This window comes from Ruegeria sp. HKCCD6647-2 (assembly GCF_057221075.1).
Genome location: NZ_JBWVBD010000001.1, coordinates 115344 through 341285, shown reverse-complemented (window position 1 = coordinate 341285; position 225942 = coordinate 115344). Strand labels below are relative to the sequence as shown.

General features: G+C 59.0%; 222 protein-coding genes and 1 tRNA gene (2 of these 223 running past the window's edge). 115 read left to right on the top strand and 108 right to left on the bottom strand.

All coding sequences use genetic code 11. From position 1 onward, the window contains the following. The 6 genes from addB to regB all read right to left on the bottom strand — a co-directional run. A protein-coding gene (gene addB, locus AC2TDJ_RS01605) for a double-strand break repair protein AddB (protein WP_480838584.1) crosses the window boundary here: on the bottom strand, positions 1 to 1720 show its 5' portion. The gene continues 1208 nt to the left of window position 1, outside the view; the window shows 1720 of its 2928 coding nt (coding positions 1-1720); it begins with the start codon at positions 1718 to 1720; the stop codon falls past the left edge of the window. Next, positions 1713 to 2399 carry a nucleotidyltransferase family protein gene (locus AC2TDJ_RS01600; protein WP_480838582.1) on the bottom strand — a complete coding sequence of 229 codons (687 nt, stop codon included), beginning with the start codon at positions 2397 to 2399 and terminating at the stop codon, positions 1713 to 1715. Before AC2TDJ_RS01600 ends, addB begins: the two co-directional genes overlap by 8 nt. Continuing rightward, the gene (locus AC2TDJ_RS01595; protein WP_480838580.1) at positions 2396 to 3400 is read right to left on the bottom strand and encodes an aminoglycoside phosphotransferase family protein; all 1005 of its coding nucleotides are present in this window, start codon (positions 3398 to 3400) and stop codon (positions 2396 to 2398) included. The genes AC2TDJ_RS01600 and AC2TDJ_RS01595 overlap by 4 nt, the downstream gene beginning before the upstream one ends. Next, a complete protein-coding gene (gene tsaE / locus AC2TDJ_RS01590; RefSeq protein WP_480838578.1) occupies positions 3397 to 3867 on the bottom strand; it encodes a tRNA (adenosine(37)-N6)-threonylcarbamoyltransferase complex ATPase subunit type 1 TsaE in 471 nt (156 codons plus the stop codon). Before tsaE ends, AC2TDJ_RS01595 begins: the two co-directional genes overlap by 4 nt. 40 nt (positions 3868 to 3907) lie before the next feature. Further along, a complete protein-coding gene (locus AC2TDJ_RS01585; RefSeq protein ID WP_480838576.1) occupies positions 3908 to 5416 on the bottom strand; it encodes a PAS-domain containing protein in 1509 nt (502 codons plus the stop codon). Between the two features lie 63 nt (positions 5417 to 5479). Continuing rightward, entirely contained in the window at positions 5480 to 6877 is a 1398-nt protein-coding gene (gene regB / locus AC2TDJ_RS01580; RefSeq protein WP_480838574.1) for a sensor histidine kinase RegB, read from the bottom strand. A 91-nt stretch (positions 6878 to 6968) separates the two neighbouring features. Here regB and AC2TDJ_RS01575 point away from each other — a divergent pair, with 91 nt between their 5' ends. Next, a complete protein-coding gene (locus tag AC2TDJ_RS01575; protein ID WP_480838572.1) occupies positions 6969 to 7589 on the top strand; it encodes an SCO family protein in 621 nt (206 codons plus the stop codon). An 85-nt stretch (positions 7590 to 7674) separates the two neighbouring features. Continuing rightward, positions 7675 to 8229, top strand: a complete 555-nt coding sequence (locus tag AC2TDJ_RS01570) for an ActR/PrrA/RegA family redox response regulator transcription factor (RefSeq protein ID WP_298382043.1) — start codon at positions 7675 to 7677, stop codon at positions 8227 to 8229. 23 nt (positions 8230 to 8252) lie between these two features. Here AC2TDJ_RS01570 and AC2TDJ_RS01565 read toward each other — a convergent pair whose 3' ends face one another. Further along, positions 8253 to 8681 (bottom strand): hypothetical protein, encoded by a 429-nt coding sequence (locus tag AC2TDJ_RS01565; protein WP_480838569.1) that lies wholly within the window; start codon positions 8679 to 8681, stop codon positions 8253 to 8255. A 43-nt stretch (positions 8682 to 8724) separates the two neighbouring features. Next, positions 8725 to 9318 carry an HD domain-containing protein gene (locus AC2TDJ_RS01560; protein ID WP_480838568.1) on the bottom strand — a complete coding sequence of 198 codons (594 nt, stop codon included), beginning with the start codon at positions 9316 to 9318 and terminating at the stop codon, positions 8725 to 8727. A gap of 206 nt (positions 9319 to 9524) precedes the next feature. On the opposite strand from AC2TDJ_RS01560, the gene AC2TDJ_RS01555 reads away from it, so the two are divergent. Next, positions 9525 to 9839, top strand: coding sequence for a hypothetical protein (locus tag AC2TDJ_RS01555; RefSeq protein ID WP_480838566.1), 315 nt, complete (start codon positions 9525 to 9527; stop codon positions 9837 to 9839). A 101-nt stretch (positions 9840 to 9940) separates the two neighbouring features. After that, on the top strand, positions 9941 to 11329 hold the full coding sequence (gene ahcY, locus AC2TDJ_RS01550; protein WP_480838564.1) for an adenosylhomocysteinase: 1389 nt from the start codon (positions 9941 to 9943) through the stop codon (positions 11327 to 11329). Between the two features lie 67 nt (positions 11330 to 11396). On the opposite strand, the gene AC2TDJ_RS01545 is transcribed toward ahcY, so the two are convergent. After that, on the bottom strand, positions 11397 to 12044 hold the full coding sequence (locus AC2TDJ_RS01545; protein ID WP_480838563.1) for a DUF899 family protein: 648 nt from the start codon (positions 12042 to 12044) through the stop codon (positions 11397 to 11399). A 189-nt stretch (positions 12045 to 12233) separates the two neighbouring features. Between AC2TDJ_RS01545 and AC2TDJ_RS01540 the strand changes: the two genes are divergently transcribed. Beyond that, positions 12234 to 12575 (top strand): DUF2853 family protein, encoded by a 342-nt coding sequence (locus AC2TDJ_RS01540; RefSeq protein ID WP_480838561.1) that lies wholly within the window; start codon positions 12234 to 12236, stop codon positions 12573 to 12575. 218 nt (positions 12576 to 12793) lie between these two features. Here the strand turns inward: AC2TDJ_RS01540 and AC2TDJ_RS01535 are convergent, their stop codons facing one another. The 5 genes from AC2TDJ_RS01535 to tsaD form a co-directional block, all read right to left on the bottom strand. Further along, positions 12794 to 13987, bottom strand: coding sequence for a hypothetical protein (locus AC2TDJ_RS01535; protein WP_480838559.1), 1194 nt, complete (start codon positions 13985 to 13987; stop codon positions 12794 to 12796). A 159-nt stretch (positions 13988 to 14146) separates the two neighbouring features. Next, the gene (locus AC2TDJ_RS01530; RefSeq protein ID WP_480838557.1) at positions 14147 to 14569 is read right to left on the bottom strand and encodes an EVE domain-containing protein; all 423 of its coding nucleotides are present in this window, start codon (positions 14567 to 14569) and stop codon (positions 14147 to 14149) included. Further along, complete coding sequence (locus AC2TDJ_RS01525) at positions 14569 to 14838, bottom strand: YciI family protein (RefSeq protein WP_480838555.1); 270 nt, start codon at positions 14836 to 14838, stop codon at positions 14569 to 14571. The genes AC2TDJ_RS01530 and AC2TDJ_RS01525 overlap by 1 nt, the downstream gene beginning before the upstream one ends. 1 nt (position 14839) lies before the next feature. Continuing rightward, on the bottom strand, positions 14840 to 15802 hold the full coding sequence (locus tag AC2TDJ_RS01520) for an NAD(P)H-dependent glycerol-3-phosphate dehydrogenase (RefSeq protein ID WP_480838553.1): 963 nt from the start codon (positions 15800 to 15802) through the stop codon (positions 14840 to 14842). After that, a complete protein-coding gene (gene tsaD, locus AC2TDJ_RS01515) occupies positions 15799 to 16896 on the bottom strand; it encodes a tRNA (adenosine(37)-N6)-threonylcarbamoyltransferase complex transferase subunit TsaD (protein WP_480838551.1) in 1098 nt (365 codons plus the stop codon). Before tsaD ends, AC2TDJ_RS01520 begins: the two co-directional genes overlap by 4 nt. 19 nt (positions 16897 to 16915) lie before the next feature. Between tsaD and AC2TDJ_RS01510 the strand changes: the two genes are divergently transcribed. From AC2TDJ_RS01510 to AC2TDJ_RS01500, 3 genes are read left to right on the top strand one after another with little or no spacing between them, the layout of a single operon-like run. Further along, positions 16916 to 17707 (top strand): uroporphyrinogen-III synthase, encoded by a 792-nt coding sequence (locus tag AC2TDJ_RS01510; RefSeq protein WP_480838549.1) that lies wholly within the window; start codon positions 16916 to 16918, stop codon positions 17705 to 17707. A gap of 54 nt (positions 17708 to 17761) precedes the next feature. Next, positions 17762 to 18994 (top strand): COG4223 family protein, encoded by a 1233-nt coding sequence (locus tag AC2TDJ_RS01505; protein WP_480838547.1) that lies wholly within the window; start codon positions 17762 to 17764, stop codon positions 18992 to 18994. 10 nt (positions 18995 to 19004) lie between these two features. Further along, positions 19005 to 20477, top strand: coding sequence for a heme biosynthesis HemY N-terminal domain-containing protein (locus AC2TDJ_RS01500; RefSeq protein ID WP_480838545.1), 1473 nt, complete (start codon positions 19005 to 19007; stop codon positions 20475 to 20477). Positions 20478 to 20556: 79 nt separating this feature from the next. On the opposite strand, the gene AC2TDJ_RS01495 is transcribed toward AC2TDJ_RS01500, so the two are convergent. The 9 genes from AC2TDJ_RS01495 to AC2TDJ_RS01455 form a co-directional block, all read right to left on the bottom strand. Beyond that, entirely contained in the window at positions 20557 to 21399 is an 843-nt protein-coding gene (locus AC2TDJ_RS01495) for a fumarylacetoacetate hydrolase family protein (protein ID WP_480838543.1), read from the bottom strand. Between the two features lie 93 nt (positions 21400 to 21492). Beyond that, positions 21493 to 22995, bottom strand: a complete 1503-nt coding sequence (locus AC2TDJ_RS01490; RefSeq protein WP_480838541.1) for an aldehyde dehydrogenase (NADP(+)) — start codon at positions 22993 to 22995, stop codon at positions 21493 to 21495. Positions 22996 to 23008: 13 nt separating this feature from the next. Further along, on the bottom strand, positions 23009 to 24121 hold the full coding sequence (locus tag AC2TDJ_RS01485; protein ID WP_480838539.1) for a fumarylacetoacetate hydrolase family protein: 1113 nt from the start codon (positions 24119 to 24121) through the stop codon (positions 23009 to 23011). Beyond that, positions 24102 to 24347, bottom strand: coding sequence for a hypothetical protein (locus tag AC2TDJ_RS01480; protein WP_480838537.1), 246 nt, complete (start codon positions 24345 to 24347; stop codon positions 24102 to 24104). The genes AC2TDJ_RS01485 and AC2TDJ_RS01480 overlap by 20 nt, the downstream gene beginning before the upstream one ends. A 4-nt stretch (positions 24348 to 24351) precedes the next feature. After that, positions 24352 to 25341 (bottom strand): endonuclease/exonuclease/phosphatase family protein, encoded by a 990-nt coding sequence (locus AC2TDJ_RS01475; RefSeq protein ID WP_480838536.1) that lies wholly within the window; start codon positions 25339 to 25341, stop codon positions 24352 to 24354. Between the two features lie 11 nt (positions 25342 to 25352). Further along, complete coding sequence (locus AC2TDJ_RS01470) at positions 25353 to 26393, bottom strand: ABC transporter ATP-binding protein (protein WP_480838534.1); 1041 nt, start codon at positions 26391 to 26393, stop codon at positions 25353 to 25355. 12 nt (positions 26394 to 26405) lie between these two features. Beyond that, on the bottom strand, positions 26406 to 27194 hold the full coding sequence (locus AC2TDJ_RS01465) for an ABC transporter permease subunit (RefSeq protein WP_480840183.1): 789 nt from the start codon (positions 27192 to 27194) through the stop codon (positions 26406 to 26408). A 126-nt stretch (positions 27195 to 27320) separates the two neighbouring features. Beyond that, on the bottom strand, positions 27321 to 28202 hold the full coding sequence (locus tag AC2TDJ_RS01460) for an ABC transporter permease subunit (RefSeq protein ID WP_480838532.1): 882 nt from the start codon (positions 28200 to 28202) through the stop codon (positions 27321 to 27323). Positions 28203 to 28277: 75 nt separating this feature from the next. Beyond that, on the bottom strand, positions 28278 to 29579 hold the full coding sequence (locus tag AC2TDJ_RS01455) for an extracellular solute-binding protein (protein ID WP_480838530.1): 1302 nt from the start codon (positions 29577 to 29579) through the stop codon (positions 28278 to 28280). 256 nt (positions 29580 to 29835) lie between these two features. Here AC2TDJ_RS01455 and AC2TDJ_RS01450 point away from each other — a divergent pair, with 256 nt between their 5' ends. The 3 genes from AC2TDJ_RS01450 to amaB all read left to right on the top strand — a co-directional run bounded on the left by AC2TDJ_RS01450 (position 29836) and on the right by amaB (position 33594). Continuing rightward, positions 29836 to 30840 (top strand): LacI family DNA-binding transcriptional regulator, encoded by a 1005-nt coding sequence (locus tag AC2TDJ_RS01450; protein ID WP_480838528.1) that lies wholly within the window; start codon positions 29836 to 29838, stop codon positions 30838 to 30840. Between the two features lie 132 nt (positions 30841 to 30972). Next, the gene (locus AC2TDJ_RS01445; protein WP_480838526.1) at positions 30973 to 32079 is read left to right on the top strand and encodes a saccharopine dehydrogenase family protein; all 1107 of its coding nucleotides are present in this window, start codon (positions 30973 to 30975) and stop codon (positions 32077 to 32079) included. A 3-nt stretch (positions 32080 to 32082) separates the two neighbouring features. Further along, a complete protein-coding gene (gene amaB / locus AC2TDJ_RS01440) occupies positions 32083 to 33594 on the top strand; it encodes an L-piperidine-6-carboxylate dehydrogenase (RefSeq protein ID WP_480838524.1) in 1512 nt (503 codons plus the stop codon). 39 nt (positions 33595 to 33633) lie between these two features. Here the strand turns inward: amaB and AC2TDJ_RS01435 are convergent, their stop codons facing one another. Beyond that, on the bottom strand, positions 33634 to 35211 hold the full coding sequence (locus AC2TDJ_RS01435) for a DUF5928 domain-containing protein (RefSeq protein ID WP_480838523.1): 1578 nt from the start codon (positions 35209 to 35211) through the stop codon (positions 33634 to 33636). Positions 35212 to 35353: 142 nt separating this feature from the next. Between AC2TDJ_RS01435 and AC2TDJ_RS01430 the strand changes: the two genes are divergently transcribed. After that, positions 35354 to 36172 (top strand): sulfotransferase family protein, encoded by an 819-nt coding sequence (locus AC2TDJ_RS01430; protein WP_480838521.1) that lies wholly within the window; start codon positions 35354 to 35356, stop codon positions 36170 to 36172. Positions 36173 to 36338: 166 nt separating this feature from the next. Here the strand turns inward: AC2TDJ_RS01430 and ilvD are convergent, their stop codons facing one another. After that, entirely contained in the window at positions 36339 to 38171 is a 1833-nt protein-coding gene (gene ilvD / locus AC2TDJ_RS01425; RefSeq protein ID WP_480838519.1) for a dihydroxy-acid dehydratase, read from the bottom strand. Between the two features lie 107 nt (positions 38172 to 38278). Between ilvD and AC2TDJ_RS01420 the strand changes: the two genes are divergently transcribed. From AC2TDJ_RS01420 to AC2TDJ_RS01405, 4 genes are all read left to right on the top strand, one after another. Next, complete coding sequence (locus tag AC2TDJ_RS01420) at positions 38279 to 38854, top strand: helix-turn-helix domain-containing protein (protein WP_480838517.1); 576 nt, start codon at positions 38279 to 38281, stop codon at positions 38852 to 38854. Then, a complete protein-coding gene (locus AC2TDJ_RS01415) occupies positions 38851 to 39120 on the top strand; it encodes a CBU_0592 family membrane protein (protein ID WP_480838515.1) in 270 nt (89 codons plus the stop codon). The genes AC2TDJ_RS01420 and AC2TDJ_RS01415 overlap by 4 nt, the downstream gene beginning before the upstream one ends. Before the next feature lie 93 nt (positions 39121 to 39213). Further along, positions 39214 to 40068 carry a 3-mercaptopyruvate sulfurtransferase gene (gene sseA / locus AC2TDJ_RS01410; RefSeq protein ID WP_480838513.1) on the top strand — a complete coding sequence of 285 codons (855 nt, stop codon included), beginning with the start codon at positions 39214 to 39216 and terminating at the stop codon, positions 40066 to 40068. Continuing rightward, a complete protein-coding gene (locus AC2TDJ_RS01405; RefSeq protein WP_480838511.1) occupies positions 40068 to 41252 on the top strand; it encodes an amino acid aminotransferase in 1185 nt (394 codons plus the stop codon). Before sseA ends, AC2TDJ_RS01405 begins: the two co-directional genes overlap by 1 nt. Before the next feature lie 69 nt (positions 41253 to 41321). Here AC2TDJ_RS01405 and AC2TDJ_RS01400 read toward each other — a convergent pair whose 3' ends face one another. Together AC2TDJ_RS01400 and AC2TDJ_RS01395 are read right to left on the bottom strand one after the other, a co-directional pair. Beyond that, a complete protein-coding gene (locus tag AC2TDJ_RS01400) occupies positions 41322 to 42650 on the bottom strand; it encodes an ammonium transporter (RefSeq protein WP_480838509.1) in 1329 nt (442 codons plus the stop codon). A 33-nt stretch (positions 42651 to 42683) separates the two neighbouring features. Then, on the bottom strand, positions 42684 to 43022 hold the full coding sequence (locus tag AC2TDJ_RS01395) for a P-II family nitrogen regulator (protein WP_152459713.1): 339 nt from the start codon (positions 43020 to 43022) through the stop codon (positions 42684 to 42686). A 257-nt stretch (positions 43023 to 43279) separates the two neighbouring features. Here AC2TDJ_RS01395 and AC2TDJ_RS01390 point away from each other — a divergent pair, with 257 nt between their 5' ends. Next, on the top strand, positions 43280 to 45460 hold the full coding sequence (locus AC2TDJ_RS01390; protein ID WP_480838507.1) for a transglycosylase domain-containing protein: 2181 nt from the start codon (positions 43280 to 43282) through the stop codon (positions 45458 to 45460). 64 nt (positions 45461 to 45524) lie between these two features. Here the strand turns inward: AC2TDJ_RS01390 and leuB are convergent, their stop codons facing one another. Next, entirely contained in the window at positions 45525 to 46628 is a 1104-nt protein-coding gene (gene leuB, locus AC2TDJ_RS01385) for a 3-isopropylmalate dehydrogenase (RefSeq protein WP_480838505.1), read from the bottom strand. 91 nt (positions 46629 to 46719) lie between these two features. On the opposite strand from leuB, the gene AC2TDJ_RS01380 reads away from it, so the two are divergent. Then, the gene (locus tag AC2TDJ_RS01380; protein ID WP_480838504.1) at positions 46720 to 47247 is read left to right on the top strand and encodes a redoxin domain-containing protein; all 528 of its coding nucleotides are present in this window, start codon (positions 46720 to 46722) and stop codon (positions 47245 to 47247) included. Positions 47248 to 47286: 39 nt separating this feature from the next. Here the strand turns inward: AC2TDJ_RS01380 and AC2TDJ_RS01375 are convergent, their stop codons facing one another. From AC2TDJ_RS01375 to AC2TDJ_RS01350, 6 genes are all read right to left on the bottom strand, one after another. After that, complete coding sequence (locus AC2TDJ_RS01375; protein ID WP_480838502.1) at positions 47287 to 48315, bottom strand: endonuclease/exonuclease/phosphatase family protein; 1029 nt, start codon at positions 48313 to 48315, stop codon at positions 47287 to 47289. Further along, positions 48312 to 49091, bottom strand: coding sequence for a hypothetical protein (locus AC2TDJ_RS01370; protein ID WP_480838500.1), 780 nt, complete (start codon positions 49089 to 49091; stop codon positions 48312 to 48314). Before AC2TDJ_RS01370 ends, AC2TDJ_RS01375 begins: the two co-directional genes overlap by 4 nt. A 381-nt stretch (positions 49092 to 49472) precedes the next feature. Further along, entirely contained in the window at positions 49473 to 50078 is a 606-nt protein-coding gene (leuD, locus tag AC2TDJ_RS01365; protein ID WP_480838498.1) for a 3-isopropylmalate dehydratase small subunit, read from the bottom strand. A 42-nt stretch (positions 50079 to 50120) separates the two neighbouring features. Next, on the bottom strand, positions 50121 to 50675 hold the full coding sequence (locus tag AC2TDJ_RS01360) for an HdeD family acid-resistance protein (protein WP_480838496.1): 555 nt from the start codon (positions 50673 to 50675) through the stop codon (positions 50121 to 50123). Between the two features lie 37 nt (positions 50676 to 50712). Continuing rightward, positions 50713 to 52116: a 3-isopropylmalate dehydratase large subunit gene (leuC, locus tag AC2TDJ_RS01355; protein WP_480838494.1), complete on the bottom strand. Its 1404-nt coding sequence runs from the start codon at positions 52114 to 52116 to the stop codon at positions 50713 to 50715. Positions 52117 to 52167: 51 nt separating this feature from the next. Beyond that, a complete protein-coding gene (locus AC2TDJ_RS01350; protein ID WP_108861670.1) occupies positions 52168 to 52266 on the bottom strand; it encodes an isopropylmalate isomerase in 99 nt (32 codons plus the stop codon). 111 nt (positions 52267 to 52377) lie between these two features. Between AC2TDJ_RS01350 and AC2TDJ_RS01345 the strand changes: the two genes are divergently transcribed. From AC2TDJ_RS01345 to AC2TDJ_RS01330, 4 genes are all read left to right on the top strand, one after another. Then, positions 52378 to 53730 (top strand): mechanosensitive ion channel family protein, encoded by a 1353-nt coding sequence (locus AC2TDJ_RS01345; protein ID WP_480838492.1) that lies wholly within the window; start codon positions 52378 to 52380, stop codon positions 53728 to 53730. A gap of 164 nt (positions 53731 to 53894) precedes the next feature. Continuing rightward, complete coding sequence (gene rsfS, locus AC2TDJ_RS01340) at positions 53895 to 54254, top strand: ribosome silencing factor (RefSeq protein WP_480838490.1); 360 nt, start codon at positions 53895 to 53897, stop codon at positions 54252 to 54254. A gap of 44 nt (positions 54255 to 54298) precedes the next feature. Then, the gene (gene rlmH / locus AC2TDJ_RS01335; protein WP_480838488.1) at positions 54299 to 54769 is read left to right on the top strand and encodes a 23S rRNA (pseudouridine(1915)-N(3))-methyltransferase RlmH; all 471 of its coding nucleotides are present in this window, start codon (positions 54299 to 54301) and stop codon (positions 54767 to 54769) included. A gap of 1 nt (position 54770) precedes the next feature. Continuing rightward, the gene (locus AC2TDJ_RS01330; RefSeq protein WP_480838486.1) at positions 54771 to 55256 is read left to right on the top strand and encodes a flavodoxin family protein; all 486 of its coding nucleotides are present in this window, start codon (positions 54771 to 54773) and stop codon (positions 55254 to 55256) included. A 3-nt stretch (positions 55257 to 55259) separates the two neighbouring features. On the opposite strand, the gene AC2TDJ_RS01325 is transcribed toward AC2TDJ_RS01330, so the two are convergent. Together AC2TDJ_RS01325 and AC2TDJ_RS01320 are read right to left on the bottom strand one after the other, a co-directional pair. Beyond that, positions 55260 to 55607: a hypothetical protein gene (locus AC2TDJ_RS01325; RefSeq protein ID WP_480840182.1), complete on the bottom strand. Its 348-nt coding sequence runs from the start codon at positions 55605 to 55607 to the stop codon at positions 55260 to 55262. 35 nt (positions 55608 to 55642) lie between these two features. Next, positions 55643 to 56353, bottom strand: coding sequence for a DUF599 domain-containing protein (locus tag AC2TDJ_RS01320; RefSeq protein ID WP_480838484.1), 711 nt, complete (start codon positions 56351 to 56353; stop codon positions 55643 to 55645). A gap of 80 nt (positions 56354 to 56433) precedes the next feature. Between AC2TDJ_RS01320 and AC2TDJ_RS01315 the strand changes: the two genes are divergently transcribed. The 6 genes from AC2TDJ_RS01315 to AC2TDJ_RS01290 all read left to right on the top strand — a co-directional run bounded on the left by AC2TDJ_RS01315 (position 56434) and on the right by AC2TDJ_RS01290 (position 62659). Next, the gene (locus AC2TDJ_RS01315) at positions 56434 to 57873 is read left to right on the top strand and encodes an FAD-linked oxidase C-terminal domain-containing protein (RefSeq protein ID WP_480838482.1); all 1440 of its coding nucleotides are present in this window, start codon (positions 56434 to 56436) and stop codon (positions 57871 to 57873) included. Positions 57874 to 57917: 44 nt separating this feature from the next. Next, positions 57918 to 59018, top strand: a complete 1101-nt coding sequence (locus AC2TDJ_RS01310; RefSeq protein WP_480838480.1) for an FAD-binding protein — start codon at positions 57918 to 57920, stop codon at positions 59016 to 59018. 4 nt (positions 59019 to 59022) lie between these two features. Next, complete coding sequence (gene glcF / locus AC2TDJ_RS01305; protein ID WP_480838478.1) at positions 59023 to 60345, top strand: glycolate oxidase subunit GlcF; 1323 nt, start codon at positions 59023 to 59025, stop codon at positions 60343 to 60345. Positions 60346 to 60463: 118 nt separating this feature from the next. Further along, positions 60464 to 61255 (top strand): trypsin-like serine peptidase, encoded by a 792-nt coding sequence (locus AC2TDJ_RS01300; protein WP_480838476.1) that lies wholly within the window; start codon positions 60464 to 60466, stop codon positions 61253 to 61255. Next, positions 61252 to 62067, top strand: coding sequence for a trypsin-like serine peptidase (locus AC2TDJ_RS01295; RefSeq protein ID WP_480838474.1), 816 nt, complete (start codon positions 61252 to 61254; stop codon positions 62065 to 62067). The genes AC2TDJ_RS01300 and AC2TDJ_RS01295 overlap by 4 nt, the downstream gene beginning before the upstream one ends. Before the next feature lie 124 nt (positions 62068 to 62191). Next, on the top strand, positions 62192 to 62659 hold the full coding sequence (locus AC2TDJ_RS01290; protein ID WP_480838472.1) for an Hsp20 family protein: 468 nt from the start codon (positions 62192 to 62194) through the stop codon (positions 62657 to 62659). A 137-nt stretch (positions 62660 to 62796) separates the two neighbouring features. Here the strand turns inward: AC2TDJ_RS01290 and AC2TDJ_RS01285 are convergent, their stop codons facing one another. The 8 genes from AC2TDJ_RS01285 to AC2TDJ_RS01250 form a co-directional block, all read right to left on the bottom strand. Then, positions 62797 to 63546 carry a hypothetical protein gene (locus AC2TDJ_RS01285; protein ID WP_480838470.1) on the bottom strand — a complete coding sequence of 250 codons (750 nt, stop codon included), beginning with the start codon at positions 63544 to 63546 and terminating at the stop codon, positions 62797 to 62799. A gap of 99 nt (positions 63547 to 63645) precedes the next feature. Beyond that, positions 63646 to 64785, bottom strand: a complete 1140-nt coding sequence (locus AC2TDJ_RS01280) for a S41 family peptidase (protein WP_480838468.1) — start codon at positions 64783 to 64785, stop codon at positions 63646 to 63648. A 154-nt stretch (positions 64786 to 64939) separates the two neighbouring features. Then, the gene (locus AC2TDJ_RS01275; RefSeq protein ID WP_480838466.1) at positions 64940 to 67123 is read right to left on the bottom strand and encodes an esterase-like activity of phytase family protein; all 2184 of its coding nucleotides are present in this window, start codon (positions 67121 to 67123) and stop codon (positions 64940 to 64942) included. Positions 67124 to 67478: 355 nt separating this feature from the next. Then, entirely contained in the window at positions 67479 to 68480 is a 1002-nt protein-coding gene (gene trpS, locus AC2TDJ_RS01270) for a tryptophan--tRNA ligase (RefSeq protein ID WP_480838464.1), read from the bottom strand. A 235-nt stretch (positions 68481 to 68715) separates the two neighbouring features. After that, complete coding sequence (locus AC2TDJ_RS01265; RefSeq protein ID WP_480838462.1) at positions 68716 to 69612, bottom strand: MurR/RpiR family transcriptional regulator; 897 nt, start codon at positions 69610 to 69612, stop codon at positions 68716 to 68718. 80 nt (positions 69613 to 69692) lie between these two features. Next, positions 69693 to 71054: an aminotransferase class III-fold pyridoxal phosphate-dependent enzyme gene (locus tag AC2TDJ_RS01260; RefSeq protein WP_480838460.1), complete on the bottom strand. Its 1362-nt coding sequence runs from the start codon at positions 71052 to 71054 to the stop codon at positions 69693 to 69695. A gap of 21 nt (positions 71055 to 71075) precedes the next feature. After that, positions 71076 to 72179 carry a mandelate racemase/muconate lactonizing enzyme family protein gene (locus tag AC2TDJ_RS01255; protein ID WP_480838458.1) on the bottom strand — a complete coding sequence of 368 codons (1104 nt, stop codon included), beginning with the start codon at positions 72177 to 72179 and terminating at the stop codon, positions 71076 to 71078. A gap of 1 nt (position 72180) precedes the next feature. Beyond that, positions 72181 to 74658, bottom strand: coding sequence for an FAD-dependent oxidoreductase (locus AC2TDJ_RS01250; RefSeq protein WP_480838456.1), 2478 nt, complete (start codon positions 74656 to 74658; stop codon positions 72181 to 72183). A 158-nt stretch (positions 74659 to 74816) separates the two neighbouring features. Between AC2TDJ_RS01250 and AC2TDJ_RS01245 the strand changes: the two genes are divergently transcribed. Both AC2TDJ_RS01245 and AC2TDJ_RS01240 read left to right on the top strand, forming a co-directional pair. Beyond that, positions 74817 to 75905, top strand: a complete 1089-nt coding sequence (locus AC2TDJ_RS01245) for an aromatic ring-hydroxylating oxygenase subunit alpha (protein WP_480838454.1) — start codon at positions 74817 to 74819, stop codon at positions 75903 to 75905. Positions 75906 to 75959: 54 nt separating this feature from the next. Further along, complete coding sequence (locus AC2TDJ_RS01240; protein WP_480838452.1) at positions 75960 to 76343, top strand: carboxymuconolactone decarboxylase family protein; 384 nt, start codon at positions 75960 to 75962, stop codon at positions 76341 to 76343. Between the two features lie 268 nt (positions 76344 to 76611). Here AC2TDJ_RS01240 and AC2TDJ_RS01235 read toward each other — a convergent pair. Further along, positions 76612 to 76701, bottom strand: a tRNA-Ser gene (locus tag AC2TDJ_RS01235). A 373-nt stretch (positions 76702 to 77074) separates the two neighbouring features. Between AC2TDJ_RS01235 and AC2TDJ_RS01230 the strand changes: the two genes are divergently transcribed. Then, entirely contained in the window at positions 77075 to 77965 is an 891-nt protein-coding gene (locus AC2TDJ_RS01230) for a FecR family protein (protein ID WP_480838450.1), read from the top strand. Between the two features lie 268 nt (positions 77966 to 78233). Then, a complete protein-coding gene (locus tag AC2TDJ_RS01225; protein WP_480838448.1) occupies positions 78234 to 80477 on the top strand; it encodes a CHASE2 domain-containing protein in 2244 nt (747 codons plus the stop codon). 216 nt (positions 80478 to 80693) lie between these two features. On the opposite strand, the gene hemC is transcribed toward AC2TDJ_RS01225, so the two are convergent. Beyond that, complete coding sequence (hemC, locus tag AC2TDJ_RS01220) at positions 80694 to 81653, bottom strand: hydroxymethylbilane synthase (RefSeq protein ID WP_480838446.1); 960 nt, start codon at positions 81651 to 81653, stop codon at positions 80694 to 80696. Positions 81654 to 81760: 107 nt separating this feature from the next. Here hemC and hemE point away from each other — a divergent pair, with 107 nt between their 5' ends. Continuing rightward, on the top strand, positions 81761 to 82795 hold the full coding sequence (gene hemE / locus AC2TDJ_RS01215) for a uroporphyrinogen decarboxylase (RefSeq protein ID WP_480838444.1): 1035 nt from the start codon (positions 81761 to 81763) through the stop codon (positions 82793 to 82795). A gap of 43 nt (positions 82796 to 82838) precedes the next feature. Here the strand turns inward: hemE and AC2TDJ_RS01210 are convergent, their stop codons facing one another. Beyond that, the gene (locus AC2TDJ_RS01210) at positions 82839 to 83963 is read right to left on the bottom strand and encodes a CaiB/BaiF CoA transferase family protein (protein WP_480838443.1); all 1125 of its coding nucleotides are present in this window, start codon (positions 83961 to 83963) and stop codon (positions 82839 to 82841) included. A 149-nt stretch (positions 83964 to 84112) separates the two neighbouring features. Between AC2TDJ_RS01210 and AC2TDJ_RS01205 the strand changes: the two genes are divergently transcribed. The 7 genes from AC2TDJ_RS01205 (at position 84113) to uvrC (ending at position 91415) form a co-directional block, all read left to right on the top strand. Next, on the top strand, positions 84113 to 84637 hold the full coding sequence (locus AC2TDJ_RS01205) for an SRPBCC family protein (protein ID WP_480838441.1): 525 nt from the start codon (positions 84113 to 84115) through the stop codon (positions 84635 to 84637). Positions 84638 to 84728: 91 nt separating this feature from the next. Next, complete coding sequence (locus tag AC2TDJ_RS01200; RefSeq protein ID WP_480838439.1) at positions 84729 to 85658, top strand: ABC transporter ATP-binding protein; 930 nt, start codon at positions 84729 to 84731, stop codon at positions 85656 to 85658. Further along, positions 85655 to 86416 carry an ABC transporter permease gene (locus tag AC2TDJ_RS01195; protein WP_480838437.1) on the top strand — a complete coding sequence of 254 codons (762 nt, stop codon included), beginning with the start codon at positions 85655 to 85657 and terminating at the stop codon, positions 86414 to 86416. Before AC2TDJ_RS01200 ends, AC2TDJ_RS01195 begins: the two co-directional genes overlap by 4 nt. A gap of 104 nt (positions 86417 to 86520) precedes the next feature. After that, entirely contained in the window at positions 86521 to 87318 is a 798-nt protein-coding gene (locus AC2TDJ_RS01190; RefSeq protein ID WP_480838435.1) for a S49 family peptidase, read from the top strand. Between the two features lie 168 nt (positions 87319 to 87486). Next, positions 87487 to 88449, top strand: a complete 963-nt coding sequence (locus AC2TDJ_RS01185; RefSeq protein WP_480838433.1) for a calcium/sodium antiporter — start codon at positions 87487 to 87489, stop codon at positions 88447 to 88449. Positions 88450 to 88470: 21 nt separating this feature from the next. After that, positions 88471 to 89250, top strand: a complete 780-nt coding sequence (locus AC2TDJ_RS01180; RefSeq protein ID WP_480838431.1) for an SDR family oxidoreductase — start codon at positions 88471 to 88473, stop codon at positions 89248 to 89250. Positions 89251 to 89540: 290 nt separating this feature from the next. Further along, complete coding sequence (uvrC, locus tag AC2TDJ_RS01175; RefSeq protein WP_480838429.1) at positions 89541 to 91415, top strand: excinuclease ABC subunit UvrC; 1875 nt, start codon at positions 89541 to 89543, stop codon at positions 91413 to 91415. Here uvrC and AC2TDJ_RS01170 read toward each other — a convergent pair. Next, on the bottom strand, positions 91412 to 92296 hold the full coding sequence (locus AC2TDJ_RS01170; RefSeq protein ID WP_480838427.1) for a DMT family transporter: 885 nt from the start codon (positions 92294 to 92296) through the stop codon (positions 91412 to 91414). The two genes, uvrC and AC2TDJ_RS01170, sit on opposite strands and share 4 nt — an antisense overlap. 177 nt (positions 92297 to 92473) lie before the next feature. On the opposite strand from AC2TDJ_RS01170, the gene pgsA reads away from it, so the two are divergent. The 4 genes from pgsA (at position 92474) to AC2TDJ_RS01150 (ending at position 95172) form a co-directional block, all read left to right on the top strand. Next, positions 92474 to 93142 carry a CDP-diacylglycerol--glycerol-3-phosphate 3-phosphatidyltransferase gene (gene pgsA, locus AC2TDJ_RS01165; RefSeq protein ID WP_480838425.1) on the top strand — a complete coding sequence of 223 codons (669 nt, stop codon included), beginning with the start codon at positions 92474 to 92476 and terminating at the stop codon, positions 93140 to 93142. Positions 93143 to 93145: 3 nt separating this feature from the next. Continuing rightward, a complete protein-coding gene (moaD, locus tag AC2TDJ_RS01160) occupies positions 93146 to 93391 on the top strand; it encodes a molybdopterin converting factor subunit 1 (protein WP_480838423.1) in 246 nt (81 codons plus the stop codon). 4 nt (positions 93392 to 93395) lie between these two features. After that, positions 93396 to 93839: a molybdenum cofactor biosynthesis protein MoaE gene (locus AC2TDJ_RS01155; RefSeq protein ID WP_480838421.1), complete on the top strand. Its 444-nt coding sequence runs from the start codon at positions 93396 to 93398 to the stop codon at positions 93837 to 93839. 124 nt (positions 93840 to 93963) lie between these two features. Continuing rightward, positions 93964 to 95172: a trans-sulfuration enzyme family protein gene (locus tag AC2TDJ_RS01150; protein ID WP_480838418.1), complete on the top strand. Its 1209-nt coding sequence runs from the start codon at positions 93964 to 93966 to the stop codon at positions 95170 to 95172. Between the two features lie 20 nt (positions 95173 to 95192). On the opposite strand, the gene AC2TDJ_RS01145 is transcribed toward AC2TDJ_RS01150, so the two are convergent. The 3 genes from AC2TDJ_RS01145 to ubiA form a co-directional block, all read right to left on the bottom strand. Further along, complete coding sequence (locus tag AC2TDJ_RS01145) at positions 95193 to 95513, bottom strand: hypothetical protein (protein WP_480838416.1); 321 nt, start codon at positions 95511 to 95513, stop codon at positions 95193 to 95195. 1 nt (position 95514) lies between these two features. After that, entirely contained in the window at positions 95515 to 97419 is a 1905-nt protein-coding gene (locus AC2TDJ_RS01140) for an OmpA family protein (protein ID WP_480838414.1), read from the bottom strand. A gap of 66 nt (positions 97420 to 97485) precedes the next feature. Continuing rightward, positions 97486 to 98448, bottom strand: a complete 963-nt coding sequence (gene ubiA, locus AC2TDJ_RS01135; protein WP_480838412.1) for a 4-hydroxybenzoate octaprenyltransferase — start codon at positions 98446 to 98448, stop codon at positions 97486 to 97488. Between the two features lie 12 nt (positions 98449 to 98460). Here ubiA and AC2TDJ_RS01130 point away from each other — a divergent pair, with 12 nt between their 5' ends. From AC2TDJ_RS01130 to AC2TDJ_RS01095, 8 genes are all read left to right on the top strand, one after another. Next, complete coding sequence (locus tag AC2TDJ_RS01130) at positions 98461 to 99186, top strand: 16S rRNA (uracil(1498)-N(3))-methyltransferase (RefSeq protein ID WP_480838411.1); 726 nt, start codon at positions 98461 to 98463, stop codon at positions 99184 to 99186. Continuing rightward, positions 99156 to 100031 (top strand): GNAT family N-acetyltransferase, encoded by an 876-nt coding sequence (locus AC2TDJ_RS01125; protein ID WP_480838409.1) that lies wholly within the window; start codon positions 99156 to 99158, stop codon positions 100029 to 100031. The genes AC2TDJ_RS01130 and AC2TDJ_RS01125 overlap by 31 nt, the downstream gene beginning before the upstream one ends. After that, complete coding sequence (locus AC2TDJ_RS01120; RefSeq protein ID WP_480838407.1) at positions 100028 to 100555, top strand: hypothetical protein; 528 nt, start codon at positions 100028 to 100030, stop codon at positions 100553 to 100555. The genes AC2TDJ_RS01125 and AC2TDJ_RS01120 overlap by 4 nt, the downstream gene beginning before the upstream one ends. Positions 100556 to 100631: 76 nt before the next feature. Beyond that, positions 100632 to 102002, top strand: coding sequence for a glutamate--cysteine ligase (locus AC2TDJ_RS01115; protein ID WP_480838406.1), 1371 nt, complete (start codon positions 100632 to 100634; stop codon positions 102000 to 102002). Positions 102003 to 102084: 82 nt separating this feature from the next. Continuing rightward, complete coding sequence (gene pheS, locus AC2TDJ_RS01110; protein WP_480838404.1) at positions 102085 to 103158, top strand: phenylalanine--tRNA ligase subunit alpha; 1074 nt, start codon at positions 102085 to 102087, stop codon at positions 103156 to 103158. Next, entirely contained in the window at positions 103155 to 103595 is a 441-nt protein-coding gene (locus tag AC2TDJ_RS01105) for a hypothetical protein (RefSeq protein ID WP_480838402.1), read from the top strand. The genes pheS and AC2TDJ_RS01105 overlap by 4 nt, the downstream gene beginning before the upstream one ends. 363 nt (positions 103596 to 103958) lie before the next feature. Next, the gene (locus AC2TDJ_RS01100; protein ID WP_480838400.1) at positions 103959 to 104573 is read left to right on the top strand and encodes a GNAT family N-acetyltransferase; all 615 of its coding nucleotides are present in this window, start codon (positions 103959 to 103961) and stop codon (positions 104571 to 104573) included. A gap of 90 nt (positions 104574 to 104663) precedes the next feature. Then, the gene (locus AC2TDJ_RS01095; RefSeq protein WP_480838398.1) at positions 104664 to 106436 is read left to right on the top strand and encodes an adenylate/guanylate cyclase domain-containing protein; all 1773 of its coding nucleotides are present in this window, start codon (positions 104664 to 104666) and stop codon (positions 106434 to 106436) included. Positions 106437 to 106486: 50 nt separating this feature from the next. Here AC2TDJ_RS01095 and AC2TDJ_RS01090 read toward each other — a convergent pair whose 3' ends face one another. The 9 genes from AC2TDJ_RS01090 to AC2TDJ_RS01050 form a co-directional block, all read right to left on the bottom strand. After that, positions 106487 to 107392, bottom strand: a complete 906-nt coding sequence (locus tag AC2TDJ_RS01090) for a pentapeptide repeat-containing protein (protein ID WP_480838396.1) — start codon at positions 107390 to 107392, stop codon at positions 106487 to 106489. 149 nt (positions 107393 to 107541) lie between these two features. Further along, positions 107542 to 108855 carry a gluzincin family metallopeptidase gene (locus tag AC2TDJ_RS01085; protein ID WP_480838394.1) on the bottom strand — a complete coding sequence of 438 codons (1314 nt, stop codon included), beginning with the start codon at positions 108853 to 108855 and terminating at the stop codon, positions 107542 to 107544. Positions 108856 to 108888: 33 nt separating this feature from the next. Next, positions 108889 to 110217: a TfuA-like protein gene (locus AC2TDJ_RS01080; protein WP_480838392.1), complete on the bottom strand. Its 1329-nt coding sequence runs from the start codon at positions 110215 to 110217 to the stop codon at positions 108889 to 108891. Next, positions 110214 to 111419 carry a YcaO-like family protein gene (locus AC2TDJ_RS01075; RefSeq protein WP_480838390.1) on the bottom strand — a complete coding sequence of 402 codons (1206 nt, stop codon included), beginning with the start codon at positions 111417 to 111419 and terminating at the stop codon, positions 110214 to 110216. Before AC2TDJ_RS01075 ends, AC2TDJ_RS01080 begins: the two co-directional genes overlap by 4 nt. A gap of 134 nt (positions 111420 to 111553) precedes the next feature. Continuing rightward, entirely contained in the window at positions 111554 to 112096 is a 543-nt protein-coding gene (locus tag AC2TDJ_RS01070) for a DUF3833 domain-containing protein (protein WP_480838388.1), read from the bottom strand. Beyond that, the gene (locus AC2TDJ_RS01065) at positions 112093 to 112704 is read right to left on the bottom strand and encodes a DUF3833 domain-containing protein (RefSeq protein ID WP_480838386.1); all 612 of its coding nucleotides are present in this window, start codon (positions 112702 to 112704) and stop codon (positions 112093 to 112095) included. Before AC2TDJ_RS01065 ends, AC2TDJ_RS01070 begins: the two co-directional genes overlap by 4 nt. Further along, the gene (locus AC2TDJ_RS01060) at positions 112701 to 113924 is read right to left on the bottom strand and encodes an MFS transporter (protein ID WP_480840180.1); all 1224 of its coding nucleotides are present in this window, start codon (positions 113922 to 113924) and stop codon (positions 112701 to 112703) included. Before AC2TDJ_RS01060 ends, AC2TDJ_RS01065 begins: the two co-directional genes overlap by 4 nt. Then, positions 113924 to 114400, bottom strand: coding sequence for a hypothetical protein (locus tag AC2TDJ_RS01055; protein WP_480838384.1), 477 nt, complete (start codon positions 114398 to 114400; stop codon positions 113924 to 113926). The genes AC2TDJ_RS01060 and AC2TDJ_RS01055 overlap by 1 nt, the downstream gene beginning before the upstream one ends. A 31-nt stretch (positions 114401 to 114431) precedes the next feature. Continuing rightward, entirely contained in the window at positions 114432 to 115754 is a 1323-nt protein-coding gene (locus AC2TDJ_RS01050; RefSeq protein WP_480838382.1) for an NAD(P)/FAD-dependent oxidoreductase, read from the bottom strand. 192 nt (positions 115755 to 115946) lie between these two features. On the opposite strand from AC2TDJ_RS01050, the gene AC2TDJ_RS01045 reads away from it, so the two are divergent. Beyond that, positions 115947 to 116672, top strand: coding sequence for an SDR family NAD(P)-dependent oxidoreductase (locus tag AC2TDJ_RS01045; protein WP_480838380.1), 726 nt, complete (start codon positions 115947 to 115949; stop codon positions 116670 to 116672). Between the two features lie 3 nt (positions 116673 to 116675). On the opposite strand, the gene AC2TDJ_RS01040 is transcribed toward AC2TDJ_RS01045, so the two are convergent. Beyond that, complete coding sequence (locus AC2TDJ_RS01040; RefSeq protein WP_480838378.1) at positions 116676 to 118328, bottom strand: DUF6504 family protein; 1653 nt, start codon at positions 118326 to 118328, stop codon at positions 116676 to 116678. A 66-nt stretch (positions 118329 to 118394) separates the two neighbouring features. Beyond that, positions 118395 to 118685 (bottom strand): I78 family peptidase inhibitor, encoded by a 291-nt coding sequence (locus AC2TDJ_RS01035; RefSeq protein ID WP_480838376.1) that lies wholly within the window; start codon positions 118683 to 118685, stop codon positions 118395 to 118397. A gap of 130 nt (positions 118686 to 118815) precedes the next feature. On the opposite strand from AC2TDJ_RS01035, the gene AC2TDJ_RS01030 reads away from it, so the two are divergent. Beyond that, entirely contained in the window at positions 118816 to 119928 is a 1113-nt protein-coding gene (locus tag AC2TDJ_RS01030) for an S-(hydroxymethyl)glutathione dehydrogenase/class III alcohol dehydrogenase (RefSeq protein WP_480838374.1), read from the top strand. Between the two features lie 66 nt (positions 119929 to 119994). On the opposite strand, the gene AC2TDJ_RS01025 is transcribed toward AC2TDJ_RS01030, so the two are convergent. The 3 genes from AC2TDJ_RS01025 to AC2TDJ_RS01015 all read right to left on the bottom strand — a co-directional run bounded on the left by AC2TDJ_RS01025 (position 119995) and on the right by AC2TDJ_RS01015 (position 124488). Next, the gene (locus tag AC2TDJ_RS01025; protein WP_480838372.1) at positions 119995 to 120951 is read right to left on the bottom strand and encodes a DMT family transporter; all 957 of its coding nucleotides are present in this window, start codon (positions 120949 to 120951) and stop codon (positions 119995 to 119997) included. A gap of 154 nt (positions 120952 to 121105) precedes the next feature. Continuing rightward, the gene (locus AC2TDJ_RS01020) at positions 121106 to 121519 is read right to left on the bottom strand and encodes a group III truncated hemoglobin (RefSeq protein WP_480838370.1); all 414 of its coding nucleotides are present in this window, start codon (positions 121517 to 121519) and stop codon (positions 121106 to 121108) included. Positions 121520 to 121569: 50 nt separating this feature from the next. Continuing rightward, the gene (locus tag AC2TDJ_RS01015) at positions 121570 to 124488 is read right to left on the bottom strand and encodes an error-prone DNA polymerase (RefSeq protein WP_480838368.1); all 2919 of its coding nucleotides are present in this window, start codon (positions 124486 to 124488) and stop codon (positions 121570 to 121572) included. A gap of 120 nt (positions 124489 to 124608) precedes the next feature. Between AC2TDJ_RS01015 and AC2TDJ_RS01010 the strand changes: the two genes are divergently transcribed. After that, complete coding sequence (locus AC2TDJ_RS01010; RefSeq protein WP_480838366.1) at positions 124609 to 125073, top strand: DUF1203 domain-containing protein; 465 nt, start codon at positions 124609 to 124611, stop codon at positions 125071 to 125073. Here the strand turns inward: AC2TDJ_RS01010 and AC2TDJ_RS01005 are convergent. Beyond that, positions 125070 to 126062, bottom strand: a complete 993-nt coding sequence (locus tag AC2TDJ_RS01005) for an ABC transporter ATP-binding protein (RefSeq protein ID WP_480840178.1) — start codon at positions 126060 to 126062, stop codon at positions 125070 to 125072. The genes AC2TDJ_RS01010 and AC2TDJ_RS01005 overlap by 4 nt on opposite strands. An 87-nt stretch (positions 126063 to 126149) precedes the next feature. Between AC2TDJ_RS01005 and AC2TDJ_RS01000 the strand changes: the two genes are divergently transcribed. Further along, positions 126150 to 126329 carry a zinc-finger domain-containing protein gene (locus AC2TDJ_RS01000; protein WP_480838364.1) on the top strand — a complete coding sequence of 60 codons (180 nt, stop codon included), beginning with the start codon at positions 126150 to 126152 and terminating at the stop codon, positions 126327 to 126329. A gap of 127 nt (positions 126330 to 126456) precedes the next feature. Continuing rightward, positions 126457 to 129258, top strand: coding sequence for a DNA polymerase I (gene polA / locus AC2TDJ_RS00995; protein ID WP_480838362.1), 2802 nt, complete (start codon positions 126457 to 126459; stop codon positions 129256 to 129258). Positions 129259 to 129357: 99 nt separating this feature from the next. On the opposite strand, the gene AC2TDJ_RS00990 is transcribed toward polA, so the two are convergent. Continuing rightward, a complete protein-coding gene (locus tag AC2TDJ_RS00990) occupies positions 129358 to 130113 on the bottom strand; it encodes a hydroxypyruvate isomerase family protein (RefSeq protein WP_480838360.1) in 756 nt (251 codons plus the stop codon). Between the two features lie 182 nt (positions 130114 to 130295). On the opposite strand from AC2TDJ_RS00990, the gene AC2TDJ_RS00985 reads away from it, so the two are divergent. Beyond that, positions 130296 to 131231 carry a DMT family transporter gene (locus AC2TDJ_RS00985; protein WP_480838358.1) on the top strand — a complete coding sequence of 312 codons (936 nt, stop codon included), beginning with the start codon at positions 130296 to 130298 and terminating at the stop codon, positions 131229 to 131231. Here the strand turns inward: AC2TDJ_RS00985 and AC2TDJ_RS00980 are convergent. Beyond that, positions 131228 to 131809 (bottom strand): DUF1285 domain-containing protein, encoded by a 582-nt coding sequence (locus AC2TDJ_RS00980; protein ID WP_480838356.1) that lies wholly within the window; start codon positions 131807 to 131809, stop codon positions 131228 to 131230. The genes AC2TDJ_RS00985 and AC2TDJ_RS00980 overlap by 4 nt on opposite strands. 64 nt (positions 131810 to 131873) lie before the next feature. On the opposite strand from AC2TDJ_RS00980, the gene AC2TDJ_RS00975 reads away from it, so the two are divergent. From AC2TDJ_RS00975 to AC2TDJ_RS00955, 5 genes are all read left to right on the top strand, one after another. Further along, positions 131874 to 132881, top strand: coding sequence for an AAA family ATPase (locus tag AC2TDJ_RS00975; protein ID WP_480838354.1), 1008 nt, complete (start codon positions 131874 to 131876; stop codon positions 132879 to 132881). Next, positions 132878 to 133753, top strand: a complete 876-nt coding sequence (locus AC2TDJ_RS00970; protein WP_480838352.1) for a DUF58 domain-containing protein — start codon at positions 132878 to 132880, stop codon at positions 133751 to 133753. Before AC2TDJ_RS00975 ends, AC2TDJ_RS00970 begins: the two co-directional genes overlap by 4 nt. Continuing rightward, positions 133750 to 136512: a DUF4159 domain-containing protein gene (locus tag AC2TDJ_RS00965; protein WP_480838350.1), complete on the top strand. Its 2763-nt coding sequence runs from the start codon at positions 133750 to 133752 to the stop codon at positions 136510 to 136512. Before AC2TDJ_RS00970 ends, AC2TDJ_RS00965 begins: the two co-directional genes overlap by 4 nt. Then, entirely contained in the window at positions 136509 to 138551 is a 2043-nt protein-coding gene (locus tag AC2TDJ_RS00960) for a hypothetical protein (protein ID WP_480838348.1), read from the top strand. Before AC2TDJ_RS00965 ends, AC2TDJ_RS00960 begins: the two co-directional genes overlap by 4 nt. Positions 138552 to 138617: 66 nt before the next feature. Beyond that, on the top strand, positions 138618 to 140834 hold the full coding sequence (locus AC2TDJ_RS00955) for a response regulator (RefSeq protein ID WP_480838346.1): 2217 nt from the start codon (positions 138618 to 138620) through the stop codon (positions 140832 to 140834). Here the strand turns inward: AC2TDJ_RS00955 and yaaA are convergent. The 3 genes from yaaA to AC2TDJ_RS00940 form a co-directional block, all read right to left on the bottom strand. Beyond that, on the bottom strand, positions 140825 to 141595 hold the full coding sequence (gene yaaA, locus AC2TDJ_RS00950) for a peroxide stress protein YaaA (protein ID WP_480838344.1): 771 nt from the start codon (positions 141593 to 141595) through the stop codon (positions 140825 to 140827). The two genes, AC2TDJ_RS00955 and yaaA, sit on opposite strands and share 10 nt — an antisense overlap. A gap of 34 nt (positions 141596 to 141629) precedes the next feature. Next, positions 141630 to 143669 carry a DNA helicase RecQ gene (gene recQ, locus AC2TDJ_RS00945; RefSeq protein ID WP_480838342.1) on the bottom strand — a complete coding sequence of 680 codons (2040 nt, stop codon included), beginning with the start codon at positions 143667 to 143669 and terminating at the stop codon, positions 141630 to 141632. A gap of 78 nt (positions 143670 to 143747) precedes the next feature. Continuing rightward, complete coding sequence (locus tag AC2TDJ_RS00940; RefSeq protein WP_480838340.1) at positions 143748 to 144035, bottom strand: YggT family protein; 288 nt, start codon at positions 144033 to 144035, stop codon at positions 143748 to 143750. A 129-nt stretch (positions 144036 to 144164) separates the two neighbouring features. Here AC2TDJ_RS00940 and AC2TDJ_RS00935 point away from each other — a divergent pair, with 129 nt between their 5' ends. The 10 genes from AC2TDJ_RS00935 to smpB all read left to right on the top strand — a co-directional run bounded on the left by AC2TDJ_RS00935 (position 144165) and on the right by smpB (position 152271). Further along, positions 144165 to 145532 carry an MFS transporter gene (locus AC2TDJ_RS00935; protein ID WP_480838338.1) on the top strand — a complete coding sequence of 456 codons (1368 nt, stop codon included), beginning with the start codon at positions 144165 to 144167 and terminating at the stop codon, positions 145530 to 145532. Continuing rightward, entirely contained in the window at positions 145529 to 146392 is an 864-nt protein-coding gene (gene mepA / locus AC2TDJ_RS00930; RefSeq protein ID WP_480838336.1) for a penicillin-insensitive murein endopeptidase, read from the top strand. The genes AC2TDJ_RS00935 and mepA overlap by 4 nt, the downstream gene beginning before the upstream one ends. Beyond that, positions 146365 to 147249, top strand: coding sequence for an esterase-like activity of phytase family protein (locus tag AC2TDJ_RS00925; RefSeq protein WP_480838334.1), 885 nt, complete (start codon positions 146365 to 146367; stop codon positions 147247 to 147249). Before mepA ends, AC2TDJ_RS00925 begins: the two co-directional genes overlap by 28 nt. A gap of 91 nt (positions 147250 to 147340) precedes the next feature. Beyond that, positions 147341 to 147985, top strand: coding sequence for a queuosine precursor transporter (locus tag AC2TDJ_RS00920; RefSeq protein WP_480838332.1), 645 nt, complete (start codon positions 147341 to 147343; stop codon positions 147983 to 147985). A gap of 262 nt (positions 147986 to 148247) precedes the next feature. Continuing rightward, positions 148248 to 148667: an alternative ribosome rescue aminoacyl-tRNA hydrolase ArfB gene (gene arfB / locus AC2TDJ_RS00915; RefSeq protein ID WP_480838330.1), complete on the top strand. Its 420-nt coding sequence runs from the start codon at positions 148248 to 148250 to the stop codon at positions 148665 to 148667. A 54-nt stretch (positions 148668 to 148721) separates the two neighbouring features. Next, positions 148722 to 149468, top strand: a complete 747-nt coding sequence (locus AC2TDJ_RS00910) for an SDR family oxidoreductase (RefSeq protein ID WP_480838328.1) — start codon at positions 148722 to 148724, stop codon at positions 149466 to 149468. 26 nt (positions 149469 to 149494) lie between these two features. Next, positions 149495 to 150508, top strand: a complete 1014-nt coding sequence (locus AC2TDJ_RS00905; RefSeq protein WP_480840176.1) for a P1 family peptidase — start codon at positions 149495 to 149497, stop codon at positions 150506 to 150508. Positions 150509 to 150622: 114 nt separating this feature from the next. Next, on the top strand, positions 150623 to 151036 hold the full coding sequence (locus tag AC2TDJ_RS00900) for a c-type cytochrome (protein WP_480838326.1): 414 nt from the start codon (positions 150623 to 150625) through the stop codon (positions 151034 to 151036). Between the two features lie 157 nt (positions 151037 to 151193). Next, entirely contained in the window at positions 151194 to 151736 is a 543-nt protein-coding gene (gene idi / locus AC2TDJ_RS00895; protein ID WP_480838324.1) for an isopentenyl-diphosphate Delta-isomerase, read from the top strand. A gap of 58 nt (positions 151737 to 151794) precedes the next feature. Beyond that, a complete protein-coding gene (gene smpB, locus AC2TDJ_RS00890) occupies positions 151795 to 152271 on the top strand; it encodes an SsrA-binding protein SmpB (protein ID WP_480838322.1) in 477 nt (158 codons plus the stop codon). Positions 152272 to 152311: 40 nt separating this feature from the next. On the opposite strand, the gene glpK is transcribed toward smpB, so the two are convergent. The 3 genes from glpK to panB form a co-directional block, all read right to left on the bottom strand. After that, complete coding sequence (gene glpK / locus AC2TDJ_RS00885; RefSeq protein ID WP_480838320.1) at positions 152312 to 153790, bottom strand: glycerol kinase GlpK; 1479 nt, start codon at positions 153788 to 153790, stop codon at positions 152312 to 152314. A 71-nt stretch (positions 153791 to 153861) separates the two neighbouring features. Continuing rightward, the gene (panC, locus tag AC2TDJ_RS00880) at positions 153862 to 154713 is read right to left on the bottom strand and encodes a pantoate--beta-alanine ligase (RefSeq protein WP_480838318.1); all 852 of its coding nucleotides are present in this window, start codon (positions 154711 to 154713) and stop codon (positions 153862 to 153864) included. Continuing rightward, positions 154710 to 155549: a 3-methyl-2-oxobutanoate hydroxymethyltransferase gene (gene panB / locus AC2TDJ_RS00875; RefSeq protein WP_480838316.1), complete on the bottom strand. Its 840-nt coding sequence runs from the start codon at positions 155547 to 155549 to the stop codon at positions 154710 to 154712. Before panB ends, panC begins: the two co-directional genes overlap by 4 nt. A 170-nt stretch (positions 155550 to 155719) precedes the next feature. Between panB and AC2TDJ_RS00870 the strand changes: the two genes are divergently transcribed. From AC2TDJ_RS00870 to AC2TDJ_RS00845, 6 genes are all read left to right on the top strand, one after another. Then, positions 155720 to 157207, top strand: coding sequence for an ABC transporter substrate-binding protein (locus AC2TDJ_RS00870; RefSeq protein ID WP_480838314.1), 1488 nt, complete (start codon positions 155720 to 155722; stop codon positions 157205 to 157207). 66 nt (positions 157208 to 157273) lie between these two features. Next, entirely contained in the window at positions 157274 to 158338 is a 1065-nt protein-coding gene (locus tag AC2TDJ_RS00865) for a ligand-gated ion channel (protein WP_480838312.1), read from the top strand. Positions 158339 to 158378: 40 nt separating this feature from the next. Then, positions 158379 to 159326, top strand: a complete 948-nt coding sequence (locus tag AC2TDJ_RS00860; protein WP_480838310.1) for an ABC transporter permease — start codon at positions 158379 to 158381, stop codon at positions 159324 to 159326. Then, complete coding sequence (locus AC2TDJ_RS00855) at positions 159323 to 160138, top strand: ABC transporter permease (RefSeq protein WP_480838308.1); 816 nt, start codon at positions 159323 to 159325, stop codon at positions 160136 to 160138. Before AC2TDJ_RS00860 ends, AC2TDJ_RS00855 begins: the two co-directional genes overlap by 4 nt. Further along, positions 160135 to 161733 carry an ABC transporter ATP-binding protein gene (locus tag AC2TDJ_RS00850; protein WP_480838306.1) on the top strand — a complete coding sequence of 533 codons (1599 nt, stop codon included), beginning with the start codon at positions 160135 to 160137 and terminating at the stop codon, positions 161731 to 161733. Before AC2TDJ_RS00855 ends, AC2TDJ_RS00850 begins: the two co-directional genes overlap by 4 nt. 33 nt (positions 161734 to 161766) lie before the next feature. Continuing rightward, positions 161767 to 163218 (top strand): aldehyde dehydrogenase family protein, encoded by a 1452-nt coding sequence (locus AC2TDJ_RS00845; RefSeq protein WP_480838304.1) that lies wholly within the window; start codon positions 161767 to 161769, stop codon positions 163216 to 163218. 3 nt (positions 163219 to 163221) lie between these two features. Here the strand turns inward: AC2TDJ_RS00845 and pncB are convergent, their stop codons facing one another. Beyond that, positions 163222 to 164514: a nicotinate phosphoribosyltransferase gene (gene pncB / locus AC2TDJ_RS00840; RefSeq protein ID WP_480838302.1), complete on the bottom strand. Its 1293-nt coding sequence runs from the start codon at positions 164512 to 164514 to the stop codon at positions 163222 to 163224. 164 nt (positions 164515 to 164678) lie between these two features. On the opposite strand from pncB, the gene AC2TDJ_RS00835 reads away from it, so the two are divergent. Further along, positions 164679 to 165212, top strand: coding sequence for a hypothetical protein (locus AC2TDJ_RS00835; protein ID WP_480838300.1), 534 nt, complete (start codon positions 164679 to 164681; stop codon positions 165210 to 165212). A gap of 2 nt (positions 165213 to 165214) precedes the next feature. On the opposite strand, the gene pncA is transcribed toward AC2TDJ_RS00835, so the two are convergent. Then, positions 165215 to 165808, bottom strand: a complete 594-nt coding sequence (gene pncA, locus AC2TDJ_RS00830) for a bifunctional nicotinamidase/pyrazinamidase (protein WP_480838298.1) — start codon at positions 165806 to 165808, stop codon at positions 165215 to 165217. Between the two features lie 96 nt (positions 165809 to 165904). On the opposite strand from pncA, the gene trhO reads away from it, so the two are divergent. Next, the gene (gene trhO / locus AC2TDJ_RS00825; RefSeq protein WP_480838296.1) at positions 165905 to 166810 is read left to right on the top strand and encodes an oxygen-dependent tRNA uridine(34) hydroxylase TrhO; all 906 of its coding nucleotides are present in this window, start codon (positions 165905 to 165907) and stop codon (positions 166808 to 166810) included. A 65-nt stretch (positions 166811 to 166875) separates the two neighbouring features. After that, positions 166876 to 167376 (top strand): potassium channel family protein, encoded by a 501-nt coding sequence (locus AC2TDJ_RS00820; RefSeq protein WP_480838294.1) that lies wholly within the window; start codon positions 166876 to 166878, stop codon positions 167374 to 167376. A 15-nt stretch (positions 167377 to 167391) separates the two neighbouring features. Here AC2TDJ_RS00820 and AC2TDJ_RS00815 read toward each other — a convergent pair whose 3' ends face one another. Further along, the gene (locus AC2TDJ_RS00815; protein WP_480838292.1) at positions 167392 to 167721 is read right to left on the bottom strand and encodes a hypothetical protein; all 330 of its coding nucleotides are present in this window, start codon (positions 167719 to 167721) and stop codon (positions 167392 to 167394) included. Between the two features lie 425 nt (positions 167722 to 168146). Here AC2TDJ_RS00815 and AC2TDJ_RS00810 point away from each other — a divergent pair, with 425 nt between their 5' ends. Together AC2TDJ_RS00810 and AC2TDJ_RS00805 are read left to right on the top strand one after the other, a co-directional pair. Continuing rightward, positions 168147 to 170591 (top strand): GcvT family protein, encoded by a 2445-nt coding sequence (locus AC2TDJ_RS00810; protein ID WP_480838290.1) that lies wholly within the window; start codon positions 168147 to 168149, stop codon positions 170589 to 170591. Next, positions 170588 to 171949, top strand: coding sequence for an MmgE/PrpD family protein (locus AC2TDJ_RS00805; protein WP_480838288.1), 1362 nt, complete (start codon positions 170588 to 170590; stop codon positions 171947 to 171949). Before AC2TDJ_RS00810 ends, AC2TDJ_RS00805 begins: the two co-directional genes overlap by 4 nt. A gap of 112 nt (positions 171950 to 172061) precedes the next feature. Here AC2TDJ_RS00805 and AC2TDJ_RS00800 read toward each other — a convergent pair whose 3' ends face one another. The 5 genes from AC2TDJ_RS00800 to AC2TDJ_RS00780 are packed head-to-tail and all read right to left on the bottom strand — an operon-like array spanning position 172062 to position 176776. Continuing rightward, entirely contained in the window at positions 172062 to 174218 is a 2157-nt protein-coding gene (locus AC2TDJ_RS00800; RefSeq protein WP_480838286.1) for a hypothetical protein, read from the bottom strand. Then, complete coding sequence (gene motA / locus AC2TDJ_RS00795; protein ID WP_480838284.1) at positions 174215 to 175084, bottom strand: flagellar motor stator protein MotA; 870 nt, start codon at positions 175082 to 175084, stop codon at positions 174215 to 174217. Before motA ends, AC2TDJ_RS00800 begins: the two co-directional genes overlap by 4 nt. A 46-nt stretch (positions 175085 to 175130) precedes the next feature. Further along, positions 175131 to 175724: a MotE family protein gene (locus AC2TDJ_RS00790; protein ID WP_480838282.1), complete on the bottom strand. Its 594-nt coding sequence runs from the start codon at positions 175722 to 175724 to the stop codon at positions 175131 to 175133. Continuing rightward, positions 175721 to 176236: a hypothetical protein gene (locus tag AC2TDJ_RS00785; protein ID WP_480838280.1), complete on the bottom strand. Its 516-nt coding sequence runs from the start codon at positions 176234 to 176236 to the stop codon at positions 175721 to 175723. Before AC2TDJ_RS00785 ends, AC2TDJ_RS00790 begins: the two co-directional genes overlap by 4 nt. Positions 176237 to 176245: 9 nt before the next feature. After that, the gene (locus AC2TDJ_RS00780) at positions 176246 to 176776 is read right to left on the bottom strand and encodes a flagellar basal body-associated FliL family protein (RefSeq protein ID WP_480838278.1); all 531 of its coding nucleotides are present in this window, start codon (positions 176774 to 176776) and stop codon (positions 176246 to 176248) included. A gap of 86 nt (positions 176777 to 176862) precedes the next feature. On the opposite strand from AC2TDJ_RS00780, the gene fliF reads away from it, so the two are divergent. The 4 genes from fliF to fliP are packed head-to-tail and all read left to right on the top strand — an operon-like array spanning position 176863 to position 180059. Beyond that, positions 176863 to 178455 (top strand): flagellar basal-body MS-ring/collar protein FliF, encoded by a 1593-nt coding sequence (gene fliF / locus AC2TDJ_RS00775; protein ID WP_480838276.1) that lies wholly within the window; start codon positions 176863 to 176865, stop codon positions 178453 to 178455. Further along, positions 178455 to 179051, top strand: a complete 597-nt coding sequence (locus tag AC2TDJ_RS00770) for a FliH/SctL family protein (RefSeq protein ID WP_480838274.1) — start codon at positions 178455 to 178457, stop codon at positions 179049 to 179051. Before fliF ends, AC2TDJ_RS00770 begins: the two co-directional genes overlap by 1 nt. After that, a complete protein-coding gene (locus AC2TDJ_RS00765) occupies positions 179044 to 179331 on the top strand; it encodes a FliM/FliN family flagellar motor switch protein (RefSeq protein ID WP_480838272.1) in 288 nt (95 codons plus the stop codon). Before AC2TDJ_RS00770 ends, AC2TDJ_RS00765 begins: the two co-directional genes overlap by 8 nt. Then, complete coding sequence (gene fliP / locus AC2TDJ_RS00760) at positions 179331 to 180059, top strand: flagellar type III secretion system pore protein FliP (RefSeq protein ID WP_480838270.1); 729 nt, start codon at positions 179331 to 179333, stop codon at positions 180057 to 180059. The genes AC2TDJ_RS00765 and fliP overlap by 1 nt, the downstream gene beginning before the upstream one ends. A 3-nt stretch (positions 180060 to 180062) precedes the next feature. Here fliP and AC2TDJ_RS00755 read toward each other — a convergent pair whose 3' ends face one another. Both AC2TDJ_RS00755 and AC2TDJ_RS00750 read right to left on the bottom strand, forming a co-directional pair. Next, positions 180063 to 181505 carry a sensor histidine kinase gene (locus AC2TDJ_RS00755; protein WP_480838268.1) on the bottom strand — a complete coding sequence of 481 codons (1443 nt, stop codon included), beginning with the start codon at positions 181503 to 181505 and terminating at the stop codon, positions 180063 to 180065. Further along, positions 181502 to 182239 carry a response regulator transcription factor gene (locus AC2TDJ_RS00750; RefSeq protein ID WP_480838266.1) on the bottom strand — a complete coding sequence of 246 codons (738 nt, stop codon included), beginning with the start codon at positions 182237 to 182239 and terminating at the stop codon, positions 181502 to 181504. Before AC2TDJ_RS00750 ends, AC2TDJ_RS00755 begins: the two co-directional genes overlap by 4 nt. Positions 182240 to 182459: 220 nt before the next feature. Between AC2TDJ_RS00750 and AC2TDJ_RS00745 the strand changes: the two genes are divergently transcribed. The 4 genes from AC2TDJ_RS00745 to AC2TDJ_RS00730 are packed head-to-tail and all read left to right on the top strand — an operon-like array spanning position 182460 to position 186629. Continuing rightward, the gene (locus AC2TDJ_RS00745; RefSeq protein ID WP_480838264.1) at positions 182460 to 183704 is read left to right on the top strand and encodes an ABC transporter substrate-binding protein; all 1245 of its coding nucleotides are present in this window, start codon (positions 182460 to 182462) and stop codon (positions 183702 to 183704) included. A 57-nt stretch (positions 183705 to 183761) separates the two neighbouring features. Continuing rightward, a complete protein-coding gene (locus tag AC2TDJ_RS00740) occupies positions 183762 to 184634 on the top strand; it encodes a carbohydrate ABC transporter permease (RefSeq protein ID WP_039543053.1) in 873 nt (290 codons plus the stop codon). Next, positions 184627 to 185526: a carbohydrate ABC transporter permease gene (locus tag AC2TDJ_RS00735; protein ID WP_480838262.1), complete on the top strand. Its 900-nt coding sequence runs from the start codon at positions 184627 to 184629 to the stop codon at positions 185524 to 185526. Before AC2TDJ_RS00740 ends, AC2TDJ_RS00735 begins: the two co-directional genes overlap by 8 nt. Positions 185527 to 185531: 5 nt before the next feature. Further along, the gene (locus AC2TDJ_RS00730) at positions 185532 to 186629 is read left to right on the top strand and encodes an ABC transporter ATP-binding protein (protein WP_480838260.1); all 1098 of its coding nucleotides are present in this window, start codon (positions 185532 to 185534) and stop codon (positions 186627 to 186629) included. Between the two features lie 56 nt (positions 186630 to 186685). Here the strand turns inward: AC2TDJ_RS00730 and AC2TDJ_RS00725 are convergent, their stop codons facing one another. Continuing rightward, complete coding sequence (locus AC2TDJ_RS00725) at positions 186686 to 187294, bottom strand: MlaC/ttg2D family ABC transporter substrate-binding protein (RefSeq protein ID WP_480838258.1); 609 nt, start codon at positions 187292 to 187294, stop codon at positions 186686 to 186688. Next, positions 187284 to 188066 carry an MlaA family lipoprotein gene (locus AC2TDJ_RS00720; RefSeq protein ID WP_480838256.1) on the bottom strand — a complete coding sequence of 261 codons (783 nt, stop codon included), beginning with the start codon at positions 188064 to 188066 and terminating at the stop codon, positions 187284 to 187286. The genes AC2TDJ_RS00725 and AC2TDJ_RS00720 overlap by 11 nt, the downstream gene beginning before the upstream one ends. 330 nt (positions 188067 to 188396) lie before the next feature. On the opposite strand from AC2TDJ_RS00720, the gene AC2TDJ_RS00715 reads away from it, so the two are divergent. From AC2TDJ_RS00715 to AC2TDJ_RS00700, 4 genes are read left to right on the top strand one after another with little or no spacing between them, the layout of a single operon-like run. Then, positions 188397 to 188852, top strand: coding sequence for a RidA family protein (locus tag AC2TDJ_RS00715; protein ID WP_480838254.1), 456 nt, complete (start codon positions 188397 to 188399; stop codon positions 188850 to 188852). Continuing rightward, complete coding sequence (locus tag AC2TDJ_RS00710) at positions 188849 to 189616, top strand: glycerophosphodiester phosphodiesterase family protein (RefSeq protein ID WP_480838252.1); 768 nt, start codon at positions 188849 to 188851, stop codon at positions 189614 to 189616. The genes AC2TDJ_RS00715 and AC2TDJ_RS00710 overlap by 4 nt, the downstream gene beginning before the upstream one ends. 45 nt (positions 189617 to 189661) lie before the next feature. Further along, complete coding sequence (locus tag AC2TDJ_RS00705) at positions 189662 to 190849, top strand: GNAT family N-acetyltransferase (RefSeq protein WP_480838250.1); 1188 nt, start codon at positions 189662 to 189664, stop codon at positions 190847 to 190849. Beyond that, positions 190846 to 191151, top strand: coding sequence for a 4a-hydroxytetrahydrobiopterin dehydratase (locus AC2TDJ_RS00700; RefSeq protein ID WP_480838248.1), 306 nt, complete (start codon positions 190846 to 190848; stop codon positions 191149 to 191151). The genes AC2TDJ_RS00705 and AC2TDJ_RS00700 overlap by 4 nt, the downstream gene beginning before the upstream one ends. On the opposite strand, the gene AC2TDJ_RS00695 is transcribed toward AC2TDJ_RS00700, so the two are convergent. The 4 genes from AC2TDJ_RS00695 to AC2TDJ_RS00680 all read right to left on the bottom strand — a co-directional run bounded on the left by AC2TDJ_RS00695 (position 191134) and on the right by AC2TDJ_RS00680 (position 192652). Next, positions 191134 to 191442, bottom strand: coding sequence for a hypothetical protein (locus AC2TDJ_RS00695; protein ID WP_480838246.1), 309 nt, complete (start codon positions 191440 to 191442; stop codon positions 191134 to 191136). The genes AC2TDJ_RS00700 and AC2TDJ_RS00695 overlap by 18 nt on opposite strands. 15 nt (positions 191443 to 191457) lie before the next feature. Continuing rightward, complete coding sequence (locus AC2TDJ_RS00690) at positions 191458 to 191805, bottom strand: EF-hand domain-containing protein (protein ID WP_480838244.1); 348 nt, start codon at positions 191803 to 191805, stop codon at positions 191458 to 191460. Positions 191806 to 191816: 11 nt separating this feature from the next. Continuing rightward, on the bottom strand, positions 191817 to 192062 hold the full coding sequence (locus tag AC2TDJ_RS00685) for a glycine zipper 2TM domain-containing protein (protein WP_480838242.1): 246 nt from the start codon (positions 192060 to 192062) through the stop codon (positions 191817 to 191819). A gap of 104 nt (positions 192063 to 192166) precedes the next feature. Further along, entirely contained in the window at positions 192167 to 192652 is a 486-nt protein-coding gene (locus AC2TDJ_RS00680; RefSeq protein ID WP_480838240.1) for a redoxin family protein, read from the bottom strand. A 99-nt stretch (positions 192653 to 192751) separates the two neighbouring features. Here AC2TDJ_RS00680 and AC2TDJ_RS00675 point away from each other — a divergent pair, with 99 nt between their 5' ends. Genes AC2TDJ_RS00675 through AC2TDJ_RS00660 form a run of 4 tightly spaced genes read left to right on the top strand, consistent with a single transcriptional unit; the run spans position 192752 to position 195377 of the window. Continuing rightward, the gene (locus AC2TDJ_RS00675; protein WP_480838238.1) at positions 192752 to 193963 is read left to right on the top strand and encodes an NAD(P)/FAD-dependent oxidoreductase; all 1212 of its coding nucleotides are present in this window, start codon (positions 192752 to 192754) and stop codon (positions 193961 to 193963) included. Further along, a complete protein-coding gene (rsmD, locus tag AC2TDJ_RS00670; protein ID WP_480838236.1) occupies positions 193960 to 194520 on the top strand; it encodes a 16S rRNA (guanine(966)-N(2))-methyltransferase RsmD in 561 nt (186 codons plus the stop codon). The genes AC2TDJ_RS00675 and rsmD overlap by 4 nt, the downstream gene beginning before the upstream one ends. Before the next feature lie 17 nt (positions 194521 to 194537). Further along, positions 194538 to 195173 (top strand): HAD family hydrolase, encoded by a 636-nt coding sequence (locus AC2TDJ_RS00665; protein ID WP_480838234.1) that lies wholly within the window; start codon positions 194538 to 194540, stop codon positions 195171 to 195173. 24 nt (positions 195174 to 195197) lie between these two features. Next, positions 195198 to 195377 (top strand): hypothetical protein, encoded by a 180-nt coding sequence (locus tag AC2TDJ_RS00660; RefSeq protein WP_480838232.1) that lies wholly within the window; start codon positions 195198 to 195200, stop codon positions 195375 to 195377. Here AC2TDJ_RS00660 and map read toward each other — a convergent pair. Next, positions 195365 to 196177 carry a type I methionyl aminopeptidase gene (gene map / locus AC2TDJ_RS00655; protein ID WP_480838230.1) on the bottom strand — a complete coding sequence of 271 codons (813 nt, stop codon included), beginning with the start codon at positions 196175 to 196177 and terminating at the stop codon, positions 195365 to 195367. The two genes, AC2TDJ_RS00660 and map, sit on opposite strands and share 13 nt — an antisense overlap. A 334-nt stretch (positions 196178 to 196511) precedes the next feature. On the opposite strand from map, the gene AC2TDJ_RS00650 reads away from it, so the two are divergent. Further along, positions 196512 to 198029, top strand: coding sequence for a tetratricopeptide repeat-containing sulfotransferase family protein (locus tag AC2TDJ_RS00650; protein ID WP_480838228.1), 1518 nt, complete (start codon positions 196512 to 196514; stop codon positions 198027 to 198029). Between the two features lie 68 nt (positions 198030 to 198097). Here AC2TDJ_RS00650 and sfsA read toward each other — a convergent pair whose 3' ends face one another. Continuing rightward, positions 198098 to 198805, bottom strand: a complete 708-nt coding sequence (gene sfsA, locus AC2TDJ_RS00645) for a DNA/RNA nuclease SfsA (RefSeq protein WP_480838226.1) — start codon at positions 198803 to 198805, stop codon at positions 198098 to 198100. A 50-nt stretch (positions 198806 to 198855) separates the two neighbouring features. Between sfsA and AC2TDJ_RS00640 the strand changes: the two genes are divergently transcribed. The 4 genes from AC2TDJ_RS00640 to AC2TDJ_RS00625 are packed head-to-tail and all read left to right on the top strand — an operon-like array spanning position 198856 to position 201767. Then, positions 198856 to 199578, top strand: a complete 723-nt coding sequence (locus AC2TDJ_RS00640; protein ID WP_480838224.1) for a competence/damage-inducible protein A — start codon at positions 198856 to 198858, stop codon at positions 199576 to 199578. Continuing rightward, positions 199575 to 200285, top strand: coding sequence for a GNAT family N-acetyltransferase (locus tag AC2TDJ_RS00635; protein WP_480838221.1), 711 nt, complete (start codon positions 199575 to 199577; stop codon positions 200283 to 200285). Before AC2TDJ_RS00640 ends, AC2TDJ_RS00635 begins: the two co-directional genes overlap by 4 nt. A gap of 10 nt (positions 200286 to 200295) precedes the next feature. Further along, positions 200296 to 200868 (top strand): peroxidase-related enzyme, encoded by a 573-nt coding sequence (locus tag AC2TDJ_RS00630; protein ID WP_480838219.1) that lies wholly within the window; start codon positions 200296 to 200298, stop codon positions 200866 to 200868. Continuing rightward, positions 200865 to 201767, top strand: a complete 903-nt coding sequence (locus tag AC2TDJ_RS00625; protein WP_480838217.1) for an OmpA family protein — start codon at positions 200865 to 200867, stop codon at positions 201765 to 201767. Before AC2TDJ_RS00630 ends, AC2TDJ_RS00625 begins: the two co-directional genes overlap by 4 nt. On the opposite strand, the gene AC2TDJ_RS00620 is transcribed toward AC2TDJ_RS00625, so the two are convergent. Next, positions 201760 to 202722: a sodium-dependent bicarbonate transport family permease gene (locus AC2TDJ_RS00620; protein ID WP_480838215.1), complete on the bottom strand. Its 963-nt coding sequence runs from the start codon at positions 202720 to 202722 to the stop codon at positions 201760 to 201762. The genes AC2TDJ_RS00625 and AC2TDJ_RS00620 overlap by 8 nt on opposite strands. 99 nt (positions 202723 to 202821) lie before the next feature. On the opposite strand from AC2TDJ_RS00620, the gene AC2TDJ_RS00615 reads away from it, so the two are divergent. Beyond that, entirely contained in the window at positions 202822 to 203739 is a 918-nt protein-coding gene (locus tag AC2TDJ_RS00615) for a hydrogen peroxide-inducible genes activator (protein WP_480838213.1), read from the top strand. A gap of 49 nt (positions 203740 to 203788) precedes the next feature. Here AC2TDJ_RS00615 and AC2TDJ_RS00610 read toward each other — a convergent pair whose 3' ends face one another. After that, positions 203789 to 204694, bottom strand: a complete 906-nt coding sequence (locus AC2TDJ_RS00610) for a LysR family transcriptional regulator (protein ID WP_480838211.1) — start codon at positions 204692 to 204694, stop codon at positions 203789 to 203791. A gap of 229 nt (positions 204695 to 204923) precedes the next feature. Between AC2TDJ_RS00610 and AC2TDJ_RS00605 the strand changes: the two genes are divergently transcribed. Then, positions 204924 to 205364: a DUF4399 domain-containing protein gene (locus AC2TDJ_RS00605; RefSeq protein ID WP_480838209.1), complete on the top strand. Its 441-nt coding sequence runs from the start codon at positions 204924 to 204926 to the stop codon at positions 205362 to 205364. A gap of 101 nt (positions 205365 to 205465) precedes the next feature. Continuing rightward, the gene (locus tag AC2TDJ_RS00600; protein ID WP_480838207.1) at positions 205466 to 206074 is read left to right on the top strand and encodes a LysE family translocator; all 609 of its coding nucleotides are present in this window, start codon (positions 205466 to 205468) and stop codon (positions 206072 to 206074) included. A gap of 26 nt (positions 206075 to 206100) precedes the next feature. Here the strand turns inward: AC2TDJ_RS00600 and AC2TDJ_RS00595 are convergent, their stop codons facing one another. Next, positions 206101 to 208128: an FAD-dependent oxidoreductase gene (locus AC2TDJ_RS00595; RefSeq protein WP_480838205.1), complete on the bottom strand. Its 2028-nt coding sequence runs from the start codon at positions 208126 to 208128 to the stop codon at positions 206101 to 206103. A gap of 138 nt (positions 208129 to 208266) precedes the next feature. Between AC2TDJ_RS00595 and AC2TDJ_RS00590 the strand changes: the two genes are divergently transcribed. Beyond that, on the top strand, positions 208267 to 208755 hold the full coding sequence (locus AC2TDJ_RS00590; RefSeq protein ID WP_480838203.1) for an RNA pyrophosphohydrolase: 489 nt from the start codon (positions 208267 to 208269) through the stop codon (positions 208753 to 208755). 22 nt (positions 208756 to 208777) lie between these two features. Here AC2TDJ_RS00590 and AC2TDJ_RS00585 read toward each other — a convergent pair whose 3' ends face one another. After that, a complete protein-coding gene (locus tag AC2TDJ_RS00585; RefSeq protein WP_480838201.1) occupies positions 208778 to 209314 on the bottom strand; it encodes a winged helix-turn-helix transcriptional regulator in 537 nt (178 codons plus the stop codon). A gap of 40 nt (positions 209315 to 209354) precedes the next feature. Here AC2TDJ_RS00585 and AC2TDJ_RS00580 point away from each other — a divergent pair, with 40 nt between their 5' ends. Then, the gene (locus AC2TDJ_RS00580) at positions 209355 to 209732 is read left to right on the top strand and encodes a VOC family protein (protein ID WP_480838199.1); all 378 of its coding nucleotides are present in this window, start codon (positions 209355 to 209357) and stop codon (positions 209730 to 209732) included. A 29-nt stretch (positions 209733 to 209761) separates the two neighbouring features. On the opposite strand, the gene AC2TDJ_RS00575 is transcribed toward AC2TDJ_RS00580, so the two are convergent. The 4 genes from AC2TDJ_RS00575 to AC2TDJ_RS00560 all read right to left on the bottom strand — a co-directional run bounded on the left by AC2TDJ_RS00575 (position 209762) and on the right by AC2TDJ_RS00560 (position 212572). Continuing rightward, entirely contained in the window at positions 209762 to 210751 is a 990-nt protein-coding gene (locus AC2TDJ_RS00575) for an adenosine kinase (RefSeq protein WP_480838197.1), read from the bottom strand. Further along, positions 210748 to 211392 carry an endonuclease III gene (nth, locus tag AC2TDJ_RS00570; RefSeq protein ID WP_480838195.1) on the bottom strand — a complete coding sequence of 215 codons (645 nt, stop codon included), beginning with the start codon at positions 211390 to 211392 and terminating at the stop codon, positions 210748 to 210750. Before nth ends, AC2TDJ_RS00575 begins: the two co-directional genes overlap by 4 nt. Positions 211393 to 211476: 84 nt before the next feature. Then, the gene (locus AC2TDJ_RS00565; protein WP_480838193.1) at positions 211477 to 212121 is read right to left on the bottom strand and encodes a cysteine hydrolase family protein; all 645 of its coding nucleotides are present in this window, start codon (positions 212119 to 212121) and stop codon (positions 211477 to 211479) included. Between the two features lies 1 nt (position 212122). Then, positions 212123 to 212572 (bottom strand): MarR family winged helix-turn-helix transcriptional regulator, encoded by a 450-nt coding sequence (locus AC2TDJ_RS00560; protein ID WP_480838191.1) that lies wholly within the window; start codon positions 212570 to 212572, stop codon positions 212123 to 212125. A 120-nt stretch (positions 212573 to 212692) separates the two neighbouring features. Here AC2TDJ_RS00560 and AC2TDJ_RS00555 point away from each other — a divergent pair, with 120 nt between their 5' ends. Together AC2TDJ_RS00555 and AC2TDJ_RS00550 are read left to right on the top strand one after the other, a co-directional pair. After that, a complete protein-coding gene (locus AC2TDJ_RS00555; RefSeq protein ID WP_480838189.1) occupies positions 212693 to 213535 on the top strand; it encodes a methylated-DNA--[protein]-cysteine S-methyltransferase in 843 nt (280 codons plus the stop codon). Between the two features lie 72 nt (positions 213536 to 213607). Beyond that, positions 213608 to 214480 (top strand): cation diffusion facilitator family transporter, encoded by an 873-nt coding sequence (locus tag AC2TDJ_RS00550; RefSeq protein WP_480838187.1) that lies wholly within the window; start codon positions 213608 to 213610, stop codon positions 214478 to 214480. Between the two features lie 53 nt (positions 214481 to 214533). On the opposite strand, the gene AC2TDJ_RS00545 is transcribed toward AC2TDJ_RS00550, so the two are convergent. Further along, entirely contained in the window at positions 214534 to 215973 is a 1440-nt protein-coding gene (locus tag AC2TDJ_RS00545; protein ID WP_480838185.1) for an aldehyde dehydrogenase family protein, read from the bottom strand. 214 nt (positions 215974 to 216187) lie between these two features. On the opposite strand from AC2TDJ_RS00545, the gene AC2TDJ_RS00540 reads away from it, so the two are divergent. Next, complete coding sequence (locus AC2TDJ_RS00540) at positions 216188 to 216838, top strand: peroxiredoxin (RefSeq protein ID WP_480838183.1); 651 nt, start codon at positions 216188 to 216190, stop codon at positions 216836 to 216838. 189 nt (positions 216839 to 217027) lie between these two features. On the opposite strand, the gene AC2TDJ_RS00535 is transcribed toward AC2TDJ_RS00540, so the two are convergent. The 3 genes from AC2TDJ_RS00535 to AC2TDJ_RS00525 all read right to left on the bottom strand — a co-directional run bounded on the left by AC2TDJ_RS00535 (position 217028) and on the right by AC2TDJ_RS00525 (position 218686). Then, positions 217028 to 217717, bottom strand: coding sequence for an outer membrane protein (locus tag AC2TDJ_RS00535; protein WP_480838181.1), 690 nt, complete (start codon positions 217715 to 217717; stop codon positions 217028 to 217030). A gap of 169 nt (positions 217718 to 217886) precedes the next feature. Continuing rightward, a complete protein-coding gene (locus AC2TDJ_RS00530; RefSeq protein WP_480838179.1) occupies positions 217887 to 218390 on the bottom strand; it encodes a helix-turn-helix transcriptional regulator in 504 nt (167 codons plus the stop codon). Positions 218391 to 218413: 23 nt separating this feature from the next. Continuing rightward, complete coding sequence (locus AC2TDJ_RS00525; protein WP_480838177.1) at positions 218414 to 218686, bottom strand: PepSY domain-containing protein; 273 nt, start codon at positions 218684 to 218686, stop codon at positions 218414 to 218416. A gap of 238 nt (positions 218687 to 218924) precedes the next feature. On the opposite strand from AC2TDJ_RS00525, the gene AC2TDJ_RS00520 reads away from it, so the two are divergent. Continuing rightward, the gene (locus tag AC2TDJ_RS00520) at positions 218925 to 219560 is read left to right on the top strand and encodes a DUF1326 domain-containing protein (RefSeq protein ID WP_480838175.1); all 636 of its coding nucleotides are present in this window, start codon (positions 218925 to 218927) and stop codon (positions 219558 to 219560) included. Between the two features lie 3 nt (positions 219561 to 219563). On the opposite strand, the gene AC2TDJ_RS00515 is transcribed toward AC2TDJ_RS00520, so the two are convergent. The 3 genes from AC2TDJ_RS00515 to AC2TDJ_RS00505 all read right to left on the bottom strand — a co-directional run bounded on the left by AC2TDJ_RS00515 (position 219564) and on the right by AC2TDJ_RS00505 (position 223458). Next, entirely contained in the window at positions 219564 to 219953 is a 390-nt protein-coding gene (locus tag AC2TDJ_RS00515; RefSeq protein WP_480838173.1) for a nuclear transport factor 2 family protein, read from the bottom strand. A 92-nt stretch (positions 219954 to 220045) separates the two neighbouring features. Further along, entirely contained in the window at positions 220046 to 222196 is a 2151-nt protein-coding gene (gene pnp / locus AC2TDJ_RS00510; protein ID WP_480838171.1) for a polyribonucleotide nucleotidyltransferase, read from the bottom strand. A 212-nt stretch (positions 222197 to 222408) separates the two neighbouring features. Then, on the bottom strand, positions 222409 to 223458 hold the full coding sequence (locus tag AC2TDJ_RS00505) for an acyltransferase family protein (RefSeq protein ID WP_480838169.1): 1050 nt from the start codon (positions 223456 to 223458) through the stop codon (positions 222409 to 222411). A gap of 280 nt (positions 223459 to 223738) precedes the next feature. Between AC2TDJ_RS00505 and AC2TDJ_RS00500 the strand changes: the two genes are divergently transcribed. Continuing rightward, positions 223739 to 225340 (top strand): BCCT family transporter, encoded by a 1602-nt coding sequence (locus AC2TDJ_RS00500; RefSeq protein ID WP_480838167.1) that lies wholly within the window; start codon positions 223739 to 223741, stop codon positions 225338 to 225340. A gap of 126 nt (positions 225341 to 225466) precedes the next feature. On the opposite strand, the gene AC2TDJ_RS00495 is transcribed toward AC2TDJ_RS00500, so the two are convergent. After that, positions 225467 to 225942, bottom strand: the 3' portion of a protein-coding gene (locus AC2TDJ_RS00495; RefSeq protein ID WP_480838165.1) for an adenylate/guanylate cyclase domain-containing protein. It continues 40 nt past the right edge of the window; 476 of the gene's 516 nt are visible here — the last part of the coding sequence; its start codon lies beyond the right edge, outside the window — the gene reads right to left on this strand; it ends in the stop codon at positions 225467 to 225469.

The window sequence follows — 225942 nt, the reverse complement described above, 5'->3', positions numbered from 1 at the left end:
GATCGGCCCCCTGGACGCGGGCTTCCAGCGTCCCCCAGATCATGATGCGCGGATGAGGGGCGTCGCGATCGCGTACTTCTTCGCCCGCAAGCAAAGCGCCCAGCAGATCAGCGAAGTCATGGGCTGTCATCCTGCCGCCATGGCCTGCCTCACCCTCAAGCGCGGTCAGGACGGCAAGCGCTTTTTGGCCTGCGTTCCTGTCCCAAAGCGTGCCGGCTTCGCCAGTGGAACCCGCCGAAATCGCCTCGGCAAGGCTGCGCAACCGGGTGACCCAGGTGTCCAAAGGCCGCTCTCCCGGCATTTTCTGGTCGCAGAAGTGTTCAGTGACCCAGCGCGCCCACTCTGCGCCGGCGTCCTTTCGGGTTGCAAAACCAGTAAGGCTGGCAGCATCGGGGAATGGCGGGCCGTTGCGGCGCAACTCAAGCTCCAGATCACGCGTATGCAGTAGATGCACGCCGCGCTCGCCTCCGTCATGGCAAAGTGGATGCTTCAGCAGTGTCAACAAAGCCTCGCCATCCAGCCGACGGGCAAACAAACCTGCCACATGTCGCAGGAAACGGCCCGGAGGAGACAGCTGCAGCGGCAGACCGGCACTATCGTCAGGCAGAATGTTCCAGCGGTCCAGCGCGGCGCTGACCTGACGGGTCAACATCCGGTCAGGTGTGATCAGGGCGGCCGTCTGGCCCGTCTCAGCCGCCTGACGCAGGCGCAGCGCGATGGCCAGCGCCTCGGCACGGGGAGAGTTCGCCTCGACAAGCGTCAGGTCGGCGGTTGCACCGTCTAGATCGCTCAGGCATGGGCCTTCGCTCATCCAGGCGTCAGTGATTGGGGCCGGGCGCAAAGCAAGGGAAATCAACCGGTTACGCTTGGGCGAGGGGGCCTGATCTCCGGTCCATGGGGTGATCTGATCCGGGTGCAGCTCCAGTTCGCGCATCAACTTCTGAAACCGGTACTGGGGATGATCCTCGGACGTCAGGGCATCATCCATGCTTTGCCAGACGGCCTGAGGCTGGTCGAAATCGTAACCGGGCAGGATGAGCGCCCCTTGCGGCAGGCGCGCAATGGCTTTCATCAACATGAGTGTGGTTCCACGGGAACCGGTCGAGCCAGCGAGAATCACCGGATGCCGAGGCGGGTTTTCCTGCCAGTGCGAGATCAGCGATTCCACCACCAGTCGTTGCCGCGCCTGCGCGTCCAACGCGCCACCGTCTGAATAGATGAAGTTATCCGCAATACCGATAAAGGCCTGCGCCCGCGCCCAATGGCCGGACATGTCACTGACATCCAGTTGGCGAATGGCGTCGGGCGATACGCCTTCACCCTGCATTTCGTCGATCAGGGCGGCGAGGCTGTCGGATAGGTCAAACAACGATGACCGGGCGGCCAAATCCGGCTGCTGTTCGAGCAGTTTGGCGATCAACTGGGTCAGTTGCAGTTTGCGTCGCAAGGGCGGAATGGCCGGCGGTATCCGCGCCAGATCCACGCTTTCTCCCAAATCTGTGACAAGTGACAGTTTTGGAAGCAGACAAGGTGGACCCTGATCGAACAGGTCGCGGACGCGACGCGCCATGCGCCGGGTGTTCACCACTAGTTGTACGCGGGCCAATGCTTCGGGCGATTGGTTGGCGGAGCGTTCGCGCAGGCCGTTTACCAGAACCTTGGGAAAGTCCGCACCCGGTGGTGCGGCAAAAACCCTTGGCTCGGTGGAGGGTTCAAACATCGGCGATCAGCCCTTCGGCAAGCGGGATCCCCTCGGGCCGGCCCACATCGCACCATCGCCCGGGATAGCTGAGGGCGAAAAGGCGACCACTTTCAATCATCTGATCCCATAGCAGGTTTAGTGAAAACGCCTCGTGCTCAAAGCTGTGCAGCCCGTCGGTTATAAGGATTTGCGCGCCGCCATAAACAAGGCCGGGACCTCGGGTGATCCGCCCGTCGGCATCTGCGGCAAAATCGCCGGACCCGGCATGGCCGATCGTGTGACCAACGGGGACACACATTAGTAAAGCGTCCATCTTAGTTGGATCCCATGCTTTTTGCAGCAATGTCAGGGGATTGGGCCCTGCCCAAACGGCATCAGAGTTCAGCGTGAACACCGGATCAGGCCCAAGCAGAGGCAACGCCGCCCGCAAACCGCCGCCGGTTTCCAGGATATTTGGCGTTTCATGGGACAACAGAACGCCCTTGGGCTTAAGATGCGCGGCCATTTGATCAGCCCGGTAGTGAATATTGGCGACCGTGCGTTCCGGTTGGAGATCTTCCACAAGATCCAGTGCGTGGTCGATCAGGGGTCGGCCGGCGACCGGGATCAGGGGCTTTGGGCAATTCTTCGTAAGCGCCCCCATGCGGGTGCCGAACCCTGCGGCGAACAAAATGACGGCGCGCGGTATTCCGGTCATTGCTGTCTCAGCCTGGCAAGGTTCTCGGGGGTCGGTTTTGGCAGAGATTCGCGAATTATGTCAGCGACGGGAACCAGGGCAGGGTGTTCCAGATCGCGCATCAGATGAGCCCAGGCGGCCGGAATCAGATCGATGTAATGCGGTTTGCCGTAGTCGGTGGCCAGTCGGGCAAATCCGCCGAGAATGCGCAGGTTCCGCTGCGCACCCAGAACGCTGTAGGCCGTGCGAAAGTCATGGCTGTCGACGCCTGTGGCGGTGATATAGCGGTCGATCATGCGCATTTCGATTCCGGCAGGAACCGAGCGACGCACATCCTGCAACAGTGACATGAGATCGTATGCCGGATGGCACAGCATGGCGCTTTGAAAATCCAGAAGACCGACGCGGGCGACGCCCTCGCGGTCCGGTAGCCAGATCAGGTTTTCGGCATGGTAGTCCCGCAACACGACGACCCGAGTCCCGCCGGTCTCGCGGTGGAGGATGTCAGCAAAACGCAGCTCAAAACGTGACCGCGCGTCCGCGTCATGGCTGCCCAGGATGCCTTGCGCGTATTTCGTAAAGGCCAGCGCAGCATATTCGGTCATCAAAGCCGGATCGTAGCTGTCCAAGGACAACACCGGTGCCGCATGCAGGTGGACCAGAACGTCTGTCGCGGCATCATATAATTTCCGCTCGGACGAAGGATCCTTCTGTAGAACACGCGCGAACAGATCGTCGCCCAGATCCTCAAGCAATAGAAAGCCGAATTCACTGTCTTCGGCATAGATTTCGGGCGCGCTCAAACCGATTGAACGAAGATACTCAGCGACCCGAACGAATGGTTCGACATCTTCGCCTTTTTCCGGTGGCGCATCCATCAATACAGCGGTCCGGCCACTGATTGGGTCGGTCAGACGCTCATAACGACGGTTCGATGCATCTCCAGCCAGTGGGGCATGCGCGGCGTCGGTCCACGGTGTTCGGGCGATCAGCGCCTCGGCCAGAATAGCCCGGTTGGTCATAACGAATTCTCCAGCCGCGAGGTCCATTTCGGATCGGACCAAAGCAGGTCCAATTGTCGGACGTCATCGTCTCCGGGACTGGTCTGAAACTTCAGTGTTAGAGCCGATTTCGGGCTGACAGGGCCCAACTTGTCCGGCCATTCGACAATGCAAATGCCGGTCTCGAATGCTTCGGTCAAACCCAGTTCCTCGACTTCTTCAATTGCGGTCAGGCGATACAGATCCGAGTGCCACACCTCGCCAATCCGGGTTCCATAGACCTGAACCAGCGTGAATGTGGGCGATGGGATGTCTTCCGGTTCCGTCATCACGGACTGGATCAGGGACCGCGCGAAATGGGTCTTGCCGCTGCCTATCGGCCCATCCAGAAGCAGAACGTCGCCGCGTTGCAGAGTCGCCCCCAGACGGGCAGCGAAATCGCAGGTTTCCTTGGGTGATTTCAGTGTGATCGACAACGGCGCATTCATGGCGCCACAATGGACCCGAGCCCGATCCTCTGCAACCGGTTCAGGCGCTGATTTTTTGCAAACCGTCGATATTTTCGACGCTGTCCAGAACGGTAAATCGCACGATTGTCGCGCCGTTTTGCATCGGACTAATTGTACAGCCAAGTTGCGGCCCGTTGCGCATCTGGATTTCCGCCGACCATTCGGCCCGGTTGTCACGCATTTCCACGAAATCCCGGATTTCGCCCAGAACAGGTGTCGCAAAGCACTGGTCCTGCCATCCTCGCGTCACATCCAGAACCGTGACGGGATCAATTCCGATCTCATCGCTTTCGCCCCAGAGCGCTTGATAGGCAAAGTTGGTAAAGGCCAGCGAACCGTCATCTGCAAACACGATTATCGCATCCGCCAACTTGTCCAGAATCGATTGCATCAGATCCATTTCCGAGCGGAACCTGCGGGTAAGTGTTATTTCAGCGGTGATATCCTCGAACAAAAAAGCAACGGCGCCATCAGGGTGCGGGCGACCACTAACGGAATAGACGGACCCCGACGGCAGAGACCAGGTTTCCTGATAATTGCCGTCCTGCGCTGCTTCGAGCAGGTCATTCATCTGCCGCCGCCAGCCGCGGTAGTTCTTGGGTTCCGGCATCATGTGCTGATCCCGCAACCGGTCAAAGAAACTGGACAGGCTGGGACGGCAACTCAGGAAATCCGGGGGCAGAGTGGTCAGGTCGATCAGCGCCGGATTGAACAGCGCCAGCTGCCGGTTGCGATCGAAAATCGCCAGCCCGATGGATAGCTGAGCAAAGGTCTTGGTCATCGTCTGAACGAATTTGCGCTGGGCAGTTTCCGCTTCGACGATGGCGTTAATATCAACGGCATAAAACAGGTGACCCTGATCCAGTTGCACATGAGTCAGATCGAACCACAGCCTTGCGTCGTCGTTGCCGGCCGTGATTGACATGCGGGTTTTGCGTCCCAGCGGCGCCTCATCGACAAGGGCAGGGAACAAAGGCTCTGTCAGATCGGCGTCTGGTCCGCGGGTCTTTCGAACCAGCGAAACATAAGCTGCGTTACACCAGCGAATTTTTCCGTCATGACCCAGCAGCCATACCGGGTATGGAGCCTTGTCCATGGCGAGGCGGATCGGATCATTTGGATCGCGTCGTTTGGGACCGGGAGAACCGGAAAGATCCCTTAGCTGGACGCGAATGATCCCGTCGATCCATTCGCACAGGACCTCTCGTTCAACGGTGCAATCTATGGCCGAAACAACCAGATTGCCCTCGTTCCGCACGGGTTCCGGAGTTTCGGGAAATGCGGGAAAGTCCCGTTGCAGCAAACGCCGCAGATCGTTCCAATCGGCAATGTGCTCATACCCTGCCAGGGCGATATCCGAGTGGCTGATCAACCGGTCGCCATCGAACAGAAACACCGTGTCATACAATGAGGCCGGAGAAGACAGCCCGAAATCCGTGGACCTGTTTGGGCGGCGCGGGAGCAACCATTGAACCGCAAAGGTGATCGAGACCAGACTGATCCCGGCCAGAATGATCCAGTCCACCATGATTTCCCGCCTTTGGTAAATGCGGGAACCGTTATGGGTAACAAAGGTTAATAGCGTCTTAACTCAGATCTGGAACGGCTGGTTGGCACCAGAAGGAACCGGAGAGTCTCCGGTCTGCGCATCGACAAGGTTGCGTGGCCAGACCACCTGAACGATGGCACCGCGCCTGTCGGCCTGATCCGAGAGGTTCTGGTAGGGATCAGCGCCATTTGCGAATTTCAACTCGGCGCCACTGCGTTCCAGCAGGGTTTTGGCGATAAACAGGCCCAAACCCATACCTTCGTATTCCGGTCGCGCGCGCCTGTCGGTTTCCGACCGCCGCCGCCGCACAAACGGATCGCCAATTCGCCCGAACATGTGCGGAGGAAAGCCGCGCCCGTCATCCATGATGCAGATGGTGATCCAGTTCGTCGTCCACTCGGCCTCGACCCAGACATTGCCCCGCGCGAAATCCACCGCGTTCTGGATCAGATTGCGCAGCCCGTGGATGATTTCGGGCTTGCGCAGGATCGAGGGCTGCTGCACATCGCCATCCCCGGCCGGACCTTCATCAAAATGAATCTGTTTTCCGCGGTTGAGATGCGGTTCAGCGGCTTCGTGAATGACGCTGGACAACGGGGCCTGGCGCAAGTGCAGATCGTCTTTGCCCGCGCGCCCCATGTCGCGCAGGATATCGCGGCACCGGTTGGCCTGTTCACGGATCAACGCGGCGTCTTCCTTGAGGTCCGGCCGGTCTTCCAGCTCCTCGATCAGTTCCGAGCTGGCCAGTTTGATCGTCGCCAGCGGCGTGCCCAGCTCATGCGCGGCGGCGGCAACAACGCCGCCGAGATCGGTCAGTTTCTGTTCACGGGCAAGCGCCATGTGAGTGGCGGACAACGCTTCGGACATCGACTGGACCTCTGAACTCACCCGATGGGAATAGGCACCCAGGAACACAATGGCGATGACAATAGCCGCCCAGTTGCCGAACAAAAGGATGTCGGGGATGTCCAGAACAAGCCCCAGATTGGTTCGCAGCGGCAGGTGAAACTGCGCCAGCAGCGTCGTCAGGACAATGGCGACGCCACCGACGATCAGGGTCGAGCGGGTACTCATCACGCTGGCCGAGATCGTTACCGGACCCACAAGAAGCAGTGCAAAGGGGTTGTTCAACCCGCCCGTCAGATACAGCAGGAACGACAGCTGCAGCAGGTCGAACAAAACCATCAGGAAGTTTTCGTACTCCGACAGGCGCTTGTTTTCGGGAAACAGCAGAATTGCGGTCAGGTTTCCCATGACCGAAACGCCGATCGCCATGTAGCACAGGCCCAGTTCAAGCTGGACGTGGTAGGTTTGCTGCGCCACGGTTATTGCGGTGATCTGGCCGATGATGGCCACCCAGCGCAACAGGATCAATGTGCGCAGGCGAATCCAGCTGCTGCGCTCCTGACCCCGCCATAGACTGGTATTGGAATTTGCCATTGGTCGATTATGTCCTATTGCGTCGGCCCATCATGTTGATAGGTGTCCCGGCCGAAACGATCAACAACCCCGCTGCGACAGGATATTTGTCATGGTCCGCCTTTACGCCATTCTTGCAACTGTAGTTCTGGCCGTGGGTCTTGGCGCCATGTGGCTGCTGACACGCGGCGCAGGCTCGGATGACAAGTTCGCCCAATGCCGGACCAGCCAGATCGCAGGCGGCACAGCGGCAATCGGCGGACCATTCGAGCTGCTCAATGCCAAGGGTGAAACGGTCACCGACAAGGATGTTATCACAGAACCGACGCTGGTCTATTTCGGTTACACCTTCTGTCCCGACGTCTGCCCGTTCGACATGTCCCGCAATGCCGAAGCCGTAGACATACTGACTGAACGCGGGCAGTCGGTGACTCCGCTGTTCATATCGGTCGACCCGGATCGCGACACGCCCGAAGTGGTCGGCGATTTTGCCTTCAATCTGGGTGGAAAGACAATCGGGCTGACCGGATCGCCCGAGCAGGTCAAAGCCGCAAGCCAGGCCTACAAGACCTACTACAAGGCCCACGACAAAAGCGACGAGTATTATCTGGTCGACCATTCAACCTTCACCTATCTGGTGACGCCGCAGGACGGGTTTGTCGAATTCTTCGATCGCAACGCCTCGGCCGAGCAGATGGCGGATCAGGTCGGCTGCTTTCTGGAAAAGATGTAGCTGAAACGTGTTGTTTGACCTTTGTAACGGCGCTGCTATTACTCTTGTCTAAGCCAACGGCGTGAAATAGCGGAAAGAATAGACTATGGCGGACAGCGCTCCACTCGACATCGGTCCCGACAAATCCCTGCTTCTGGTGGACGATGACGAGCCGTTTCTGAGACGTCTGGCCAAAGCCATGGAGAAACGCGGCTTCGAGGTTGAAACCGCAGGCTCGGTCGCAGCGGGCCGCGCCATTTCCACTGCCCGCCCACCGGCTTATGCGGTTGTTGACCTGCGCCTCGAGGATGGCAACGGTCTGGATGTGGTCGAGGTGCTGCGGGAAAAGCGCCCCGACAGCCGGGTTGTTGTACTGACCGGATATGGCGCGATTGCCACTGCCGTGGCGGCCGTCAAGATCGGCGCGACCGACTACCTGTCCAAACCCGCCGACGCCACCGACATTACCAACGCATTGCTGGCCAAGGGCGACGAACTGCCCCCGCCGCCGGAAAATCCCATGAGCGCGGACCGCGTGCGTTGGGAGCATATTCAGCGGGTTTATGAGTTGTGCGACCGGAATGTCAGTGAGACCGCGCGCCGCCTGAACATGCATCGCCGGACGTTGCAGCGGATATTGGCGAAGCGCAGTCCGCGGTAAATGCACCGGCAGAAGTCGCCTGACTAGTTCACATCCTTGTAAACGAGTGCGAGATAGGCCTGCCCAACGGTTTCGTATTTCACCTTTGCCCAAAGACCGATGAGCATTTCCTCATCGGATAGCTTTCGATCATAGATTTTGGTGACCTTTATTTTCCCGTCAGGCAGTTCCTCGTCTAGTTCCCACGTCTTAGGAGTCAGGTCGGAAAATCGCAGATACATGAGGGCGAAAACAACCAAGTGTCTTTTGCCAATAGAAATGGCATAGTCCTCGATTTCTCGGACGGTAGTTTGCGTTTCGGAAAAAACAGCTCTGTTTGCGACCCGTTCCAGCTTTACAAACAGTCCGAATAGCTTTGGATCATTTAAAGTGATCAAACCATCTTCGGATTTTTCGACCCCGTGAGTAATCAGTTTGCTTTTTACATATTGGTAAATGGACGTTTCGTACATTCTGGTACTCTTTGTTGCGATACATGATGAGGATCGAGATGATTTAGCACGCGGCTAACAGCATTTCATGTCGCTCCATAAACGCCTCCCTCACCTCAACTGGCGGTCTCAACCTGATTTCCAATCCTTCCATTACCGCCTTATCCGGCCGCCCAAAGAACTTGGTCGCCTCGGACTCAGAAAAGCCCGCGATTTGGGTGGCCTCCATCCAGGCGCTGATCTTGTCGGCTTTTTTGATCTGCCGTTTTACCGTTTTCGGCACCGCCGCAGGCAGGCCAAACCGGATGTGGATCGCCGCCGCCAACCGGTCGTCCAGCGCGCCGTAATCAGGGCCGACGGCGGATTTGACCGGCGAGATCATATCTCCGATCACATATTCCGGCGCGTCATGTAACAATGCCGCGAGCCGCCATTTTACCGGGGATTTGGGGGCGATCCGGCCAAACAATTCCTCAACCAGAAGGGAATGTTCGGCCACGGAATAGGCGAAATCGCCGCGTGTTTGCCCATTCCAGCGGGCCACAAAGGCCAGTCCGTGGGCGATATCTTCGATTTCGATGTCCACGGGCGTCGGATCCAGCAGATCCAGCCTGCGACCGGACAGCATTCTCTGCCACGCTCTGGGTTGTGTTGCCATTTTGCCATGCCCCTTGGGATCAGCCGCGATTGCGCCGCATTTTTATGCTATGATGTACCTGTCAAGATCACCTGCTGCCAACTTTTTCTTGAGCATTCGTGCTTTGCACAGGCACGAGGTGATCCCGACATAAGTACCGAGGGGGGCACATGCTCCTCCCGGTGTGCCCCTCTCGAGACCGTAACGCGTATCGAAAGGAGCTTGCTATGTTCAAGCGTTTGTTTGGAGTTGCACTGGCCTTTGGGATGGCCGCTACCGCGCCTCCCGCCTTGGCCCAAGCTTGTGCGCAGCGTGAACATGTCATCGCCAGGTTGCAGGACAGCTATTCGGAAGAGCTGGCCTTTGGCGGATTGCAGAAAACACGCGGTGCGCAGTCGGTCATGGAGGTGTGGACTTCGAAGGAAACAGGAAGTTACACCGTTCTGGTGACCCACGCCAACGGCATCAGTTGTATTGTCTCCGTTGGCACGGATTTTTTCGAGGCTGTCCCGAAAATCAAGGCAGAGGGCACGCCGAGCTGATTTTAACGCCATAAGTCCCGTTTCCGGCTATCCTCGTTGCCTCGCCCCGAAAGGGATGCTAGGGGCAGTCCGGATCAATTAATACCGGAGTGGAGTACCTGATGGCCGGGGACTATATCGTCAAAGACATTTCACTGGCCGAGTTCGGCCGTAAAGAGCTGGACATCGCCGAAACCGAGATGCCGGGCCTGATGGCCCTGCGCGCGGAATACGGCGACAGCAAACCGCTCAAAGGCGCGCGTATTGTCGGCTCGCTGCACATGACCATTCAGACAGGGGTTCTGATTGAAACGCTGGTGGCGCTGGGTGCCGATGTGCGCTGGGCGTCATGCAACATCTTCTCGACTCAGGACCACGCGGCGGCCGCGATTGCGGCGGCTGGCGTTCCGGTTTTCGCCATCAAGGGTCAGACGCTGGAAGAGCATTGGGATTACCTGGACAAATCCTTCCTGTTCCCCGAAGGCCCGAACATGATCCTGGATGATGGCGGCGACGCGACGTTGTACATCCTGCTGGGCGCACGCGCCGAAGCCGGTGAGGACATCATCCCTGTTCCGGGTTCGGAAGAGGAAGAGGTCATCAAGGCCCAGATCAAGAAGCGGATGGAAGCGTCGCCGGGCTGGTTCACCAAGATGCGTGACCAGATCCAGGGTGTATCCGAGGAAACAACCACCGGCGTGAACCGCCTGTATCAGCTGGTGAAAGACGGCCACTTGCCGTTCCCGGCGATCAATGTGAACGACTCGGTCACCAAGTCGAAATTCGACAACAAATACGGCTGCAAGGAATCGCTGGTCGACGGTATTCGCCGCGCCACCGACACCATGATGGCCGGTAAGGTTGCCGTGGTCTGCGGTTACGGTGACGTAGGCAAAGGTTCCGCCGCCTCACTCCGCGGTGCCGGTGCCCGTGTGAAAGTGACGGAGGTCGACCCGATTTGCGCGCTGCAGGCTGCGATGGACGGCTTTGAAGTCACCCTGCTGGAAGACGAAGTCGCATCGGCAGATATCTTTATCACCACCACCGGCAACAAGGACGTGATCCGCATCGAGCATATGCGCGAGATGAAGGACATGGCCATCGTCGGCAATATCGGCCACTTCGACAACGAAATTCAGGTGGCAAACCTGAAGAACCACAAATGGACCAACATCAAGGAACAGGTCGATATGATCGAGATGCCCTCGGGCAATCGTCTGATCCTGCTGTCCGAAGGCCGCCTGCTGAACCTCGGCAACGCCACCGGTCACCCTTCTTTCGTGATGTCGGCCTCGTTCACCAACCAGGTTCTGGCCCAGATCGAGCTGTTCACCAAAGGCGATGAATACGAAAACAAGGTCTACATCCTGCCCAAGCATCTGGACGAAAAAGTCGCGCGCCTGCATCTGGATCGGATCGGTGTGAAGTTGACCCAGATGGACAGCGATCAGGCGGCCTATATCGGCGTAAAGCCGGAAGGACCGTACAAGCCCGAGCACTATCGTTACTGATTTCCGCTTGCTGCGGATTGAAAACGGCGACCGTATTGGTCGCCGTTTTCATTTTCCCACCGCGTTGTCATCGCAGAGAAGGGAAGAAATCCCCGCGACCCTGCGGCGTGAAGTCCAGAACGTTCCACAAGGGCCAGGCCGCATCCATATGTCTTGGGTGCCAGTCGCTCGGCTCAAAGAACATCTCCGAACTCCAGAAGTGGTGGATGCCGTCCCGATCTTGCTGAAAGACGTTCAGGATCGGCAGTTGGCTTCCATCTTCGCCCTCCGCCAGGTAATCGCGCTGATAGTCGGTGCCAAGCGCGGAATAGAGCGGCAGGTCACTCCAACCCATTTTTGTTTTGAGCGCGGCCAGCTTTTTGGGCGTAGTCTGCGCCACTACTGCAAATGCGATATTCTGGGAAATATGGGCAACCTGCCCGTTCAACCCGTCCAGAAAGGCCGAACACATCGGACAAGGCAGTTCGGCATTTGGTCCGTACATCAACGAATAAATGGCCAAGGTGTCATGCGACCCGAACAGCGATGAAAGAGGCGCAGGGGCTCCGTCCAGCGCCTTGAACGCATAATCCTGCGGAACATTCCCGCCTTTGGGCAAGCTGCGCCGCAGTTTGGCGACCTCTTCGACCCGGGTTCTCAAGTCAATTTCCGCGGCCAGAAGATCGTTGCGGGCGTTGCGGTATTCGGGGCTTTCATTCGGTAGGGAAACGGGCATGGGAATCTCCTTGCTGAACTATTTAACGAAAAGGTTAAATAAAGAGCTGCCGGAAATCAAGTGTGCCCGTTCGACGCGACAAGCTTAGGGGGAATGCGGGCAATTTTTCCCTTTGTGCAATTTCCACCTCCCGTTACCGTGTTTGCGGCGCTGGAATGGCCAGAAACGTACCCAAATCAGGAGACAACAATGGGAAAACGCGACGAACTGATCGCCAAATATGCCGAAGACCTGAAAACCAAGTGCGGCATGGATGCCGATATGGACCTTCTGACAAAGGTCACGATCGGCTGCGGCCCGGCCATTTACGACGCCGATGCATCGACTGTGGCAGCCAGCCAGGAAGGTGAGCTGGAGACTGTCAAAAACAACTTCCTCATCAAAAAGCTGGGCTTGTCGGATGGCCCCGAGTTGATGGAAGGCATCAACAATGTTCTGGAAACCTATGGCATGTCCGAGCGCAACAAGTACCGTGCTGTGGTCTACTACATGCTGACCAAGCATTTCGGCAAAGAGTCGGTCTATAGCTGATCGCCTCGTTTTCCTTTGAGACGCCTGCCGGTTGCCCGGCGGGCGTTTTGAATTTGTTTTTAAGTTTAATAACTTACCATTTGAAGAGCAGAGCAAAAACCGTCTAGGATCAAGCTGTGACCAGGACGGTCAGAACCAAGAATTCCAAACGCGTGTGGTGAGTCGGGAGCACGCGGGGGTAGGGAAGGTTCTGCGCCGTCAGAACCTTCCCGGAAATCTTACCGAAACTCATTGAGAAGCCGGGTAACAAATTGCTCCAGATTTACGGGCGATCGATTAGACTTGCGGCTCAGGTTTCCACCTTTGCCAGCCAGATATACCTCGATATGACCGGGTCGCGTTTTTGACCCAGCGTCCGTGAAATCCCTGGAAATACCACCGAGGGCCTTTGCCGTCACAGCGGCCATCGCCGCATCATTTTCGTGATAATAGCGAACCTGCGTCTGTTTGACCGAATAGCTCACGCGCGCAGTGGCAACCACGTCAGTTTCGCCCGCCTTCAATGCATCCAGTACAGTGGCGCTCGTTTCCGCCGCCACACTCGCAGGAATGAAAAGCGAAATATCGGCAGCGCCGAGTGATCCTTTCGGGAAAAGCGACTCTAAACCGTCCCCTTTCGGTAAATCTGGCGCCTCCCGAAGCGCCGGAGCGACTTCATTCGCCGGCGCGAGGTCAGCCAAGATGTCCGCCGGGGCTTCTTTTGACGGAGGCGCAGGTGACAGGTCACCAACCGGCATCGCGGCGGGCGGTAAAGTTACTATGGTAATTCCAGACGACGTTGGCAGGTGTTTTACGGGCGGAAGCGGAGCGTCCAAAGCAGAAGAGGGGGCATCCGGGTCCATGTCCCCTTGCAGTCCGGACAAATCGGACTGAGCAGCGGTTTCCGTCCTTTCAATTGGGGATTGCACCGTCACCGCAATGGCAGCGTCATCGGCTGACAGCCCGGGACTCGAAGGTGAGGATTCGAGATCGGACTCAATGACAGGGTCGAGAGGCGCGTCCACAGATAACTCTGCCTCATTGGCAGCGGACACCTGACTGGCCTGACCCCAGTCTCCCAATGCTCTGGCCGCCGCCCATTGCAAGAAAGCACCACACAGCATTGCTGCCAGAACGACTAGCAGAATGCCATTTGCCGCGTAGTTTCGGCTTTCAACCGGGGGGCGACTTGCGCCGACTTGTCTGAACACGACCTTCTCTAGCTTTGAGTCGCCCGGCTCGATTGGCGGTGTGTTTTCAGATACTTCCGGCCGATTTTCCGATGAATTCTTTTCCGCATCAAGGTCTCTGGCGCGGGCCAGTGCCTCCGCACGCTGCTGCCGCGCAATCTCCAGACGCGCTTCCCAACTACTTGAGTTCAAATCAGCAACAATATCTTCCGTTGCCCCAGTGCTGCCTTCATCGTCAGACATGGGTTCAGGCTTTCGAAATGAACAATCGATACTCGAACAACACCGAAAGATCTGAGGCAGCACAATACGCTGCCGACAAACCCCCACCCGGCGTAGCCTTAAAAATATACCATTTTTTTAAGCTATTGAGAAGATTTGAGCGCGACCGGGCCCTTGCCCTCAGTCAGCCAGGGTCTCGCCCAGCGCACATATTGCCATCCATTCCTCTTCATTCACCGGTTGAACGGACAGACGGGAATTCTTGACAAGAACCATCTCAGCCAGGCGCCCGTCTGCCTTGATCTGATCCAGCGTTACCGGTTTCGCAAAGGGACGAACCGCTTTGATATCCACACACTCCCAACGCTCATCATCGGTTGTGCTATCCGGATGCGCCTCGGCACAGACCTCAACGATTCCGACAATCGCTTTGTCTTTTTGGGAATGATAAAAGAACCCGCGGTCGCCGATCTGCATCTGCCGCATGAAGTTGCGCGCCTGATAGTTGCGCACACCGTCCCACTCTTCGCCAGCGTCCCCCTTTGCGACCTGCTGATCCCAGCTCCAGGTTGAAGGTTCGGATTTGAAAAGCCAATACGCCATCAGCCAATTACCTTTTTCCAGGGGATAAGCTCGACCGACTGAAACAGCCCGGCCTTCGCATAAGGGTCGCCGTCGGCCCAGCTCTGCGCAGTTGCCAGGTCTTCGACATCGAGAATAATCAGCGATCCGACCATCGCGTCGCCGTTCAGCAAAGGGCCCGCCTGAGCGACAACTCCGGTCTCCTCGATATAGGCCAGATGGGCGGACCGGTTGTCCAGCCGGGTTTGCAGGGCGCCGTCTTTGTCGCGCGCGATCAGTGCGATCAGCATATTATTCCTCCTTGAGCGGGCGATTGAGCAGGTTTTGGATTGCCTCGGACACACTGTAGGCGCCGTGGCTCAGATCCGCCACCGTCGTGCTGATTGGCATATCCAGACCCTCGGCTTTTGCGATCTCGGCCATGGCGCGGGCGGTTGCGACACCCTCGACGGTTGTCGTGCTGTCAAATGGGCGATTCAGACCCAAAGACAGGCCAAAGCGGTAGTTTCGGGACAGTTCAGACGAGCAGGTCAGGACCAGATCGCCCAGCCCCGAAAGCCCCATGAGCGTTTCTGTCTGCGCGCCCCGCATGGCCGCAAAGCGCTGCATCTCGGCAAATCCCCGTGTCATGAGCGCGGCCCGAGCGCTGTCGCCCAAACCGGCACCGATGGCCGCACCACAGGCAATTGCCATAACGTTCTTGAGCGCTCCGCCAAGCTCGGCTCCGATGGTGTCCGACGTTCGGTAGAGGCGCAGGTTCGCAGTGGTCAGTTCCTCCTGCAATTTCCTGCATAGTTCAACGTTCTGACAGGCCAGCGTCAAAGCCGTGGGCAGACCACGTGCGATATCGTCGGCAAAGCTGGGGCCGGTCAGAAGGGCAGGGCGTGCGTCAGGGATAACTTGGCTGATTACAGAAACCGGGCCGAGGCCGGATGACAGTTCAATCCCCTTGCAGCAGGCAACAAGCGTCTTCCCGGCCAGCGCTTGCGTGTTCTGCATCAGGGCGGCGCGCAGCTGTTGCATCGGCACCGCAACGAGCAGCACGGTATTCTGTGTGGCCATCGCCAGATCGGCGGTTACCGTCAGGTTCACAGGAAGTGAGACACCTGCGAGGCGAGCGCCGTTTTCCCGCGTTGCCTGCATCAAAAGCGCCTGCTCTTCTGATCGTGACCAAAGTGTTATTGGCCCATTCCCCGCCAACGAAATCGCCAGCGCGGTACCAAATGCTCCTGATCCCAGAACCGAAACGCTCATGCCTTGGCGCCCTTCTTGCCGCTGCCCAGCATCGACGGGCTGGTTTGATCCAGGGGCCAGCGGGGGCGGGCGGTCAGATCAAGCCCATCCCTTGCACCGGACCTAAATCGTTCGATGCCCGCATATGCGATCATGGCAGCATTGTCGGTGCACAAGCTAAGCTGAGGTGCGATAAACCGGGCACCCATTTCTGAAGAAACAGACTCTAACACAGAACGTATTGCCGAATTGGCGGCCACCCCACCCGCAACAGCGATCACGGGGTCCGACGGGTTTTCGTCAAGGTAAAGGCCAATCGCTCGTCGGGTTTTCTCGGCCAGGGTGTCAACGATGGCCTGCTGAAATCCGGCGCACAGATCAGCGCGGTCCTTGCGGGTCAAACCGCTCTGATCGCTCACGATTTGGTCGCGCATGCGCATCAGGGCCGTTTTGAGCCCTGAGAATGACAGATCGCAACCGGGGCGATCCAGCAGAGGTCGCGGAAACTGAAATCGTTTGGGGTCTCCCGACCTCGCCTCGGCCTCGACCGAAGGGCCGCCGGGCTGGGGCAGCCCCAGCAGGCGGGCGGTTTTGTCAAAGGCTTCACCGGGGGCATCGTCGATCGTGCCGCCCAGGCGAGTGAAATGTTCAGGCCCGTGGGCGACCAGGTATTGGCAATGGCCACCCGAAACCAGCAGCATGAGATACGGAAAAGCTACCCCATCCGTAAGCCGAGGTGTCAAAGCATGTCCGGCCAGGTGATTGACGCCGATCAACGGCAGACCGGTGGCGGCGCTCAACCCCTTTGCGCACATCACACCGGACATCACGCCCCCGATCAGTCCCGGACCCGCGGTCACGGCAATGGCGTCCATGTCCTGCAGCGTCAGCCCGGCGTCCTCCAGCGCCTGAATCACGCAGATATCCAGTTTTTCGGCATGAGCCCGCGCCGCGATCTCGGGAACAATGCCACCATAGGCGCTGTGCAGGTCGGTCTGACCATGCACGACCGAAGACAAGATCTCGGCTTGCGCGCCGTCTGCCTGGCGCACAACTGCGGCAGCTGTGTCGTCACAGCTGCTCTCCAATCCAAGGACTGTAAGTGTTTGCACCATTGGCCTGATCCGTTGCATCATGACTGCCAAGCGGGGTATCACCCTGCGCGGACGCAAACAATCCCAAGGCCGAAGGCGCCGCCTGTTGTATTTGTTGATGACCCGCCCTCGCGCCGCCTCGGAGAGGTTCGTTGCGCAGCTGCCGGCCCGCACCAGATCGCGGGTGACGGTCATTCATTCTCCTCTGATCGAGATCAAGGCACTACCGGTTCGGGTCCAGATGGACGGTATCCGGGGGCTGATATTCTCTTCAGCCAACGCCGTTAATGCCGCAGTCTCGCTGGGGGTGGATCGAAATCTACCAGCCTTTTGCGTAGGGCCTGCGACAACCGGAGCCGCAATGGGCGCGGGATGGCAGGCACAAATGGCGGGCGGTACTGCGGAAGAGTTGATTGCAACCTTGCTGCAGATACGGCCGGAAAGCCCCTTGATACATCTACGCGGCGAACACAGTCGGGGAAACGTCGCAGAACGGTTGACAGAGTCGGGCCTGACAGTGCGCGAGCAGCCGGTTTACCGGCAGAATCTGCTTCCCTTCTCGGACGAAGCCAAAATGGCAATCGCGGGAGACACCACGGTTCTTGCGCCTTTATTCTCGCCCCGAACGGCGCGACAATTTGCCGATGTCTGGACAGGAACCGCGCCCTTGTGGCTGGCGGCAATCAGCGAAGCAACGGCTGAACCCCTTGAAAATCTGGGCTACAGCCGCCTGAAAGTCGCCAAGGAACCCACACCCAAAAAAATGCGGAAAGCCGTTAAAAAGCTTGTGAAACTTGCGATGCGGGTTGAGAGCGCGCCAAGCGCAGATTAACTTGGTCTGGTCCGTAGTTCAGGTCTTTTTAGAATCGATAAGGGGAATGCGACGGTGGCTGGTAAGAAGAAATCCGATCAGGAACCGGTAGAGAACCCTAATCCGGACGAGATGGCTCAGGACGAAACACCTCAGCCCAAGCCGGAAAACGCAGACGCATCCCTTGACGCGGAAGAGCCGGTTGAGGAGGCAAATTCCGAAGCCGAAGCCGAAGCCGAAGCCGAAGCCGAAGCCGAAGCCGAAGCCGAAGCCGAAGCCGAAGCCGAAACGACGTCCGCACCGGTGGAAGAGAAGATCGTTGAACGCACGGTCGAAAAACGAGGCGGGTTTGTTCCGGCGCTGATCGGCGGTGTCATTGCGGCGGCAATCGGATTTGCTGCTGGAAATGCGGGTCTGTTTGCCAATGACACCAACACTTCGGACGCAATTGCCGCGTTTGAGGCGAAATTGGCCGATCAATCGGCAGAGATTGCCAAGTTGTCGAAAGCCCTGTCCGACAGCCCGGACCTGTCCGGCCTTGCCGATCAGGTGACGGACCTGACAAACAAGTTGACACCTTTGGAAAGCGATCTTGGCGGGGTGAAGTCCAGTGTCGATGCACTGACGGGCAAGATCGATCCATTGGCCCAGCGGTTGAGCGCGCTGGAAAAACGGCCTGTCACCGAAGGCGCTTCGCCAGAGGCCGTGGCGGCCTATGAGGCGGAGTTGAAGAAACTTCAGGATTCACTGGCAACGCAGCGCGCCGAGGTTGAAAAGATGGTCGCTGACGCGCAAGCCCTTGAATCCAAGGCCGCCGCCGATGCGCAAGCCGCGGCCAACACGGCCATTCTGTCCAGATTGGTCGGCAAGCTGGACGCGGGGCAACCGTATTCCGATCTTGTGTCCGAGCTTCAGGCGGGAGGAATGACGGTGCCGGATGCACTGTCCGCCCCGGCAGACAAGGGGGTTGCGACGATCTCGGCCCTTCGCGCGTCTTACGCTCCGGCGGCGCGAACCGCACTGGCCGATGCGCGGGACGCGGATAAGGGGACCGGGCTGGTGGCGTTCCTGCAACGCCAAACTGGCGCCCGGTCGGTGACGCCTCAGGACGGCGATGACCCGGATGCGGTCCTGTCAAGGGCGCAGGCGGCCCTGGCGGATGGCGACGTTTCGACCGCGCTGACGGAACTCAAGTCTCTGCCCGAGGCCGCGCAATCTGCGATGGCTGACTGGGAACAAACGGCCCAAACACGTGTGGCCGCAGTTGAAGCCGCGAATGCGCTTGTTGCAAGCGCGAACTCGAAGTGAAGGACCTGCCATGCTGTGGTCATTGTTAAAGATCCTTGTTTTTGTTGCGATTATCGGCCTGCTGGCCATGGGCGCAGGGTACCTGATGGAAACCAGCGGCGGGGTTCAAATTACCGTTGCGGGCACGGAATACACGCTGGGCCCGTTGCAATCGGTGATCGCGCTGGGCGTGTTGGTTCTTGCGGTCTGGCTGTTTTTCAAACTGCTCAGCCTGCTGGTTGCAACGCTGAAATTCCTCAACGGTGATGAAACCGCCCTATCCCGCTATTTCGACCGCAGCCGCGAAAAGCGCGGGTATCAGGCGCTGGCCGATGGGTTGATGGCCTTGGCTTCGGGCGAAGGGCGCATGGCCATGACCAAGGCCAACAAGGCCGAAAAACTGCTGAACAAGCCCGAACTGACCAACCTGCTGGTAGCGCAGGCGGCTGAGATGACCGGCGACACGAAAAAGGCATCCGAGACTTACAAAAAGCTGGTCACCAATAATGCGACCCGGTTCGTCGGTGTGCGTGGCATCATGAAGCAGAAACTGGCCGAGGGTGATGATGAAACGGCCCGAAAACTCGCCGAAAAGGCACTGGCCATCAAGCCGCGCCACGAAGAAACACAGGATGTGCTGCTGAACCTGCAAACCAAGGCGCAGGACTGGGCCGGGGCACGTTCGACGCTGACGTCAAAGCTGAAGGCGGGGTATTTGCCGCGTGACGTATTCAAGCGTCGCGACGCCGTTCTGGCCCTGTCCGAGGCCAAGGATATTCTGGATGACACTGCAACAGTCGAACAACAAGAACACGCGATTGAGGCCAACCGCCTGTCACCCGATCTGGTTCCGGCTGCCGCCATGGCCGCCCGGGCCTATATCGCCAAGGGCAAACCGCGCGCGGCGACCAAGATCCTGAAAAAAGCATGGGAGGTTCAGCCGCATCCTGACCTCGCTCATGCTTTCGCTGAAATTGCGCCGGACGAATCCGCGCAGGACCGGGTGAAACGTTTCACGGCGCTGACCCGCATTCATCCTGAAAACATGGAAACCCGCTTGATCCTGGCCGAGCTTAACATTGTCGCCGAAGACTTCCCCGAGGCGCGCCGCGCCCTGGGTGATGTTGTGGAAAAACAGGGCGATGCGCGGGCCTATACACTGATGGCGGCGATCGAACGGGGTGAAGGCGCATCCGATGCTGTCGTGCAGGGGTGGCTGGCCCGGGCACTGAATGCACCGCGTGGGCCGCAGTGGGTCTGCAACAATTGCCACGACATTCAGGCTGAATGGGGTCCGGTCTGCCAGAATTGCCACAGCTTCGATACGCTCAGCTGGCAAACGCCGCAAACCCCGGAAATTGCAAGCGCAACTGGTGTTCACATGTTGCCGTTAATCGTCGGCGCGCTCGAGGACAAAGCCGAACCGGAACAGGTGGAAGAAAACGAAGACGTGATCGAGGCCGATGCCGATCCGATTGAGAAAGAAGCTGAGAAGCAGGCATAAGGCCCGTCGCGTTCATTTGGGTTCACGCATTACGGGCTGACGTCGGCATTTCGAATGGCGGATGCCTACAGTTTATCGCTCAACCAGCGACGACGTTCTGGCGTTGTATCCCCAAGCCTTCGATACCAAGCTCCAACTTGTCTCCCGGTCTGAGGTAAACCGGCGGATTCTGTCCCATGCCAACACCCGGCGGCGTCCCGGTGGAAATCACGTCGCCCGGCTGCAGTGACATGAAGTGCGACAGGTACGAAATGATCGTCGCCACACCGAAATGCATCGTCTTGGTCGAGCCGTCCTGATATCGGCGCCCGTTCACCTCCAGATACATCGGCAGGTTCTGCGGGTCGGCGATCTCGTCCCGTGTCACCAGCCACGGGCCGATGGGACCAAACGTATCCGCTGATTTGCCTTTCACCCACTGGCCCGAGCGGTGCAGCTGAAAATCGCGTTCCGACAGGTCATTGATCACGCAATAGCCGGCAACATGGCCCATCGCCTCCGACTCCGAGACGTATTTGGCCTCTTTGCCGATGACGACACCCAGTTCGATCTCCCAATCGGTCTTGACCGATCCACGAGGTATTTCGACCGTATCGTTGGGGCCGATGATGGCCGAGGTCGCCTTGAGGAAAATCACCGGCTCCTGCGGCAACTCCATGTCGCTTTCTGCGGCGTGATCGGCATAGTTCAGACCGATGCAGATGAATTTGCCGACTTGCCCGACACAAGCGCCAATGCGGGGGTCACCCTCAACCAGAGGCAGGCTGTTTGGTTCGATCTGGCGCAGTTCGGCCAGACGTTCGTCGCTCAGCACTTCACCGGAAATGTCTGTCACTATACCGGACAGGTCGCGGATCGCACCGCCGCTGTCCAGAAGGCCGGGTTTTTCCGTGCCCGCAGCGCCATAACGTAGAAGTTTCATTCACGGGTTCCTTTCACCTCGGATCGTGCAGTCACAGTTGAAGGCAATCGGCCGATCGGTCGAGTATTGACGTGTGGGTGATCATACCGGTTGTCAGACTGCCTCCGGCAACAGATCTGCCGGGATGTCCTGGTAACAGACCGGGCGCAGGAAGCGACGGATTGATAGGGTTCCGACCGAGGTCGCGCCAAAATTGGTCGATGCCGGGTAGGGACCACCGTGAACCATGCTGTCGCAAACTTCCACACCGGTGGGAAAGCTGTTGGCCAGCAGGCGACCGGCCTTGCGCTCCAGCAAGGGCAGCAGGGCGCGGGCAGAGTCTACATCCGCGTCGTCCATATGCAGGGTGCAGGTCAACTGACCTTCGACGGCGCGGGCGATCTGATGCATTTGCGCCTCATCGCGGGCACGGACGATAATCCCAAGCGGACCAAACACTTCTTCCTGCAGAGTATGGTCGGCCAGCCAGTCATCGCCGGTGACAGTGAACAAATTGGGCGCCGCGTGGCGAGCCTCACAGCTGCTGCCGATCACCTGAGTAATGCCGGTTCCGGCAGCTACCCGTGATACGCCCTCGCGATAGGCGTTTGCGATACCGTCGGTTAGCATGGTCTGATCGGCGACGGCAGACAGGGCCGTCTCGGCCGCGGATTGGAACGCGTCCGCCCCTGGTCCGTCAATGAGTACCGCGATACCGGGATTGGTGCAGAACTGGCCCGCGCCCATGGTCAGCGACCCGGCCCAGCCACTGCCAATCTCGGCGCCACGGACAGCGGCCGCATGGGGCAATATGAACATGGGGTTGACCGAACCCAACTCTCCAAAAAACGGGATAGGTTCAGGTCGGGCGGCACACAGATCGAAAAGCGCGCGACCGGCGCGCAGCGAGCCGGTAAAGCCCACCGCGCGGATCAGCGGGTGCTGCGCCAGCGCGGTGCCGACCTCGATCCCGTTGCTCTGGATCAAAGAGAAGACACCGGGATGAACACCCGTCGACCTGAACGCTGCGTCGATGGCCTGCGCAACGATCTCACCGGTGCCGGGATGCGCCGGGTGCCCTTTAACAACAACCGGACAACCCGCAGCCAAAGCTGCCGCCGTGTCTCCGCCGGCAACCGAAAAGGCCAGCGGGAAATTCGATGCTCCGAAAACCGCAACCGGCCCCAGCGGGCGCTGGATCATGCGCAGATCGGGCCGGGGCAGCGGTGCGCGGTCCGGCAGGGCCGGATCGTGGTGCAGGTCCAGATAGTCGCCCTTTTCGATATGATCGGCGAACAGGCGCAGCTGGCCGACGGTGCGCCCCCGCTCGCCCTGCAATCGGGCTTCGGGCAGACCGGTTTCCTGAGTGCCGATTTCTGTTATCGCATCCCCCCGGCTGTCGATCTCATCGGCGATGGCGCGCAGCAGCGCGGCGCGCTCGGCGCGGGAAGACCAGCCGAAGGTGGCAAAGGCGTCCTCGGCCCCGCTGACGGCGGCATCCACATCCGCAGGCGTGCCAATGGCGAACTCGCGGCTTGGTCCATGGGCGGGGCTCGAAGTGAAAGTGGCGTCCGCGCCAACCCAGGTCCCCGCGATCAGATGTTTTCCGGTCAACATGTTTAAGTCTTTCCTAAATCAAGCCCCGACGGGCCAGGTTTCGCATGAGATGAGACGCCCCAAACCGCCATTCGGGACATTCGGTCGACAGGCGCACGGTGTTGGTCAGCGCGCCCAGCTGGTCGTTGGCAATCGTGACGATATCTCCCAGCTTGTGGGTAAACCCTCCCCCCGGCGTATCGCGATCCTGTGTCGGTCCAAAGAGGGTTCCGAGAAACAGCATCAACCCGTCGGGATATTGGTGATGCCGCCCGATCGTCTGCGCCACCAGATCGGCGGGATCGCGGCTGATTTGGGACATGGACGAGGTGCCGTTCAGAACAAATCCGTCCGGTCCGGTTACGGTCAGTGTCAGTTCGGCCCGGCGCACATCGTCCAGTGTGAAGCCGTCGTCGAACAATCGGATCATCGGCCCGATGGCGCATGAGGCGTTATTGTCCTTCGCCTTACTAAGCAGCAACGCTGAACGCCCCTCGACGTCGCGCAGGTTGACGTCATTACCCAGCGTTGCACCCTTGATCTGTCCTTTCGAAGTCACCGCCAGAACCACTTCGGGCTCGGGATTGTTCCAGGTCGAGATCGGATGCAGGCCGACATCCGCGCCAAAACCCACCGAGGACAACACCTGCGCCTTGGAAAATATCTCGGCATCCGGGCCGATGCCAACTTCGAGGTATTGGCTCCAAAGCCCTTCGGATATCAACGCCTCTTTGACCTGTGATGCTGCATCCGATCCGGGGGCAATGTTCGACAGGCTTTCACCGATACGTGCGCCGATGCGGTTGCGGATGGCCCTGGCCTTCGAAGGGTCGCCTGCGGCCTTTTCCTCGATCACCCGTTCGACCATTGAGCCGGCAAAGGTCACACCACAAGCCTTGATGGATTGCAGATCGCAGGGGGCAAGCCATTGGTGCCCGGCATCCGGCCCACCGATGTCTTCGCCCGCAGCAGCGCGCACGTATTCCACGGCGTCGTCTCGTTCCAGAACATCGCGTATGGTCGGTGCGGTCCTGGATGTGATGTCCACGACCTGCCCATCCCGCAGGGTAACGACGCAAGGGCCAAGCCCGGCGCGGTCGACGCGCCCTAGCCACAATCCGCTTGGATCAAGTGTCGGAAAATTCATTTCTGTCCCTGAGATCGAAGGCCCCGGCTGCATTCAGGCCGAAGATGGCCTCCCGGGCGCCAGTCGTCAACGCGCCTTTAGCGCCGACCCAGCCAAGGAACGTATATTGCCCGGTATCCAGTTTTGATCGACGAAATCCAGAAGCATCGGGCGTGGTCCGACCGACACCCGGCCCGGGATTCCTGGTCAGGACCGAGGTCTGGGACCCCGGTCGCAACAGGGTCATAGCGCTAAGCGTTCGGAACAACCCGGCACCAGACGGCGTCGTGATCGGACAGCGGCCTGCCTTCCTCGGTCAGGGAAGACACCCGCCGTTTGTCGATACAGGTAAACCCGCGCGTGCAGAACCAGTCCAGCCGCATCTGCCTTGTTGGATGCGGTGTAATCAGGCTGGGCCGCGTGGTCATGCCTTCGGGTGAGCAGGACCAGTCATAGCCCCGATTTTCCGCGACATTGAACAAGGTCTCTTCCCGCCAGTCAAAGTTTGGGGGGATGTGATTTCCGGTATTCAGGTCGCCGCCAATGATCACGGGCATATCCGGCGCGAACTGGTCCAGCATATCCAGCAGCGCATCGAATTGTGCTGCGCGGAGGTCCGCGCCCGAGTTGCTTTCCAGATGGGTCGAGACGACACAGACCGGCTCGTCCTGGCCTTGCAATATCGCAGCAAGCGCCATGCGCCCGCCAACCCGGGGCTGATCGGGGTCGCCAGCACCCCCGTCGGTCATGAACCAGTGACCGTCCTGATCCAGTCGCAGCATCGCAAGCCGTTCAAACGGAACCGAACTGAGGATCGCATTCCCATGCCAACCGCGGGTATTGAAATCGTCAGTGCAATAGGCCCGTTCGGTTGGGCCACCGAGGTCGAGCTCGTGAAACTCGACCCCGTACGCATAGGTCATGCCCAGCGCGCGGGCCATGTCCTCTGTTGTGTGACGCTGCGCAGTACGGGCCATGCCATGGTCCATTTCGGACAGCAGCACGACCTGCGGCATGTAAGGACACAGATGGCTGGCGCTTTCCTCGGGGAACAGGCAACGTTCCAGGTTCCAGGCGACAACCGATATCTCTGTTGGCAGACTTGATTCCGGTGCCTCACCGCCTGTTTGCAGCAGGTTCATGGCCGGCAGATCTGCCAGCAATGCGCGGTGGGCCTCAGCGGTGCGGGGCGCCGTAAGGATGCGCTGGTGCTCGGCCTCCGAGACCAGCGGCAAAGTCATAACGGTGTGAGTCAAAGGCGTTTTCCGGTCTCAGTTGCAAACAGGGATGCCGCGCCGGGTTTGACCGACAGGTTGGCAGGGCCGGGTGAGACCTCGGTATCCTTGCCCACATGCACCGTCAGTTTTTCCTGTCCGATCGAAGCGTGCAACAGGCGATGCGCGCCCAGTTCCTCGATGATGTCGATGTTGATCGACAGCGGCCCGGCCGGGTCCAGCAGCAGATCCTCTGGCCGGATGCCCAAGGTTACCGGGCCGTCGGTGGGCGCACCTTCCGCAATGTGAGTGTCGGCAAAACGTACCGAGCCGCCGCTGGCTTGCGCGTTCAGCAGGTTCATCGGCGGCGCACCCATGAAGGCCGCCACGAAAGTGGAGGCCGGAGCGTGGTAGACCTCGGCCGGGGTGCCGATCTGTTCGATCTTGCCGCTGTTCATCACGATGATGCGGTCGGCCATGGTCATCGCCTCAACCTGATCATGGGTGACGTAGATCGAGGTCACGCCCAGACGGCGTTGCAGGGCTTTGATCTCGATGCGCATCTGGTTGCGCAGTTTTGCGTCAAGGTTTGACAGTGGCTCGTCAAACAGGAACAAGGCCGGATCGCGCACGATGGCGCGACCCATTGCGACGCGCTGGCGCTGACCGCCGGACAGTTGCGAGGGCTTGCGATCCAGATAGTCGTCAAGGTTCAGCAGCGCCGAGGCTTCGGCAACTTTGCGATCGATTTCGGCCGCCGGAGTTTTGCGGTTCTTCAGACCATACGCAATGTTCTTGCGCACGGTCATGTGGGGATAGAGCGCATAGTTCTGGAACACCATCGCGATGTCACGATCGGCGGGGTCGATGTTGTTCACCTCGCGGTCGTCGATCAGCAGTGTGCCCTCGGTGATGTCCTCGAGCCCGGCGATCATGCGCAGCAGGGTGGACTTGCCGCAGCCGGACGGGCCGACAAGTACGACAAACTCACCATCGTCGATGTGAAAGCTGGAGGGCGTGACCGCCTCGAACCCGTTGGGATAAAGCTTGCGGATAGAGTTCAGGGAAACCTGAGCCATGGGTATTTTTCCTTACTTGTCGGATTCCGTCAGGCCCTTGACGAACCAGCTTTGGAAGAAAATGACGACGAAGACCGGCGGGATGATGGCGATGAATGCCAGCATGTTAGCGCGGCCGTATTCGGGGATATTGGTTCCCTCAAGGTCCTGCGTGATCTGTTTGATGCCGCGGACAAGCGTGAACATGTCCTCTTCGGTGGTGATCATGGTCGGCCACAAATACTGGTTCCAGCCGAAGACAAACATGATGATGAACATCGCGGCGATCATCGTGCGGCTGAGAGGCACCAGAATATCGATGAAGAACTTGACCGGGCCAGCCCCGTCGATGCGCGCCGCCTCGACCAGTTCTTCGGGGACCGAGCGGTAGTACTGCCGGAAGAAAAACGTCGCCGTGGCCGAGGCGATCAGGGGAATGATCAGGCCCTGATATGTGTTCAGCATTCCAAGTTTCTGAATCACCTCGTACGAGGGCAAGATACGCACTTCAAGCGGCAGCAGAAGCGTAGTGAAGATGATCCAGAACGCCAGTGTTGCAAAGCGGAGGCGGAAATAGACAATAGCATAGGCCGCCATCATCCCGATGATGATCTTGCCCACCGCAAACCCGATGCCCAGGATGAACGAATTGATCAGCATGCTGGTTCCGGTGTTCTTGCCGGAAAAGCCTGATGCCTCGAACATGGCCTTGTCAAAGTTGGGGCCAAGCTGATCGCCGATCTGCAAGGTGGGGCCGGTCTTGATGACCTCGACATCCGGCATGGTCGTCATTTGCAACAACACGACCAACGGTAGCAGCATGAACAGCGCCCCAAGGATTAGCACCAGATGGTCACCGATATCGCTGAGCCGGATCCGGCGCCGGGACGCAGTGGGGGTCGAGGCATCGACATTCTGTGCAGTATGAACATGTGTCATGACGAACCCTCAGGTGTAATGGATACGGCGTTCGACCAGCCGGAACTGGAAGACGGTCAAGGCCAGAACCAGCACCATCAGAATGACCGATTGCGCGGAAGACCCACCCAGGTCATTGCCGCGGAAACCGTCCACATAGACCTTGTAGACCAGTGTCATCGGGTTGTTGCCCGGCTCGCCCTTCACCAGCGTGTCGATGACACCGAACGTGTCGAACAGGGAATAGGTGATGTTGATGATCAGCAGGAAGAACCCGGTTGGCGCCAGCAGCGGGAAGGTCACGTCCCAGAAACGGCTCATCGCGGATCCGTTGTCGATCAGCGCAGCCTCGCGCACCGAGCGCGGAATGGATTGCAGGCCCGACAGGAAGAAGATGAAATTGACCGGCACCTGTTTCCAGACCGAGACGCTGATCATGGCGGTGGCAGTGTCGAAGTAGTTGACACCCAGCTTGAAGTCCCAGCCGAATTTCTTGGCAAATTCGGTCAGCGGGCCCCAGCTCTGGTCGAACATGATCAGGCCAATGAAGCCAGCGACCGGGGGCGCGACCGCATAGACCCACATCAGCAGTGTGCGATAGCTGCGCGCGCCGCGGATGACCTTGTCCGCCTTGACCGCCAACAACAACGCCAGCGCCAGCGAGAAGAAGGTGACAAGCACCGTAAAGATCACGGTGAACCAGGCGATGCGACGGTATTCCGAATTTGCCGCCAGATCGGTGTAGTTATCGATGCCGACGAAGGTTGACCCAAATCCGAACGGATCCTGCAGAAACATCGATGACTGGATCGCATGCGCCGCGGGCCAATAGAAGAATATCGCGATGATGATGAGCTGTGGCAGCAGTAGCAGAATGGGCAGCCACTTCGTGTCAAAGCCTGCGCGCTTCATGCCGGCCTTCCTTTCATTCAACAAGGGCGGCGACCACAGAATCCTGCGGCCGCCGCGCCCGTTCAGGATATCAGATTACCCTTGGGTTTTCGAAAAACGCTCGAGGAGCTGGTTGGCTTCGGTCTCGATGTTCTGGAACGCTTCCTCAACCGAAGTTTCACCGGTCAGGATGCGGCCGTATTCACGGTTCATCACGTCACGGATCTGAACATAAAACCCCATGCGATAGCCTTTGGTGTTGTCACCGGCCGGCAGCGACAGCTGCTTGATGCCAACTTCGGCCGCGGGCATCTTTTCATAGTGACCGTCAGACTTGGCCAGCTCATAAGCGGCTTCGGTGATCGGCACATAACCGGTTTCCTTGTGCCAGAAATACTGGGTTTCGGGCGAAGTCAGGAATTCAAAGAAAGCAGCGGTTGCTTCGTTTTCTTCCGCAGGTTTACCGGCCATTGCGAACAGCGACGCACCTCCGATGAAGGTCTGCTTGGGTTCGGTGGTCACGGCTTCCCAATAGGGCAGGTAGGTGGCCGAGAACTCAAATGGCAGGTCTTTCTTGGACAGGCCACCAAACGAACCCGACGAACCCAGCCAGATCGCAACCTTGCCTTCTTCGAACGGGGTCTGGTTGTCGCCCCAGCCGGTACCGAACCATTCGAAGTAACCGTTGCTCTGCCAGTCCTGAACAGCGGTGAAATGCGCCTTGATGGCGTCATTGTTCACCAGGATCTTAGTGTCGATGCCATCATAGCCGTTGTTGTTGGTGGCAAACGGCAGGTCGTGGCGCGACATAAAGTTTTCGGTGAAGATCCAGGGCAAGTGCGACTGCGACAGCGCGGTGTACCCGGCATCTTTCAGTGCAGGCGCGGTGACAGTCTGGAATTCTTCCCAGGTTTTCGGCGGTGTCACGCCGGCTTTTTCAAGCGCGTCTACATTGTAATACATGATGGGCGAGGACGAGTTGAACGGCATACCGATCATCTTGTCGTCGCTGTCGGCATAGAAATAACGCACGCCCGAGATGTAGTCTTCGATGTCGAAGGCCACGCCGTTTTCTGTCAGCAGATCCTGAACCGGAATGGTCGCGCCTTTGGCACCGATGACTGTGGCTGCACCGGCGTCGAACACCTGCAGGATGTTGGGCTGCTCGCCCGCGCGGAAGGCTGCAATACCGGCGGTCAGGGCTTCTTCGTAGGTTCCCTTGAACACGGGGGTGACGACATATTCGTCCTGGCTGGCGTTAAAATCCGCAGCAATCTGGTTGACGGTTTCACCCAGCGCACCGCCCATTGCGTGCCACAAGGTGATTTCGGTTTCCGCAAAGGCTGCGCCGGACAGCAGCGTCGCGGCAGCGGCTGTGGCGATAGTCAGACGAGTCATTTTGTATCTCCGTTCAGAGAAGCCCAAAGGGCGTATTGGGATGATTTGGCCCGCAGAAATCTGCAACTCCAAATAGATAAGCACGTGATTCCACGCTTGTGCCCCGGACTAAGCCTTTGAAATTAATCACGGTTCTCAACCCAGTTTTGCTTGCATGAAATCTGCACACGTGTTCACATACAGCCGCACTGTAACGTGGCTGTGACGAATGTGAAGTATTTTTACGAATTCGAAAAATTGAGTGTGAGCGTTTGAGATGAAGCCCAAAACCGGATCCCGGGCGAAACGGGTTACCGCCGAAGATGTGGCAAAGCTGGCAGGATCATCCCGTTCGGCGGTATCGCGGGCGTTCACTCCGGGCGCCTACCTGAATGACAAGAAACGCAAGGCAATCCTGAAGGCGGCCGAGAAACTGGGCTATCGCCCCAACGCACTGGCGGCCAACCTGCAGGCGGGTGGGTCGAACCTTGTGGCGATCTTCGTCGGCGAAATGCCGAACGAATATGATCAGGAAGTTCTCAAACACCTGACCACGGGGCTGTGCGGTGCAGGCCGTTGGCCCATTGTGATCGGAGGAACCGAGGATACAGCGCGCGAAGCCGTTTCGAACGTTCTGCGCTATCCGTTAGAGGCGATTATCCTGCGCTCGGGCAGTATGAACGAAGATATCGTGAATTCCTGCGGAAAGCTAAGCATTCCGGTCATTTCCAGCGGTCGTCAATTGGATGCGCCCGGTGTTGATAATGTGAGTTGCCGAAACTCCGACGGAATGCGGCGTGGCACCGTGGCCTTGCTGGACAAAGGCCGTACTCGCTTCGCCTATATCGGCGGGCCAGCGTATTTCGGTTCGTCGCATTGGCGTCGGGAAGGGCTTTGTGCGGCGTTGTCGTCCAGGGGATTGTCGCTGATAGCCGAAGAAACCGGCGATTTCACGGTTCAGAGTGGATATGATGCAGCCGAACGTCTGATGCGGGACGCTTCATTTGATGCGCTGGTCTGTGCAAATGACGCGATGGCGATCGGCGCCATGACGGCGTTGCGGGAAAGCGGGCGAAACGTTCCCGCCGATGTCTCGGTGCTGGGATTCGATGACATAGCCATGGCGGCCTGGCCCGCGTTCTCGCTGACCACACTACGCAACCCGATCCCGGAACTGGTCGGCGCAGTGATCGGGCTGTTGGACCGCAGGGCAGACGACCCGGACAAGCCCGAAGAGCAAGTGCTCTTGGAAACAGAATTGATCCTGCGGAGTAGTCATTGAGCGGTGTTTTTCGGCAAATCGTCGAATTTTCCGTCGGTACGTCAAGATAATCCGTGATTTCGTCAAGATACACGCTGCTCTCCGAACAAGCTTTCCTTCAGACTTGAACAAAACGAAGTATGGAGGCGCGTTTTGAACTGGAATGTTTGTATCGTTGGGGCCGGCAAGATCGGGCAGATGGTTGCGACCCTGTTGAAAGGGTCTCGGAACTACAGCGTGACCGTTGCAGATCATGATCTGAAAGCATTGGGTGAAATTGCCAAAATGGGCGTTGGCACCAAGCAGATCGACGCCAAGAACGAAGAAGGGCTGGCCGCTGGCCTCGCAGGGTTTGATGCCGTGATCTCAGCCGCCCCTTTCTTTTTGACGCCAAAGATCGCAAAGGCCGCGAAAGAGGCCGGCGCACATTACTTTGACCTGACCGAAGATGTGGCCGCGACCAACGCCGTGCGAGAACTTGCCAAGGACAGCAACACGGCGTTCATGCCGCAATGTGGTCTGGCGCCGGGATTTGTCGGCATTGCCGGGGCCGCACTGGCAGCGGAATTTGATGAAATTGACAGCCTGCATATGCGGGTGGGTGCGCTGCCGCTCTACCCGACCAATGCACTGAAATACAATCTGACCTGGTCGACCGACGGCCTGATCAACGAATACTGCAACCCCTGCGATGCCATCGTGAATGGCGAACTGGTCAAGACCGCCCCGTTGGAGGATTACGAGGTTCTGGGCCATGACGGTGTGGAATATGAATGCTTCAACACGTCGGGCGGGCTGGGCACTTTGCCCGAAACGCTGGAAGGCAAGGCACGCGCCGTATCTTATCGCTCGATCCGTTATCCGGGCCATTGCGACATCCTGAAACTGCTGCTGAATGATCTGGGGCTGGAACGCCGCCGCGACCTGCTGAAAGAGATCTTCGAGGCCGCATTACCGCGCACCGATCAGGACGTTGTTCTGGTCTATTGCACGGCCAAGGGCGTCATCGACGGTGAACTGCGGGAAAAGTCGCTGATCAACAAATCCTTTGCGCGTGAAATTGACGGCCAGGTCTGGAGCGCCATTCAGGTAACAACCGCCGCAGGCGTGCTGGGTGTTGTCGATCTGGTGCGCACCGGTGCGCTGCCTTCAAAAGGTTTTGTCCGGCAGGAGCAAGTGAAGCTCAGCGATTTCCTGAACACCGAATTCGGCCAGCTGTATCGGGCTGGTGATGTAACCCAACAGAACAAGGCGGCCTGAGACATGAAAGACGTAACGATGACAGCAGAAAATACATTTGCGAACCTGGGCCTGACCCAAGAGGAACTGACCGGAGGATCGCTGCGGGTGACGTCACCCATCGATGGCAGCCTGCTGGCCGAAGTGCACGAAACACCTGTTTCGGACATGGACGCCATTTTCGCCCGAGCCAAATCGGCCTTCAAAAACTGGCGTGTGGTGCCGGCACCCCGACGCGGTGAACTGATCCGGCTGCTGGGTGAAGAGTTGCGCGCCGCCAAGGATGATCTGGGTGCGCTGGTCAGCTGGGAGGCAGGCAAGATCACTTCGGAAGGGCTGGGCGAAGTCCAGGAGATGATCGATATCTGCGACTTTGCCGTGGGTCTGTCGCGCCAGCTTTATGGCCTGACCATCGCGTCCGAACGTCCGGGACACCGGATGATGGAAACGTGGCATCCCGCCGGTCCGGTCGGCGTCATCTCGGCCTTCAATTTCCCGGTTGCCGTCTGGTCGTGGAACGCAGCGCTGGCGCTTGTTTGTGGCGATCCGGTGATCTGGAAACCCTCCGAGAAAACGCCGCTGACCGCGATGGCCTGCCAGAAGATCTTTGAACGCGCGTTGGCGCGTTTCGGCGATGCGCCGGACGGGTTGCTGCAAACCCTGATCGGTGGTGCTGCACTGGGCGAGGCGTTGGTGGCCAGCGAGGATGTCCCGGTGATTTCGGCCACGGGCTCGACCCGTATGGGACGGGCGGTGGCGCCCATCGTTGCGGCGCGGTTCGGCAAATGCATCCTTGAGCTGGGCGGCAACAACGCGATGATCGTTGGCCCCTCGGCTGATCTTGAAATGGCGGTGCGTGCCATTGTGTTCTCGGCGGTTGGGACTGCCGGCCAGCGCTGCACCACACTGCGACGCCTGATCGTGCATAACTCGATCAAAGAGGAACTGGTTGCGCGTCTGAAAAAGGCATATGCCGGCTTGCCGATCGGCGATCCGTTGGCCGACGGTACTCTGGTCGGTCCGCTGGTCGACGAAGCGTCCGGCACCGCGATGACATCCGCCCTGAAAGCGGCCGAGGTCGACGGAGGCATTGTTTTCGGCGGCAACCGCGTGACCGAAGGTGTTCCCGGCGGCGTCTATATGGAGCCGGCCATCGTCGAGATGCCGGGACAAACAGAGACGGTGAAAACCGAGACCTTTGCCCCGATCCTCTATGTGATGGGCTATGACGAATTTGATCAGGCTTTGGAAATCCAGAATGACGTACCGCAAGGCTTGTCCTCCTGCGTGTTCACTTTGAACATGCGCGAAGCGGAGCAATTCCTGACCGCAGCGGGTTCGGATTGCGGAATCGCCAACGTCAATATCGGCCCCTCGGGCGCCGAGATCGGTGGCGCGTTCGGCGGCGAAAAGGAAACCGGCGGCGGACGTGAAAGCGGCTCGGACGCGTGGAAGGCCTACATGCGTCGCCAGACCAACACTGTGAACTACTCTGCCGAGCTGCCGCTGGCGCAAGGCGTCAAGTTCGACATCTGATCGCCTTGACCCGGCGGCGCCTCAATGCGTTGCCGGGTCTTAATCCGAGAACAGGTAATCCAGTCGCATGATGGCCTGCGCCGTGTCGGCTGAGACCCCGAGAAATCCGGCGACCGCGACTTCATTGTCTGCCTTCGATGCGGATTCTCGCAACCGCAAGTAACCGTCGAATCCGGCGCCGCGGATCTGCTCGGATTCATAGGCAATGTCATTGCGGATGGTGGGCAACAGGCGTTCTACGGTTTTGACGGGGGTCGCCTCACCGGCCAACCCGACGCGCCGCGCATGACCTATCAGGTATTCGTCGGAATAGTCGCACTCGATCTCGAGCACGTGCGTCCGAGCCTGATCCGCGCAAAAATCCTGAACAATGTCCAGGTTCGAGGGGTCCAGACACAATACCAGTCGATCCGAATTGAAATGGTCATACAGCATCTGAACAAGAGCGCGCCGGTGGCGCGAGCGCTTAATCAAGGTGGTTTCGATCCCGCCCAGATCGGGCAGCGGAGTGCCCAGTTCATTGAACAGATACTCGACGCAGGGAATACCGGTTTCCGACGCGATCTGGTCGACCAGACGTTTTGCGACATGCCACTTTTTGCAGACAATCAGGTATATGTCGCGCTCGGGCCCAAGCGTATTCGCCGCCTCCCAGAACCGCTTTCCATACCGTCGACCGACGCGCCCCCGTCCGGCAAGGAAACTGTAGAGGCTGCGCCCTTCGTTTGAGACCTGAAATGCGACCCCTTCGCTGGCGTACATCCTGCCCAGCCGGTCTTTCAGCTCATGCGCCTCGGCGCTGATTTTCCGCGCGAATAGGTAATCCTGGCTCAGCAACATGTCGTAGTGGTCATTATAGAACGTGACCGGCATCCCGTAATCCGAGAACATCAGGAAGGTCAGTGTGCGGTTCTCGATCTCTTCCCGCGGGATCAGGTGGCGGACCAGCGTCTGAAAGAACGTCTCATCCGGAATCCATGTGGTCGAGAAAAACCGGACGACATCCCGCCGTTGCCGCAGGAACGTCAATATCATCTCGATTGTCCGGCGGCGCAGGCACCACCACTGGCTGCCGATCATGACCTGTAGATCCGCGGGAATCTCTCGTGTCAGACCAAAGCGTTTCTGCACTTCATAAGCCGCATAAAACCGGCCGCTTTGGGTGCGTTCGTTGAAGTAATGCCGGTAGATCAGCCGGTCTTCTTTCATGCCGGTCTTGATCCAGTTGCTTTCAAAGAAATCGTGGCTTTCGATGAAATCCTTGTCATTGTCATCCAGAAAGCGATGCGCATACTCCGCCGTTTTGATGGCCATGCAATCGCCGGACAGCATGTAGAAATGCGTGGCGCGGGGAAACGCCTCGACGGCCGACTGAACTGCATAAAGCGTCGCCTGAACCAGCGACCACTCCCCCCATCCGCATCTGGTTCGCTTGCCCGCAAGCACGACATTCGGATTGTCTTTCAGGGCATCGCGGATGCGCGCATAGTCTACTGCTTTCGCGCGCGCATCAAAATGGATGGCCATGCAGTCGCCAGCGGCGGTCAATTGCTCTGCCTGCGCGATGATTGCATCAGGGTCTTTGTGGCACAGCAAAATATAGGCAATCTTTGCCATGGGGGTCCGCAATTCTCATTTCTGCTCGTTTCCAACCGTGATACTGAGGATGGGCAATTGAATAAACAGAATATTTTTGGTTCTTTTACGTCGAATGCCTGAGTATCGGCCTGAGACCGAACCGGCGAAGGAGGCGCAGCGAATGGGTTTTCCCGGGACATGGATGACCGAAAGCCAGAGCATGGTCTATCGCGTGGTGCCCAAATGTGCCTGCTCGACCATCGGGCAGATCATGTATTTTTCCGATCACGGACAGTTCTTTGATGGCGATATCCATGACGCCCAGGATGGCATGCACAAATGGGCGTTTGATGGCAGTCAGGATGTGATTGCCGGGACCGTAAAGTCGCATGGAGCGTATACGTTCACTTGTGTTCGTAATCCCTACACCCGCATCCTCAGCTCTTTTTTTGATAAGATTTGCGGCATTCAGCGCAATGGAAAACGCTATCGCGGTAACCTTGTACCGACGCTGGTTTACAATTACGGGATCGAAGTCGGTGGCGACGACGGCAAGGGCGAATTCGACCAGATCGCAAGTTTTCGCCGGTTTCTGTTGTTTGCCCGCGATACGATCCGTTGGCGAAGGCCCATGGACCCGGATATTCACTGGTCGGCCATGTCAGGCCATGTTTCGACACTGATTGCGAATGGGGGGCGGTACGACCGCATCTTCTGGACCGAGAAGTTCAACGACGGGATGCAGGGCGTATTGGACAATCTGCAAACGGCGCACCCTGTGACCTTGTCAGAAATCCCGCGTTTCAACGAATCCGAAGGCCACGGACCCAAGCGCGCCCATCCTGTCGAGGATTATTTTGACGATCTCTCGATGCATCTGGTCTATGAGATCTACAAACAGGATTTCGAACTGTTCAAATACGACTTCGAGAATCCGGGCAACAAGATGCCGGTTGGAGAGATCGATCTGGACGAGGTTCACGCCAAACTGGGCGACTGAGCAAAGGGGGCGAACGCTCCCGCCTATCGTCATTGTTTCTGACGAAACATTTCCTCTGGTTGGGCCCGGCGCCGCGCCATGCGCGGCGCCGGGCCCAAGTCCGAAAGCGAAATCGGTGCAGCCGATGGCGCGTATCGGGCGCGGGAGCATTTCCGGTCGGTTGGGCTCAGAGCTGACGCACAGCCCCTTTTGCGGCGCTTGTCGCCAGTTTCGCGTATGCCTTGAGCGCTGTTGAAACCTTGCGCTTGCGCGGTTCGGCCGGGTGCCAGCCCTTTTCGTCCTGCTCCTCGCGCCGCTCGGCCAGTTCCTCATCCGACACGGCCAGATGAATGGTGCGGTTGGGGATGTCGATCTCGATCTTGTCGCCGGTTTTCACCAGCCCGATCTCGCCGCCATCGGCAGCTTCGGGCGAGACATGGCCGATGGACAGACCCGAGGTGCCGCCCGAAAAACGGCCATCTGTCAGCAGGGCACAGGCTTTGCCCAGTCCTTTGGACTTCAGATAGGACGTCGGGTAGAGCATTTCCTGCATACCCGGCCCACCCCGCGGGCCCTCATAGCGGATGACAACAACATCGCCCTCTTTGACCTTGCCGGTCAGAATATCATTCACCGCCTGATCCTGGCTTTCGCAGACATAGGCCGTGCCCGTGAATGTCAGAATGTGCTTATCCACTCCGGCTGTTTTCACAATACAGCCTTCGCGCGCGATGTTTCCGTAAAGAACCGCAAGACCGCCATCCTGACTGAAAGCGTGTTCCTTGGACCGGATCACCCCGTTTTCACGGTCGGTATCCAGTTCCTTGTAGCGGTTCGACTGGCTGAACGCCTGGGTGGTGCGCACACCGCCGGGGGCCGCCTTGAACAGCTCTTGCGCTTTTGGGTTGTTGGCCACCTTGATGTCCCAGTTGGCAATCGCCTCGCCCATCGTGGCCGAATGAACCGTACTGCAGTCTTCGTGCAGCAGACCTGCCCGGCTGAGTTCACCAAGGATCGAGAAAATTCCTCCCGCGCGGTGGACATCTTCCATGTGCACGTTTTCAGTATTCGGTGCGACCTTGCACAGACACGGCACCTTGCGGCTGAGGTGGTCCATATCGCTCATATTGAAATGAACCTCGCCCTCATGCGCTATGGCGAGAAGGTGCAGAACCGTGTTGGTCGACCCGCCCATGGCGATATCGAGGCTCATCGCATTCTCGAACGCTTCAAACGTGGCGATCTCGCGCGGCAGAAAACCTTTTTCGTCCAGCTCATAATGGCGCTTGGTGATCTCGACGATGCGGCGCCCGGCCTCAAGGAACAGCTCTTTTCGGTCGGCATGGGTGGCAAGGGTCGAGCCGTTGCCGGGAAGCGCCAGACCCAGCGCCTCGGCCAGACAGTTCATCGAGTTGGCGGTGAACATGCCTGAGCACGAGCCGCAGGTGGGGCAGGCGTTTTCCTCGATGTGTTTGACCTGTTCATCTGTGAACTTGTCGTCAGCGGCGGCGACCATCGCGTCGACGAGGTCGATCTTTTTGGCCTCCAGATCTTCAATGTCGATCTTGCCCGCCTCCATCGGCCCGCCCGAGACAAAGATGGCAGGGATGTTCAGGCGCATCGCGGCCATCAGCATTCCGGGGGTGATCTTGTCGCAGTTCGAGATGCAGACCATCGCATCCGCACAATGCGCGTTGACCATATACTCGACGCTGTCAGCAATCACCTCACGCGAGGGTAGGGAGTACAGCATTCCATCGTGGCCCATGGCAATACCGTCATCCACCGCGATGGTGTTGAACTCCTTGGCGACGCCACCTGCGGCCTCGACCTCACGCGCGACCATCTGGCCGAGGTCTTTCAGATGCACGTGACCCGGCACAAATTGGGTGAACGAATTGACGATGGCAATAATCGGCTTGCCGAAATCGTCGTCGCCCATACCGGTGGCGCGCCACAGGCCGCGAGCACCGGCCATGTTGCGGCCATGGGTAGAAGTTCTGGATCGGTACAATGGCATGATGCTGTTTCCCTTTTGCCCCGGTTGCGATATTGGGGATGCGTACGTTATAGCGCACGTACCACATGTGCGCTATAACGCACAAGAAGATTCGGAAGACGATCAATATGGCACCGGAAGACATAACGCTGAAACTACGGGATGTGAGGGCGGCCTCGGGGCTGAGCCTGTCCAAAGTGGCGGAAATGACGGGCGTCAGCAAAGCCATGCTGGGCCAGATCGAACGCGGCGAATCAAGCCCGACGATTGCGACCCTGTGGAAAATCGCCAAGGGGTTTCAGTTGCCGCTGAGCGCTCTGATCGGCTCGTCATCAATGCGCGATCCGGCCGATGCGTCTGTGTTTCGCACCGTGACCTTTCCCGGCAGCATTGAGGTCAAGATCGTGTTTCCCTTTGACCCGGCTTTGGGGGCCGAGACGTTTCACGTCGAGCTTTCCCCGAACCAGAGCCACGAATCCGCTGCCCATGCCGCCGGGGTGACCGAAGAGGTCTTTGTGCTTAACGGGGCGCTGGACATTCTGCGCGATGGCGAATGGGTGCCGCTGAAAGCCGGGCAGGGCCTGCGCTTTTCCGCTGACCTGCCGCATGGCTACCGCGCCGGCGAACAGGGTGCCGCTTTCCTGAACATGCATCACTATTTGCAGCAGCCGGATGTTTCAGAACGGGATCAACCGCTTTCATGACAAGCCTCCTCGACAACCTGACATGGGTGGACGCAATTGGCTCGTTTGGCGCATTGCTCGTCGTTGCCGCCTATTTCGCCACGCAGATGCGGATGATGAATTCCGACGATCTGGCCTTTCCGGTGGTAAACCTGTTTGGATCGGCCCTGATCGTCTACTCGCTGCTGCAGAACTTCAATCTGGCCTCGATGCTGATCGAGGGATTCTGGATCGTGATCAGCCTGATCGGGATCGTTCAGCATTTTCGCCTGCGCCGCGCGCGATAAATCCTGTGTCGCAAGGACGCTAGCGCTATCCAGCCTTGAACCCCCATGCCGCCGGGTATAGGGAATTTCCAAGCGCGCTCAGGGGAGGTTTTGATGCAGGACGATCCGAAAACCCTTGTTTCCACCGAATGGCTTGCCGCCCATCTCAAGGATCCGGACCTGCGGATTCTGGACGGGTCGTGGTATTTGCCGCAGCAGGGGCGGGACCCAAAGGCCGAATATGACGCAGGCCATATCCCGGGGGCGCGGTTCTTCGACATTGACGAGATCTCCGATCACCGCTCGGACCTGCCGCACATGGCGCCTCCGGTCGAGAAATTCATGTCGCGCCTGCGGGCGATGGGCGTGGGTGACGGCCATCAGGTCGTGGTCTATGACGGCGCCGGGTTGATGTCGGCCGCCCGGGTGTGGTGGCTGTTCCGGCTGATGGGACAGGAAAACGTCGCCGTTCTGGATGGAGGCTTCCCAAAGTGGCAGGCCGAAGAGCGTGAGATCGAAGACCTGCCGCCAGTGATCCGTGACCGCCACATGACCGTAAGGGTTCAGAACCACCTTGTCCGGGACGTCACGCAGGTTTCGGCTGCCGCTAAACTGGCCGATCACGAGATTATTGATGCACGTTCTGCCGCCCGGTTTGCCGGGGAAGAGGTCGAGCCGCGCGCAGGCCTGCGTTCGGGCCACATTCCGGGTTCGCGCAATGTGCCCTTTGGCAATTTGCTGAACAAGAACGGAACGATGAAATCGCCTGACGACTGCCGCGTCGTGTTCGAAGCGGCAGGTGTCGATTTGTCAAAGCCGGTCATCACCTCATGCGGCTCCGGCGTGACCGCTGCGATCCTCAGCCTTGCGCTTGAACGCATGGGCAAGAAAGACCACTCGCTTTATGACGGCTCCTGGGCTGAATGGGGTGCCTTCCCGACCCTGCCCGTCGCAACCGGAGAGAACTGATGTTCGAAAACCTCAAACCGCAGCCTGCCGACAAGATCCTGGCGTTGATGCAGGCGTACCGCGACGACCCGCGCGATCAGAAGATCGATCTCGGCGTCGGTGTCTACAAGAATGCCGAGGGCATCACCCCAGTTATGCGGGCGGTAAAGGCCGCTGAGCAGCGTATTCTAGAAGAGCAGGACACCAAGGCCTATACCGGTCTGGCAGGTGATCCGGCTTACGCGGATGCGATGATCGGCTTGATTCTTGGCACGTCGGTTCCGCGCGGCAACATTGCCGCCGTGGCCACCCCGGGCGGCACTGGCGCTTGTCGGCAAGCGTTCGAGATGATCCGCATGGCCAACCCCTCGGCCCGCGTGTTCGTATCGAACCCGACCTGGCCGAACCACCTGTCGATCCTGAGCTATCTGGGTATCGAAACCGTCCAGTATCGTTATTTTGACGGCGAGACCCGGGGCGTCGACTTCGATGGCATGATCGAGGATCTGAAAACCGCCAGGGCAGGCGATGTCATCCTGCTGCACGGCTGCTGCCACAACCCGACCGGTGCCAATCTGAATCTGGTGCAGTGGCAAGAGGTCGTGAATGTAATCAACGACCGTGGCCTCGTGGCGATGATCGATATTGCTTATCAGGGTTTCGGAGACGGTTTGGAAGAAGACGCGCAGGCCACCCGACTGGTTGCATCCTCGGTCAGCCGGTGCCTGATTGCGGCATCGTGCTCGAAGAATTTTGGCGTCTATCGCGAGCGGACCGGTCTGCTGATGGCCATCAGCGACAACGCGGAGGAAACCGCGCTGAACCAGGCCACCTTGGCCTTCCTGAACCGACAGAACTACTCTTTCCCGCCGGATCACGGCGCGCGCGTGGTGACGACTATCCTGAACGATGACGTCTTACGTGCCGATTGGGCTGCCGAGCTGGAAGAGGTCCGCCTGTCCATGCTGGGTCTGCGCCAGCAACTGGCCGACGAATTGCAGCGCCTGACCGGATCGGATCGGTTCGGGTTTGTCGCGCAGCACCGCGGCATGTTCTCGCGCCTGGGTGCAGCACCGGAACTGGTCGAAAAGCTGCGCGCCGATCACGGCATCTACATGGTCGGCGACAGCCGCCTGAACATCGCCGGCCTAAACGCGACGACCGTTCCGATTTTGGCCAAGGCAATTGTCGATGTCGGCGTGTAACTTCAAATCGTCGTAGAGAAAAAGAAAACCCGGGCGAAAACGCCCGGGTTTGTTTCCATGGCTTTTGGCTCAGCCTTTGGAGAACTCAGGGTAGGCCTCCATCCCCAGTTCTCCCATGTCGAGTCCGTTGATCTCTTCTTCCTCGCCAACCCGCAGACCGACGGTTGCCTTGAGGATCGAGAAGAGGATGAAGCTGACCACGAAGACAAAGATGCCGATAGCAGCAAAACCGATGATCTGGGTCACAAAGGACGCATCGCCATTGGTCCATGCCACGATGAAGGTGCCCCAGAAACCCGCAATCAGGTGAACCGGGATCGCACCGACCACGTCGTCGATCTTCATGCGATCCAGCATCGGAACGGTCAGGACGACAATTACGCCACCAATTGCACCGATGATCAGCGCCTGGAACAGCGATGGGGCCAGCGGTTCTGCGGTGATCGACACCAGACCGGCCAGAGCACCGTTCAGCACCATGGTAAGGTCGACCTTGCCATACATCACCTGCGTCAGGATCAGGGCTGCGACGGCGCCGGCGGCAGCGGCCATATTGGTGTTGGCGAAGATTCGGCTGATATCGGCCATGTCACCAATGGTGCCCATTGCCAGCTGCGAACCGCCATTGAAACCGAACCAACCCAGCCACAGGATGAACGTACCCAGAGTTGCCAGCGCGAGGTTCGAGCCGGGGATCGGAACCACTTTGCCGTCCTTGTTGTACTTGCCGATCCGCGGGCCCAGTACGATGGCACCGGCCAGCGCTGCGAAACCACCTGCGGCGTGCACCAGAGTCGAGCCGGCGAAGTCGCTGAAGCCCATCTCGGACAGCCAGCCGCCGCCCCACTGCCAGGAGGCCTCGATCGGGTAGATGACGCCGGTCAGGACGATTACGAAGATGAAGAAGGGCCATAGCTTGATGCGTTCAGCCACTGTGCCCGATACGATCGACGCGGTGGTGGCGCAGAACATCAGCTGGAAGAAGAAGTCCGAACCGACAGAGGCATAGGACAGGTCGGTTTCGACGCCTTCCAGGCCAACCGGTTCGAGGGCCGTTGGCGAGAACGCGCCAAGAAATCCGGTGATGGTCCAACCATCGCCCGGATACATCAGGTTGAAGCCCACCAGCCAGTACATGATGGCGGCAAAGGAAAACAGGCCCATGTTCTTGATCAGCTGCATGGCCACGTTCTTGGAGCGGACCAGACCGGCCTCAAGCATGGCAAAGCCGGCAGCCATCCAGAACACCAGGAAACCGCCGACCAGAAACAGCAGCGAGGTCAGGATGTATTGCGTGTGCTGCGCAGTTTCGCCGGTTGCGGCGGCCTCTTGTGCAAGGCCCATCTGCGGCAGCGCGACGATCGCGGCGGCAGGGATGAGAGATTTCATCAGATTCATTGTCAGTCCTCGAATGATTTGGAGTGGGGGCGCCTACAGCGCCTCTTCGTTCGTTTCCCCGGTCCGCACGCGCAGGGCCTGCTCGACGTCGAGGACGAAAATCTTGCCGTCACCGATCTTGCCGGTCTTGGCTGTTTTGGTGATGGTCTCGACGATCTGGTCGGTCATCGCGGCGGGTACCACGATTTCCAGCTTGATCTTGGGCACGAAATTCACCGCGTATTCGGCACCACGGTAGATCTCCGTGTGGCCGGATTGCGAGCCGAAGCCCTTGATTTCGGTTACCATCATGCCGCGCACGCCAGCTTCGGTCAGTGCCTCGCGCACCTCCTCGAGCTTGAACGGCTTGATTGTCGCAATGATTAATTTCACGTCTTTCCCCTCTACCTCTCCGGCATGGCCGGTATTTTGCACCTGCAGAAAAAGAACGTGAGAGAACGCTTATAGGAATGGTTGCCCCCGGCGGATGCGGCGGAAAAACTACGAAGTTGCACATTTTTTGCACAAATCCGGGCATATGATAAAAAAATAGGCAACAACAGGAGGGGAAATACCGGAAATTCACACCTCTACATGGCCGCGGCACCGGGGTATGGTGCCACAAAAGCATAAACGGGCAGAGTTTGAGCATGACTGAGTCCAAGCGCCGCAAGCCGCCACTGGTCGCGGACAAAAGATACCCGTCGAAGCGGCGCAAGCCGGCGGCGACCAAGCGGGCCGCAAAGCCTGCGGGTAAGAAATCGACGGCCCGAAAGACCACCACGCGCAGGACGGCCCGGAAGAAGACGCGTCGCCGGTCGGGCGGCGGCGGAGGGCCGTTTCGTCGTCTGTTCAGGTGGATCGGGCGCCTTGTTTGGGGGGTGACCTGGCGTGTTGGTGCCGTCGCAACGCTGATGCTGGCGCTGGCAATCGGCATCGTCTACAGCACTCTGCCCGATGTCGACGCCTTGCTGGACGGGCGCGCGCGCGGATCGGTCACCCTTCTGGATCGCGATGGCAAGGTTTTTGCCTGGCGCGGTGACCAGTTTGGCGGTGTAATCACGGCCGACACCGTCTCGCCCCATCTCAAAAACGCAGTGATCGCGACCGAGGACAAGCGCTTCTACCGTCATTTCGGCGTCAGCCCGCGGGGTGTGGCCAGCGCCGTGCGGATCAACCTGAGCGAAGGGCGCGGGCCTTTATCCGGCCATGGCGGGTCAACCATTACACAGCAGACGGCCAAGCTGTTGTGCCTGGGCGTGCCCTATGAGCCCGGCAAATGGGAATCCGAGGCCGCGTACGAGGCTGACTGCCGTCAGGGTTCGTTGTGGCGTAAGGCAAAAGAGGCCATCTATGCGATTGCGATGGAGGTCAAATACTCCAAGGATCAAATCCTGACCATCTATCTGAACCGGGCCTTCCTGGGGGCAGGTGCACGTGGCTTCGAGGCCGCAAGCCAGCGCTATTTCGGCAAGTCTGCGGCCGAGGTCTCTCCGGCCGAAGCCGCGATGCTGGCCGGATTGCTGGTTGCGCCAACACGATATGCGCCCACCAACAACCTGCAACGCTCGCAGGATCGCGCCCGTTTGGTTGTCGGGTTGATGCAGGATCAGGGATATCTGACCTCGGCACAAGCCAGTGAAGCCCGCAGCCGCCCTGCTGAATTGTCCGAGGCGGCCGCCGCGCGGGCGGGCGGCTATTTCGCCGATTGGGTCATGGCCAGCGGGCCAGAGTTCTTTACGCGCAACACGACCGAAGATGTGGTTATCCGTACAACATTGGACCAACGCATCCAGAAATCTGCAGTAGAGGCGCTGAAATACATCTTCGAGGAAAAAGTCCGGGAAGGGTCGAAAGCGCAGGCCGCGATTGTTGTGATGTCTTCGGACGGGGCGGTGCGCGCCATGGTTGGTGGACGCAAAACCAAAGTCTCTGGTGCTTTCAACCGGGCAACCCAGGCGCTGCGACAGACCGGGTCATCCTTTAAACCCTTCGTCTACGCCACTGCGCTGGAACTTGGCTATTCCCCGCTGGACACGGTAATGGACGAACCCTATTGCGTGAACATCCCCGGTTCCGGTCAGTGGTGTCCCAAGAACTACACCAACAAGTTCTATGGCCGTGTCTCGCTTGCGGATGCGCTGAAGAACTCTCTGAACATCCCAGCCGTAAAGGTGGCTGAGGTTGCCGGGCTGGACAATGTCCGTACAGTCGCCAGCGGCTTTGGAATCGCCAGCGATCTGGCGCAAGGTCCTGCGTTGGCGCTGGGCGCATCTGAAAGCACTCTGATTGAAATGACAGGTGCCTATGCAGGTATACTGAACGGCGGTTCAGCGGTGGAACCTTACGGTTTGACCGAGTTGAAGCTGTTGGGCGATGACACCCCCGTTATGGTCACGACGACCGGTATCGGGGAACGTGTCATCAACGACACCGCTGCGAAGCAGCTGACCTGGATGATGGAACGCGTCGTCTCTGAGGGGACTGGTGCGCGCGCCAAATTGCCGGGTTGGCAGGTGGCCGGCAAAACCGGCACGACTCAGGCCGCGCGCGACGCATGGTTCATCGGGTTCACTGCGGATTACGTCGCTGGCGTCTGGATGGGCTATGACGACAACACGCCGCTTTCGGGTGTCACGGGTGGTGGACTGCCAGCAGAGATCTGGAAAGAGACCATGGTCCGCGTTACCGAGGGCATGACACCGACGCCTCTGCCGATGATGGCGCCCGAGCCTCCGGTTCGGACCGCACAACCGTCCCAACCACGTCGCCGTCAGGGCGGGTTCGCGCAGGAAATCAACAATCTTTTGAACAACATTTTCGGAAATTAGGCAGCAAACAAACAAAAGGCGGCGCATCCGGCACCGCCTTTTTCTCGATCCTATTCAGCGTGCCTCAGAGGCTTTCGTCCAATGCGGCGACAATCGCGTCACCCATTTCCGAGGTTGAAACCGGTTCGACTCCCTCCTCCGCCGCCAGATCGGCAGTTCGGACACCATCAGCCAGAACCTTTTCAATCGCAGCTTCCAGACGATCCGCTTCTTCGCCCTGATCGAAGCTATAGCGCAGCGCCATGGCAAAACTGAGGATACAGGCGATCGGGTTGGCTTTGCCCTGACCAGCAATATCCGGGGCCGAGCCGTGCACCGGCTCGTACATCGCCTTGGGACGGCCGTTTGCCATCGGAGCACCCAGCGAGGCCGAAGGCAGCATGCCCAGGGAACCGGTCAGCATAGCCGCGCAATCGGACAACAGGTCACCGAACAGGTTGTCGGTTACGATGACGTCGAACTGTTTCGGTGCGCGGACCAGCTGCATCGCGCCGTTGTCGGCATACATATGAACCACTTCGACCTCGGGGTAATCCTTGGCCACACGGTCTACCACCTCGCGCCACAGAATACCCGATTCCATGACGTTGGCTTTTTCCATCGAGCAGAGCTTCTTGTTCCGGCGCATTGCCAGTTCAAAGGCCGAGCGCGCGGCGCGTTCGATCTCGGATTCAGAGTAACGTTGGGTGTTGACGCCCACGCGCTCATTGCCTTCATGGAAGATGCCGCGCGGTTCGCCGAAATAAACGCCCGAGGTCAGTTCCCGCACGATCATGATGTCAAGACCGGCGACCACGTCCTTTTTCAGCGACGAGAAATCGGCCAGCGCGTCAAAGCATTGGGCGGGGCGCAAGTTGGAATACAGGTCCATCTCCTTGCGCAGGCGCAGCAGACCGCGTTCGGGCTTGAGGCTGAAATCCAGATCGTCGTATTTCGGACCGCCCACGGCCCCCAGCAGAACCGCGTCCACTTCCTGCGCCCTGGCCATGGTCTCATCCGACAGGGGCTTGCCGTGGGCATCGTATGCTGCGCCGCCGACCAGATCCTCGCTCACGTCAAAGTGAAGGCCGCGATTGGTGCCGAACCAGTCGATGATTTTGCGCACTTCGGCCATAACTTCCGGGCCAATTCCGTCTCCGGGCAGGATGAGGAGCGAGGGGTTGGACATGAAAGGTCTCCTTGCGTTTCGTCGCCAAGGCCCTAGCGTCTGCATCGCATCGGGTCAATGAGACGAACCCGTCAATTCGCGAGGAAAACACATGTTGATACCCGGAAATCCAGTGCCAGAGCTGAAAATCGAAACCGTAGGCCATGGCAGCTTTGATCTGGAGGCTGACAAGGGTGAAAACGGAACTCTGATCATCCAGTATCGCGGGTTGCATTGCCCGATCTGTATCCGGCAAATGGGCGAGGTCGAGGCGGCGCTGGACGATTTCGCTGCATTGGGCGTCGAAGTGATCATGCTCAGCACGGATACTGCCGAACGCGCTGCGGAAACCGTCGCCAAAGCCGGGACTTCGAAACTGCGTGTGGGTCACAGCCTGGCCTTGTCCGATGCCCGGGATGAGTGGGGCTTGCATATCTCGAAAGGTCGCGAAGGCACGGCCGAGGCGCCGTTCTTCGCCGAACCCGGTCACTTCTACATCGCACCCGACCGGACCTTGTATTTTGCGTGGCAGCAAACGACGCCCTTTGGCCGGCCCTCAATCTCGGACATTTCGGGTGGAATCAAATACGCGTTGGACAACAAGTACCCGCCACGGGGCACATATACCGGAGAGCTGTGAGGCCTCAGCCGAACGAGGCGCGCTGCCCTGAGGTGTGTCTCACTCCATCTCCAGATCAACCCAAACCAGCCGGTGGCGGCTTGCTGCTTCGGCCTGTGTCCGGTCCGATGTGTCTGCATCTGGCCAGTAAACGCCGGCATCCAGAACCCGCCATCCGGCAGACGGCAGCACATAATCGACCCGCAACGCGCCGACACCCTTCCACTTCACTGTCGCAAGCGACCCCGAGGGGCTGCGCGGTTGCGGGTCCTGAATCCGATTGTCGGAAAGCAGGTTCCGGATCGCCTCTTTTCGCCCGTCGCCCTTATCTGGATCCAGGTTCGCATCCCCGGCGATTACAAACCGATCCGCCAGCGGCTCACCCAGCTCGCCGCCCAGAACCAAAGACCACAGCCGTATTTCATCACGGTTGCGCAGCCCGTTGCGGTCTTCGGGCCCGTCAAACACCGGAGGTGAGGCATGAAACGTCATCAGGTCAACCCGGCCTGTCGGCGTTTCGATCGGAACGATCCAGTGCGCGGTCGAGGACAGGCGTTGCACCTCGTGTACCTGTGCAGATGGGAAAGGCGCCCCGTCGACCCGTGGCAGTGTTGCGCCGGGCAGGTCACGCCACAACAGGTCCGAAAATGACTGAATCTGGTCCCGCAAAACCGGATAACGGGACAGGACGGCCAGCCCTGACTGGCCGGTAAACACTCCCCACCCTTGTGCGTCTCCCGGACCACCGGTTCGACCGTCACCATCCAGATCGAACCGGGTTTCCAGCCCTGCGTTTGGCTGGCCAGCAAAGACGTACGGGTACTCCAGCCCGGCGTCGCTCAGGACCTGTGACAGCGCCGACAGGGTCAGGCCGTCAAGGTCCCAGTCTATCCCCTGCAATGCCACTATATCGGGTCGGATCTCAGCCAACACCGCCGCAACCGCCGTAACCTGTGGGTCGCCGCGCCGGATATCGCGCAGCAACAACCCCGGGCCGTCACGGCTGAGCTCGGTGTTGTAAGTGGCTATGCGAAGGGGCTCTGCCTGCGCCGCAATCGGTAGCAGCATCAGCAGAAGGGCACGGATCATGCGGTCTGTGTGGCCTCGGCTGTTGAATAGGCGCGGCGTTTTTCGACAATCAGATTGGCGACTCGAATGGTTGCCATCCCGCGCATGATCATGCTGGCCGGCAGGAAGGCCCAGGCGCTGAGTGTCCAGATCAGCGTCTGAGGATTGCTCATCGCAACGGGGCTGCCGAACTGAGACATAAGCTTGATCAGGGCCGGAATGATAAAGGGCAACAGCACACCGATCATGATGTTCAGCCGCCCGTCCCGTTGCAGGCGGGTGACTACGTCGCCGCCCTTCGTCGGGTCAAACAGCGGAAGGTTGGTCCAAACATTGAACGCTCCGTTCCCGGTGGGCCAACCGCGCATTTTGATTGCATAGGCAAAGCTGGCAATCGTGACCAGCGCAGCCACGTAGGCAATGCCCGCCGAGATGCGCACAAGTTCGATCAGTGGCGCCGAGGCATCGGCAGGTAACATGAGCACGACAAGCCGGACGGGCGAGTAAGGAAAATCGGCCACGTTGGCGACCATCAAACCCACGGAATAGAACGCGCCGGTCAGTTCGGTGGGGGCGTAAACGTTTTTGCAGATCAACGTCAGGAACGTGATCATCGAGGTCAGGCCGACAAAGCGCAGTCGATTCACCGGCGGCGCGTCACGGAATTCGATAAAGCTGGGAAAGGCAGAATTGTATTCGGAAAACGTCAGAATGAACGCCAGAATCGCGAGAAACACGACAATCTCTGTCCCGTTCGACGTCGATGTAGGCAGGTACAACGCAGGGGTAAGCACCATAAGTGCCACCAATAGTCCACGTATCGCCGCCCCCGTTGTGCGTGCAATCACAATCCGAACCCTTTCCAAACCGGAGCCGTCGATCTACGTCGACTTGCAGTCCAACTTGTGCCCGCCGTCTATTGTTTTGACGGATGCCTCGTTTCCGACAACACTGGCGGGAACGGACATTCAGCTCAAGCCAAGGGGCAGAAAACACGGCATTTCAGGCAAAATGATGGCGAAACTGGTGCGCCTTTGCATCATTCCCGACGCAAATTCGACGTGTAATTCAGAATGCGCCCTACATGTTGTGGTTGCTTGAAACTCAACCCCAAATATGAGAACGGGGCCGCAATCGCGACCCCGATAGGTTGAGTGTCCACAGAATCATCCCCGGAATCATACCCAGGGGCGGGCCTGGCTTGCGTGTTCCTCGAACTTGTCGATGTGGTGGTCCTTTTCCATCGTCAGGCCGATGTCATCCAAACCGTTCAGCAGGCAGTGCTTGCGATGCGGGTCGATGTCGAACTCGATCACGAACCCATCCGATGTAGTGATCTTCTGATCTTCCAGATGCACGGTCATGCGGGCGTTTTCGCCCCTGTGCGCGTCTTCCATCAGGATTGTGTGATGCTCTTCTTCGACCACGATCGGCAAGATGCCGTTCTTGAAGCAGTTGTTGTAGAAGATGTCGGCAAAACTGGTCGAGATCACGACCTTGATGCCGAAATCCTTGATCGCCCAGGGTGCATGTTCCCGCGACGAGCCGCAGCCGAAGTTGTCGCCTGCGACCAGAATCTCAGCCTCGCGATAGGCGGGCTTGTTCAGGACGAACTCTTCATTCTCCTTCCCGTCATCGTGATAGCGCATCTCGTCGAACAGCACGACGCCAAGGCCGGACCGTTTGATGGTTTTCAGGTGCACTTTCGGAATGATCATATCGGTGTCGATATTGATCAGTGGCATAGGGGCGGCCACCCCGTGGACTTTGTCAAACTTTTCCATGTTCACACTCCTGCGGGAGAGGGCCGGCCCCTTACCCCGCGTTTAAGCTTCTTTCGCTTCCGTTGTTTCGTCGTTGGGTGCGTTCTTGACGAAGAACGCCATGAAGACCAGTCCGAACCCGTTGAACAGCATCTCGATGCCCAGCAGGATGCCCAGTAACTGGAGCAGAACCGCCGGGTCTGCGCTGGCAAGGCGCCAGATCAGGATCGCCAGGACAATCGACATGATGCCCGATATCAGCGTCGCCCAGAAAAACTGCGTTCCCTTCATCTGGAACGACAGGATGATCCGAGCGATACCACCTGCAAGGAACAGGATCAGCACCACCGTGGCCAGAGTCAGTGTTCCCTGCAGAGGGTGATCCAGAAAGGACCAGCCCAGAAACAGCATCACGACACCCATGATGAGTGACAGTATCTTGTTGCCGGTGCCTTCAACCGTGAAACCGCCCACAACCTGCAGCGCGCCGCAGATCAGCAGCAACACGCCGGTCACCACTGTCACGGCAATTGACGCCACCGCCGGTGCGCCCAGCACAAAAATGCCGAACGCTATGGATAGAAGCCCCAGAAGGAGCCATTTGATCCAGTCACTCATGTCTTCAATCCCTCAAATATCTAGATATGAGGGCACCTTACATCAATTCACGAACGTCTGTCAGCCGTCCTGTGATTGCCGCTGCGGCAGCCATCGCCGGGCTCAGCAGGTGCGTACGCCCGCCCCGTCCCTGACGGCCTTCGAAGTTACGGTTCGAGGTCGCCGCGCAGCGCTCGCCCGGCTGCAACTGGTCGGGGTTCATCGCCAGGCACATCGAGCATCCTGCCAGACGCCATTCGAAACCGGCCTCTTTGAAGATGTCCGCCAGACCTTCTTCCTCGGCCTGTGCCCGAACCAGACCCGAGCCGGGTACGACCATGGCGCGCAGGCCGTCCTTGATCTTTTTGCCCTTAAGGATTTCCGCTGCGGCGCGCAGATCTTCGATGCGGCCATTTGTGCACGAGCCGATAAAGACGGTGTCGATTTCCACATCGCTCAGCTTCTGTCCGGCTTCCAGACCCATGTATTCGATCGAACGGCGGGCCGCGTCGACCTTGCCGCCTTCGAAATCTTCGGGGTTCGGAACGGTCGCGGTAATCGGCAGTACGTCCTCGGGGCTGGTGCCCCAGGTCACGACCGGCGCGATATCCTCGCCGCGCAGGGTGACGACCTTGTCGAAATGCGCGCCCTCATCGGTGTAGAGCGTCTTCCACCAGTCCATCGCGGCTTCCCACTGGGCACCTTTCGGCGCGTGCGGGCGGCCTTTGACATATTCAAAGGTGGTTTCGTCCGGCGCGATCAGGCCCGCGCGCGCGCCGCCTTCGATGGCCATGTTGCAGACGGTCATGCGCCCTTCCATCGACAGATCACGGATCGCTTCACCGCAATATTCGATGACATAGCCGGTGCCGCCGGCGGTGCCGGTCTCACCGATGACGGCGAGGGTGATGTCCTTGGCGGTCACGCCCGGCTGCAGTTTGCCGGTGATCTCCACCTTCATGTTCTTGGATTTCTTCTGGATCAGGGTCTGCGTGGCCAGAACATGTTCGACCTCGGATGTGCCGATGCCATGCGCCAGAGCGCCAAATGCGCCGTGGGTGGCGGTGTGGCTGTCGCCGCAAACCACGGTCATGCCGGGCAGGGTCCAGCCCTGTTCCGGGCCGACGATGTGAACGATACCCTGACGGACGTCATTCACCGGGTAATAGTGAATCCCGAAATCCTTGGCATTCTTGTCCAGCGCCTCGACCTGAATGCGCGATTCCGGGTTCTCGATCCCGTTCACACGGTCCGGCGTGGTCGGCACGTTGTGATCCGGCACCGCGATGGTCTTTTCCGGCGCGCGCACCTGACGGCCTGCCATGCGCAGGCCTTCGAACGCCTGCGGGCTGGTGACTTCGTGCACCAGATGGCGGTCGATATACAGCAGGCAGGTGCCATCATCGGCTTCGTGCGCGACATGGGCATCCCAGATCTTGTCATAGAGTGTTTTGGGGGACATCGGTCCTCTCCCGTATGTATTGAGATATGCTGGCGAGTGGCTGGGCGCCGCCTATAGGCGGGCCAGAACCGTGCGGGCGGCCCCAAAGAACCGTTCACGCAGGCGCGTGCGGTCTTGCAACGTCGGAGCTGGGGCCAAGTAGACTCTCATGCGCACCAGATATATCGGGCCATCGCGTCAATCAAGGTTCAATCAGGCGCGGCGCAGGTTGGGCTTGCATCACATCGCCCCGCTGTCCAAGCTGACGGGCAGGAGACGTGCATGAACCAAGACCTGCTACCGGAAACATTATCAGAGCTTTACGCCAACATGACGGCGGCCTTCTCCTCGCAATTCCAGAACCTGATCGAACTGGTCGTGACGCCCGGCTGGCGGCAATATCAGCTGGTCATCATCCTGTTTCTCTGGGCACTGGCTTTCATGCTGAAGCTGCTGACCCAAAGCCGGTGGGAGGCATGGGCCCGGGCGCGGACCGGTTGGCCGAAATGGCGGCTGCGTACTCTGGTGCAACTGATGCAGCGATTGACGCTGGTCTATTTCGTGCTGGTGTCGTGGGTGTTGTACCTGATCATGCAGCAGGTCACCTGGCCATCGCGCAGCTACATTATAGGCGTGATTGCGACGCTGGCCGCCGCGTGGCTGGCGATTGCGCTGGTGGCCCGACTGGTGCGCAACCGGACGCTGCGTCGGATCTTCAAATGGGCAATGTGGGTCTACGCAACTCTGATTGCGTTGGGTTTGACCGACGATGTTGCAGTATTCCTTGACGGGGTGGCGATCTCAATTGGTGATCTGCACATCTCGGCGCTGGGAATCCTCAAGGCCGTTCTGCTGATCGGGGTCCTGCTGACGCTGGCCCGTATCGGCACCCGCGCGGCTGAGCGGGGGTTGCAGAACAACGACGACATCACCCCGTCGATGCAGGTTCTTTTGGCCAAAGGCATCCAGGTGCTGCTGTATGGTGCCGTCTTTCTGGTGGCAATCCGCACGCTGGGGTTCGATCTGACGGGCATCGCGTTGCTGTCGGGTGCGATCGGCGTAGGTATCGGTTTCGGTCTGCAAAAGGTGGTGTCGAACCTGATCTCGGGGATCATCATCCTGATGGACCGGTCGATCAAACCGGGCGACGTGATCTCGCTGGGCGATACGTTCGGCTGGATCAATGCGCTGGGCGCGCGATATGTCTCAGTCGTCACGCGGGATGGAAGGGAATACCTGATCCCGAACGAGGACCTGATCACCAATCAGGTGGTGAACTGGTCGCATTCGGATCGATTCGTACGCCTCGATCTGGATTTCGGCACCAGCTATGACGACGATCCGCACAAAGTGCGTGCCACGGCGATCCGGTCCGTGAAGGCGGTAGCCCGGGTGCTGAGCGGCGGATCGCATGAGCCCGTCTGCCATATCACCGGATTCGGCGACAGCAGTGTGGACTATGTGTTGCGTTTCTGGATCAGCGATCCGACCAAGGGGCTGACCAACATTCGCGGCAATGTCTACCTCGCCTTGTGGGATGCGTTCAAGGAAGAAGGCATCTCGATCCCCTTCCCTCAACGCGAAGTTCGATTGCTGCCCGACGGCGCAGACACGCAACAGATCGCCAAAGAGTGAGCCTTCGTGCGGGCGCCACGGCGCGCGTTCATTGAAATGTTGCAATCCCCTTGTTACCTTATTAGTACCCCGGCGCCGGGGTTTGGCGGCGCGCAGCAAAGGAGGACTATGTCCTGTCTCTACATACACAGGCGGGTTTGCCCGCCGATGACGGTGCCAGTGTAATGGCCCACTCTCAGTCAATCAGCGACAAGCTGCTTGAGCGTATCCTTTCCTCACTTACCGACGACAAGGCCGAAGATGTCGTGCAGATCAACCTGCGGGGCAAGTCCTCGGTTGCGGATCACATGGTGATTGCCTCGGGTCGGTCGACCCGTCAGGTCTCGGCCATGGCGGAAAAGCTGACGGATCGCATCAAGCAGGAATTCGGTTTCACCTCGAAGGTCGAAGGCAAGGATGCCGGCGACTGGGTTCTGATCGATACGGGCGACGTGATCGTCCATATCTTCCGCCCCGAAGTGCGTGAATTCTATCAGCTGGAAAAGATGTGGCTGCCTCAGGGCGGCAGCGCCTCGGCGAACTGAGGCGCCATCCCGGCCTGCATTAACAGGCCGGTGGCGAGAGAAATATGCGTATCAGCATTTGTGCGGTCGGGCGATTGCGTGCCGGACCGGAGAAGTCCCTGCTTGATGATTACCTGACCCGATTTGACCGGACCGGCCGCAGCCTGGGCCTTGGTCCTGCGAAGGTGATCGAAGTTGAAGACAAAAAAAACGCAGGCATGGGGGCCGAGGCTGCGTTGCTGCGCAAGGCGCTGCCCAAAGGTGCGGTGATCTGCACTTTGGATGAACGGGGGTGCGTAATGTCCTCGCCTGATTTCGCCAAGAAACTGGGCGGCTGGCGCGATGCCGGGAGGCAGGATCTGGCACTGATTATCGGCGGGGCGGACGGAATAGATCCTAATCTGCAGGCTGAGGCTGATTTTTCCATCTCATTCGGGTCGATGGTCTGGCCCCATATGCTGGTCCGTGTGATGCTGGCCGAGCAACTTTATCGGGCCGCAACCATCCTGTCGGGCGGTCCCTACCATCGGGTCTGACATGGCGCAGCTTCTGATCGTTTACCATTCGCGCACGGGCGGCAGTCGGCAAATGGCCGAGGCAGCGAATGACGCGGCGCGGTCCGAAGCGGACACCGTGCTGATATCCGCTGACCAGGCGGGCCCCGCAGACCTGCTGGACGCGGATGGCTATATCTTTTGCGCGCCCGAGAATCTGGCAGCAATTTCGGGTCTAATGAAGGACTTTTTTGACCGCAGCTACTACCCGGTGCTTGGTCGGATCGAGGGTCGGCCCTATGCGCTGATGATCTGTGCCGGATCGGACGGCGAAAATGCAGCCCGGCAAATGGCCCGGATCGCAACGGGCTGGCGCCTGAAAGAAGTACAGCCGCCACTGATCATTTGCACCCATGCGCAAACACCCGAGGCCATTCTGGCGGCAAAGACCATCCCGAACGACCATCTGGACCAATGCCGCGAAATTGGCGCGGCAATGGCTGCCGGCCTTAGCCTGGGTGTATTCTGAAGCTCAGTTCAGCGCGACCAATGTGGTCTCAGAGTTCCATCCATCCACGCTGCAGCGGGCCTGTATCTGAACCTGCGTTGTGCCGGCAGGAATTGCAACGCCGCCAAGGGACCGCGTGAATGGTTGTTCGTTCTCGTGCGGGTGGTGGAGGACGCGCATCCCCAGCTCGTTGCCGTCCATATCCAGAACACGCCAGCCATCGGCATAATGATCCCATCCGGTATCCGGATGCCGGATCGTCACATCGAATCGCCAGGTCTCACCGTTGGATGTGGCCGAGACTTTTTCGATCATGGATGGGTCGGCAAACGCGGGGCACGCGATTAGAGCACTGAGAATCACATATCGCATGGGTTGAATGTAGGCGGTGAAACGCAGCATCGTCATCACGTCTCCGTGTTGGGGGGTCGGGTCATAAGAACCGAGCGGGAATGCGAGGCAAATTCACGCCGATACAGAACACCAAAAGTAATCGCCGTGCCCAAAATCAGGGCCACAGGTCCCAGTATCCACGCAAGCGAGGCAAGTGCGAAATAGGTGACGCGCAGACCGCGATTGAAGCTGCGCGCCGCGGTGACACAGATCTCGGCCGCTTGCGCTGCGCGGGGGTAGGCCTGGGGGTCTTCGGGATCATTGGGCACGGCAGCCATCAGAACCGCGCAATACCCGAACAAGCGATGGGCCCAGACATATTTCAGGAATGCGTTGGCTAGAAAAAGGATAACAATCAGTATCTTGATCTCCCAGACCATGGCTGGCGCACTGCCTATCGCCAGATCCTGGGCAACGCCTGCCAGACGCTCGGTATTGCCCAGCAGCGCAAGGCCGCCGCCAATCGCGATCATTGTGGTCGAGGCAAAAAACGTACTGCCCTGCCGCATGGCGGCCACGACCTGAGCGTCGAACATGCGCGGTTGACGCGTGACCATCTCATGCATCCAGTTTCGCCGGAATGCGTCCATCATCAACGCGACCGAGGGCTTGTGCGGGGACGGATTCTCGATCCGCCAGCTGATCCACAGCCAGCTGCCCAGCAGCAAAATTATGGCTGCATAATCGAGGGGTGAAAACAGATGCGCGCGGTCGATCCATGTCATGCCGCGACAGTACGTCCGGTTTTGCAATCTTGCCAGATCGGAAAATTGGTAATAATATTTTACCAAATGGAGGACCCGCCATGGAAATGCCTCAGCCCAACCCCGACGTGCTGCGCCGCAAGACCGCAGTGATCGCGCGGCTATCGCGGGTCCTGCCCGAAGACGCGATTATCCATGACCCGTCAGAGACCCGCGCCTACGAATGTGATGCGCTGACCGCATACAAATGTCCCCCGATGGTGGCCGTATTACCCGCCAGTACGCAGGAAGTGTCGGCCATTCTGCGGATTTGCAAAGAAGAGGGCGTGCCGGTCGTCCCTCGGGGTGCGGGGACATCGCTGGCAGGCGGCGCGTTGCCAACCGCGGATTGCGTGATTCTGGGTGTCGCGCGGATGAACGACGTGCTGGAGATCGATTTTGACAACCGTTTCATACGGGTGCAGTCAGGCCGGACAAATCTGAGCGTTTCAGGTGCGGTCGAGGAAGAGGATTTCTTTTACGCCCCGGATCCGTCGTCGCAATTGGCCTGCGCCATTGCGGGCAATATCGCAATGAACTCGGGCGGTGCACATTGCCTGAAATACGGGGTAACCACCAATAACCTTCTGGGTGTCACGATAGTGATGATGGATGGCAGCGTGGTTGAGATCGGCGGCGCGCATCTGGATGCGCCGGGGCTCGACCTGTTGGGCGTCATCTGCGGATCGGAAGGGCAACTGGGCGTGGTGACCGAGGCGACCCTGCGGATATTGCGCAAACCCGAAGGTGCGCGGCCTGTGCTGATGGGCTTCGATGACAATGAAGTTGCGGGTCAATGTGTCTCTGACATTATCAAATCGGGCATATTGCCAGTGGCGATCGAGTTCATGGACCGGCTGTGTATTCAGGCTTGCGAAAACTTTGCTCACGCGGGCTATCCGGATTGCGAGGCCCTGTTGATCGTCGAAGTCGAAGGTTCGGAAAGCGAAATCGACAGTCAGTTGGCCAAGATCATCGAAATTGCCAAGCGCCATAACCCGGTCGAGTTGCGTGAAAGTCAATCGGAGGACGAAAGCGCCCGGATCTGGCTGGGGAGGAAATCGGCCTTTGGCGCCATGGGGCAGATTAACGACTACATGTGTCTGGACGGCACGATCCCGGTTTCCGCGCTGCCTGCCGTGCTGCGCCGCATAGGCGAGCTCAGCGAGGACTACGGACTATCGGTCGGTAACGTGTTCCACGCCGGTGACGGAAATATGCACCCCTTGATTCTGTTTGATGCCAACAAACCCGGCGATCTGGAAAAATGTGAGGCTTTTGGGGCCGAGATTCTGAAACTCTGCGTGGATGCCGGCGGATGCCTGACAGGTGAGCACGGCGTGGGCATCGAAAAGCGCGACCTGATGCATCACCAATACACACCGCAGGACCTTGAGGCGCAGATGGCCGTCAAGGACGTGTTTGATCCGGACTGGCTGCTGAACCCGGCAAAAGTGTTCCCGCTGGACGTGTCCGAGGCGCGACGAATGGCGGCGGAATAGATGCCTGATCTCGACGCCCGAAGACTTTGGAAAAGATAAACCGCATGAAACCTGAGACAGAAGCCGAGCTGGCGGATCTGGTGGCCGGACTAACCAATCCCGTGCAGATCGTCGGTGGCGCAACGCGTGGCGTGACCGGACCCGAGCAACGTCTGAGCACCGCCGGACTGACGGGTATCACGCTCTATGAACCCGGCGCGCTGACGCTCGTTGCAAAAGCCGGAACGCCGGTAGCCGAAATCGAAACGGCCCTAGAGGCGGAAGGGCAGCAACTGGCGTTTGAACCGATGGATCATCGCGGTCTTTTGGGGACGGAGGGAGACCCAACCATTGGTGGGGTCGTAGCGGCGAATGTATCCGGCCCGAGGCGGATTCAGGCTGGCGCGTGCCGCGACTTTCTTCTGGGCGTGCGCTACGTGGATGGGCGCGGGCAGGCGGTCAAGAACGGCGGGCGGGTGATGAAGAATGTCACGGGCTATGACCTGGTCAAACTGATGGGGGGATCTTGGGGTACGTTGGGTATCCTGACCGAAGTGTCGCTGAAAGTGCTGCCCAGACCCGAACGAACTGCAACAATTTCGGTCACTGTGCCCGACACAGCGACCGCGGTTCAGGTACTTTCGGCAGCTTTGAAATCCCCGTACGAGGTGAACGGTGCTGCGTATGACCCAAAGGTCCAAAAAAGCTTACTTAGGCTCGAAGGTTTCGCTGATTCCGTCGGTTATAGGACCGAAAAACTGACCGCAGAACTCTCGCACTTTGGCGAGGTGTTGGAGGAGACCGATCCTGCCGCGCTCTGGGCTTCCATACGCGATGTCCGGGCATTTCATGGCGAAGACGGGGATATCTGGCGCCTGTCGGTCAAACCCGGTGATGCGCCAGAGATTGTAGCGCGCGCCGAGGTCGACCAGGTGTTGCTCGATTGGGGCGGCGGCCTGGTTTGGCTGCGTGTTCCAAGCGGTACGGATCTGCGAGCGCGCCTGGGTGTGTTTTCCGGCCACGCAACACTGGTGCGGGCAAGTTCAGTGACCTTCGAACAGCTGGGACGATTCCAGACGGAAAACTCTGTGATTCGGGCTCTAACACAAGGGCTGAGGGCAAAGTTTGATCCGCGTGGGCTGTTTAATCCGGGGCTGATGGGATAGGGCGATGCAGACAACATTCAGCGAAAAACAGCTGCAGGACCCGGCAATCCGGCGCTCGAACGAGATTCTGCGCAATTGTGTGCATTGCGGGTTTTGCACGGCCACTTGTCCCACCTATCAGGTTTTGGGGGATGAGCTCGACAGCCCGCGCGGACGCATTTACCTGATCAAGGACATGCTGGAAAACGCGCGGGTGCCGGACGAAAAGACGGTCAAGCATATCGACCGTTGCCTGTCCTGTCTGGCCTGTATGACAACCTGCCCGTCAGGTGTGCATTACATGCATCTGGTCGATCACGCGCGCGAATATATTGAAGAGCATTACAAACGGCCCTTCACCGATCGGGCGTTGCGATGGGTTTTGGCGCGGATACTGCCTTATCCGATGCGGTTCCGTTGGGCTCTAATCGGCGCCAAGCTGGTGCGCCCGTTCCGGTTTCTGATGCCGGATGCGCGGCTGCGGGCCATGCTGGACATGGCGCCAAAGCATATCCCGCCTGTCAGTCGAAACGACGACCCGCAAAGCTTTGCCCCCGAAGGGTCGCGGGTCAAACGCGTGGCGTTGATGACAGGATGCGCGCAAAAAGCGCTGAACACCAATATCAACGACGCCACAATCCGATTGCTGACACGGATGGGGTGCGAGGTGGTCGTGGCCGAAGGTGCGGGCTGTTGCGGAGCGCTTACACATCATATGGGCAAGACTCGCGAAAGCCATGAAGCAGCCGCTGTCAATGTCCGTGCCTGGGCCTGCGAGATGGACGGTGAAGGCCTGGACGCCATCGTCATCAACACGTCAGGCTGCGGTACGACCGTCAAGGACTACGGACATATGTTCCGGAATGGACCGCTGGCTGCTGATGCCGCGCGCGTGTCCGCCATTGCGATGGATATTAGCGAGCTGCTGGTTCAGCTGGATATGCCTGATGGTGCCGACAAAGGGATGACGGTTGCCTACCATGCGGCATGTTCTCTACAGCATGGACAAAAGATCACGTCGCTTCCCAAGAATCTGCTAAAGCGCGCCGGATTCGCAGTGTTAGAGCCTGTCGACAGTCATCTTTGTTGCGGCAGCGCCGGCACCTATAACCTGATGCAGCCTGAAATTTCGGCAAAACTGAAAAACCGGAAAGTGCGAACGCTGGAAGCCAGGCAACCTGATGTCATCGCTGCCGGGAACATCGGTTGTATGATACAGATCGCGTCGGGCACGAAACTGCCGGTTCTGCACACCGTCGAACTCTTGGACTGGGCCACAGGCGGCCCCCAGCCACGTGCTGTGCGGCGGGGTCATCATGCCATCGAGGCTGTGCCGATCCTGCGTTAAGCAAAACCGTACCATCCCTGCATCGCTGTGTGGGGAAAACCCAACCCGATGCTGCTGCCCTAATTTCGCCAAAGGACTCGCGTATGACTCCTCCCTGAACGAAGGATCGGAGAGTCGCGTGCGCAATTGGATTACGGCCGCCGCCCTGGCAATGTTGCCGATGACGGCGATAGCGCAGGATAGCGGGCTGAAAAGCCTGGAAACCACCGATTCCGGCCGGCAATGGATGGCTGTGGGTCGGCTGGACGTCGAAGGGACCGGATTTTGCACGGGAACGCTGATCTCGCCAACGCTGGTTCTTACGGCGGCGCATTGCCTGTTTGACAGGGCGACCCGAAAACGTGTCGACCCCGCGAAAATCCAGTTTCTGGCGGGTTGGCGGCTTGGACGTGCGTCGGCTTATCGTGCGGCGCGTCAGGCCGTGATTCACCCAGATTACAGCTTTGACCGCGAAACTTCGGCGGAACGTGTGCGCCACGACATCGCCTTGATCGAACTGTGGCAGCCGGTCAGAAACACCGCCGTGGTTCCTTTTGAAACCGGAAACCGGCCCGCGCGCGGTGAAGAGGTGGGCGTTGTCTCCTACGCACAGGATCGGGCCGAAGCCCCATCGCTGCAAGAGGTCTGCTCGATCGTAAACCGGTATTCGGGCGTCCTGGTGATGTCCTGTGACGTGGATCTGGGCTCATCCGGGGCTCCGGTATTCTCATTTGCCGGTGACAGCCCCCGCATCGTTTCGGTCGTTGCGGCCAAGGCTGAGATGAGCGGGAAGAGTGTTGCCCTGGGAACGCCGGTCGAGGAATCGTTGCAGCTCTTGCAGGCGGAGCTGTTGGCTGGGCGGGGTTTTGGGTCAACTTCAAGCAGTTCCGGCGCAAACAAGAATATCGGAGCGAGGTTTATCCGGCCGTGATCAAAGCAGTTTCAAGTATTTTTCTTTGTATTTCAGTTTTTGTATCCGCAGCTCACGCACAGGCCGACAAGCGAAAGCTGACGGATCGGGACGATCTCTATGGATGGGAGGCGATCGGGCGGCTGGATATCGGCACCAAATCCTTTTGCACCGGTACGTTGATCGCGCAGGACCTGGTGCTGACGGCGGCCCATTGCGCCCTGGACAAGAAAACCGGCAAGCCCTACCTGCCCGGTGAAGTCACGTTTCGGGCCGGCCTCAGCAACGGAACTGCATTGGCGGAACGTCAGGTTGTCCAGATCGCAGCACACCCGGATTATGGTGCCAATGACCCCCTGACACCGGCAAGTGTACGGGCCGATGTTGCTCTAATGCGGTTGAACGAGCCGATTCCCTATTCAATTGCCGATCCGTTTGCCCTCCATAACGGACGCGTGCCCGGCAATGAGATCAGCATTGCATCCTATGGGCGCGGCCGGTCCGAGGCGATTACCCGCGAACGGTCCTGCCGGATACTCGAACGCTGGCAAGGCCTCATTACGTTCAACTGTGACATAACCTTCGGGTCGTCCGGCTCCGCCATTCTTGCCAGGAACGGGCCGCGCTGGCAGATCCTGTCGGTCGTTTCCGCTGTTGGCGTTGATCATCGTGGCAAGGTTGGATTTGGCATGGAACTGTCGGGGATCGTTTCGGAGCTCAAGTCGATCCTGCGCCGGGATGCGCCGCAACCCAAGGCCGCGATTCGGCGCCTGCAGGTCGGTTCGGGTAAATCGAGTTCCGGCGCAAAATTCATCAGCTCCGGAGGGTCTTGAACTGCGCTGAATTGCTACCCATGTGGATTGTAGCGGATCGCCAGATTTGGGGTCCGCTATGCATCACCGCCCGTCCATTCGGAGGGCACAACACGTAAATCGCTCTAGGATGAGGATTAAACACATGCGTAGTTTTGACTTTGCACCGCTGCACCGCGCCACCATCGGTTTCGACCAGATCGCAGACATGATGGACCGCGTTCTGACCAATGATGTGGCACAGCCCAGCTATCCCCCGTACAACATCGAAAAAACCGATGCCGACACCTACCGGATTTCGGTGGCCGTCGCCGGATTTGCCGAATCCGATCTTTCGGTTGAGGTGAAGGAAAACTCCCTCGTTGTCTCCGGCAAGAAAGCCGCCGAGGACAAGGGCCGCAGCTATCTGCACCGCGGCATCGCCACCCGCGCATTCGAACGCCGCTTCGCGCTGGCCGATCACGTGCGCGTCACCGGCGCGAGCCACGAAAATGGCATGCTGCACATCGACCTGAAGCGCGAAGTGCCCGAGGCGCTGAAGCCGCGCAAGATCGAGATTTCTTCGGCCAAAGCCATCGAAAAGGATGTGGTCGACGCCAAGGCCGTGAACTAACGTCTTTGATCCAACCGCGACAGTCCCGCCTCTTGGGATTGTCGCAGACTGCACGCCCCGCGCACCTCCAGGCGCGGGGCGTTGTTTTGTTGTACCGGGGTGTTCGCTAAGCGGACTAAGCAGACGTTAGGCATTTCCTAACCGTCGCGGATGGGACCGCCCACCAATTCACCCACGCAGTCTTTGTCATATATTCCTAAGTCAGACAGTGTTCCAATGTGGACCAGTGCTTCGAGATCATCCTCGGACAAAGAAACAGAATGAGGCCGCAAACTTTGCGCGAGCCCTCTAAGGCGCTCAATCTCCCCTAGCGACGGAGCTTCGCAGATTTCCGAGACAAACGTTATTAGGAGGTGATTGCCCGCAATGCTACGAATATCAAAATTTGCTCCTGCGTAGGAAAATTCCCTAACCAAATCTAGTACCGCGCTATCAGAGTTTGCTTCACTCAATACTCGCAGCGATCCGATCAGTGCTGCAATTGGCGCATCGTCACCGGCATCCACATCTGCCCCTAAGGCGATAAGTCGTTTTGCAACATCAAGTCGTCCATCAACAATCACCGACCAAAGCGCGGTGTTGCCATAACGTAGGCTGTCGAGATCACCGCCCTTGGCGGCGTAGCGCTCAAGCTGGTGTAAGTCTCCACATGAAATAATGTCAAACAGTTCTCCATGCTCGGAGTTCTGTAGGGAATGGGGGCATGCGTTCGCTGCAACCCCAACGAAAGCCAGAACTGGAAATGCTTTTAATACTTCAAAGCAACGAAGGCTGAGGGCAAATTTTTTGAAAGAGGAGGGCAAGTTGAAATCCAATTGATTGGTTTTTGCGTGTAGTTGTTCATAGATCGGAAATTTGGTCAATTTCAGGCTGAGTGCCAATGTCAAGTTTGGCCTCATACCGGTCATCCGACGCCTACTGTCGCGCTTGTAGCCTGTCCCGACACGACCAACGGCGGTTGTGCGGACAAAGCTGCGTTTTGGGCGCTAAGCCAATTCTTCAACCAGCTTTTCATAAACGATGTCTTCAGGCGTTGTGTCGAACGGTGTCGAAAACCAATCTCGATCAATTCCAAGTCTATGGACTGGCACCAACTGACGCGCGATGTCAGACGGCGTCGTTTGATCCGCTGATCCAGTTTCCCAATCGTGAAGCGCAGTTGCGTATCGGACGACGGCGCCGCTGGTCGGCAATTCGATCAAGCCGCCTTCCGCAAAGAACCTGAGCCCATCGCCCATTTCTTCCCCGACGATCTTCAACTTGCGCCCGAGCCGATACCTGAGGATCGCTACAAAGACGATTGCTGCTGAAAAGGTGAATTTATCCACAAGCACAGCGCATCCGCATCGCCGAGCGCTTTCGGTAATTGCATCGATCAACGGCATAGTTACCAAAAAGTTGCCCCCGGTGTTGCCTCGAACATCGACTACTAGGAAACTGTCGCGGCGGGTCTGAACGTATGTGGCGGCTTTATCGATTGCTTCGGAAAGCGCGCCTTCGTTGGTATCGAAGAAACTTGGCAGCTTCAAAGCGAGGCCATTCTCAGAACAATCGTGGATTTCCACAAACCCATTGTAATTCCAGAAGGGGTCGACTTTGCCGTGTTCATTCCTTGGATACATTTCTGACGCCAGAACAGTATCGTCGTTAGGCACTCTTACTGTGTTTCTTCGCCCGTCGGCGCTTTGGAGAAGATACTGGGTCTCATGGCTGAACGGTGCGAACCCCAAATCGGCCAACGCGGCAGGCCACGCAAATATGAGAGGTCCAATCACGCGCTGTCTTTGCCGTGTTCCCGCCAGAAGACATGCTGCCGCGCGTTCGATTTTTTCTACAGGTATGCCGTTAACGGCGATCAGCTTGCTGGGCGCAAATTCCGTGAGGGGCGTTGAGGCCTTGGTCAGAAAGACCGTCCTCCCGATGGTCACAAATCGAAGCGGCAGAACTGAGATCGCGTCGTTTGGGATCAGGCGCGTGTGACCATTGCCAGAAAGGGCCAAGAGGCGCATTGCCGAAAGCAAGAACCGCTCTCGTGCATTATGAGACGCGTGCCTTTCGGCATCTTCGACATAGGCGTCAATTTTTCCTGGATCGACTGTCGCAAAGCTTGGGTCGGTACGTTTCACAATTTCCAGAATTGGTTCGAGGTCTTGGCTCAGCGACACAAACGATCCTAACGTCTTGGTAATATGTATGTCTAACAAAGGGTCAAAGCTGACGTTAGAAGTAAAATGACCCCGCATAATTTTGTGCGGGGTCCCTCAATTTTTTGCAAGTGGGTTAATTCCCAGCCGTTACCGACCCGATCGACCAGAACATCGTCTCGCCCGAGGCGTCGTCGACGCCGTCATTGTCGGTCATCACAAATGCCTCGCCCGACGGCAGGATGGCCAGACCTTCGATCTTGTCCAGAACGTAGCCACCGGTCGAGGTCAGGTCGGGCAGCAGGTCGCGAACCTCTTCCTTGCTGACGACTGGCAGAGTTTCACCCAACGGGGCCGGGGTCATTTCCGACAGCGGGATGCGGTAGATCTTTTTGGTCACGGCGCGGTGGTCATGCTGGTTGTCGCGCTCGATGACATAGACATGGTCACCAAAAGCCACAATTTCCGACAGACCAACCCAACCTTTTTCCGGATCGGCCTTGGGATAATGTACGGCACCCCATTCCTTGGTGTCGAGGTTGTAGGCCACCAGTTTCACGTGGTTCTCAGGGTCGTCTTTCCATTCGCGCTGAACGGCCATCCACAGGGTATCGCCGACACGAGTGATACCTTCAAAGCCGAAGCGTTTTTCGACAGCCATCAGCTCCGGCGGCAGGCCGATCTCGCCCTTGCGGTCCTTGATCAGGCCATCCGCCGAGACGTGATATATCGCATGCGGGATGACGCGGTCGGTGCGGCCTTCGGAGGCAACGTAGAAACCACCTTTGCCGTCCAGCGTGATGCCTTCCAGGTCCAGCTTCTGCGCCGGGTTGCCGTCCTGACGATGAATGCGGATCACATCCACGATGCGGGCAGGCTGTTGGCTGGGGTCGATCTTGAAGATCGAAGGCTGGAAGCCGTAGAAGCTGTCGTTGACTGCATAGATCATGCCGTCCTCATCAGAGACCAGACCTGACAGAGCACCCCACCCGATCAGCTCATCCGCGCCTTCCGAGGTCAGATGCGGGTAGTTGGCGGGGGCGTCCTGATACTCGAAGATCGAGACATGGGCACGCGGGCCGCCATCTTCGATCAGGTCTTTTTCGTTGGCCGACACCAGCAGGTTGCGTTCCGGGATCGCAACATAGCCTTCCGGGCCGACGCCTGACGGCAGCAGCTGTTTCAGCACTGGGTTGGCCGGATCGGTTGCGTCATAAACACCCACGACCGAGGCACGCTCGGCCCCCACGAAGATCATCGGCGTGCCGCCAAAGGTCGCTGCGGTCACGCTTTCCGGTTCAACGCCTTTGCTGTCGGACCGTTTGTCGGGATAGTGGCCGATTTGGATGATGGCTTTCTCGAAATCGGTGCCGTTCTCGTAAACAACGGTGCCGTCCTTGTGGAAGATGGTCCAGCCACGCGACCCACCTTCGTAGTCGCCTTCGTTGGCAGTGGCAAAGTGGTTGTCGTCGATCCACTTCACCGCGTCCGGCTCGCGCAGGCGGCCCGGCTGGCTTTCAGTGAAGATCAGCGCGCCGCGCTCGTCGGTGGCGTCGATGTCTTCCAGGTCAACCGCGCCAGCCGAGAAATGGCTGACTACGTTGCCGTCCTTGTCAACAACCGCGATGTGGTTGTTTTCCTGCAATGTGATGACGGTTTCACCCAGACCATTGATGTCAACAAATTCCGGCTCGGGGTCGGTGGGGGCAACCTCGGCCAGACCGGTCAGTGAGGCCATCTTCATGCCGCCGCAATCCAGCGCACCGTCCTTCAACGGCACCAGCGCCAGCGATCCGGCGGGCAGCTGCGGGATAACACCGTCGTTCAGGTCTTCGTCGCGCTCGTTTTCGATCGCCACGGCGACAAAGCTGCCATCGGGGGCGATGGCGACGCTGTCGGGTTGACCGCTCAGATCACAGGCGCCGGTTTCGGCCTTGCCTGCGATATCGACCGAGATCAGCTTGCCCGACGGGACGGTGTAGCTTTCTGACGTGTTCACGCCGACATAAGCCGTCGTTCCAACGATCCCAACCGAGGTCGGCTCGCCACCCACCTCCATCGCACCCAACGGTTCCGGGTTTGCGGGGTCGGTGATGTCGACCATACCGATCACGCCCAACGGGCTATCGGTGTAAACCAGCGTCATGCCATCCGCGGTCGCCGCGATGATCTCGGGCGAGGTTTCACGTTCGGTATCGGCCCCCTTGGCCATGTTCTTGACGACGGGGAAAGACGCAATTCGGTTGAAATTCATCTCTGCCGCAGCCTGACTGGCGGTCAGGGCAAGGGCAGACGTCAGGCAGACAAAGCGCAATGACATCGGTAGGTATCCTCTCTCACTTGGATAAGATTGGGATGGCTGCCGTTCGTTGCAGTATTGTGACGCTTTGACTGCGCTTTTGTAACAAGCCCATTAAATCTGGGGATGGTTTCCCGGCCGCGACGAAATGCATCTCGCTGGTGCCGGGATTCGCAAAGCACGTATCAACCCCTGACCCAAGCAGGGTTCTGACCAAGCTTTCCGCACAATTCGTTGCCCGACCTCGCCAGTTTATTGTTTTCACGTGGCTATTAGCCTAGAAATCGGGCGGGTGGACCCAAAGCAAAAGCTTTGATCCACAAATCGCTTGCTGCATCACGATCTGACAAAGGGAATCATTGGTTTTGCGGCTGGCTCACATGCCAAACAAGCCGATACCATTCATGACTTCGCGCTTGGTCGTTTCAGTGCGTTCGCGCGCGCGCTCGGTTCCCTTGCGGATCGTGTCACGAACAAAGGCCAGATCCTGCAAAAGTTGTGCCCGCCTGTCCCGGATCGGCGCAATCAGCGATTGCAGGATGTCTTCCAACCGGCTTTTGATCTTTGCATCCCCCAGCCCGCCGTGCCGATAGCGCGCCTTCAGCTCGGCAAGCGCCGTTTTGTCGTCGTCGAAGGCATCCAGATAGGTAAAGACGGTGTTACCTTCTACCAGTCCGGGGTCCTCAACGCGCAAATGACCGGGATCCGTGAACATGGCTTTGACGGCAACCCTGATATCCTCGGGCGTAGCGGACAGAGGTATTGCGTTGCCACCCGACTTTGACATTTTCGTCTTGCCGTCTATTCCCGGCAGCCGCCCCGCTGGCGGAATGACGGCTTTGGCCTCTGGCAGGATAAGTGCGCCGGCAGTCGCGTTGATCCTGCGGACAATTTCGTTTGTCTGCTCGATCAGAGGGGCCTGATCTTCGCCGACGGGCACAACGCTTGCCTTGAAGGCCGTGATATCCGCTGCCTGCGCCGCCGGGTAACACAGGAAACCTGCGGGGATGTCCCGACCGAACCCTCGGGCCCGGATCTCATCCTTGATGGTCGGGTTGCGTTCCAGTCGGGAAACGCTCACGAAATTCAGATACAGCATGGAAAGCTCTGCCAAGGCGGGCAGTTGCGATTGCAGGCAAATCGTCGTGCGCTCCGGGTCGATGCCGACGGCCAGATAGTCCAGTGCGACTTCCAAAACATTGCGCCGTACCTTGGCCGGATCACGTGCATTGTCTGTCAGCGCTTGCGTATCGGCCAGCAGCAGAAACTGGTCGTGATCGTCCTGAAAACGCAGGCGGTTACGAAGCGAGCCGGCGTAGTGCCCGATATGCAACGGGCCGGTTGTGCGGTCTCCGGTCAGGATGACGGGTTTGTACATTTGCGTGTCCTCTGAAATCTTGAGGCACCGCATGGGGGAAGGAGATCAAAAAAAGGCCGCCCATACGGCGACCTCGGAATGAATGGAAATGTCCGGCCGCCTTGTCAGGAGACCAGCCACCAGCGCTTGGGAAAAGTGCATGTGTTTTCCATGCCAACGCGTGTAGTGAACGAGAGTCTGTACGTCAAGCAGAGCCAAAGGACGCGAAGCGACAAGGAAAATGACCTTGGAGTATTCAGCGTGGTTCGTCGCGATAGATGCCCAGCCGGTGACGACGCGAGTGAAACGCTTCGACCCGTTCGACTATTTCGCTTCCGGCCTGCGCGATGATGAAAGACAACAGTGTTTCCAGAAGCGCCACCGTACTGACCGAAGATGGAAAGAACTGCGGCGTATCGGCCGCGACGACAAACCCGTGATCGGCGGCCCGGTAAACGGGGCTGGCGAGGCTGTCGGTGATGCCGATGATTGTGACGCCCTGTTCCCGGGCGACACTCACCGCTTCGATGACTTCGCTTCTGTATGGGGCGCAGGTGATGGCGATCAGGACATCGCGATTGTCGGACCAGGCAAGATCATCTGTTGCAACCGACCCTGCGCGCGGAATGGCGTGGAACTGCACCATCCCGGTTGAAGCGAGATAGGTGAAATTGCGTGCATTCGCGTTGTTCACACCGACACCCATCGTAAACACATTGCGCGAATTCCAGATCACCTCGGCCGCAGCGGTCAGGGCCTCGGTTGTTATGCCGGCAAATGTGTCCTCGATATTGCTGAGCGCGGATTGCACCATGTCCGCATATAGTTCACCCATCTGGCCGGATTTTCGGATGCCTTGCAGAAATCTGGCCCGGTCGGGAAAATCGACCTTTCCTTGTCGGATTGCCTCGCGAAACGGTTCGCGGAAATCTTCGTAACCTTCAAACCCGACCTGTCGCGCCATGCGGACAACCGTGTTTGGTTTGACCTCGGCCGCTCTGGCGATTTCACGCACGGTGGAAACGCCGACATCCCGCGGATTTTCCAGCACATATCTGGCGGCCTTTTGCGCTTCGGGCGTCAGGTCGCCGAATTCTTCGGCCAGACGGGAAAGGACGGTTGCAGAGAGGTTTGTTTCGTTCGTATCGGCCAATGGCTCAGGTATCCTGCTAGTGTATCCGGGGTTTAACCGACGCATTAGTGAAAGTCATCGCCCGGCCCGGCTTTGCGGCATCAAACACATTCGCGATCCGCGATTTCAAGGGTTCGGTCCAAAATCTCCAGTCCGGTCATCATGTCTTCTTCCGAGATGTTCAGGGGTGGCGTCAGGCGAATGACGTTCGAGAAGAAGGACAGGTAAAGCCCGTGATCCATGGCGTATGCCATCATCTCGGCCATGGGCTTCGCAGCATCACCTTTGGCAGCAAATGGAACCAGAGGTTCTTTGGTATCGCGGTTCCTGACCAGTTCGATACCGTTGAACATGCCCAGACCGCGAACGTCGCCGATCGAGGGATGCTTCTCGGCCAGACGCCTCAGTTCCGCGCGCATTATCCGACCCATCCCGGTCGCGTGGTTCAGAATGTCCTCCTCCTGCATTGCCCGGATTGCGGCCACGCCGGAAGCACAGGCAAGTGGGTGACCCGCATAGGTCAATCCGCCGGGCAGGGGGGTATCGCGCATCCAGTCGTGCAGGTCACGCGACACGGACATGGTTCCCAGTGGCACGTAGCCCGAGTTGATGCCCTTGGCGCTGGTGATGATGTCAGGTTCGACCCCCCAATGGTCGACGGCGAACCATTTCCCGGTGCGGCCAAAGCCTGCCATGACCTCATCGGCAATCAGCAGGATACCGTATTTTGTGCACGTCTCCCGGATCGATTGCAGGTATCCGTCCGGCGGTACGATGATCCCGTTCGTACCAACCACTGTTTCGAGTATGACCGCGGCGACGGTGTTGGGGTTTTCGTACATCAGGATTTCTTCCAGATGCGGTCCACCTTGGGCGACGGGGCAATTGGCGGGGTCGGTGTGACCCGTCGGCAAGCGGTAGGTATAAGGGTCCAGCATCCGAACGACACCGGGCATATCGGCGCGGGTCAGGTGATGGCGTGGGTCCCCGGTCAGGGACAAGGTTCCCCCGGTAGCCCCGTGATAGGATCGGTAACGCGCGATAATCTTGGTTCGCCCGGTCTTGTGGCGCGCAATGCGGATTGCGGTTTCGTTGGCCGCCGCGCCGCCGGTGGTGAAGAAGGTTGAGGTGATGTTGGGCGGCGTGATCTCGGTCATGATCGCCGCCAGTTCGCTGCGCACGTCACAGCCCATGGCAGGGCCGATATAGCAGAGCCGATCCGCCTGATCCTTGATCGCCTGCACGATCTTCGGGTGCTGGTGTCCCATATTGGCGTTCACCAGCTGGCTTTGGAAATCCAGATAGCGTTTGCCGTCGCTGTCCCAGAACCAGCTGCCTTGCCCGCCGGTGATGACCCGTGGGCGCGCGCCCTGCTTCGACCAGCTTTGCAGGTAATGATCCGCGTGCATGTCCCGCACCCATTCGGGATCGTGAACTGGGTAGGTGTTTCTCAGATCGTCCATGGCGACCTCCGTTGCGAATGGTCAGTCAAAGAGTGCGGCTGGGGTTCCCAGCGCATCCGGGTCCGGAGAAACCCCCAGCCCGGACCCCTCCGGCGGGGCGATGCGCCCGTCCTTGCGACCGGGTCCGGCCGGGTCCAGTCGGGGGCCGACATAGTGACTCAGGTCGCAGGTGTTCATGATCCCCCGCGCCGGGGTCGAGGCCGCAAGATGCAGAAGTGCGGCGGTGGTGATGTCGCTTCCCCAGGTGTCTTCGATACACATCTGGGTGCCAAGGCTGAGGCACAGATCGCGCACGCGGCGCGAAGCCGACACGCCCCCCATCTTCGACAGTTTCACGGCCACCGCATCCATACACCCCGCCTGATGCCCGGCCAGAACCGAGTGCACGTCACGCGCGCTTTCATCCAGCTTCATCGGCAGGCCGGTGGCCGCACGCACGTGGGCGCATTCCTCGATCGTGGCACAGGGTTGTTCCAGCATGATGTCCAGATGAGCAACCGCGCGACCGACGCGGGTGGCGGTCAAACTGTCCGAGCCGCAATTCCAGTCTCCGTAGACCAGCGGGCCTTCGCCAACTGCTTCACGCACGAGAGTCAGGCGCGCGACATCTGCCTGCCAGTTCCTGTCAGCGCCCAGTTTCACCTGAAACTGGCGCATGCCCTGATCGAATGCCTCACGCGCGATACGAGCCATCTCATCCGGCGCGACGCAGGTGATCGAGTGATAGAGCGGCATGTCCGCCACGGCCCGCCCCCCAAGCAGAGCATAGAGCGGCAATCCCGCAGCCTGCGCGGTCAAGTCCCACAGGGCGGTATCGATTGCAGATTTCGCATAGTCGTGACCGGGCAGATACTTGTTCAGCCGCTCCATCACCGCGTCCGGGCCGACCGGATCGGCTCCGATCAGAACAGGCACCAATTCCTCCAGCGCGGGGACGACGCCCTTGGCATAGGCCGGAAGGTAGTGCGGAATGGGGCAGACCTCTCCCCAACCTGAATGGCCTGTATCCGTATCCAACCGCACCACGACCGAGGTCGTGACGTCGCAGGTTTTGCCCTCGGCCATGTAGTAGGTCTCGTGGCTTTTCAGCGCAACGTGCCAGGCGGTGATGCGGGTGATTTTCATGTTATTCCGCCGCCACCTGTTCCAGATCGGTGCGGGGCAGGGTCGACGCGGGATCATAGGCGGCCTGTCCGAGGAACCGGCCTTTGCGTGGCTTTCCGGCGATGATCACCTCGACCTCTTTTCCGGGATCGACAGCGTGCTGTTTGACATAGGCAAAGGCCAGGATTTTGCCGACCGTGTGCCCATAGGCGACCGAGGCTGTTGCTCCGACAACTTCGCCATCCGCGATAACGGCTTCTCCGCCATGGCCGTCCTCGATCCCGTCGGGTTCGATTTCCAGATAGGCGCAAATCCACGGCATCTCGCCTTTTGCAGCCTGCTCGGCGCTGCGTCGCGTGGCCTCGGCCCCCAGGAACTCTTTGTCGAGCTTCAGGAATCGGCTCTGATTGGCTTCAGGCAGGGTGACTTCGTTGGTCAGTTCCCCTGCGCCGGGGAAAGCTTTCTCCATCCGCATCGCGTTCATGGCGAAAGAGCCGTAGTTGGCAATCCCATGCGGTTCACCCGCTGCCCACAACGCCTTATAGACATCGACACAGGCCTCGAACGGCATGTGGAATTCCCAACCAAGCTCCCCGGCATAAGACATGCGGAACGCCCAGACTTTGTGACCGGCGATGGTGATCTCCTGTGCTGACAGCCAACGGAAGCCAGCGTTGGACAGATCCGTGTCGGTGCATTGCATCAACACATCGCGGGATTTTGGCCCGTTCAGTGAAAGCGCAGCCCATTGGGATGAAAGGGCGGTGATCGTTACGTCTTCTACAGTCCGGTTGTGATTCAGGTGATCCAGCAAACGCTGCTCGAAAAAGGCCGCACAGACCAGATAGAACCGGTCATCGGCCATCCGGACCAGCGTGGTTTCAACCTCAATCCGACCGCGCCGGTTCAGCATATGGGTCAGAGTGATCGAACCCGTTTTTTGCGGCATCTTGTTGGCGGTCAGACGGTCCAGCAGGGCATAGGCATCGGGGCCGCTGACCTCGACCTTGGTAAAGGCGGTAACGTCCATGATACCAACGCCATTGCGCACCGCGTGAACCTCGGCCCCGACCATGTCGTGCACCGCATTGCGGCGGAAGCTGTAATGGTCGCGTTGCTCGACACCGTCGCGGGCAAACCAGCGGGGGCGTTCGAAGCCGTAGACCTCTTCGTAAACCGCGCCCTGATCTTTCAGGATTTCGTACAAGGGCGACGGTTTGATCGGCCGGCCTTCCAAACGGTTGAAATGCGGAAACGGAATCTCGTGGCGCAGTTTGTAATCCTCATGCGCCTTGATCACCTGCCAGTCCTTGGTGGCATAGCTGCCAAAGCGGCGCGGATCGTAGTCGCGCATCGAGATATCCGCGGCGCCATGCACCATCCATTTCGCCAGTTCACGCGTCAGTCCCGGCCCCCATCCGATACCGATCTGAGTCCCGCAACAACACCAGTAATTCCGCACGCCCGGTGCAGGCCCGACCATCGGGTTGCCATCCGGCGGATGCGAGATTGCCCCATGCACTTCACGCGTGATGCCCAGATCGGCAAAGATCGGCATCCGGTCCAGCGCGTTTTCCAACCACGGCATGACCCGGTCGTAGTCGGCATCGAACAACCAGTTCTCGTATTCCCAGGGGCATTCGTCATGCCAGACCGAATTCACGTTCTCTTTCTCGTAAATCCCGATCAGGCCCTTTTTCTGCTCCATCCGGATATAGCCCGAGACCAGCTTGTCATCGCGGATCACCGGCAATTCGGTATCCAAATCCTGGAATTCCGGCACATCCTCGGTGACGAAATAGTGGTGAGTCATCGAGGTCATAGGCAATTGCAGCCCGGACCACTCGCCCATCTGCCGCGCATATGTGCCGCCTGCGTTGACGACGTGTTCACAGACGATCGCGCCCTTTTCGGTCTCGACCACCCATTCGCCAGCGGCATTCTGGGTGATGTTCGTCGCCCGGCAATGACGGAAGATCCTGACGCCTTTCTGCCGCGCACCCGCAGCCAGAGCCATGGTCACGTTGGACGGGTCCACATGCCCGTCATCGGGTGTGTAGAGCGCGCCAAGAACACCATCGAGATTATAGAACGGATGCTTCTGAGCGATGAACGCAGGGTCGACAAGTTCAATGTTGAATCCAAGCGACCGCCCGACCGAAAGCGTGTGCCGCAACCAGTCCATCTCATCTTCGGTATAGGCCAGCCGGAACGAGCCGCAGCCATGCCATGTAACAGCTTGGCCGGTCTCTTCTTCCAGCTTTCCGGAGTATAGACCGATATTGTAATCAACCATCTTGCCCAACCCGTACGAGCTGGTGGAATGGGTGATCTGACCGGCCGCGTGCCAGGTCGATCCGCTGGTCAACTCGGCCTTTTCAAGCAGAATCGTCTCGGACCCCCAGCCTTCATGGCCAAGATGATAGGCCAGGCCACATCCCATGACCCCACCGCCGACAATCACAACTTTTGCCCGTGCGGGCAGCTCGTTCTGGGCCATGGCCGATTTTCCTGTGCCAGAGTTGCAGATTTCTGTGGATTAACTATTGAAACAAATGTACCAAAGTCAAATAAAAATGGTACAACAAAATCAAAGGGAGATCGGCGGCGCCATTATCGTATTGGCGTTCGCCGGGACAGAGGTCAGGAGAATAGCCTATGAATGCGCCGCTCACGCATACCCTCGAGGCCAGTTATTATACGGACCCGGATATCTTTGAGGCCGAGATGAACGGTCTGTTGTCGCGCACGTGGCAATATGCTTGCCATGCGGCAGACATTCCGAATGTCGGGGATTACTTCGCGTTCGAGATTGCCGGCCAGAACCTGTTCGCCATCCGCGGGCGCGACAACGTGGTGCGCACGTTTTACAACGTCTGCCAGCATCGCGCCCATGAGATGGTTAGCGGGACCGGCAATACGCGCGTTGTAGTTTGCCCATACCACCAATGGACATATGAATTGACCGGCGGCTTGCGCGCCGGACCGAATATCAAGAGTGTCCCGGGCTTTGATCGCAGCAAGATCTGCCTGACCGAGGTGCGCACCGAAGACTTTCTGGGTTTCCTGTTCGTCAATCTCGACAAGGATGCCGCTCCGATGGACGAATGGTTTCCCGGCGTTCGACAGGAACTGGCCGAGTATGTTCCGCAGATCAAGGATCTGGCACCATTGGAATGGGTTGAGGTCCCGGAGAACTGCAATTGGAAGGTTTCGGTCGAGAATTACTCTGAATGCTATCACTGCCCGTCCAATCACCCGACTTTTGCCGAAGGCGTAGTTGACCCGGACACGTATGACATTCAGCCGGCTGCTGATGGTTACGTTCTGCGGCACACGACGCAGTGTCAGAGCTTGGACAAGATGACCTATGACATTGACCCGGACAGCAATGAACACGCCTGCGATTACCAATCATGGTTTCTGTGGCCGATGTTTTCGTTCCAATGCTATCCCGGGAACGTTTTGAACACCTACCACTGGCGCGCCCATTCGGTTGACAACTGCACCGTCTGGCGTGGCTGGTTCACCGAAGGCGGCCACGAAAGTGACGTGATCCGCGGGTTGGCCATCCAGGATCGCGAAACGACCGTAGCGGAAGATGTAAGGCTGGTGGAATCCGTTCACCGCGGTATGAAATCCAGGGGCTACGTGCCCGGGCCATTGGTCCTTGACCCCGCATGTGGCGTGATGAGCGAGCATTCCATCGCACGTTTGCAACAATGGATGCGTGAGGCCGTGGACTAACGGTGCCTCATCGCCCAAAAAAACGGCAAAGCATCCACAAAACTGGAGACAGACATGAACGACGACCTTTTCGAGCGCGGCCTCAGCCAGCGCAAAGCCACGCTGGGTGCAGAATATGTCGAGAAAAACCTGGCGGCGGCGGATGACTTTACCCGTCCCTTTCAGGAGGCGATGACGGCATGGTGCTGGGGTTTCGGCTGGGGGGATGAGACAATCGACCCCAAGACGCGATCGATGATGAACCTCGCCATGATCGGTGCGCTGGGCAAGATGCATGAATGGGAGATTCACTGTAACGGCGCATTGAACAACGGTGTGTCAAAAGAAGAGATCCGCGCGATCATTCACGTGGTCGGTATCTACTGCGGAGTGCCCCAATCACTCGAGTGTTTCCGGGTAGCAAGGAAGGTTCTGCAGGAGCGAGGATTGCTGGATTGATCGGTCGAATACCCATCTCGATGACACAATTTGACCGTTCCCAGCGGTCACGAGATACGGTTTGGCCATGGGAGCCTTCGACAGGCGTTCCAAAGGAGCGATCAACTGCAATCGTTTTTGGGTGTGGTTGAACAAGACAAATCAACATGCATCGTTGCAGTTTCGAGTCAACAATTCCGCTAATGGGACGCCCGCCTTCATTTATGGTCAGCAATAAACGTGTAGGTCGTAAATGTTGGCGAAAGTTAGTAATAGATTCAGCAGGTAATGGCGGAGACGAAGGGATTCGAACCCTCGAGACGGTTTCCCGCCTACTCCCTTAGCAGGGGAGCGCCTTCGACCACTCGGCCACGTCTCCGCTGGCGGGTATATCCTTGCCTGTGATCCAGTTACAAGGCGATTTTCTTGGATGGCTGTAATTTTCTGATTTCCGATGCAGGAATTCGGATCGGGCAGCTCGTGCAGTGGTGATCAATCGACTGTTTCAAACGTTTTTGGCCCATGAACCGTTTCAGTTTCGCTGACCCGCTACGGATGCCGGTCGGCCGGCCCATGAACAGAGTTCTTGCAAAATGAGGACTCTATAATGCATATTTGTCCACATTTAATAATTCAAATGACCAGTATTCTAGGTTTTGGGGTGACATATTACAGGCGCGGGGCGCGTATCGCCCTTCTGGGATCCTTTGGGGGAAAGGGATTTTGTATTGGCCTGGTTAAGAGTATTATTGGTGTTTTGGGTCATACTGGCCCTGCCTGAAACGGCAACAGCGACAATCGGCAAGGTCCTGAGCGTCAAGCAGGGCGCCGAACTGACCCGCGCAGGTAAAACGTCGCGCATACGGCAAGGTATGGAAATCGCCTCCGGGGATACGATCACCACCAACAGTTCAGGTGTGGTGCAACTGATATTTGCGGACGAAACCAAGATAGCCGTCGGGCCGAATGCGAGCATGATCCTGGACGTGTCCATGCTGCGCGGGAACCGCAAGGCCAAAAGCTTTGCGATACAGGCCCTGGGCGGAAGCTTCCGGTTCATTTCCGGCAATAGCAGAAAACGCGCCTATACCGTCAGAACGCCAACAGCGACGATGGCTGTGCGCGGAACGATATTTGATACGTGGATTGCTTCGGACAGGCAAAGTGCAATGCTGGTTCTGGAAGGAACGGTTCGAATGTGTGGTCAAAGCGGCGCGTGCCGGTCGGCCCGGCGTTCGTGCAGCATGTTTGCCACCAGTTCCGGTGGCGGAGTTGGGCGCCCGGTCGATCAGGATCAATACCTCAAAGCTCTGGCGTCCGGATTTCCCTTCGTTCAGTCCGAGAGTGAATTGCTGCCGCCATTCCAGGCAAACGGTGAGGGGTGCGCACGCGAGGCCGCTGCGTTCGTGGTACCTCGGATCGAACCGGAACGACCTGAGGTGCGTCGTGTGCAAGCTGCGCCGCCTGCGCCTGCGCCACCGGGCGAGGTTGCCGAAGTAGCAGTAAGCGAGCCGGATGACGGACCGGGAGATGAACCTGACGACGGGCCAGAAGATGAACCTGATGATGGGCCGGATGACGATTCAGATGACGAACCGGATGAAGAACTGGACGACGCGCAGGAAGAGGAATTGGAAGATTAACGGTATGATGTCACGAAGTGCGATGGGATTGGCGCTGCATCAACCAATGCGAAGGGCTGCGTTACGAAACCCCCTAGACGGGCGCGGTTGCCGCCTTCGAACAGGGGCCCGGCAAGAAATGGAATTTTCAACGTGCAATGGTTTCCGAGAAACTTCCGATTGGCAGGGCGGTCTCTGAGACGAGAATTGAGCAGCCCAAACGCTATGTACCGCCCACTTTACTGGGCAACTGAACACTCTTTCTGACCCTGACGCCAAGGAGGCCGACGTGGCGGGCAAGACAAAAGATCAATTCAAACGACGACTTGCTTTTCGCCTTGTCGGTGTTGCGTTGATCCTGCTTGGGTGTTTCGTGCGCGTCAGTGACCCCTATCCGGTTCAGGTAACCCGGATGATCTACTTCGACGTTTTGCAGAGGATTTCTCCGCGAGAGTTCAATCCAGACCTTCCAGTACGGGTTGTCGATATTGATGAACGGTCCTTGGCGAATTGGGGTCAATGGCCGTGGCCCCGGACCCTGCTTGCGCAAATGGTGGAAAACCTGGGCGAATACGGTGCAGCCGCCATCGCTTTTGACATGTTGTTTGTCGAACCGGACAGATACTCGCCTGCGCGATTGCTGAACGACCCGGCCCTTGCTGACATCATCTCGGTGGAACGTCGCGCCCAAAAATTGGACTATGACATCACTTTTGCGTTGGAAATGGCGCATTGGCCCGTCGTTCTGGGAACGGCGGCGCAATTGTCCGATCAGGGTGCAGACATCGCGTCCAAGGCCGGGATGGTTGAAATCGGGGAATCGCCGACATCCGGATTGATCACTGTTCCCCATTGGTCGCCGATCGCCCCACCGCTGGGCAGGGGTGCGGCTGGCATTGGCGGGGTCAATGTCTCGCCCCTGGGAGGGTCCGGAATAATTCGTCGTGTGCCGGCATTATGGGGCGGTCCGGACGGCCCGCTGCCGGGGCTTGGCATCGAAGCGCTGAGGGTTGCCCTGGATGAACCCGTTATCCTGGTCGAGGGTGCGCAGGACGAAGCGGGCGTAATGCTGTCGGTCGAAATCGGAGACTTTTGGTTGCCGACAACTGCCAATGGTGAAGTCTGGATCAAGTACCGTCGCGACCGCCCCGAGATTTATCTTTCGGCGGACGACATCATGCAAGCCCCGGACGATCCCGACATTCGGGCCGAAATCGAAGGGCGGATTATTCTTGTCGGCACGTCAGCTGCAGGCCTGTTCGATATGCGCGAAACCTCTTTGGGTGAATCGGTGCCCGGCGTTTCGATTCATGCCCAGATCATAGAACAGATCATCGTGGGAGAAATGCTCAGCCGATCGGATGTAACGGCGGCGCTGGAACTGTTGGCCTTTGTAATTCTCGGGGTTGTGGTGACGGTGGTCATGTCCAGTTTTGGGGCCGTTGCCTCATTCATTGCCGGCGGGGTCGCAGCGGCGGTGGTCATGGTGATCAGTTGGTTGGCCTTTCAGAACCACAATGTGCTGTTTGACGCCACTTTTCCATTGCTGGGCGGAATGGCGAACTTCGGCGTCCTGGCGGGTTATTTGTTTATTTCGACCGAGCGGGAAAAGCGCGTGATCCGGCAGACATTCTCGCATTACGTCGCGCCGGAAATTCTGGACGAGTTGGAAGCATCGGATCATCGACTGCAATTGGGCGGCGAAACGCAAGAGATCACGGTGATGTTTTCGGACATTCGGGGATTCACGCCGCTTTCGGAATCGGTATCGGCGACGGATCTGGTGACTTTGCTGAATGAACTGTTTTCCGAGATCGGAGATCAGATTCTGCAGGAGCGCGGCACAATCGACAAATTCATCGGTGACGCCGTCATGGCGTTCTGGAATGCGCCGCTGCCGGTGGAAGATCATCCGTGGAGGGCCGCGCGGGCAGCATTGCTGATGCGGCGGGCTCTGGCCAATTTCAATGCCTCGGACCTGATGCGGGGGCGCCCGCCCATCGCATTGGCAACGGGATGCGCCACAGGAACGGCCTGTGTCGGCAATATCGGGTCACGCAGCCGGTTCAACTATACGGTGATCGGAGATGTGGTGAACGTCGCCGCGCGACTCGAGCAGAATTGCCGCCATGTCGACTATGACATTCTGGTGTCGCGATCTGTGCAACAGGCGGTGGGTTCGACCCTGGCACTGTTGGAGGCCGGATTTGTCGACCTCAAAGGCCGAAGCGAGCCCGAGCCTGTCTACGTTCTGGTCGGCGACCGTGTTCTTGCCGAAAGTGCCGGTTTCAAAACTCTGCTGGCGCAGCATCAGGAATTGGTTGCGGCCATTCGCGGAGGTGCAACCAGGGTGGATATCGAAGCATCCTGCGCCAAATGCGCCGCACTGGCCGTTGAACTTGAACCGGGGTTGGAACGCTTCTACAGGACGCTCGACAGCAGGGTGGCTGACTTCCGGTCCGACAGCCTGACGGATCAGGCAATGTTCAGTCATCACAACGGTCCGCCCAAGTTGGCTCGACAAGGGGACTGACCGCACAAAATGAAACGGGCCGCTGTCTGACTATAAGACAGCGACCCGCCTCGAACGGATATTTGGATCTGTCTCGCCCCCTCGAGAACTATCTAAAACAAAACGGGCTAAACTTTCGATATTCGAGACTGACCTTGTATCCTTCCGGAACATCCTCATATTGCATGGCCCCAAGGGGTCCGACAGTGAAGTAGTTCACATTTCAGAAAAAATTTGTTATCCGCGCCAGTCGAAGAATCCGGGGCCTGCCTGTTTCAGCAGGGATTGAGCCATGGCGTGTCCAAGTTCAACGCCGTCCTCGATTGAACCTGTCGCGGCTTCGCTGATGGCTTCGGACCCGTCGGGGCGCAGCACCTCTCCGCGTAGGTGCAGCCGACCGTCGCGCAATTCCGCCAGCCCGGCGATCGGGGTTTCGCAGGACCCGTCCAGGCTTGCCAGCAGGCTGCGTTCGGCGGCAAGTCGATGCGACGTTTCTGAATGATGTATGGCTTCGAGCATCCCGGCGGCGCGGCTGTCATCGCTGCGTCGCTCAATTCCGATGGTGCCTTGTGCGATTGCGGGCAGCATGTCGTCGGGGGAAATCGCTGTCGCCGGGACGTCATCCCTTTGCAGGCGGCGCAGTCCGGCCATGGCCAGGAAGGTGCAGTCGGCAACGCCATCGGCCAGCTTTTTCAAACGGGTCTGCACGTTGCCCCGGAACTCGACCACGTTCAGATCGGGTCGACGGTTCAGCAATTGTGCCCGCCGGCGGAGCGACGAAGTCCCCACAACCGCGCCTTGCGGCAGGTCGTGGATCGAATTCAGGCTGGGTGAAATGAATGCGTCACGAACATCCTCGCGCGGCAGGAACGTGTCCAGAATCAAACCCTCTGGTTGAGCAACCGGCATGTCCTTGGTCGAGTGCACGGCGATGTCGATTTCGCCGCTCAACATTGCCTCTTCGATTTCCTTGGTGAACAGACCCTTGTTGCCGATCTCTTTCAGCGGCCGGTCCGCGTCGATCATGGCGCGATTGTCACCGGTCGTCTTGATCACGACGATTTCGAACGCCTCGTGCGGCAGGTCGAAAGCGGTGCTCAGCCGTTGGCGGGTTTCATGGGCCTGGGCCAGCGCCAACGGGGATCCGCGTGTGCCGATTCGAAGAGGTGATGCGGGAGAGGGCATGGTCAAAGTCATAGGCATAGCTTTAGTCGCGTCACATTGCCCTGACAATGGGGGCAGAGCTTGACAAATTGCCGCCGAAGGAAGACCCGTTGCGCCAGACCTTAATATCGGGGGCAGGCATGGCCGAAACAAAGAAAATTCTGCGGGCGCTGGCAGGCGAGGTTCAGGACGTTCCGCCTATCTGGATGATGCGCCAGGCAGGCCGGTATCTGCCCGAGTATCGCGCGACCCGTGCACAGGCCGGGGATTTTCTGTCGCTGTGCTACAATTCCGAGCTTGCGGCCGAGGTCACGTTACAGCCGATCCGCCGCTATGGTTTTGACGCGGCGATCCTGTTTGCCGACATCCTGCTTGTCCCGCAGGCGCTGGGTGCGGATCTGTGGTTCGTCACCGGCGAAGGGCCGCGCCTGTCGACCATTACGCAACAGTCGGATTTCGACGCATTGAAACCGGTCGAGGGTATTCATGAGACGCTCTCGCCCGTCTATGAGACCGTGCGCATCCTGTCGCGGGAATTGCCGTCAGAGACGGCGCTGATAGGGTTTGCCGGGGCACCGTGGACCGTGGCGACCTATATGATCGCGGGGCGTGGCACGCCGGATCAAGGTCCGGCGCACAAGCTGCGCGAAGAAGACACCGTTTTGTTCGAGGCTTTGCTGGAACGGATTACCGCTGCCACGATCGAATACCTGTCGGCCCAGATCGATGCGGGCGCCGAGGTTGTCAAGATCTTCGATAGCTGGGCCGGGTCCCTGAAGGGTGAGGCATTTCGGAAATACGCGGTTGAGCCGTGTCGAGTGATCACTCAGGCCATCAAGGCCCGCCATCCCGGAATACCCGTGATCGGGTTCCCGCGCGAAGCGGGCGAGGGCTATGTCGGGTTCGCCGAGGCAACCGGCGTCGATTGCGTGGCGCTGGATAACTCGGTTTCGCCGGACTGGGCCGCCGCAAAGGTACAGGTGGACGGGTGTGTTCAAGGCAACCTGGCATCGTCGCATATGGTGACTGGCGGGCAGGCACTGGTGGACGAAACCCGAGCGATTGTCGAGGCGTTCTCGAAAGGGCCGCATATATTCAATCTGGGCCACGGGATCACGCCGGATGCCGATCCCGAGAACGTGCAGTTGATGATCGATACGGTGCGCGGGCGATAAAGGTTGGTAAGGGGGCCAGCCCCCTTCTTGGCCTTTGGCCAATTCATCCCCCGGGATATTTTCGGCCAGATGAAGTGGCGGATCCGGGATGTGCGTCGAGTTCGGCGAGGATTTCCTGAGTGTGTTCTCCGCGGGCCGGGCTGGGTTGGGGTTTCCAGTTATGATTTGAAAACCGTGGGGCGGCGGCGGCCTGAAGCGTTCCGTCCACTTCTTGCCATGTCCGGCGGGTATTCATCGGGTGATCCCAGGCTTGTTCGGGGCTGAGGATCGGGGCGACGCAGGCATCGGTCCCGGAAAAAAGGGTCACCCAATGATCGCGCGGTTTTTTGGCGAACAGATCCATCAGGCGATCGGTCAATACAGGCCAGAGCTGACGGTCATATTGCTGTTGAAACTGCGGATCATCCGACAGGTCGAGCAGGTTCAGGAATATCGCGTAGAATTTCGGCTCAAGGCACTGCACCGAAATACAATGGCCGTCTGCGCAGGCGTAGCAGCGACTCCAATGCGGGCCGTCGAGCAGGCTTTGTCCGCGGGTTTCCGAAAGGTTGCCGGTCTGGCGCATGCTCATCAGCAGGTTCATCATGTGGGCCGAGCCGTCATAGATGGCCGCATCGACCACGCTACCTTGACCCGTTGCTTTCGCATTGATCAGCGCAGCCAGAATACCGGTCACCAGATACAGCGCTCCGCCACCGATATCGCCAACAAGGGTGGCGGGTGTCTGTGGGATCTGTCCGGCGGCCGAGGCGTACCATAGGGCGCCGGACAGGGCGATATAGTTCAGATCGTGACCTGCTGTGTCCGACATCGGGCTGTCCTGCCCCCAACCCGTCATCCGGCCGTACACCAGCTTGGGGTTCAGCGCGTGGCAAGCCTCGGGGCCAAGGCCGAGTTTTTCCATGACGCCCGGGCGGAACCCCTCGATCAAGGCGTCGGCCGAGGATATCAGGGTCAGGGCCGTGTTCAGGTCCTGTGGGTCCTTCAGATCCAGCGCGATGGATCGTTTTCCGCGATCCAGCAGAGATCGCTCGGGCATACCCGGCGTCACGGCGCCACCCTTGCGATGAACGGTGACCACGTCGGCCCCGAGATCCGCCAGCAGCATTGCTGCAAACGGGCCGGGGCCCAGCCCTTCGATTTCGATGATACGCAATCCGCTCAGCATGGTTCGGCCTCCTGCCGGGCAGAGTTTCGCCAGAGCGTCGGGATTGCAAGGGGTTGATGAGGGTTCCAACCGCAAACTGGTTGCCTGCACCTGGTGTTAGAGGCTACGTCTGAGGTGATCTGCCACAGGGTTCCAGGAGGGCATTTGACATGCATTTAAGCGACACGAGGACGATCAAGGCCGCGCCTGCTGCGGTTTACGCGGCCTTGCTGGACCCCGAAGTGTTGAAGGCCTGCATCTCGGGGGCCCAGGATGTGTCCGGGAATCCCGCTGATGGCTATGAGGCGACGGTGGTGCAAAAGGTTGGTCCCGTAAAGGCTACGTTCAAAGGAACGGTTACCATGTCGGACATGGTCGAGGCGGAGCGGTTGACTATCACAGGTGAAGGCAAGGGCGGAGCGGCGGGTTTTGCCAAGGGCAGCGCCTCGGTCAGTTTTGCGCCGGACGAACAGGGTGGCACCGCGCTGACATACGATGTCGATGCCAAGGTGGGCGGCAAACTGGCACAGCTTGGCAGCCGTCTGATCGATGGGTTTGCCAAGAAGATGGCGGATCAGTTTTTCATGAACCTGCAAGAGCATCTGGAAGGTCCAGCCGAGCAGGAAACCGAAGGCGAGCCGGAAGAGGAAGAGGCCAAAAAGGGATGGTTGGGGCGTCTGACGGGGCGTGACTAGGCCCTGCGCATATGTGCAGGCTGCTGTGCGATTTTGACCTGTTCTGCGGCGGGTCGGCGCGATAGGGTGCCCGCCAGAACCGGGGAGACGCATGGCACCGATTTTGTCTATAAAGGATCTGCGCAAGACTTATGACGGCGGCTTTGAAGCGCTCAAGGGGGTGTCGCTGGATATCGAACAGGGCGAGATACTGGCCTTGCTTGGTCCCAATGGTGCGGGCAAGACCACTCTGATCTCGACCGTCTGCGGAATCACCACGCCAACCTCGGGTTCCGTCACTGTAGGCGGACACGACATTCTGACGAATTATCGCGCTGCCAGAAAGATGATTGGCCTGGTTCCGCAGGAGATCGCACTGGAGCCCTTTGAAAAGGTCTGGAACACAGTCCGGTTCTCGCGGGGCCTGTTCGGCCATGGCACCGATAGTGCCAGAATCGAGGAAATTCTTCGCAAGTTGTCCTTATGGGACAAGCGCAAGAACGCGATCAAGGAACTGTCAGGCGGCATGAAGCGCCGGGTTCTGATTGCCAAGGCATTGGCGCATGAACCGCGCGTTCTGTTTCTGGATGAGCCCACTGCGGGGGTCGATGTAGAGTTACGCAAGGACATGTGGGACATCGTGGCCGAGCTGAAGGCCAGCGGTGTCACCATCATCCTGACCACACATTATATCGAAGAGGCCGAGGCCATTGCCGACCGTGTCGGTGTCATCGACAAGGGTGAACTGCTGCTGGTTCAGGACAAAGATACGCTGATGGCGCAGATGGGCAAGAAGCAGATCGAGGTGATGCTGACCGAACCGGTCTCGGCCATTCCCGATTGTTTGATGTCCCACAACCTGACCCTGAACGGTGAAGGGAATGTGCTGATTTACACCTATGACACCAATGCCGAGCGTACGGGCATAACGACGCTGCTAAACGATGTTGCGCAAGCCGGGCTGGTTCTGCGCGATGTTCAAACCCGTCAGTCGAGCCTTGAGGAGATTTTCGTCAATCTGGTATCCGGAGAGCCCGCATGAACTGGTCCGCCGTCGCTGCCATCTACCGGTTCGAGATGGCCCGTTTCTTCCGTACTCTGGCGCAGAGCTTTTTGTCGCCGGTTCTGTCCACCTCGCTCTATTTCGTTGTATTCGGCACCGCGATCGGCAGTCGCATTCAGGAGGTCGAGGGCGTCTCGTACGGCGCCTTCATCGTGCCGGGTCTGATCATGCTGTCGGTGGTGATGTTGTCGATATCGAATGCGTCCTTCGGTATCTATTTCCCAAAATTCCTGGGCACCATTTACGAACTTCTTTCCGCACCGATCAATTTTATAGAAATCGTAATCGGTTACGTAGGCGCTGCGGCAACCAAAGCGCTGTTCGTCGGATTGGTCATACTCGGAACCGCCACCTTTTTTGTCGATTTGCGGATCGAGCATCCCTTCGCCATGGCGGCATTTCTGATACTGTCCTGTCTCAGTTTCTCGCTGCTGGGGTTCATCATTGGCATCTGGGCCAGCAATTTCGAGCAGATGTCGCTGGTGCCGCAGCTGGTGGTGACACCGCTGATCTTTCTGGGCGGGACGTTCTATTCCGTCTCGATGCTGCCGCCGCTCTGGCAGACGATTACGCTTTTTAATCCGGTGGTTTACCTGATCTCGGGCTTCCGTTGGTCGTTTTACGGGATCGCGGACGTTCCGATTTTCTGGAGCCTTCTGGCGATCATCGCCTTCACCGGAATTTGCCTTGCGGTCATCGGCTGGATCTTCAAAACTGGCTGGCGCATCCGCAGTTAGGGCGTTGCATTTTTGCCCGCCGGGTGTGGGAAATTGGTTCACGTCGCGTTTATGGGCGCGCGTGTCCCTTGTTAACGGTCGTGGCGCGCTCTACATCGGCTTCCATGAAACTTCGCCTGCCTTTCCTGAAAAAGCAGCCCACTGTGGCCGTTGTCCGCCTGTCCGGTGCCATCGGAATGGCTGGGCGTGCCTCGATGAACGACGTGTCGCTTGCCCCGGTGCTGGAAAAGGCCTTTCGCAAAGGCAAACCCGTCGCTGTGGCGCTGGAAGTCAATTCGCCCGGCGGCTCACCCGTCCAAAGCTCTCTCATCGGGTCGCGCATACGTCGCCTGGCCGAGGAGCTGGACATCCCCGTCTATGCCTTTGTCGAAGACGTGGCGGCCTCTGGCGGCTATTGGCTGGCGGCTTCCGCGGACGAGATCTGGGCCGACGAAAGTTCGGTCCTGGGGTCGATCGGCGTGATATCGTCCGGCTTCGGTGCGCATGTCTTTCTGGCTCGGCAGGGCATTGAGCGGCGCGTGCACACCGCCGGCCAGTCGAAATCCATGCTTGATCCGTTCGCACCGGAAAAGAAAGAGGATGTCGCCCGCCTTCAGGTACTACTGGGCGATATACACGAGAACTTCATTGCGCATGTCAGATCCCGAAGGGATGGCAAGCTGGATGCAAATGCCGATCTGTTCAATGGCGAGGTCTGGCTGGCCCGACGCGCGAAAGAGCTTGGTCTGATTGACGGCATCGCGCATCTGAAGCCCAAGATGCAGGAGCGTTTTGGCGACAAGGTCAAGTTCCGCCGCTATGGTTTGCGCCGACCGATCTGGTCACGCTTTGGAGCCGCGATGGCGCAGGACGCGATCGCCGGGCTTGAGGAGCGCGCAGCCTTTGCGCGTTTCGGGTTGTGACGTGATCATCAAGGCCGTCACTCTTTTTCTGATTGGCATGGCTGTGTTGGCAATGTTCGGCAAGCTGCGCTTTCCGGGCCAGCGGCGTCTGAGCTCGGCCAAATGTCCCAAATGTGGACGGTTTCGGATCGGCAAGGGTCCGTGTCCATGTGAAAAGGGAGGCCGTGGATGACGGCATGGCTGCTATCCGGTCTCGGACTGCTGATCCTGTTGCTGGCCGGTGACGCGCTGGTACGCGGTGCCGTGAACCTCAGCCTGAGGTTGGGTGTGCCAGCCTTGATTGTCAGCCTGACCATTGTGGCCTTTGGTACGTCGGCACCCGAACTGTTGATTGCCATCAGCGCGGTCAAGGAAAACGCACCCGGTATCGCATTGGGTAACGTGGTCGGGTCGAATACGGCTAATATTCTTCTGGTTCTCGGGCTGCCCGCCCTATTGGCGACGCTGCACACCAGCGAATGCGACAGCCGCAAGAACTATGTCTTCATGCTGATGGCCTCGGTGTTGTTCATCGGGCTGGCTTTCTGTGGCGTGTTCAACCTGTTCAGCGGTGCGATTCTGTTGACGGGTCTGGGGCTGATGTTGTGGAACGCTTTCCGCGAGGCGCACGCACACCGCAAGGCCTGTGGCCCCGCCTGCGCGGAAGATGACGATCTGGAAGTGCTGGAAGAAGCAGACCCCGATATGCCCTATTGGAAGGTGTCGGTTTATCTGGTCCTGGGTCTGATCGGCCTGCCCATGGGCGCGCATCTGCTGGTGGAAAACGCCACGATCATCGCCCGCACTTATGGCGTCAGTGAAACGGTGATCGGTCTGACGCTGGTTGCTGTCGGAACCTCGTTGCCCGAACTGGCCACTACGGTCATGGCGGCACTGCGCCGTCAGGCGGATGTCGCGCTGGGCAATGTGATCGGGTCGAACATGTTCAATCTGCTGGCCATCGTCGGAATTGCCACCCTGTTTGGCCGCATTCCGGTCGACCCCGAGTTCCTGCATTTCGATCTGTGGGTCATGCTGGGCGCGTCACTGCTGCTGATCCCGTTTGTCTTCTTCAAACAGGATATTACGCGTGTATGGGGCATGATCCTTACCCTGTTGTACGCCGTATATATCATTATCCTTCTGGCGTGACCTGACTGACGGAGATTCCCGATGACCCGAGCTTTGGTGACCGGCGCTGGCAAACGGCTTGGGCGCGCGATGGCCTTGTATCTGGCCGGGCGCGGGTATGATGTCGCCGTTCACTATGCGTCTTCCGATGCAGCAGCGCGTGATACGGTGGCGGAGGTTCAGGCTTTGGGCCGAGCATCCGTTGCGTTGCAGGCCGACCTTCTGGATGAGGCACAGGTCACCACGCTGCTGCCCCGCGCTGCCGAGGCTTTGGGCGGGCCGATCACCTGTCTGGTCAACAACGCCTCGATCTTCGAATATGACAACATCCACACTGCAACCCGTCAAAGCTGGGATCGGCATCTCGACAGCAACCTGCGCGCACCGTTTGTTTTGACTCAGGCCATGGCGGAACAGGGTCTTGCTGCGGAACCGGATGAGGCGGGTGAACCGGTCGCGACCGGTCTGATCGTCAATATGGTGGACATGCGGGTGCGCAAACTGACGCCCGAATTCATGACCTACACCATCGCAAAAATGGGGCTGTGGGCGCTGACCCGCACCGCGGCACAGGCGCTGACTCCGGCCATCCGGGTCAACGCAATCGGGCCGGGCCCTACGTTGCAGGGCCATCGTCAGTCTGAGGGTCACTTTAAAGCTCAACGGAAGAACACCGTGCTGGAGCGTGGGGCGAATCCCTCCGACATCACGGCCGCGCTGGGCTATTTTCTGGATGCCCATGCAGTCACCGGGCAGCTTCTGTGCGTGGATGGTGGCCAACATCTGGGATGGCAGACGCCAGACGTTCTGGGCGTAGAATAGACATATTCCTCGCAAGTTTTGCACCGCTTTCGTCCGTGTTACCGGCGCGTTACAAAATTGTCTTGTTTTTCATACACTTGTTTCAGGATCAAAAAAATATCATTCAAAAACAATGAGTTAGGATAGTGCTTAATTTTTGTGCAAATCAAAGAACAGGTAATGAAACAAGGGAAATTTGCGTTGCCCCAGAACTTATCTGCACAGTTATCCACAGAAGTCGTGGATTTGTTTTCTCTTGATCTGAGGCGCTCAAGATTGCAGCCATGGTCAGAGAATCATATCTCAGGCCCATGACCTCTCACGACGAACCGACTTCGGAAACCCAGCCCACCGGCTATGCCTGCATCCAGCGTTACGTAAAGACACTGGACAGTTCGCCCGGCGTGTACCGGATGCTCGACAGCGATAGTCGGGTTCTTTACGTGGGAAAGGCGCGGAACCTCAAGGCACGGGTCTCGAACTATACGCGGCCGGGTCACTCGGGCCGGATCGAGCGGATGATCGCCTCGACCGCCTCGATGATGTTTCTGACAACACGGACCGAGACCGAGGCGCTGCTGCTGGAGCAGAACCTGATCAAGCAGCTCAAGCCGAAATACAACGTACTGCTGCGCGACGACAAAAGCTTTCCGAATATTCTCGTCGCCAAGGATCATGCCTTTCCTCAGATCAAGAAACATCGCGGCGCAAAGAAAGAGAAGGGCGCCTATTTTGGCCCATTCGCCAGCGCCGGTGCCGTCAACAGAACGCTGAACCAGTTGCAAAAGGCGTTTTTGCTGCGCAATTGCTCGGATTCCATGTTCGACAGCCGCACCCGGCCTTGTCTGCTCTATCAGATCAAGCGCTGCTCGGGGCCTTGTGTCGGGCTGATCTCGGAAGCGGATTACCGCGAAAGCGTCCAGGATGCGGAAAGGTTTCTGTCCGGTCGTTCAACCAGGGTGCAGGAGGAACTGGCCGAACAGATGATGGCCGCGTCCGAAGCGATGGAATTCGAACGCGCCGCTGGATTGCGCGACCGCATTCGTGCGCTGACGCAGGTGCAGACGTCTCAGGGTATCAACCCGCGCGGCGTGACCGAGGCGGATGTGATCGGCCTTTATATGGACAGTGGTCAGGCCTGTGTGCAGGTGTTTTTCATCCGCGCCAATCAGAATTGGGGCAACCGAGATTTTTATCCGCGCGTTGGGCCGGACGTGTCCGCGGCCGAAGCGATGGAGGCTTTCCTCGGCCAGTTCTACGACAACAAGGAACCGCCCCGGCAACTGATCCTGTCGGATGCCATCGAAAACGCCGATCTGATGCAAGAGGCCCTGTCAGAGAAAGCTGGGCGCAAGGTTGAGATTCTTGTGCCCCAACGCGGTGAAAAACAGGAGCTGATCGCGGGTGCGCTGCGAAATGCACGAGAGTCGCTCGCGCGTCGCATGTCGGAAAGCGCAACACAGGCCAGACTCCTGCGCGGTGTGGCCGAGGCGTTTGATCTGGACGGCCCGCCGAACCGGATCGAGGTCTACGACAACTCCCACATTCAGGGCACCAACGCCGTCGGCGGCATGATCGTGGCGGGGCCCGAGGGGTTCATGAAAAACGCCTATCGCAAGTTCAACATACGCGGTGAAGACCTGACCCCGGGCGACGATTTCGGAATGATGAAAGAGGTTCTGACCCGGCGCTTTACAAGGTTGCAGAAGGAAGACCCGGACCGGGACAAAGGTTTATGGCCTGATCTGCTGCTGATCGACGGCGGCGCGGGGCAGGTGAGCGCCGTGCACGAAATCATGCAAACGCATGGCGTCGAAGACATCCCCATGATCGGCGTCGCAAAGGGTGTCGACCGGGATCACGGCAAGGAAGAGTTTCACCGGATTGGTCAGCGCCCCTTTGCCCTGAAACGCAACGACCCGGTGCTGTACTTCATTCAGCGTCTACGCGACGAGGCACACCGGTTCGCGATTGGCACCCATCGGGCCAAACGAGCCAAAGCCGTCGGCGCGACACCGCTGGACGAAATCCCCGGCGTCGGTGCGGCGCGAAAGCGGGCCTTGCTGGCGCATTTCGGAAGCGCCAAAGCGGTCAGCCGGGCGAATCTTGCCGATCTCAAAGCGGTTGATGGGATTTCCGCCGGGCTGGCGCAAAAAGTTTATGACTTTTTCCACGACAAGGGCTAAGCCCGACGACCTCTCCAGAGGATGTAAAGCCCCGAGGCCACGATCAGCGCGCTGCCGATCCACATGGTCTGATCCAGACGCTCGCCGAACAAGAACACGCCCAACCCGATGCCGAACAGCAACCGGGAATAGCGAAATGGCGTAACCGCCGAAACCTCACCCGTACGCATCGCCTTCATCAGGGATGCATAGGCTATGGTGCCCATGAAGATTGCACCGGTCATGTGCAGTCCGGTGTGGCCTGCCAGCGGAGCCGACGGCACCCCTTCCCAGAACCGGTAGGCCAGCCCGGCGACCACGATGCAAAGAAACCCATAGAACCCCAGAACCTCGGTTCCCAGGGTTGCGGGCGCGGCGCGGCTGGCCAGATCGCGACCGGCAAAGCCCAGCATCCCCATTACAGCGAGGATCGACAGGACAGAAAAACTGTCTCCGGTTGGTTGGATGATGACGACCACCCCGACCATGCCGACAAGAATCGCACTCCATCGCCGCCAGCCAACGGCTTCTCCGAAGAACACGGCTGCCCCTGCGACCACGACCAGCGGTGTGGCCTGCAAGATCACGGTTGCGGCGGACAAGGGCGTCAGCGCGATGGCCAACACGTAGAACAACCGCCCCAGGATTTCGAAAAGAACGCGTATCTTCATCGGCCGGGACAGCACATCTGGATGCAGCAGCCGAGTGCCGCGCAAAAGGGCAACACAGGCAAATATCACGGCCCCACCAGTGCCGAACAGAACCAGTACCTGCCAGATCGGCAGCGTCAGGGACGCGCTTTTCAACAACGCGTCTTCCAGCGCAAAACCTGCCATGGCAGCAATCATCCAACCGCTTCCGATCAGGTTGGATCGGGCGTCCATTGGAATTCGGGGTGTCATAGGGTTCGCGCGTCCGTGGCCAGTTTCATAGGCAATCTGGCGCGTTCGTGACCCGAGGCCAAGGGGTTTGACACGCGGGCCCACGAACTGTGACCCTTTGACCAAGCATCTGTGATTGGTACTGTTTTTTACCGCCCCGTCTTTTCTGTCCGAAGCCGGCACTGTAGGGTCCGCAGCATGAAATGGAATTTGCCGAACATACTGACCGTATTGCGCCTGCTGGCCGCGCCCGGTCTGGCCGTTATGTTTCTGTATTTCACGCGCCCCTATGCGGATTGGTTTGCCCTGATCCTGTTTCTGTCGGCGGCCATTACCGACTGGTTCGATGGCTACCTGGCGCGCGCGTGGAAGCAGGAAACAAAGATGGGTGCAATGCTGGATCCCATCGCCGACAAGGCCATGGTGGTAATCGCGCTTATGATCCTGGTTGGCTATTCGACCGAACACTGGACGCCATGGCTGGTGCTGCCCGCCACCGTGATCCTGTTCCGCGAGGTTTTTGTTTCGGGCCTGCGCGAATATCTGGGCGATGTGGCCGGAACATTGAAGGTGACGAAACTGGCCAAATGGAAGACCACCGCCCAGATGATTGCCATCGCGGTGCTGTTCTCTCAGGGCATCTTCGAGCATTATTTTGTGATGGCCACCTTCGGAATGGATGCAGCAACGATCGATCAGGTCCTGACAGGACAGCTTGAAGATCTGAACGCTGTGCGCTGGAACCTGGAAGGGATGTTCTGGGCGGGTCGGATCGGGCTGTGGCTGCTTTGGATTGCGGCTGCGCTGACATTGATCACCGGCTATGACTACCTACGTAAAGCTATGCCCCATCTGAAGGAGAGCTAAGGGATGGATGTGCTGTATTTCGCCTGGGTGCGCGAAAGGATCGGCTTGCCCAAGGAAAAGGTCGACACCAATGCCGCGACGGTCTCGGATCTGGTTGCAGAGCTGAGCGCACGCGAAGACCGCTACGCCGCTGCATTTGCCGACCTTTCAGCGTTGCGGGTCGCCTTGGATCAGGAGCTGTCGGATTTTGATGCACCGCTGTCCGGCGTCCGTGAGGTGGCTTTTTTTCCGCCCATGACCGGAGGCTGACGCAATGCGGATCGCTGTTCAGGAAGAGGCGTTCGATCTGGGGGCCGAGGCCAATGCCTTTGCCGCCGGCAACGCGGTGAACGGGGCGATCGTGACTTTCACAGGCGTTGTACGCGACCTGGCGACAGGTGATCTGGATGTCATGGAAATCGAGCATTATCCGGGCATGACCGAACGCGCCCTGACCAAGATCGCGCAGGAGGCCAAAGATCGGTGGTCTCTGGGCAATGTGCTGGTGATTCACCGGTATGGACGCCTGGCGCCGGGTGACCGGATCATGATGGTCGCCACCGCATCACGGCATCGCAAGGATGCATTCGAGGCTGCGGAATATCTGATGGATTACCTCAAATCCCGCGCGCCATTCTGGAAGAAAGAAATTACCACAACCGGTGCAGAATGGGTTGCCGCGAAGGACGAGGACGAAGACGCGCTGACCCGCTGGTGAGATCAATTCACGGGCCATGCACTTTTGCGGTGTCGTTTTGAGAACGCTGCGCGTTCAATTCGCCTCTAGACGTGTGATCGCCAATTCATGATGAATTGAAACCAAACGTCAAAAGGGGACCAGCATGCACAACGGATTGAAAGAAAAGGGGCTTGCGACCAAAGCCATTCATGCCGGAGAGGGCCCGGACAGGTCTACCGGCGCATCTGCCCCGGCGTTGCATATGTCCTCGACCTTTGTGACGGATCAGGTGGCCGGCTTTTCAGCCCACGACATCGAGGAAGAGGCTCCGTATCTCTATAGTCGCTGGGCCAACCCCAATGTCAAAACCCTAGAATCAAAGATCAGCGCATTGGAGGGAACAGAGGATTGTATCTGCCTGGCATCCGGAATGGCGGCCGCCACGGCCATCTTTCTTACATTTCTGTCGGCCGGAGATCACGTGATCGTGTCGGACGTATCCTATGCAGGCGTTGCAGAGCTGGCCCGCGACACTCTTCCGCGTCTGGGCATCGAGGTCAGCACGGTCAACATGTCCGATCTGAATGCTGTTGAGGCGGCCGTGCGCCCGGACACGCGGCTGATCCACACCGAAACACCGGTGAACCCGATCGGGCGGTTGACCGATCTGGCGGCTGTTGCCGAGATCGCGCATCGTGCAGGCGCGCTGTTGTCCTGTGATGCCACGTTCGCCTCGCCGCTTGGGCAGGCGAACAAGGACCTGGGCGTCGACCTGATCATGCATTCCGTGACCAAATACATTGGCGGACACGGGGATGCGATCGGTGGCGCGATTGCGGGTCGAAAGGAACTGATCGAAAAGATCCGCGGCGAATCCGCGATACACCACGGCGGCATCATGTCTCCTTTCAACGCGTGGATGATAGCGCGGGGCATGGCCACGTTGCCATTGCGCATGAAGGCGCACGAGGCCGGGGCCTTGGCTGTCTCCGAATGGCTGGAATCCCGCGGGTCAGTGACCAGGGTGATTTATCCGGGTCTCAAATCCCACCCGCAATACGATCTGGCGCGACGGCAGATGCACAACACGTCAGGCATGATCACATTTCAGGTCGGCGACAGGGCTGCCGGAGAGGCATTGGCCCAACAGATGATCGAAAAGTTGCAGATCATCCACTATGCGGTGTCGCTGGGCCATCATCGCAGTTTGATTTTCTGGATGGGAACCGATGCGCTGATGGAGACATCCTTCAGGCTAAAGGGAGCGCAGCTTGAAAGCTATCGCGACTATGCCGGTGACGGTGTGTTCCGGTTGTCCATCGGGCTTGAAGACCCAGAGGACCTGATCGCGGATCTGGCTCAGGTTCTCTGAGGTGACCTGCGGCCCGAACTCTAGTCCGCGTTGTTGATCCGTCCCCGCAGCAATTCAGCTTCCTGACGGGCGTCGCGCAGACCTTCCATTGCTGCGGCCAGTTCGGCCTCGGCCTGCGTCAGCTGGTTGGTCAGCTCCGCCTCGCGTTGCTGTAAGTATGTTATCGCCTGATCGCGGGATTCTTCAGCCTCGTGCAGTTCCTGGCTCATCCGATCCAGATCGGCCACGTCGCTTTGACGGACGCGGGACAGACGGTGTGCCAGCCAATTTGCGAACCATCCCATGCAGAAGGCCGCGAAAAGGATAATGGCGGTTGCGATGACGAATTCTGTTCTGTTCAACTTACTGGTCCTCTGCGTCCGCATCTGAGGGGGTGGCGTCCGAAGTTCCCGAGGTCGCTTCCATGGCCTCCAACCCGGTTTCGGAATTTGGAACGGGTTCCGGCCGGATCAGGCGGAACTCGATCCGGCGGTTTTCCTCGCGGCCTTCCTCGGTGTCATTGTCGGCGATGGGCTGCGTTTCGCCATAGCCGACCGCGGTATAGCTCGAGGTCGGGATACGGCGTCCGCGCAGCTCGTTCAGGATGGATTGCGCCCGTGCCTGGCTCAGCTGTTGGTTCATCTCTTCGCGGCCCTGACTGTCGGTATGGCCCTGAATTTCCAGGCGTATAGGGCCACAGTCGCGCAGAATATCCGCGATCTGATTGACGGTATCGCGCGAGTCCGCCGCAACAGTGGCCGACCCCGGTTCAAACGCAATCTTTTTGCTCGCCTGAACTTCGGCGATCTGCGCCTCGCACAGTTCCGGGTCGGGCAGCGCGTCTTCGGGTTCAGGTGGTTTCTGATAGGTGATCGAAAGGGTGAAATCCTGCGCATCGCCCAGCTTTTCGGACAACTGACCCGATATCCACGCCTTCGCGTCCTCATTGTGGCTGACGCCTGACAGTTCCACCGAATCCGGCGTAACGGTCAGAGCCCCGTGATGGAGATGCGACAAAGCCTCGAGCCCAGCCAAAACCCGAACCGGCCAGTCTGCCGGCATGTCGGGGGCAATCCGGGTTGCCGTATGCACCTGCCCGAAGCCGAAGGCCGCGCGTGCGAAACTGTCGGTCATATCGCGCAGGGTTTCGTCTCCGACGCGGCCGCGCAATTGGACAAGACCTTCGGGACTGCGCGTTGCGGTGAATTCGATGGGTCCGGATTGAGCAATGGTTTCCGGCTCAGGCAGGACCGCGTGCAGGGCAAAAACCTCGGGCAGCGCGGTTTCAAGTTCACCCACGACCCGGTCGAACAGCGCTGGTGCAGTGCCTGGCGCTGCGACCAGCGTGATGTCGGCATCCGTCAGCGTCACGCTTCCCTGCCCGATCTCGGCCAGTGCGTCGATGCTGAGTTCGGCTGCTTTGGCCCAGTTGGGCGAAGGTACGCCCAAGCCGATGGTGCAAGTGTACGGACCGGTCAGCCCCGCATTCTGCGCGGCTGCAACGATGATGTCGCGGGCCTTTTCATCCTGCGCGGAACAGGCGTCGAATTGACCGCCCTCTTCGTTGATCAGATAGCGCAGGGTGAACGGTGTGATCACCGGGCGCGGGGCTGAAATGGCAAGACCGATCCGCAGAGTCGGAGGCGCAGAGCGGGTCAGATCCTGCTCAAGCCGCTCTTTCTCGCGCTGGCTGTCGGCAATGGCAGTAATCCGGACCAATCCGGGGCTTGCCGAGATTTTGGCGCGCGGCAGTTTGGCCAGCGACTCGACGGCATAAGCAATGGCCTCGTCCCACCCCTTTGGCGCGGGGTAGTCCGCACTTTCCATCAGGTCCGATACCGAGACGCCCTGATCCAGCGCTTGCAGATTGTCCATCAGCGCTTCGCGATCCTCGCTCGCCGGAACCAGTCCGATCACAGAGATACCACTGTCATTGCGCAGAATTTCGGCCGAGAATTTCGGAGGTGTCAGATCAGCGGTCGGCGCCACGTCCATCTCGTCGATCACCCGGGACGTGTCGACCTCGGTCCCCGCAGCCGTGAGGGCGTTGAAACGGGTCGCTTCGTCGGGCGCGGTGCCGGTCAGAACAACTCTTAATCCGTCGGACTGCACTTCGGCCCAATCATGCCCGTTCAGGTTCAATGCCCGGCGAACTGCCAGCTCCGATGCCTCTTCGATTTTTGTGACCGCAAACCCCGCCCCTACTAAAGACAGCACGGCGGACACCACAAAAATCACGGCAACGGCAATGGGAAACGGCAGACGCATGGGTGAGCTTGAAACTCCTCTGGCGATTGGCCCCGAACTCATAACGGGCGCGTGAGGAAGGTGCAATCAGAGCAGCAGCGCGACGCAGAGGAAGATCAGCGGAATAAGGCCGGTGTCGCGGTTTGCGCGGAACAGCTGCAGCAGTTTGGCATTGTCCTCGGTGTCCAGCCCCCGCAGTTGCCACGCCATGTGCCACCCCATGGCCCACGGTCCCGCCAGCGCGACGACCAGGGCCAGAACGGATGCCTGCGGGATGGCAGCATCTATTATGGCCAGCCCCATCAGACCAACCGTGGCGATCAGAAAGTACTTTAACCATCGGGCGGTATCGGTGCCGAACAGGCGGGCCGTCGACTTGATGCCGATCAATTCGTCGTCTTCCGCGTCCTGATGCGCATAGATGGTGTCATAGAACAGCGTCCACGCGATGCCCGACAGATACAGCGTGATCGCGGGCCAGCCAACGGTGCCGCTGTGGGCCGTCCAGGCCAGCAAAGCGCCCCAGTTGAACGCCAGACCCAGAAAGACCTGCGGCCACCAGGTAAAACGCTTTGCATAGGGATAAATCGTCACAGGCAGCAACGACAGCACGCCCATTGCGATGGCGGCCTGATTGAACGTCAGCAGAATCGCCAGCGCCAGCAGACATTGCAGAGCCATCCAGATCGCCGCTTGCCGCACGCTGACCTGACCGGATGGAATCGGGCGGGACCGGGTGCGCTCGACCTGGGCGTCGAACTTGCGGTCCGTGATGTCATTCCATGTGCAACCCGCGCCGCGCATCAGAAAGGCGCCGAAAGCGCATCCGACCGCAATCCACAGATCGCCCCATCGTGGGTTACCGTCGCTGAGGATCGCCAGAGCCAGACCCCACCAACAGGGAATCAACAGCAGCCATGTGCCAATCGGCCGGTCAGCGCGCGACAACCGCAGATAGGGGCGGGCGAACGCAGGGGCTCGGGTATCGACCCAGTTGCCGGTGACTGCATCGGCGACCTGACCGTCTGGTGTTGGGACATTGCCTTGCATATGTAAGGTCTCATGAGTGCAAAAATCAGACTGTATGTAGAGCACCCTTTGGGTCCGGGGCAATCGGTTCCTTTGACGCGCGATCAGGCGCACTACCTGTTCGGCGTCATGCGTCTGACCGTTGGCGGCCATGTTGCCCTGTTTAACGGGCAGGATGGAGAGTGGCTGGCCGAGGTCGCCGAGGCAGGCAAACGCGGTGGCGCGTTGACATGTGTTGAGCAGACCAAACCGCTGCAGTTGCCGCCCGATTTGTGGCTTCTGTTCGCGCCCATCAAAAAGGCGCGCACCGACTTCATCGTTGAAAAAGCAGCGGAAATGGGCGCGGCTCGGATCATTCCGGTGCAAACGGAATTCACCAATTCCGAGCGTATCCGCCAGGACCGTCTTCAGGCCCACGCGGTCGAGGCCGCCGAGCAATGCGGCGGGACATTTGTGCCCGAGGTATCTGAACTGCAAAGGCTCGACCGGTTTCTGGACAGCTGGCCCGAAGATCGTCAGTTGATGTTCTGCGATGAGGCAGAGGTTGGGTCCGCTCTGCGCCTTGCCGAGAATGAGGGAACCCTTCCCTGGGCCATCCTCATCGGTCCCGAGGGTGGGTTTTCCGAGCGTGAACGCAAGCGGCTGACGGGTTTGCCTTATGCCCATGTTGTCAGTCTGGGGCCGCGCATATTGCGCGCCGATACTGCTGCAGTCGCTGCGATGACCATGTGGCAGCAGGCACTTGGGGACTGGGCGTGATGTGGCGCGCCGCGCAAGCTCGGGATGTGCCCGAAATCGAGACGTTTCTGTATCGCCATGTGCAAAGTTCGATGTTCTTATTGGCAAATCTGCGGGATTTCGGGCTGAACGGGTCCGATCCGCGGGCAGTTCTGATTTGGCAGCTTGGGGACACGCTGCGGGCGGTGTTTGCAGTCACCAATGAGGGCATGATCCTGCCCCAATGCCCCGACTGTTCAGATGAAGACCTTCGGGACGCAATTCGCTTGGTCCGTGGCCGCAAACTGTTCGGAATTGCCGCCGAAGCGACGCAGGCCCGGCGGATCATGCGGCTTGCCGGTTGGGAAGACAGGCCCGCGACGCTGAACAGTGACGAACCCGGCTTCTCGCTCGACCTGAATAGGCTTGTTCTACCTGATGCGACCGGCGCGGAACTCGTGCCCTTGGGTGCTCTGGACCATATCGTCACCGAGGGGTGGCGGCGGGATTACCTGATCGAAGCGATGGACTTCGAACGTGAACGGGCGCAGAAACAGGCCGGTGAGGACATTTTGGCTTACGCGGCACGGGATTCTCACAGGGTTCTGCTTATCGACGGGCAACCGGTGGCTATGACCGGATTCAACGCGCGCCTGCCAGATGTGGTTCAGATAGGTGGTGTCTATACACCGCCCGAGTTGCGGGGGCGGGGCTATGCCCGTCTGGCTGTAGCTCTGCATCTGACCGAGGCGCGGAATGCCGGCGTTTCCCGCGCGGTCCTGTTTGCCGCTTCCGATGTTGCGGCGCGTGCCTATATTGCTATCGGGTTCAAGCCCGCAGGACAGTATTCACTGATCCTGTTCACAGACCCGGAGGACGTTGCATGAGTTTCATCCGACCCGAAGCCAAACTTGCCCTGTGGCGTTGGCGCGAGGTGTTGGCAGCAGGATTTGTTCTGCTGTTGGGCGTAAGCTGGATCAGTGGCCCCGGCGGATTGTTGGGCTGGTTGGGATGGGTGCTGGTTGTCGTCTCGGCCGCCTTGGCTGTTATCGGGGTGCAGCGCGCCCGCTTTCGTCTGGGTGTTGGTGGGCCCGGCGTCGTAACGATCGACGAAGGGCAGATCACCTATCTCGGCCCGCTGGATGGTGGCATCGTCGCTGCGCGGGAAATGGAGCGGCTGGCGCTGGACCCGACGTCGTCTCCGGCGCATTGGATTCTGGATCAGCCGGGGCAACCCACGCTTCACATTCCCGTGAATGCGGAGGGGGCCGAGGCTCTGTTCGACGTGTTCTCGGCCCTGCCGGGGCTGAAAACCGAGCAGATGTTGTCGGAACTGAACGGCGGGGCGACACATCCCGTTGTCATTTGGGAACGTCGCCCGATGCGCCCGGCCCATATCCGCCTGCATTGACGCTGCATTGACACCGGGGCGGTTTGCGACCACGACTGGCCTTCAAGAAAGACACATCAGGATCGGAGCACGCTTCATGTCCATCCCCCAGTCCGGCGGCGGACCGATCGAACGCCACGAACAACTGGCCGAATACCTGGAATCGGGCTGCAAGCCCAAACAGGATTGGCGCATCGGCACCGAGCACGAGAAATTCGGGTATTGCCGGGACACGCTGAAGCCGCTGCCGTATGAAGGCGAACGCTCGATTCTGGCCGTGCTGCGGGGTCTGCGGGATCTGCATGGCTGGGAGCCGCTGGAAGAAAACGGCAAATTGATCGGTCTGCAAAAAGACGGCGCCAATGTGTCGCTGGAGCCCGGCGGTCAGCTGGAACTGTCGGGCGCACCGTTGGAAACCATTCACGAAACGTGCGACGAGGTGAACGCGCATCTGCGCGACGTGAAGGACATCTCGGACAAGATCGGCGTGGGTTTCATCGGCCTGGGCGCCGCGCCGATCTGGACGCATGATCAGATGCCGCTGATGCCCAAGGGGCGCTATCAGCTGATGAATGACTACATGGAGCAGGTTGGCACCATGGGGCGCGCGATGATGCGCCGGACCTGCACGGTTCAGGTCAATATCGATTTCGGGTCCGAGGCCGATATGGTGCAGAAACTGCGCGTGGCGCTGGCGCTGCAGCCGGTGGCGACCGCGTTGTTCGCGAACTCGCCGTTTTTCGAGGGCAAGCCCAACGGCCAGAAAAGCTGGCGCAGTTATATCTGGCGGCATCTGGATGACGCACGCACCGGCATGTTGCCCTTCGTGTTCGAGGACGGATTCGGGTTCGAACGCTGGGTCGAATACGCCTTGGATGTGCCAATGTATTTTGTCTACCGCGACGGCAAATACATCGATGCGCTGGGCATGTCCTTCCGGGACTTTCTACAAGGCAAATTGCCCACCCTGCCGGGCGAAACACCCACACTTAGCGACTGGGCCGACCATCTGACGACCGCGTTCCCCGAGGCGCGGATCAAGAAATTCATGGAAATGCGCGGTGCCGACGGCGGTCCGTGGCGCCGCCTTTGTGCGCTGCCGGCCTTCTGGGTTGGCCTGACCTACGATCAGGGCGCGCTGGACGCCGCCTGGGATCTGGTCAAAGGCTGGGATGCCGACACGCGCGAGGCGCTGCGCGTTGGCGCTGCCAGGGATGGGCTGCAGGCGCAGGTTGGTGGGATCAACATGCACGATCTGGCACGGGAAGTGGTCTCGATTGCCGAAGCGGGGCTGAAATCGCGGGCGCGTCCGGGCGCGGGCGGACTGGTGCCGGACGAAACGCATTTCCTGAACGCGCTCAAGGACAGTATCGAATCCGGCAAGGTTCCGGCGGACGAGCTGATGGATCATTTCAATGGCGACTGGAACGGGGATCTGACCCGGATTTACCCCGAATACAGCTATTGATCCGCGCCGTCCGGCTTGCATTCGCAAGGATAGGCCGATAGCAGGTTCTGGACCAAATTCAGGGGCCAGTTCGGAAAGCGTCATGGACGATCTAAAGTCAAAATACCTGGGGCAGATCGCGCAAGCCGGCGATGAAAACGCGCTTGAGGCGATCCGCGTTGCGGCTGTCGGCAAAAAGGGCGAGGTCGCGTTGAAAATGCGCGAGCTGGGCAAGATGACGCCCGAAGAGCGCCAGGTCGCAGGTCCCGCGCTGAATGCCCTGAAGGACGAGATCAACTCGGCCCTGACTGCCAAGAAAGCAGCCCTTGCCGATGCCGCGCTGGATGAGCGTCTGCGCACCGAGTGGCTGGACGTCACCTTGCCGACCCGAGCGTGTCGTCAGGGCTCGATCCATCCTGTCAGCCAGGCGACCGAGGAACTGACCGCGATCTTTGCCGAACTGGGCTTCTCCGTTGCCGAAGGGCCGCGGATTGAAACCGACTGGCACAATTTCGACGCCCTGAACATCCCCGGCCACCACCCCGCGCGGGCCGAGATGGACACGTTCTACATGCACCGCGCCGAGGGCGACAATCGCCCGCCGCATGTGCTGCGCACCCATACCTCGCCGGTGCAAATCCGCTCGATGGAGAAGCAGGGCGCACCGATCCGCGTGATCTGTCCGGGCGGCGTCTACCGCGCCGACTATGACCAGACCCACACGCCGATGTTCCATCAGGTCGAGGGGCTGGCCCTCGACAAAGACATCTCGATGGCGAACCTGAAATGGGTTCTGGAAGAGTTCGTGAAGGCCTTCTTCGAGGTCGACGATGTCGAACTGCGCTTCCGCGCCTCGCACTTCCCCTTCACCGAACCGTCGGCCGAGGTCGATATCCGTTGTTCCTGGGATAACGGCCAGCTGAAGATAGGCGAGGGTGACGACTGGATGGAGATTCTGGGCTCGGGCATGGTCCACCCCAAGGTGATCACCGCCGGTGGGATTGATCCGGACGTCTATCAGGGTTTTGCCTTCGGCATCGGGATCGACCGTCTGGCGATGCTGAAATACGGCATTCCGGATTTGCGGGCGTTCTTTGATTCCGACCTGCGCTGGCTGCGCCACTACGGGTTCGCGGCGCTGGATATGCCGAACCTGCATGGTGGTTTGTCTCGGTGAGCGAATGGGTTATCCCGTTCGCTACCGGAGTAATCGCCGGACTTGTTGGCGCTTGGAGCGCGTACTTCTTTGCACTTAGACGTGACAAGGAAGAACGTCGGCGCGAACGCATCGTTTCTCATCTGATTGAAGCTTACCGAAACCTTGAGGATGCGGCTGGTAGAAATCCATTGCCGGAGGAAAAGAAACGACGAGTAGAGTCTTCACTAGGCGCCATTTTCCTTTTTGGTTCGAAGGATGCCGCCGAAGAAGCAAAGCATCTCACTAAAGAAGTTTCGTTGGGCACCGGTAGCATGCTGCCGCTGCTTATGATCCTTCGGCGGGACCTCCGAAGTGAATTGGGATTGGAGCGGCACGAGGTCGAGCCAAACTTTCTTCGGTTTGATCCTGAAGAAAACAGTAGTGAAGCGGTGAAAGAGCGGAGCAAAGACCGATAGGCCACCGCGCCATCGATCGTTCATTTTGGCGCCATTGGTTCGAGCCCAATGGACGACACCGCCCGCACGGGCTGGCGATTTTTCTCCGCAGGCACTCCGTTTGAACGACACACGGACTCGGCCAGCATAAACTGCCGACCACAAACCCAGGAACGCCATCCTGCGCTCTGGCGATGACGCGGCTTGTGTGCCCAACGGCCGCTTGGGACAACACCCCGCCAGCGGAAAAACTCCCTGCAGGGCACTGTGTAAAATACTACTTTTTTGTTTAGCGCCATTTCGTGCTAGTATCCCCCGAATAGATTTGTGCATTCATTTTGGAGGTCATTTATTTTGACCGAAACTTCGAAAAGGCTGTTCAGATTGCGCCCTTTGGAAAAGGCGGATCTGGCGGATGTTCAGCGCTGGTTCCAGGATGTCGAGGATCTGGCGCTGTTTGACCGGACCTGCCGCATTCCCCTCAATCAACCGCAAACCGAAAACATGTGGGAAGATGTCGTCAGCACATCCGAAGACAGCAACAAATGCTGGTTCGTCGTCGAGACGCACAGCGGCGAGTCGCAGGGCATGATCGGGCTTGAGGCGATCTCGAACGTCAATCGCGACGCGGTTATTGCCCTGTTCATCGATAAACCCGTGCGCGGTAGCGGTGCGGGCATCAGGGCCTCAGCTCTGCTTGTGGATTTTGCGTTTCGACAACTTGGTCTGAACCGCGTCACCTCGTATTGTCGCGCCGACAACCGGCGCAGCCGGGATGTCGTGCGCTCTCTGGGTTTTCAGGACGAGGGTACGATGCGTCAGGCCTGGTTCGCGGACGGACGGTTTCATGACATCGTCGTGGTTGGCCTTTTGCAGCAGGACTGGATGGAACATCGGCAGTCCCTGGCGCGCGAATTGGGGTCCGAGACGGTCGTCACCTTTGGTTCCAACAACTCCGCCAGTTGGTCCTGGCCGCCAGAAGATACCGGAGGCACCTGAAATGTCACAAAAATTCGACCGCATTCCGCGGCGAAATCAATTATACGTAATCCGTCAGAACCGGCGATAGGACTTGATCGAGTATTACCAGTGAACAGTTCCAGTACGGAAAGACCCATCAAACAGAAGCTTGGCGCGGTGATGTTTGCCGACGTCGTCGGCTATTCCCGTTTGATGAGCGAAAACGAGATGGACACGTATAACGCGTTGAAATCGATAATTTCGCATTTGGAGGCCGTTTGCGCGACGTATTCGGGGGACGTGGTCGAGGTGCGGGGCGACGGTATTCTGGCCCTGTTCGAAACCGCGACCAGCGCCGTCGAATTCACGATTGAGTTGCATCGGGTTGCTGCCAAATACAATAAAACGCGCCCCTACGCCGAGCCGATCAGGTTCAGAGCCGGAGTTCATCTCGGTGAGGTGCTGATCGATGAGCGCGGTATTCATGGTGACAATGTCAATATCGCTGCGCGGCTTCAGGAAATTGCGGATCCCGAGCGGGTTTATGTCAGCTCGGCCGTCTATGACCAGATCCGCAACCGCTTGCGCTACGGGTATGAGTATCTGGGTCCCAAGCAACTCAAGAACATCATATCGCCGGTGCCCACCTATTGTGTCCGCAGCGAGGTTGAAGGGGCAACAATGGCCGCAACGATGCGGACGGACCCGCAGCCGGATCTTTTGCTGCAACGCCCAGATACGCCATCCGTCGCGGTTCTGCCCTTTTCCATCGCCGGACAGGATGAGGCGGACAATTGGATCGCCGAAGGTCTGACGGACGACATCATCATGAACCTGTCCAAGTTCCGCAATCTCTTTATCATCGCGCGGAACTCATCGTTCTTTTTCAAGGCGCAGTCCATGCCGCCGCAGGAGGCGGCGAAGCGGTTGAACGTTCGCTATGTCGCCCGCGGCAGCGTGCGCCGGTCGTCCAGCCGTATCCGGATCACGGCCGAACTGATCGATGCACAATCCGAGCGCACCATCTGGGCGGAACGTTTCGATCGCAAGATCGACGATATTTTCGACATTCTGGATGAAGTCACCGAATGCATCGTCGCCGCCATGGCTGTGATGATCGAATCTCATGAAAAACAACGAACGGTTCAGGCCGTTCCTTCAGATCTCGAGGCTTATGGATCGGTTCTGCAGGGGCAGCATCATATTTTCAAGTACACCCGTAACGACAATCGAAAGGCGCAGAATTTCTATGAATCCGCCCTGCAGCGGGATGGGGGTTACGCCCGTGCCGCTGCTGCATTGTCGCGGACCTTGAACATAGATTGGCGCTATTCGTGGACCGAGGACCCGGGAAGCGCGCTGGACAAGGCTTTGGGGTTGGCGCAACGCGCCATCGATCTGGATCCGACCGATGCCCGTGGATTCGGTGAACTCGGCTTCGTGCAGCTCTATCGCAAGGAACATGACGCGGCGATCCAGTCATATCGAAGGGCGCTGGCGCTGAATCCCAATGATGCGGATATGCATTCCGATTACGCCGATGCACTGGCCCATTCCGGCGATAACGAGGCGGCGATAAATCATTTGCAGCAGGCCATGCGTCTGAACCCCTATTTCCCCGACCAATACCTGTGGCACCTGGGCGGTGCGTATTACAATTTGAAACGCTACGAAGACGTGATCGAGTCGGTGAACAAGATGAACAACCCGACCGAGGGTCAGCGGATTCTTGCAGCCAGTTATGCACAGATGGGCAACATGGAAATGGCGCGCCACATTGCGGATCAGCACCGGCTCGCGCATCCCAATTTTTCACTCGACCGATGGTCAAAGGTTCAGCCGGACCGGCTTGAAGATGACACACAGCACTTTGTGGAAGGTCTTCGAAAAGCGGGGTTCTGAAAACAAAAAGGGCGCGTTTTTGACGCGCCCGTTTTCTGGCATAACCGGTCTTATTCGCCGCGCGCTTTCGCGCCACTGACTTTCGCGCCGCTAACCTTGGCACCACTGACCTTTGCGCCACTGACTTTCGCGCCACTGACCTTTGCGCCGCTGACCTTTGCGCCACTGACTTTTGCGCCACTCATCATCGGAGCGTCATATTCGAAATAGATGTCGAGCAGGACCTGCTCGAGCTGACCGGCCGTGATGTCCATGCGGATCGTATAATCGGCCTGATCGTAATTCCAGACGCGGATGTCGTTGGCCATCTGGTAATCTGCCGCTGCCACACCCGAAACCGATGGGTCGAGGGGCGCACGGGCTGTTTGCCGGGTCGTATCCGGACCACCGGCATTCTCGAGACTGAAGCCTCGTGGCAGGTTGCCCCCTGTGGCGCTTTCGCCATCGCCATGAACCAGGAAAACCGTGGGTTCCGGCAGTTCGTAGTAGGTGCCGTCGTATGCGAAGCCATAAATCCGGGCCAGCCGGGCATCGCCTCCGAACTGGTCCCCGATGAAATTATTGACGCCGCGACCCCTTCTGCGATCATCCTGTTCAATGAACAACTGGTTTTTGTGACTGTCTGCGGTCTGCTCCCAGAAGGTATGCTTGAATACTCGGCCTCTGCGAACATAGACAAAAGTTCCGCGCTGCACTTTTCTGCGTTTAACGAGCGTCAGATTGCCGCCGACTTCTGCAACCTTATAGATGCCTGATATCTGATTTGGGGTATCATCGCTCTGAACCAGTATCTTGTCGTCAACTCTGACTTTCACGCCATCGATCACATCGACCTGGGCCGGAAGGGCCCCGGCAATCTCAAGCGCCAGCCGGACCGATTTCTGTTTCAGTTTAAGATCGCTTAACTCTCGTCCAAACAATAATACTTCGGAAAAACTGAGTAAGGACTCAGACATATCTTTTTCTCCCTATCAAAAAGAACGATGACGTCACTGACGCCATCCATCCTTCTCAGCGCATTATTCGTGCGCCTCATCTCGAAATATCACCCCGCGCGTGTAACCTGCCATAAAACGGTGATAAAAACAAAGACTTTAGGTCATTGTCATTCCGGCCTAAGCGTTCGAACCGATGATGCGTGGCTGGTTCCGTCCGGTTTGGTCAACCGGGGGCCGGGCTGAGTCAGCCCGATATCGCGCATTCGGAAGTTGCTTTCGATGATCTGTCGAAACGCGCCACCTGTGATTTCCTGATCGACCACCACCAGGGCCCGTTCCACGCCAAAGTAACTCAGCATGTCGGCATCCAGCATCTCCCAGGCGTCGGCAAGGTATGTGCCCAGCAAATCCCGTGCCTCGACCAGCGCGACGCGGAACCCTTCGGGGTCGGCCTCATAATGAGTGTCGAACAAATCCTGCATGATCTCGTTGTATTCCGGAGTTCCCTCCAATTCGTCCGACAGGTCCTCCATCTCGGGGTTGATCACGTCATGCGCCACCAGTCTTTCGTGATAGATATCGACCAGAATATCGAACATCGCTCCGGTCAGGGGTTCCGAAAGCGCGTGTTCGCTGGACCATCCATGCGAGAATTCTGACAAGGTACGATCGTTTGCGGCGATCCGAATCTGCGCGTTCTGGGACAGTTCGGCAAACCGGCTCAGGCGATTATAGGTATAGAGATTGCCTCGGGTGTTCTTCAGCAGCTCGTCCACGACCGAACCGAAATGCAGCGAGGCCAGCAGCGCCACCATGTCGGCGGCCGATTCATGGAACCCGTAATATTCGCCAGTTGCATCGTCCTCTGACGGCAGCCCTATGATGCTGTAGATTATGGCGTGACCGATCTCATGCGCGACCACGTCGAAATTCAGGCTGTAGGGGCGATATTCGTCGCCATGCTCCCAGGTGCCGCCGGTTTCCAGAAACCCCCAGCCGATATGGGCGTTATCGAGGCTGGGCAGCAGTGACAGTTCCAGGCGCTCGAAATCATCTTCGAAATGCCAGGGGATGGGATGTCCGAAATACCCCTCCCACACGTCCATTGTGAAATGGGCCGCCCCGAACAAATGCGCGGCCTCGAAGGCCGGGTCGTCGGGATCGATATGGATGAAATTGCCGTACTCGTCAGGCTCGGGTGGCGGCTGGATGTAACCGTCCCAGGCCGGCAAGTACATCTCGGGACCGTCGTCCCCCTCGATCATTGCCCCGTAGGGTGTCGTCTTTCCCACCGGGTTCATCGCGTACATACGCGGCCCGGATGGCCCGGCCCCGATCGTTCCCTGAGGGGCCGAGATTTCGACCAGTTCGGGCTTGGTGCCCGGTTCCAGATAGGGGGATTGCGGATACAGCAGGAACCGCGTTCCAGCCGTCTCGCCTTCTGTGTCTTCGGGCCAGTTTACCAATTTACCCTCCCGCATTTGGACCAGAACCGACCTTGGAGGTTGCAAGGATCAGGGTCCGGTGGGGTCGCCATCCGTCTGGCAAAACAAGAACTCAGCTTCGATCAATTCGTAAAATTCATCGCGCCCGGCCAGGCCGAGAGAAACTGCGTATGATTCAAGATCATCCGGGACCGGTTGGTCAAGTCGTGTTTCAAAATACCAAAGCAACACCTGTAAACGGTCCAGCGACGCCTGTCTTCCTGTTGGCAAATCGAGATGAGCGATCACCTCTGCCTTGCGGGCGGCTCGGTCACGTAACGCGGTATATCCACCGCTTTGCCGAAGTTCGGCCAGTAATGGAGTGTCCAGTGACTGTGCCCGGGCGGACAAGGCAGCCTGGACACGGGACCGAATGGCAAGCAATGCCTCGTATTCCTGCGGGTTCAGGTCATTTTCGTCCAGCCATCTCATCAGATCGGTGTGTCGATGTAGTCTGGCGCTGGCTCGGTGGCTGGACATTTGCGCAAGCAAAGCGTCACGGTCCGGTTCGCGTTTCTGCCGTATTGCTTCTTCGGCCGCGAGCAGTTGGAGCAGGGCGCGCTCCTGAAACTGTGCGTATCGTTCCGGGTCCAGTCTCAATTCATCAATGGTGCGTCGCTCGCTGGTCGATGCCGCCGCAGCTTCGTTGTCGACGCGGGCACGCAATTCGCGCCAGGCCAGCGTGGGTTCGACCCGGACCGGAGTGCCGTTGATCCGTTCGGGTACGTCTTGCTGCGCCATCTGCATCAGCATTTCCCGCGCGTCGTCAGCCTTGGCGTCGACCCGGCCGTCGGCAAGCCAGCTTTTGAAATCCGATGCGCCAGGACATCCGGCCAGCGTATCGCATACAGTGTCCCACGTCCGGTCGCGATAATGTAATGCCTTCGCGACCCGCAACATCTCCACTGCGGCGTCCGGCGTCAGTACGCCTGCGTCGACGGCCCGTTCCGCCGTGGCGCGGAACGAGACCATGGGTTCGCTGAGCGGCTGAAACCCAAGCTCGGCAGGGCTGTGCAGCACGGCGACCTCGTCGTCGTCCTGCAGCACGCCGCTCAGGTAGCCCTGATAAATGCGCCCGACGCCGATCATTCCGAAATCGGCCAATTCGGCGGCCCGCAGCGCCCCCATGCTGGCGCTGCCGTATACGGGAACACCCTGTTCGATCGCCCAAAGGATTTCCTTGTGCCAGACCGACGGAACACCTTCAAAGAAGCCGTCAATAATTCCGATTGCACTCGGTCCGCCGCGAACAGCGCGGTATACGTCGCCCTGTCGCACGGGCGGCAATATGGTCGCGTCCAGATACCGGGCGACGTCCTCGGCGGGCAGGGTAGGTCCAACGAATACAACAGGCTTCATGCCGCTGCATCTCCGACATGTTTTGCCCGCTCTCCCGCGACGTAGTCCGGATCATCATGCGGCGCCTCCAGCCCCGGAATGACTGCCCGGATCACCGCAATGTCAAATTCGGGACGGGACAGATCGACTGTGATCACCTGATCGATCCCTGCGCCGGCCAAACCGTCCAACAAAAGGCCGAGGTCTTCGTCAAACGAACCGGTGACATGTGTAGGGCAGGCTGAAAATTCGACAGAGGCCGTTGCAGCGCTGATCACGCGCCGAACATAAGCACACCGGTCCGCCTGCGCGGTGTTCGTGAACTCTGCCGGATCAAGATCGTCTCGAGCGCCCGAAATATAGGTCAGCCGCGTCTGCGCGGCCTCGGTCAGCGCCCGCAGCAAGGCAATCGACCGGTCCGGGTGGCAGCCATCGCCGATACCGATATGGCCGGGCGTGTCCCCCGCCTCGCAGATCATGCAGCGGAAACAGGCAATCCCGATATCTGACGTTGTGTCCCATATCCCCATCTCAAGCCCTGCGGCTGTGATCAGATCCATCGCCTGTCGGCAGCGCGGATCGTCGACGCTGTCAGGATCGACACGCGCCGGCACAGGGCGGTGATGCCAGAGTGTGGTCGCGTCCCGTTCGATCAGCTCACAGATGGCATGGCAGCTTGCTTCGGTGACGTTGTTGCCCGAGGCCAGCCCATTAGTTGTACGCGGAAAGGCCCCTTGCCCTGCACCATGTGAAACGGTGTAGTCGGTGTCGACCATCTCATACGGAACCCAGCAGGACTGGTCGGCGACCAGGTCACGCCCCTCTACCCACAGCATGCTGCGAAACGGATCAAAGCGCCCGCCAGTGACCTTGGGCAGTGCCGAGACATCGGCGACATGCGCCTCATGCACAAGATCGGCATGGCTGGTCAGCCGCAGGGGCAATTCGATCCGTTCGGCATGCCAGGATTCAATGGCCTCCATCACGCCGGACGCTTCCGCCGCGCGCAGAGACAGGCCCTTGCCCAACGACACCGCGACGGATCGGGAATTGGGACGCGTCACCATCACTGTCGGCAGACCGATCCTGTCCAGCCCTGTCAGGTTGGCGATGCGGGTGATGCCCATTCGTTTGAGATGAGGCCGGACGATCGCAAGGGTCTGTTCCGGGTCCCTCAGCCGATGGGTGTCCAGAACATATGTCTTCTGCGATGTTTCGGGCATCCACCTGACCTTGCCGATATGTCTGTCAAACCGCATGCGCCACGCAGACGTCGAAAACACGAAACGGTCCGGTTCCGGCAAGGATGCGGGAGGAAATCGCAGGGGTCAACCGTTGCGAAGCCGCTGGTCAAAAATCATTTCTTTTCAAAGTACAATATGACCTCGCCCAGCCGCACTCCGTAGCGGGACACATAGGCGCGGTTGAGCAGCCTGTCGTCGCTGAGCAACCACATCCAATCGTCGAAATTCACCCGCATCGTACCGTCTTTAACAGGAAGATCGATCTTGTATGTCCAATTGAACGTATCACCGCGCTCGATCCCTGTTGCGGTTCCCAGAACGCCCGGAGCGGACCCGGTCCAGGTGTCCTCACCTGTCTTGATCAGGGTCCAGATCCGCTGTTCAGTGGCACCGTCGTCATAGATGAAATCCTCGACCAGCGTCAGGGTTTTACCATCCCAAGTGCCATCGATCTCGACCGTGAAGCGGCGGGGGACGTTGCCGAGAATGTCCTGAAACTGGCCGTAAGCCACGGTCCTTCCCTCGAAAAACTCCTCAAGGTTCAGCTGTCGGTCGGACAGAAAGGTCTTGGGTATTCGAGGTTTGGCGGAACAGGCAGTCAGGACTGCCAAACCGGCAATGGCAAGCGCGGCTATCAGGAAACGACGCGGGATCATTGCAGCGGCCTCGCTTCGGCGTCATAACCGTTGGCCCCGTTCAGATGTGCGGATGCGACTTCCGGCGCCGGGCGCATGGTGGCGATCAGTTCGGCCACCTTGAGGCCGAATTTGCGCATCTCGGAGCGGTTCATGATCGCGCCGATTTCGGTCAGATACATCCAGTCGGTCACGTCCAGTGTGTGACCGCCGGCGTCTTCGGGCAGGATGATGCGATAGGTCAGTTTGACGGTCGAGCCCGAAATCACGCCGTGCCCTTCGCCCACGATATCATCGGCCGTGGCCGTAAACGAGTTGCCGGTGCCCAGTGTCAGATGCCACTTCCGGGTCATCTGTTTGCCGTTGGAATAGGTGAAGTATTCGGCCAGCGTGCCCGAGTTCCCGTCCCATTCCCCGACCATTCTGGCAACGAAGCTGTTGGACATCTTTCCGTTCGGGCCATAGATCAGGCCTTCGGACAGGATTTCCCCGTTCAGATGCCGTTTGAGCGAGAACTGCGGACCGGTGCTGGCATAATCCGCCGGTGATTGCGACCGGAAGCTGAGGAACCGGGCTTTGCCAACAATCAGGGCCAGCACCGCTAGAAGGATGACAACGAAAAGTTTCATTTGGCAGAGACCTCCGTCGGCAACGTCAGGACCATGCCGAACGCGCCGAGTTTGAGAATGCAGGGAAGGACGGCATAGGCGAGGTTGAGCGTTTCAAGCGCCTGGGCCGAGTTGGATTGTCCGGGGACAAACCCGCTGCGCTCGAGCAGCGGAAGCGTGAGGAAGGCGGCCAGTGCGAGGCCAAGTTTGCCCGCAAAAGACCAGATGCCAAACGCGGTCGAGGCATTTAACCCGGCGCGCGTCAATACGATTGAGAACATGGCCGGAAGAACGACCATATCCGCTCCGAGTGCGGCACCGGAGGCCACGCAGATCAGGGCAAAGCCAATCAGGTTTCCGGTGGATAGCATGGCGGCTCCGACAAAGCCCGCAATCGACAGCGGCATGGCGATAATAAGAGTCTGTTTTGGGCCAATTCGGTTGCTGAGACGCGCCCAGAAGGGCACGCTGAGCCCGGCGCTGAGGAAGAACAGGATCAGTAAAGGCCCCGCCTTTCCCGGCAATTGCAGTCTGTCCTCGACAAAGAACAGAAACAGGGTCGAGGTGATGGCGACCGGCAGGCTGTTGATCAGCGCCAACGCCAACAAACGGAGTGCTCCGGCTTGTCGCAGCTCGGCGATCGACAATGCGTGTCCGGTGATCGGTGCGCGCCGCCAGATAGGGAGCGTCAGGAGAAGTGTGACAACTGCCAAAAGCCCGAGAAATGCACCGTAGGCAGGGTAACCCTGCGCTCCGGCTCCAAGAGCCACAAAAAATGCGGGCGCGGCGGCGGCCAAAATGACACCCGTCAGTTGCCCGCCTTCCCGAAAGGCGGCCAGGATCATCAGTTCATTTGCATCCGCCTTCTTCGCCAGCGTGGCGCTGCGGCCATAGAGCAGGATGGTTCCGAGGCTGTATGCGGAAAACAGTAATACTAGAACGACCACCAAGATACTAACACTGGCATTTTCGGGCAGAGTGAACAGTAGTGGGAACCCAATCGCCAGTCCGAGTGCAGCGGCAGAAGCAAACAGAACCTGCCCGCGCGGCCATCGATCAATGGCCCAGCCGATCAGCGGGTCCTGAATCAGATCCACCAGCCGGATGAACAATAAAACGGTGCCAATCACGCCCAATCCAATGCCCAGATTAACGGCGGCAAAGCGCGGCAGGTGGATATACAGCGGTATTCCAGCCGCAGCCAGCATCAGGGCGTACAAGCTGACCCGGGGATACAGCATCATTGCCCCTTCAACTGACGGGTAAAACTGACCGACCGCGTGTTATTGCCGAGAAAAATGGACATGAAAGACCGCTTTGCGCCCGGATAGGTCAAAGAACAGGTCTTGCGGCCATTGCGCCAGAAGTCGACCTCGTCCGGACCGTTGGACACGGCCAGATAGCTGTCGCCTTTACCGACGGCCTGAAAACACCGTTCCAGTTGCGCCTGTGTCGGGGCCGGGTTTCCTTGCCGGGCCATCTCTTCAAGCGTCGATTCAACCAAGGCTTTTTGTTTGAGGTTCTTGCGGTAGGTTAGCTGCAAACCGAAATCCTCGTTCCAGTTGAACGCGGCGCCGTCCGGAGTGAAGAGCTTGGCGTCATAGACCGGCAGGCCCAGAAACCGGAAGGTTGAACTACCGACAAGCTGCGGGTCTTTCAGACCTCCGGGCAAGGGGGACGCCGCCGACCCTACAGGGGTCAGCAGCAACGCCGACACAAGCGTTGCGCTGAAAAAAACATTTATCGACCTACGCGGGAATGGGCTGATCTTCTTTGAGAATACCATTGTCGGCTCCGATCGTTTGCGGGCTGCCATTGAGCAGATCAACAACGTGCATTGCGCTTGCGATCCCGTCTTCGTGAAACCCATGCCGGTTGTAAGCACCGGCAAACCAGGTTCTGTTCTGTCCCTGGATCTCGCGGATTTGCTTCTGCGCACGCAGGGCGGCCTTGTCGAAAACCGGGTGAGCAAACTCGACCTCATCATAGATTTTGTCCGCGGAAATCTCCTTCGGTGCGTTCAGCGTCACAAATAGCGGGTCACTGTCCGGAATGTTCTGAAGTCTGTTCATCCAATAGGTGACGCCCACATTTCCGGCCTGGGAACGGTAGGTCCAGCTGGACCAGCAGGCCCGCCGCCTGGGCATTTGGGCAGGATCGCAGTGCAGAACGGCCTTGTTTGGTTGATATCGGATGGCACCGAGAGCTGCGCTCTCCTCCGGTGTGGCGCTGTTTCCCAATATCGACAGGGATTGATCGGAATGTGTCGCCAGAATGATTTCGTCGAACAGGTCGGCTTGCCCGTTGCTCAGCACCGTCACGCCCAACGCATCGCGTTGGATGTGATCTACGGGTGAGGCCAGACGGATATCGCAATTTCGGGATCTCAACGCGGTTTCGATCCGGCGGACATATTCTATGCTTCCGCCCTTGACCGTCCACCATTGATGCTGGTTGGCGCGCCCGCTGGCCAGCAGGGCATGGTTTCGGAAAAACTGCACCAATGAACGGGCCGGGAACTGATCCACGAACTCGACTGGGGTGGACCAGATCGCACCGCACATCGGCATCAGATAGTTGTGGCGGAACCAGTGGCCAAGGCGCAATTGATCGACAAGCTCTCCGATCGTGGTGTCATCGTCCCGCGCTGCGTCAGGGGCTTCCTTGCTGAAGCGCAGTATGTCGGCGATCATCTTGTAATAGGCGGGACGGGCCAGATTGCGTTTCTGGGCGGTCAACGTGCGCAGATTGTTCAATCCATACTCGATGCGGCCGTTGTCGATGGTCGCGCCAAAGCTCATTTCGCTTTTGGTGACCGGCACGTTCAGTTCGTCGAACAGTTTGGTCAGGTAGGGATAGGTTGCGTAGTTGAAAACGATAAAACCGGTGTCCACCGGTTGGTCGCCATTCCTGCCAGCCAAAACCGTGCGAGCGTGACCTCCCAGACGGGGTTCGGCCTCATAAAGCGTCACGTCATTGTTGTCTGAAAGATAGTAAGCGGCGGAAAGCCCTGAAATACCTGCACCTACAATCGCGATCTTTTTTCGGGCACCCCGGGATTCGTCGAACATTCCAGCCTCTTTAAGTGACGTTTTACAGTAGGATACGCAGGACAGGCGCGGCTGGATCAATCCCATTAGAAGTTTTTCACCATTGATCTACATCGTGACTTCGGGTTGCGGGTCCGGATACTGTCGATCCGTTGTGATCCGAAGCCATCGCGGGGGCGTAAAGGTAACATTCAGGAGCGAAACGACCCACGCATGAACAGTTTTTACGGCAAAACCTACTGGATCATCGGCGCAAGCGAAGGATTGGGCCGGGCGCTGGCCGAAGCGCTTGGCCGTCAGGGCGCACACCTGATCCTGTCCGCCCGCAATGCCGAGCGACTTGCTCAAATCTGTGCAAGCCTGCCGAATGCACGCGCGATCCCGTGCGATGTGACCGATTTAGAGTCTGTTCGTGACGCTGTTGGACAGGTCGGGGCCATCGATGGTTTGGTGTATAACGCCGGGGCCTATGACCCGATGCGGTCAACCGAATGGAACACCGAAACAGCGCTTGCGATGAGTGATGTGAACTACTCTGGCGCAGTGCGGGTACTCGGAGAAACCGTGCCCGGCTTTGTTCGCGCTGGTCGGGGTGATATCACCTTGATCGGATCTCTGGCGGGTTATCACGGCTTGCCAGCCGCTATCGGTTACGGGGCCAGTAAGGCGGCACTGATCTCTCTGGCCGAGACAATGCGGCATGATCTGGCGGGCACCGGTGTGACCGTTCGGATCGTCAATCCGGGCTTTATCAAGACACGCCTGACCGAGAAGAACAGCTTTAACATGCCGATGCTGATGACGCCCGAGGACGCGGCTGGGCGCGTGGTCAAGGCGATGTCACGCCGCCGTTTTCGCACCGATTTCCCTGCGCCGTTTTCCTGGTTTATCCGTCTGATTGACTACCTGCCGGATCTGCTGGTTTATCGCGGAAAGTAGAGTCTAACCAAACTGTCCCTGGCAAAACCAGCCTGCGGACATGGTGCCGCCGTGGCCGTAGAACAGCCACAGCCGCTCACCCTGTTCGGTCACCACCACCCAGTAATCGCGCACGCCGCTGCGCCAGTTGGGGTCATCCAGCCACCATTCCGGCGCGATCCGCTCTGGGCCGGTGGCCTGTGCCAGTTGCCAGTCGCGCCCGCGCCAGCGGAAGGCGGTTGGAACATCCGGAGTTTCCGGCGCCATCACCGGTTCGGGCTGCCACATCTGCAGGGGGCGGGGGCGCGGCGGGGCAGGCCAGTCGCGGGCCGGTTCCGACCAGGCCGCCGCCAGCGTCTGCGCCGTCTTCTCGGGGATATGCGAGGCTGCCGGGTGTCGCCGCGTGATCGCCTCCAGCCCCACCCGGGCACCCAGCTTGCCGATCAGGTCATCCACGGCTGTATTACCCTCAAGCCGGTTGCGGGCCACGCGGCGGGCCTCGGCATGGCCGGCTACGGTGCGGGCGTGGATGGGTTCGGTCTGCACCGCCTCCAACCGCAGCATATCGATGCCATAGCCCGCGTCGATCTTATCGATTTTCATCTCTAACAAAGGGCGAATGCGATGTTTGTCATGGGTCGGGCGGGCCAGACCAACCTCGATGATCTCGGCCGCCTGATCGGCGCGATGCGCCTCGAGCCGCAGGGTGCGGACGCCGCGGCCTTTCTCTTCCAGTTTGGCGCAGAGCGTCGGCAGCACCCGGTCAATGGCGGCCATCACGTCCTCGGTCAACCCGATCGGGTTGGGCAGGGTCATCCGCACCGCAAAGTGATGCGGCGGACGCGCAGGCGAGACCGGCTCGGGCGCGCTGCCCATCGCCTGATCCAGCCGCAGCACCAGCCCGCGTCCGAAGCGGCGGGCCAGAGAGGCGCGGGGCTGGCCCAGCAGGTCGCCGATCCGGCGCAGGCCCAGCCGGTTGAGCTGCGCCACGACGGGGTCATCCAGCCGAAGTGCCGCAATGGGCAGGGGGCTGAGCGCGCCATAGGACTGCCCTGGTTCTGAAATCCGCGCGCCACCGCCCAGCGCCATCACCTGCGGTGCGGCCCCGCCCTTGGTCCAGTGCCGTCGCTTGCCCGCGCGGGCGCGGGTGGCGCGCGCCTCCTGGCTGATGGCGTCGCCATTGCGGTCGGACGTGGCCTCTTGCCCGGCATACCGTGCCAAAGCCCACGCGGCCCCCAGCGTGTCGGCGATGCCCATCTGCACGCTCAGGCCCATGTCTGCGCAGTCGGTTTCCAAAACGCTCAGCAAGGTCTCTTCGCCGCCGAACAGATGGGCGCAGCCCGACAGGTCGACGATCAGCCCGTCCGGAGCTTCTTCGGCGACCCACGGGCTGAACTTGCCCGCCCAACGGCGCAGGGCGGTCAGGAACGCGGCCTCGGCCGGGGCGTTGCGAGGACGGGTGATCAGGTTGGCGCACATGGCATGGGCGTCGCGCACCGGCTGGCCGATGCGCAGACCGGCGGTCTGAGCCTCGGTATTAAGAGACGTGACAACCTGCATGTTCGCCTGTTCGGCCACCACGGCCAAAGGCCCAGAGTGCAGGCCCCGTGCGGCGCGGACCAGCCGTTCAGCCCCCAGACGGGGGAACCAGAGCGAGAGTATTCGGCGTTTGGGCATTGGGCAGACATCAACATGTTCTCATTTTGTTCTAAATGAGAATCACGCCCCGAGTCGAGTCTGCCTTTATCCGCAGGTCAGGCGCTGAACGACGTCTGCATCGTCCACAAAGACGTTCAGCCGGTCGATGCGATAGTCCTGAGTCGCAATCCCATCCGGCCCCAGCACACGCGCGCGTTCAGGCAACTGGTTTTGAATGGTCGAGACCGGTTGGCCAATGGAATTGATAAAGGCGTCGCCTTCACAAAAGGCCAAATCTACCGGCGCGGCTTCGGGCGCAAGGCGGGCGTCTTCGGGTGGTGGGGCCGTCTCGGCACAGGCCGCCAGAACAACAAAAAATGGAACAAAACGGCGCATTGGCGCTCCTCTTTCCGGCAATGTCGTTTCTGCAATATCAAAGAATTAGCCAATCTGTCACCAAAGCACAGTTGAAAACACCCTGTAATTGACGCAGGGTCGGGGCAAAATTGACAGGGAGACAAGCACCATGCGCACCCGTGCCGCCGTCGCCGTTCAGGCGGGCAAACCTTTGGAAGTGATGGACGTGAACCTCGAAGGCCCCAAGGCGGGTGAGGTTCTGGTCGAGATCAAGGCCACCGGCATCTGCCACACCGATGAATTCACCCTGTCGGGCGCCGATCCCGAGGGTCTGTTTCCGGCAATTCTGGGTCATGAAGGCGCGGGCGTGGTGGTTGAGGTCGGTCCGGGCGTGACCAGCCTGAAACCGGGCGACCATGTGATCCCTCTCTACACACCGGAATGTCGCGAGTGTGAATATTGTCTGCACCCCAAGACCAATCTGTGTCAGGCGATCCGCGAGACTCAGGGTAAGGGACTGATGCCCGACGGGACGTCTCGTTTCTCGACGCTGGATGGCGATCCGATCCTGCACTACATGGGTTGCTCGACTTTTTCGAACCACACGGTTCTTCCCGAGATTGCGTTGGCCAAAGTGCGTGAGGACGCGCCGTTCGACAAGATTTGCTACATCGGTTGCGGTGTCACGACCGGTATCGGCGCGGTGATCAACACCGCCAAGGTGGAAATCGGCAGCCGCGCCATCGTGTTCGGCTTGGGTGGTATCGGTCTGAACGTGATCCAGGGCCTGCGTCTGGCCGGGGCCGATCAGATCGTTGGTGTCGACCTGAACCCCGCCAAAGTGGAAATGGCCGAGAAATTCGGCATGACCGATTTCGTCAACCCGAAAGAGGTCGAAGGCGATCTGGTCCCCTATCTGGTCAACCTGACCAAGGGTGGCGCGGATTATACATTCGACGCCACCGGCAATGTCGGAGTGATGCGCGACGCACTGGAATCGGCACATAAAGGCTGGGGTGAATCGATCATCATCGGTGTGGCACCTGCCGGGGCCGAAATCTCGACCCGTCCGTTCCAACTGGTCACTGGTCGTTCATGGCGCGGGACCGCGTTCGGTGGTGCGCGGGGCCGGACCGACGTCCCAAAAATCGTTGATTGGTACATGGATGGGAAGATCGAGATCGACCCGATGATTACGCACACCATGGGTCTGGACGACATCAACCATGGCTTTGACCTAATGCATCGGGGCGAAAGCATCCGCTCGGTTGTTGTCTACTAACCGAGACTAAGGCTCTAATTCGGGCAATTCATGGCTTGCGGCGCACTCTCGGGTGCGCCGTTTGCGTTAGGTATTTGTTTCCGGTTGCCTGTTCGGTCTTGCCGATGCACCCGTATCGACCCGCGGAGAGCGGATTCGCAGAACTGGTTTGTTTGGCGACACATCCGCCCTGCTTTCCCGCCAGACAACGAAGACACCCGACGCGATGATGATCCCTGCGCCGATCGCAACCCATGCATCGGGGCGCTCTCCGAAGAACACCATGCCGAAAATCGTAGCCCAGATGATCTGGCTATACTGGCTGGGGGCCACCACACCGGCAGGCGCGGCCCGGTAGGCCAGAATAATCAGGTGTTGAGCGATCACAGAGAACAGACCAACCAGCGCCATCATCGCCAAATGCAACAGAGACGGCGGTTGATATACTGCCGGCTGCGCCACGCTCATAACCACAATGGCCAGAAGCATCGGATAGAGGATCAGAACCGCCGACCGTTCTTCATTACCAATTTTGCGCACCAGAACGGATCCAAAAGCACTGCAAAACGCGGCCGTCAGCGCGGCCAGATGGCCCAGGGTGATGTCTGTCGAACCGGGACGCAGAACGATCAGAACACCGATCAGGCCAACACCCACGGCTGCCCAACGCTGAACGCGAACGACCTCTCCCAGAATCGGGATCGACAGAACCGTGACGATCAGCGGGAACGAGAACAGCAGAGAGTAGACCTCGGCCAGCGGCAGGACAGAAAAAGCGTAAAAGGCGCAGGACATGGCTGTGACAACGAGGCCCGAGCGCAGCATCACCAGCCACGGGTGACGTGGGCGGAAATTGCTGGGTGTCCGGTCGGCCAGCATGGACACGGCCATCGGGACAAAAGAAAACAGCGTGGCAAAAAAGATGATCTGCAACACTGAATAGGTCCCGCCAAGCACCTTGATCAGCGCGTCATGACTGGCAAAGACCGCGAATCCAAGAAACGCGAAACCAAGTCCCCTGAGGGTGGTGTTTTGAGTGCTCATCGGTGTGGCCTCGGTCAATGGGTCAGTGTGGCGGCGGTCTGCCATGGCAGCGCGGACGGAATCTCCGGCTGTCTTTGTCGCTGCTTAACCCCATTTTGCCGAGGCGGGTAGTCCTTATTTTACCGCTAACATGTCAAACCTGCCATGATCGAGATCATCGCAGGACCGGTGGCGCGTCCTTGGGTTGGCGCGCAGATTGCAAACCCGCTTTCATCCCGATACCGATGCGCCGGGCCAGAGCGACCCACGGGGTGGCGGTTTCCGGTGGCAGCGTCTGGGTGGCGACTTCTTCGAACAGGTCGAGCCAATGGGCGAACATCTCGGGTTTCACGTCGGGTCGCTCGATATGGACCCGCTGCGGATTGCCGTCATAGCTGCGCTCGAACAGGATGGCGTTGCGCCAGAAACGGGCGATCTTTTCCTCATGCGCGGGCCAGTTTCCTACATGTTTCGCAAAGACCGGACCCAGTAGCGTGTCTTCACGGACGCGGGCGTAAAAGGCGCGAACCTGCGCGTTGATCTGTTCGGGCGTCGCGGGAAAGCGTGGGGGCAGGGTTGGTCTGGACATGTGCGGTCTCGGGTTTCGACTCTGTCCAGGGCAAATATCCGGTTGCGCCGTCATGCTACAGAGGTAGTTTTGTCGCGCTGGTCCGGTGTCAGCAGATGCCGCAGCAAGGCCACCGGATGCGCCTTGAGGCTGAGGCGGGTGGCGACGTAGTCCTCGACCACCTGCTCGCCCAAAGTCATTTGCGGCAGGTAAGCCTCGGGTTCGTCCAGCGCCTCGCCTTCCAGATCCTGTGAAAACAGCGGCAGCGGCTTGGCGGTCGCAATCGCCTTGGCCTGCCACAGCGCCTCGCGCCGGGTCAGGTCGCAGGCGGCGAAGGCGTCGGCTTCGGCCAGCCGTTCGATGACCGACGGCCCGAGGCCCGCGCGGCGCCAGACATCGTCGACCTGATGGTAACCGTTACCCCGCGCGGCGGTGAGCCAACTGGCGTCCTCTTCGCTCAGCCCCTTGATCTGGCGGAAGCCCAGCCGCAAGGCCAGCCCGCCTTGGCCGTCGGGCTCCATCACATTGTCCCAGAAACTGGCATTGATGCAGACCGGGCGCACCTGAACCCCGTGTTCGCGCGCATCGCGGACGATCTGGGCGGGGGCATAGAACCCCATCGGTTGCGAGTTCAGCAGCGCGCAGGCGAAAATGCCGGGGTGATGGCATTTGATCCAGGCCGAGGCATAGACCAGCAGCGCAAAGCTGGCCGCGTGGCTTTCGGGAAAGCCGTACGACCCGAACCCCTCGATCTGGGAAAAACAGCGTTCTGCGAAATCCTGTTCATAGCCGTTACGTTCCATCCCGCGCAGAAACAGGCTGCGGAATTCGCTGACATTGCCGTGTTTCTTGAACGTCGCCAGCGATCGCCGCAGCCGGTCGGCCTGTTCCGGGGTAAAGCCTGCGCCGACAATGGCGATCTGCATCGCCTGTTCCTGAAACAGCGGCACGCCCAGCGTCTTGCCCAGCACCTCGCCCAGTTCGTCCGAGGGGAAGCTGACCTCCTCCTCGCCATTCCGCCGCCGGATATAGGGGTGGACCATGTCGCCCTGAATCGGGCCGGGGCGGATGATGGCGACCTCGATCACCAGATCATAGAAGTTGCGGGGCCGCATCCGGGGCAGGAAGTTCATCTGGGCACGTGATTCCACCTGAAACACGCCGATACTGTCGGCCTTGCACAGCATGTCATAAACCGCCGGGTCCTCGGGCGGCAGGGTGGCCAGCGTATAGCTGGTTTGGTGGTGCTGGCTGATCAGATCGAACGCCTTGCGAATGCAGGTGAGCATCCCAAGGCTGAGCACATCGACCTTCAGAATGCCCAGCGAGTCGATGTCGTCTTTGTCCCAGCAGATGACCGTGCGGTCCTCCATCGTGGCGTTTTCTATGGGGACAAGTTCGTCCAAACGCCCCTCGGTGATGATGAAACCACCCACGTGCTGAGACAGGTGACGGGGAAAGCCGTCGATCTCATAGACCAGTGTTAGAGTCTGTTTCAGGCGGCGATCCTCGGGGTCGAGACCAATTTCACGCATGCGGTGCGCCTCGAGCCCCTTGGCCGAGAAGAAGCCCCAAAGCTGTGAGGACAGCGCCGAGATCGTGTCCTCGGTCAGGCCCATGGCGCGGCCGACCTCACGGATGGCGCGTTTACCACGGTAATGCACCACCGTGGCGCAGAGGCCCGCGCGTTCCCGTCCGTAGCGGTCGTAGATGTGCTGGATCACCTCTTCGCGGCGTTCATGTTCGAAATCCACGTCGATATCGGGGGGCTCGTCGCGGGCTTCGGAGACGAAGCGTTCGAAGACCATGGTGCCCATCTCGGGGCTGACCTCGGTGATGCCGAGGCAGAAGCAGACGACCGAGTTGGCGGCTGATCCCCGCCCTTGGCACAGGATATTGCGGGACCGGGCAAAATGGACGATGTCGCGGACGGTCAGGAAGTAGGGTTCGTATTTCAGCTTGCCGATCAGCGCGAGCTCATGCGCCAGCATCTTTTTCGCCTTATCCGGCGCGCCCGCCGGATAACGCCATTTCAACCCCTCATGCGCCAGACGGTGCAGGCGTTGGGTTGGGGTTTCCTGTTCGCTGCCCTCGCTGGGGTATTCATAGCGCAGTTCGTCGAGCGAGAAGGTGAGCTGTTCGCTTAGGTCATGGGCGCGGGTGACGGCGCCTTCATGCCCTTTGAAGATGCGCAACATTTCAGGCTCAGAGCGCAGGCGTTGTTCACCGTTGGCCAGTGCCGCGCGGCCCAGATCGTCAACCTTGCGGCGCAGACGGATGGCGGTCAGGACGTCGGCCAGTTTGCGGCGGGTGCCGTGATGCATCATCGGCGTGGCGCTGGCGAGCGTGGGGATGTCGAGTTTTTTAGATTCAATCTCTAACAAAGAAAAATACGCGCTGTCTGCGCCGTCATACCGAGGATGCATCAATAGATGCATCCGCCCCGCAAAGCGGCGCGTCAGCTGTTGCGCCTGTGTCCGCCATGCCTCCGCGCCGCCCGGGGAGCGGGCCGCCTGTGGCCAGAGGAGCAGGTGGAGACCGTCGGAGAATTTGAGCAGGTCGGATAGGTACAGGATGCAGTCGCCTTTCTCGGCGCGCAGGCGGCCCTTGGACAGGATGCGGCACAGATTGCCCCAGCCCTGCCGGTTCAGGGGCAGGGCGGTGACGGTCGGCGCGTCGGTAAAGATCAGCCGCGCCGCCGGGATCAGGCGGGGCACCGCGTGGATCGGGTACGAGGGCAGCTTGGGGATGTGATCGGGACAGGGTGGGCCGATGGAGGTGTTCTGCGCTTCCCACTCCAGCCGTTCGCGGACCTTGCGGGCAATCTCGCGCCCCTGGGTGTGGGCGCGGACGATGCCGGCGACCGAGTTGTCATCGGCGATGGCGATGGCGGGCAGGCCCAGGGTGACGGCACGCTCCATATATTCCTCGGGGTGCGAGGCCCCGGTGAGGAAGGTGAAGTTCGACGTGATCGACAGCTCGGCATACATGGCGATTCCATATTATATTCACGTTTTGTTCTTTTTCGAGTCCTTTGCGTCATTGCGCAGGAAACGGGTCGTCCGAACTCGTGATGAAAGGCATGTTCAGGACAACGAAGGAGACCAGAGATGTTCAAGATCACTGCATTATCTACGGAAGAAGTACGCGCCCTTCAGGCAGGCGGACCGGATGCTTACGGAGTCAAACCCGAGCGTGCCATTTCGACGGGTGCAGGTAATCCCTGCCGTCATTGCCTGCAGAACATTCCAGAGGGCGGAGAGATGCTGATATTGTCATTTCGGCCTTTTTTAGAGACACAACCTTATGCCGAGACCGGGCCGATCTTTCTGTGTGCAGCGCCATGTGAGCGGTACGAGGGCGCAGGTCTACCCGAAATCCTGACCTCATCCCCGGACTACCTGATCAAGGGATACGGATCGGATGACCGGATCGTCTATGGCACCGGAGCAATCACTCCCACGGATCAGATCGGCGCAAAGGTCAGCGAAATCTTTGCCCGCCCGGATGTTGCCTATATCCACGTCCGGTCTGCACGGAACAACTGCTATCAGGCGCGGATCGACCGCACCTAAAGCTTGACCCGGTGAATGCCCCGGCGCGGCTGATCCTGATCATCCGCCGGCGGATCATCTTTGCGACTGGAGGTCAGCGCAAGGAACACATCCTCGAGGTCGGCCTCTTCGGTCCGGACGTCGCGGATGCGGATACTGGCGGCGCGGACGGATTCCAGAACCTGCTCGGCGGTGGTTATGGCACTGCGATATTGCAGCACCAGACTGCCATCGTCGCGCAGGGCGGACTCGACACCCTTGGTTTCAGGCAGTTTTGTGACAGGGCCGTCAGGAATGATCACCATCGTGCGGCTGTCCATGCGGCCCAGCAGATTGGCAGTGCTGTCCTGCGCGATCTTTTCGCCATGGTTGATGATGGCGATCTCGTCGCACATTTCCTGTGCTTCTTCCAGATAATGCGTGGTCAGGATGATGGTCATGCCTTGTTCATTCAGCTTGCGCACATTTGTCCAGAGCATCTGGCGCAGTTCGATGTCCACGCCGGCTGTGGGTTCATCCAGCACCAGAATCTTGGGGTGGTGCACCAGAGCCTTGGCCAGCAGCAACCGACGCCGCATGCCGCCGGAGAGCGTGCGCGCATAGGCTTCGGCCTTGTCACTGAGGCCGACAAGTTCGAGAATCTCATCGCTGCGGCGCTGCGCCTTGGGCACGCCGTAAAGCCCGGCCTGCACCTCGAGCGCGCCGCGCGGGGTAAAGAACGGATCGAGATTCAGTTCTTGCGGCATCACTCCGATCGCTGCGCGGGACTGGCGTGGATACTGATCCTGATCGAAACCCCAGATCGACACGTTGCCCGCTGATTTTACAACCAACCCGGCAAGAATGTTGATCAGGGTCGATTTTCCAGCTCCATTGGGCCCCAGCAGGCCAAAAACCGAGCCGCGCGGCACCGCCAGATCAATGCCTTTCAACGCATGTTTCTCAGGCTGGCCCTTGCCGCCCCGATAGGTCTTGCGCAGCCCGTCGATCCTGATTGCCGCATCGGCCATGTGGCTCTTGCCCCCGGTTTGTTCATCGCTCATAAACGCACCTAATGCATGCCCGCGAGGCCGACAACCGAAGAAGGATCGCCAGCCGTGACCATCGAAGCGCCGGAAACCAAGATCGTCGAAACCGCCCGTGTCGCCTGTGACGGCGGCGAAGGCGCATTGGGCCATCCGCGTGTCTGGTTGCAGATCCCCGAGGATACCGGCTGGGTCGAGTGTCCTTATTGTGACTGCAAGTATGTGCTGGCGGGACGCGAGGCCGAAGCCTAAACGCGTGCCGCCCGGGTCGGGCATTGAGTATTTTTGAAAAGATGAAAGTCGAGGCCGAGGTGTGGGTGGTTCTGCCGCCGCGCCCGTGGCATTAGTGTTGTCGGATGAGATCAGGAGAGGGTGCGCAATGACCACGAATTTCGGAAAAGGTTGTCATCTGCATCTGATCGACGGATCAGCGTTTATTTTTCGCGCCTATCACGCGCTTCCTCCGCTGACGCGAAAATCGGATGGGTTGCCGATCGGGGCTGTATCCGGGTTTTGCAACATGCTGCAAAAGTATGTCGAAGGTAACGCTGGGCCGGACGCACCTACCCATGTGGCGGTGATCTTCGACAAGGGGTCTCACACATTCCGCAATGACCTTTACGACCAGTACAAGGCCAACCGCGAGGCGATGCCCGAGGATCTGCGCCCGCAGATACCTCTGACGCGTGAAGCGACAAAGGCCTTCAACATCGCCTGCAAAGAATTGGAAGGTTATGAGGCGGACGACATCATTGCCACACTGGCTGTTCAGGCGCGCGAAGCCGGGGGACGTGTGACCATCGTGAGTTCCGACAAGGACCTGATGCAACTGGTCGGCGACGGGGTCGAGATGTTGGATGCGATGAAGAACAAGCGCATCGACCGGGATGGGGTGTTCGAGAAATTCGGTGTGGGTCCCGAGCGGGTGGTCGATGTGCAGGCTCTGGCCGGGGATAGCGTGGATAACGTGCCGGGCGCGCCCGGCATCGGGGTAAAGACAGCGGCCTTGCTGATCAACGAATTTGGCGATCTGGAAACGCTGCTGGATCGGGCGGAGGAAATCAAGCAACCCAAGCGCCGCCAGACCCTGATCGACAAGCGCGACCAGATCGAGCTGTCCAAGAAACTTGTGCAATTGGATGAGAATACGCCTCTGGACTTCACGCTGGATGATCTTGAAGTGCGCGATCCCGAGCCGGGCACGCTGATGAGTTTCCTGGCCGAAATGGAGTTCCGCACCCTCACCAAGCGGATTGCCGAAAAACTGGGGGTCGAGGCGCCGGTGATTGCGGATGCACCGTTGCCTGTTGCAGAAGTGCCGGGGGCCGAAGCCCTCCCGTTTGACGCGTCGAAATACGAATGCGTGCGGGACGCAGGTGCTCTGCGGAAATGGATCGATCAAGCTTACGAGCGCGGTTGGATTGCTGTGGATACCGAGACTACCGGGCTGAACGAAATGATCGCTGATCTGGTCGGCATCTCTTTGTGCGTGGAGCCGGGCGAGGCCTGTTACATCCCGCTGGGACATCGCGATGGGGCGAGTGGCGATCTGTTCGGCTCGGATGCCTTGGCAGAGGGGCAGATGCCGTTGGATGAGGCTCTGACACTGCTTAAGCGCATGTTCGAGGATCCGTCGATCCTGAAAATCGGGCAGAACATGAAATACGACGCCAAGATTTTCAAGCGCTATGGGGTGACGGTGACCCCAATCGATGACACGATGCTGATGTCCTACGCGATGCATGGGGGTGAGCACGGGCATGGCATGGATACTTTGTCCGAGCGGTATCTGAGCCACACACCGATCCCGATCAAGCCGCTGTTGGGATCCGGCAAGTCGGCCATCACCTTTGACAAGGTACCGATCGACGAGGCCACGGCCTATGCCGCCGAGGATGCGGATATCACGCTACGCCTGTGGGAGCTGTTCAAACCGCAATTGCACCAGGTGCAGGTGACGACGGTCTATGAAACCCTCGAACGTCCTTTGGTGCAGGTTCTGGCCGAGATGGAGATGCACGGCATCAAGGTCGACCGCGATGTCCTGTCGCGCATGTCTAACGCCTTTGCGCAAAAAATGGCCGGGTTAGAGGCTGAAATCCACGAGTTGGCGGGTGAAAATTTCAACGTCGGGTCGCCCGCGCAGCTGGGCGAGATCCTGTTCGACAAGATGGGTCTGGAAGGCGGCAAGAAGGGTAAGACCGGGAAATATTCTACCGGAGCAGACGTTCTTGAGGATCTGGCGACCGAACATGAGTTGCCACGCAGGGTGCTGGACTGGCGTCAACTTTCCAAGCTGAAATCGACCTATACGGATGCGTTGCAGACCCATATCAATCCGGATACGGGTCGGGTGCATACATCTTATTCGATCACCGGAGCGAGCACGGGACGTCTGGCCTCGACCGATCCGAACCTGCAGAACATCCCGGTGCGCACCGAGGAAGGACGGCGCATTCGCGAGGCGTTCATTGCCGAGCCGGGGAACGTGCTGGTCAGCCTGGACTACAGTCAGATCGAGCTGCGTATTCTTGCGCATATCGCTGATATTTCGGCTCTAAAACAGGCTTTCGCGGATGGGTTGGACATTCACGCCATGACCGCGTCCGAGATGTTCGATGTGCCGCTGGACGAGATGACGCCGGATATCCGTCGGCAGGCCAAGGCGATCAACTTTGGTGTGATCTATGGCATCTCGGGCTTTGGACTGGCGCGCAACCTGCGCATTCCAAGGGCCGAGGCGCAGGGGTTCATCGACCGCTATTTCGAACGCTTTCCGGGCATTCGCCGTTATATGGACGACACTGTCGCGTTCGCTAAAGAAAATGGCTATGTGCAGACTCTGTTTGGGCGCAAAATCCATACGCCTGAGATCAATGCGAAGGGACCGCATGCCGGCTTTTCGCGCCGGGCAGCAATCAACGCGCCGATTCAGGGTACCGCGGCGGATGTCATCCGGCGCGCGATGGTGCGGATGCCGAGCGCTATCGCCGACCTGCCCGCAAAAATGCTGCTGCAGGTGCATGACGAACTGCTGTTCGAAGTGGCCGAAGACGCTGTGGATCAGGTGATCAAGGTGGCGCGGGACGTGATGGAGGGCGCATCTGATCCCGCCGTAGAGCTGGACGTGAAGCTGGTGGTTGACGCAGGACAGGGCGCCAACTGGGCCGAGGCGCACTGAGTTCGGGCAAAGGAACGCGCTGCTCATCAGGCCCGGCGGGCCATCTTTGCAGCGGGTCAAGCCTGCGGCCTGACCGGGCACACCGCCGCCAAGGCGATATTATTGCCGCATCCAATGCAGACTGGCGAGGGCTTGAGTTGTCGAAGGTGTGTATTCAGCACTGACCCAGCCGGAGTATCCGCTAGCGTCCATTGCAGTGAACAGGGCCGGGAAATCCGTTGCGCCGCGCCCCGGTTCCGATCTGTCCGGCGCGGCCCCGATCTGGGCATGTGAAATACGGTCCCGATACCTCTCCCACACGGCAATTGCATCGCCGTGAATCATATGTGCGTGAAAACTATCGAATTGCAGGGCGACATTCGGACGGTTCACGCGATCCAGAACTTCGGCAGCCAGTGCGTAGTCATTCAGAAAGTAATCCGGTTGGGAGACCGGATTCAGGGGTTCGATTGTGAAGCTCTGCTGTGGCGCGAGATCTGCGGCCCATTGCAGGTTTTGTACAAAGCAATCCAGCGCCTGAGACCCTGATGAGTATCCCGACATGATATGGATCAGGCCGGGCCGCAGCACCTCGGCATACCGCAGGACGCGTTTGATATCTGACTGAAAGCGCGCCTCACCGCCCGGAACTGCGGCATAACCGGGCGCCCCGCCTGTGTAGTTGGGCGGTGGCGCGTTGATCAAAACAAGCTCCAGCCCGTTGGCCAGCAGCGCCCGGTGGGTTTCCTTGGCGGCCAGTTCGTAGGGAAACAGGATCTCGACCGCATCGAACCCGGCCTGTGCTGCGGCCTCGAACCGCTCGAGGTAAGGAAGCTCGGAAAACAGGAGAGAAATATTGGCGGCAAACCGGGGCATGGGCAGTCTCGAGTGGCAGGCGCGGCAACCTTAGCGGTCGGATGTGATCGCCGAAAGGGACTGAAAACGACAGATTGTCGAAAATCGACCAGAACCCACCTGCCATTTCAGAAATCGTAAGCCCATTGCGGCGAATCAATTACCTGACGCCGTGTCGGAAAAAAGGTCTGAATGCGATGGCGATGAGCCCGGAGCCCGTTCGCGGGAACACCCTTGTTGCGTCTGATGGTCGGCAATCGGCATTGTCCGGCAATTCACTGGCCGTCGCCTCTATGCTGACGTGGGCTGCCGGGTTTCCGGCGGCTGAGATATTGCTGCAGACCTGGCCGCCCGTGGCTTTGCTGACCGCTCGACTGGCACTGGCCGTTCTTTTCCTGATCCCGGTTTGGGTGCTGATTGACGGGCCGGATCGCGTTCTGCGTGCCCGTTGGGGGCATGCGCTGTTCGTAGGTGGGTTTGGCCTGGGTACGGGCATGTTTCTGCTGATTCTGGCGCAGAAACTGACGGACCCTGTGACCGTGGCCATTATCGCCTCTTGTGCGCCCCTCACAGCAACCTTGCTGGAGCTTGCTGCAGGCACAAGACGGCTGAAATGGAACTTCGCCATCGGTGTTCTGGTTTCCATTGTGGGCGGCTTGGTCGCCACCAGTGCCATGGCCCCCGCGCAGCTTGGGTTGGGTGCGGCTTGCGCGGTACTTTCAACGGGTCTGTTCTGCTGGGCCAGTCAGGCGACGGCGCGGGATTTTCCCGAATTGAGTCAGACCGGGCGCGCCACGATCATATTCGCCGGTGGGCTGGTCATGGCGGCCATCCTGATGTTCGCCTCACACCAGTTGGGCATGGATATCATGCCCAAAGCCGCAATTGATTCCGAGCAGATGGGGATGTTGGCGATCTATGCGCTGATTTCGATGGGAATCAGCCAGATACTGTTCGTCGGGTCGATTTCCAGATTGGGTGTCGCGCTCGCGTCATTTCACATCAACATCGCGCCGTTCTACGTGATGGTGATCATGGTCATGCTGGGGGACGAGTGGAACTGGACCCGCGCGCTGGGGGCCGGCATCGTGGCATGTGCCGTCATTCTGGCGCAGGATCGCAAGCCACGGCTGTCTTAATCCTCTGCCAGACTGTCCGACGTCGTGAGCGGGAAGAACTGGCCGCCAGACCAGACACCGAACCAGTTTTCGTGATGGATTCCGATGTCCACCAGGCGATAGAAGCTTTTGCGATCGATGCGGGCCTCAAGGTTTGCGCGGATCAATACATAGGGTGATGGCTCGTCTGTTTCCGTATCGAATTCAATTCTGATCGGGTGATCCGGGCTGGCCGTCGCCGTATCCCCGACCTGGGTTGTAAAGGTCAGCATCTGGTTCTCGCCTTCCCCTGCACGATCGACATCCACGGCGACAAAAGGTGCGTCCTCGACGGTGATTCCCACCTTTTCGACCGGCGTCACGAGGTAAAACCGGTCACCTTCTTTCTTAAGAATTGAGGAAAATAGCTTCACAAGCTCGAACCGGTTGATGGGCGACCCTAAATAACTCCAGGTCCCATCTTTTGCGATCCGGATGTCCAGATCGCCACAAAACGGAGGATTCCACAGGTGAACGGGCGGTAAACCCCGCGTTTTGGCTGCTTTGACTGATGCCGCCAAACCATCAGGCGAAGGTGTAACAGGTTTTTGTCCGCTCATTGCTTTTGCCATTTCCTCTCAGCGCGATACACTTCAATCATAATAGTCCACGGAAGGGAAAGTCATGACCGAACCCGCCGACCTCGTAGCCGAGATCGAAGCGCTGGAAAACAAGCTGCAAGACGCCAAATCATCGATCACACGCCGTTTTATCGGGCAAGAGAGGGTCGTGGATCTGACGCTGACGGCCTTGTTGTGTGGCGGTCACGCATTGTTGATCGGACTTCCGGGGCTGGGCAAGACCCGCCTGGTCGAGACGCTGTCGACCGTGATGGGGCTGCATGGCAACCGAATCCAGTTCACGCCTGACCTGATGCCGGCCGATATTCTGGGGTCCGAAGTGCTGGACACTGCCGAGGATGGCAGCCGCCACTTCCGGTTCATCTCTGGTCCGATTTTCTGCCAGCTGCTGATGGCCGATGAAATCAACCGCGCCAGTCCAAGGACTCAGTCGGCGCTGCTGCAGGCAATGCAGGAGCGTACGGTGACCGTCGCGGGTGAAGATCGTTCGCTGGGCGTACCGTTCCACGTGCTGGCCACGCAGAACCCGATTGAACAAGAGGGAACCTACCCGCTGCCCGAAGCCCAACTGGACCGGTTTTTGGTGCAGATCGATGTGGATTATCCCGACCGCCAGACCGAACGCGACATCCTGCTGGCCACAACCGGGGTCGAAGAGGAAGAGGCCAGCCAGATATTCACCAAAGACGAACTGCTGGCCGCGCAGGTTCTGTTGCGCCGGATGCCTGTTGGTGACTCGGTCGTTGAACTGATCCTTGATCTGGTGCGCGCCTTCCGCCCGGAAGAACCGGGCGTATCTGACCGCGTGGCGGAAACCGTGGCCTGGGGCCCGGGCCCTCGCGCGGCGCAGGCGCTGATGATGACGGTACGGGCCCGTGCGATGTTGCAAGGCCGTCTGGCGCCCAACGCCGAAGATGTGCTGGACATGGCGCGCCCGGTGCTCAGCCATCGTATGGCGCTGAACTTTGCCGCGCGCGCGCGCGGTGACAGTCTGGCTGATCTGATCGAAACCACGGCGCTCGGACTGACCCGGACCGAGGCCGCGGCGTGAATGCCGCGCTGACCCTTCGCGAACGATCCGAGGCCGAGGCGTCCCGGCTGCCACCGCTATTGGCGCGAGCCGAACACCTGGCAGGCACCGTTCTGCTGGGCGACCATGGGCGCAGGCGCTCGGGGTTGGGCGATGATTTCTGGCAATACCGCCCCGCGCAGGTCGGCGACAGTCGCCGGTTGATCGATCACCGGCGCTCGGCACGCGGGGATCAGCAATTTGTCCGGGAACGGGAATGGCAGATTGCCCAATCCATCATGCTGTGGGTCGATCAGGGTGCGTCGATGCGGTTTGCATCGGACAAGGCTTTGCCAGCCAAGGCTGACCGCGCGCGTCTGTTGGGACTGTCGACTGCCATACTTCTGGTGCGCGGGGGCGAACGCGTTGGCCTGACGGGCACCACGCTGCCACCCCGGCGCGGCAATGCACAGATCATCCGACTGGCAGAAGCGTGGTCCGAGGATGTAGTGACGGACTATGCGCCACCAGAGCACCGCGCGATGATTCCGCACGCGCGGGCTGTGTTCATCTCCGATTTTCTGGGGCCTCTGGACGAAGTTGAACTGGCCTTGACGAAATCTGCCGACCGAGGGGTACGCGGTGTTCTGCTTCAGGTCCTCGACCCGAGCGAAGAGGCGTTTCCCTATCGCGGCCGAACCATATTCGAAAGTGTTGGCGGCACCGTCCGTCACGAAACCCTCAAGGCCGGTGACCTGCGCGAGCGATACCTGGACAGGCTGGCAGAGCGGAAGGACGCGTTGGCGCAACTGTGCCGTTCGACCGGCTGGCAACTGGGCCTGCATCACACCGGAGAAAGCGCGCAATCGGCTCTGTTGTGGCTCTATCGGGCGCTGGATGGAGGTGCATTGTGACGGTTCTGACGGTTATCGGTTTTACCGCCCCTTGGGTGTTGCTGGGTCTTCTGACCCTGCCGATCCTGTGGCTGATCCTTCGCGCCGTGCCGCCTGCGCCAATCCGCCGCCTGTTCCCGGCCGTCACTTTGATGCTGGGCCTGAAAGACGACGAGAGCGTTTCTGACCGAACGCCCTGGTGGCTGTTGCTGCTGCGCATGCTGGCGGCGGCGGCGATCATCATCGGTCTGGCCGGCCCGGTTCTGAACCCTGCGCGCGACGAGACCGGTTCAGGCCCTCTTTTGTTGGTTCTGGACGCCAGCTGGGCGGGCGCGACGCGCTGGGCCTCGACTTTGGACCAGATCGATACGCAATTGACCGAGGCAGGCCGGGCAGGGCGCCCGGTATCGATCCTGCGTCTGACAGAGCCGGAAACGCCGATCTTCCAGTCGGCCGAAGCCTGGCGCGGTCGCTTGCCCGGTCTGACACCGATGCCCTGGCAGCCGACCGAAGCGCAGATTTCGGCCGCGATTGCAGCACTGGACGAAGTTTCCGGCGAATTCGATACACATTGGTTCAGTGACCGCCTGTCCTATGAAGGGCATGACCGGTTGCTTTCGGCATTACAATCGCGGGGAGCGGTCACGGCCTATTTGTCTCCGTCTCAGGTCGTCGCGGTCGCTCCGGCTGCCTATCAGGACGGGTCGATCTTACTGACCGCGCTGCGGGCTGATACAACCGGGCCGGTTTCCATCACTTTGCTGGCGCAAGGACGCGATCCGGCAGGCGCCATGCGGGTTCTGCATTCGGCGGAAATGCAGTTCGAAAGCGGCTCTGATCAGGCGCAGACCGAGTTGGCACTGCCTTCCGAGCTGCGCGCCCGGATTACCCGGTTCGAGATACAGGGCCAACGGTCTGCCGGTGCCGTCACCCTGATCGACGACAGCCTGCGCCGCCGCGAGGTCGCGCTGATTGCTGGGACGCTCAACCGTGAAGGGTTGGAGCTGCTGTCTCCGTTACACTATCTGACGCAGGTCCTGATCCCGACTGCCGATTTTGTCGACGGTGGTTTGTTGGAGGTTCTGCCCGCCAATCCGGACGTGATCGTACTGGCGGATGTGGCCAAACTGTCCGACACCGAACAGTCAGAGTTGGTCGAATGGGTTGAACAGGGCGGTTTGTTGCTGCGCTTTGCCGGGCCTCGCATGGCTGCCAGCGACCTTGGCCGGGACGAGGAGGATATCTTGCTGCCGGTTCGATTGCGCAGCGGTGGACGGTCGGTTGGTGGCGCGATGAGCTGGGGCGAGGCCAAGGGATTGGCGCCTTTCCCGGAAAGCTCGCCGTTTTATGGGCTGAAGGTGCCCGAAGACGTGACTGTGACCACTCAGGTCATGGCGCAACCGGATCCCAACCTTGCGGACAGGGTGGTTGCGTCCTTGTCCGATGGCACGCCTCTGGTGACGCGCAAGTCGTTGGGGCTGGGTCAGGTGGTTCTGTTCCATGTCACCGCGGATGCGGAATGGTCCAGTCTGCCGTTGTCAGGTTTGTTCGTCGAGATGCTCGACCGGCTTGCTGTCGCTTCGGCCGCCAAGTCGCGGCAGGTGGAACAACTGGAAGGCACCACGTGGGAGCCGATCCAGATTCTCGATGGATTCGGAGCCCTGTCGGAAGCCGGGAATTTGCCCGGAGTGGACGGGGTCGAACTGGTCTCTGACGACATTGGCCCTGAACTGCGTCCCGGCCTTTATGAAAGCGGCAAACAGAAACTGGCGCTGAATGTTTTGTCGGATGGTTCTGTTCTGAACCCGATCGTCTGGCCTCAGGACATTCCGATCAAAGGGCAGGAAGTCAGTGCCGAAACGCCCATCGGAGGGCTGCTGCTGAGTCTGGCCCTGATCCTGCTGACCGTGGATGTGATCGCTTCGCTGTCTCTGTCGGGTCGTTTGGGTCTGGCGCGCGCGGCAGTCATTGGGCTGGGGGTTTTGATGGCGGTGCCCCAGGCCCAGGCGCAAACGCCCGAGGAAACTGAATTTGCGCTGGATGCCACTCAGGAACTGGTTCTTGCACATGTGCTGACGGGCGATACACAGGTGGACGACATCGCGCTGGCCGGAATGCGCGGGCTGGTTCAGACGCTCTATTATCGCACCTCCGTCGAACCGGCGGAGCCGATCGGCGTCGATCTGGAACGTGACGAGCTGGCTTTTTTCCCGCTGCTCTACTGGCCCATCACCTCGGATCAGCCACAACCCTCGGCCGAGGCCTATGCAAAGCTGAACGCATATTTACGCTCGGGTGGGATGATCCTGTTTGACACGCGTGACGCGAATATCGCTGGATTTGGGGCATCCAGTGCAAATGGCCGTAAACTGCAACAATTGGCGGCCCCGCTGAATATCCCGTCGTTAGAACCTGTTCCCCGCGACCACGTTTTGACCCGCGCGTTCTATCTGCTGCAGGATTTCCCCGGCCGCTATGCCGGTGCCGAGGTCTGGGTCGAAGCGGCCCCGCTGGATGCGGAACAGATCGAAGGGATGCCTTTCCGAAACCTGAACGACAATGTCACGCCGGTGGTCATAGGCGGTAACGACTGGGCCGGGGCCTGGGCCGTCGATCGCAATGGGCAGGCGCTGTTGCCGGTCGGCCGAGGCTATGCGGGCGAGCGCCAACGTGAGTTGGCCCATCGCTTTGGCGTCAATCTGGTGATGCATGTTCTGACCGGTAATTACAAATCCGATCAGGTCCACGTGCCCGCCCTTTTGGACAGGTTGGGACAATGACCGGAACCGTAATATTTGACCCATTGGTTCCCTGGCCGATCCTGGCGGTCGTGGCCACGATTGGCCTGGGCGGAGTTATCCTGGCCCTGTGGCGCGGCCTTTCGGGCTGGGCGTTGCGTGGGCTGGCGGCTCTGGTTGTGATCGCGGCCCTGTCGGGCCCGGTTTATCAAATCGAAGACCGCGCGCCGCTGACGGACATCGTTTTGATGATCGAGGATGAAAGCGCCAGTCAGGCGTTATCGGACCGTGCCGAGCAGACGGCACAAGCCGCCGGGGAACTGGCAGCCGAGATCGAAAACCGTGAAAACACCGAACTGCGCCGAATCCGCGTCGGCGACGGGGACGGCGACGAAGGCACGCAAATCATGGCCGCCCTGAATGCCGCCCTGGCCGAGGAACCGCGGGCGCGCATTGCCGGGATCCTTGTGGTCTCGGATGGCATCGTCCACGATGTTGATCAGGCCCCGGACCTGCCCGCGCCCATGCATCTGTTGCAGACGGGGCGCGCTGATGACTGGGATCGTCGTTTGATCGTTCGCAACGCTCCAGCCTTTGCCATCATCGGCGAACCGGTAACCCTGACATTGCGGGTCGAAGACAGCGGTGCCGTGCCGCCCGGCGCCGTCACCGCACCGCTGGAAATCTCGGTTGACGGTGGCGAACCTGAAAGCTTTGCCATGCCCATCGGGCTCGACGTCGACGTACCGATTACGCTGCCGCACGGCGGACGCAACGTCATCCAGTTCACCGTGCCCCGGGCCGAGGGTGAGCTGACCGATCGCAACAACACGGCGCTGATCCAGATCAACGGCGTGCGCGACCGGCTACGTGTTCTGCTGGTTTCGGGTGAGCCGCATCCGGGCGGGCGCACCTGGCGCAACCTGCTGAAATCCGACAGCTCGGTTGATCTGGTGCATTTCACCATCCTGCGCCCCCCCGAAAAACAGGATGGCGTGCCGGTGGATGAGCTGTCGCTGATCGCCTTCCCGACGCGCGAGTTGTTTCTGGAAAAGATCAACGATTTTGATCTGATCATCTTCGACCGCTACAAAAGGCGGGGCATTTTACCGGCGATCTATCTGGACAACGTCACCAACTATATCAACGACGGTGGCGCGGTGCTGATTGCCGCTGGCCCGGATTTTGCATCGGCAGACAGTATATTTCGGTCGCCGCTGGCACCGCTGCTGCCGGCGCAACCCACCGCGCGGGTCATCGAGGAACGATATGTTCCCATGGTCTCGGAGCTGGGCCAACGTCACCCTGTGACCACAGATCTGGGCGATGCAGACAGCTGGGGCGCGTGGTTGCGCCAGATCGATGTGAACCACCGCACAGGCGAAGTGTTGATGACGGGCGTGGATGAGCGGCCTCTGCTGGTTCTGGACCGCGTCGGCGACGGGCGCGTGGCGCTGCTGGCTTCGGACCATGCGTGGCTGTGGAGTCGCGGGTTCGAAGGCGGCGGCCCGCAGCTTGAGCTTTTGCGCAGGCTGGCCCACTGGATGATGAAAGAACCCGAGCTTGAGGAAGAAGCGCTTTGGGCCGAGGCCACCGGTCAATCCATGCGCATCATTCGCCAAACCCTGAGCGATGAGGTTGGTTCGGTGACTGTGACCCGTCCCAACGGCGAAACCCTACAGGTCGAGCTGCAAGAGGTTCTGCCGGGACGGTTCGAAGCACAGTATTTCGGTCCCGAGATTGGCCTTTACCGCCTGCAGGAAGGCGACCATTCCGCAGTGATCGGCCTTGGTCCCGCAGCCCCCAAGGAGTTTGAACGCACAATTGCCACCGACGAGGTTTTGGATCCGGTTTTGGCCAGCCTGCGCGGCGGTTCGATCCGCGTTGAGGATGGCTTGCCCGTGATCCGGAACGTGCGCGCCGGGCGGCCGGCTGCCGGGCGTGGCTGGATTGGGCTGACACCGCGAAACGCGTATGAGACCCGCGATGTCACACAGGCCGGGCTGTTGCCACCGTGGCTGGTTCTGCTTCTTGCCGGTGGGTTCCTGCTGGCCGGTTGGCTGCGAGAGGGACGGCACTAGCCAGCTTAAGCACTTTTTCATCGTCTGCCGGGATGCTGTACGCAAACTGTCCCGGAAGGTTCAACGATGAGTCTTGCAGAAAAACTGGCCCAGGAAAGGCGCGCGCGTCTGGCGGCCGAGCGGTTGTTACACCTCAAACAGGCGGAACTGTCAGCCGCGAACCGCAAACTGGGCCGCCACGCCATCGCGCTGACCCGCCAGATTGGCGAAACTCAGGCCGAGGTCGAAACAGTCCGCGACGAGAATGAAAAGGTCAAATCCGACCTGACCGTCGCAAATGCCAAAATCGAACTGGCCGAGCGGCGGCTGTGGCATTCGATCCAGACCATTCAGGACGGCTTTGCCTTTTTTGACGGAAATAGCCAGTTGATCAGTGCCAACACGGCGTATCTGAGTGTGTTCGAAGGGTTGGACGAAGTGGCCCCCGGAATCGACTATCGCCGCATTCTTGAAGTGCTGACGGATGAGGGCATCGTCGATATCGGGGCCGAGCCGGTTGCAGAATGGCGCGAACGCATGCTTGCACGCTGGTCCGGTGCCAACCCCGAACCGGTCGTGATCCAGCTGTGGAACGGCCAGTACATCCGGTTGATCGATCAACGCGGATACGGCGGGGATGTAGTAAGCTTGGCGCTGAACATCACTGCATCGGTCCGGCATGAAGCTGAACTGCATGCGGCACGCGAACGGGCCGAGGCCGCCAACCGGGCGAAATCCGCTTTTCTGGCCAATATGAGCCATGAGATTCGCACTCCGATGAACGGGATCGTCGGTATGACGGAGTTGCTGACCGAAACGCCCTTGGACGAGGAGCAGCGGCTTTATGTCAACACCATCCGCAACTCGGGCGAGGCGCTGCTGGTCATCATCAATGACGTGCTGGATTATTCGAAGATCGAGGCCGACAAGCTGACCCTGCACCCCGAACGGTTCGATCTGGAACGTTGCATCCTCGAGGTGGCGATGCTGCTGCAACCCAGCGTGCGCGACAAGGGCCTGACCCTGCTGGTGGATTATGACCTGTTCCTGCCCACACTGTTCGTTGGCGATCCCGGTCGCATACGCCAGATCATGACCAACCTTGTGGGCAACGCAGTCAAATTCACCACCAACGGGCATGTACTGATCCGTGTCACCGGGGTGCCGGATACAGAGGCGCAGCGCTGCGACATTCACGTGGCGATCGAGGATTCCGGTATCGGCATCGAACCCGAGAAGATGGGGCATATTTTCGGCGAATTCAATCAGGTCGAGGATGAGAGGAACCGCCAGTTTGAAGGGACGGGGTTGGGGCTGCCCATCACCAATCGTCTGATCACGATGATGGGCGGCAAGGTCTGGGTCGAAAGCGAAGTGGGCAGGGGCTCATGTTTTGGTTTCCGTATCTCGCTGCCCACCGCCGAGGGACCGCAACCCGCCCCGCCCGACCTGGACGGGCGTTTGCAGCATGTGCTGGTCGTCGAAGATCTGGCCGTGAATTGCGCGATCCTGACCAAGCAATTGGGGCGGTTGGGGTCTCGCGTCACCGTCTGCAATACCGGCGGCGAGGCGCTGAAGGCGGTTGACGGATCGGTTGACCTGGTTCTCTGCGATCAGGACCTGCCGGATATGGATGGTCTGGAACTGGCCACCACTCTGCGCGAGCGGGGCTGGGGCGATCTGCCGATCGTCGTGATGTCCGCTAATCCGGGCGTAATTCATGCCGACCCTGCCCATCGCCTGATCGAAGGGGTGCTGCAGAAACCCATCCCGAGGGCCGAGTTGTATTCCCGGCTGATGGCCCTTGGCGCGCCTGTTTTCGCTCCGAAGGACCATACGAAGCCCGACGAAGACATAGTGGGTTCTGCGCAAAAACCCCAAGGTCAGAGACTGATGCGGGTCTTGGCCGCCGAGGACAACCGGACCAATCAACTGATCCTGAAAAAGATGACCAAGAATCTGTACATCGATCTGCAATTCGTGGCCAACGGGATTGAGGCGGTCGAAGCTTATGCCGAATTCGACCCCGACCTGATCTTCATGGATATCTCAATGCCAAAAATGGACGGTAAAGAAGCAACTGCCGAGATCAGGCGGCGCGAAATCGGAACGCCGCGCCGGGTGCCCATCATCGCCCTGACTGCACATGCCATGGCGGGGGACGATCAGGGTATTCTGGCGGCAGGGCTGGACCACTACCTGACCAAACCCCTGCACAAAAACCTGATCCTGCAAACAATCATGGACCACTGCCCGTCTGAGGCGCAGCCGCCCGCCCCCAAGCCGGATTGCGATCAGGCCTGATAGGGTCGCACGAAAACGGGTTTGTCTTCCGAAGACAGCTCGGTGCGGTACTCATAACCGCCGGTGTCAAAATCCTTGAGTCCGGCAGGATCGGTCAGCCGATGCTGAACGACATATCGCGCCATCGCGCCGCGCGCCTTCTTGGCAAAGAAACTGACGATCTTTGGGGTGCCACCTTTGTCTTCCATGAAAACCGGAGTGATAACGCGAAGCTTCAGGGCATTCAGGTCGACAGCCCCGAAGTATTCCTGGCTGGCGCAGTTGACCAGAACCTGAGTCCCGATCTCGTCTGCCTGTTTGTTCAGAGCTTTGCTCAGTTGATCACGCCAATACTCGTACAGGTTCCTGCCGCGCCGGGTCTTCAGCCTGCTGCCCATCTCAAGCCGGTAAGCCTGAATGGCATCCAGCGGGCGCAACACGCCGTACAGCCCGGACAGAATGCGCAGGTGGTCTTGCGCCCAGGCCATTTCATCGACGTCAAGAGAGGCTGCTTCAAGCCCCTGATAAGTGTCCCCGGCAAAGGCCAGCGCGGCCGGTCGGGTCACATCCGCGCAAGGTGCATCGGAAAAGGCGCGATAGCGGTCACGATTCAAGCGTGCCAGATCATCGCTGAGATCCATCAACTTTTTCAGATTGCCCAGCGTCAGGTTGCGGGCGGTTTTTGACAGCCGGATCGCGTCATCCTGAAAGTCGGGCTGCGTAACTTCGACGCGCCGCTCTGCCCAGTCCAGCCGCTTGGCCGGGGAAATCACTACCAGCATATCCGCCCCTTATCCTTGCCTGTCCCGAGCGTATCTAGCCCGCCCGGCGCAGCACGTCCAGAAATGCGGCGCCAAACCTTTCGTGACGGCGGTCGCCCAAAACCTGCTCCATGCCGCGCGGGTCGTCGGGCCGCAGCTGCGCCACTTTGGCCAGTTGCGAGGCAGAGCAGGTCAGCGGCTTGTCGATCCCTTCCGGTCCACGTGACAACCTTGTTTGAACTTCAAGCAACCGGTCGTAGATATCGCCCTGATCGCGCCCGGCCAGTTTACGCCGCGCCGGGTGCAGTTCCTCGACCGCACCGGTCAGGACTTCAAGGAACATTGCCCCATAACGCTCCAGTTTTTTCGCGCCCACGCCGCTGATCCGGGCCATGTCGTCCAGTGTTGTCGGGCGCGTTTCGGCCATCTCGATCAGGGTCCGGTCGGGGAAAATGACATAGGCCGGGACGCGCGCGGCCTCAGCCAATGCGCGGCGCTTGGCCTTGAGCGCGGACAGCAGCGGTGCATCTTCTTCGGACACCATCATCTTGACCGCGGGCCGCCTGTTCGCCTTGCGGATCGTGTCCTTGCGCAGATTGATCTGAGCCTCTCCCTTCAGGATCGGTTTTGCGGCCTCGGTCATGCGCAGGGCGCCGTGGCGTTCGGGGTCTGGGCGCACCAGATCGTGGCCCATCATCTGCCGGAAGATCGCCTGCCACTGCGGGCGCGACCACTCTTTGCCGATGCCCCAGGTAGAGAGGTTATCGTGACGCCGCGCACGGACCTTGTCGGTTTCATTGCCCAACAGGATGTCGATCAGATGCCCGGCACCGAACCACTCCTCGGTGCGCAGGATGGCGGACAGGGCCATACGAACCGGCGTGGTGCCATCGAACACCTCGGGCGGGCTGTCGCAGAGATCGCATTTGCCGCACGGCGCGGCCTGTTCTCCGAAATAACCCAGCAGTGTTTGGCGGCGGCATTCCAGCGCCTCGGCCAGACCCAGCAAAGCGTTCAGGCGCGCGTGATCGGCCATGCGGCGTTCGCTCGGGGCCAAGCCTTCGTCGATCTGCGAGCGGCGCAGGCGAATATCGTCGGGGCCGAACAGGGTCAGGGTTTCCGCCGGGCCCCCATCTCGCCCGGCGCGTCCGATCTCCTGATAATAGGCTTCGATCGATTTGGGCAGGTCCGCATGGGCGACCCAGCGGATATCCGGTTTGTCTATCCCCATGCCGAAGGCCACGGTAGCGACGACGATCAGCCCATCCTCGCGCGCGAAACGGGTCTCGACGACGCGACGGTCCTCGGCCTCCATCCCGCCGTGATAGTGGCAGGCGGTATGACCCTCGGCGCGCAGCGCCTGCGCCAACACCTCGGTCTTGTTGCGGGTGCCGCAATAAACGATGCCGGATTGACCCTTCCGGGCGTCTGCAAAACCAAGGATCTGCTTGCGTGGCCCGTCCTTGGCGGCGAACGCCAGGTGGATATTGGGCCGGTCAAACCCGCGCAGGAATTTGCGGGGGACGCTGCCGTCGAACAGTTTCTCGACAATCTCATCCTGCGTTTCCGCGTCGGCTGTGGCGGTGAAAGCGGCCAGCGGTACCTTCAGCGCCCGCCGCAATTCTCCGATCCGCAGGTAATCGGGGCGGAAATCATGTCCCCACTGGCTGACGCAATGGGCCTCGTCCACGGCGATCAGGCTGACATTGATCCGGCGGAGCATTCCCATCGCCGATCCGGCCGCCAGACGTTCCGGCGCCATGTAGAGTAACTTCAGCCGCCCGGCCTCCAGCGCCTGCCACACCGCATCGGTTTCTTCGGGTGTGTTGCCGGATGTCAGGGCCCCGGCCTCGACACCTGCCTCCTGCAGCCCGCGCACCTGATCGCGCATCAGGGCGATCAGCGGGGAGATCACCACCGTCAGCCCGTCGCGCATCAGTGCAGGCAATTGGAAACACAGGGATTTACCGCCGCCGGTTGGCATGATGGCCAGCACGTTTTCGCCTGCGGTCACGGCATCGACAATCTCTTCCTGCCCGGGTCGGAAGGCGTCGAACCCAAAGACATCTCGCAGCATCGGTGCGGCGTCGAACATGTGCGGGGTGGCCCTGTTTTAAGGTTTATCTGCTCTTAAGACAGGACAATCACATACTAAGATTCGGTGAACAAGAGGTCAGACGAAATAGACCGCATTGTTGATCAAGATGATCCGCAGCGCATAGACCCCGACCAACACCACCAGCGGGGTCAGGTCAAGCCCGCCCATATTGGGAAGAATGCGCCGGATCGGGGCATAGATCGGCTCCAGAATACGGTTCAGGCCGTACCAGATCTGCGCCACCAGTTGTTGGTGCAGGTTCAATACCTGAAAATTGATCAGCCAGCTCATGATCACGTGGACGAGGATGATGAACCAGACAATGTCCAGGATCAGCAGCAGGATTTGGATCAGCGACAGCATGGGCACTCCGTTTTCATATCCGTTGAGACCTAAGCGCCCCGGCGGCAAAGAGCAAGACCGCCCGAATAGAACGCTTGCGAATTGGCTGAAAGGTCCGTCTTATGAAGACAAAGAGCATAAGGGGCAGAGATGGCAGAGATTTCCAGGCGCAAGCGCATTTGGGGCTGGTGGTTTTTCGACTGGGCCAGTCAGCCCTATCACACGCTACTGGTGACCTTTGTCTTCGGTCCGTATTTCGCGGGTGTTGCAGCCGGTTTTTTCACGGATACCGGCCTCGACGCGCAGGCCGCTGCGGCGCGGGCGCAGACGGTCTGGGCCAACTGCCTGACCATCACCGGGCTGATCATCGCCTTTGGCGCGCCGCTTCTGGGGGCCTTGGCCGATGTCTCGGGCCGGCGCATCCCGTGGATTTTTGCCTTTTCAGTGATGTACGCGGTGGGCTCTGCCGCGTTGTGGTACACGATGCCCGATGGTTCGAACATGTGGCTGATGTTGTCGGCGTTCGGGCTGGGTTTTGTAGGTGCGGAATACGCGCTGATCTTTATCAACTCTCAATTGCCCGATCTGGGCGACGACAACGAAGTGGGTGAGATCTCGGGATCGGGGTTTGCGTTTGGCTATTTCGGCGGGCTGATCTCGCTGGCGATCATGCTGGCGCTGTTTGTCGAGCAATCGAACGGCAAGACTTTGATCGGGATGGATCCGTTGTTCGGACTGGATGCATCCCGGCAGCAGGGCACGCGCTTTGTCGGGCCTTTCACCGCCGGATGGTTCGTTTTGTTCATGGTGCCCTACTTCCTGTGGGTGCGGGATGATCCCCAGACAGACAAAAAAGGCAGCGTAGGCGAGGCGTTGCGGCTTTTGGGCAAGTCCATTGCCGCCCTGCGTCACCGGGGCAGCCTGGCGGCATATCTGGGATCGTCCATGTTCTACCGCGATGCGCTGAACGGGCTTTACAGTTTTGGCGGTGTCTATGCCCGGCTGGTGCTGGAATGGGATCTGATCAAGATCGGCATATTCGGGATCGTCAGCGTTCTGGCCTCGGCAATCTTCGCGTGGGTCGGTGGTAAGATGGACAAGAAATACGGCCCTAAACCGGTCATTCTGACATCAATCTGGGTGCTGATCTTTGTCTGCGCCACTGTCGTGTCGATGGACAGAACGCAGATATACGGCATCACGCTGCCCGAAGGTTCGAACCTGCCAGATCTGGTGTTCTTTGGATGTGGTGTGCTGATCGGCGGCATGGGCGGCATCCTGCAATCGGCCAGCCGATCGATGATGGTGCGCCACACCGACCCGAAAACCCCGGTTGAGAGTTTCGGCCTTTATGGGTTGTCCGGCCGCGCCACCGCCTTCGCTGCGCCGCTGCTGATCGGGATTGCCACAACCGTCACCGGCAATGCGCGGCTGGGGGTGTCACCGATCATTCTGTTGTTTATTCTGGGCCTATTCCTGATGCGCTGGGTGAAGCCGGAAGGGGATCAGAGCAGATGATTTTATTACGTTTTTTCGCAATACTGGCAACACTGACGCTTGCGAACACCGCAGGGGCGCAGCCTTTGGCAAAGCAATTGTTCGGAGCTCAGAAGGTCAGTTCACAACAAAAACCGGCCGCCTTCGGCAGTTATTCGCGCGGATGCGCTGCCGGGTCGGTGCAACTGCCCGAAACCGGGCCAACGTGGCAGGCGATGCGCCTGTCGCGCAACCGCAACTGGGGCCACCCCGAGGCAATTGACTACGTACGGGACCTGAGCCGGTTTGCAGCCAAGCAACCGGGTTGGAATGGTCTCTATATCGGCGATATCAGCCAGCCACGCGGTGGTCCGATGACATCCGGGCACCGTAGTCACCAACTGGGTCTGGACATCGATATCTGGATGCTGCCGGGTGACAATATGCGGCTGAGCCGCAAGGCGCGCGAGAATATCTCGTCTATCTCTCTGCGCCGGTCAAATGGCGCCTATGTAAACGGCAACTGGACCAAACAGCATCACGCGGTTCTGCGAGAAGCGGCCAAGGATAAGCGGGTGGCGCGAATATTCGTGTTTCCGGGTGCCAAGGTTCAGATGTGTAACGACGAAAAAGGCAACCGGGCCTATCTGCGCAAGATCAGGCCGTGGTGGGGGCATCACTATCACTTCCACGTTCGCCTGAAATGCCCAAAAGGTTCGCGCGGCTGTGTCAATCAAGACCCTCCGCCCAAAGGTGACGGCTGCGCCGAGGCTCAGCAGTGGGTGCGCAACATTCTGAACCCGCCGCCGCCTGATCCGAACGCGCCGCCGCCCAAGAAACGCCGCGAATATGTTCTGGCTGATTTGCCCCAGCAATGCACAGCGGTTTTGCAGTCCAACTGATCGCCACGCTGTTGCTGGCCGGATCAGCCTGGGCGGTCGAGGTCAAGACCGCCACCCATCTCGGCAGCTATGCATGGCAACACAACGCCGATTGGTTCGGCGGGTTTTCTGCCGTCCACATCTCGGAAAACGGGCGGCATTTGATCGCTCTCGGCGATCGCTCGTTGTTGGTGAAGGCCCGGGTCGAGCGTGACGGAGATCGGATCGAGAGCGTTGAAATTGTGGGTCGGTGGCCCCTTTTGTCCAGCAGGGGACGCACCATGCGGGGTCAGGTTGGCGATTCAGAGGGCATCGCCATCGCACCTGACGGCAGCCTCTATGTCTCCTTCGAGGGTATTCATCGCGTGGCTCACTACTCGGCGCCGGGCACTAACGCGCGGGTGTTGCCGCGTCCCGATGCCTTTGAAAGCCTGGAGTCCAATGGGTCATTTGAAGCCCTTGCCCTTGATGAACAGGGGCGTCTTTTCACCCTGACCGAGAAAAATCGCACGGTTGAAGGTGATATTCCGGTCTACCGCTGGAATGGCCGCACGTGGTCGACGCCCTTTGTTTTGTCCCCGTATGGCAAGTTTCAGCCGGTGGCGGCAGATTTTGGCCCCGATGGCCGCCTCTATGTTCTTGAGCGCGCCGTGTCGCTGACCGGCTTCCGCTCACGCCTGCGGCGTTGGCGGATCGAAGGCGATGCCCCCAGGGCCGAAGAGATACTGTTTGAAACCGCCACCGGGGCGCATGACAACCTCGAAGGGTTGTCGGTCTGGCGTGATACTCAGGGGCGCCTTCGTGCGACAATGGTGTCTGATGACAATTTCCTTGCCCTGCAACGCACCGAACTGGTCGAGTATCTGCTGCCCGATTGACAGGGCCCAGGCAAAGGTCTAGAAGCGCGGCTTGCCTTGGGACGGTCCCTTGGCCAAGTCGCCGCTACCTTGTCAAAACGGGCATCAAAACATGCAACGCAGCTTTATTCCCGGCATCATTGCCATGGCCGCCATTGTTGTGGCCTCCAACATCCTGGTCCAGTTCCTGATCTTCGATGGGCTACTGACCTGGGGTGCATTCACCTATCCGCTGGCCTTTCTGGTCACCGACATCATGAACCGCGTCTACGGCGTGGGTCCTGCCCGCAAGGTCGTGTTTGCCGGATTTGTCACCGGTATCATCTGTTCGCTGATCGGTACGCAAATCATGCTGCAGGGCGATGGCTTCACCTATGCTGCCGTGCCGCTGCGTGTAGCAGTCGCCTCTGGTACCGCCTTCCTGATCGCCCAACTGACCGACGTCACCGTGTTCAACTCCCTGCGCGAAGGTCGCTGGTGGCGCGCGCCGCTTGTGTCGACTCTGGTCGGGTCGGCGCTGGACACTGCTCTGTTCTTCACCATCGCGTTCTCGGCTTCGGTGACCTTCTTCGGCGCCAATGCCGACGCTGCAATCAACTGGGCGTGGGAACCTGTACCCTTCATGCTGTCGGGCCCGATCGCGCCGCTGTGGGTGACACTGGCCTTTGCAGACTGGCTGGTAAAACTGTCGCTGGCACTGATTGCGCTGATTCCGTTCAAGGTGATCGTTGCGCGACTGACCGCTCAGCCTGCGTAAAAAACGCTTTGAGTTTGGCACAACTTGTGCCACGCTCAATCTCAACCGCAACAGATAGAAAAGGAGGTGATCCAGTGTCGAGAAAGAGATTGGAGAGAGGTGTCGGAACAACCGGGGGGATCGCCTGCTAGGGCAGCCCTTGGCGGAGCGCGCGCTCCGGCTGGTCGATTGATCTAACCGACCCCACCTCCTGAACTTTCGAAGGGCCGTCCCACCGGGGCGGCCCTTTCTGTTTCCACCAGCGCCTTGTAAGGTCTGACCCATGTTGCGCATCACTGACGATATCGTTCTACAAGACTGGGAAATGACCGAGAGCTTCGTGCGTTCGTCCGGTCCCGGCGGGCAGAACGTGAACAAGGTCTCGACAGCTGTTGAGCTGAGGTTCGAGGTTGCGCGCTCGCCCTCCTTGCCGGACCCGGTCAAGGCGCGGCTGAAACGACTGGCCGGGCGACGCTGGACCAAGGACGGGGCTATCATCATCCAGTGCGAAGAGACCCGTTCACAAGCCCGAAACCGCGAAATCGCGCGCACCCGTCTGGCAGAGTTGATCGCCCGCGCATTGGTCAAACCCAAGCGACGGATCGCGACGAAGCCCACATATGGTTCGATCAAGCGGCGGCTGGCGGCGAAAAAAGCGCGATCAGATGTGAAGGCGTTGCGCGGCAAGGTGTCGGAAGATTGATCTGGTAGTTTCGTCGCGCCTTGCTAGTCTGATCCCGCAAGGGAGAGCAAGATCATGAGGTTAGAGGGAAAAACCGCAATCGTGACCGGCGGTGCGTCTGGATTTGGCGCCGGGATCGTGCAGAAGTTCCTGTCCGAAGGGGCGCGGGTTATGATCGCCGATATCAATGGTGACGCAGCCGAGGTTCAGGCAAAGCAACACGGGCCCAATGCGATTGCCCAGATGGTTGACGTGGCAGACGCGGCCTCGGTGCAGGCCATGGCGGATATCGTATTGGATCGGTTCGGGCATCTGGATGTTCTTGTAAACAATGCCGGTGTGACGCACCTGCCAATGCCGCTGGAAGAGGTCACCGAAGAGGACTTTGACCGCGTCTTCAACGTGAACATGAAATCCGTCTACCTGACCGCGCGGGCTTTTGTTCCGCATATGAAAGATCGTAGGGCCGGGGCCATCCTGAATGTGGCCTCGACGGCGGGTCTGTCGCCGCGTCCGAACCTGAACTGGTACAACGCCTCCAAGGGCTGGATGATTACCGCGACCAAAACCATGGCCGTGGAACTGGCTCCGTCCGGCGTCCGCGTGAACGCCATCTGCCCGGTGGCGGGTGAAACCCCGTTGCTCAAATCCTTTATGGGGGAAGACACGCCCGAAATCCGCGCCAAGTTCCTTTCCACCATTCCATTGGGCCGATTTTCCACGCCGGAAGACATGGCCAACGCCGCCTGTTTTCTTTGCTCGGACGAGGCCAGCATGATCACGGGCGCGGCGCTTGAGGTCGATGGTGGACGCTGTATCTGATGGAAAACGCTAAAGTTAGAGACGCCATGACCCCCGGCCCAAGAAATCTGATCACCGATGTCCCTGGCCTGAAGGTCGGCAACGCGCAGGACGATGTTTTGAAGTCCGGAACAACTGTGCTGACAGCGGATGAGCCTTTCACCGCGTCTGTACATGTGATGGGCGGTGCACCGGGAACTCGGGAAACCGATTTGCTGGCTCCGGACAAATCGGTTGAACGGGTCGATGCGATCACCCTGTCCGGCGGTTCGGCCTTTGGGCTGGATGCCGCCTCTGGCGTGTCGGACGCACTGCTTGCCGACGGCCGCGGCTTTCAGGTCGGTTCGGCAATCGTGCCTATCGTCCCCGGTGCAATCCTGTTCGATTTGCTCAATGGTGGCGACAAGAGCTGGTCAGAAAATCCCTATCGCGCGTTGGGCAGGGCAGCTTTCGTTTCTGCGTCCGAACATTTTGACCTCGGCTCAGTCGGCGCTGGCACCGGTGCGCTTGCGGCGATGCACAAGGGCGGGTTGGGTTCGGCCTCTGCGGTGTTGGAAAATGGCGTCACGGTCGGCGCCTTGGTGGCGGCCAACCCGCTGGGCAGCGTCACAACACCCGGTGACCGGCATTTCTGGGCTGCCCCTTTCGAATTCGGGGATGAGTTCGGCGGGTTGGGGCCCGACACTTCATCTGGTCTGGGCCGGGCTCTGGTTAGCCGCAAGGCGCAGGTGATGCATCCCGCGGAACCCGACAAGACCAACACCACCATAGCCATTGTCGCAACGGATGCGATCCTGGCGAAACCCCAATGCCACAGGTTTGCCGTTGCGGCCCACGACGGCATCGCCCGGGCGATCGTGCCTGCCCACACGCCAGGTGATGGCGATCTGGTCTTCGCGGTCAGCACAGGCGCGCGCCCGGTCAAGGCCAGTGACATCGGAATGATCGGTCACGCGGCGGCCCTGTGCCTGTGCCGGGCCATTGCGCGCGCGATCTATCTGGCAAGACCCGCGCAAGGTGATCTTTTGCCCTGTTGGTCCGATTTACATGACTTTGGTTAAGGAGGACCTATATGCCGCAGTGGCACAATGCCCTCGCGCGGCAATCTGCGCGTTGACTCTTTTTCGCACCGACGGTCCATTCGGTGCAGCCAATTCGTATCGGAGCAAAAAGCTATGAACCGCATCCTCGCTACAGCACTCGTCGGCCTTTTGGCCGTTCCCGCCTTTGCCGAAGGCGATGCCGAGGCTGGCAAAAAAGCCTTCAACAAATGCAAATCCTGCCACCTGATCGCTGACCCGGCAGGTGAAGTCATCGTCAAAGGCGGTAAGACGGGTCCCAACCTGTATGGCATCGCCGGACGCACCGCAGGCACGGTAGAAGGGTTCAAATACGGCGACAGCATCGTGGCCGCCGGTGAAAACGGTCTGGTTTGGGATGAAGCCACATTCGTGGAATACGCTCAGGACCCCAAGACATTCCTGAAAACCTATCTGGACGACACGGCTGCGAAGTCAAAAATGACCTTCAAGCTGAAGTCGGGTGCCGAAGATGTTTACGCCTATATCGTGAGTGTTTCGGGCGAATAACACCGTTCACCTGACAAGATAAAGATGTGCAAAAGGCCGCAGCCCCTGCGGCCTTTCGTGCGCTTGATCAGGGGATCGATCAGCGCCACTTTGGGGGAAAACCGGTAATCAGCGGAACATCCGCGCGAACTGCCCGACCGGCAACAGGAGAGGACAAATGGGAATAACGATCCCGGCCTGGGTCGAGGGCGAACTGGCCCCCGTCGACAAGCTTGAAGCGCATGAAAAAGGGCTCAAGCACAAAGCGGTGTCGGTGTTTGTCGTGCGGGGCACTGAAATCCTGATGCAGCGCCGGGCGCTGGGCAAATATCACACGCCGGGGCTGTGGGCGAACACGTGCTGCACCCATCCCGACTGGAACGAAAGCGCCTCGGCCTGCGCCGTGCGACGCCTGCAGGAAGAACTGGGCATCAAGGGTCTGTATCCCGAATATCGGCATCGTCTGGAATACCACGCCGATGTCGGCAACGGCATGGTCGAGAACGAGGTGGTCGATGTATTTCTGGCCCACGCACGCGGCCCTCTGGAGATAGAACCCAACCCTGACGAAGTCATGGCTATCCGTTGGGTCGATTATCACGATTTGCTGGCCGAGGTTCAGCGTCACCCGGATCGGTTCACGCCGTGGCTCAAGATCTATTTGCACAATCACGCCGACACGATTTTCGGCCCGGACCTGATCATTTCCGCCAAAACTTGAAGCGCGGGATCAAACCCTGCCTTGCAAGGGGACTGCAAGCCGCCTAAATCTCCGCGTCATGGCCAAGCAAAAGACAGATCCGAACTACAAGGTAATTGCCGAGAACCGGCGCGCCCGCTTCGATTACGCAATCGAGGAAGACCTCGAGTGCGGCATCGTGCTGGAAGGCTCCGAGGTCAAATCGTTGCGTGCAGGCGGATCGAACATCGCCGAAAGCTATGCCACCGTTGATGACGGAGAGCTGTGGCTGGTGAACAGCTATATCGCGCCATACGAGCAGGCCAAGGTGTTCAGGCACGAAGAGCGGCGGCGGCGCAAACTTCTGGTCTCGCGCAAGGAATTGTCGAATCTGTGGAACGCGACCCAGCGCAAGGGCATGACCCTTGTGCCGTTGGTTTTGTATTTCAACCACAAGGGCCTGGCCAAGGTGAAGATCGGAATCGCCAAGGGTAAGAAAACCCATGACAAACGCGAAACCCAGGCCAAGCGCGACTGGTCACGGCAAAAGCAACGTCTTCTGAAAGATCACAGTTAAGGCGGTCTGGTTCTTTTCGATTCAAATCAAGCTGAACCGGCTAGAATGCCATGGTCGCCTGAACTGCGCGCTGCCAGCGAGCATAGGCCGCGTCGCGTTCCTCATCGCTTTGACCGGGCTCGAACCTTCGATCCAGTTCCCAGGTTTCGGCAAACCCGGTCTGGTCCGGGTAAACTTCGGCCTTCATTCCCGCCAGCCATGCGGCACCAAGGGCGGTGGTTTCCTGCATCACCGGGCGGTCTACAGGCGCGCCCAGACAGTTCGACAAACCCTGCATGGTCCAGTCGGATGCGCTCATCCCGCCATCGACGCGCAGGATGACGTCGGCTTCGGAACCCCAGTCGCCCTGCATGGCATGCCACAGGTCGCGGGTCTGGAATGCGATGCTCTCAAGCGTGGCGCGGGCGATTTCGGAGCGCCCGGAGTTTCGGGTCAATCCGAACATTGCGCCGCGGCAATCGGGTTTCCAATACGGTGCGCCAAGACCGGTGAACGCTGGCACCAGCACCACATGCTGCTTCGGGTCGGCGTTGACAGCCAGATCACCGCTTTGCGGAGCCGAGTCGATGATCTGCAACGCGTCGCGCAGCCATTGCACGGCGGCGCCCGCGATGAAGATCGACCCTTCCAACGCGTAAGTCCGCTGACCGTCCAGTTGATAGGCGATCGTGTTCAAAAGGCGGTTTTTGGACAGAACGGGCTGGTCGCCCGTATTCAGCAATGCGAAACATCCGGTGCCATAGGTTGATTTCATCATTCCCGGCTGGAAACAGGCCTGCCCGATGGTGGCCGCCTGTTGGTCGCCGGCGACGCCCAGAATCGGTATGGACCCGCCCAGCAAACCGGTCTGCCCGAAATCTGATGCACAGTCGCGCACGTCGGGCAGCATCACCTTGGGAATGTCGAGCAATTCGCAAATTTCGGCACTCCATTCGCCCTTGTGGATGTCGAACAGCAGCGTCCGGGCTGCGTTGGTGGCGTCGGTGGCATGGACGCGCCCTTCGGTCAGGCGCCAGATCAGGAATGCATCGATGGTGCCGAACAGCAGCTCACCGGCAGCGGCGCGATCACGGGCGCCAGGGATGGAATCCAGCAGCCATTTGACCTTGGTTCCCGAAAAATAGGGATCTAACAGAAGGCCGGTTTGAGCGGTCACGTCATCCTCGCATCCGGCTTTCCGAAAGCGTTCGCAAATCTCGGCGGTGCGGCGATCCTGCCAAACAATCGCGTTGTGGATGGCCTTTCCGGTCGCCTTTTCCCAGACAACCGTGGTTTCACGCTGGTTGGTGATGCCGATGCCCGCGATCTGTTGGGCCGTGACTCCGGTCGTCTCCATCACTTCGCGGCAGACGGTCAGAACGCTGTCCCATATGTCCTCAACATCGTGTTCGACCCAACCTTCCTGCGGGAAGTGCTGGGGAAACTCTCGTTGAGCCGTCCCGACATGTTGCATTTGCGCGTCAAACAGTATTGCGCGTGAGGACGTTGTGCCCTGATCGATTGCCAGAATGTAGGTCATGCCTGCGCTTCTCCCCCGTTTCATTTTGCGGGACTTTAGCGCAAACAGTGATGCACGGGCCAGAGCGGATTTCAGGCGGGTGAAACCGGAATATTGTCGATCAGACGGACCCCATCCGCCCAGGCGGTGACGAACAGACGCGCCGGGCGAGAGGCTTCCGAAAGCGCCTCCAACGTTTCGGCGCACCGCAGGTCGACATACTCGATTTCGGTAAATCCGGCTGTGATCAAACCAGCCTCGGCCTCTTGCGCCAGCGTCGCAAAGACTTCGCCTGCCGCCAGCCGGGAGGCAATCCCCCGCATAATCGCGTTCATGTTCGCCGCGATGTCCAGCCCTTCACGCGACAGCAGCAGATTTCGGGAGGACATGGCCAACCCGGAAGGTTCGCGCACGGTCGGGCAGCCGATAACCTCGATGGGAATATCCAGGTCGCGGGCCATGCGTCGGACGATCAGCAACTGTTGATAATCTTTTTCCCCGAAATAGGCTCTGTTTGCCTGGGTTTGCAGGAACAGTTTCGCCACAACGGTCGCCACGCCGTCGAAATGTCCAGGGCGGAATGGCCCTTCCATCACATCGGTCAGACCCGAGACGTTTACGGTCGTCGAGAAACCTTCCGGATAGATCTCTTCCGGGTCCGGGACATAGATCACGTCCACGCCGTAAGGCGACAACTTTTCCGCGTCGTCCTGTTCGGTCCGGGGGTATTTGGCCAGATCCTCGGGGTTGTTGAACTGCTTGGGGTTCACAAAGATCGTGACGATCACCCGGTCGCAGCCTGCTTTGGCGGCTTCGACAAGTGACAGATGGCCCTGATGCAACGCGCCCATGGTCGGAACCACACCGATTACTTCATCCTTGCGCTGCCATTGCGAGGTCAGCGCGCGCAGGTCGGCCAGGCGGCGCAGGATCGGAGGGGTCATGCCTTGCGCCCTTGGTCCGGGGCCTGATCCGCAAAGACATGCTCGTCCGCCGGGAAGGTGCGTGCACGGACTTCAGCGGCGTATTCTGCGATGGCAGCTTCGGCCAACGGACCCAGATCAGCGTAACGTTTGACGAATTTTGGTTTGAAGGCGGTGAAAAAGCCCAGCATGTCGTCGACAACCAGGATTTGCCCGTCGCACCCGGCCGAAGCGCCGATCCCGATGGTCGGGATCGCGACCTCGGCGGTAATCCGGTCAGCCAGACCTTGGGGAACCTTCTCCAACACAACGGAGAACGCGCCGGCCTCGGCCACGGCGCGGGCGTCGGCCAGTACCGCCTCGGCCTGTTCGTCGCGACCCTGAACCTTGTAGCCACCCAGCGTATTGATCGATTGCGGCGTCAGGCCGATATGCGCCATCACCGGGATACCACGCTTGACCAGAAAGCGGATCGTCTCGGCCATCTCGACCCCGCCTTCCAGCTTCACAGCGCCCGCGCCGGTTTCCGACATCAGCCGGGCCGCGTTTCGGAAGGCATCGGACGCGTCGTGTTCATAGCTGGCAAAGGGCATGTCGATAACCATCATCGCCTTGTCCAGCCCGCGTGCCACGGCTTGCCCGTGCATGATCATCATTTCCATGGTCACGCCCAGAGTCGACGACATACCATGCAACACCATGCCAACGCTGTCTCCGACCAGTACGAAATCGCAATGGGCATCCATCAGCCGGGCCATCGGTGTTGTGTAGGCGGTCAGGCTGACCAGGGGATCACTGCCTTTTCGGGCGCGAATATCCTCGGCATTCGGGGCTTTTTTGCGGGCGGTGGCGCTCATACTCGCTCCTGCGGGGTCCATGTTGCAGTGCGGCATAGCAGATTGCAATGGGCCAGAGAAACCCCGGTTGCGCGAACATTTCCTTGAATGACCCAAGGTTTAAAGGGACATTGGTAGAAGAAAAGCCCGCAAAACAGCGGGCGCACGTTTTCAACAGGGGAGAGATTTTCATGACAATGCAGGTGTTTCGGTCCTTTGCATCCGCACTGGCGCTGGGTGCAAGTCTGTTCGCAACGCAGGCTTTGGCCAAATCCGACATCACGATTGCGATGCAGCTTGAGCCGCCGCATCTGGACCCGACAAGTGCTGCGGCTCAAGCTATCGATTCGGTGGTTTACACCAATGTATTCGAGGGCCTGACACGTTTCATGGGCGATGGTTCGGTTGTTCCGGGACTGGCCGAAAGCTGGGAAATTTCCGACGATGGCACGGTCTATACATTCAACCTGCGCGATGGTGTCACCTTTCATGATGGTACTGAGATGGACGCCGAAGACGTCAAGTTCAGCCTTGATCGCGCCCGTGCCGAAGACAGCGCCAACGCCCAGAAAGCGCTGTTTGCCGGGATAGAAAGCGTCGAGGTGGTTGATCCGCTGACGGTCAAAGTTACCCTGTCCGAGCCCAACGGCAATTTCCTGTTCAACATGGCGTGGGGCGACGCGGTAATCGTCGCGCCCGAGAGCATCGAAAATATCAAGACCAACCCTGTTGGCACCGGTGCCTTTACCTTTGGCGACTGGGTTCAGGGCGACAGCATTACCCTGAACCGCAATCCGAACTACTGGGGCGATCAGCCCGCATTAGAGACTGCGACCTTCAAGTTCATATCTGACCCCACCGCCGCCTTTGCTGCAATGATGGCAGAGGATATCGATGTCTTCGACAATTTCCCTGCGCCGGAAAACCTGCCCCAGTTCGAGGCTGATCCGCGGTTTCAGGTTCTCGTTGGTTCCACCGAAGGTGAGACGATCCTGTCCACCAACAACAAGAACGCCCCGTTCGACGACATCCTTGTGCGTCAGGCGCTGGCGCATGCAATCGATCGGCAGGCCATCATTGATGGCGCCATGTTCGGATATGGCACGCCGATCGGAACGCATTTCGCGCCCCATCACCCGGCCTATGTCGACCTGACTGGCCAGTCTGCCTATGACCCCGAGAAAGCCCGCGCGCTGCTGGCCGAAGCGGGGTTTGCCGAAGGTTTCGAAACCACACTTCACCTGCCGCCACCTTCATATGCGCGGCGGGGTGGAGAGATCATCGCGGCGCAGCTGGCGGATGTTGGTATCAAGGCCGAGATCATCAATGTCGAATGGGCACAATGGCTGGAGTCGGTGTTCAAGGGCAAGGATTTTGGTCTGACCATCGTCAGCCATACCGAGCCGATGGATATCGGTATCTATGCGCGGCCCGACTATTACTTTCAGTACGACAGCACCGATTTTCAGGCTCTGATGGACACGCTGAATTCCACAACCGACCCGGATGAGCGCAAAAGGTTGCTGGGTGAAGCGCAACGGCTGATCTCGACTGATTACGTCAACGGATACCTGTTCCAGCTCGCCAAGCTGGGAGTTGCCAAGGCGGGTGTGCAGGGTCTTTGGGAAAATGCCCCGACGGCAGCGATCGATCTGACCGCCATCAATTGGTCCGAATAACAAATCACCGGGGCTGTAACGGGCGGCCCCGGTAATGTCTGTTCCCGTGCGTACCAGATTATGACTATGTTTCGCGTTCTTTGTCTGATTGTTTTTGCTCTTTGCCTGACATTTGCACCGGTCAGGCAGGCAAAGGGGCAGAACGTCCTCGACAGCCGGTTGGACGCGCTTGCCGGCACGCCCGAGAACCCATTGGACGTTGGTGTGGGTATCAAGATCGACCAGATCACCAGCGTTGACCAAAAGGCCGAGAACTATGGTGCAGTTGTGCAGTTGCGCGTTGAATGGACGGACCCCGCGCTGGCCTTTGACGCGGACGCGTTGGGACGAGAGATCCGGGTCTTCAACCCACCGGCGCTAGCAGATCATGCCGCTGAAATCGGTGCGATACTGCCCGCATTTGTCATTCACAACCAGCAGTCAAACAAATGGATCCACGAATCCGCGGCTTCTCTGCGATATGACGGGCGTGTTGTATACGTCGAGAAATCGTCGCTGACCTTGCAGGCGCCGCATTTCGATTTCCGGAAATACCCGTTCGACACGCAGGAATTTCACTTTGAGGTCGTCTCGATTTTCCCGTCCGACTACGTGTCCTATTACCCGTTGGACGAATTCTCTGGCCTTGGCGACCTGCTGGGCGAGGAAGAGTGGATTCTGGGGAATGCCCGAATGGAGACATCACAGGTCATTGGGTTGTCAGGCCGTGAAAGCGATCAGGTCGCGCTGGTGTTCGAGGGCAAACGGCACCTGACCTACTATGTGATTCGGGTTTTTCTGCCGATGCTGGTGCTGATCTCGGTCGGCTGGGCGCTGTTTTTCCTCGACGAATACCGCCGACGGATTGAAATCGCTGGTGGGAACCTGCTTGTGTTCGTGGCTTTCAACTGGGCAATTTCCGCTGATCTTCCGAAACTGGGCTATCTGACATTTCTGGATTTTGTTCTGCAGTGCATGTTCCTGATGACCGGTGCGCTGATCGTATTCAATGTCGCTTTGCGCAGATTGAAGGTATCGGGTCGCGAAGGTGCGGCCAGACTGCTGGACAATTATGCGATCAAGTGGATTTACCCGCTGGGATATGCGGCCATCGTCGCCTACGCGGTTTTTGCCTATCTGTTGGTGACTTAGATGCTGGACCCGTATCGCAAGCGACCCTAACGTGGCGGGGATGCTTCGCTATGCGCTCAAACGTCTGATTTCACTGGTGGTCAGCCTGGTCGTGGCCTCGGTTGTCATTTTCACGGTGATTGAGATTGCTCCGGGTGATCCGGCATCTTTTATGCTGGGTGTAAACGCCCAGCCCGATACGCTGGCTGCTTTGCGTTCTGAGCTTGGGTTGGATGTGTCCAAGGCACAGCGTTATTTCAATTGGGTCGGTGGGATGTTGGTGGGGGATTTTGGAACCTCATACACCTACCGGACCCCGGTTTCCCAAATGATCGCCGATCGGCTGTGGGTGTCACTTCCGCTGGCGCTATATGCGTTGACCCTTTCAACCCTGATTGCCTTTCCGGCCGGGATCTACGCGGCCGCACGGCGAGGAAGAACTGGCGACACTGCGGTGATGGGGGCGACGCAGCTGGGCATAGCAGTGCCGAATTTCTGGTTTGCCATGATGCTGGTGCTGGTCTTTGCCATCAAACTCGGCTGGTTCAACGCCGGAGGGTTCGCCGGTTGGGACAATGGGTTCTGGACAGGGCTGCATTCCCTGACCCTGCCCGCCATCGCGCTTGCCTTGCCGCAGGCGGCGATCCTGGCCCGTGTGATGCGTTCGGCCCTGCTGGATATTTTGGGCGAGGATTTCATGCGCACGGCCCGTGCCAAGGGATTGTCCCGGCGGCAAGCGCTTTGGCGGCATGGCGTTCGCAATGCGCTGATTCCGGTCCTGACCATCATCGGCTTGCAGTTTTCCTTCCTCCTGGCAGGGTCGATCATCATTGAACAGGTGTTCTATCTGCCCGGCCTTGGTCGGTTGGTGTTTCAGGCGATCTCGGCGCGCGACCTGATCGTGGTGGAATCTGTTGTCATGCTGCTGGTCTTTGCCGTCATCACGGTAAATTTCTTCGTCGATTTGGCTTACGCAGCCGTCGACCCGCGGTTGAGGAGCAGGACATGAGCCGTAACCTGATCCTCGGCATGTACTTGTCTTCGCTGGTGTTGCTGGCGGCTCTCGTGTCGCTTGTCTGGACACCCTACGACCACACTTCACTGGACATTCCGGCCAAGCTGCACCCCCCCAACCTGCAGAACTGGCTTGGAACGGATCATTTCGGGCGCGATATGCTGTCGATGATCATGGTCGGTGCGCGGACCTCGATTGCAGTGGCTCTGGTGGCTGTGGGGATCGGCATGGTCCTGGGCGTTCCGTTGGGCCTGACAGCGGCGGCGCGCAAAGGGTCGTGGCTGGATGAGGTGATCATGCGTGGGAACGATCTGGTCTTCGCCTTCCCCTCTCTGGTCATTGCCATCCTGATCACTGCCGTATTCGGCGCCGGCGCAATCAACGCCATCATTGCCATCGGGATTTTCAACATCCCGGTTTTTGCCCGCATCACCCGCGGTGCTGCCCTGTCTTTGTGGGAGCGGGAATATATCCTCGCCGCGCGGGTCGCCGGCAAGGGCGCGGCGCGCATCTCGGCCGAGCACATCCTGCCCAATGTCGCCAACCTGTTGATCGTTCAGGGGACCATTCAGTTTTCCCTTGGGATTCTGGCCGAGGCGGGGTTGTCCTACGTCGGTCTGGGCGCGCAACCGCCCACGCCAAGCTGGGGCCGCATGTTGGCCGATGCGCAGACAATGGTCGGATTTGCCCCACATTTGGCTCTGATTCCCGGGCTTGCCATCATCGTGACCGTTCTTGGGTTGAACCTGCTTGGCGATGGCCTGCGCGACTGGCTGGATCCACGCATCAGGGTGGCCCGCACATGAGTTTGCTGCAGATCGATAACCTCTCGCTGGCCATTCACGGCACGCCAATCCTCAAAAACCTCAGCCTTGCGATAGAACCGGGCCAGATTGCGGCGGTGACCGGGGAAAGCGGTTCGGGGAAATCAATGACGGCCCTGGCGGTCATGCAACTGCTGCCGAACGGGGCCGAGGCCGCCGGATCGATTTTGTTGGGCGGGCATGACTTGCTGGACTGTACCGAACCTGAGATGTGCGCCTTGCGCGGCGCATCCATCGGGATGGTCTTTCAGGAACCGATGACCGCCCTGAACCCGGTCAAGGCAATCGGCGATCAGGTGATGGAAACCATTCTGATTCACAAGGCCATGCCAAGGTCCGAGGCGCGGCAGCGCGCGCAAGAGGTTCTAACGCGCGTCGGCCTGCCGCCCGACAGGTTTCCCCTCTCCCGCTATCCACATGAGTTGTCCGGTGGGCAACGGCAACGGGTTGTGATCGCTATGGCAATCGCCTTGCGCCCTCGGCTGCTGATAGCGGATGAGCCGACAACGGCTTTGGATGTGACGACGCAAGCGCAGATTCTGGACCTTCTGAAAGGGTTGGTGCGGGAATATGGGATGGGTCTGCTGATGATCACTCACGATTTGGCTGTTGTGGCCGACATGGCGGATCAGATCGTTGTAATGCGCCATGGAGAGGTCGTGGAATCCGGTACAACCGACCACCTGCTGCGGCACATGCAACACCCCTATACCCGCATGTTGTTCGAGGCGTCCGGCCATCAGGTCACGTTGCCGGAAGCAAGGGATCCACGCCCGCTGCTTGAAGTGGCTGATGTGATCCGCGACTACCGCTTGCCGCGCAAACGCCTGTTTGTTCAACCAGACCATCATCGCGCCGTGGATCGGGTTAGCTTCACGCTCAATCGGGGTGAGAGACTTGGGTTGGTAGGAGAGTCTGGCTGTGGAAAATCGACCCTAACACGGGCGATATTGGGGTTGGATGACGTGCAAGGTGGCCGAATTTATTTGGATGGGCAGCCTGTGTACTCTGGTCACAAACCCAACATGTCCGTACGTCGGAAAATGCAGGTGGTGTTTCAGGACCCGTTTGGCAGTTTCAACCCGCGCCATCGCGTTGCGCGCCTGATAACCGAACCGTTTCACTTGCTCGAAACCGCGCCCGCAGCCACGGAGCGCCAGGAACGGATTGCCGAGATGCTGACGGCCGTCGGCCTCAGCCCGGACGATGCGGGTAAATACATCCATGAATTCTCGGGCGGGCAACGTCAGCGTATCGCCATCGCCCGGGCGCTTATCATTCGGCCGGAACTGATCCTGTTCGACGAGGCAGTCTCGGCCCTCGATGTATCGGTACGCGCGCAAATCCTGGACCTGCTTGCGGAACTGTGTGACGCATATGACCTGACCTACCTGTTCATCAGTCACGATCTGAGTGTGGTGCGCACGGTCACCGATCGCGTTATGGTGATGCAGGCGGGCAAGATCGTCGAACAGGGTGAAACTGAGAAGGTCTTTTCAAACCCACGACATCCCTACACCCAAAAGCTGATCGAAGCAGCTCCGACACTGCCAGACATCGGCCAAAACGTTGCATGAATTGCAGTGTTAGAGCCTAAACAGGAGGACCACATGCCTAACTCTCTTTGGTTCGATCCCACCATGTGCCTGATTGGCGGCGAATGGGTTCCGCCGGTGTCCGGGATGACCCTGCCTCTGGTCGATCCGTCGGATGGATCGGAAATCTGCCAGATCGCACGCGGAGACGCGCAGGATATCGATCTTGCTGTCGCGGCTGCTCGGTCCGCTCTTGAGGGTAGATGGGGCCACATGACCGCTGTCGAGCGGGGCCGCATTCTGACCCGTTTGGGCCAGTTGGTGCTGGAACGTGCGGATGATCTGGCACAGCTTGAGGCGACGGATGTCGGCAAACCGCTGACTCAGGCGCGGGCGGACGCTGTTGCCCTGGCGCGATACTGCGAGTTTTACGGCGGTGCTGCCGACAAGGTTATGGGTGAAACGATCCCCTATCTGGACGGGTATACGGTTTATTCCCTGCGTGAACCGCATGGGGTGACGGGGCACATCGTGCCCTGGAACTACCCCATGCAGATAATAGGCCGTTCTGTTGGTGCGGCGCTGGCCATGGGCAATGCCTGTGTTCTGAAACCGGCGGAAGAGGCCTGCCTGACCGCGCTGGCTTTTGCCGATCTGGCAATTGAAGCCGGATTGCCTGCCGGCGCGCTGAATGTTGTACCCGGGCTTGGGGCCGAGGCGGGCGCCGCCTTGTCGGCGCATCCTCGGGTCAATCATATCTCGTTCACTGGATCCGTTGCTACTGGCGCTTTGGTCCAGCAGGCTGCGGGACGAAACGTAGTGCCGGTGACGCTGGAACTCGGGGGCAAATCTCCTCAGCTTGTCTTTGATGACGCCGATCTGGACGCCGCCCTGCCATTTCTGGTGAATGCGGGCATTCAGAATGCAGGGCAAACCTGCTCGGCCTCGTCCCGCATTCTGGTTCAAAACGGCGTTTACGAGCAGGTGAAGACGCGGATGGCGGAAGCTTACGCGGAACTCACAGTCGGCCCGGCCATGCAGGATCTTCGTGTGGGCCCGTTGATTTCGGCCCGTCAGAAACAGATCGTTAACGGCTTTCTTGCGAAGGGGTCAGACCTGACCATAGCCGCGCAAGGGCAGATCTTGGACAACGCCCCGGCCTTGGGCGCCTATGTGTGTCCGACACTGTTTTCGGATGTTCCGCCCGATCACGTCCTGGCAAGGGATGAAATTTTTGGTCCGGTACAGGTCCTGATCCCGTTTGACACTGAAGAACAGGCTCTAACAATAGCAAATGGCACGGAATACGGCCTTGTCGCCAGTATCTGGACCCGGGATGGCGCACGGCAAATGAGGCTGGCCAAGGGGCTGCACTCTGGGCAGGTATTCATCAACAACTACGGGGCCGGAGGTGGGGTGGAATTGCCCTTTGGCGGCGTTGGAAAATCGGGCCATGGCCGCGAAAAGGGGTTCGAGGCGCTTTATGGGTTTTCACAACTAAAAACGGTGGCCGCCTATCACGGCTAAGGATCAGACGATCACTTCATATGCCTGTTGTGCGCCAACATCGAACACGTGTTTGTAGCGCGCGATTTCACCCGCAGGCCCCATCGCCTTTTCTGGGTTGTCGGACAATTTGACCGTCGGTCGGCCATTGGCCGAAACCGCCTTGCACACCAACGAGAAAGGCGCGAGCGCGTCGTTCGGAACAAGGTCCCTGAAATCATTGGTCAACAATGTACCCCAGCCAAATGAGACGTTGGTCCGACCCGCAAACTGCGCGTGCAATTCGCGAATTTTGTCCACATCCAACCCGTCCGAGAAGATGATCCGCTTTTGCATCGGGTCTTCGCCCCGGGATTTCCACCACGCAATTGCGATTTCCGCACCGGATGCAGGATCGCCGCTGTCGATGCGAATACCCGTCCAACCCGCGAGCCAATCCGGCGCATTGTCCAGGAACCCCTTGGTTCCATAGGTGTCGGGCAAAATGATACGCAGATTGCCATCATGTTCGTCATGCCAGTCGCTAAGCACCTCGTAGGGGGCTTGCGCCAATTCCTCGTCCGTGTCGGCCAGAGCGGAATAGACCATCGGCAGCTCATGCGCGTTGGTGCCGATGGCCTCAACTTCGCGTCGCATGGCGATCAGGCAGTTGGATGTTCCGGTGAAGTCGGATCCCAACCCTTCGATCATGGCCTGTACGCACCAGTCCTGCCATAGGAATGAATGTCGCCGGCGGGTGCCAAAATCAGCGATGCTCAGACCGTCGATCTCGCGCAGTTGGCCGATTTTCTCCCAAACACGGGTCATGGCGCGGGCATAAAGCACCTGAAGTTCGAACCGGCGCATATCGTTCAGAACTGCCCGCGACCGAAGCTCCATCAATACTGCCAGTGCAGGGATTTCCCACAGCATGACTTCGTGCCACTTGCCTTCGAAGGTCAGTTCATACTGATCGCCCTTGCGTTCCAGGTGATAGGGCGGAAGCCGCAGGTTTTCGAACCACTCCATGAAATCCGAGCGGAACATCTGCCGCTTGCCATAGAACATGTTGCCGCGCAGCCAGGTGCTTTCCCCCCGGCTGAGGCTGAGCGAGCGGATGTGATCGAGCTGTTCGCGCAGTTCCCCCTCGTCAATCAGGCGGGCCAGCGGGACGTGATTCGAACGGTTTATCAGTGAAAAAACGACGTCCGTTTGGGGCTTATTTCGAAACACTGACTGGCACATCAGCAGTTTGTAGAAGTCCGTGTCGATTAAAGACCTGATAATTGGGTCTATTTTCCATTTGTGATTGTAGACACGCGTTGCGATGTCGACCATGGGAAACTCCTGCGATTTCGATTGTTAGATCAATCGAGGCGGTAATTGGCAAGAGTCGCCAAATTGGTAACAATGCCAAGGACAAGTCACATTGCAGGCTTATTGTGAGTTCTCTTCACGCGTTAGTGGAGGGTGGGGGATGGTAAAGAAGGTTAGTTTTGTGAATGGGTCTAGAGTACGATTTTGACATAGTTGCCATTGCACCTGACGAAGTTGATCCGGAACATGGTTTTGCGGCCATGACAGGCACGCGCCCTGTACGCGCGTTGTTTCGTGACTTTGACACCGCGCAGGCATTGCGGTCGGCATCTCCAAAAATTCGCAGAATTTTCCTTGAATCCGGGTTCAGCCTTGAAACCCGCAACAGCGGCGCGCGCCGCGGATACTATCCGCCCGAAGATGCTGCGGATCGAGAACGCATTCTGAAACGGTTGTTCACGAATATCCGCAACATGGGTCTGCAGGGCGAATATTGCGGCGAGTTCGACTTTTGGGATTTCCTGCACCATGTTCGGACCGCGAAGCCGGGCGAGGTACGCGTCAATCCCAAGCCCGAGCAACTGCCAAAGCTGCAAGAACCGGTCAGCCCCCCTCCGGAACGGCGGAGCGTGGCCGGGCGTGTCGGCTTTGCGCTGGCGACGGCAATTATTCTGTATGTCGTGCTGAAATACCTGGCCGAGCGTGGCGGTACACACTGACCCTAAATAAGGGAAATACCTGCTGCGCGCATGGCTTGCTCTGCCGCGGCGAGTGACCCATCCATGTCGATGGCACGGCACGCTGCGGTGTTGACTGTCACATCAAAACCCAGTTCGGCTGCGTCCAATGCCGAGTAATGCACGCAGAAATCGGTGGCCAGGCCAACCAGCGTCAATTGGTGAATGCCACGCGTGTCCAGATACCCCTTCAGACCGGTAGGAGTCTCTCTGTCATTCTCAAAAAACGCGGAATAGCTGTCGATGGTGCTGCGGAACCCCTTGCGCAGGATCAGGTCTGCATCGGTGCGCAGGTCTTGGTGAAATGCCGCGCCCCTTGTCCCCTGCACACAATGATCCGGCCACAAAACCTGCGGGCCATAAGGCATCTGCGTCATCTCAAACGGGGCCTTGCCCGGATGAGCGCTGGCGAATGAAGAATGCCCCGCCGGGTGCCAGTCCTGTGTCAGAATAACGGCGTCGAAATCGTCCATCATCGCGTTGATCGGAGCGACGATCTCATCTCCGCCGGTCACGGCAAGGGCACCGCCGGGGCAGAAGTCATTCTGGACATCGATTACGAGCAGAGCGTGAGTCATCAAGGCCTCCTATGCTTGGTCTATCGGTATGAGCAGGGAAGGTGCCCGTCAATCCGCTCTCTTGCGTCTGATCCGCGCCGGCATTAGATCGCGCTCATGTACACAATAGCCGCGCTCTATCATTTCACGCGCTTCGCCGACCCCGCGGCCTTGCGCCCCGTATTGCTGGAACTGTGCCGCGCGCAGTCCGTCAAGGGCACGCTGCTGCTGGCGCATGAGGGGATCAACGGCACGATCGCAGGACCGCGGGCGGGCATTGATGCGGTTCTGGCGCATATCCGGGCTTTGCCCGGGTGCGACGGGCTGGAGTGGAAAGAAGCCACCTCCGATCATCCGCCGTTCGGCAAGATCAAGGTTCGCCTGAAAAAAGAGATCGTGACAATGGGGCAGCCGGACGTCGATCCGCGCGCCAGCGTGGGACATTACGTCGAGCCGGAAGATTGGAATGATCTGATCCGGTCGGACGATGTCGTGGTGATCGATACCCGCAATGATTATGAGGTGGCGATTGGCACATTTGAAGGTGCAATAGACCCTAATACGGCAAGTTTCAGCGAGTTTCCTACCTGGTGGGAAGCGAACAAAGATCGCTTTCACAACAAGCGAGTCGCCATGTTCTGCACCGGAGGTATCCGGTGTGAGAAATCGACAAACTACTTGCTGGGACAAGGGATCGAGGAAGTCTATCACCTAAAAGGGGGCATCCTGCGGTACCTGGAAGAAATGCCGGCGGAGGGCAGCGCTTGGCAGGGCGACTGTTTCGTATTCGATAACCGTGTGTCGGTTGGCCACGGTCTGGTCGAAGGACCCCACAAGCTGTGCCATGGTTGCCGCCGCCCGATCCTTCCGGAAGACATGACGCGGCCGGAATACGAGCAGGGCGTGTCCTGCCACCAGTGCGTCAACGAAACCTCCGAGGTGGACAAGATGCGGTTCCGGGAACGGCAGAAGCAAATTCAGCTGGCGCGCGCACGTGGGGACGAGCATCTGGGTTCGGATTGAATTCGGCTTGCAGGCCTGTGCGGGAATCCGGATGATCCGAGGCGCACCAGCATGGCGGAACCATTATGACCAACGAACCCAGAACCTTGGAAGAATGGAAGTCGACCCTTTTAGCCGCTCTCGGTCTGGTCCTGGCCAGTTTTCTTGCTTGGTTCGGCTTGTCGCGGCTCAGCGAAGCCACTGCCGGTGACACGATCGGAACGATCGCCGCAGTGGGGCTGGTGATCTGGATCGTCTCGCAGTCCTGGTATTACATGACCCAGGTCAAATCGCCCCGGCGGCTGTTGTTCCTGATGGGTGTGTCTTTCATCCAGGTCGTCCCCTTCCTGTTTGCGGCAGTGTACGGAGCGTTCGGGTACAACGATCATTGCGTCACGGGCGCCGAGGGCCCGGCCGATATCCTGTACTTCTCGTATGTCACGTTCACCACCGTTGGATATGGTGACATGACGCCAATAGGACTGTGCCGCGGCTTGGCCGTTGCCGAGGCCGTAATGGGTTATATCCTGTTGGGCATGTTTGTCGCCGCTGCCGTGGCGCTTTACGCCCGCAATCATGGAAAATAAGGCTCTAACTCAGGCCTATTTGTTCTGATCGATCCAACGCGACATCAAGTTCTTGTCGCGAAAACACTCATTCGGAATCGGGCGGCGTTTGCTGCGGGATATCCGCTCGGCAAAAGCAACTTGCTTGCCGGTAGGGTAGTTTGAGAAGGGCGAAGCGTCCTGCGGTTTGTGTGCCGAAATCCAGTCCGACATCGACTTGCGATCCCGCTGCGCCTCGACCGGTATCTCCAGTGCCGATTGTTGTGCGATCGCGCGGGCATAGCGCATTTGCCGGTCCGTGACCGGAAGAAGGTGGTAATCGTTGCTGGGCGCATCGAACCAGCTTTGACGGGCAGCGTTGGTCATAGCTCGAAAACCTCCGTTCCACCTGCAGCATTCCGTGGAACAAATATAGAACATTTTAGGAACTTTTTCAAGATTTCAGCCGGATGAGGCGCTTGTTGCGCCCTTTCAGATCCAACCTGTCCCACCGTTTTGCGGCCACAAAGGCGCGTTTTTCACGCGCTCAGAACCTATCAAAGAATCATTCTGCGTCGGTTCAACCCATAGCTGGTCACATCGCCGCGTGCGCCGATGCAGTTGGCGGGACTTCGCTCATGGCCTGTGTGAAACAATGCCAAGACGATCGTCCGACGGGTGCCCGCCTGTCCGGATTGTATCACTTCCTGTTAATCAAACTCTGTTCCCGACATTTCGCGTCGGGAACAGAGCATCAGTTGGGTTCGGTCTGTGGCTGACTTTCGGGAATGGATGCAGTCAGGAGAGAACCCATGAAAACCCATGCGCAAGCGGTAGTGATAGGAGGCGGCCTGGTTGGCTGTTCTATCCTGTATCATCTTGCAAAGCTGGGATGGCGCGATGTTGTTTTGCTGGAGCGGGACGAACTGACCAGCGGGTCAACCTGGCATGCGGCGGCGAACATTCACGGGCTGCACGACAACAACAACGTGACCCGCGTCCAGCATTACACGATGAACCTGTACAAAGAGCTGGAGAAGGAAACCGGGCAGGGCTGCGGTGTGTTCCAGCCCGGATCTCTCTATCTGGCGCAGACCGAGGATCGCGAACATCAGCTGCGTCTGCAGGAGGCAAAGGCCAGATTCTACGGTCTGAACTTCTATGAAATCAGTCGCGAGCAAGCGATGGAGCTGCACCCGCTGGCGCAGTTCGATGACATTCGTTGCATCATGTATGAACCCGACGGCGGCAATGTCGATCCGTCCGGGGTGACCATGGCCTATGCCGCCGGGGCGCGGGCCATGGGCGCAACGATTGAGCGGTTCTGCCCTGTAATAGGGACTGAACAGCAACCCGACGGGTCGTGGATCGTACGCACCGAAAAAGGTGATATTCACACCCAGTGGGTGGTCAATGCGGGCGGTCTTTGGGGGCGCGAAGTTGCCGCGCTGGCCGGGATCGAACTGCCGTTGCAACCGACCGAACATCAGTATTTCGTGACTGAAGCGATTGATGAGGTCGCTGCGCTGGGTCGCCGCCTGCCGTCCATCGCGGACCGGGATGGCGAGTATTACTTTCGCCAGGAAGGCAATGGTCTGCTGATCGGTGCCTATGAGAAAGACATGCGATTCTGGGCCGAAGATGGCACGCCGCTGGATTTTGCCCATGACCTGTTCCCCGACGATCTGGACCGGATCATGGAAAACGTCATTCGCGCGACGGAACGGGTGCCTGCTGCCGCCACAGCTGGTGTCAAACGGGTGATCAATGGCCCGATGATCTGGTCGCCCGATTCCAACGCGATCTGGGGCCCGGTGCCGGAGTTGAAGAACTATTTCTGCTGTACCGGCATTATCCCCGGCTTCTCGCAATCCGGCGGTCTGGGCCTGCTTGCGGCGCAGTGGATGATCGAGGGTGAGCCGCAATATGACATGTTCGCCTGGGATTTGGCGCGGTTCGGCGACTGGGCTGACAAGGCGTTTACCAAGGCACGGGTCGAAGACGCCTATACCCACCGCTTTGCCATCCATTTCCCGAATGAAGAGCGTAGCGCCGGGCGCCCGGCGCGTGTTCGTCCTGCTTATGAGATGCAGAAAGCGATGGGCTGCGTTTTTGGCCTGAACTGCGGTTGGGAGCATCCGCTGTGGTTCGCAGATCAGCCCGACCTGGTCGAAACAAATGGTTTCACACGCCAGAACTGGTGGGAACCCGTCGGGCGCGAAGCGCGGATGCTGCGCGAACATGTGGGCGTCATCGACATCTCGAACTTCGCCAATTACGTCATCAAGGGCTCGGGCGCTTACGACTGGCTGGACCAACTGGTGGCCAATCGTGTGCCGACTGAAATCGGGCGCAGCTGCCTGACACCGCTGATCTCAGTGCGTGGCGGTGTGGCCGGGGATTTCACCATCACCAAGGTGGCCGAAGACGAATACATGATGATCGGGTCCGGCATGGCCGAGCGTTATCATCAGCGCTTTTTCGACATGGTGGACCTTCCCGAAGGCACGACGTTCGAAGTCGCCACCAACCGTATCGCAGGGTTCAACGTTGCCGGGCCCAAGTCGCGCGACCTGCTGCAACGTCTGACGAACGCCGACCTGTCGAATGAAGCGTTCCGCTTTATGCGCTCGCGGACAATCGACGTGGCGGGCGTTACCTGTCTGGCGATCCGTGTCAGCTTTACCGGCGATCTGGGTTGGGAACTGCACTGTGCCGAGGAAGACCAGATCAGGCTCTATTCCGCGCTATTGGAGGCAGCAAAGCACTGCGATGGTGGCCCGGTCGGAGGTCGCGGGCTGGGCTCGTTGCGGATCGAGAAAGGCTATGGCTCGTGGGGCCGCGAGTATTCTCAGGAGTACTGGCCGCAAGAGGTCGGGCTGGCCGGGTTGATCAAGCTCGACAAGGATTTCCTGCATAAAGAGGCGTATCTGGCAATCAAGGACAACGCCCCGCGCGAGGTACTGTCGATCTTCGAAGTTGACACGGACATTGCCGACGCATCCGGCGGTGAACCGATCTTTACCCCCGACGGCAAGCCGGTGGGCCGGGTAACCTCGGGCGCCTATGGCTATTCGGTCGATAAATCTCTGGCCATCGGCTACGCCGACCCGTCCGTTGCGCAATCGGGCGACACGGTGGAAATCTTCATCCTCGGAAAGCCGCATAAAGCCAGAATTCTCGAAAACCCACCCTTCGACCCCAAAGGCAATCGTCTCCGAGGTGTCCCGACTGCTCAGATGGAGACGGCCGAATGACCGGCGCCTTTGAGCGTGTCGCTGAATTCACATTGAACTGTGCTGCCGATCAGATGCCCGACAGCGCGCATGAAGCCGCCGCACGGATGTTGCTGGATACGTTGGGCGTCCTGATCGCGGCGGGCCCAATGGAGGCCGGGATAATCGCCCGCGAAACTGCGGTGTCGCTTTATGGTAGTTCCGATCCGTCCTGCAGCGCCCGCATGTTGTTCGATGGTCGCACGGTCAGCCTGGCTGGCGCGGCTTATGCGGCGGCTACACAGACGGACAATCTTGATGCCCATGACGGTTTCAATCCGACCAAAGGCCATATCGGGGTGGTTGTGGCCCCAGCCCTTGCGGCACTGGCCGAGCATAGCCCTGATCTGACCGGACCCGATGCGCTGTCCGCCGTGATCACCGGGTACGAGATTGCGGGTCGCGCCGGCCTAGCTCTTCATGCCTCGGTTAGTGATTACCACACTTCCGGTGCTTGGAATGCGCTGGGCGTCGTGGCGATGGCAGCACGTTTGCGTGGATTTGCGCCCGATCAGCTGCGACAGGCTTTTGGTATTGCCGAATATCATGGGCCGCGCAGTCAGATGATGCGTGAGATTGCCAACCCGACCATGCTGCATGACGGATCAGGCTGGGGTGCGTTGGCCGGTATGTCGGCGGCAATTCTCGCTGAACGCGGCTTTACCGGTGCGCCGGCCATCACCATTGAAGAAGATCGCGCGGCCCCGTATTGGGCCGATCTGGGCACGGTCTGGCAGATGGGCCAGCAATACGTAAAACCCTATCCGATCTGCCGATGGGCGCATGCGGCCATTGACGGCGTTCGGCTTCTGGTGCGCGATAACGATCTGACCCACGAACAGATCGAAAGCATCCAGATCAACAGCTTTCACGAGGCCGCCTGCCTGTTTCAAGGCATGCCGCAAACAACATCTCAGGCGCAGTATTCCCTGCCATTCGCCGTTGCGGTTCAGGCAATTCACGGCCGGATTGGTGTCGAACATATCACCGGCGCCGGACTATCGGATCCGGTGGTTGCGGATCTGATTAATCGCGTGCACGTCGCCGAAAGTGAGCAGCACAACATGCGGTTCCCTCAAGGGCGCTGGGCGGACGTCCGGATTATTACCAAAGACGGGCGGAACCTCCATTCCGGAGACCTCAACGCCCGTGGCGGCCCAGACGTGCCGATGACCCGTCAGGAAATTGTCGAAAAGTTCAAGGAGTTCTCGGTTCCATTTGTCGGCGAAGCGCGCGCCGACAAGATCGAAGCAGCAGTCTTTGGGTTGATCGAAAAGGGCTCACGATTCTCTGACCTGGCGGACCTGCTATACGACCCGCCGGAGAGCGGACGGGTTTGAACCGGTCAACTGCCGGGATTGCACGACGATGCGACAAAACACTGAACTGATGCCTTAATTCTCTTTCCGTTAGCTCACAAATCTCACGATTCTTGCAAGAACCGCTTGGCTATTACTCAGACATGTCGGCGCTCAGGACGCCGAACATCTCGCTGATTTGTTCCCGTATCCGGGCGCTGTTCTGCAACAATCCCGCCGCATCAGCCAACGGCTTGTGCGGTTGACGATCAACCGGGTTGTCCAATGACAGGCTCAATTGCGCCAGGGTTTCGTACTTCCCTGACGGACCGTTCCGGGCATCGTCCAGCAGCCCGGCCCGCCAAAAGTTCCGCTGGGCTCCGGTTGCGTCGCCGATCTTTCTCAGAACCAAGGCGGCTCCTGCAAAATCCCGACTGCCTACAAGGGCGAGCGCCCGCAAACGCCGGGCGGGGTCCGAGCCATCTCCGGCAAGTTCCATCAGAGCCTGGCGCGATCGACCTTCCCGTAATGCGGCGCGGGCGCGAAGCCGTGATCTTTCCGAGCGCCGGGAGTTGTCATGTTGCCGGTTCGCCAGAGCGTACCCCAACTCTGCAAACCCCAGATCGGTCAGGCGCTCGGATAAGGAAACGGCCGTTTCCAATGCCAAGGTTTCACGCACTTCTTCAGGCAGGCTCAGGACGTGCCTCAGAAAGGTCACGTCGGCTGCGCGCTCGGCCAGCAATTGCAAGATTTGATCGTGCGTTCTGCGCCAGTCCTTGTCATCAGGCGATGCCGAAATCCTGACCAACGCGGCGCCAAACTCCTGGTTCAGACCCAAAGCCAGCGCATGTGTGCGTTCCATCATCGGGCCAATTTCTGATCTGCGGAACTGCACCGCATAGGCGCCGGCAAGATCCAGTTCCTGTCCAGTTACTGCCCCTTGGTCCGACCATCTTTTTTCGATAAGCCGCGCAAGTGCAAGAGGCGCAATTGCGCCAGCGTCAGGCGCGGTTGCCGCTTTCTGCAACAGGTCTTCGGTCTGGTCTGCATTTCCTTCTGCAGCCGCCACACCAGCTTTGGCCATTGTCATCTCGGGCCGGTCGATCTCGTCAATACGCCCGACCGCTCTCAAAATACGCCGAGACGCTTCCAGCTTGTCGGCCTCGACAAAGACCTCAGCCACGACCGCTCCAAACTGGCGCTTGAGATGCGGAGGCAGGCGATAAAAGGAATGCTCGATCTCGTCCGACCGGGCGTCTGCGGTCAAGTGGCCCTCGGTCAGCAAGGCCCACAAGGCGGTGTCGCCACCGCAACGCTGCTGATCTGCAAAAGGATTCGGACTGATCGCCTTCCGGCCGTCCATAACCCGGGCAATCGCTTCGATCCGATCCCATTCTTCCACTCGCTCCGGTGCAAGCTTCAGCACCTGAACGGCCTCTGCACCAAAGCCGTGATAGGCATAAAGCTTTGCCAGTTTTTCGGCCTTGATCGTGTCCAGCCTGTCGAATTCCAGGAACAAGCCAACCCTCAGCTCGGAGACTTGTTGCGGGAAAGGCCGAGTTTCAGACCATGTGTCAAAACCCAGTTCCGCGTTCGCAATACAGGTAGGCCGGGTTTCAACCTGCTGCAGCGCCGATCGCTCCAGTCCTGACAGTCCGTCCAAGATCGACGAGACATTTAGGTTTTGCGGCAGTTCAATAGGGGATTTCAGCGGCCCAAAGTACCCGGATTGGCGCGCACCAACGCCAGCCAGATCAAGATCGACGACCTCTCGATCCGCCCCTTGCAGAATTCGTGACATCAACTGGGTTTCAAAACTGCGGCGCTTCAACTGCAGCAATGAGGGTGAAAGCTCTGAGCCGAAAGACTGGACTCGGGTGGTTTTGTTCCCGGCAATACCCGATACCGGCAGAATTGGCGGCGGGGCAGCGGTTTCAATGGGTGGACTGTACTCGCCCGGCGCGATGTCCACGACAACCATTGTCTGGCGGTGCAAAAAGGCAGTGGCGATACATTCACAGCCAAAATCCATTTCCAACGCCGCGCCGGGTTCGGACTGGGACAAAGATGTCAATCGCCCTGAGGACAGGCGGTCAAAGGCAGAACTTGTGTCAAATTCCACGTTGTCCAATTCCAAGGACAAACGCGCGCCGTTCGGTTGTTGCGTCAATACCCAACCGGTGTCGGGTGGAACCTGAACGACAATGCGGGTGTAGCCGTCATGTTCCCCGGATCGGACTCTGACGGTTTGCGCCCACGTGCCCGACGCCGCTGCGATCAGAGCCAATGTCAGAGTGAATACGCGTTTCATGCGGCTGCCTGCTTCAATTCCTTCAGCGCATCCTCAAGCTCGGTAAACCCGGGGCGGTTGTGCGTCGGCGTATTCTGGCGACCCACCTCGATACACATTGCCGCGTTATGGTTGTGAAGGTTCGCGACAAGGACTTCCTTGATCAGCTGATAGAAATGGTTGTCTTCCTCGACCACCGCCTTGAGCTTGCCCGCGAAGGGGCCAACCAGGCCATAAGCGAGGAAAACACCAAGGAACGTACCGACCAGAGCCCCACCAATCAGCTTTCCCAACACTTCCGGTGGTTGGTCGATCGAGCCCATCGTCTTGATGACACCCAGAACGGCCGCCACAATCCCAAGCGCGGGCAGCCCGTCCGCTACGGTCTGCAATGCGTGGCTGGAATGCATGGCGTGATGAAAATTCGCTTCCATCCGTTTTTCCAGAACCTCTTCGACCTGATGAGGATCGTCGTAGTTCATCGCGGCCGACCGCATGGTGTCGCAGATCAGGTCCACCGCCTCCTTGTCGGCCTGGATTTTGGGATAGGTCGAAAACAGGTCCGAGGATTGGGGATCCTCAATATGCTGCTCCACCTCCACGGGGTTGGCGCGCGCGATGCGGATGAGCGAGAACAGAAGGCACAGCAGATCCCGATAGTCTTCGGGTTTCCATTTCGGGCCTTTGAAAACCTTTCCCATGTCCTTGGCCGTGTGTTTGACCGCGCTCATGTCATTGCTGATCAGAAATGCGCCAATAGCCGCGCCGCCGATCATCATCATTTCGAAAGGTAGCGACTTCAAAATGATCGCCATCTTGCCCCCGGCAGCGAGATATCCGCCGAAAACCATGACGAAGATACAGGCAATTCCAATCAGTCCAATCATGCGAAGTCTCCGGCGGTTTGGAAATCGGGGTGGCAGCACATTTCAGCTATTCCTCCGGCGCTGATGCATTGCGGCCAGCCATGACGACACTAATCGTGTATGCGGCTTCGGGGCTGAGCCCAGCCATCACACCTGCCGCAGCATCAGGTGGCATTCGAGACAGAAAGCCCGCCGCAAAAACGGGGTCCATCGTTTCGAACAAGGCCGCAGCATCCTTGGGTTTCATGTTCTGATAGACATCCGTAAGACGCGTCAGATCGGTTTCTGCGGCCTTGTCGGCTACTGCCAGCGTCTCGCGCAAAGAGTCTTCCGCATCCTGCAGCGCGGCCAGTCGGCTTTCGATTGCAAACTGTGCGATTTCCTGAGCCCTTTCCTTGTCCAAAAGAAGTGCCTCCCGGCGGTTCAGGTTTTCTTCTCGGCGCAGCAATTCAGTCAAAAGAACCTGCAAATCGGCCTCTGAAGCTCCTTCTGCCATGGACCCATCTGTTGGGGACTTGCCTGGTTCGACGCTGCGGGCCAGCGCCGGGCCTGCCTCCAGCCCCAAACGAATTACCGCCGACCCGATCATCAGCAGCGAAATCACGGTCAGAACGCCGCCGCGCGACCGTTTTGACCCGTTATGCTTCGGCACCTTGGTCATTGTGATGTTCTGCCCTGCACCCGTGCGTGGCGAAAGAACATGATCCCCTCCGGGGCTTTTGACTGCCCGGCGTTCGTTTCTGTTATCGGCGCGACGGTTGTTTCGGATTTGGTCGTCGTCTTGGGTTCTCCAGCTTCGGACTCCTCCGCTTTTTCTTCTTGATCGGGCGGGCTGTCCTCAGCGATGTGCACAGGTTCCGACGTGGTCTCGGTTTGTGCAGAATCGTCCGGGATCACGTCGTGCATCGATGCCATCATCAGTTCCAGACGTTGGGCGACTGATTCCGCACGCTCGGTCAGGGCCTGCAGCGTTTCTCCTGACCGATCAGACGCCACGCGCGCGGACTCCAGCGAAGACTTCAGCTCGTCCGCTTGCGCCGACAGAACGGACACCGCGCCGCCAACACCTTTCTCAAGATCGGTAAACCGTTTCAGGCGCCGGGCCAGAACAAAGCAATACAGCCCCGCACCAAGTGCGCCTGCGACCAGCAGAATATCCGCTATCAGTTCCAACTTCGCCTCCTAGTTCAAAACGAATTCCATGACGAGGACATCGCGCACGCGTCCTTCGCCGACCACGATTCCAATACGCCGCAGCAAGTGACCCCGGATTCGGACCAGCGCCAGAGAATCCTCAAGATCGCTCAGCTCGACCGCGCGCAAATAGTTGTTCAGCACGTCCATGATTCGCGGCTGCATCTTTTCCACTTCAGCAACATGGTTTGCGTTCACCTCAAGCTGGGCGTGAAACTTCAGGTGGCGAGAATCGCCCGCATCGACTGAGATGATCACCGGTGGGAGATCGACAAATGCGACATTGGGCAAAGCGTCTGCGGATCTGCCCTCACCCTTATCCGCCGCCTCAATTGGCGAGGCTTTAGTACCGATTGGCAGCAGGCCAGAGCTGGTGACAAAGAACCCGGCCGCCGCACCCGCGACAGCCAGAATCACCGCAATGATCGTGCCCTTTTTCCCCGATTTCTTAGGGGCTTCTGCCTCTTCTGCTGTTGCGTCGGTCATGACGTCCTCATCCTTGCGTTCGACAAGTGTCATAACCCCGCAGGGACTAACCGATTGTTAAGGGCAATCGTTCAAACATGGGACGAGCCGCACAGAATGTCGGCGAGTCGGAGGTGAGCGTGCAGCAGATCGGAGCTGTCTGGGCAAGTTTGGACAGGCGCAAGCAAATCATAGTGGCCGGTGCCGTCGTGCTGGTGTTCCTGGGTGTTCTCGCCATGTCGCGAATTGCAACGGCGCCTTCGATGACGTTGCTTTACGCGGGGCTGGAAAGTGGTGCCGCCGGGGATATCGTGCGTTCGCTGGATCAGCGGGGTGTTCCTTACGAGATCAAGGGCGGTTCAATCTATGTCCCCGGGCGACAGCGGGACGAGCTGCGCATGACTCTGGCCAGCGAAGGGCTGCCGACGAACGGCAATCGGGGATATGAGCTGTTGGACTCGCTCAGCGGCTTCGGCACCACGTCGCAGATGTTCGACGCCGCATACTGGCGCGCAAAAGAAGGCGAGCTCGCGCGGACGATTGTCGGCAGCCCTCATGTCAGCCAGGCACGCGTTCATATCGCCAATGGATCGTCAAACCCGTTCCAGCGCAGCGTTGCGCCGACTGCATCCGTCTATCTGGTGCCGTCCGGGTCTCAGATTACCGGCGATCAGGCCAAGGCGATCCGGTTTCTGGTTGCCTCGGCGGTCAGTGGGCTGGCTTCGGAAAATGTCGCGGTAGTCGATTCAAACGGCACGGTTATCGGAGTGCAGGATACGGTTACCGCTACCGACACGTCGGATGACAAGGCGAACCAGCTGCGCGAACGCGTTCTGCGCTTGATCGAGGCTCGTGTTGGCGCTGGCAATGCTGTGGTTGAGGTCAGCGTGGATACAGTGACCGAGACCGAGTCGATCCGCGAGCGGCGCTTCGACCCCAAGGGACGCGTCGCCATCAGCACGGATGTCGAGGAACGGTCGGACAGTGCGCGCAATCAGTCTGCCGAGGTGACTGTTGCCTCCAACCTTCCGGACGGTGATGGGGCGGGCGGCGACGAATCCAACTCGACGACCACCCAGACCCGTGAACGGGTAAATTACGAAGTGTCCGAAACCGAGCTGGAGGTGCATCGAGCGCCCGGTGCGATAAAACGGTTGACGGTGGCGGTACTTGTGAACGGTACGCGTACCGTCGGCGCAGACGGCGTGGAAACATTCGAACCTATGCCTCAGCCCGAGCTTGATGCGCTGGAGGAATTGGTGGCGTCAGCCGTTGGCTTTGATCCCGAGCGCGGAGATGTCATTACACTGAAGTCACTGGATCTACCCGCGGTTGAACCACAGGGCACGTTGGCAGCGGCATCGCTGTGGCAGAAGATCCATCTCGACGCAATGGCGTTGATCCAGATGGCCGTGTTGGCGCTTGTTTCCCTTGTTTTGGGTCTGTTTGTAATCCGGCCGATCCTGACGAACCCGGCAACAGCTCCGGCCCTGCTGCCCGCAGGCGTTGAACCGCAGGCGGATGCGTCAACCTATCTGGAAGGAGAGATCGCCACCGAAGACTCACAGGACTTCGCCCCGCTGCCCAATCAAAGCCAGCAGAATGTCCCCGCGCTGACCGGAGGTAAAAGCGAGGATGCGGTGGACCGCCTGCGTGCCATGATCGGCGACAAGCAGGAGGAGACAGTTGAAATCCTGCGCAGCTGGCTTGAAGAAAGCGAGGAGAAGGTGTGATGTCCATTGCCCATCTCCTCGAGGACTTTTCGGTTCAGGTCGGCACCGGCGCGATACATCTGCTGGACGATGACGCGCTAGAGGAGCAGCGTCTTGTCGCATTCGAGAAAGGATACGGCGCGGGTTGGGAAGATGCCGTTCAGGCGCAGGATCAGGGGCGCGATCAGCTTAGCGCCGAATTGACCAGCGCGTTGTCGGACCTGTCCTTTACTTATCACGAGGCGTTGACCCGTATGACGCTGTCACTGGAACCGATGTTTCAAAGCCTCGTCCAGACGGTTCTGCCGGAGATTTTGGATAAAGGTTTTGCGGCACGTCTGGTGGCCCAGTTGTGCGAGCTGGCGAAAGATCAAATAGGGCAGCCGATGATCCTGCGGGTGCCCGTCGGAACAGCTGCGCAGGTTGAACCGCTGATACCGCAGGATTTGTCTCCGCAACCTCAGGTTATCGAAGACACGGCGCTGCAACCAGGTCAGGCCAGACTGCATGTCGGCACCGCCAGGTCCGAGATGGACTGCGGAGCCTTGCTGACCGCCATTTCCGGCGCATTCGACGCCTATGTATTTGAAGCAAAAGAGGCTTTGTCAAATGAGTGATCCCCAAGCCCAGAAATCCGAGAAATCCAATCCGTTCGAGACCGTTCCGATTGAAGTGACCGTCTCTGTCGGCCGCGCGCGCCCGCTGATCCGCGATTTGCTGAACATGGGTGAAAACGCAGTTCTGACGCTTGACAAGCGGATTGAAGACCCGGTGGACCTGTATGTCGGTGATCGCCTTGTTGCCCGCGGATTACTGGAAGAAATGGAAGGCGATCAGGCCGGGCAACTTGCAGTACGCTTGACCGAGATTGCGGATTTGCAGAACGGGATCGGATAATGCGCCATCTGATCTGGCCGGCGGCAGTGGTTCTCCTGTTGCCTTCGATGGCCGCGGCGCAGGAGTTGTCGCTGTCGCTGGGCGATGGCGGTTCGATTTCGGCCCGGACCATTCAGCTTATCCTGTTGATCACGGTGCTGAGCCTTGCGCCGGGGATCGCGATCATGATCACCTGTTTCCCGTTCCTCATCACGGTGCTGGCAATCTTGCGGCAGGGCATCGGATTGCAGCAATCGCCACCCAACATGCTGATCGTCAGCCTTGCGCTGTTTCTGACCTATTTCATCATGGAGCCCGTGTTTTCGGAAGCCTGGACCATTGGTATCAAACCCCTGGTTGACGAAACTCTGGAGGTGGAACCCGCCTTGGAGCGCGCCTTGATTCCCTTTCGCGAGTTCATGGCGGCCCGTCTGGATACAGAGACGTTCCAGGCCATGGCGTCATTGCGACCGGATGGAGAGGCGATGCAGCTATCGCCCAAGGCGCCATTGTCGGTGTTGATGCCTTCCTTCATGCTGTCGGAAATTGCGCGGGCCTTTCAGATCGGGTTTCTGATCTTCCTTCCGTTTCTGATCATCGACCTGGTCGTGGCGGCCGTCCTGATGTCGATGGGCATGATGATGGTCCCGCCGGCCACTGTTTCCTTGCCGTTCAAGCTTGCTTTTTTTGTGATTGCCGATGGGTGGGCCCTGATCGCAGGGGCATTGGTGCGCAGTTACGCGCCATAACGCCTAGTGCCGAGTGATCTGCAAACGGGCGCGCAGGCCCTGATCGCCCGCTTCGAATTGCAGCGTGCCGCCATGTTGTTCGGCCACGGTCGTGGCGATCGTCAGCCCCAACCCGAACCCGTCGGACGACCCGGTATTCGAGCCACGTCGAAATGGTTTCAGCAGCGCCTCGATGTCTTCGACGGACAGGTCGGTTCCCTTGTCCTCGACAATAATGGTGGCAGTCTGCGCGTCTGTCTCCAGCGTGACCTCGGCGCGGCGGCCGTATTTCAGCGCGTTGTCGATCAGGTTCGTCAGGGCGCGTTTCAACGAGATTGGACGCGCCGTGACCAGAATGCGCCGGGTTTCGGTCAAAGACCCCCGGCCCCGGCGTGACATGAAGACCGACGGCGCCCCCTCGACGATCACCGGCGCCGTTTCCTTCAGGGTCACGGGCTGGTCCATGTCCTGATAATCGGCAACCATCGATTCCACGAGGGAAGTAAGGGAAATCTGGCGCGGTTCCTCGACGCTCAGTTCGGACCGGGTGTAAGTCAGAACGCTTTCGATCATGCCCGTCATCTGGTCAACGTCAGCTTCAAGCTTTTCGCGCAGTTCGTCATCGGGGATCAGCGCCGCGCGCAATCTGACACGGGTCGCTGGCGTGCCCAGATCATGGCTGACGCCCGACAGCACGATGGCACGTTTTTCCAGCTGTGCGCGTTCGGCATCCAGATGGGCATTCACCGCGGAAACGATATCCCGCAACTCTTCCGGACCGTCAGCATCATAGCTTTCGGGCCCGCCCCGGCGCCTGCGGTCCCTCAGGGCCTGCGAAAAGCGGGTAAAGCTGTCCGAGACATTTCCGATCGACGTCAGAATGACGGCAAGTGTCACTACCGCTGCAAGAATGGCTGGCAATCGAAGATCTGCCGGGGCCGCCTTGCAACCCCAGATATCCGTTCCGTCCACCTGCTGCCACGGGCCACGACCGAATTGCGCGATCAGGATGGGCTCGCTGCAATAGGTTGCCAATAGGCGCGTCAGGTTGCCCATTTTCTCGGGCCCGGTCTGGTCGCTGCCAGATACGATACCTGAAATCGGATACACCAAACGGTCCGACATCACGGCCAGAGTCAGCTCGCGCCCGCTCAGCGGAGCGGAACTGTCGGTCAGGATAGACAGGTTGGTGACAAATCGACGGCCGGAAAAACCGGGCATCTGTTCGAACATGCCGGCCTGCGCCAGGGCGGCGGTCTCGGCCGGCAAAGGCGCAATCGTAATCCCGGGGGTTTGGCCCAGCCCCGTTCGCAACTCTTCATAGACGGCAAAACCGGCTACGAAGGATCGCGTCAGGTATCTGTCCCAGGCTTGCGACGATGCAAACCACAATCCGGCCGACAGCATTCCCGAGGCAAACCCGGCCAGTGACCATACCCAGCCCAGACTGCGCAGGCGCAGGGTCATGTGTCCTCTTCCACCACGACGTCGGCCGCAAAGACATATCCCACGCCGCGCTCGGTCCGCAACATGTGCGGATCTTTCGGGTTGGCCTCGATCTTCGAGCGCAGACGACCCACAAGCATGTCGATGGCACGTCCTTGTGCCTCGGGCTTGTCCGCTTCGCGGGTGACGTCAAGGGCGGCGGCGATCTCGTCCCGGGTCAGTGGGATATGCGGGTTGGCTAGCAAGACCTTGAGCAGGGCAGTTTCCCGCTGTGACAGGGACACCAGATAGCCTTCGGGCGAATGCACTTCATCCCGCTTGCCGTCATAGATCCAACCACCAAACCGAAAGGTGCGGGTCCGGCGACGATAGGCCAGGGACGGAGTGCGTCGCGCCCGCTGCATCACGGCCCGGACGCGGGCCAGCAGCAGCTGGGGGTTGAACGGTTTGGCAATGTAGTCATCGGCACCGACTTCGTAACCGGCCATACGCTGATGATCTGCCGAAAGGGCCGAGACGAGAATGATGGGCACATCCTGTTCGCGTCGCAGGCGGGCGCAGATTTCCACGCCGTTCTCGTCACCCAGCATCACGTCCAGCAGGATCAGGTCGATGCGCCCGGATGTCAGATGCCGCTGCACTTCGGTCTCGGAACTGGCGGGCAGGGCTATGAAACCGTTCTGCTGAAAGAACTGGGTCATCATCGAACGCATGTCCGGATCGTCATCCACCACCAAGAGTCGCGGAATGCTCACGCTGCTTTTCCTCCCAATCTGCCCTCCGGTGCTGCCGCCAATTGTAACGTTCTGCAACGGATTCAAGGTCAACGTAACATGCTGTAACAAAAGCGGTGAATATTTCCCGTTTGTCAGTGCTTTGACCCGGATTATCCGTTGTCAGACGGCATAATGGCCTCAGAATGGCGCACATGGCTGCCGTCTGGGCGGCAAGAAATTCTCAGGGAGGAGACAAGAAATGAAACGTTTTGCATTTGCCACCGTGTCGACTTTGGCCGTTGCGGCCGGGTCGTCCGTTGTGGCGGAACCGCAGGCGGAGGTTCTGCACTGGTGGACATCCGGCGGCGAGGCCAAATCAGTGGCCGTTCTGCAGGAAGAGTTCGCCTCGAACGGCGGTACCTGGACCGATATGCCCGTCGCGGGCGGCGGCGGTGATGCCGCGATGACCGCACTGCGTGCACGTGTCCTGGCAGGTAACGCACCGACCGCGGTTCAGCTGAAAGGCCCTGCGATTCAGGAATGGTATGAAGAGGGCGTGCTGGCTGACATTTCGAACGTTGCCGAAGCCGAGGGCTGGGCCGACGTTCTGCCCGCGTCGATCGCTGGTCACATGATGTGCGAAGGCACGTGGTGTGCCGCCCCTGTAAACGTCCATCGCATCGACTGGATCTGGGCGAACGCTGACGTTCTGGCCGCAAACGACATCGAAATGCCGACCACATGGGACGAATTCAACGCCGCGGCAGAAAAACTGCAGGCTGCCGGTGTGATCCCGCTGGCGCATGGCGGTCAGGCCTGGCAGGACGCCACCGTGTTCGAGGCAGTTGCTCTGGGTCTGGGCGGGCCGGAGTTCTATCAGAAGGCTCTCGTTGATCTCGACCCCGAGGCGCTGACCTCTGACACCATGGTTCAGGTTTTTGACCAGATGCGCACCCTGCGTGGCTTTGTTGACGAAAACTTCTCGGGCCGTGACTGGAACCTTGCCACCGCCATGGTGATGAATGGCGAAGCGGCATTCCAGATCATGGGTGACTGGGCCAAGGGTGAATTCCTGGCCGCTGGCAAAACCCCCGGCGAAGATTTCCTGTGCGCCTCGACCCCCGGCGACGGATATTTGTACAACGTCGACAGCTTTGCCATGTTCGAAGTAGAAGGCGACGACAACCGCGCCGGTCAGGAACTGCTGGCCAAGCTGATCGTGGCACCGAACTTCCAGGAAGTGTTCAACCTGAACAAGGGCTCGATCCCGGCGCGGACCGATGTGGCTCTGGATGCGTTCGACATCTGCGCCAAAATCTCGGCCGAAGATATGGGCTCGACCTCGGCTGGCGGTTCGTTGCTGCCGTCCTATGCCCACGGCATGGCGCTGCGCGGGTCGCAGGCCGGTGCGATCACCGACGTTGTGACCGCGCATTTCAACTCGGATATGTCCTCGGCTGACGCGGTTCAGCAACTGGCGGACGCAGTGGCAAACAGCTACTGATCCAATACGCTCTGCCCCCTATACTGCGGGGCAGAGCATCTTTCCCCGGAGGCTAAAATGTCCGAATGGCTGGAAAACCACCTGCCCAAGGTGGTGCTGGCACCGTCGTTCATCGCCGTATTGATCTTTGTCTACGGATTTATCGGATGGACCGCATGGGTGTCGCTGACACGATCAAAACTACTGCCGAAATACGAGATCAAGGGCTTCATCCAGTATGAACGCCTGTTCGACTCGCCCCGCTGGGATACGGCGATCAACAACCTGTATATCTTTGGCGCGCTGTTCATCGTCATCGCGATGGTACTGGGCCTGTTGCTGGCCATCCTGCTGGATCAGAAAATCCGCGTCGAAGGAGCGATCCGCACCATCTATCTGTACCCTATGGCGCTGTCGATGATCGTGACCGGTACAGCGTGGAAGTGGATTTTGAACCCGGGTCTGGGCATCGAATCCATGGTGCAGGGGTGGGGTTTTCCAAACTTTGAATTCGACTGGCTGGTGAACCCCGATTACGCGATCTACACCATCGTGATTGCCGCGATCTGGCAGAGCTCGGGCTTCGTCATGGCGCTGTTTCTGGCTGGCCTGCGGTCGGTGGATGGAGAGATCATCAAGGCCGCGCAGGTCGATGGTATCCCCACTTGGCGCATCTATACCGCAATCATCATCCCGTCGATGGCCCCGATCTTCCTGTCCGCCTTCATTGTGCTGGCCCACCTTGCGATCAAAAGCTTTGATTTGGTTATTGCCTTGACGGGTGGTGGCCCGGGCTACGCGACTGATCTGCCCGCCACCTACATGTACGCCATGGCGTTTTCGCGCGGCGACATCGGTCAGGCGGCCTCGTCAGCGATGATCATGATGCTGGTCGTCTTTGCCATCGTGGTTCCCTACCTTTACTCAGAGCTGAGGGCGAAAAATGACTGATCTGTCGATGCCCCAAACCCGAACCCGCTCGCAGAGAGCCACCGGCAAGATTGCCTTGCGTTGGCTGCTCTATGTCCTGCTGGGCCTCTTCGCGCTGTACTACCTGATGCCGCTGTTTGTGATGGTGACCACATCGCTGAAAAGCCTTGAGGAAATCCGCACTGGGTCCCTGATCTCGCTGCCGCGCGAAGTCAGCCTCGATGCCTGGAAAACCGCATGGTCCAGCGCTTGTACCGGTATCCAATGTGAAGGTCTGCGGCCCTATTTCTGGAACTCCGTCCTGATCGCGGTACCGGCGGTTGCCCTTTCAACCCTGCTGGGCGCGCTGAATGGCTATGTCGTAGCGCAGTGGCGGTTCAAAGGCGCCAACATCATCTTCTCGCTGATGCTGTTCGGATGCTTCATCCCGTTTCAGGTGGTCCTGCTGCCGATGGCGCGTCTGCTGGGTATCATGGGCATCGCGGGCACCATTCCGGGCCTGATCTTTGTCCACGTGATCTATGGCCTTGGTTTCACCACGCTGTTCTTCCGCAACTACTATGTCACCATTCCGTCCGAGCTGACCAAGGCGGCGCGCGTCGATGGGGCTGGTTTCCTGCGGATATTCTGGTCGATCTTCCTGCCGTTGTCTCTGCCCATCATCGTGGTGACCGTGATCTGGCAGTTCACGCAGATCTGGAACGACTTCCTGTTCGGCGTGTCGTTCAGCCAGGCGGGCACGCAGCCTGTGACCGTGGCGCTCAACAACATCGTAAACTCCACCACCGGCGTCAAAGAGTACAACGTCGACATGGCCGCCGCGATCATCGCGGGGCTGCCGACGCTGCTCGTCTATGTCGTTGCCGGTAAGTATTTCATCCGCGGCCTGACCGCCGGTTCCGTGAAGGGATAAGACCCATGGCTCCCATCCTCGATATCAACAACCTCTACAAGAATTACGGCGCGACCGAGATTCTGAAGGACATCAACATCTCGATCGAACCGGGCGACTTCCTAGTGCTGGTCGGCCCGTCGGGTTGCGGCAAGTCCACCCTGCTGAACTGTATTGCAGGGCTGGAGCCGATCACCGGCGGGACGCTGGCCATCGGGGGGAAGGACATGACCCATGTCAGCCCCAAGGATCGCGACATCGCCATGGTGTTCCAGTCCTATGCGCTTTACCCAACCATGTCGGTGGCCAAGAACATCACCTTCGGCATGAAGGTGCGGGGCGTCGATCAGGCCACGCAGGACGCGAAGCTGAAAGAGGTCGCCTCCCTGCTGCAGATCGAGCAATTGCTGAACCGCCGTCCCAGCCAGTTGTCGGGAGGGCAACGTCAGCGTGTGGCAATGGGCCGGGCGTTGGTGCGCGATCCAAAGCTGTTCCTGTTTGACGAGCCGCTGTCGAATCTCGACGCCAAGCTGCGGGTTGAGATGCGGACCGAAATCAAGAAGCTGCACCAGACGCTGGATGCCTCGATTGTCTATGTGACGCATGATCAGATCGAAGCGATGACATTGGCGACCAAGATCGTGGTGCTGAAGGGCGGGATCGTGCAACAGATCGGCAGCCCGGCCGAGATTTACAACAATCCGGCCAACTTGTTCGTAGCCGACTTCATGGGCTCACCCGCGATGAACCTGATCCCGGCGAAAGCAACAAAAAACGGATCCGGAACTCAGATTTCGATAGCCCGCGAAGCTGGAGAGCCTCTCGTGCTCACCGACGCGCGCGACCTGTCATTGCCACCGGATGTCATTCTGGGTCTGCGCCCCGAAGACATTGCCGAGGCCGGGTTCCGGGCCGGTGCTGGGGTGCAGGAGGCCGCCTGTCTGGTCGACATGGTCGAACCTGCGGGCGCGGACACTTACGTGGTTTCTGAACTGGGTGGCAAACAGGTGACGGCGCGTCTGCATGCGGAAACCAGCGCGCAGGCGGGTGAGATGCTGAATCTCGCTTTCGATATGAGCAAGGTTTCCTATTTCGCGAAAGAAACCGGTGAACGATTGAACTAAGAAAACAGCCGCGCGAGGTGATCGCGCGGCTGTTATTCAGAAAAACGCGGACCGTATCAGCCGGTCTTGTTCAGGTCCTTGATCAACTGGTTCAGATTGCCTTTGCGTGCATCCAGCATCGCCCCGATCTCGGTCCGTTCGGTCAGCAGCAGGTTCACGCCTTCGATAAACATGTTGAAGAATTTGCCTTTACCGGATTTGTCCGACACCAGGAAGGTCACGTCAAACGGCGCCGAACCCTGCAGCTTGACCGAGGTTCTGACCTCATACCCAGCCTTGATCTTGCGCGCATTGCGAACGGTCACTTCCCCGCCAATGAATTCGCGGAACCGGCGGCCATATTTGCGCGAGATATAACGCTCGAACGCCTTGGTGAACTGGCGCATCTGGGAAGGGGACGCGCTGCGGGCTTCGACACCCAGGGCATAGCGCGCCATGATCGGCACGTCGCCATATTGTACAAAAATCTTCTGGAAATCTCGCAGCATAGCGTTTTCGGATTTGCCGGACTCGATGACACGAGTGATATCGGCGACCACGCTATTGACCAGTTGCTTGGCACCGTCCTCGGTCAACGCAAATGCGGGCAGGGGTAATGTGACAGCCGCCAGCCCGGTCAGGGCCGTTGCGACAAATCGGCGACGGTTCATCAGGTTATTCGGCATAGGGGTCCTCGTAAGGGTCGAGATAGGGGTCTCTGACGGGGTCGGTCCCGGTTACGGCATAGGGGTCGTCATACAGTCCCAGATAGGCCTCTTCGTCATCCCTTGCCAGTTCGAAGCGACGGTTTTGCAGATAGATCAGGCGAGCCTGCGCGTAACTGTCTGCACTTTCATATAAAATCGAGTCGACCGTATCCGAGAACCGGCCCCGGTCACCCATCCGCCGGACGATCTCGGCATAGACACCCAGGTTGTCCGCCGGGCGTGTCGGGCTGAAGTTAATCGGATTCGAAAAGAGATTGACCACAACGCCCACGGCATCGCGTGTGGTCGACGGGCCATAAAAGGGCAGCTCGACATACGCGCCTTCGCCAAAGCCCCAGACATGCAGCGTTTCGCCAAAGTCGGTATCCACAGGGGGCAGGTTCAATTCATCTGCGGGCGACGACAAGCCTGCACCGCCAACTGTCATGTTGATGACAAAGCGCAGCAGCGCGTTGCCGGACTGCTTGAGATTGCCCTGCAGCAGGTAATCGACTGCTTGTCCGGGCAAAGTCAGGTTCTCGGCAAAAGTGCTGAAACTGGTGACCATGGGGTCGGGCACGATTTTCACATAGCCCTTCGAGGCCGGGCGAAACAGAAACCGGTCGACCCCCAGATTGAACTTGTGAATGCCACGGTTCGCATTCTCGTAAGGATCGAAGATCTCACCACGGGCCGCTTCTTCCGGCGGCTGCGTTGCGCAGGCGCTCAGCACTGCCATGACGGACAGCATGAAAAAATGTTTCAAACGGAATCTGCTCGACACGGTCTTTCGTTACTCCAGATCGCCAGCTCAATGTTGTCCGGCATTCAATCGATACTGCTGCGGCCGGGCGGTGGGGCCTCAAGTTGCTGACACATAAAAGTTTCAAACTGGAATTGAAACACCTAGCCTTTAACCCGACAAACACAATCCGGTAAAGTGACCGAAATCACCACTGCCGGAATAAGAGAACTTACGCTCAGATCGTGGCAGATGACGAAAATGCCGGTTTCCGACTTTTCGAAGCGCGCCATCCCGGTTAGCGTCCGCGCGAGTCGAAATTTTGATGAGGATCAACTCATGAGCATCGCAGCAAAACTGGACAGCCTGGGCGTCAATCTGCCGGACGCACCTGCGCCGGCGGCGAATTACGTACCCTTCGTGCGCGTCGGTAACATCGTTTACGTCTCGGGCCAGATTTCCAAGGCCGAAGATCTGATCACCGGTAAGCTGGGTGAGGACATGGATGTGGAAGCAGGCGCGGCTGCGGCACGGGTTTGCGCCATCAACCTTCTGGCACAGGTCAAGGCGGCCTGTGGCGGCGACATCGATAAATTGGTGCGTGTGATTAAGTTGACCGGGTTCGTGAACTCGACAGCCGATTTTACGGCGCAACCGCAGGTGATCAACGGCGCCTCCGACTTTTTGGTCGAAGCACTGGGTGAAGCCGGCCGCCACTCGCGCTCGGCTGTCAGCGCCGCGTCTCTGCCGTTGGGTGTTGCCGTCGAAATCGAAGGCATTTTCGAGGTTCAATGACACCGCCTCTGCCAGCAGAGTTCCTGCAAAGCCCGATCGCGCATCGGGCACTGCATGACAAATCTGACAGCCGCCCGGAAAACAGCCGGGCGGCAATCCGTGCCGCAGTCGACGCAGGCTATGGGATCGAAATCGATCTGCAACTTACCGCCGATGGTCGGGCGATGGTCTTTCATGACTATGACTTGGCCCGTCTGACCGGCCAGCCGGGTCCGATCCGTCAGATCAGCGCCGAACAGGCCCAGGCCACGCAATTGCTATGCGCTGACGACGGCATTCCGACACTGGACGAGGTACTGGAACTGGTCGCCGGAAAAGTACCGCTGCTGATCGAATTCAAAGATCAGGACGGGGCCATGGGGCCAGAAATCGGGATACTGGAGCAGGATGCGATCCGTGCCTTGAAGGGATACGATGGTCCGGTTGCATTAATGTCCTTCAACCCGCACAGCGTCGCGGAACTGGCCCGGCTGGCCCCGGATTTGCCGCGCGGGTTGGTTACCAGTGCCTATGACCCCAACAGCTGGGCACTGCCCGCTGAAACCTGTGAAAATTTGCGCGCCGTTCGGGATTTCGATCGCGTTGGTGCCAGCTTCATCAGTCACGACGTAAAGGATTTGGACAGTCCCCGCGTGGCCGAGCTGAAGGCGCAGGGCGTGCCGATTCTGTGCTGGACCGTTCGTTCGCCCGAACAGGAGGCGCTGGCGCGCAGAGTTGCCGACAATGTGACCTTCGAGGGTTATTTGGCACCGCATCCGGGTTGATCCCACCCCGCGCCGTCACAGATAAAGGTCAGGCGCGGAGGGGACATGGATCAGGCACAAATTGAAGTTCGGGTTCTGAGCTCGCTTTCGCAGATTTCTGCGGTCGAGTGGGACAGCTGCGCCTGCCCTGAAACAGCCGATGGCGGACGCCCGTTGGATCCGTTCACGACACATCGGTTTTTGTCCGCACTTGAGGAAAGCGGCTCGGTTGGGCGCGGTACGGGTTGGCAGCCCCAATACCTGACCGCATATCTGGACGGAATGCTGATCGGCGCGGCGCCGATGTATGCAAAATCCCACAGTCAGGGCGAGTACATCTTTGACCACAGTTGGGCGCACGCCTACGAGAGCGCCGGGGGTCGATACTATCCGAAATTGCAGATCGCGGTTCCGTTTACCCCGGCCACCGGGCGGCGGTTTCTTGTCCGGCCCGGATATGACGCTGTGGGCATGTCGGCGCTGGTGCAGGGGGCAGTGCAACTGTCCGCCGAAAACAGGGTATCATCCTTGCATGCCACGTTCTGCACCGAGGCCGAAGCGCTGGCGGGGGAGCAGATGGGACTGTTGCCGCGAACCTCGCAGCAGTTTCACTGGCTGAATGGCGGCTACGCGGATTTTGATGGGTTTCTGGCCGCCCTGTCGTCCCGCAAGCGCAAGAATATCCGCAAGGAGCGGGCGCAAGCCTGCGGATTTGGCGGCGACATCCGTACTCTGACCGAAGCTGACCTGCGTCCCGAACATTGGGATGCCTTCTGGCGCTTTTATCAGGATACCGGGTCCCGCAAATGGGGCGCGCCTTACCTGACCCGCCAATTCTTTGATATTGCGCAGGAAACATTGGCCGGGGACATGGCCCTGGTCCTGGCCGAGCGCAATGGCTACCCGGTCGCCGGTGCATTGAACTTCATTGGGCGCGAAACGCTTTTCGGGCGTTATTGGGGCTGTGTCGAGCATCACCCCTGCCTGCATTTCGAACTGTGTTATTATAGGGCGATCGACTTTGCCATTGCTCACGGCCTTGCCCGTGTCGAAGCCGGTGCGCAGGGCGAGCACAAGCTGGCGCGGGGCTATTTGCCCACCCGCACCTACAGCCTGCACTGGATCGGCGATCCGGGATTTGCGGACGCTGTTGCAAAATATCTGGACGCCGAGGCCCATGCAGTGGGAGAAGAGATCGAGATTCTGACGGATTACGGCCCGTTCAGAAAATCGAACCCGGAGGAACAGCAATGACCGAACTATTGTCGACCGAGACCCGCGGGCCGCTGCTGGACCCGCTGTTCAGAAATGGCTGGACCATGGTCGAAGATCGCGATGCGATCACCAAGACCTTCATCTTCGAGGATTTCGTCCACGCCTTCGGCTGGATGACCCAGGTGGCGATTTTTGCCGAGAAATGGAACCACCACCCCGAATGGTCCAATGTCTACCGCACGGTCGAGGTGGTGCTTTCCACCCATGATGTAGGTGGCCTTTCGGCTCTGGACGCCAAGCTGGCACGCAAGATGGACAGTCTGTTAGCGATCACCGCGTGATCCCATACCGCCTGCCAGCAGTGCAGCGGTACCCATCTGTTCGAACTCGGCCGGCGTCACCGTGCCATCACTGACGTTGATATTGCCCGGAATTCTGATCGTGCGGTTGCCGACAGACCGGACGCTTCGCGCGGCCGGGTTGATGTCCAGGCAGCGTGTCTTGTAGCAGGTCAGCCCGCTGGTATTGATCTGAATGCGTTCCTGCCCGTCCGGGCCCGTCACCACGGGTGCCTGCGGCACGTCGCACGCCGCCAGCAGCGCAACCGCGCCCAATCCGATCCATCTGTTCATTTTACGCTCCTGCCGCTAGTCCAAGCGGCCATTGCCATCCAGATCAGCCGCGTTGAAATCATCGTTCATCTGCGAGTCGTACTCTGCTCTGGAAATAAGGCTGTCCCCATTCCGGTCAACGGACTGGAACTGTTTGATATCCAGAAACGGCTTTGCTTCGCTCAGACCAAGGGTTCCGTTCTTGTCATCGTCCATTTCCTGAAAGGCATAATCCGAGAACGCATTGAATTCGTCTTTGGACAGAAATCCGTCATTATTCGTGTCGATGGCTTTCAACTCGGCTTCGTGCAGCTCTGCGACGCTCTCGGCCATTGCTGCGCCGGTCATCATCAGGGTCAGGATCACTGGTGTTACGGTTTTCATCTCAGCTCTCCTCAGCATGCGTATCTCTGGCCTTCGAAACCACCGGCGGCCGCGCCCGCGGCTGTCAGAATGGTCTTGCCCGACCCGCCGCCAAACTGGTTGCCGATGGCGCCACCGATCAGCGCACCGCCCAATGTTCCGCTGAGGCACGCAATCTCGTGCTGGCGCGCAGCCTGTTGTTGTGGTGTCGGGGCCGGGCCACAGGCCGCCAAAGCGCCCGAGCAGCCCAAAACAAGCGCAATTGCTTTAAACTTCATCAACAAACTCCCTGATTGTATTCGCCAAGTATTCGCACATCAGAGCGTTGTATCAAGTTAAATAGGTTTCATGTGGCCCCGGGCAGCGCCGGGGGCCCAGGGGATCATACCACCTCCAACAACCCTTCGCCTGAAGAAACCTCGCAGGTGCCCGGGTTTTCTTCCAGATTCAGCGCCACGACCTGGCCATCCTCAACCAGCATCGCATAGCGCCTGGACCGGGCGATAAGCCCGACCGGTGGCGCGTCAAAGTCCATGCCTACCGCCTTGGTGAATTCGGATGTGGCATCAGCCAGCATGGTCAGGCCAGCATTGGTGGCGCTGGTGGCCTCGCCCCAGGCATTCATCACAAAGGGGTCGTTGACCGATATGCAGATGATTTCATCCACACCTTTGGCATCGAACTGTTCTTTTGTACGAATGAAGCTGGGCACATGCGTATTTGTGCAAGTGCCGGTAAACGCGCCGGGGACAGCGAAGATGACGACCTTGCGCCCCTTTGTCTTGTCTGAAATCCGAACTTCTTCCGGGCCGTTCGCGCCCATCTGAAGCAGTGTGGCGTCAGGCAGCGTGTCACCTGTTGAAATCATTTTTGTACTCCTGTCGTTTGGATTTGCAGAGTCGGTCCCAGCCGCAATATAGGTGAGCGAGCGAAGGTGACCACAGAAAGAAGACAGGCTGGGAGGAACATGAGCCATATTGTCGTGATCGGTGCCGGGCAGGCGGGTGCATCGCTTGTCGCAAGACTGCGCAAGGACGGGTTCGAGGGCGATATCACCCTGATCGGGGCCGAGCCGCATCTGCCCTATCAGCGCCCACCCTTGTCCAAGGCCTATCTGCTGGGCGAGATGGAGATGGAACGCCTGTTCCTGCGTCCCGAGAGCTTTTATGCCGAGAACAACATCACCCTGCGTCTGGGCGAACGCGTGACCGCAATCGATCCGCAGGCCAAGACGGTGACTGTGGGCGATGAGGTAGTCCACTATGACGAACTGGCCCTGACCACCGGTTCCGACCCGCGCCGTCTTCCTGCTGCCATTGGCGGCGAGCTGGGCGGTGTCCACGTGGTGCGTGATCTGGCCCATGTCGACGAGATGGGCCCGTACGTCACCGAAGGCGCGCGCGCCCTGATCGTGGGTGGTGGTTATATCGGGCTCGAGGCTGCGGCGGTCTGCGCCAAGCGCGGGGTCAAGGTGACTCTGGTCGAGATGGCCGACCGTATCCTCCAACGGGTCGCCGCGCCCGAGACCAGCGACTATTTCCGCAGCTTGCACGGCGCATACGGCGCCGACATCCGCGAAGGGGTCGGGCTGGATCGCCTGCTCGGAGAAGGTGGCAAGGTTACCGGCGCTGTACTGTCTGACGGCACCGAGCTGCCGGTCGATTTCGTTGTCGTCGGTGTAGGCATCGCGCCGTCGACGCAACTGGCCGAGATGGCGGGGCTGGAACTGGACAACGGCATCAAGGTCGATGCCCATGGCCGCACATCTGATCCATCGATCTGGGCAGCGGGCGACTGCGCGTCGTTCCCGCATCAAGGCAATCGCATTCGCCTGGAAAGTGTGCCCAACGCCATCGATCAAGCGGAAATCGTGGCTCAGAACATGCTGGGCGCGGCGCGCGACTATGTTGCGACGCCGTGGTTCTGGTCGGATCAGTATGACGTCAAGCTTCAGATCGCGGGCCTGAACACCGGCTATGACCGCGTGGTGACCCGTCAGGGCGAAGGGCAGACGGTTTCCTTCTGGTACTACAAGGGCGATCAGCTGATCGCCGTGGACGCGATGAACGATCCGCGGGCCTATATGGTTGGCAAGCGGTTGATCGACGCGGGCAAAACTGCCGATCCGGCCATCGTGGCCGATCCGGATGCGGATCTGAAACCGCTGCTCAAGGCGTGAGGATCATCGCCGGAGAGTTCCGGGGCCGGGCCTTGGCCTCGGTCGGCAAGGGGGATGTGGGGGCGCATCTGCGCCCCACTACCGACAGGGTTCGCGAAAGCCTGTTCAATGTGCTGACGCATCAGATCGATTTCGAAGGTCTGCGCGTGTTGGATCTGTTTGCCGGCACCGGCGCGCTGGGGCTTGAGGCGTTATCGCGTGGCGCGGCGCATGTCACGTTTGTCGATGACGGGCGTGCGGCGCAGAGCCTCATTCGCAAGAATATCGATCTGACCCGCAGCGCCGACCGCACCGAATTGATCCGGCGGGACGCGACCCGCTTGGCCGACAATCCGGGGGCACCTTGCGATTTGATCTTCCTTGATCCGCCGTACGGCAAAGCGCTGGGTCAAAAGGCAGTGGCGGCGGCGGTTTCCGGCGGATGGGTGAGTGACAAAGCCCTTTTGGTCTGGGAGGAAAACGCCCCGATGGTTGCCCCCGACGCGTTCGACCTGCAGGGCTCGCGGAAATACGGCGATACGCATATCTCCTTGATGTGGCGGAATGTTTCAGGCTGAAACAGGCGGAGGCCCACATGCACGATTTGGTCATTTTTGATTGCGACGGCGTACTTGTTGACAGTGAACCATTGTCCAATCAGGTGCTGGTCGAGAATCTCGCGCAATTTGGGTTGAACCTGACCCTTGAAGACAGCGTTGGCTTTTTCCTTGGCGGTACTATGACCGGCGTGCGCGACAAGGCGCGGGCGTTGGGTGCGGATTTACCGGACAATTGGGTCGATCAGGTTTATGCCCAAACCTATGACAGACTGCGCGCAGGCGTGTCTTTGGTGGCGGGCATCCCCGAATTGATCCAAAGGCTTGATCAACAGGAAATTTCATTCTGCGTCGCTTCAAACGGCAGCCGGGACAAGATGAAAATCACGCTGGGACAGAACGGATTGTGGGACCGATTCAGCGACGTGATGTATTCGGCACACGAGCTGGGAACCGCCAAGCCTGATCCGACGATGTTTCAAAAGGCAGCCGAACGGTTTGGGGCGACCTCTGCGGTTGTCATCGAAGACAGCCAGAATGGCGTAACCGCCGCGATCCGCGCCAATATGCGCTGTCTGGCCTATGCGCCGCACGGGGACGGTGCGAAGCTGGCAGACCTTGGTGCTGAACCATTTACCGACATGGCAGAGGTTCCGGCGCTTTTGGGTATTTGAACCGATCGTGCTAATATCCGGTCCATGGACCGTGCACTGACCCCTCCGCTCTGGACCTTTTCACGGGATGCCGAAACCGTGACCGGGCCCGAGCCCAAACCCCTGCGCGCGCCGGTCTTCATCCAGGATGCACTTACACCCTGGGGTAATGAGACTTTGCTGCTGAAAATCCTGCGCGAGCAGGCCGCGGATCAGGACGAATAGGTCGGGTGGAACTTTCCGCCCGGTGACAGGGTGAAGATTTCGACCCCATCCGCCGTAACACCAACCGAGTGTTCGAACTGCGCAGACAGTGATTTGTCGCGAGTAACAGCCGTCCAGTCATCGGCCAGGGTCTTGGTCTCGGGGCGGCCCAGATTCACCATTGGCTCGATCGTGAAGAACATGCCCTCTTCCAGCTTTGCGCCGGTTCCCGGACGACCGTAATGCAGCACATTGGGCGGCGCGTGGAACACGCGACCCAGCCCATGACCGCAGAAATCGCGCACGACACTCATCCGATGTGATTCGACATAGGACTGTATGGCATGACCGATATCGCCGAAGGTATTGCCCGGCTTGACCATTTCGATGCCTTTGAACAGCGCGTCATGGGTCACCTGGATTAACCGCTCGGCCTTGCGCGGCAGCTTTCCTGCGACAAACATGCGCGAAGTATCGCCGAACCAGCCGTCGACGATGACGGTGACATCGATATTCAGGATATCGCCATCTTTCAGCTTTTTGTCGCCGGGAATTCCGTGGCAGACCACGTGGTTGACCGAAATGCAGCTGGCGTGCTGATAGCCCTTGTATCCGATGGTCGCCGACTTTGCGCCCGCATCCTCGACCATCTGCGTGATGATCCGGTCAATCTCGCCTGTGCTTTGGCCGGGAAAGACGTGCTCTGCAATGTCGTCGAGAATCCGCGCAGCCAAGGCCCCTGCCGCGTGCATGCCGGCAAAGTCACCCTGTTCGTAAATGCGGATACCGTCCTTGGTCAGACGGCCACGATGTTCTTTCATCGACGCTAGGCTCCAAATGTTTCGCGCAGCACTCCTTTTACGCTGCTTGTGCAGAAAGTACCAGAGGGCGCGCAGTCACAATATCAAGTGCTCGGCGGCCAAACGCCTCATCTCAGGTGGACCCTCGCGACCGAATGAAATAGCACAAGGTAAACCCTACCCGGTTGCGAAAATGAGAGAAGGGCGCGCGGAGGCTAAAGCTGACCAGCTAAGGGCCGAAATCGCCAGCATTGGTGACCTGCTCAAAAACGGCCGACCGGAGCGGGCTTTCAAACGTGCAACCAAGGCCGCAAAGAAGTGGCCAAACGTGCCGGCCCTGCCAAGACTTGCGGGTTTGAGCGCAATCCAGCAGCAAAAGTTCAAGCTGGCCCAGACGCATTTCGAACAGGCCTGGCGCCTGGATCCGGCAAATCCGGAATTGATTCAGAATTACGGCCTGAGTCTGGTTCAGGGCGGAGATGCGGACGCAGCTCTGCGGTTCCTCGCAAAGATTGGTGCCAAAGCCCCTTTGACACCGCCGCAGCAGTTCATCCGCGCAATGGCGTTGCTACGCGAAGGTGAGCCTAAGAAATCTTTGGCCGCAATCGAGCAGGTGCTCGAACACCAGCCGGCGAATTTGCAGGCACATTGCCTGCAGGCAGACATACTGGATGAACTGCGTCAGTGGGACCGCGCCATCGATGTGCTGACCGCTCTCGTCGGACAGAATCCGAAGTTCCACTATGGACAACTGCGTCTGGCCAAGGCTCTGGTCGGCGTGGGTCGGCTGGATGATGCGCTGACATATGCTCGCGCCGCATTTGAAATGGCACCGGCACATCCCGAAACGCTTGAGTTCATGGCAAAGCTCCCGAACCTGTCGCCGGATGACCAATCGGCTTTGAAAACCCAGGTTTCATCGGCGCTTGGCGCCGCCATGCCCAACCGGGAAGCTGCCGCGATGGTCTGCTTCGCCGCCGCCAGTCTGGCGCAGCGGGACAAAGACACACCGCAGGAGATGCATTTTCTCGGCGAAGCGCACAAGCTGTTGCGAGAAGGCTTTCAGAATTGGGAATCCCGTAGCGCGAAGGAATGCCGGAAACGGCTGGCTGCGCCCCTACCCGTTGCGGCAGTTGATCCGCACCCGGATGCAGTGCGCCCGATCTTTGTCGTCGGCCTGCCCAGATCGGGCACAACGCTTGTCGAACGCATTCTGTCGGCGCATTCCCGTGTTCAGGGATTGGGGGAGCTTGCCAGCGTTCACCAATGGGCCAGAAAGGCCGAAGCGCAGCCCTCGGAATTGCGGCAGGCGCAGAAACTTACGGATTTCTATAGCAATAATCTACCCGAACTTGCCGATAACACTGTGGCCTTTGTGGACAAGGCCCCCGGCAACTACGCGTTCATTGGTGCCATGGCTCAGGCCTTCCCGAACGCGGTCATTCTGAATGTTCAGAGGGACCCAAGAGATATCGCCCTTTCCATGTGGCGCACACATTTTGGGGCCGCAGGGCTCTATTTCACACATGACCTGAATTGGATGGCGGCCGAGGCCAATCGCTATCGCCGCTACATGCTGCATTGGCAAAACGAGCTGCCGGGTCGCATCCACGACATCCAATACGAATACCTGGTCGAAAACCTGAACGATGCCGCCACCGAGCTTGCATGGATTTGCGATCTGCCCTTCGAAGACGCTATGTTGTCGCCGCAAAAATCTTCGGATGCGGTCAGGACGGCCAGCAGTTTGCAGATCAGAAAGCCGGTCAGCGCGTCCTCGGTCGGGCGCTGGCGGACGGTGGCGATCCAGCTTGACCCGTTTATTCAAGGCCTGGATGCGGAATTGTGGCCGGATCTGAAGGAAGAAAACTAAGTCACAGCAGGCCGTCGGTTCCGTCACATCCTCGCCCGGGCGTTGAATAGGGCTCTAAGAACCGCTTTTCAAATAGGCTGCCTCATCCGGTTTACATCCACCCAAACGCCCTTGGGCGAAATGCGCGTTCCATAGACCAAACGCTCCACTCCCTTGGCCTGTGCCACCTCGAACGCGGTGGCGTAAGCCGGGTCGATATCTGACGCCAGCGCAAAACGGTCGCAATCCGTCCGCTGCACCAGATACAGCATGATTGCCCGGTGCCCCTGCGCCACCATGGCTGACAACTCGCTCAGATGCTTGGCGCCGCGGGCGGTAACACTGTCCGGAAACTCGGCCAGACCCGGCTGGCGCGAAAGGGTGACGCTTTTGACCTCGACATAGGCATCCGGCAATCCGGGTTGGGTCAGCAGAAAATCAATGCGGCTGTTTTCGCCGTACTTCACTTCGGCGCGCACGCTCTGGTACTGCGCCAATTCGGGAAGCTCTCCGGCCTCCAACGCAATGCGCAAGGCCTTGTTCGGAACCGAGGTATCAACCCCTGTGAAATGACCGTTTTCATGATCGACCAGCCGCCAGCCGAATTTCAGCTTTTTCTTCGGATCGTCGTTCGGTTCCAGCCAGATTTTCTCGCCCGGCTCGGCCAATCCCATCATCGAGCCGGGATTGGCGCAGTGGGCCGTTACTTCGCGTCCATCCTCCAATATGCAGTCGGCAAGAAATCGTTTGTAGCGGCGGATCAGGCGGGCGGGAACAAGAGGGGTTTCAAATCGCATGGCCAACGGCCTATACCTGCCCAGACAGTCGATCAAGAGGAGAGGGTGCCATGGCCAATCCAACTGCCGCGATGCTTGTGATCGGGGATGAGATCCTGTCGGGAAGCACCCGCGACGCGAATATGCATTTCCTGGCACAGGAGTTGACCAAACACGGGATCGACCTGAAAGAAGCACGTGTTGTCAGCGATGATGCCCCGGCGATCGAAACTGCGGTGAAGGCTCTTTCCGAGGCGTATGATCATGTCTTCACCAGCGGCGGCATCGGTCCGACCCACGACGATATTACCGCGGATTGCATGGCGCGCGCCTTTGGTGCCTCAATTGACGTCCGCGCGGACGCGCGGGCCTTGCTTGAGGTGCATTACGAGAAGTCCGGGCTGGAACTGAACGCGGCCCGCCTGCGCATGGCCCGCATTCCGGACGGGGCGGTACTAATCGACAATCCCGTTTCGACGGCGCCGGGGTTCAGCATCGGCAATGTGCATGTGATGGCCGGTATTCCGGTGATCTTTCAGGCCATGGTGGCAAGCGTTTTGCCTCGTCTGACCGGTGGCAGGCCGCTGTTGTCCCAAACCCTGCGCGTTAACCGCGGAGAGGGTGACATCGCCGCCACCTTGGCGGCCTTGGCCGAGGAGTTCGGTGATCTTTCCATCGGGTGCTATCCGTTCCAGATGAATGGCGTGTTCGGCGCCAATGTGGTGGTTCGGGGAACCGAAGGCGCGCGTATCGACGCTGCCATGACACGCCTCGCAAAAGAGCTTGAACTGTGAACGTTGACTGGGCTGAAATTGTCGACACCACATGGCCTGCCGCGCGGTTTGAGCGGCTGGGTTCGCTGCAGTTGCGCCACGGACAGGGTGGCGGGTCCCGCGTGTCGGCAGCCAGCCGGCTGGGCGAGGTGAGCAGCGCCGATATTGACGCGGCCGAGGCTGCGATGCTGGCCATCGGCCAGAAACGTCTTTTCTGCCTGCGTCCCGGTGACGAGGATCTGGATGGCCAACTGGCGGATCGCGGATATGACATTTTCGATCCGGTGAACATTTACGCCTGCCCGGTCGACCACCTGACCGACCTGCCAATCCCCCGTGTCACCATATTCAATATCTGGCCACCTCTTGCGATCATGCGTGAGATCTGGGCGCAGGGCGGCATTGGTCCCGAACGGTTGGCGGTCATGGATCGGGTTCAGGCCTTAAAGACCGGCCTTTTGATGCGGCGCCAGGATCAGCCTGCGGGTGCGGGGTTTGTTGCCATTCACGACGGCATCGCCATGGTCCACGCGCTGGAGATTCTTCCGGAGCACCGCCGTCACGGGCTGGGCCAATGGGCCATGCGTGCCGCGGCCATTTGGGCGCTGGACAACGGAGCCCAGACCCTTAGCGTTATCTGTACCAAGGCGAATGCCGGGGCCAACGGCCTCTACCATTCGCTGGGGATGGAGATCGTCGGAGAATACCACTACCGGCAACGTGTCTGAGGAGACCGAATTGACGAAACAGGACCTGCCCACCGCGCTGAACCTGGCAGTCGTGGACCCGCTGCCGCCCGAGACACAGAAGTATTTTGATATCTGCGTCGAGAAACTGGGGATGATCCCCAATGTGCTGCAGGCCTACGCATTCGACATCGACAAGCTGAACGCGTTCACGGCGATGTATAATGACCTGATGCTGGCTGACAGCGGGCTGTCCAAGCTGGAACGTGAGATGATTGCGGTGGTCGTCTCGTCCATCAACAAGTGTTTCTATTGCCTCGTCGCCCATGGCGCGGCTGTGCGCCAGCTGTCCGGCGATCCCCAATTGGGCGAGATGCTGGTAATGAATTACCGCGTTGCCCCCCTGAACGACCGCCAGCGCGCGATGCTGGATTTTGCGGCGAAGATGACCAGAGCCAGTGCCGAAGTGGAAGAACCGGACCGGCAGCGCCTGCGCGATATCGGCTTTTCTGATCGCGACATCTGGGACATCGCGAATGTGGCCGGGTTCTTCAACATGACGAACCGCGTGGCCAGCGCCACCGGCATGATTCCGAACCCCGAATATCACGCGCAGGCCCGATGATCCGAATTCTGTCCCTGTGCGCGTTTCTGTCTGCCAGTCCTGTTTTTGCGCAGGAGCTGACATTGCCAGCAAGTGCGCGACAGATCAGCGAGCGAACCAGCGCGCTGGACAGCTATCAACTTCCCGTCGGCGCCTTCGCGGATGATGCCGTTCCTGCCCGCACCGTCGAGGGTCGGGTCGAGCGGATCACGTGGCGATTGCAGGCGGGATCCAGTACGACGCTGCAAATCCTGGCGCCCTTGCGGGATCAACTGCAGGCGCAGGGGTTCGAGATGGAATTCGAATGCGAAGCCCGCACCTGCGGCGGTTTCGATTTCCGATTTGGCACCGAGGTTGTGCCGACGCCCGACATGTATGTGGCGATCCACGACTACCGTTTCCTGTCAGCCACGCGCGGGCAAGAGGTTCTGAGCCTGCTAATCAGTCGCAACCCGCCGGACGGCTACGTCCAGATGATCCGGGTGACCCCGGTTGGTGCGCCGCCTGAACCGCCATTGGTGATCGAAGAAACGGTCGACGGGTCGGGTGGGCTGTTGTCCGATTTGCAGCGTGACGGGCATGTCATTCTGGACGATCTGCACTTCAATACGGGTGAGGTGGCGTTGGGCGAGGGGCCTTTTGGCTCACTGGCATTGCTGGCCGCCTATCTGGCCGATAATCCCGGAACGCGACTGGCGCTGGTGGGGCACACGGACGATACCGGTGCGCTGCAGGCCAATATCACGGTCAGCACCCGACGCGCCGAGGCCGTTCGCACTCGCCTGATCGACACGTATGGTGTGGCTGCCGACCGGGTCGAGGCACAAGGGGCCGGGTATCTGGCGCCGATCACTTCGAACGCCACCCCCGAAGGCCGGGATATCAACCGCCGGGTCGAGGCTGTGTTGCTGGTCAACTGACCCACCACAGGTATAGCGGCAACCCGACCGTGATATTGAACGGAAAGGACACACCCAGGGACAAGGTCAGGTATATCCCGGCTTCGGCCTTTGGCAGCGCGATCTTCATGGCGGCCGGCACGGCGATGTATGAGGCCGAGGCTGACAGCACCATGAACAGGAACAGACTGCCCTGGGACAAGCCGATCATCGAACCCATCACCCAGGCCATCATCGCGCCGATCAGCGGCATCAGCACGCCAAAGGCAAACAATCCGAGCGACAGTTTGTCCCGGTTCTTGATCAGGCTGCGCCCTGCGGACAGACCCATATCTAGAAGAAACAGACACAGAATGCCGGTGAAAGGCGTCACGATGAATGGCGCGATCATCTGCATCCCTTCGCCGCCGGTGATGGCACCGATCAGGAATGACCCCGTCAACAGCACGATTGACCCATTGGCCAGCAGATCGCGCCAGAGCTTGTCATCTTTGACACCGTTGTTGCCGGCTTTGTGCGCCAACCACAGGGCGGACAGGATCGCGGGCACCTCCATCGCCGCTGCGACGGCCACCATGAACCCGTCATGGGTCAGCCCTACCAGGTCCAGCAGACTGGTGGCGGTGACAAAGGTCACGATCGAGATCGAGCCGTAATGCCCGGCTACCGCTGCCGCGTTTAGCGGATCAAGACGTGTCATCACCCGCAGCAGACCAAAAGCCACGAACGGGATGGCAAATGACAGCACGACGCCCCCCAGCAGGGTCAGGAAAAGGTCCAGATGGATGCCATGCGCGGCCAGGCTGCTGCCGCCTTTGAAACCAATGGCCAGCAACAGGTACAGCGACATGAATTTCGCCGCTCCGGCGGGGATCGAAAGGTCGCTGCGCGCAAAGGATGCCAGCAGGCCAAGGGCAAAAAACAAAATGGTCGGCACCAGCAGGTTGCTGGACAGCGTTTCGATCACTCCGGGCATAAATGGGCTCCTGTTCCCTTTTTCTGGGCTAGGTGCCTTGCAAATTAGCTTTGGCCAAATACTATCTTTCTAATGGTTGATTAGTTTGAAGTTATATAAATGCGACCTACCCTGCGCCAGTTGGAATACATCGTCACAGTCAGCCGTTTGGGCCGGTTCAGTCTGGCGGCCGAAGTCCTGAACGTCAGCCAGCCCAGCCTGTCGGCCCAGATTGCCACGGTAGAACAAGAGCTTGGCATTCGAATTTTTGACCGAAATCGCGGCGGTGTGCAGGTGACGGCGCGTGGAGAGGACTTCATTTCGCGCGCTCAGAAAATCTTGGCCGACGTGAAAGACCTGCGCCATGCCATGACCAGCGACATGCCGGTCGGCGGGCGCCTCCGCCTGGGGGTCTTACCCTCGATCGGCCCGTATCTGCTGCCGCAAGTGATCAAAGAGGTACACCGATTGCGTCCCGGCCTTCGCATCGTTGTGCGCGAGGAAAACACCCGCGATCTGGAACAGGGTCTGAAATCCGGGCGCTTTGACTTGATCCTTTCGACACCTGAGGATCACCCGAATACCGTGCAACGACGGCTGTTCAATGAAACCCTTTGGGTTGCCGTAGCAGTCGATGACGTTCTGGCCAGGGACTTGCACGGGGTCACCACCGCCGATCTGCAAAACCGCCTTTTCCTGACGCTGGACCAAAGCCACCGGTTGTCGCGCATCGTCTACGCACTTGCCGCGGAATGCGGCGGTGTCGTCTCGGACGAATACGAAGGCACAACGCTGGATTCCATCGTTCTGATGGCTGCATCCGGGGTTGGCGTTGCAGTATTGCCCGATCTTTATGCGCGCAAGCAGGGGATCTACCGGGACGAAGTGCGCCTGCGCCCGTTGAATATCCCGAATGCCAACCGCGATATCGCACTGCTCGCCGGGCGCTCCGAAACCCCGTTGCCCGGACAGGCGGTTTTGACTCAGTCGCTCCGTTCGGTTGCCAGGGCGATGGGACTTTCGGTGATAGACGAATAAAAAAAGCCCGCGCAAAGTGGCGCGGGCCTGTAGTTGCCAAGGGAGGTTATTACCAGTCCATCGGACCCTTTTCCGCAAAGGATTCGACAAGAAAATCAATGAATGCCCGCACTTTGGGCTGCGTGAAGCGGCCGGGCGGGTATACAGCGTAAATGCCCTGAACTTCGTCCGGCAGCGATGGCATTGCATCAACCACCTGACCCGATTTCAATGCGTCTGCATACAGATAGCTGGGCAGATGTGCGATCCCCAGGCCCGAGATGGCCGCGTTCAGCAGCGATTGCCCGTCGTTGACACTCAACCAACCGGCAGTGCGCACCTGGCGCTTTTCGCCGGATGGCGCGGTCAGCCTCCAGACGCTGCCGGAAGATTGGCTTGAGTAATGCAACAGTTTGTGTTCGTTCAGATCGTCGATCTTCTGCGGGCGCCCGAATTGTTCGATATATTTCGGCGCCGCAACCATGCGTTTCACGGTTTCCGTCAGTTTGCGCGCGCGCAGAGTGCTGTCCTCCAGCTCACCAATGCGGACCGCGACATCAAACCCTTCGGAAATCAGTTCCACATAGCGGTTGTTCAGCACCATGTTCACGGTGATATCGGGGTAAGAGGCAAGAAATTGAGACAATACCGGAGAGAGGTGATTTACACCGAAATCCGTTGCAACACTGATCCGCAACAGACCGGACGGCGCGGATTGCATCGAAGTTACCAATGCGTCTGCTTCGCCTGCGTCGTTCAGAACGCGCCGGGCGCGGTCATAGTAAGCCAATCCAATTTCGGTTGGTGAAACCCGGCGCGTCGTCCGGTTCAGCAGCCGTGCACCCAATCGCGCCTCAAGGCTTGATACGTGCTTTGATACGGCCGATTTGGAGATGCCCATCTTTTTGGCCGCGTCGGTGAATCCCCCCTGGTCCACCACGTTGGAAAAGGCCTCCATTTCGGTTAGTCGATCCATTCTCGTTCCCCAGGTCTTCTGTTCATTGTTGCACTATCGCGCTCAATCTGGGCGAGAACGGGGCAGACATGGGATAATATCAGGGTTTTCATTTGGATCGTTTTCAACTGGGAAACGTGGAAACGATGGTCTCGAAGGGCGTCTATCAGCCTTGTGAGACGCGGTTTTCCGGATTTCTTTCCAACTATGCTATGCTGAGAATGGCAAATTTGTGACCTGGGAGGAGATCATGAAAGCCTTTTTTTCAGCCGTTCTATTCAGTCTGACCGCAACCCTTGTCTGGGCCGGGGGCGAGACACCGTCAAATCCTGATGCAAAAGTCTATTTCGTGAACTTGTCGGATGGAGATGTAGTGCAATCCCCCGTGACCGTCGTCTTTGGATTGAGCCGAATGGGCGTAGCGCCCGCCGGAACGGAGAAGGAAAACACCGGCCACCATCATCTATTGGTTGACCGTCCGCCTTTGGGAGAAGGTGAAGACGGCGCTGACGAGCTGGCCTATGGGTTGCCTTCGGATGACAATCACCTGCATTTCGGCGGTGGCCAGACCGAGGTGACACTGGAGCTGGCTCCGGGCGAGCATACCTTGCAACTGGTTCTGGGTGATGCCGGGCATGTGCCGCATGCCACACCGATTGTGTCCGAGGTGATTACGATTACGGTGGAGTAACCACCCAACAGGAGATCGTTGCACAATTCACCGGATCCGATGGTGTTTACAATTGATGCTGAATAGGGAACTTTGCAGGCCATCGCTATTGAGGGGCTTGCATGTCGCTGGAGTTCTTTCTCACATCCCTGATTGTCGTGCTGCTGCCGGGCACCGGTGTGATTTATACATTGGCCGTAGGGCTTGGGCGCGGATTCAGGGCCAGTCTTGCGGCCGCCCTCGGGTGTACGATTGGGATCGTGCCTGCCGCCGTTGCCAGTATCATCGGACTGGCCGCGCTGTTGCATACCAGCGCGCTCGCCTTTCAGATCATCAAGTATCTCGGCGTGCTCTATCTGTTCTACATGGCCTGGGGCATCGTAAAGGACGGCGGCGCGATGGAGATCAACGCCCGGAAGACGACCAAAGGGTATTTTAAAATCGTAATCACCGGGACGTTGATCAATGTCCTGAACCCAAAGCTGTCCCTGTTTTTCCTGGCCTTCCTGCCTCAGTTCATACCGGCCGACACATCGCACGCGGGGCTTGAGCTGGTAAAACTCGCCCTTGCCTTTATGGCCATGACCTTTGTTGTCTTCATTGGGTACGGCGCGTGCGCCGCGCTTGCGCGCGACTATGTCATAAGCCGCCCATCGGTGATGGCATGGATCAAACGGTGCTTTGCGACGGCTTTCGGTGCGATGGGCGCCAAACTGGCGCTGTCCGAATGAACCTCATCCAAACCTTGCGACGCGTCTTACAGTTCCGCGGCCAGTCGCGTGCCCTGGTTGATCGCCCGCTTGGCGTCCAGTTCGGCCGCAACGTCCGCACCGCCAATCACGTGCGGCGTGACACCGCGTTCGATCAAGTCATCCGCAAGGCTGCGTTCTGACACCTGACCAGAGCACAGCACAATCGAGTCCGCCGCGATTACCGTTGGATCCGCGCGTTCTTCGCCAAAGCTGATGTGCAGCCCGGCATCGTCGATACGTTCATAATTCACGCCGCCGACGAAATTGACGTTCTTCATTTTAAGCGTCGCGCGGTGAATCCAGCCCGTTGTCTTGCCCAACCCCTTGCCGTGCGCCTGTTTTTTGCGTTGCAGGAGTGTGACCTGACGCGCGGGGCCTGCGGGTTGCGGGCCCTCGGGGGCCAGGCCAGACCGGTGTTCCTCTGGATCGGTCACACCCCATTCCTTCATCCAGAGCGGCAAGTCGGTTGTCGCGCTGTGCCCTTCTTCCAAGAGGTATTCAGACACATCGAACCCGATCCCCCCGGCCCCGATCACGGCAGCCGACTTGCCAACCTTGGCCTTGTCGCGCAGCACATCGACGTAGCTTAGGACATTGTCCCGATCCTGGCCCGGTATCTGCGGATCGCGCGGGGTGACGCCGGTGGCAATCACCACTTCGTCAAAGCCGGTCAGGTCATCGGCGCTGACGTCCCGGTTCAGCTCAAGCCTGACGCCGTGATCGGCAATCATCGTGCGGTACCAGTCGACCAGCCCCCAGAACTCTTCTTTGCCCGGAACCTGTTTGGCCATGTTCAACTGACCACCGATTTCACTGGCGCGGTCGAAAAGCGTCACGTCATGGCCGCGCTGGGCGGCCGTCATGGCCGTCGACAGGCCGGCGGGTCCCGCACCGACGATGGCGATTTTCTTGGCGGCTTCCGCCTTGGTGATCACCAACTCGGTCTCGTGGCAGGCGCGCGGGTTCACCAGGCATGAGGTCAGCTTGCCGCTGAAGGTGTGGTCCAGACAGGCCTGATTGCAGGCGATGCAGGGTGCGATCTTGGCGGCCTCACCCGCTATCGCCTTGTTCACGAAATCAGCATCCGCCAGCATTGGGCGCGCCAGCGACACCATGTCGGCGCAGCCGGTCGACAGAACCTCTTCTGCGACTTCGGGCGTGTTGATGCGGTTCGAAGTGATCACTGGGATCGAGACCTTGCCCATCAGTTTTTTCGTCACCCAGGCAAAGGCCGCGCGGGGAACACTGGTGGCAATGGTCGGAATCCGAGCTTCATGCCAGCCGATGCCGGTGTTGATGATCGTGGCGCCTGCTTCCTCGATCCGCTGCGCCAGCTCGACAACCTCTTCATGGGTCGAGCCGTTTGGCACAAGATCGATCATCGACAGGCGGTAGATGATGATGAAATCGGTGCCCACTGCCTCACGCGTGCGGCGCCCCACTTCAATTGGAAGACGCATCCGGTTCTCGTAAGATCCGCCCCAGCGGTCGGTGCGCTTGTTGGTGTGGGTCACGAGGAACTGGTTCAGGAAATATCCCTCAGATCCCATGATCTCGACCCCGTCATAACCCGCTTGCTGGGCAAGAACCGCAGCGTTGACGATGTCGCTGATCTGCTTTTCGATGCCCTCTTCGCCCAGCTCATTCGGCGGGAACGGAGAAATGGGGGATTTCACCGGGCTGGGAGCCACGCACTTCGGACCATAGGCATAGCGCCCTGCGTGCAGGATCTGCATGGCAATCTTACCGCCTGCCTGATGCACACGGTCCGTCACGATGGAATGGTTCGCCACGTCTTTTTCGGTCGCCATCATCGCAGCACCTGGCAAAACCGAGCCTTCGAGGTTCGGTCCGATGCCGCCCGTCACCATAAGCGACACGCCGCCCCGCGCTCGGTCGGCATAGAATTCTGCAACCCGGTTCCAGTCGCCGGTTTCCTCAAGCCCTGTGTGCATCGAACCCATCAGCACACGGTTCTTCAGAGTGGTGAAGCCCAGATCCAGCGGGGCCAGCATGTTAGGATACGCAGTCATGGCGGAACTCTCCCTCGCGAATTTCGGTGTTAGATTGACGTTCGCGTCAACTTTGTCACGCGAAACCTAACGTCATCCCCTTTGCTGCCGTTACGGCCCTTGATACAGACGGTTCATAGCACTTGCATGAGGCCGAACATGACCCCCGAAGAGATCGCCAATCTGCCTTATCGCCCCTGCGTCGGGCTGATGTTGATGAATGTCGAGGGAAAGATATTCGTCGGTATGCGCAATGACGGCCCCAAGGACGCGTGGCAAATGCCCCAAGGCGGCGTCGACAAAGGCGAAGACCCGCGTGATGCGGCATTGCGCGAATTGTGGGAAGAAACCGGTGTGACCTCGGATCTGGTCGAGATCGTCGCCGAAACAGATGGCTGGCTGCCCTATGATCTGCCCCACGACATTGTTCCGAAGATCTGGAAAGGCCGTTATCGGGGGCAGGAACAGAAATGGTACCTGATGCGCTTTGTCGGTCAGGACGATCAGATCAATATTCAGACCGACCACCCGGAGTTCACGCAGTGGAAATGGCAGGACCCGGCCCGGTTGGTTGAGGAAATCGTCCCGTTCAAGCGAGAGGTTTATGAGCAGGTGGTCGCGGCATTTTCCGCGCACCTGACTGCTTAGGTCAGCGGCGAGTTATAACGGTCTATCCTGTCAGGCCAATCGCACGAGTGATCTCGATGCCGGTGTTGATCGCATGATAGGTGGGATACGCGGCGCGGCCTGACATGTCGATGTCGCGCTGCAGCCAGTCTTTCGCCTCGAGCTGATGCAATGACTTCGACAACGCCCGATCCGTGATCGTCCCCAGATCCGACTTGATGGTCGAAAAGCGCTGGGGCGCGTCTGTCAGCGCCAGTATCGGAACCGTCCAGTTTCGCCGCAACAGCGAAAATTCGGTATCATTTTGAACCAACTGGATAATCCTGCTGGCAATCTCGGCGGCCTCTTGGCCGGCCTGAGTTAACCTGAATTCCGGGCGCAGCGGATGCCCATGACCCGGGTTCCGCTCAAGAAGCCCGAGCTCCACAAGATGTTCCAGGCTTGATGCAAAGGCAGTTCGGCTTGCGCCGGTTGCGGCAAGCAACGGGGCCTGTCGTCCCGGCACGTGCGCATGCAGTGCTGCTAGAATACTCAGAGACCAGGCACGGGATGTGAGCTTGACAAGTGTCTTTATGTCCATAAAGTATAGTTACTATATTTTTAATCTCAAGGAAAGCGCCATGCCACTTGTTTCGTTGGAGAACACCATTACGCTTGCAATCTCGGTGCGCGATCGGCACGCCAGCGCCGATTGGTACACCGAAAAGCTCGGGTTCGAACTTATCCACCACATTGATGAGGCCGGTTGGAGCGAGATGCACACCATGACCACGGGTGTGACCCTTGGGCTTGGCGAACAAACAGAACCCGCGCCCGGAAATACCGTTCCGGTATTCGGCGTGGCAGATATTGAAACCGCGCGCGGAGCCCTGGAGTCAGCCGGTGTCCGGTTTGATGGGGCAACCGAAACCATCGAAGGGATGGTCAGCACGGCCACCTTTTACGATCCGGATGGCAACGCGATGATGTTGGCTCAGGACCTGACAGGGGCAGGCTGACCCGCCCCGCAATTTTAATAGGTCGGCAGTCAAATCAATCCTTCGGCCCGCATCAACTCCAGCATATTCGCTTCGGGTCTCGGGCCGATATGGCTGATCACTTCGCGGGCGCAAACATTACCCATACGGGCACAGGTCTCGTAATCGCGGCCTGTTGCCATGCCGAACAGGAAACCGGCTGCAAATTGGTCGCCGGCTCCCGTGGCGTCCACGGGCACGACTTTCTCAACGGGTACGTCGATGCGGGTGCCTTCGTTCAGCACGGTCACACCGTCGCCCGAACGGGTGCAAACGACCAGTGGGCAGATCTCCGCGGTTTTGGCCAACGCCTCTTCCAGATCGTCGGTTTCAAACAGGGATTTGATCTCAGCCTCATTGCCGATCACGAAATCCAGCTCGTTTTCGATCAACAGCAGGAAATCGACCCGGTGCCGTTCCACGCAGAACGGATCGGATATGGCGATGCCGGTCTTGCCTCCGCCCTTGTGACAGTCACGCGCGGCCTCTAGGAACGCGGCCTTGCCCTTTTCCTTGTCGAACAGGTAGCCCTCAAGGAACATGATCTGGCTGTTGCCCGCCACGTCGCTGGAAACGTCCTCGGACGACAATTCCGAGGAGATCCCCAGATAAGTATTCATCGATCGTTCACCATCGGGCGAGACAAAGATCATCGAACGGGACGTCGGTAACTCCCCCCCGGGAACCGGAGGATTGACGAAATCCACGCCGTCTTCGTTCATGGCGTCCGCATAGAAGCGCCCCAGCGCGTCGTCATGCACACGACCGATAAAGGCCGCGTCCAGGCCCAGAGCGCCTGCACCCGCGATCGTATTGGCCACCGATCCACCCGGCGTCTGCACACGCGACTCCATCGCGGCATAAAGAACCTCGCCGCGTTCGCGTTCGATCAACTGCATGATGCCTTTTTCGATGCCCATCAGTTCGAGGAAATTGTCATCGGCCTGGGAAATTACGTCCACAACGGCATTTCCAATGCCGACAAGCTGGTAGGTTTTCATAAGTTCTTGTCCTCGAATTGGCAGAGATCGCGGATGATACAGGTTCCGCATAAAGGTTTGCGCGCCTTGCAGTGGTACCGGCCGTGCAGGATCAGCCAGTGATGTGCATGCAACTGGAAATCGGCCGGGATGTTGTCCTCGATGGCGCGCTCGACCGCATCCACATCCTTGCCGGGGCAGATACCGGTGCGATTGCCGACACGAAAGATATGCGTGTCCACTGCCTGCGCCGGTACGCGCCACCACATGTTCAGAACCACATTGGCCGTCTTGCGCCCGACACCGGGCAGCGATTGCAGCGCAGCGCGGGAGTTGGGAACCTCGCCACCGTATTCTTCAACCAGAATGCGGCTGAGCTTGATCACGTTCTTCGCTTTCTGCCGGTACAGGCCGATGGTCTTGATGTGCTCGATCAGGCCTTCTTCACCCAGATCCAGCATCTTTTGCGGTGTATCGGCGATCTTGAACAGCTCACGTGTGGCCTTGTTGACCCCTGCGTCGGTGGCCTGCGCCGACAAGGCAACAGCGACCACCAGAGTATAGACATTCACATGCTCCAGCTCGCCCTTGGGCTCCGGGTCAGCCTGCTGAAAGCGCGTAAAGATCTCGCGGATCGTATGATAGTCCAGTTGTTTTGCCATCCCGCCCGGTATGCCCTGCCAGACAGTTGCCCGCAATTGAAAAGGCGCCGGAATGGCAACACAATCGCCGTGTGTTGACCAAGTCTACACCGACGGCCCCCGGATCTCTGCCCCGGCTGCTGCAAGGTTCGTTTTGACCTTTGACCATTGCGTTGGATTTGCAGCCAGTACCGCCGTGGTGTCGATGTGGACCCGGTACCCCCGGTTCAACGCCCCTTGTGCGGTCTTGTTGACGCAATGACAGCCGTCAAGTCCGGTCAGGATTACGGTTCCGATCCTGTTGTCTTCGAGAAACTGTTCGAATTCCGGGGAAGAAAACGCATCGCCGACGGATTTGATGAACTCGGCGTCTGGGATCAGATCCAGTCGCGGGTCGATTACAGTTCCGGCTGATCCTTCATTGCCGCGACCCTGATTGAACCAACCGTTCAGCAGGTTCGCCAGTTTGCCTTTGAATTCATGCCGGATGGCAATCACAGGTATTTGGGAATGGCGGGCTTGCTCTGTCGATCTTGCAACACTTAAAAAGGCGCTTTTCAGATCGGCCGTTTTCCATCCGGGCATCGATGTAAAATCAGTCTGCATATCAATCACCACCAGCGCGGTTCCCGGACGAGAAGAGAGATCGATAACTGGACCACTCGTCGGTGTGCCAATCTTGCGAATTCCATTGAGGACGTACAGAACCGCAATCACGAGACCGGCGGGAATGATCCAGAGAACAGACATCTCAGGCCTCCTTGGCTATGTCAGCAAAGAACTGTGCAAGCGCGAGCTGAACCTTGTGATAAGTGGCCAGCTCATCCGGCGAAAAATCGTCCGAGAATCTGGACAGCTTCGACATCTCGTCGCTCCTGATGGCTGTGATGACGTCACTGCCTTTGGCTGTCAGCCGATAACAGAAGGAGCGGGCGCGTTTGGGGTTGGTCCGGCTTTCGACCAAATCGGCCTCCAACACTTCCTGAAGGATGCGAGAGACATATTGACGCTTTAACTGCAGCTTCTTGCACAACAGCGGGGCCGTTGCGCCGGGGAACAGTGACAAGCCCTCTAGTATTGCGCGCTGCCCAACTGTCACTCCTTTTCGGCTGCTGCCACGCTCGACTGCCGCTGTGATGTTTCGCAGCAGCGGGCGCGTGGCCTGAACCGCCTGATAAAGCTGGTCTAACGAATGTTCCATGCCTTCAATTTAGAGTAACCTGCAGCGATTCGTCAACTGAGTTGACAAGTGTTTGCGCAGGTTTCGGGTCGCCGCATCGGGCCGGTCGGGGTATTGTTCCTGCAAGCGAAGAGGTGAGTTATGAACGTTCAGAACCCCGAGACCGATTATCATTTCAACGTCATGCGACGAGCTATCGACCTGATTGATCAGGGCGGAGAATCGCTCAGTCTCGAAGAACTGGCGGGGCAGATGGATATGAGCCCTGCACATTTTCAGCGCCTGTTCTCGCGCTGGACCGGGGTGTCACCGAAACGGTATCAGCAATATCTGACGCTTGGCCACGCCAAGGCTTTGCTGCGCGAACGATTCACGACGCTGGAGACTGCCCACAATGTAGGATTGTCCGGCAGCGGGCGGCTGCACGACCTGTTTCTGAAATGGGAATCCATGAGCCCGGGCGAATATGCCCGCAAGGGTGAGGGCCTGACGATCTACTGGGGTTGGTTCGAGAGCCCCTTTGGCCCCGCACTGGTCATGGGCACAGACAAGGGTATCTGTGGGATCGCGTTTGGCTCGGAAACCGGCGAGGCCCCGGCGATGGAAGATATGACCTCTCGCTGGCCCAAGGCGGAATTCGTGGAAAACGCCGAACATCTGCGCCCATGGGTTCAGAGCGCTTTTGGCCTGACCCGGTCTGAAACACCGCTGTACCTGATCGGATCGCCACTGCAGATCAAGGTGTGGGAAGCGCTGATGCATATTCCGACGGGTCAGGTCACAACTTATTCTGAAATCGCAGAGCGGGTGGGGGCACCGCAGGCCGTTCGCGCGGTGGGCACGGCGGTCGGGCGCAACCCGGTCAGTTGGCTGATTCCGTGCCATCGCGCGCTGCGTAAATCGGGAGGCCTGGGCGGGTACCACTGGGGGCTGCCGGTCAAACGCGCCATGCTGGCCTTCGAGGCCGCGCAGGCGGATGCCTGACTGACCAGAAAAAGACGTACAGATCACAGGCAAAGTGCTAGACCTGTTTCGAGGTAGCAAGAAAACAGGTTGATGGTCCAGAAATTCGCCCTGTGGTCGATCCCGATTTCAATCGCGGTATTGGCATTGAAACTTTTGGCTTGGTGGCTGACGGGCTCGGTTGCCTTGCTGTCCGACGCTATGGAATCGGTGGTCAACGTAGCGGCAGCCTTACTGGCGTTCTTTGCCGTGTCGATTGCCGGGAAACCGCCCGATGACAACCACCCGTTCGGGCATAAGAAAGCGGAATACCTGTCAGCCGTTGTCGAAGGAACGCTGATTGTTCTGGCCGCACTGCTGATCATCCGAGAAGCCGTTCTTGCGCTGCCTTCCCCACATTTGGAACAGGCACCGATGCTCGGCGTGGCAATCAACGTTCTGGCGACCTGCGTGAATGGTGTGTGGGCGTTTCTTCTGTTGCGGCTCGGGCGGCGGCAGTCATCCCCGGCCCTTGAGGCAAGCGCAAGGCATATTTTCACTGACATCACCACATCAATTGGCGTGGTCGCCGGTGTTGTGCTTGCCGTGGTGACCGGTTGGCTGATCCTTGACCCGATCATCGCCATTCTCGTTGCCTTGAACATTCTGTGGGAGGGGTGGAAAGTAATCCGAAACTCGGTCGATGGCCTGATGGACGTGTCCTTGTCCGAACCCGAGCTGGCCGCAATTCGCGGCATGATCGAAGCTAATCTCGGTCCGGCGTTGGAATACCACGATCTGCGCGGACGCAGATCCGCCAGCATGATCTTCGTCGAATTCCATCTTGTTGTGGATGGCAACATGACGGTCTCAGCCGCTCATGATATCTGCGACGATATCGAGGCAGCCCTGACCGAAAAATACCCCGGCTCGGTTTTCGTGATTCATCTGGAGCCGGATTCCGAGGTCAAGGGACCGGCGCGGTAGAAATCGCAAACGAGGCGCCAAATGACGCCTCGTTGCTGTGTTGTGTATGATGATTACTCGGCCGCCCAGCCGCCGACGGCTTTGACTTCGAGGAAGTCTTCCAGCCCCCAAAAGCCGCCTTCGCGCCCGTTGCCGGATTGTTTCATTCCGCCGAACGGCGATCCGGCGCCGCGGGACTGGCCGTTCATTTCCACCATGCCGGACCGGAGCGCACGGGCCATGCGGTTGGCGCGGTCGCCGTTCTGTGTCTGGACATAGTTGGTCAGGCCATAGGGCGTGTCATTGGCGATCTCGATGGCCTCTTCCTCGGTGTCGAAGGGGATCATGGTCAGGACCGGGCCAAAGATTTCCTCGCGCGCGATGGTCATCTGATTGTTTGCGTCTGCAAAGACGGTCGGGCGGACGTAGTATCCCTTGTTCAGCCCCTCGGGTCGTCCGGTGCCGCCTGCAACCAGGCGGGCGCCCTCATCTATGCCTTTTTGAATCAGATCCTGAATCTTGGTCCACTGAACTTCGTTGACAACAGGGCCAATGTGCCGGCCTTCGTCCAGTGCGTTGCCAACGGTGACCTTTTCCGCGACTTCTGCGGCCGTTTCAACCGCCTGATCATAGATCGGCCGCTGAACCAGCATTCGGCTGGGGGCGTTACAGCTCTGACCTGTGTTATTCATCATGTGCAGAACGCCGCGTTTGACGGCCTTCTCGTCGGCGTCCGCGAAGACCACGTTCGCGCCCTTGCCGCCGAGTTCGAGATGCACTTTCTTCAGAGTGTCCGCGGCGTTCTTGGAGATTGCAGTGCCTGCGCGGGTCGAGCCTGTAAAGCTGACCATATCCACATCCGGGTGACCGGATAGTTGCGAGCCCACACCGATGCCGTCACCATTCACCAGGTTGAATACACCGGGCGGGAAGCCTGCTGCATCCATCATCTCGGCAAAGATCATCGCGTTCAGCGGGCTTTGTTCCGAAGGTTTCAGAACCATTGTACAGCCTGCAATCGCCGCGGCACCCACCTTGAGCGTGATCTGGTTCATTGGCCAGTTCCAGGGGGTGATCAGGGCGGCGACACCAACGGCCTCGTAAATGATCCGGTCATTTGGCGCGTGATCCCCCAGGGGGCGTTCGAACCGGAACGCTTTTGCCGCACGGATGAAGTTCTTCAGGTGCCAGATTCCAGCCCCGACCTGTTGACTGCGCGACATATCGATCGGTGCGCCCATCTCCAGCGACATGGCTTGTGCCAGATCCTCGCCGCGGGTCTTGTAGATGTCGATCAGCTTTTCGACCAGCGCGATGCGCTCTTCAACCGGTGTCGCCATCCAGCCGGGAAGGGCAGCCTTGGCTGCGGCCACGGCGGCGTTTGCATCGGCCTCGGACCCAAGTGAGATCACGGCGCAGGGGTCTTCGGTCGATGGGTTGATGACAGTGAAATCGCTTTTCGTCGACGGGGCGACCCATTCGCCGTTGATATAGAAGTTGCGTTTTTCGATCATGGCTTCCTCCGGATCAGAGTTTATTCGACCGATCGGTCGGTTTTGTGGGCACTCTGTCACCTCACGGCCACTGGGGCAAGCCAATTCATAATTTGATCAAATTAAGGTGGCAACCAAAATTTCAGCTGCCTTCACTTGGATGGTTTAACCTGAGTGCAAAGTGATTAGGTTTATGGCAACCGACTCGGTTCACACACAGGAGAGGAGATGCCCCATGGGTTTGCGCATCAATGACACCGTCCCGAATTTCACTGCCGAAACAGATCAGGGAACCGTACAGTTTCACGACTGGATTGGTGACAGCTGGGCCATCCTGTTCTCGCACCCCAAGGATTTCACCCCGGTCTGCACCACCGAGTTCTCGGTTGTCGCTCAGCTGAACGATGAGTGGGCCAAACGCAACACCAAGGTGATCGGGGTTTCGGTCGACAGTGCCGAAGATCACCGCAAGTGGAAGAAAGACATCGAGGCCTATGGAAAGGCCAACCCGGGCTTCCCGATCATCGCGGATGACGGCCTGGCCGTGTCCAAGGCATTCGACATGTTGCCGGCCGAGGCATACCTGCCCGATGGCCGCACGCCGGCGGACAGCGCCACGGTGCGGTCGGTCTTTATCATCGGACCGGACAAGCAGCTGAAACTGTCGATGACCTATCCGATGACCGTCGGCCGCAACTTTGCAGAAATCCTGCGCGCGCTGGACGGGCTGCAAATGAGTGCCAAGGGCGTGGCGACCCCGGCCAACTGGGTACCCGGAGAAGATGTGATCATCCCGCCGGCCGTATCCAACGATGAGGCGAAGGAGAAATTCGGGGAGTTCGAAACGATCTTTCCCTATCTGCGCAAGACAAAGGCGCCGACTTAATAAGATCGCCGTGTCAGGGGGGCTGTCTGCCCCCCATCGTGCCTTACGGCACGATTCCCCCCGAGGATATTTCCAGCCAGATGAAGCAGGCGGATTTTCGCGCCGGCTTTGAGCATGTCCCCGCGAGCGATGCGCGGGAACATGCGAAGGGGCGGTGAAACCGGAGAAAAACTCCCGCCCCTTTGGGGGTCAGAAACTGTAGCGCAAGCCGAAGTTTACGCTGAACGTGTCCAGATCATCCTCGACCGTTCCGGTAGAGGCGCCATTTGGTGCCAAACGCTGGCTTGAGACATCGAACGCGCGAGAATAGCGTGCATCGACGGTGAATGCAGTGGATGAATTGATGTCATAGGCGACCCCGGCAATCAGCTGGGCGGCAAAATTGGTATCACTGTCGTCCAATGCGACGCCCGGTCCATAAACGAAATCGAGATCCGAATATGTCGCGCCCAGACCGAACCCGGCATAGGGGGTAAAGGCGCTGTTGCCCTTGAAGTCAAACAGGACATTGGCAAACAGCGAAGTCTGGCTGACGTCTCCCGAGACATTGCCCTCAGGCGCTGGTCCGTTGCCGCTGAAATTCACACCATCCACATCGCTGTCGCGATAGGACAGTTCCAGCTCCAGCCGGGTGCCGATAACGCTGCCGGACCACTGGGGAATTTCCCTGCCAACGGCGACGCCGAGACCAAAGCCCGCGTCGAAATCTGTATCGACCGATTGGTTCGCACCGCCGATACTGCCGGTAAAGTCGGTATCCTGAAGCTGGCTGTACCCGAGGAACCCCTGGATATAAGCCCCATTGGCCAGGCTTTGCGCCGCCAGGGTCGAGGCGCTGAGTGTCAGAACGGTGGATGCGAGAATGAAGCGGGTGAGCATGGTCAGGTCCTTTGTTCCACGAAATGCATGACGCAGATGTGGTCGTGCTGGGACCAAAGGGAAGGCAACGGCGCATCACTTCGACTCACGGGGTTTTGGGCTCGCGTGAGTGAATAAATCGCCCAATGGAATTGGCTGGGATGAAGAACACCGTCAGGCCAAATGGGCGTTACGAATTTGGTCGATCCAGCAAGGGTTCTGCCAACAATTCTTCGACGAAGAAACTGAGCAGCTGCAATCGCCCGGCAACACCCGCCTTGCGGTACACGGCAGCGCTCTGAGCCTTGATCGTGCCTTCCTTGGTTTGCCTCAGTGCGGCAATTTCGGCAATGGACAGACCTTTGAGGGACAGCATCGCAACGTCGCGTTCGGCATTGCTGAGCTTCCAATCGTCGAACTGTGTATCAATCACCTGTGCGAATGCGCCCTGCGCCACGCCAAGCTGGCGCTGGATATCCCGGACGCGCTGGTTCTGGGTGCGGATCAACGCGACCGTCGCTGTCAATCCACCCAGCAGGGCCAGTGAAAGAAAAAGCTCAAAACCGTGCAAATGCCGGAAACCGGCGCTTTCCCCTCCGGTCCAGTCCATCATGGCATCGGTCAGGAAAAAGGTGGCGCAGAGGGCCTGCACCACCAATAGGAGCCACAACAAAGACGTTTGGGATATCTTCATGACGCTCCTTTGGTCGCGTGAGATCAGTCGTCGTCCTCTTCCGCTTCGATGTCGGTCACGGTGCCATCCGCGCTGTTCAGGACAAGTTCAGTTTCCACACCATCCTTGCTGAGTTCAACCTCGATCTCTCCGTCTTCGATTTCGAACTCTTCGATCACGTATCCCTGGGCCTCCAGAGCCGCGCGGATTTCAGCTTCGTCGGTTCCCAGTTTGTCACCTAGCCCGACATTGGCCAGTGCCAGTACCGGCGCGGTTGCAATCAGCCCGGTCAGAGTCAGCAATTTCAACGTTTCCATATCGCATCTCCTTCTTGCGTTGTGGCGATGCAAACGAGTTGGGGGCAAGGGCCGTTCGCCGCGATTGGCTTTTGGTTGAATGGGGGCGAATTGGACCAAGGTTTATGGCGTCCGAAGGCGGTATTGGGCCGTTATGTTCTGAAAGCAGTCGATTTGTGCTAGGGTAGCGCTGGGGAAATTCTACAGGCATGCGACCAGTGACGTCGGGATTTCAGACTGTTTTGAACAGGAGATGACGATGGCATTTACAGATTGGTACGTCGAAGGCGATGCATTTGGGAACTGTAACTGCGGCTATGCATGCCCCTGCCAGTTCGAGGACCTGCCGACCCATGGTCATTGCCGTGGGTTTGAGGTTCTGGAGGTCACAAAGGGACATTTCGACAATACGGATTTGGCCGGTACCAAGGCGGCGCTGATCTACGCCTGGCCGGGTCCGGTCTTTGAAGGTGGCGGTGAAATGCAGGTTATCATCGACCCCAAAGCAACCGAAGCCCAGCGCTCCGCGCTGGAAAAAGTCTTTCTTGGGGAAGAGACGGAGGAGATGGCGACACATTGGTTCGTCTTCCGTGCGATGTGCGACAAAGTGCACGAAACCCTGTATTTGCCGATTGATTTCGAAATGGACATGGAAGGACGCAAGGCCAGGGTCGAAATAGGCGATGTGTTGAAATCAACCGGTCGCCCGATTCAGGCGCCGCATGGTGGTGGAGAGCATCGCGTGCGGATCGACATTCCCGGCGGCATCGAATTCACCCTGGCCGAGATCGGCAGCGCTTCGACCAAGGCGAACGCGGCGATCAAGCTGGATCTGAACGACAGCTATGGTCAGTGGCACATCATGAAACACGGACCATCAGGCGTGGCGCACTAGCGCTCAGGCCTCACCAAAGTCCACCAGAACCGGGGCGGTATCATAGATGATCCGAACCGACTTGAACCGGCTCTGATCCTCGGTCAGTTCGAACAGGTCCACGCATTCGATGGTCTCGGGATGCCCGTCCCTGATGGTGCGCGTGTAGTCGAAATGCACGGCCATCTGCAGCGAACCGGATGTGTCTGCAAAGGTGTTCTTGTGAATGGTGGACCGGTCGCTCGTGATCTTCATCACGTTGGAATAGAAATCCCGCGCCGGTTGTTTGCCTGAAATCGGCGAGGTCGCCGTCGCATCCGTAGCAAACAGGTTCAGCATCTCGGACACGTCGCCACTTTCGATGGCATGCAGATATTGCCGCGCCAGGTCTTCAATCCGATCTTTGTCCGACATCGCCATCCCTCCATCTGGGCCTGATGCCACTCTAGCACAAAAAAGGCCCCGGCGGTTTCTCCGGGGCCTCTGTCACTGGAAAGAAGGGCAGATTACTCTGCGCTTTCCTCTTTCTTCTCTTTCTTCTCGGGAACGATCTCTTCGCCGGTCTCCTGATCGACAACTTTCATCGACAGGCGCACCTTGCCGCGGTCGTCAAAGCCCAGCAGCTTGACCTTAACTTCCTGACCTTCCTTCAGAACATCCGACGGATGGTTCAGGCGGCGGTTTTCAATCTGGGACACGTGGACCAGACCGTCGCGCTTGCCAAAGAAGTTCACGAAAGCACCGAAGTCGACGATCTTGACCACTTTACCGGTGTAAACCTGACCTTCTTCCGGCTCGGCCACGATCGAATAGATCATGTCATAGGCCTTCTTGATCGATTCACCATCGGGCGAGGCGATCTTGATGACACCGTCGTCGTTGATGTCGACCTTGGCACCCGAGGTTTCCACGATCTCGCGGATGACCTTGCCGCCCGAGCCGATCACTTCACGGATCTTGTCGGTCGGGATGTTCATGGTTTCGATGCGTGGAGCGTGGACCGAGAACTCGGCGGTCTCGGACAGGGCTTTGCCCATCTCGCCCAGAATGTGCATCCGGCCTTCTTTGGCCTGTGCCAGAGCGGTTTCCATGATCTGCGGCGTGATGCCTGCGACCTTGATGTCCATCTGCAGCGAGGTGATGCCGTTTTCGGTACCTGCCACTTTGAAGTCCATATCGCCCAGATGGTCTTCGTCACCCAGAATGTCGGTCAGAACAGCGTATTCGCCGTCATCTTCCAGGATCAGACCCATGGCTACACCGGCAACCGGTGCTTTCAGCGGAACACCCGCGTCCATCATCGACAGCGAACCGCCGCAGACAGAAGCCATCGAGGACGAGCCGTTGGATTCGGTGATCTCGGACACCACGCGAACGGTGTAGGGGAAGTCGGTCGGCGCAGGCAGAACCGCCTGCAGCGCACGCCATGCCAGTTTACCGTGGCCGATCTCGCGACGGCCGGGCGAACCCACACGGCCCACTTCACCAACCGAATAGGGAGGAAAGTTGTAGTGCAGCAGGAAGTTCGATTTGAAGTTGCCATGCAGCGCGTCGATGAACTGTTCGTCGTCACCGGTGCCCAGCGTGGTCACGGCCAGCGCCTGTGTTTCACCACGGGTGAACAAGGCGGACCCGTGGGTGCGCGGAAGCAGCGAGGTTTCAGCTTCGATGGCACGAACGTCGGTGGTCGAACGACCGTCGATGCGCTTGCCGCCTTTGACGACGTCGCCGCGCAGGATGCCAGCTTCCAGCTTTTTCATCGCGGAACCGAGGTTGGCGTCTTCCAGCTGTTCCTCGGTCAGCGCTTCCTTGATCGCTTCGCGGGCAGCGGCAACAGCGGCGGTGCGCTCTTGCTTGTCGGTGATTGCGAAGGCGGCGCGCATCTGCTCTTCACCGGCAGCCGAAACAGCGGCGTACAGCTCCGAGTAGTCGGGGGCGACGAATTCAAACGGCTCTTTTGCGGCTTCTTCGGCCAGACCGATGATCAGGTCGATAACCGGCTGAATCTGCTCGTGCGCGAAGGTCACGGCGCCCAGCATTTCTGCTTCGGACAGCTCGTAGGCTTCGGATTCCACCATCATCACGGCGTCTTTGGTACCGGCTACAACCAGATCCAGACGCTGTTCGGGGTTCAGGCGCAGGTCCTGCATGTCGTCCACGGTCGGGTTCAGGACGTATTCACCGTCCACGAAACCAACGCGGGCACCGGCGATCGGGCCCATGAAAGGCGCGCCGGAAATGGTCAGGGCTGCAGATGCCGCGATCATCGCCACGATGTCGGGATCGTTGACCAGGTCGTGGGACAGCACGGTGCACATGACCAGAACTTCGTTCTTGAAGCCGTCAACGAACAGCGGGCGGATCGGACGGTCGATCAGACGCGCGGTCAGCGTCTCTTTCTCGGTCGGGCGCGCCTCGCGCTTGAAGAAGCCACCCGGAACCTTACCGGCGGCATAGTATTTTTCCTGATAGTGCACGGTCAGCGGGAAAAAGTCCTGACCGGGTTTTTGCGCCCGCGCAAAGGTCACGTTTGCCATGACGCTGGTCTCGCCCAGCGTGGCAATCACGCTGCCGTCGGCCTGACGGGCAACCTTGCCGGTTTCCAGTGTCAGCGTTTCTTCGCCCCACTGAATCGATTTCTTTGTTACATCAAACATATGCGTATCCTAGAACGGAGCACTCCCGCCCCTGCGGGTCTCCGGTTTGCATGGCGGCCCCATTGCCGCCGACCCCACTTTATCTTCCATTCGAGTGCCGGGGTCAGGGCACAACGTCTCAGATACCGCGCGCATACATGAGATTGCGTTGGAAGGAAAGGGCGCAGATGTGCGCTCAACGCGATGCAATCCCGGAAATCAAAGCGTTTAGGCTATGACTTTTGGTGGGATCCCGACGACTGGGTAAGCAACCGGTTCGCTGTGCGGATCAGGTAGGTTTCAATCTTCAGAAAATAGATGTGCGAAATGATTAGATTAAAGGCCAGGAGAAGCACGACCAGAACCATGAAAACCGGGTAGCTCAGGTCGCTATACGTCGGAACATAATAGACGATGACCGGAATCAGGATCGCATGGATCAGATACAGGGCATAAGATGAATCGCCCAGCGGGCTGAGGAAATTGAAGAACCTCAATCCCCATCCATTCCGCTCAAGGATCACCACACCCGCAACCAGAAATACGCTTGGCACGCCCCACAGCACGACGACCGGGTAAACCCAGAAGCCCAAGGCGACGCTCAACCAGAAACCCAGGATCGCCACAACGACCATCAAGGCCCCGAGCCAGGTCGGAAAGACAATGGTGCGGGTGGCGACCCAGCCAAGAAATGCACCTGCTGCAAACTCCAGCAGCAAGCCATTGGTCATCAATCTCGGCAGCCCAAAGGCGGTATCAACAGTGGGTTGCCAGATTAGGCCAATCACGATGCTCAGCATGAAAATGACACCCAGCCAGATGACCCTTTGAAACAACGGAATACGCAGCGCGATCAGGGCTGCGAAAACCGCGTAGAAATAGACCTCGTAGGCCAGTGTCCAACCGACATCAATCAAGGCGCTGGCCCCGTTGGGCAGCAGGAGGAACGAACCAATCCAGATTTCAGGCTGATCCGGCAGTTCCCGGCCAATCAGCAGCGCCAAGGGAATGCCGATCGCCGCGACCAGCCAATAGGACGGATAAATACGCGAAAACCTCTTGCGCAGAAATCGGGTCCAGTTGCCACCATTGTCCTGATTTGTCCACATCATGATGAAGCCGCTGACGACAAAGAAAATGTGAACCCCGGCTGCGCCCAGCCCGGAACTGGAAAACGTGTTGGGAAAGGAAACGCCCAGACTTCCGTGAAGCCAGATCACGCAGTGATAATAAGCAACGCCTGCGGCCGCAATCGCCCGAAGTGCCTGAATGGAATGAAGCAATGGTAAAACCCAAATCTGCAAGCAACGATAGCCTACGGGCGCGGAGAGAATCGCGTCAAGGCCCTTGATCGTTCCGAAATTTCATCTGCGCGTGGTCATGATTTTCAGTGGTTTATTAGGAAATTTGAATGCGTTTTGAGAAAAATCGCTGCGCGTGTAGGCTGTTACCACAAGACCCAAGGCCGAAATGGCGGCAGAACGCCAAGGGAATTCACGTTTCAGACCCGTCAGCCGGCCGAATACCTTGGCGTTTGCACCCAGCGAACAGAGGGGCAATCGAATGGCTCAATCCAAGAAAATGCTGGACCCGGATCCACGCATCTATGATTTCGAAACGGAATTCGAACTGGGACAGGACAACGTTCGGCCTTTCGGGCTGGACATCCACAACCCGGTCTTCCTGATCTCAAGTATCCTGATCTTTGCGTTCGTTTTGATCGCATTGGCAAACCAGGAGGATGCGGCCACGTTCTTTGGCTGGCTCAGACCCTGGTTGACCAGCACTTTCGACTGGTTCCTGGTGCTTTCGGTCGATGCCATCACCCTGTTCTGCCTGGCATTGATCATCTTGCCGGTTGGCAAGGTTCGGATCGGCGGCAAAGACGCCAAGCCCGACTATTCCTATGCTGGCTGGATCGCCATGATGTTTGCTGCCGGCATCGGTATCGGTCTGCTGTTTTTTGGCGTGTTAGAGCCGGTTTACTACAACTTTGCCGAAGGCGGTAACGCCCGCCCACTGGGCATCGATATCGCAGTGCCGGGGAATGAGTATGTCGGTATCGTCGGCACGATCCACCATTGGGGCCTCGAGGGTTGGGCGGTCTATGCCGCTGTCGGTCTGAGCCTCGCAATCTTCAGCTATAATCTCGGTTTGCCGTTAACACTACGGTCCGCCTTTTTCCCACTGCTGGGAGAGCGTGTCTGGGGCTGGTGGGGTCATATCATCGACACACTGGCTGTTTTTGCCACGCTGTTCGGGCTGACCACTTCGCTGGGACTAGGCGCGCAGCAGGTTGCAGCGGGGTTGAACGAGGTGTTTGGCATTGAACCCAGCCCCACAGTCGTCGTTCTGCTGATCATCGGTATTACTATGATCGCGCTGGGCTCGGTCCTGTTGGGTATGGATGCGGGTGTCAAACGGCTGAGTGAGATCAATATGATCATGGCCGTTGGCCTGTTCCTGTTTGTGATCGCAGTTACGGGCATCGGCACTGCCATCGCCCGCTATTTCAGCGTAATGACCGACTACGTCATGATGCTCCCGGCCTTGTCCAACCCGTTCGGCCGAGAAGACACAAGTTACTTCCACGGCTGGACAACGTTCTACTGGGCGTGGTGGATCGCTTGGTCGCCCTTTGTTGGCATGTTCATCGCCCGTATTTCCCGCGGTCGCACTGTGCGTGAGTTCGTTATTTGCGCCCTGCTGGCGCCGACGGCCGTTTGCGCGCTTTGGATGTCAACGTTTGGCGGCGCTGCAATCGATATGCTGAACGCAGGCGGCGCAGAAGGTGTCCACGCGACAGTGATCGAAACCTACGCCCCGGAAGGCGCGTTGTTCGGTTTCCTGAAGGAACTTCCGCTCTACGGTATCGTGGCACCGATCGCCCTGATTCTGATCGTGGTATTCTTTGTCACGTCATCGGACTCCGGCTCGCTTGTGATCGACACGATCACCGCTGGCGGCAAGATGGACGCCCCCGTGGTGCAGCGCGTGTTCTGGTGCACCCTCGAAGGTCTGGTCGCCATTGCTTTGTTGCTGGGCGGCGGTCTCGCGGCCCTGCAAGGCGCTGCCGTGTCGACCGGTATCCCATTCACGCTGGTGGTGCTGATCATGTGCTATTGCCTGTGGCTGGCACTGAAGTCCGAGAAGGCCAAGATTTAGCGTTCGGCTTTGAAAAACGTGAAACGCCCGTTGCAAGACGGGCGTTTTGTTGTGTTTGCAGAGTCTGACGCGCCGCCAGATGCGCCTGTCGCGATTGAGGTCACAAAACAGCGCATGCTTCCGCAATCAATCCCACTGAAGCGTGTAGGTTCGGACAGTTTCGGATTTGCCCTTTAGGTCAAGCTCATTGGAATTGAAGTTGGTAACCGGTGTGTTCAGCCTTTCGAACACAGACTCTGTCAGAAGAATTTGGTTCTCTGCCGCCTGACTTTGAAGCCGGGCTGCTGTGTTCACAACATCTCCGACAGCGGTGAAGTTCCGGGATGACCCCATCGCCATTTCGCCGATCTGAGCGATGCCAATGTTCATTCCAATTCCGATACCCGGCATATTGGGTTCGGAATTGACTCGGTCCAAAAGGCGCTGAGCAGCACGGAGCATTACGTCTGCTGTTCGTTTCCCAAGCGATGCCATTGGCACCGGGTATATCGCCATAACCTGATCGCCGATGAATTCGATCAGCGCATCGTCGCGAGTGATTTCTTCCTCCGCAATTTCATAAAACCGAGACAGCATTTCGGCGACTTCGGAGGGTGAATGGA

Coding starts and splice junctions, on each gene's coding strand:
- AC2TDJ_RS00605 (WP_480838209.1), top strand. CDS start 204,924: ATGAAAGCCTTTTTTTCAGCCGTTCTATTCAGTCTGACCGCAACCCTT.
- AC2TDJ_RS00685 (WP_480838242.1), bottom strand. CDS start 192,062: ATGAAGTTTAAAGCAATTGCGCTTGTTTTGGGCTGCTCGGGCGCTTTG.
- AC2TDJ_RS01390 (WP_480838507.1), top strand. CDS start 43,280: ATGACTGAGTCCAAGCGCCGCAAGCCGCCACTGGTCGCGGACAAAAGA.
- AC2TDJ_RS00730 (WP_480838260.1), top strand. CDS start 185,532: ATGGCTCCCATCCTCGATATCAACAACCTCTACAAGAATTACGGCGCG.
- AC2TDJ_RS00815 (WP_480838292.1), bottom strand. CDS start 167,721: ATGACCAACGCTGCCCGTCAAAGCTGGTTCGATGCGCCCAGCAACGAT.
- AC2TDJ_RS01480 (WP_480838537.1), bottom strand. CDS start 24,347: ATGACCCTGTTGCGACCGGGGTCCCAGACCTCGGTCCTGACCAGGAAT.
- AC2TDJ_RS00855 (WP_480838308.1), top strand. CDS start 159,323: ATGAGCCGTAACCTGATCCTCGGCATGTACTTGTCTTCGCTGGTGTTG.
- AC2TDJ_RS00615 (WP_480838213.1), top strand. CDS start 202,822: ATGCGACCTACCCTGCGCCAGTTGGAATACATCGTCACAGTCAGCCGT.
- uvrC (WP_480838429.1), top strand. CDS start 89,541: ATGACCTCTCACGACGAACCGACTTCGGAAACCCAGCCCACCGGCTAT.
- AC2TDJ_RS01330 (WP_480838486.1), top strand. CDS start 54,771: ATGGCGCAGCTTCTGATCGTTTACCATTCGCGCACGGGCGGCAGTCGG.
- AC2TDJ_RS00500 (WP_480838167.1), top strand. CDS start 223,739: ATGGCTCAATCCAAGAAAATGCTGGACCCGGATCCACGCATCTATGAT.
- AC2TDJ_RS00925 (WP_480838334.1), top strand. CDS start 146,365: ATGCACAGCGGTTTTGCAGTCCAACTGATCGCCACGCTGTTGCTGGCC.
- AC2TDJ_RS01490 (WP_480838541.1), bottom strand. CDS start 22,995: ATGTTGACCGGAAAACATCTGATCGCGGGGACCTGGGTTGGCGCGGAC.
- AC2TDJ_RS00940 (WP_480838340.1), bottom strand. CDS start 144,035: ATGCTGTCGCTGATCCAAATCCTGCTGCTGATCCTGGACATTGTCTGG.
- AC2TDJ_RS01405 (WP_480838511.1), top strand. CDS start 40,068: ATGTTCGAAAACCTCAAACCGCAGCCTGCCGACAAGATCCTGGCGTTG.
- AC2TDJ_RS01470 (WP_480838534.1), bottom strand. CDS start 26,393: ATGGCTCAGGTTTCCCTGAACTCTATCCGCAAGCTTTATCCCAACGGG.
- AC2TDJ_RS01205 (WP_480838441.1), top strand. CDS start 84,113: ATGCATTTAAGCGACACGAGGACGATCAAGGCCGCGCCTGCTGCGGTT.
- AC2TDJ_RS01375 (WP_480838502.1), bottom strand. CDS start 48,315: ATGATCCGTGCCCTTCTGCTGATGCTGCTACCGATTGCGGCGCAGGCA.
- polA (WP_480838362.1), top strand. CDS start 126,457: ATGACCACGAATTTCGGAAAAGGTTGTCATCTGCATCTGATCGACGGA.
- AC2TDJ_RS01350 (WP_108861670.1), bottom strand. CDS start 52,266: ATGAGAGTCTACTTGGCCCCAGCTCCGACGTTGCAAGACCGCACGCGC.
- AC2TDJ_RS00545 (WP_480838185.1), bottom strand. CDS start 215,973: ATGATCGAAAAACGCAACTTCTATATCAACGGCGAATGGGTCGCCCCG.
- AC2TDJ_RS01005 (WP_480840178.1), bottom strand. CDS start 126,062: ATGGCCGATGCGGCAATCAGGATCGACGGGCTGCGCAAGACCTATCGG.
- AC2TDJ_RS00735 (WP_480838262.1), top strand. CDS start 184,627: ATGACTGATCTGTCGATGCCCCAAACCCGAACCCGCTCGCAGAGAGCC.
- AC2TDJ_RS01015 (WP_480838368.1), bottom strand. CDS start 124,488: ATGTATGCCGAGCTGTCGATCACGTCGAACTTCACCTTCCTCACCGGG.
- tsaD (WP_480838551.1), bottom strand. CDS start 16,896: ATGGTGCAAACACTTACAGTCCTTGGATTGGAGAGCAGCTGTGACGAC.
- AC2TDJ_RS00665 (WP_480838234.1), top strand. CDS start 194,538: ATGCACGATTTGGTCATTTTTGATTGCGACGGCGTACTTGTTGACAGT.
- AC2TDJ_RS01485 (WP_480838539.1), bottom strand. CDS start 24,121: ATGAATTTTCCGACACTTGATCCAAGCGGATTGTGGCTAGGGCGCGTC.
- AC2TDJ_RS01475 (WP_480838536.1), bottom strand. CDS start 25,341: ATGACTTTGCCGCTGGTCTCGGAGGCCGAGCACCAGCGCATCCTTACG.
- AC2TDJ_RS01560 (WP_480838568.1), bottom strand. CDS start 9,318: ATGGCAACACAACCCAGAGCGTGGCAGAGAATGCTGTCCGGTCGCAGG.
- AC2TDJ_RS00595 (WP_480838205.1), bottom strand. CDS start 208,128: ATGACTGCGTATCCTAACATGCTGGCCCCGCTGGATCTGGGCTTCACC.
- AC2TDJ_RS00675 (WP_480838238.1), top strand. CDS start 192,752: ATGAGCCATATTGTCGTGATCGGTGCCGGGCAGGCGGGTGCATCGCTT.
- leuC (WP_480838494.1), bottom strand. CDS start 52,116: ATGTCCCCCAAAACACTCTATGACAAGATCTGGGATGCCCATGTCGCG.
- AC2TDJ_RS01540 (WP_480838561.1), top strand. CDS start 12,234: ATGGGAAAACGCGACGAACTGATCGCCAAATATGCCGAAGACCTGAAA.
- AC2TDJ_RS01140 (WP_480838414.1), bottom strand. CDS start 97,419: ATGCGTCTGCCGTTTCCCATTGCCGTTGCCGTGATTTTTGTGGTGTCC.
- AC2TDJ_RS00610 (WP_480838211.1), bottom strand. CDS start 204,694: ATGGATCGACTAACCGAAATGGAGGCCTTTTCCAACGTGGTGGACCAG.
- AC2TDJ_RS00705 (WP_480838250.1), top strand. CDS start 189,662: ATGGATCAGGCACAAATTGAAGTTCGGGTTCTGAGCTCGCTTTCGCAG.
- yaaA (WP_480838344.1), bottom strand. CDS start 141,595: ATGCTGGTAGTGATTTCCCCGGCCAAGCGGCTGGACTGGGCAGAGCGG.
- AC2TDJ_RS01275 (WP_480838466.1), bottom strand. CDS start 67,123: ATGTCATTGCGCTTTGTCTGCCTGACGTCTGCCCTTGCCCTGACCGCC.
- AC2TDJ_RS00740 (WP_039543053.1), top strand. CDS start 183,762: ATGTCCGAATGGCTGGAAAACCACCTGCCCAAGGTGGTGCTGGCACCG.
- AC2TDJ_RS00585 (WP_480838201.1), bottom strand. CDS start 209,314: ATGGACATAAAGACACTTGTCAAGCTCACATCCCGTGCCTGGTCTCTG.
- AC2TDJ_RS01255 (WP_480838458.1), bottom strand. CDS start 72,179: ATGAAAATCACCCGCATCACCGCCTGGCACGTTGCGCTGAAAAGCCAC.
- AC2TDJ_RS01115 (WP_480838406.1), top strand. CDS start 100,632: ATGTCCATCCCCCAGTCCGGCGGCGGACCGATCGAACGCCACGAACAA.
- AC2TDJ_RS00920 (WP_480838332.1), top strand. CDS start 147,341: ATGCAACGCAGCTTTATTCCCGGCATCATTGCCATGGCCGCCATTGTT.
- AC2TDJ_RS00865 (WP_480838312.1), top strand. CDS start 157,274: ATGTTTCGCGTTCTTTGTCTGATTGTTTTTGCTCTTTGCCTGACATTT.
- AC2TDJ_RS01260 (WP_480838460.1), bottom strand. CDS start 71,054: ATGGACGATCTGAGAAACACCTACCCAGTTCACGATCCCGAATGGGTG.
- AC2TDJ_RS01400 (WP_480838509.1), bottom strand. CDS start 42,650: ATGAATCTGATGAAATCTCTCATCCCTGCCGCCGCGATCGTCGCGCTG.
- AC2TDJ_RS01190 (WP_480838435.1), top strand. CDS start 86,521: ATGAAACTTCGCCTGCCTTTCCTGAAAAAGCAGCCCACTGTGGCCGTT.
- AC2TDJ_RS00710 (WP_480838252.1), top strand. CDS start 188,849: ATGACACCGCCTCTGCCAGCAGAGTTCCTGCAAAGCCCGATCGCGCAT.
- AC2TDJ_RS00530 (WP_480838179.1), bottom strand. CDS start 218,390: ATGAAGATATCCCAAACGTCTTTGTTGTGGCTCCTATTGGTGGTGCAG.
- AC2TDJ_RS00745 (WP_480838264.1), top strand. CDS start 182,460: ATGAAACGTTTTGCATTTGCCACCGTGTCGACTTTGGCCGTTGCGGCC.
- AC2TDJ_RS00770 (WP_480838274.1), top strand. CDS start 178,455: ATGTCCATTGCCCATCTCCTCGAGGACTTTTCGGTTCAGGTCGGCACC.
- AC2TDJ_RS01600 (WP_480838582.1), bottom strand. CDS start 2,399: ATGACCGGAATACCGCGCGCCGTCATTTTGTTCGCCGCAGGGTTCGGC.
- pncB (WP_480838302.1), bottom strand. CDS start 164,514: ATGGTCGACATCGCAACGCGTGTCTACAATCACAAATGGAAAATAGAC.
- AC2TDJ_RS00695 (WP_480838246.1), bottom strand. CDS start 191,442: ATGAACAGATGGATCGGATTGGGCGCGGTTGCGCTGCTGGCGGCGTGC.
- AC2TDJ_RS01150 (WP_480838418.1), top strand. CDS start 93,964: ATGCACAACGGATTGAAAGAAAAGGGGCTTGCGACCAAAGCCATTCAT.
- AC2TDJ_RS01080 (WP_480838392.1), bottom strand. CDS start 110,217: ATGAAGCCTGTTGTATTCGTTGGACCTACCCTGCCCGCCGAGGACGTC.
- AC2TDJ_RS01180 (WP_480838431.1), top strand. CDS start 88,471: ATGACCCGAGCTTTGGTGACCGGCGCTGGCAAACGGCTTGGGCGCGCG.
- AC2TDJ_RS01065 (WP_480838386.1), bottom strand. CDS start 112,704: ATGAAACTTTTCGTTGTCATCCTTCTAGCGGTGCTGGCCCTGATTGTT.
- moaD (WP_480838423.1), top strand. CDS start 93,146: ATGGATGTGCTGTATTTCGCCTGGGTGCGCGAAAGGATCGGCTTGCCC.
- AC2TDJ_RS00725 (WP_480838258.1), bottom strand. CDS start 187,294: ATGCCGAATAACCTGATGAACCGTCGCCGATTTGTCGCAACGGCCCTG.
- AC2TDJ_RS01025 (WP_480838372.1), bottom strand. CDS start 120,951: ATGAGCACTCAAAACACCACCCTCAGGGGACTTGGTTTCGCGTTTCTT.
- AC2TDJ_RS01075 (WP_480838390.1), bottom strand. CDS start 111,419: ATGCCCGAAACATCGCAGAAGACATATGTTCTGGACACCCATCGGCTG.
- AC2TDJ_RS01570 (WP_298382043.1), top strand. CDS start 7,675: ATGGCGGACAGCGCTCCACTCGACATCGGTCCCGACAAATCCCTGCTT.
- AC2TDJ_RS01530 (WP_480838557.1), bottom strand. CDS start 14,569: ATGGCGTATTGGCTTTTCAAATCCGAACCTTCAACCTGGAGCTGGGAT.
- AC2TDJ_RS01245 (WP_480838454.1), top strand. CDS start 74,817: ATGAATGCGCCGCTCACGCATACCCTCGAGGCCAGTTATTATACGGAC.
- AC2TDJ_RS00935 (WP_480838338.1), top strand. CDS start 144,165: ATGGCAGAGATTTCCAGGCGCAAGCGCATTTGGGGCTGGTGGTTTTTC.
- AC2TDJ_RS00820 (WP_480838294.1), top strand. CDS start 166,876: ATGACCAACGAACCCAGAACCTTGGAAGAATGGAAGTCGACCCTTTTA.
- AC2TDJ_RS01195 (WP_480838437.1), top strand. CDS start 85,655: ATGAACTGGTCCGCCGTCGCTGCCATCTACCGGTTCGAGATGGCCCGT.
- AC2TDJ_RS00560 (WP_480838191.1), bottom strand. CDS start 212,572: ATGGAACATTCGTTAGACCAGCTTTATCAGGCGGTTCAGGCCACGCGC.
- regB (WP_480838574.1), bottom strand. CDS start 6,877: ATGGCAAATTCCAATACCAGTCTATGGCGGGGTCAGGAGCGCAGCAGC.
- AC2TDJ_RS00535 (WP_480838181.1), bottom strand. CDS start 217,717: ATGCTCACCCGCTTCATTCTCGCATCCACCGTTCTGACACTCAGCGCC.
- AC2TDJ_RS01380 (WP_480838504.1), top strand. CDS start 46,720: ATGTTGATACCCGGAAATCCAGTGCCAGAGCTGAAAATCGAAACCGTA.
- AC2TDJ_RS01465 (WP_480840183.1), bottom strand. CDS start 27,194: ATGCTGCTACCGTTGGTCGTGTTGTTGCAAATGACGACCATGCCGGAT.
- AC2TDJ_RS00755 (WP_480838268.1), bottom strand. CDS start 181,505: ATGACCCTGCGCCTGCGCAGTCTGGGCTGGGTATGGTCACTGGCCGGG.
- AC2TDJ_RS01070 (WP_480838388.1), bottom strand. CDS start 112,096: ATGATCCCGCGTCGTTTCCTGATAGCCGCGCTTGCCATTGCCGGTTTG.
- AC2TDJ_RS01170 (WP_480838427.1), bottom strand. CDS start 92,296: ATGACACCCCGAATTCCAATGGACGCCCGATCCAACCTGATCGGAAGC.
- AC2TDJ_RS01430 (WP_480838521.1), top strand. CDS start 35,354: ATGGGTTTTCCCGGGACATGGATGACCGAAAGCCAGAGCATGGTCTAT.
- AC2TDJ_RS00985 (WP_480838358.1), top strand. CDS start 130,296: ATGAGCCCGGAGCCCGTTCGCGGGAACACCCTTGTTGCGTCTGATGGT.
- AC2TDJ_RS01090 (WP_480838396.1), bottom strand. CDS start 107,392: ATGTCTGAGTCCTTACTCAGTTTTTCCGAAGTATTATTGTTTGGACGA.
- AC2TDJ_RS01595 (WP_480838580.1), bottom strand. CDS start 3,400: ATGACCAACCGGGCTATTCTGGCCGAGGCGCTGATCGCCCGAACACCG.
- AC2TDJ_RS01535 (WP_480838559.1), bottom strand. CDS start 13,987: ATGTCTGACGATGAAGGCAGCACTGGGGCAACGGAAGATATTGTTGCT.
- AC2TDJ_RS00720 (WP_480838256.1), bottom strand. CDS start 188,066: ATGCTGTCCGTCATGGCAGTGCTGAGCGCCTGCGCAACGCAGCCGCCG.
- AC2TDJ_RS01565 (WP_480838569.1), bottom strand. CDS start 8,681: ATGTACGAAACGTCCATTTACCAATATGTAAAAAGCAAACTGATTACT.
- panB (WP_480838316.1), bottom strand. CDS start 155,549: ATGAGCGCCACCGCCCGCAAAAAAGCCCCGAATGCCGAGGATATTCGC.
- AC2TDJ_RS00565 (WP_480838193.1), bottom strand. CDS start 212,121: ATGTCTGTTCTCTGGATCATTCCCGCCGGTCTCGTGATTGCGGTTCTG.
- AC2TDJ_RS00525 (WP_480838177.1), bottom strand. CDS start 218,686: ATGGAAACGTTGAAATTGCTGACTCTGACCGGGCTGATTGCAACCGCG.
- AC2TDJ_RS00810 (WP_480838290.1), top strand. CDS start 168,147: ATGAAAACCCATGCGCAAGCGGTAGTGATAGGAGGCGGCCTGGTTGGC.
- AC2TDJ_RS01060 (WP_480840180.1), bottom strand. CDS start 113,924: ATGCTGTATCCCCGGGTCAGCTTGTACGCCCTGATGCTGGCTGCGGCT.
- AC2TDJ_RS01210 (WP_480838443.1), bottom strand. CDS start 83,963: ATGCTGAGCGGATTGCGTATCATCGAAATCGAAGGGCTGGGCCCCGGC.
- AC2TDJ_RS01185 (WP_480838433.1), top strand. CDS start 87,487: ATGACGGCATGGCTGCTATCCGGTCTCGGACTGCTGATCCTGTTGCTG.
- idi (WP_480838324.1), top strand. CDS start 151,194: ATGGGAATAACGATCCCGGCCTGGGTCGAGGGCGAACTGGCCCCCGTC.
- AC2TDJ_RS01040 (WP_480838378.1), bottom strand. CDS start 118,328: ATGCCCAAACGCCGAATACTCTCGCTCTGGTTCCCCCGTCTGGGGGCT.
- AC2TDJ_RS01320 (WP_480838484.1), bottom strand. CDS start 56,353: ATGACATGGATCGACCGCGCGCATCTGTTTTCACCCCTCGATTATGCA.
- AC2TDJ_RS01555 (WP_480838566.1), top strand. CDS start 9,525: ATGTTCAAGCGTTTGTTTGGAGTTGCACTGGCCTTTGGGATGGCCGCT.
- amaB (WP_480838524.1), top strand. CDS start 32,083: ATGAAAGACGTAACGATGACAGCAGAAAATACATTTGCGAACCTGGGC.
- AC2TDJ_RS01030 (WP_480838374.1), top strand. CDS start 118,816: ATGCGCACCCGTGCCGCCGTCGCCGTTCAGGCGGGCAAACCTTTGGAA.
- pnp (WP_480838171.1), bottom strand. CDS start 222,196: ATGTTTGATGTAACAAAGAAATCGATTCAGTGGGGCGAAGAAACGCTG.
- AC2TDJ_RS00835 (WP_480838300.1), top strand. CDS start 164,679: ATGGGTCTAGAGTACGATTTTGACATAGTTGCCATTGCACCTGACGAA.
- ubiA (WP_480838412.1), bottom strand. CDS start 98,448: ATGCAAGGCAATGTCCCAACACCAGACGGTCAGGTCGCCGATGCAGTC.
- AC2TDJ_RS01545 (WP_480838563.1), bottom strand. CDS start 12,044: ATGCCCGTTTCCCTACCGAATGAAAGCCCCGAATACCGCAACGCCCGC.
- AC2TDJ_RS00625 (WP_480838217.1), top strand. CDS start 200,865: ATGATCCGAATTCTGTCCCTGTGCGCGTTTCTGTCTGCCAGTCCTGTT.
- AC2TDJ_RS00515 (WP_480838173.1), bottom strand. CDS start 219,953: ATGTCGGACAAAGATCGGATTGAAGACCTGGCGCGGCAATATCTGCAT.
- trhO (WP_480838296.1), top strand. CDS start 165,905: ATGTACACAATAGCCGCGCTCTATCATTTCACGCGCTTCGCCGACCCC.
- AC2TDJ_RS01310 (WP_480838480.1), top strand. CDS start 57,918: ATGAAACCTGAGACAGAAGCCGAGCTGGCGGATCTGGTGGCCGGACTA.
- AC2TDJ_RS00590 (WP_480838203.1), top strand. CDS start 208,267: ATGACCCCCGAAGAGATCGCCAATCTGCCTTATCGCCCCTGCGTCGGG.
- sfsA (WP_480838226.1), bottom strand. CDS start 198,805: ATGCGATTTGAAACCCCTCTTGTTCCCGCCCGCCTGATCCGCCGCTAC.
- AC2TDJ_RS00845 (WP_480838304.1), top strand. CDS start 161,767: ATGCCTAACTCTCTTTGGTTCGATCCCACCATGTGCCTGATTGGCGGC.
- AC2TDJ_RS01200 (WP_480838439.1), top strand. CDS start 84,729: ATGGCACCGATTTTGTCTATAAAGGATCTGCGCAAGACTTATGACGGC.
- panC (WP_480838318.1), bottom strand. CDS start 154,713: ATGACCCCTCCGATCCTGCGCCGCCTGGCCGACCTGCGCGCGCTGACC.
- AC2TDJ_RS01370 (WP_480838500.1), bottom strand. CDS start 49,091: ATGGTGCTTACCCCTGCGTTGTACCTGCCTACATCGACGTCGAACGGG.
- AC2TDJ_RS00980 (WP_480838356.1), bottom strand. CDS start 131,809: ATGAGCGGACAAAAACCTGTTACACCTTCGCCTGATGGTTTGGCGGCA.
- AC2TDJ_RS00800 (WP_480838286.1), bottom strand. CDS start 174,218: ATGAAACGCGTATTCACTCTGACATTGGCTCTGATCGCAGCGGCGTCG.
- AC2TDJ_RS00955 (WP_480838346.1), top strand. CDS start 138,618: ATGAGTCTTGCAGAAAAACTGGCCCAGGAAAGGCGCGCGCGTCTGGCG.
- AC2TDJ_RS00660 (WP_480838232.1), top strand. CDS start 195,198: ATGGACCGTGCACTGACCCCTCCGCTCTGGACCTTTTCACGGGATGCC.
- AC2TDJ_RS01360 (WP_480838496.1), bottom strand. CDS start 50,675: ATGAGTGACTGGATCAAATGGCTCCTTCTGGGGCTTCTATCCATAGCG.
- AC2TDJ_RS01510 (WP_480838549.1), top strand. CDS start 16,916: ATGACTGCCAAGCGGGGTATCACCCTGCGCGGACGCAAACAATCCCAA.
- AC2TDJ_RS00975 (WP_480838354.1), top strand. CDS start 131,874: ATGACCGAACCCGCCGACCTCGTAGCCGAGATCGAAGCGCTGGAAAAC.
- AC2TDJ_RS00850 (WP_480838306.1), top strand. CDS start 160,135: ATGAGTTTGCTGCAGATCGATAACCTCTCGCTGGCCATTCACGGCACG.
- AC2TDJ_RS00790 (WP_480838282.1), bottom strand. CDS start 175,724: ATGACCAAGGTGCCGAAGCATAACGGGTCAAAACGGTCGCGCGGCGGC.
- AC2TDJ_RS00960 (WP_480838348.1), top strand. CDS start 136,509: ATGACCGGAACCGTAATATTTGACCCATTGGTTCCCTGGCCGATCCTG.
- AC2TDJ_RS01500 (WP_480838545.1), top strand. CDS start 19,005: ATGCTGTGGTCATTGTTAAAGATCCTTGTTTTTGTTGCGATTATCGGC.
- AC2TDJ_RS00900 (WP_480838326.1), top strand. CDS start 150,623: ATGAACCGCATCCTCGCTACAGCACTCGTCGGCCTTTTGGCCGTTCCC.
- nth (WP_480838195.1), bottom strand. CDS start 211,392: ATGGCAAAACAACTGGACTATCATACGATCCGCGAGATCTTTACGCGC.
- rlmH (WP_480838488.1), top strand. CDS start 54,299: ATGCGTATCAGCATTTGTGCGGTCGGGCGATTGCGTGCCGGACCGGAG.
- AC2TDJ_RS00870 (WP_480838314.1), top strand. CDS start 155,720: ATGACAATGCAGGTGTTTCGGTCCTTTGCATCCGCACTGGCGCTGGGT.
- AC2TDJ_RS00680 (WP_480838240.1), bottom strand. CDS start 192,652: ATGATTTCAACAGGTGACACGCTGCCTGACGCCACACTGCTTCAGATG.
- leuB (WP_480838505.1), bottom strand. CDS start 46,628: ATGTCCAACCCCTCGCTCCTCATCCTGCCCGGAGACGGAATTGGCCCG.
- AC2TDJ_RS00905 (WP_480840176.1), top strand. CDS start 149,495: ATGACCCCCGGCCCAAGAAATCTGATCACCGATGTCCCTGGCCTGAAG.
- AC2TDJ_RS01450 (WP_480838528.1), top strand. CDS start 29,836: ATGAAGCCCAAAACCGGATCCCGGGCGAAACGGGTTACCGCCGAAGAT.
- AC2TDJ_RS01250 (WP_480838456.1), bottom strand. CDS start 74,658: ATGGCCCAGAACGAGCTGCCCGCACGGGCAAAAGTTGTGATTGTCGGC.
- glpK (WP_480838320.1), bottom strand. CDS start 153,790: ATGACCTACATTCTGGCAATCGATCAGGGCACAACGTCCTCACGCGCA.
- AC2TDJ_RS01420 (WP_480838517.1), top strand. CDS start 38,279: ATGGCACCGGAAGACATAACGCTGAAACTACGGGATGTGAGGGCGGCC.
- AC2TDJ_RS01525 (WP_480838555.1), bottom strand. CDS start 14,838: ATGCTGATCGCACTGATCGCGCGCGACAAAGACGGCGCCCTGCAAACC.
- pgsA (WP_480838425.1), top strand. CDS start 92,474: ATGAAATGGAATTTGCCGAACATACTGACCGTATTGCGCCTGCTGGCC.
- AC2TDJ_RS00910 (WP_480838328.1), top strand. CDS start 148,722: ATGAGGTTAGAGGGAAAAACCGCAATCGTGACCGGCGGTGCGTCTGGA.
- AC2TDJ_RS01010 (WP_480838366.1), top strand. CDS start 124,609: ATGTTCAAGATCACTGCATTATCTACGGAAGAAGTACGCGCCCTTCAG.
- AC2TDJ_RS00550 (WP_480838187.1), top strand. CDS start 213,608: ATGGTCCAGAAATTCGCCCTGTGGTCGATCCCGATTTCAATCGCGGTA.
- arfB (WP_480838330.1), top strand. CDS start 148,248: ATGTTGCGCATCACTGACGATATCGTTCTACAAGACTGGGAAATGACC.
- rsfS (WP_480838490.1), top strand. CDS start 53,895: ATGGCCCACTCTCAGTCAATCAGCGACAAGCTGCTTGAGCGTATCCTT.
- tsaE (WP_480838578.1), bottom strand. CDS start 3,867: ATGAATGCGCCGTTGTCGATCACACTGAAATCACCCAAGGAAACCTGC.
- AC2TDJ_RS01240 (WP_480838452.1), top strand. CDS start 75,960: ATGAACGACGACCTTTTCGAGCGCGGCCTCAGCCAGCGCAAAGCCACG.
- AC2TDJ_RS00575 (WP_480838197.1), bottom strand. CDS start 210,751: ATGAAAACCTACCAGCTTGTCGGCATTGGAAATGCCGTTGTGGACGTA.
- AC2TDJ_RS01520 (WP_480838553.1), bottom strand. CDS start 15,802: ATGAGCGTTTCGGTTCTGGGATCAGGAGCATTTGGTACCGCGCTGGCG.
- glcF (WP_480838478.1), top strand. CDS start 59,023: ATGCAGACAACATTCAGCGAAAAACAGCTGCAGGACCCGGCAATCCGG.
- map (WP_480838230.1), bottom strand. CDS start 196,177: ATGAAAGAACATCGTGGCCGTCTGACCAAGGACGGTATCCGCATTTAC.
- sseA (WP_480838513.1), top strand. CDS start 39,214: ATGCAGGACGATCCGAAAACCCTTGTTTCCACCGAATGGCTTGCCGCC.
- AC2TDJ_RS00700 (WP_480838248.1), top strand. CDS start 190,846: ATGACCGAACTATTGTCGACCGAGACCCGCGGGCCGCTGCTGGACCCG.
- smpB (WP_480838322.1), top strand. CDS start 151,795: ATGGCCAAGCAAAAGACAGATCCGAACTACAAGGTAATTGCCGAGAAC.
- AC2TDJ_RS01460 (WP_480838532.1), bottom strand. CDS start 28,202: ATGAAGCGCGCAGGCTTTGACACGAAGTGGCTGCCCATTCTGCTACTG.
- AC2TDJ_RS01315 (WP_480838482.1), top strand. CDS start 56,434: ATGGAAATGCCTCAGCCCAACCCCGACGTGCTGCGCCGCAAGACCGCA.
- AC2TDJ_RS01325 (WP_480840182.1), bottom strand. CDS start 55,607: ATGCGATATGTGATTCTCAGTGCTCTAATCGCGTGCCCCGCGTTTGCC.
- hemE (WP_480838444.1), top strand. CDS start 81,761: ATGGCCGAAACAAAGAAAATTCTGCGGGCGCTGGCAGGCGAGGTTCAG.
- AC2TDJ_RS01050 (WP_480838382.1), bottom strand. CDS start 115,754: ATGTTCGACGAATCCCGGGGTGCCCGAAAAAAGATCGCGATTGTAGGT.
- AC2TDJ_RS01415 (WP_480838515.1), top strand. CDS start 38,851: ATGACAAGCCTCCTCGACAACCTGACATGGGTGGACGCAATTGGCTCG.
- ahcY (WP_480838564.1), top strand. CDS start 9,941: ATGGCCGGGGACTATATCGTCAAAGACATTTCACTGGCCGAGTTCGGC.
- ilvD (WP_480838519.1), bottom strand. CDS start 38,171: ATGCCATTGTACCGATCCAGAACTTCTACCCATGGCCGCAACATGGCC.
- AC2TDJ_RS01345 (WP_480838492.1), top strand. CDS start 52,378: ATGAACCAAGACCTGCTACCGGAAACATTATCAGAGCTTTACGCCAAC.
- recQ (WP_480838342.1), bottom strand. CDS start 143,669: ATGTTCGACGCCGCACCGATGCTGCGAGATGTCTTTGGGTTCGACGCC.
- pncA (WP_480838298.1), bottom strand. CDS start 165,808: ATGACTCACGCTCTGCTCGTAATCGATGTCCAGAATGACTTCTGCCCC.
- AC2TDJ_RS01575 (WP_480838572.1), top strand. CDS start 6,969: ATGGTCCGCCTTTACGCCATTCTTGCAACTGTAGTTCTGGCCGTGGGT.
- AC2TDJ_RS00765 (WP_480838272.1), top strand. CDS start 179,044: ATGAGTGATCCCCAAGCCCAGAAATCCGAGAAATCCAATCCGTTCGAG.
- AC2TDJ_RS00555 (WP_480838189.1), top strand. CDS start 212,693: ATGAACGTTCAGAACCCCGAGACCGATTATCATTTCAACGTCATGCGA.
- AC2TDJ_RS00690 (WP_480838244.1), bottom strand. CDS start 191,805: ATGAAAACCGTAACACCAGTGATCCTGACCCTGATGATGACCGGCGCA.
- AC2TDJ_RS00860 (WP_480838310.1), top strand. CDS start 158,379: ATGCTTCGCTATGCGCTCAAACGTCTGATTTCACTGGTGGTCAGCCTG.
- AC2TDJ_RS01020 (WP_480838370.1), bottom strand. CDS start 121,519: ATGTCCAGACCAACCCTGCCCCCACGCTTTCCCGCGACGCCCGAACAG.
- AC2TDJ_RS00715 (WP_480838254.1), top strand. CDS start 188,397: ATGAGCATCGCAGCAAAACTGGACAGCCTGGGCGTCAATCTGCCGGAC.
- AC2TDJ_RS01035 (WP_480838376.1), bottom strand. CDS start 118,685: ATGCGCCGTTTTGTTCCATTTTTTGTTGTTCTGGCGGCCTGTGCCGAG.
- AC2TDJ_RS01290 (WP_480838472.1), top strand. CDS start 62,192: ATGCGTAGTTTTGACTTTGCACCGCTGCACCGCGCCACCATCGGTTTC.
- fliP (WP_480838270.1), top strand. CDS start 179,331: ATGCGCCATCTGATCTGGCCGGCGGCAGTGGTTCTCCTGTTGCCTTCG.
- AC2TDJ_RS01085 (WP_480838394.1), bottom strand. CDS start 108,855: ATGCGGGAGGGTAAATTGGTAAACTGGCCCGAAGACACAGAAGGCGAG.
- leuD (WP_480838498.1), bottom strand. CDS start 50,078: ATGGAAAAGTTTGACAAAGTCCACGGGGTGGCCGCCCCTATGCCACTG.
- AC2TDJ_RS00780 (WP_480838278.1), bottom strand. CDS start 176,776: ATGACACTTGTCGAACGCAAGGATGAGGACGTCATGACCGACGCAACA.
- trpS (WP_480838464.1), bottom strand. CDS start 68,480: ATGTACAAACCCGTCATCCTGACCGGAGACCGCACAACCGGCCCGTTG.
- AC2TDJ_RS00520 (WP_480838175.1), top strand. CDS start 218,925: ATGGCATTTACAGATTGGTACGTCGAAGGCGATGCATTTGGGAACTGT.
- AC2TDJ_RS01435 (WP_480838523.1), bottom strand. CDS start 35,211: ATGGCAAAGATTGCCTATATTTTGCTGTGCCACAAAGACCCTGATGCA.
- AC2TDJ_RS01120 (WP_480838407.1), top strand. CDS start 100,028: ATGAGTTTCATCCGACCCGAAGCCAAACTTGCCCTGTGGCGTTGGCGC.
- AC2TDJ_RS01585 (WP_480838576.1), bottom strand. CDS start 5,416: ATGGTGGACTGGATCATTCTGGCCGGGATCAGTCTGGTCTCGATCACC.
- AC2TDJ_RS01455 (WP_480838530.1), bottom strand. CDS start 29,579: ATGACTCGTCTGACTATCGCCACAGCCGCTGCCGCGACGCTGCTGTCC.
- AC2TDJ_RS00540 (WP_480838183.1), top strand. CDS start 216,188: ATGGGTTTGCGCATCAATGACACCGTCCCGAATTTCACTGCCGAAACA.
- AC2TDJ_RS00600 (WP_480838207.1), top strand. CDS start 205,466: ATGTCGCTGGAGTTCTTTCTCACATCCCTGATTGTCGTGCTGCTGCCG.
- AC2TDJ_RS01155 (WP_480838421.1), top strand. CDS start 93,396: ATGCGGATCGCTGTTCAGGAAGAGGCGTTCGATCTGGGGGCCGAGGCC.
- mepA (WP_480838336.1), top strand. CDS start 145,529: ATGATTTTATTACGTTTTTTCGCAATACTGGCAACACTGACGCTTGCG.
- AC2TDJ_RS00580 (WP_480838199.1), top strand. CDS start 209,355: ATGCCACTTGTTTCGTTGGAGAACACCATTACGCTTGCAATCTCGGTG.
- motA (WP_480838284.1), bottom strand. CDS start 175,084: ATGATTGGACTGATTGGAATTGCCTGTATCTTCGTCATGGTTTTCGGC.
- AC2TDJ_RS00990 (WP_480838360.1), bottom strand. CDS start 130,113: ATGCCCCGGTTTGCCGCCAATATTTCTCTCCTGTTTTCCGAGCTTCCT.
- AC2TDJ_RS01130 (WP_480838411.1), top strand. CDS start 98,461: ATGAGTGCAAAAATCAGACTGTATGTAGAGCACCCTTTGGGTCCGGGG.
- AC2TDJ_RS00620 (WP_480838215.1), bottom strand. CDS start 202,722: ATGCCCGGAGTGATCGAAACGCTGTCCAGCAACCTGCTGGTGCCGACC.
- AC2TDJ_RS01495 (WP_480838543.1), bottom strand. CDS start 21,399: ATGAAACTTCTACGTTATGGCGCTGCGGGCACGGAAAAACCCGGCCTT.
- AC2TDJ_RS00640 (WP_480838224.1), top strand. CDS start 198,856: ATGGCCAATCCAACTGCCGCGATGCTTGTGATCGGGGATGAGATCCTG.
- AC2TDJ_RS00805 (WP_480838288.1), top strand. CDS start 170,588: ATGACCGGCGCCTTTGAGCGTGTCGCTGAATTCACATTGAACTGTGCT.
- hemC (WP_480838446.1), bottom strand. CDS start 81,653: ATGACTTTGACCATGCCCTCTCCCGCATCACCTCTTCGAATCGGCACA.
- AC2TDJ_RS01045 (WP_480838380.1), top strand. CDS start 115,947: ATGAACAGTTTTTACGGCAAAACCTACTGGATCATCGGCGCAAGCGAA.
- pheS (WP_480838404.1), top strand. CDS start 102,085: ATGGACGATCTAAAGTCAAAATACCTGGGGCAGATCGCGCAAGCCGGC.